Genomic DNA, 230,686 nt, shown 5'->3' on the forward strand with positions numbered 1-230,686 from the left:
GAGGTCAAACTGTCGAAGGACGATCCCGACTTTCAGGAGCGCAAGGAAGCACTCAAGGCAGCGGGCTATCGTTTCGGCAATCAAGCCAAGGTCTGGCGTCTGGCCGCCACAACCGCGGCCGTATAGGCTATAAACGACATCGGGACGTTCGCGTCCCGATTTTCAACCTCTCGTTTTCACTCCCGGCTGGGGAACATCGTTCCCCATTGGGCGCGGTGTTTCTGGCCGAATGATCAGGAGAAACACCATGTCCAAAACGGATATTCGCAAGCAGATTACCGATCAGATCATCGACGCACTGGAACAGGGCACCCTGCCCTGGCGCTGTCCCTGGGACCGCACACAGACCCTCAACATCCCGGTCAATTTGAGCACCGGCCATGATTACCACGGCTTCAACGTCGTGTTTCTGTGGTGCTGCCAGTTACGACAGCGCTATAGCACCGGTCACTGGCTGACGTACCGTCAGGCTCAGGAACTGGGCGGTCAGGTTCGCAAAAATGAGCACAGCTCACCGGCGATCTTCTACAAGGCGTTCGAGAAAGAAACCGGCGAGGTCGACGACAACGGCGATGCTGTCACTGAGCAAATTCGCGTGTTGCGTCACTTCAAGGTCTTCAACCTGGATCAGATCGACGGCCTCGAGGCCCCTGATCCGCGCCCGCGGTTTGGGTTCGAGCCGGTCGAGGCAGCCGAGCGCATTCTGAATGCGTCCGGTATCACGATCCTGCATGGCGGCGCTCGCGCCTGCTATCGACCCAACACGGACATCATCACGATGCCCGACCGGGATCGATTCGGCTCTGCGACCGACTACTACGCCACGGCGATGCACGAACTGGCCCATGCGACCCAACATGCGTCACGTTGTGCTCGACCAAGATACGAAACCACCGTCCGCGAGGGTGCTTATGCGTTCGAGGAACTGGTGGCCGAGCTCGGCTCGCTCTATTGCATGTCGGCGCTAGGCCTTTATGGCGACATCGCAAACCATGCAGACTATATCGCGGACTGGCTCAGTGTTCTTAAAGAGGATAAATCGGCCATCTTTCGAGCCGCAGCCTATGCTGAAACAGCCTACCAATGGCTAATTGGTCCCCTTAAAACCGGATCGGTTGATACCGCCGCCTGATGACGGCCTTCACTCAAGCCCTGCACACCGTGCGGGGCTTTTTCCGACATCACAAAAAAGCTGGCCCTGATAGCGGCGCTTTATCCGTATCGTGAGTAGCCCTTCTGCCGCGGCAGCAGACCCTCTTCCGATCGTGGAAAAGGCATGAGCCTTTTGGGGTACCGATCTTGCGCACTCAGCCGGGCCGGACGCTCGATCAAGTTCATCCACACCCGAGAACGCACCACATAGCGCCAACTGTGTACTGGCGCACTTCTTTCAAGCTGATTCAGGCGTGGTCGCGTCGTGGCCTTCCCAGGGCCGGCTCTCGGAGCCGATCGCGGGAAGGCCACGGCCTTCTTGACCACGCCGGCTGCCCGTCTCCGGAAGTCGACGGTGCCCCTTTGTGCGGTGATCCGCGCCCACAGATGAATCAGGTTCGCAACGCCCCGATAGCGAACCCGCGTGACCGGGCCTTACCGACGACGAGGCCAATGTCATAGCCCTGGGGCAATCCTCCAATCCGGCGATGCGCGTTTTCACTATGCTGCGCGTCGCGATCAACACGCTCAATACGGTAGTCACCCGGGCCGCGCCGATGCGCGGCCTTTTACGTTGCGACAGCGGTGACAGCGAAGGGCTGGCGTAAAGGGCCGAATGGAATAGGTTTTTGAATGGTAATGGACTTACCCGTGGAAAGGCTCCGATAGAGCCTGCTCGAAAGGGCGAAAGGGCCGCGCATACGCGCAAGGGCAGAAATTCACTCGGTCGCCGAGTGAATTTGTCGCACCAAAAACCCGCTTTATCCGGCACGATCGATCACCGTGATCGTTTCGCGTTTCAAGAAATGGCTCCGTTCCAGCGAAGACGCTGGAACAGCCGGCCGTGTCGAGCGTAATCGTTTCAAGGTTCGCTCGGCTTCGGAATTGCTCGCCCCATTTGAAGGCGAGCTCGCGGCCATCCGTGCACGCGCGGGCGTACCGGCCGAACATTGGCGTTCGCTGTACCAAGTGGTCTTCGATAATTATGCGGCGCTGGTACAGCATCTGCCGGCCTCCGAATCCCATCATCACGCCGGCGCCAGTGGTCTGCTACAGCACGGCATCGAAGTAGCGCGCCACACGCTGGATCTGAAACAGGGCATCATCCTGCCGCGCGGCGAAGCACCCGAGGTGCAATCCCGAGTCCAGGATCTGTGGACGTATGCGTGCTTCACCGCCGCCCTGCTCCACGATCTCGGCAAACCCGTAACAGATCAGCACATCACACTCTATGACGGGCCGCATGCCCGTCGCAGCGCCTGGTCGCCCGTGCACGGTCCGATGCCGGTCGGGGCGACCTATGGCATCGAGTTTAATTCCAAGCGCGTCTATCGCCACCACGAGCGGATCCCCCCGTTGTTGGTGCACCATCTGCTATCGACCGAGGGGCTGCAGTGGATCGCAAGCGACCAGAGCGCGCTGCACAACTGGCTCGCGGCAATCCAGGGCGATCCATCGAATGCCGACGCCATCGGTGAAATCGTGGGCCAGGCGGACGGTCTGTCGGTGGCGCGCAATCTCAGTGGCAGCAAAAACGTACAGCTACCGACCGCCAAGGCCAAGCCGCTTGTCGAGCGCTTGCTCACCGGACTGCGTTATCTGTTGGATGACGGCGATCTGCCAATGAACCGCCGCGGCGCGGCCGCCTACCTCGACGATGACACGCTCTGGCTGGTGTCAAAGACTACGCTCGACAAGCTCCGCACCCACCTGATCGAGGAAGGACAGCCAGGGATCCCGACCCGGAATGACCGGCTCATGGATGAGCTGCAACAACATGGTCTGTTGGTTCCCAACGACGACCGCGCGGTTTGGCTCTGCTCGATCACGATCGCGGACTGGCAGCAACATCTGACGTGTCTGCGCATGCATGCCAGCCAGATCTGGCCGGATCCAACCCGACGCCCGGCGTCGATGCATGGCCACGTTGAACCGCTGGGATCTGAGACAGCCAAAGGCGCAGCCGACCAAGTCACCAACAGACCAAGTGAATCCGCCCAGTCCGCAGAACCGCGCTCAACCGGGGCTGCAACAGCTCCGGAGGGAAACAATCAACAAGCGGCCTCATCGATTGACGATCTGACTTTGCCGTTCGACCTACCGGCCGACGCGGCGGGCGAAGATGAGACTGCACCAGTTAACACGCCCCCGGCCAAGGCTCAAGAGAGCACTGCAACAGGCTCCGAATCGACCGTTCAGCGCGAGTTTGCCGCAGCCCATAAAGCGGACGGCCAAGTCGCCGGCATGGAGGCCAGCGAAGACGCTGGCGAGCGTTTCGTGGCCTGGCTCAAACACTCCATAGAAAACCAGACGGTGCCGATCAACACAGCTCAGGCACGAATCCACGTACTGCCCGAGGGCTTGGCCCTGGTGTCACCCCGGATATTTCGGGACTTCGACTCGGCGAACTGGAGCCATGCGCAGAAGCGGTTTCAGAAGCTCAAGCTGCACCGGAAGACGCCCAGCGACGAGAACATCTGGACATGTCAGGCGGCAGGCAGCCGAAAACGGTCTTTATTAAAGGTCATCCTTATACCCAACCCGGACACCGCGCTTGCCATAGATCTGCCTAAACCCAACGCGGCCCTTGCACTAATAAAAGCCTCGTAGCCAGAATCCTGCTGAAGAACATGCGGACCGGACAAATATCCCACGTCATTTGACGATCCATCGCAGCCTAGCGCGTCAAAAATAAGGCTTTAGCTGAAGCACAAGCAGTACAGTCCGAACGAGGAAAATAAGGACATGCAGGAAATCACGATTGGGTATCGTTACGGCTGCGTCAGGCTCTCGCTTTCAGCGATTCGAGGTAATCAGCCCATGCTTGCATCATACGGCGCCGCTCAGCCGAATGCTCGGCATAGTTATATGCTGCTCGCACGTTGTCGCGTTCAGCGTGCGCCAATTGCCGTTCAATCGCATCACGATTCCAGCCTTGCTCGTTCAAAAGCGTTGACGCCATGCTGCGAAAGCCATGCCCCGTCATCTGGTCTTTGTCATAACCAAGCCGCCGCAGTGCCGCGTTGATTGTGTTCTCGCTCATCGGTCGATCACAGGAACGCGCGCCGGGAAAGACGTAGCGACCAGCTCCTGTTAGCGGTTTCAGATCACGGAGTATGAGAATGGCCTGCGTGGCCAAAGGCACGATATGCAATGCGTTCATTTTCATCCGACTGGCCGGGATACGCCAAACGCTCCCTTCCAAATCGAACTCACCCCATTCGGCTTTGCGCAATTCGCCGGGCCGAACGAAAACCATTGGCGCCAGTTGCAGCGCGCAGCGCGTAGCATGCTGTCCGGAATAGCCATCAATATCTCGCAGCAATGGCCCAATTTCACCCGGATTAACAATACTGGCGTAGCGTGTGACGCGGCGTGTCTTGAGTGCACCTTGAAGATCCGGCGTCGGATCGCGTTGCGTCCGACCCGTGGCGACGGCAAAACGCATTACTTGGCCTACCAGCTGCTTAACACGATGCGCTGTTTCGATGGCTCCCCGTGCCTCAATGCGGCGTAGCATCTGAAGCACCTCCGGGGGCTCTAATTCATGCACTTTAGTCTGCCCGATCCAGGGAAACGCATCGCGCTCCAGCCGACGGGTGACCTGGTGCTTGTTGCTCTGACTCCATTGACCGCTACGCGCATCGATCCATTCACGCGCAACCGCCTCGAATGTATCTGCGGCCGTCCGTGCGCGCTTCTCGGCCTGTCTCTTGGCACTGGGATCTATCCCCGCCGCGATAGCCTTCCGTGCATCCCCACGCCGCTCTCTGGCGTCTCTTAGCGATACCTCGGGGTAGGCGCCTAACGATAGCAACTTTTCTTTACCGCCAATACGGTATTTGAGTCGCCAAGACTTGCCGCCTGTCGGCGCTACCAGCAAGTACATGCCCGCGCCATCGCTCAGCTTGTACGGCTTTTCGCCCGGCTTAGCGTTCTTGATTTGGGTCGCCGTCAGCTTCATTTGGGGGTATCCGTGCTGCACTGGGGGTATCTACCCCCATATGTACCCCCAAATACCCCCGGATTTCAATGGACGAGCTTGGCATGTGACAGACACCGAGAACGAAAAAAGCCGGTAAATACGGGCTTTCGAAGACGTTCTTGGAATACTATGGAACAATTGATGGAGGCCAGGCCCGGAATCGAACCGAGGTACGCGGCTTTGCAGGCCGCTGCATAACCACTCTGCCACCTGGCCGGTGCGGTACTCCGTGCGTACAGCGCGTCGGAGACCGATAAAGAAAAACCCCGACCGATCGGGCCGAGGTTTCGGCGGTGTCTATTTGGAGCGGGAAACGAGATTCGAACTCGCGACCCCAACCTTGGCAAGGTTGTGCTCTACCACTGAGCTATTCCCGCCCGTCGAGAGCGCATATTCTAGGGCAGACTGTTTTCCTGTCAAGGCATTTCGGGGAAACAATTTTCCGCGACGACGCAGATGCCTATCGTTCCATGCTCAGCCGCGGCCATGCCTGGCGCAGGTAGATGATCATGGACCACAGCGTAAGCGCCGCTGAAATCGCCAGCAGAACGATGCCCAGCACGTAGATACCGCCTTGCTGTGCGAGATCGAAGAGCATGAGAAATATCGCGGCCATCTGGATGGCGGTCTTGTATTTGCCCAGCGAGCCCACGGCCACGACGCCGCGTTCGCCCAGTTCCGCCATCCATTCGCGCAATGCCGATACGGTCAGCTCCCGACCGACGATCACCGTCGCCGACAACGCGACGTAATAGTGCGGGTCGCGATAGACCAGCATTACCAATACCGCGCAGACGATGAGTTTGTCGGCGACCGGGTCGAGAAAAGCCCCGAAAGCCGAGGTCTGGTTCCAGCGACGGGCGAGATAGCCGTCCAGCCAGTCGGTGGCCAGCGCGATGCCGAACAGAATGGCGGCGACGATGTTGGCACTGGCCAGCGGCACGAACATCAGCGCCACAACGAAGGGAATCAGGATCAGCCGAAACAGGGTCAGCCATATGGGCAAGTTCAAACGTGTCTCCTCGTACCACTAGTCATCGCGCGAACGACGCCGTGGCGCTGGCCGCTATCAGGCCGTATTGTGAAAATAGTCGTAAATCCGCTGAGCCATCGTCGCACTGATCCCCTCGACGCGTGCAAGTTCCGAGATCCCCGCGCGCGCCACCTGTTTCGGGCCCCCGAACGTCTGCAGCAGCTTCTTGCGTCGCTTGGGGCCCAATCCCTCGACGCCGTCGAGCATCGAGCCCTGCCGCGCCTTGCCGCGCTGGCCGCGGTGGCCGGCAATCGCGAAACGATGTGCTTCATCGCGTATCTGCTGAATAAGATGCAGCCCTGGAGAGTCTGCCGGGAGTATAAGTGGCGCGTTATGTCCCGGCAAAAACAGCTGCTCCAGACCCGGTTTGCGAGTTGAACCCTTGGCCACACCCAGCAACTGGACGCCGGTGACTTCGAGTTCGGCCATGACTTCCTCCGCCACAGCCAGCTGACCCTTGCCGCCGTCGATCAGCAACAGATCCGGCATCGCCGCCTCGCCGCTCGTCACTCTTTTGAAGCGACGAGTGAGCGCCTGGCGCATTGCCGCGTAGTCGTCGCCGGGCTCGATACCGTCGATATTGAACCGCCGATAGGCTGATTTGTTCGGTGCGCCGGCCTCGAATACCACGCAGGAGGCCACCGCGCGCTCGCCGCCGGTATGGCTGATATCGAAACAGGCCATTTGCATGGGCGGACCCGCCAGCCCGAGCGCCGTGGCCAGCGAGCCCAGACGTTTCTCCACCCCGGCGCGGCTGGCCAACTGCGCGGACAGCGTCTGCACCAGCGTGGCGCGCGTGTTGTCCAGCCAGCGCTTGCGCTCGCCACGCACGTTGGTCTTGAAGACCACCTTGCGCTGGGCACGTCGGCCGAGGCTTTCGGCCAGCAGCGTGTCGTCGCTGGGCAACGGATCGACCAGCAGCTCAGGCGGCGGCCGTCGCTCGAGGTAGTACTGACTGATAAAGGCAGCGGCGACGTCGGCCACATTCGTGCCCTGCGGCGTGCTGGGGAAAAAGCTGCGGTGACCGAGATTGATGCCCCCGCGCACGGTGACCACCACCACCGCGGCTACGCCGCCGTCGATGCTCGCGCAGATCAGATCGAAATCGCCCTGGCCACCGACCTTCTGACTTTGCGACTGCAGCCGCCGCAGGGCCGATATCTTCTCGCGCAGGCGGGCCGCGGTTTCGAAGTCGAGTATTTTTGCAGCAGCTTCCATCTCGCCGACCATGCGGTCGATGAGTTTCTCGTTGCGCCCTTCCAGCAGTTCCACCGCATCGTGCACGTCGCGGGCGTAGTCCTCCTCGCTGATATAGCCGACACAGGGCGCCGTGCAGCGCTTGATCTGGTACTGCAGGCACGGCCGCGAGCGGTTCTCGAAGAAGCTGTCGCGACAGTTGCGCAGCTTGAACAGGCGCATGAGCGTGTCCTGCGTCTGTTTGACCGCGCCGGAGCTGGGAAACGGGCCAAAATAGTGCCCTTTCCGTTTCTGCGCACCCCGGTGGTAGACCACGCGCGGAAACGCGTTGTCGCCGGTGATCATGAGATACGGATAGCTCTTGTCGTCGCGCAGGTAGACGTTGTAGCGCGGCCGGTGCCGCTTGATCAGCGTCGATTCGAGCAGCAGCGCCTCGTCTTCGGTATGCGTGATCGTGACCTGGACGTCCGCGACCTGATCGAGCATCGACTCGGTCTTGGCGTTGCCGGAAGCGCGCAGGAAATAACTGGACACCCGCTTCTTGAGATTCTTGGCCTTGCCCACGTACAGCACGTCGCCCTTGGCGTCGTACATGCGATAGACGCCCGGGGCCTGGGTAAGCTGGCGCAGATAGCGTCGCGGATCGAAGCCGGTGTCGGTCATGCAGCAAGTATGGCGTCGAAGTGAATCAGGGCAACAGGTCGTCGTTGACTCGTTGCTGGGCACGTGCGAATACGTTTGCGAACATCGTCGCGGTCAGCCGACGCGTATTGGTGTTGTAACGGCTGCAGTGATATGAGTCGATCATCACCTGCCCGTCTGGCAATCGATGCTCGGCCTCATGGCCGAATGGATAATCGATCTGGCGCAAGCCCAGCGCCCGAATCACGGCCTTGTGCGCGACCCCGCCCAGCACGATCAACACGCCGGCCGCCACCAGTTCGGGCCGCAGAAACGCGTTGCACCGATTGACCTCGGCCGCCACCGGTTTGTTATCCGGCGGCAGGCATTTCACTGCGTTCGTGATACGGCAATCGTAGAGCTGCAGCCCGTCGTCGGCCGATAGTGACACCGGCGCGGAACTGAAACCGTGATCGAACAGCGTCTGATACAGCAGCACGCCGGCATGGTCGCCCGTGAACGGACGCCCGCTGGCGTTGGCGCCGTGCATTCCGGGCGCCAGACCTACCACGAGCAGGCGCGCATTGGCGGGGCCGAACGCCGGCACCGGCGCCGCGTGATAAGCCGGATGCGTCGCCCGCACGCGGGATCGCAGCGCGACAAGCCGCGGGCACAGCGCACAGTTTCGCGCCGGCCGAGTCACAACCTCATCCCATATCTGGGATCAACAATATCTCGCAACCGTTTGTTTCGAATCAATTAGCGCGCCAACCAAAACAACCAAAACTCAGCCGCACGCAAATTCGAATGATCGCCTTTATTCCGACAGAACCAGTTCGGCTTCCGAGACCACGATTCCATCGAGGTCTGCATACAGCCAGTCGCCCGGCATGAAAGACACGCCGGCGAAACGCACGGGCACGTCACGCTCGCCCTGGTTCTTCTTGTTCGATTTTTTCGGATGCGCGTTCAATGCTTTCACCGCGACGTCCATCTGCGAGATATCTGCACTGTCGCGAATACAGCCGTAGACAAGAACGCCGGCCCACTCATTGTCGATCGCGAGCTGGGCGAGATTGTCGCCGAGCAAGGCACAGCGATCGGAAGCGCCGCCGTCGACGACCAGCACCCTGCCTTCGCCCGGCTCTTCGAGCGCGGCACGCACCAGCGAATTGTCTTCGAAGCATTTCACGGTGCTGATCGGGCCGCCGAATTCGAGCAGGCCGCCGAAGTCGGTGAATACGGGCTCGGCAATCTGCAGCTTGTCACTGAACTCATCGCAAAGATCGGTTACGGGATACATGGCATAAGCCTTTGAAGAAGAATGAATTAATCAGGAAGAGCGCACGCCGCGTGCGCCCAGACCGAACACGCCGGCCAGGCCGCCGAGCGACAGCAGCAGGAAATACACACAGGTCCACGCCGGCAGGCTGATACCCAGGAACGCGCCCTTGACGGTAGCGCAGCTGGCATCGCCCCGCAGCACCGTCGACAGGACCTCGGTCAGCGGCATGACATCGATAAGATAGTTCAATCCGGGCCCGCAGGCCGGCACCTGGTCCGGCGGCAGGTGCATGAGCCAGACATGGCGTGCCGCGATCGCGGCCCCGGTGAGCGCGCAGACGGTCGCCAGGCCCGCGTAGACGCGATGGCCGGCGCCGGCGGGGGCGTGGATCAGCCCGATGAGGCAGAAAAGCCCGAACCCGGCCATGGCCACGCGCTGGAATATACACAGCGGGCATGGATCCAGACCGACCGCATACTGCAGATAATAGGCGAAAGCCAACGCGCCCGACGCGGCGACAAAGCCGGCCAGGAAATAGGTCCGTGTATTCATGTCGCGATCATCCCACAGGCTTCGAAGACCGACAATCGGCCCGCGGTGCAAGGGCATCCGGCAGCGTACATAAAGATTGCTCGCAGGCTATCGGGCACGTATGACACCCGCGTCCAGCATCTGCCGAAAATGTTCGACCACGGTTTCGCGGGCCGGACGGAAATCCATATCCAGATCTTTCTTTGCATAGCCGTTGTCGAACGCGAGCGGATAACCCACGTTTCGTGCGACAAACTTGCGCGGCAGACCCTCGAGCGGACCGGCCAGCCACAGCACGACCTTGGGCAATGTGCGGCGTGGGAACGGGAAGCGGCTGCCGAAGACCGCACGCAACGCCTTGCCGATATCGAGCATGCTCAGGGTTTCGCTGTTCACGATATGACGACCGCTGGTGTTGGGCCCGAAACCCGCCTTGATATGCGCAATCGCCACGTCACGCACGTCCACCACGCCGAAGTACAACTCGGGCGCACCCATCTTGAGGGTGCCGTCGCCAAACTGCTTCATCGTGGCCAGACTGGTCGAGACACTGGACTGCGTCAGTGACGGCCCAAGCACGAAGCCGGGGTTGATCGTCTGCAGCTGCCAGCGCGTCTGTTTCTCGTTGATCTCCCAGGCCCGTTGTTCGGCGCGCAGCTTCGAATAGTTATAGGGCTGATGCGACACGCTGCTGGTGGTGTTCCAATGGTCTTCCGTGAACGCGTCGATCTTGGCGTCAGCCATGTCGGCGGCATCGCCGTAGATGGCAACCACGCTGGAGGTGAGCACCACGCGCTTGACGCTTTCGGTGCGATCCACCGCGGCGAGCACATTCTGCGTGCCTTCCAGTGCCGGGCGGACGAGCTCTCGTTCGGGGTCACGCACGCCGGTCACCTGGAACGGTGAGGCGGTATGAAACACCAGTTCGCAGCCCCGCATGGGCGCATCGAAGGCTGTGGAATCGAGCAGATCGGCGGCAAACAGCGTGAGCGCGCCCTTGGACTCGCGCGCCATCGCCTCGAGGTGGCCCACTTTTTCCTTGTTGCTCGGATCACGAACCGTCGCATGGACGTCAATGCCATCCTCGAGCAGATACTTGACCAGCCAGGAGGCAACATAGCCGTTGCCTCCGGTCACCAGTACCGGACGAGTCCTGTCGATATCCATCACCACCTCATTGGATATTAATTTGCGCCTATCCTATACAAAAGTATGAGGCACACCCTGAACGGCGCGTGGCGTCTGCCACAGTCATTGGCGTCATCGGCACGGACAAAGTCGCCCTCGACCGATGCCGGGGGCACCGACGTTCGTTCATCGGCCGCTGAGATATACACCCGAAACCGGCGCGCATGGAGGCCTTCGCACCTGCGTGCACAGCCGAGACGATCGGCGCCGACCGTGCCCGCGGCGGTCATCCTCATACGCTTCAAATCAAACGGGGCTGCAATCCAGTTCCACGCGCACGCTGTCATCCGACACGCCGCCCGGATGCGCCATGGGGGCGCCCACCTGCCTATCGCGAACCACCGGCAATTGCTGCTGCGGGCGCTGACACAGGTTATTATCCGTCGCCCCCGGCCTTCATAACGTCGACACCCGACATGGGCGCGACGTCGTCAGCTTCCATAACTGGCAACACAACCCACGTCGCGGGTCCGGCACGAATCCGCTTACAAGAGGCGACTCCATGGCTCAATCGCTACGCATCGTCGGCATCGCCGGCAGTCTTCGCGCCCAGTCCTGCTCGCGCGCCGTGCTCGACACGCTCGCCGAACGCTTCCAGGGCGATGCTGAATTCACGATCCTCGATATCGGCGCCATGCCGCACTACAACCAGGATCACGACGGCAACGCGCACACGCCGACGGCTGTTGCCGATGGGCGCGAACAGGTGGCGCAGGCCGACGCGGTGATCATCGTCACCCCGGAATACAATCACGGTCTGCCCGGCGTGCTCAAGAACGCCCTGGACTGGCTCTCGCGGCCGGCATTCACGAGCTGTTTCTGCGACAAGCCGGTATTCTTCATCACCGTCGCCCCGGGCGTGCTCGGTGGCGTGCGGGCCCAGCACCAGATGCGCGAAACGATGTCGTCCATGCTCTGCCGGCTCTTTCCGCTGCCCGAAGTCGCGATCACCCAGGTCAAGAACAAGATCGAGAATCATCGACTCGTGGACCCGGCGGCGCTGGAATTCACCGACACCGCGATGACCCGTTTTCTGGCGCAGCTGCGCCAGTTCGACACCGCCAGCGCGTAGCGATCCACCGCTACGCCTGATCTGCGCGGCCGATTGGCACAAACGCGCACCGATCCACGTCCGGCAATCGCCGAACACCCTATTCGTTTCTCCAAGGATTAATACTTGAGTCATTCCCCTGCTTCGCCCGCCGTGTCCGATGCCAACGCGGGCGGCATGCGCCTGGCCGGCCGCGTGTTCTACCCGGTGGTCGCGCTGATCCTGCTGTTCGTTGCGGCGACGATCTACGCGCCCGAGGCCATGTCGGCCACCTTCAACGCGACGATGACGCAGATCGTGCATTACTTCGGCTGGTACTACATCTTCATCACGGCCGGCTTCATCGGGTTCTCGATCTGGGTCGGCTGCAGTCGCTACGGCACGCTCAGACTCGGCCCGGCCGACTCGATCCCGGATTTTTCGCGTTTCTCCTGGTACACGATGCTGTTTTCCGCCGGTATCGGCATCGGCGTCATCTTCTACAGCACGGCCGAACCCATCGCCCACTTCCACGCCGCCCCGCGCGGCATGGCCTCGGACACCATCGCCGCGGCACGCTACGCGATCCATATCACCTGGATGGAATGGGGGGCCGGCGCATTTGCGATCTATATCGTGATCGGTCTTGCCCTCGGCTTCGCCACCCATCGGCGCGGCCGGCCACTGACCATTCGCTGGGGCCTGGAGCCGCTGCTCGGCGAGCGCATCGTACGCGGCTGGATCGGCGATATAGTCGATATCACCGCAATCGTGGGCACCGTGTTCGGACTCGCCACCTCGCTCGGCCTTGGCGTGATGCAGATCAACACCGGCCTGGCATATCTGGGCGTGGCCGATTCGTCGCTGGCCCTGCGCCTGGCGATCATCGTGGTGATCTCACTGGCCGCCGGGGTCTCGGTGCTCACCGGACTCACGCGCGGAATCAAATGGTTGTCCAATCTCAATATTGCGCTCGCCGCCGTGCTGCTGATCTTCGTGTTCACCTTCGGCCCGACGGTGTTTCTGCTCGAGGCGCTGGTGGCGCAGACCGGCTACTACGCCGCCCATATCCTGCAGAGCAGTTTCGAGACCGACTTTGCGCGCGGCGACGTCTGGCAGTCCTACTGGACCACCTTCTTCTGGGCCTGGTGGATCGCCTGGGGCCCGTTCGTCGGCACCTTTCTTGCGCGGATATCCCGTGGACGCACGGTGCGCGAGTTCGCACTGGGTGTACTGATCATTCCCAGCATCGGCATCTTCCTCTGGTTCGGCACCATGGGCTGGGCCGCGCTGCACCGCGAGATATTCGGCGCCGGCGGACTCGGCGATCTGCAGACCCAGCAGGTGGTGTTCGCGTTTCTGAGCGATCTGCCGCTGGCGACCGTGAGTTCCGTGCTCGCCATGGTGCTGATCACGACGTTCTTCATAACGTCCGCCGACTCCGGCGCCTACGTCGTGGCTACCCTGTCGACCGGCGGCCTGGAGAACCCGCCGCTGAGCACGCGCGCCTTCTGGGTGGTGCTTCAGGCCGCCGTGAGCATCGCACTGGCCGTGGCCGGCGGGCTGTCGGCCCTGCAGACGGCGTCGCTGGTCGGCGGACTGCCGTTCTCGATGGTGATGATCGTGATGTGTTTCGCGGTGGTCAAAAGCCTGCGCGGGGAATACGCCGCCGAACACCAAGCGGCGATGACCGTTACCGGATCACCCCGCCTGTCCTGACCCGCACAGGAAATCACGGAGCAGCCCGGCGACAGCGTCGGGCTGCTCCTCGGCCACGAAATGGGCGGCGTCGAGTTCCTCCAGCCGGATGTCGTCGAACACGTCGTCCAGATGGTGGGTGAATTCAGGAATGATCACCGGATCATGCCGGCCGTAGATATAGAGTGATGGCATAGGCAGCCGCGTGCCAGCGATCTCCTGCCAGCGTTTCACATCCTGCTTGTAGCTACGGTAGTAGGCCGCCCCCGTCGCGGGCGTGTCTTCGATTGCATAGCAGCGCACATACTCTTCAAAAGCGTCCGCAGGGAAGCCGGTGGCGCTCCAGGTCTTGAGGAAATAGCCGAGCCAGGCGCGCTCGTTGCCCGGTATCATCGCCTCGGCGAGACCTGGCGCACTCTGGAAGAACTGGTACCACAGCGATTGCGCGCCGCGGGGCGACAGCACGTCACGCGCGGCCGCGTTACCCCGGCTGTTCGTAAGCACATGGATGTTGAGCAACACGAGCCGCTCGATGCGCGACGGCTCGGCCAGGGCGATTTCCTGCGCCACCGCCCCGCCCCAGTCGTGCCCGACCAGAGCGCAGCGTTCGATCGCCAGCGCGTCGAGTACCGCAAGCATGTCCTGGGCGAGCGCCTGTTTCGCATAAGCACCGCCATCGAGCGTGCGCGGCGAGTCACCGAGGCCGCGCATGTCCGGCATGATCAGGCGCCAGTCGCCCGCGAGTGCTTCGGCCACGGACTTCCAGCAATAACTGCTTTGTGGCCAGCCGTGCAGCATCAATACCGGCGGGCTGGTCGCGGCACCAACGCTTCTCACATGGAAAGAACCGCGCGCGGTATCGATCATTTCGTTGTTCAGGGCGCTCATCTATTTTCCTTTCGGAGTCGGCTGTAGCGATCCTACACCGCGACGACTGTTACTGAGCGCGCGAGAGGCTACGACACATTGACCCACCCGCGACCTCGTCGGGATAGATATTCTTGACTTGCCGACTCACAGCCGCACACTCGCCGCGTGATTCGACTATCGAGAACGCAATGATCAAGTTCTATTACCATCCCTCGCCCAACCCGGCGAAGATCGCCCTGTTCCTGGAAGAGTCCGGCCTCGACTACGAGTTGATGCCGGTCGATACCCGCAAGGGCGAACAGTTCGAGCCCGAGTTCCTGAAGATCAACCCGAACGCCAAGACCCCGGCGATCGTGGATACCGACACCGGCGCCACCGTGTTCGACAGCACCGCCATCCTGCTCTATCTGGCCGACAAGACCGGCCAATTCCTGCCCGAGGACAAGCCGGCCGTACGCGCCGAAATGCTGTCGTGGCTGATGCTGATCGCCACGGGCATCGGCCCCTATTCCGGTCAGGCAGTGCACTTCAAGCATTTTGCCCCGGAGAAACTGGACTATGCGATCAATCGCTACGACTTCGAGGCCAAGCGCCACTGGGGCCTGATCAACGACCATCTGGAAGGCCGCGACTTCATGGTCGGCGACAGCTACAGCATCGTCGACATGGCGGTCTGGGGCTGGGGCGGGCCGGTGCCGTTCGTGATGGGCGAAGACGCCTGGTCGCTATTCCCGAACGCCAAGCGCCTGTTCGACTGGATCAGTGCTCGGCCGGCGGCCGAACGCGCCGGCGCGCTCAAGCAGAAACACGCGTTCAAGACCGAGATGGATGACGACGCCAAGCGCCATATGTTCCCACAGAACAAATAGCGCTAAAGCATCCATCGATGAGCCGCCGCGGGATTCCGTGGCGGCTTTTTTGTGTCGACCCTCAGCTGAAATAGTCGGGGAATACGGGCAACGTGTTGAAGAAGGCCAGATCGTGATTCGGCCAGAGCTCCGCCTGCGTGCGCCGGGCAAGCGACTTTAGCGAGCGAATACTCGCCAGCGCTGTGGCCTCGTCGTCGCGCCAGCAATAACCCGGCGCGACCTCGTCATCGAGATTCTCCCGAAGATCGGCCGCATCACCACACAGGATGATCGGCGCGCCCTTGGCACGCTCGATGAACAAGGACATGTGCCCGGCGGTATGGCCGGGCGACTCGATCGCCATCAAGCCGGGCACCACCTCATAAGCGCCGGCGTGTACCCGCCAGTCGGCGGCGCCTTCGATCTCGTCGGCAAAGATACCGCTGACATCGCCGGTGTTCGCGGCGTCCACCTCGGCCTGCTGAATATGGACATCACAGCCGGCAACGTCGCATAGACCACCCGCGTGGTCGAAGTGCAGATGGCTCAGAAAGACCAGGTCGATATCCCGTATCGACAGACCCAGACGCGCCAGATAACTGGGAATACGCTGCGCCTGGGTCATCACGGGCGGTTCGAACAACGGGCGCATCGGATCGAAATAGTGGGCGCGCAGCGCAGGTGTTGCGATCTTGTGATAGTCGCAACCCACATCGTAGAGCACGCGCCCGTTCGAGGTTTCGATCAGATAGGCAAGAATCGGCGCATCGATGTACTCGCTGTGCCCACGTCCACGCGTCGATACCACTTTTTCGTAACGATGCGTGGCCGTCAGCAGGGGCCATATGCGTATATCTCTGGACACGATCCTCACAGTTGAGAAAAGGGGTATCCAGTCGACAAGCAAGATGAGCGCCAGGCAAGGCCATCGGCGCCCCGACCCGGCAGGATGGACCGCGGTTAGCGGCAAAGCGGCTACATAGCCAAAGGCCGACACTTGCGGTATTCGTTTTCGACCTTTAGATGGCGTCGCTAACCGGAAAACGCACCAAAATTGCATGTCATAAACTCACAGTCCGAATCATTCGGCGCGACGCGCCAAGGAAGCTCGATGCCCGAAACGACTCGCTCTCTGGTCGGTGCCTGGGCCGTTACCGGCGGTATGGCGATCTGCGCCGCACTCGGGCTGCTGGCGGTCTATTGTCTGCTTATTGCTATGGCGCGGCGCCTGACCGCGCGCCGCGATATCGCGCACAAGTTTCTCGACGACTGTGCCTATGCCGGCGGCACGGTGGTATTTCTGCTTACGTTGCAGACCGTCTGGCAAGCGCATACGACCGCCCTGCTTCCCTGGATACAGGTGGTACGCCATCTCACCGGCCTCTGCCTGATTCTTGCACTCACATGGGCCGCGATGCGCGCCACGAGTGCCATTGGCGACGTGGTCGTGGGCATGAATCCGGCCGTCGAAGGTCGTCATCATACCGCCCGAAAACTGGAAACCCAGGCCCGCTTCATCAGCCGCGGTCTCAGCGTGCTGATCGCCATCATCGGCGTGGCCGCCGCGCTGATGACTTTTCCCTCCATCCGTCAGCTGGGCACCAGCCTGCTGGCCTCGGCCGGTATCGGCGGGCTGATTCTGGGTTTTGCCGCTCGGCCGGTGATCGGCAATCTGTTCGCCGGCCTGCAGATCGCGCTGTCGCAGCCGTTTCGCATCGAGGACGTACTCAAGGTCGAAGGCAACTGGTGCTGGGTCGAAGACATCACCACCACCTACGTGGTGCTGCGCGCCTGGGACATGCGACGAATCATCGTGCCGCTGCAGTGGTTCATCGAGAACCCGTTCGAGAACTGGACGCGTGACACGACCAATCTATTCGCGCCGGTGTTGATATGGCTCGACTACCGCATGCCGATCGAGCCCATCCGCAACGAATTCCAGCGTCTGCTGGATACCGATGGCGCGTGGGACGGCAAGGTTGGCCACACCCAGGTGGTCGACGCCAACGAACACGCCATGCAGGTGCGTTTTCTGCTCAGCGCGGGCGACTCCATCACGCTGTGGCATTTCCGTTGTCGGGTACGCGAAGCCATGCTCGACTTCATACAACGGGAATATCCACAGTACCTGCCCACGGTCAGAGCTCGACTCAAGGACAACGACAGCGCGTCCGGTCTGTTCTGAGCAGGCATGGGCGAAGCTACCCAACACGGCTGGTCCGTTTTATAGCGCCGCAGGCGAGATGCCAGGACCCGCCGACTTACGTCGACGCAGGCAGCCCATACCGGCAATAATCGCCAACGCCAGCCATGCGAGCCCTCGTGGTTCGGCGACCGATACCTCAGATGTCGGCAGACTGATCTGGCCTGCCTGACCAAAGCGCAGGTCATCCAGCGCAAAGCCGGCAGAGTTGTCCCCGGCGCGCCCAAACTGGATACCAGCGATCGAATTCGCGCCGCTATCGTCGGCCAGCCCCAGGAACTGGGCGCCGGTCAGGCCATTCTCCACCGATCCGAGCAGATTGCCTTGCCGATCGAACGCCGTCAGCACATGTGAGCCTGGCGCGTCGAAAAAACTGCCGATAAATCCGGCCGCGTTGACCCCGATACTGAACAGGATGGAAATTGGTCCATTAAAACGCGGCGACCCGCTCAGGATGGCTTCATCGGCGGAGCCCGGCACTAGGGTCGTAAACACCGGCTGTGCATTGCCCACTAGCGAAAGCCCATCCGAAGGAGACCCGGTAACGCAGCCCGCGCAGTTAAAATCGACCGCCTGGCCGCTGAAAAGGCCGCCCGTGCTCACGGTCGGACGGCTGCCACCGGCGTTCGGCCCGGGAATGAAGACGGGATTGCCGGTCTGATCGGGAACCTCGCTGAAGGTGATCAGGGATGCGTCCTGGTTGAACACGCTGGCATCGACCGATATCAACGCCGCCTGCGCAGGTACAACGCACAGAAGCGTGCTGCATGCGCTTATCAAAATATGCTGTGCTCTGGTTCCGATCATCAGTGGGGTCCCGAAATATTGATCACGCGCACATGTCGCGCCTATTGATTGGTATAGCTAATGCAAATTCGGGACCAACATTCAGTTCGTTGAAAATATTAATTTTTTTAAACTTTACAAACAAGAATATATGAGAACTGTAAGTTTTTTCGACACACGCATAAGCATCATTCTCCTGTAATTCCGATTGTTTTTATAGGCGGAAGGCGCAGGTTTTCCAACATTGCATCGTATTTTTATGAAAACTGGTGCACCGCAAAACGAATCCATTAATCTTGATTCTTACGCAACTGACTGCATTAACAATAATCTTTTGCGCGGAACGGACCAGTCCTTCGCAAGGCGCCGGCTTTAAGGATTGACATCACGCGGCCTCGCCGGAAAGCTACGCACCGACAAAGGCAACCCTGTCGAAAGACAGGTACGCAAAGCCAGGAGTCTACGGCCCCCTTGAACGGAGCTAAGATTGTCGGGTTTCCGCTAAGCCCCGCTGCAGCAATCTCGCGAGTAAAGCGCGAGTGAAGTCCTGTGCGGACTATGTAGAAAACCTGGGGGCACAGGTTTTAATACAGGATCTTTATTTAAAAATGCATATTTTTCAAAAATACGCCTTCGCGTTGGCAATCGGCTGCTTGCTGATCGCGAACGCGGGAACCGCGGCGCAGTCTTCGGCCGGCAAACAGTACGCGGGGTACGCCAGTTACGGCAATGCGCCGACCACGGCCACCAATTCCGACAGCAGCGACATCAAGAGCTACGGGACGACCGGTTCTTACGGTACCGTTGGCAAGCCCAATGAAACCACGCCGACTTCAGAACCGGCTAAACCCACCGCGCCGAACGACGCTGACGGCGCTGACGGCGCTGACGGCGCTGACGGCGCTGACGGCGATAGTACCGAGGTCGATTCGGGCGGCGCCCAAGGCGTGGCGAGTTTCGAGGTCGAAAACAATGCGGGACAAAAGCAGTCCAACGTACCGGTGACCATCGGTCAGGTATTCCGCAAGGGCGCGGTGCCGTCGGACAAGAGCCTCGATGCACGTATCGACGGGCAGCCTATTCCCATCCAGGTCGACAAGAAAGCCAGTTGGCAGGATGGTTCTTTGCGCCATGCCGTCATTTCCGTACGCGTCCCGACGCTTGCGGACGGAACCAGCCGCGTCGATCTCGTCCTGGCAAAGCCGTCGTCCAGCGGCTCGGCGCCCACCATCAACCAGCTTCTGGGCACGGATTTTGACGCCAGCGCAGATCTAAAGATCAAGGGGCGCAAATACCACATCGATGCACGCGAACTGCTCACCCGGGTCAATCAGACGGGCGGTTGCACGAGTTGGGGCAAGCAATGCAAACAATGGCTATCGGGCCCGGTTGCATCTGAATGGATCGTTGGCGGCCCGGTAAGCACGTCCGAAAGCGGACCATCGTCGCTCGCCGCTGTCTATTTCCATATTCGTGCTTACGGCGACGGCAATGGCAAGATTTCGCGAGCACGCGTCGATGTCGTCATGGAAAACGACTGGGCCTATGCCAAGGCCCCCCAGAACATCAAGTACGCCGCTGACCTGAGCGTCGGTCAACAGAACTTCAAGGTCAAATCACTCAAGCATTATCGCCAGGCCCGCTGGCACAAGGTGTTGTGGTGGCACAACGCTCCGGATGTCTATGCCCGCGTAGACACGCGGTATCTGCAGTCGACCGGTGCCATTTCGCGTTATGCCGACCTGGCCCCCAGTGAAAAATTTCTGAACTCCGTCGCGACGTCGTTCGCCCCCATGACCAACGGCAATCAGACTCCGGTGATGGCCAACACCGGAGCCCAGGCAGCGATCGGCCCCCTGCCACGCTGGACATCCACTTATGCAGTGTCTGGAGACCAACGTGCCTTTGATTGGATGAGGGCCAATGATGACGCCGTGGGCACCTATGGATTTCATTACCGAGATCAGGAGACCGGCCGGCCGCTCGAAATCACTCGGCATCCGCAAGTGACCATTGCGAATTACAGCTCTGCGAGTCAATCAGGCGACCCGCAGACCCGGGCCGACCTGTTACCGAAATGCGGCGGCGACTGCAACTCCCCATATGCATTCGATATTGCGCACCATCCCTCCATCGGCTATGTCCCCTATCTGGTGACAGGCGACTATTACTATCTTGAAGAGATGCAGTTCACCGCCTCCTACATCGAGCTTTGGGGGAACGAGAAGTATCGTGGTTTCGATAAAGGGCTCCTGGCACACGCGCAGGGACAGGTGCGTGGGCAGGCATGGTCACTACGCAGTATCGGCGATGCTGCGTTCGCCACGCCCGACGATGATCCGATGAAATCCTACTTCGAGGGGCTGGTCGCCAATATTCTCGCCGATTATCAGGATCGCTTTCTTGCCGATGATAGAGCGGACCAATTGCACGTCATCGATACCTACGGCGCGGCGATCTACTCACTCAATGGCCAGTCACGCGTGGGAATCGCACCATGGCAGGCTGACTTCTTTACCTGGGCCGTGGGCCATGCCGCTGAGCAGGGTTTCACGGCTGCAACACCTTTTCTGAAGTGGCTCGCCACTTTTCAGATCGGCCGCATGACCGATTGGAAAGACAACCCCGCCCAAGGTTACTGCTGGCTTCTAGCATCCGCCTACAGCCTACAGATCCGCGACTCCCGGTCATCCGGTACCTATGCAACGCTTCAGCGAGCCTACGAAAAGAGTTTCGCAGGTATCGATGGTCTGAAATGCAACAGCCAGCCGATGATCAATGAATTGTCGAGCGGCTCTAATAGCTACGTCCGCGGGGAAATGGTGGGCTACGCGAATTCGGCGACCGGCTTTCCGGCAAATTTCCAGCCCGCGTTGTCGATGGCAGTAGACAGCGGCATCAAAAACGCTGCGCTGGCATGGAGCATCTTTGCTGGCCGCACCATCAAACCTAAATTCGATACATATCCAAACTTCGCGATCGTACCGCGCTCGCAGTAATTAAGGGCGGCAAAAAGCGGACGGTGCCGGCAGGCGCCGGCCGCTTTTTTCGAATGCCCACTTTGATGTTGAAAAACTCAGGGCGCTATCGCGGTTACGGCATGGGTTGACGGGAATGACGCGTAATGATGCTTGTGTCGCAATTCCGGCTGCAATACGTCTAATCCCGAGGGCGATCTTTTGCTTGCGGAGCGGCCCCAGCTCGAACCGCCACACGAACCGGCTCGAGGCGGGGTCACAACGCGAAGTGGCGCGTTCACCCGCGGTACGCCAGTCAGCTCAGTGCGCGTACCCGAAATTTCCGGCCTTTGATACGGCCGGCGCTCAGGCGATCCTGGCCAGCACGGGCGACATCGCGTCGGATGGCCACATAGGCACGCGTGGCGGCAATGTCGATCTTGCCGATTGCGTCTGAACTCAACCCGGCGTCACCGGTCAGCGCGCCGAGAATATCGCCCGGACGGAGCTTGTCGCGACGTCCGCCATCAATGACGAGGGTCTTCATGGGGGCGAGTTTCAGCGTCTTGGCGCGGGGTTTCTCCAGTACGAGAGGATGCCACGACAGAGGGGCACCGAGGTGTCGCTTGAGGTGGTCGGCCCGCGACCGCTCCTGAGCCGTACAAAGCGTGATCGCCAGGCCGGATTCGCCCGCTCTTCCGGTGCGGCCAATTCGATGTGTATGCGTGTCGGGATCGTTGGCCATGTCGTAGCTCACCACCAGGGGCAAAGCCACGATATCGAGACCGCGAGCGGCGACGTCCGTTGCGACCAGTACCGCGCAACTACGATTGACGAACTGGATGAGCACTTCGTCACGGTCTCGCTGCTCCATATCGCCGTGCAGCGCGAGTGCCGACAGTCCGCGTCCGTCCAGATCCTTTTGCACGGCATCCACATCTCGCCGCATGTTGCAGAACACGAGCGCCTGGGCACTGCCCGCGTCGCCGGCGGCTTCCTGATCGAGAATCTGCGCCAGCGCGTCCGGCTTGCGAACCGCGGCTATTTCGTGAAAGCGTTGCTCGATTGCGGCATCGTCGCGATCCGACTCATCGACGGTCACTTCCACGGCATCGTGCTGCAGGCCTTCACTGGCGACACGGAGGGCAGGTGGCCAGGTGGCCGAAAAGAGCAATGTCTGGCGGCGTTTGTCGAGATAACCCACGATAGTGGTCAGGTCCTCGCCAAAGCCCATATCGAGCATCCGGTCCGCCTCATCGAGAACAAGAGTGCGAACGCTGCTGCAATCCAGGCTTTCGCGCCGCAGGTGCGCAAGCACGCGCCCGGGCGTTCCGACCACGACATGCGGCTCATGCGCCAGCGACGCCAGCTGCGGGCGCATCGGCACGCCGCCACAGAGGGTCAGGAGTTTGACGTTGGGAAGCGCAGTCGCCAAAGCGCGGATCGCGCGGCTGACCTGGTCCGCGAGTTCACGCGTGGGACATAGGACGAGGGCCTGCAGGCGCGCCTCTTCGACCGTGAGGGTTTGCAGCAACCCAAGTCCGAATGCGGCGGTCTTGCCGCTGCCGGTTATGGCCTGCGCGATCACGTCGCGGCCGAGCAGTATCGGGGGCAGGCTCTGGGCCTGTATAGGCGTCATCGACGGATAGCCCAGCGAGTCGACGCTGGCCAGCAGTTCGGGACGTAAATCCAAGGTATTGAATGCGGTCATGCAACATGATCGCATCTAATGACGGCGAGTGCCGTCAATAAAGGAAGAGAAACCGCGATGCGCGGTCAGGGGCGGATGAACTCGCCCGAAGCTTAATGGAGATAAAAGAAGCCAGACACGAATACGTAGCTAGAGAACGTAGGAACCGACCGATGGTCGATGATACGAAAGAGCCAAATAGCAGTGTCCGACCTCTTATACCAGTCTCGGCGTCGCGGGATAGACCTTGACGCGATCGCTGGAACAGTTACATCACAGCAATCTCATCACGCCCTGTTGATCCCGCGGGCGGCAAGACTTGTCGTTTGTCTAAGCTTAGACAGCGACGACGTTATTGGCGCACGGTCCTTTCTGACCTTCGCCGACTTCGAATTCGACAGCCTGTCCATCATTCAGGGTCGCGTAGCCGCCACCGTTCTTGATCTCGGAATGATGCACGAAAAGGTCTTTGCTTCCATCCTCAGGGGCGATGAAACCAAAACCTTTTTCGGAACTGAACCACTTCACTGTGCCTTTGGCCATACTTTTTCTCTAACTTAATCGTGTTGATTGATCGCAGATTATCTGCCCGTCTAGTATACCCACTATTGAAGACAGAGCGCGAATTTTAATTATTCGTTTTTTATTCAGTGATCTACGGGCTAAAAACGGATGATTCGCAAAACAGAATTCATCATTTTTCCTGTTTATTTGCCTGAAACCGTCCTGTGAATCGACGCTGAAAAGCGAACACGGGCAACAAAGCCAAGCCATGGACACAGCCCGGGGCGACCATGAAAACGAAGACACGATCGATTATTCGACCGCATCTTCGATCATCCGACGCCTGTAGTTCGACCAGCAAAGAGCTATACCGACATCCGACCCGAACCTGCCTGTTGGCCGTGCCATCGTCCGGCACGGCAAAAGACACGGCCGGCGCTTATTTCTTGATGCCGCCCTTGGTGAGATCGGCCGGGTCGAGGAGTCGATCCAGCTCCTTCTCGTCGAGATCGGTCTGCTCCATGGCGATTTCCTTGACCGGACGGCCTTCCTTGTAGGCCTGCTTGGCAATGGCGGCGCCCTTGTCGTAGCCGATCACCGAATTGAGCGCGGTCACCAGGATCGGGTTCTTCGACAGCGCGTCGTCGAGATTGGCCTGGTTGACGGTGAAGCCGGCGATTGCCTTGTCCGCCATGATGGTCGCCGTATTCGTGAGCAGTTCGATGGATTGCAGCAGGTTGTAGGCGATCACCGGCAACATGACATTGAGCTGGAAATTGCCGGCCTGGCCGGCGACCGTGATCGTGGTGTCGTTGCCGATGACCTGGGCCGACACCATGGCGGCGGCCTCCGGGATTACCGGATTGACCTTGCCGGGCATGATGCTGGAGCCCGGCTGCAGCGACGGCAGCGCAATTTCGCCCAGTCCCGCCAGCGGGCCCGAGTTCATCCAGCGCAAATCGTTGGCGATCTTCATCATCGACACGGCCGTGGTCTTGAGCTGACCCGACAGTTCGACCGCCGCGTCCTGCGAGGACAGGCTTTCGAAATAGTTGCTGCTGGCGTGAAATTCACAGCCGCTCGCCTCGCCGATCGCCTTGGCAAAGCGCGCGCCGAACTCCGGATGCGCGTTGATGCCGGTGCCTACGGCGGTGCCGCCCTGGGCGAGCCCGCGCATGCGCTCGAGCGCGGATTCGACGCGCGCAATATTGGAGTCGATCTGTGCGGCCCAGCCGCCCAGCTCCTGATCGAAACGCACCGGCATGGCGTCCATCAGATGGGTGCGGCCGGTCTTGACCACGTCAGCCAGCTCGGCGCCTTTCGTATGCAGCGTATCGCGCATATGGCGCAGGGCCGGCAGCAGGCGTTTTTCGCATTCGATGACCGCCGCCACGTGAATCGAGGTCGGGATCACGTCGTTGGACGACTGGCCCATGTTGACGTGGTCGTTGGGGTGCACGGTCTTGCCGACCGCCTGCGTGGCCAGATGGGCGACCACCTCGTTGGTATTCATGTTGGTCGACGTGCCGGACCCGGTCTGGAAGATATCGACCGGGAAATGCGCGTCGTACTCGCCTTCGGCGACGGCCGTGGCGGAGTCGACGATGGCCTGGGCGAGATCCGCGTCGAGCAGTTCCAGATCGCGGTTGACGTGGGCCGCGCTGGCCTTGATCAGCCCGAGAGCGTTGATCATGGCGCGCGGTGCGCGCAGATCCGAAACCGGGAAGTTATCGACCGCGCGCTGGGACTGTGCGCCCCAGAGCGCGTGCCTGGGCACCTTGAGTTCGCCCATGCTGTCTTTCTCGATCCGGTAGTCGTCTTTTTCCGCCATCGCTCGCTCCTTCTAAAGCCTGTGGGTCACCGAGTGCGAGCCCGGTGTGCTGGATGTTTCGCGCCGCCGCGACAGCGACGCGACGCCGGTGAATTCGGTAGAATCCGCGATTCTATCACCGCCCTCACCCAACGGATGCGTGCCCATGGCCATGCAACTCACCGCGCTGTCTGCCATTTCCCCGATCGACGGGCGTTATGCCAGCAAGACCTGGCAACTGCGTTCCATCTGCAGCGAATACGGCTTGATCCGCTATCGCCTGATCGTGGAGATCCGCTGGCTACAGGCGCTGGCCGCCGAAGCCGATATTCCCGAAGTGGCGCCGCTGTCCGAGCCGGCCAGCGCGTTCCTCGAACAGCTGATCGCGGACTTCGACATCAACGAAGGCCAGCAGGTCAAGGCGATCGAGGACACCACCAATCACGACGTGAAAGCGGTCGAATACTACCTCCGCAACAAGATCAAGAATTTCGAAGAGCTGGCGCATATCAGCGAATTCATCCATTTCGCCTGCACCTCGGAAGACATCAACAACCTGGCCTATGCCCAGATGCTGCGCGACGCCCGCGACGACAATCTGCTGCCGGCGATCGACCGGGTGATCGACGCGATCAGCGGGCTGGCCCACGATTACGCCGACGTCTCCATGCTCGCGCGCACCCACGGCCAGTCCGCGTCGCCGACCACGCTAGGCAAGGAAATGGCGGTCTTCGCGCAGCGTCTGATCCGCCAGCGCGCCCTGCTCGCCGAGGTCACGATCTTCGGCAAGATGAACGGCGCGGTGGGCAACTACAACGCGCATCTGGCGGCGTATCCGGACGCCGACTGGCCGGGCATCGCCACGCGCTTCATCCGCGGCATGAACCTGGAAGTCAGCCCGGCGACGACCCAGATCGAACCCCATGATTTCATCGCCGAGTTTTTCCACGCGGTGATGCGCATCAACACCGTGCTGACCGATTTCTCGCGCGATATCTGGGGTTATATCTCGCTGGGCTATTTCAAGCAGGCCACGGTCGAAGGCGAGATCGGCTCGTCGACGATGCCGCACAAGGTCAACCCGATCGATTTCGAGAACGCCGAAGGTAATCTCGGCCTGGCCAACGCGATCATGGACCATCTGGCCGCCAAGCTGCCGATCTCGCGCTGGCAGCGTGACCTGACCGACTCCACCGTGCTGCGCAATCTCGGCGTGGGGCTGGCACACGGCGGTGTGGCCTATGCATCGCTGCTGCGCGGTGTCGGCAAGCTGCAGGCCAACGAAGCGAGAATGAGCGCCGATCTCGACGACAACTGGATCGTGCTCGCCGAGGCCGTGCAGACGGTGATGCGCATCCGCGGCATCAGCGGCGCCTACGAGCAGCTCAAGGCGCTCACCCGCGGCAAGGTGATCGACGCCAACGCCATGCATGCGTTCATCGATACGCTCGATCTCCCGGATGACGACAAGCAGCGCCTGCTGGCGATGCGCCCGCATGATTATGTCGGCAATGCGCCCGATCAGGCTCGTACCGTGCCGCGCGGCGGCGACTGAACTCCATGGACGTATTCGAAGCGATAACGAGCCGGCGTTCGGTACGTCATTTCGACCCGACGCATCGCATGAGCGACAGCGAAATCGACACGCTCATGCAGCATGTACTGTTGTCCCCTACTGCGTTCAATATCCAGAACTGGCGGTTCGTGGCGGTTCAGGACAGCGAATTGCGCAGCGAGATCCGCAAGGCCGCCTGGGATCAGGCCCAGATCACCGAGGCCTCGCTACTGCTGGTGTTCTGCCTCGACCTCAAGAGCTGGGCCAAGGCACCGGAACGCTACTGGCGCAATGCCCCGGATGACGTCGCGAGCGCCATGGTGCGCGAGATCCTGCATTTCTACCGCGACGATGAAGCCCTGCAGCGCGACGAAGGCATGCGCTCCTGCGGCATGGCGGCCCAGACCGCGATGCTCGCGGCCCGCGCCATGGGCTACGATTCCTGCCCGATGGACGGCTTCGACTTCAAGCGCGTCGGCCATCTGATCAACCTGCCGCCGGATCATCGCATCTGCATGATGCTGTGCGTCGGCAAGACGCTTCAGGGCGCGCATCCGCGCAGCGGCCAGCTGGCGCTTGCGGATGTATTCATGCGCGACGGATTCACCGAACGCGAGTGCTAAGCGCCTGTTGAGCCCGCGTGCCGCCTATTCCTCCGGCGGCACGTTCTCCATGTCGCGGATGCGCTCACGCACCGTTTCCGGCACGCGCATGCTGGTCTGGGCGCCGAAGTCGAACCATACGATCACGGTCTGGTAGACCGCGATCACGTCGTCGGTATCGGCAAAGAACAGACATTGTTCGAGATCGATGCTGCTGCGCCCCATGCGGCTGACGCGCGTGCCGATTTCCACATCTGCCGGAAACCGCAGCTGCTGGCGAAAACTGCAGCGCAGATCGGCCAGCAGCGGACCATCGCTGGTCTGGGTATCGCCGCCGTCGGCGATGATGTGCACGTAATCGATGCGCCCGTCTTCGGAATAACGGTAGAAGACCGTATTGTTGACGTGGCCAAGGCTGTCCATCTCGCCCCATTTCACCTTGATGGGGACGAAATGGGCGTAATCGGAACGGGTCGGATGGCGCATGCTGTTCCCTGTGTGTTCTCGAATTCAGTGAATCCGGCGCTCAGGCGACGGCTCACCCTCTCTCCATACGGCGCCGTATTGACACGACGCAACAACTAAGCAACATTATACGTAAGTATTAAGGTACTACGCGGCATGGCGAAAACACAGAAAGTAATGCTCAACGCGCACGACTGGGCTGAAGCGGCCCTGGATGCGATCGGCCGGCGCGGCGTCGAAGGCGTGGCGGTGGAACCACTGGCACGCGAACTGGGCGTGACCAAGGGTAGCTTCTACTGGCACTTCCCCAACCGGGAAGCATTGCTGGTGGCCGCGCTACAGCGCTGGGAAGCGCGCGAAACCGATGAAGTGCTCGCACGCGTACAGCAGGAACTGGACCCGCGCGCCCGTATCAAGCGCCTGATCACCGAGGTGAATACCTCGAAACGCGCCAGCCGTGTGTATATGGCCCTGTCGAGCGCCACCAAGCCCGGCTTCGTGCGCGACTACGTCGAACGCGTATCCAAACGGCGCCTGGATTTCATCATCGACTGCTATTCGGCGCTCGGCCTGTCCGCCGACGTTGCGCGCCAATGGGCGTTGATGACGTTCTCCGTGTTCCTGGGCGCGCTGCAGATTCGGCGTGACCTGCCCGGCGAATGGCCGGCCGCTGACGAGCCCGCGTTTGCGGATTACGTGCGTTTTCTCATGGTCAGCCTGATGCCGCACGAACTCGACGGCACGTCGCCCGCAGCAAACACCGATTCGGCCGGCGCCCTAGATGGCGACGCCGACCCTACTGCCGCCCTGGGCAGTGGCCAACGATTTTAAAAACCGGAGGTTGTTATGACAGCTCTGTTATCAATACTCGTCGCCATCGCGGCGATCTGGGTACTCGCCTATATAGGCGCACCGCTGATCGCCTGGAGTGCAGCGGTGGTGGTCTATTTCCTCGCTCTGGCCGTGGTCGGTGCCATCGGCTGGCCGGGCTTGCTGCTCGCGGCCGTCGTGTTCGCGCCGATTCTGGTGCTGTTCAACACCACCAGCCTGCGCAAGAAACTGGTCAGCAAGCCGATCTTCAAGGGCTTCAAGGCGGTGCTGCCGCCGATGTCCGACACCGAGCGCGAAGCGCTGGAAGCCGGCAGCGCCTGGTGGGAGGCGGAGATGTTCCGCGGCAAACCGGACTGGCAGTATCTGCTTAATTTCAAGCGAACCCAGCTGACCGAGGCCGAACAGTCGTTTCTCGACAACGAAACCGAAACCCTGTGTGAAATGCTCGACGAGTGGGAAATCACTGCCGAGCTCAAGGATATTCCGGAAGACGCCTGGAACTACATCCGCAACAATCAGTTCTTCGCCATGCTCATTCCCAAGGAGCACGGCGGACTGGGTTTCTCGGCGGTCGCGCAGTCAACGGTAGTGGCCAAGATCGCCTCGCGTTCGCTGACTACGGCTGTGACCGTGATGGTGCCCAACTCGCTCGGGCCGGGCGAACTGCTCGTCCACTACGGCACCAAGGAACAACAGGAAAAATGGCTGCCGGGGCTGGCCGACGGCACCCAACTGCCCTGCTTCGGCCTCACCGGCCCGGAAGTGGGTTCGGACGCCGGCGCGCTGCCGGACACCGGCATCGTCTGCAAGGGCGAGTACAACGGCGAGCAGGTGCTGGGCATGAAGCTCACCTTCTCCAAGCGCTGGATCACCCTCGCCCCGGTCGCCACGGTTATCGGTCTGGCCTTCAAACTGTATGACCCGGAGGGACTGCTTGGCGATCCCGACAAGACCGACTACGGCATCACCTGCGCGCTGATCTCGTCGGACGAGCCGGGCGTGGAAATCGGCCGTCGCCATTCGCCGGGCGCGTTCATGAACGGCCCGATCTACGGCACCGACATCTTCGTGCCGCTGGATGCCATCATCGGCGGCCCGGAAAAAGCCGGCGGCGGCTGGCGCATGCTGGTCGAATGCCTGTCCGCGGGTCGCGGCATCTCGCTGCCGGCACTGTCGTCGGCGGCCTCCAAGGTCGCGTATCGCATGACCGGCGCGTTCGGTCGCATCCGCCGCCAGTTCAAGGTTCCGGTTGGCAAATTCGAAGGCGTGCAGGAAGCGACCGCGCGTATCTCGGGCCTGAACTACAAGATGGAAGCCGCGCGCATCTTCACCGCCAGCGGCGTCGATCAGTGCACGCCGTCGGTGGTCACGGCCATGGCCAAGTACCACATGACCGAATGGATGCGCCAGATCATCAACGACTCGATGGACGTACACGGCGGACGCGGTATCCAGCAGGGTCCGCGCAACTATCTGTTCTCCTCCTACCAGTCGATTCCGATCGCGATCACGGTAGAGGGCGCAAATATCCTCACCCGCAGCCTGATGATCTTCGGCCAGGGCGCAATCCGCTGTCATCCGTACGTGTTCCCGGAAATGGAAGCCGCTCGCGAGGACGATCTGGACGCGTTCGACACGCTGCTGTGGTCGCACGTCGGCCATTCGGTCAACCGTGCCGCGCGCACACTGACGTTCGGCCTGTCCGGCGCGATCACCGCCAAGGCCCCGGTCGCGGGCGTGGCTGCGCCCTACTATCGCCAGCTCGAGCGTTTCTCCTCGGCGCTGGCGATCTGTTCGGACGTCACCATGGGCATGCTCGGCGGCGAGCTCAAGCGCAAGGAACTGCTCTCCGCGCGCCTCGGCGATGTGCTCTCGGAGCTGTATTTCGCTACCGCCACGCTCAAGTTCTTCTACGACGAAGGCGAACGCGAAGAGGACATCCCGCATCTGCACTATGTGCTGCAGGACAGCCTGCACAAGATCGAGCAGGCCTTCGACGGCTTCTTCCGCAACTTCCCGAACGCGTTCGTGGGCGGCGCCATGCGATTTCTCGTGTTCCCGACCGGTCAGTACCACAAGGGGCCGAGCGACACCCTCATCAACGTACTCGGCGATGCCATCATGGAGCCGTCCAGCTTCCGTGATCGCCTGAGTGCGAATATCCATCTCGGCACCGATGCGCGCAGCGCCACCGGCCGCATGGAGAAGGCGTTCAACAAACTGGTGGAAGTCGAGCCGATCTATGACAGGTTCGCCAAGGCAGTCGGCAAGGGCGAGGCCGAGGGCTTCACTGTCGACGACCAGCTGGCGAGTTGCGTCAAAAACGGGGTGCTCACCGACGCCGAGGCGAGCCAGGTCAAGGAATACGACGACCTGCGCTACGACGCGATCCTGACCGATGCCTTCAGCAAGGAATACCTGCAGGATCCGGTCAACCATCAACACGAGGATCATCGCCTCGAGTCACGCGTGGCCTGACGGTTAGGGCGAGACCACAATGACCCGGGCCTCGGCCCGGGTTTTTTTATGACCGACGACATCCAGACACTTTTTGCCAGCGCGTGCTACCGGGTCACGTTGCCCTCGGGCTTCGCTGATCTGCGTATCGACGCGCCCTGCCCGGACACACTCGCCTGCTGGCTCGCCCGTCACGCGGGTTCGACACCGGCGTGGCTGATCACGGCTCACAACCCACGCGCGCAGCTGCTTGATGCCTCCGTGAACCGTGCACGCGCGACCGTACTCGAACACTATGCGACCACTCGCCATCTCGTAGCACTGGAGTGTGTCAATCAGGATCCAGCAGATGCGTGGCCCGACGAGCCCGGTCTGTTGATCGCCGGGCTCGAAGAGGGCATGGCGCGTGCGCTGGGCCGACGCTTTGCCCAACTGGCGATCGTCGAAGTGCGTATTGCTCAGTCGGTGCGCTTGCTGTGGCTCTGATCAGCTACTGAAGGACTTACCGGTCGGAATGGCCGAGATCACGCGCGGGTTCGATCCGGTCGCGAATCATCTGCTTGATCGGTCTGGTTTCCGGAAAGCCGCCGTCGGTTTTTCTGGAATGCAGACAGTGACCGTCGAGGCGGATCTCGAATACGCCGGCGCCCGCCGGAATCAGTGCCACCTCGCCGAGTGCATCGCCGAAAGTGGTAAGGAATTCCTGCGCCATCCAGGCCGCGCGCGCCTGCCAGCGGCACCCCGGGCAGAACAGGATCTCCAGCCGCGGGGCTGTCATGTCAGTTCCCTGATCGGTCATTGCCGCCCGGGTTGGCGCCCGGTGCGGGCCGATAGGCATCCACAAACAGCTGCGGCATGCGCCGCGGGCGCCCGTTCGACAAACGGATGCATACATAGTGGGTCCGCGCGCGAAAGACGGTGCGGCCGTCGCTCTTGCGACGAATCTGAAAAGCCCGCCACATGGCCAGTCGGCCGTCGTTCTGCGTGATCCAGGTCGCGACCTGGAGGGTGTCGCCGAACACGGCCGGCTGCAGATAATCGAGTTCGTGGCGGTGCACCACGCAGGCCGCGTCGAGTTCCCGGTAGCTGTCCCAGGTCAGGCCCAGCGCTTCGGTGTGATGCCAGGCCGCGCGCTCCAGATATTTCAGATAGACCGAATTGTTGACGTGTTCGAGGCGGTCGATATCGTCCGCGGCCACGTCGAGCTCGATATAGTAGGGAACGTCGATGTCCCAAGCGTCGCTGCGCGCCATCGTGCGCCCTCATCCGATCCAGTCGCCCGCGGCAGCGGTCCGCTGCGCGGGGCAATAAAAAAGCCGGTATGTCGCCATACCGGCTTTGAATATCTATCGTAGATCAGCCTGCGGCGCCAGCCGAAGCCATTTTCATGTCGGGCGGCGTACCCACCACCTGATAAAGACGCGTCAGCCATTGATCGGCGTCGGCATCGCTTGAGAACAGCGACTCGTAGTTGGCCTGGACCTTCTGATCGAACGCCTGGGTATTCTCGGCGTGCATCATGTAGGCCAGTGCATCGAGATTTTCGCCCTGGCCCTGAGCGGCCTCGCGCTTGAGCATGGCGTACTGGGAATCGACGAACTTGCGGCGTGCCGCGTGCGTGCGCGCGTCCACGTCGCTCGCCGTGTCCGTGGTGATGTTGCTCGTGCCCTGTACGGCATTGGTGGTCGCATCGGCGATACGCGCCGTGCCGTCCACGATCGTGTCGGAGGTAATGGTGATCTGCGAGCAGCCGGCCAGCGCGCTGCCGGCCAGTGCCAATGCACCCAAACGAACCATCGGACGCATAGGAACTCCCTGATTTGTCGAATAAAGAACTTGTATTAAAGCCTGAATTCGCCTGTCTGGCAAGGCAATTTGTGCCCGCCAATATCTTGAAGATTTTCAATAGCGCCCCACTATCAGGCACATCGGTACGGTTTGCTGCCGGGGCCTTGCCGATTCGCGTTATACTTGCCCGGATAACTGCATACTTCGAATCATCCGAGACGCTATGGCCGCACATCAAGAAGACGTTGAAGCACTTGTCGCCGAACGCGAATACGAGGCCGGCTTCGTTACCGATCTCGAGTCGGACACGATTGCGCCCGGACTCGACGAAGACGTGATTCGTTTCATTTCGGCCAAGAAGAACGAACCTAAATGGATGCTCGACTGGCGCCTTGAAGCCTTCGAGCAGTGGAAGCAGATGCGCACGCCGAAATGGCCGCACCTTCACTACAAGCCGATCGACTATCAGTCGATCTCGTATTTCTCCGCGCCCAAGCGCGACGAGGACAAGCCCAACAGCCTCGACGAGGTCGATCCCAAGCTGCTGGATACCTACGCCAAGCTCGGCATTCCGTTGCGTGAGCAGGAAGTGCTGGCCGGCGTCAAGGGCGCATCGAACGTGGCCGTGGACGCCGTGTTCGACAGCGTGTCGGTCGCGACCACGTTCAAGAAGAAGCTGGCGGAAGCCGGCGTGATCTTCTGTTCGATCTCGGAAGCGATTCAGGAACACCCGGAGCTCATCAAGAAGCATCTCGGCACCGTCGTGCCGCGTGGCGACAATTTCTTTGCCGCGCTGAACGCCGCCGTGTTCACCGACGGCTCGTTCGTCTATATCCCCAAGGGCGTGAAATGCCCGATGGAGCTGTCCACCTATTTCCGTATCAATGCGGAGAACACGGGCCAGTTCGAGCGCACCCTGATCGTTGCCGAGGAAGGCAGCCACGTCAGCTATCTGGAAGGCTGTACCGCCCCCCAGCGCGACGAGAACCAACTGCACGCGGCGGTCGTCGAACTGATCGCCGAAACCGACGCCGAGATCAAGTACTCGACAGTACAGAACTGGTACCCAGGCGACGAGAACGGCAAGGGTGGCATCTTCAACTTCGTCACCAAGCGCGGCGACTGTCGCGGCGATCGCTCCAAGATCTCCTGGACGCAGGTCGAGACCGGTTCGGCGATCACCTGGAAATACCCGAGCTGCGTGCTCAACGGCAACGGCTCGGTCGGCGAGTTCTACTCGGTGGCGGTGACCCGCGGCATGCAGCAGGCCGATACCGGCACCAAGATGATCCACGTGGGTAAGAACACCAAGTCCACGATCATCGCCAAGGGCATCTCCGCGGCACGCGGCGAGCAGTCGTATCGCGGCCTGGTGAAGATTCTGCCGAGCGCGGACAACGCGCGTAATTTCACCCAGTGCGATTCGCTGCTCATCGGCGACCAGTGCGGTGCCCACACCTTCCCGTACGTGGAAACCAAGAACTCGTCCGCCAAGCTTGAACACGAGGCCACCACCTCCAAGATCGGTGAAGACCAGATGTTCTACTGCCTGCAGCGCGGCCTGTCCGAAGAGGACGCGGTCAACCTGATCGTCAACGGCTTCTGCAAGGACGTGTTCAAGGAGTTGCCGATGGAGTTCGCCGTCGAAGCTCAGAAGCTGCTCAACGTCACGCTCGAGAACGCCGTCGGCTGACCGTCGGCGTTGTCATCGCGAGAAGTCTCGGGCCCGCGCCGCAAGTGCGCGGGCCTGTCCTGTTATTAATCCCGATAAAACACTCTATGCTTTCCATCAAGAATCTACATGCCGAGGTCGAGGGCAAGCCCATCCTGCGTGGCGTCAATCTCGAAATCCCCACCGGCGAAGTGCACGCGATCATGGGGCCGAACGGCTCCGGCAAGTCCACGCTGGCCAGTATTCTCGCCGGTCGCGAGGACTACGACATCACCGAAGGCAGCGTCACCTACAAGGGCAAGAATCTGCTCGATCTGGATGCCGACGAACGCGCCTGTGAAGGCGTCTTTCTGGGCTTCCAGTATCCGGTTGAAATCCCGGGCGTATCCAACCTCTACCTGCTGCGCGCGGCCGTGAACGCGCGCCGCAAGTATCGCGGCGAGCCCGAGATCGACGCGATGGAATTCATGCAGCTGATCGGCGAGAAGATCGCTCATGTCGGCATGAGCATGGACATGGTCAAGCGCGGCGTGAACGAGGATTTCTCCGGCGGCGAGAAGAAACGCAACGAGATATTCCAGATGCTGGTGCTCGAACCGAGTCTGGCGATTCTCGACGAAACCGATTCCGGCCTCGATATCGACGCCCTCAAGGTCGTCTCAGACGGCATCAACCGCCTGCGGTCCCCGGAACGCTCGACCGTGCTGGTCACGCATTACAAGCGCCTGCTCGAGCACGTCGTGCCCGATCGCGTGCATGTGTTGGCGGCCGGACGGATCATTCGCTCCGGCGGCCCGGAACTGGCCGACACGCTGGAAGCCGAAGGCTACGTCAATCTGGAAACCGACAACGCCGACGCCCCCTCATGAACGATATTGCGCCGCTCATCGACCATTATCTGGCCGAATACGCCCGGGTCGAACGCGAACTCGCCGGCAGCGATGCGAGCAAGCGCGTACGCCAGGCCGAGCTGAAGGCGTTCGCCGAGGCTGGCTTCCCGGATACCCGTATCGAGGACTGGAAATACACCAGCCTTCGCGCGCTGGAGAAGCGCCGCTTCGAGATCAGCGACGACGCCGGTGATCTGGCCGCGCATGCGCTGGATGAATTCCTGCCGTCCGGGCTGGACGCCTATCGCATCGTCATTGTCGACGGCCATTTCAACCCGCGCCTGTCCGATCTGGACGAACTGCCCGAGGGCGTCACCGTGCAGTCGTTCGCGGCCTATCTGAACGCCGACGACGACGCCCGCGTCAAGGCCGAGGAAATCACCGAGCAACCGGGCAGCCTGTCGGCCATGAACGCTGCGTTTGCCACCGACGGCGCCTATGTGGAAATCGCGGCCAACACCGTCGTTGCCAAACCGTTGCACGTGATCACCCTCGCCAGCGGCGGCCACGAGGACCGTATGGCGCAGGTGCGGCACCGTTTCGTGATGAATCAGAGCAGCGAAGCCACCGTCATCGAGCACTACGTGGGTCTGGGCGACAAGCCCTATTTCACCAACGTGGTCACCGAAGCGGTCATGCGCCAGAACGCGCAGCTGACCCGCTGCCGGGTGCAACAGGAGTCGACGCGTGGTTACCACGTCGCCAGCTTCTTTGCTCATCAGACACGCGACAGCCGCGTGATCAACCACGGTTTTGATCTGGGTGGCCGTCTGGCGCGTACCGATACCAATACGCGTCTGATCGAAGAAAACGCCGAGATTCATCTCTACGGCGTCTATGCGCCGACCGGGCGCCAGCATATGGACAACCATACGCGCGTGGATCACGACACCCAGCACAGCGTGAGCCGGGAAATCTACAAGGGCGTGCTGGCCGATTACGGCCGGGGTGTGTTCAACGGCAAGATCATCATTCACAAGCACGCGCAGAAGACCGACTCCGAGCAGTCCTGCGATGCCCTGCTGCTGTCGGACAAGGCCGAGGTCGACGCCAAGCCGGAACTCGAAATCTACGCCGACGACGTCACCGCGGCCCACGGCTCAACCGTGGGCCAGCTCGACGAGACCGCGGTATTCTATCTACGCAGCCGCGGCGTCAACGAAAGCGGCGCCCGCGCGATTCTGACCTACAGCTTCGCCAACGCGCTGGTACAGAAGGTCGGCATCGAGCCCGTGGAACGCTTCGTCGAGGCCGCCCTGCTTGCAAAACTGCCGGGTGGAGAGAACTACGCCGATCTGGCTTGAGGCCGCCGCTATGAGTACTGCCACCGCCACGCCGACCCGCCCCCTGTTCGACGCAGAGCGCGTACGCGCGGATTTTCCGATCCTGTCGGAGCCGCTGGATCAGGGCATGCGGCTGACCTACCTCGACAACGCGGCGACCACGCAGAAGCCGCTGCACGTGATTCGCGCCAGCGACGATTACTATCGTCACGCCAACGCCAACGTGCATCGCGCGATACACGCGTTGTCGCAGCGGGCGACACGTGCCTATGAAGGCGCGCGCGACCGGCTGGTGGATTTCGTCAACGCCGGCTCGCGCGCCGAGATCGTCTACACCCGCGGCACGACCGACGGCATCAACCTCGTGGCTCAGTGCTATGCGCGGCCCCGGCTCGAGGCCGGCGACGAGATTCTCGTCACCGAACTAGAGCATCATTCCAATATCGTGCCGTGGCAGATCGTGGCCGAGCAGACCGGTGCCAAGCTCGTGGTCGTGCCGGTCGAGGACGACGGCAGCGTCACGCTCGAGGCGTTCCAGTCGCGCCTGTCCGAGCGCACCGTAATCGTGGGCCTCGCCCATGTGTCGAACGCGCTGGGCACGGTGCTGCCGGTGGCCGATATGGTCGCCGCCGCACATGCCCACGACGCCGTGGTGATCGTCGACGGCGCCCAGGCCGTCGCCCACATGCCGGTGGACGTTCAGGCCTTGGACGTGGATTTCTATGCGTTCTCGGGCCACAAGCTGTTCGGACCGACCGGCATCGGCGCGCTCTACGGCAAACAGGCCCTGCTCGACGCCATGCCACCCTACCAGGGCGGCGGCGACATGATCGAGACCGTCTCGTTCGAGGGCACGACCTGGAACGAGCTGCCGTACAAGTTCGAAGCCGGCACGCCGAACATCGCCGGCGCGGCCGCGTTCGGTGCAGCGCTCGAGTACATGGATGGCCTCGATCTCGATGCGATCGCGACCCACGAGCACGGCCTGCTCGAACGCGCGACCCGGGCGATGCAGGATATAGACGGCCTGCGCATCATCGGCACCGCGCCCGGCAAGGCCGCGATCATCTCCTTCGTCATGGACGGCGTGCATGCACACGATATCGGCACACTGCTGGATGAATCCGGCGTGGCCATTCGCACCGGCCATCACTGTGCCATGCCGCTGATGCAGCGTTTCGGCGTGCCGGCCACCGCGCGCGCCTCGTTCGCCGCCTACAACAACGACGACGACGTCGACGCCCTGATCAAAGGCCTGGAAAGCGTACAGCGCATCTTCGGCTAGCCGGACGATCTTCTGCGGATCTTTCCAGCGGTATTCGATATCCTACGAGGCTGGCGGCCAGGCAGGGATCACGCAAAGCCGCCAAGGCGTGAAGAAGACGCCGAATCGGCGATCTCATCGCAATCTTCGCGTCCCGGCGCCCCTGGCGTGAAAAGATTTTCTTCTCGCAACCAAAGCAAGAGCAAGCAATGACAGACTGGGTCGATGTCGCCAAGGACGGCGAACTCAAGGAAGGCCAGTGCCGCGTCGTCGACGTGGACGATGTGATGGTAGCCGTGTTCTACCGCCAAGGCAGCTATTACGCCATCGAGGACATGTGCACGCACGACGGCGGCGAACTGGCCAGCGGTGAAATCGAGGGCGACGAAATCATCTGTCCGCGTCACGGCGCCCGTTTCTGTATCAAGAACGGCAAGGCGCTCACACCGCCCGCCTATGAAGACGTCTACTGCTTCCCCACCCGAGTGGAAGACGGCGTCGTCCAGGTCACCGACGACCGCTTCGACTGACACGCGCACCGCGCGCAGGCGGCTTTCAGTCGGCCTCGCGATGATGGCTCACGATCAGATTGGCCGTGGTCCGGTCGCGAAACACATTGACCGCCAGTCGATACACCAGAATGTGAACCACACGGTCGTCGAGCAGTGACCCTTGGCCGAAACACATGGCCTCGATCTCCGTGCGCCCGTGCTCGGGCCGAACGCTCAGCTTCAGATGCTTTTCGCCAACTATACGCTGGCTGACGATGACGAAACGACCGTGAAAAAGCGGCTCGTCGAAGCCCGCGCCCCAAGGACCGCTCTCGCGCAGCGTCTGGGCCACGTCGAGGCATAATTCCTGCTCTTGCAGCTGACCGTCGGTGATCAGATCGGGCGTGATCATATCCGGCGTGATGCGGGCCGCGACCGCGGCGTCGAAGCAGGCCCCGAACTCCTCGACCGCGTCCGGCGCCAGCGACAGCCCGGCCGCCTGCGCGTGGCCACCGAACTGGAGAATCAGCCCCGGCCGCCCGGCATCCACGGCCGCGAGTACATCGCGGATATGCAGGCCCGGTATCGAGCGCGCAGACCCTTTCAGGTGGCCGTGCTCGCCGGGCGCAAACGCCACCACCGGGCGGTGATGATGCTCGCGCAGCCGGGCGGCGATCAGCCCGACCACCCCTTCATGCCAATCGGCGCGAAACACGGTCAGGCCGGAGCGCTCGCCCGGCCGTTCGTCGAGCGCGGCGAGTGCTGATTCCGCGTCGCCCTGCATGCGCTGCTGCACGACCTGGCGACGACGGTTGATGGCGGCCAGCTCGCCGGCCAATACGCGCGCCTGCTCGATATCCGGGTGACGCAGACAGGCGACGCCGATGCGCATGTCCTCGAGCCGGCCGGCAGCATTCAGACGCGGCGCCAGGGCAAAACCGATATCGGCGGTATCCAGACGACCGGCTTCACGGCCGGCCACTTCGATGAGTGCGGCAATGCCCGGCCGCGCGCGGCCCTGGCGGATCCGGCGCAGACCCTGACTCACCAGCGTGCGGTTGAGATGATCCAGACGCACGACGTCCGCGACCGTACCAAGCGCGACGAGATCGAGATAACCGTCGAGTTTCGGCAGCAGCCGATCCGGATCGGCTGCCGCCAGCCGCGCACGAAGCGCGGCCATCAGATAAAAGGCAACGCCGACACCTGCCAGCGACTCGCCCGCAAAGCCGCAGCCCGGCTGGTTCGGGTTGACGATGGCCTCGGCCGCCGGCAACTGTTCGCCGGGCAGATGATGGTCACAGACCAGCACCTGCCAGCCCGCGACGTGCGCGGCCTCCACCCCGGCAACGCTGGCGATGCCATTGTCGACGGTCACGATCAGATCACCCGCCTGCCCCGCTCCGACGGCGTCGATCACCCGGGGCGACAGCCCGTAGCCGTGGCGCGCGCGGTGTGGAATGAAATAATCGACCTGCGCGGCGCCCATCGCCGTGAGGGCGTCACAGACGAGTGCGGTGCTGGTCGCGCCGTCGGCATCGAAATCGCCCAGTACGAGGATCCGACGCCCCGTCTCGATGGCGGTGACCAGCAGACCGGTAGCGGCGTCGATATCCTTGAGGTCGCGAAAATGCGGCAGCGTGCCCAACCGGTAATCGAGCTGGTCCAGGTGCTCGACGCCGCGTCCGGCATAGATACGACGCAGCAGCGGTGACGCAATCGCGCCCAGCCCGTCGGTCGGCGCCAACGCGCGCTCCACGATCCGCCGTGGGCGCACGCCGTCGGCATCAGCCGTCATTTACGGTCGCGACCGGCGCCGGGCGACCACACTCAGTGACGGTTTGCGGCGACGTATTGCTGGACCGCGCCCAATTCGGCCGGCAGCACGTCATAACGCTCTTCGCGGGTCATCAGGTCGTGCATGGTTTCCGGCAACGGCGCGCCCTCGAAGCCGGCCCGAACCACGGCGTCCTCGAACTTGGCCGGATGCGCAGTCGCCAGCGTGATCATGGGCGTGGTGGCGTCCGCGCGTGCGCGCTGGGCCGCCCGATAGCCGGTCGCGGTATGTGGGTCCAGCAGTTCGCCGGTGTGCTCGAAGGCCTCTTGAATGACTTCGATGATGGTGTCGTCGTCGACGCTGTAACTGGAGAACAAGGCGCGCAGCGCGGCCAATGGTGCATCGTCGATTTCCACCGCGCCCTGCTGGAAGCGTACCAGCAAGTCCGCCACCGCCGCGCCGTCGCGGTCATAGGCCTCGAACAGCAGACGCTCGAAATTCGACGACACCACGATATCCATCGATGGCGCCAGCGTGGCCTGCAGTTCGTGCTTGGAGAAATCGTTGTCGGCCAGTGTCCGGTGCAGAATATCGTTGGCGTTGGTCGCGATCACGAACTGCTTGACCGGCAGGCCCATGCGCCGGGCGATATAACCAGCAAAGAGATTGCCGAAATTCGCCGACGGCACGGTGAAGCTGACCTCACGGTGCGGCGCGCCCACGGCCACCGCGGCGGCCACGTAATACACCACCTGGGCCATGATGCGGGCCCAGTTGATCGAGTTCACCGCAATCAGGCGCGTGCCCTCGAGGAAATTCTGGTCCGCAAAACTGGCCTTGACCATCGCCTGGGCGTCGTCGAAATTGCCCTCGATGGCGATGTTGTGGACATTGCCATCGAGCACCGTGGTCATCTGTCGGCGCTGAACGGCCGAGACCCGGTTGTGCGGATGCAGGATAAAGATATCCAGGTTGTCGCAATGGCGACAGCCCTCGATCGCGGCCGAGCCGGTGTCGCCGGAGGTGGCGCCCATGATCACGGCTTTCTCGTCACGCTTTTCCAGAAAATGATCGAGAATCCGACCGAGCAGTTGCAGGGCGACGTCCTTGAACGCCAGCGTCGGGCCATGGAACAGCTCGAGCAGATAATGGTTGCTGTCCAGCTGCTTGAGCGGCACCACGGCATCGTGCTTGAACGTGGCATAGGATTCGTCGATCAGGCGGCGAAACGTGGTGTCGTCGATTTCCCCGCCCACGAACGGCTTCATCACCCGGAACGCAATCTCGGCATACGGCAGTCCCGCCATTTCGGCGAACTGCTCGGCCGAGAACTGCGGCATCTGTTCGGGCACGTAGAGACCGCCATCGCTGGCCATGCCGGTGAGCACCACTTCCTCGAAGTTGAGCACGGGTGCGGCGCCGCGTGTGCTGATATAGCGCATGAACTGGTTCCGGTCGCGAAACGGGCGCCGCGACGGCGCCCGCCGGGGTTTAGTCTTCGAACTGGGCGACGCGCATGTGCACGATGCCGTCACGCGTATAGGGCAAGGCGCGGATATGGTCGAGCACCTTGTTCAGGCTGCTCTCGCGGGCCGGCTTGGTGACGATCATCACACGGGCGTCGTCTTCCTCGGTGGGCGGATCCTTCTGCAGAATAGCCTCGATACCGATCTGCTGATCGGCGAGCGCGCGCGTGATCTCGGCCAGCACGCCGATCTGATCGGCGACCTGGACACGGAAATAATGGCCACACTCGAAGTTCTCGCTACCGAGAATCGGCTCATCGGTGAGCTCATCCGGCTGGAAGGCCAGATGCGGGACCCGCCCCTTCGGATCAACGCTTATCATGCGAACGGTGTCGATCAGATCGGCCACGACGGCCGAGGCGGTCGGACCGGCACCCGCGCCAGCGCCGTAATACACGGTCGGGCCGACGGCATCACCGTAGACCATGATGGCGTTCTTTTCGCCCTCGACGCTGGCCAGCAGCGCCTTCTCCGAGACCAGCGTCGGATGCACGCGCATCTCCACGCCAATATCCTGCCGGCGGGCAATGCCCAGGTGTTTGATGCGATAACCCAGTTCCGCGCAGTACTCGATATCATCGCTGTCGATATCACGAATGCCCTGGGTGAATATCTTGTCGAACGACAGGGGAATACCGAAGGCGATGCTGCCGAGAATAGCCAGCTTGTGGGCCGCGTCGATGCCTTCGACGTCGAAGGTCGGGTCGGCTTCGGCAAATCCGCGCGTCTGGGCGTCGGCCAGCGCCTCGTCGAAGCTGACGTTCTCGAACACCATCTGGCTGAGGATGAAGTTGCCGGTACCGTTGATGATGCCGGCCACCCATTCGATATGGTTGGCTGCAAGCGATTCACGGATCGCCTTGATGATGGGAATACCGCCAGCGACCGCGGCCTCGAACGAGACCACCACACCGGCCTCGTCGGCAGCCGCGAAGATCTCGTTGCCACGCAACGCGATCAGATGCTTGTTGGCGGTGACCACATGCTTGCCGTTGGCGATTGCCGCCATCACCAGATCGAACGCCTCGGTATCGCCGCCGATGAGTTCTATGACGACATCGATATTCGGGTCGGCGACGATGGCGTGACAGTCGGTGCCGATATCGATGTCGGCGGTGCTGCATTCGCGCGCCTTGCTCGTGTCCCGCACCGCGGCCCGGGTGAACCGGATATCGCGACCGGCACGGCGCGTGATCTCGGCGCCGTTGCGCGCCAGCAGATTCACGGCGCCCGCACCGACGGTGCCGAGCCCGAGTATGCCTACCTTGACCGGTTCCACTCACCTTCTCCTTAAGTCTGGTCGGGTCGTGCGCGGCTAGGCGCCGAGCACGCCATCGCGCTTGAACATGCGCTTGATGTTTCGAATCGCCTGACGCGTGCGTTGCTCGTTCTCGATCAGCCCGAAGCGCACATGGGTGTCGCCGTAATCGCCAAAGCCGATGCCTGGCGATACCGCCACAAATGCCTCGCGCAGCAGTAATTTGGTGAACTCCAGCGAACCCAGATGCTGATAGGGCTCGGGAATCGGCGCCCATACGAACATCGTCGCCTTGGGTCGCTCCACCGCCCAACCTATATCGTTGAGGCCGTCGCACATCACGTCGCGACGCTTCTGATACATGTCGCGGATTTCGGTGACGCATTCCTGCGGCCCGTTCAATGCGGCGATCGCGGCCACCTGCACCGGCGTGAACATGCCGTAGTCGAGATAGGACTTCATCCGGCCGAGTGCGGCGATGAGGGTCTCGTTGCCGCACATGAAGCCCACGCGCCAGCCCGGCATGTTGTAGCTCTTGGACAGCGTGAAACACTCAACGGCCACGTCCTTGGCCCCTTCCACCTGCAGGATCGACGGCGCTTCGTAGCCGTCGAAGCACAGATCGGCGTAGGCCAGATCCTGCACGATCCAGAGATCGTATTCGCGCGCCATGGCGACGATGCGCTCGAAGAATTCCAGTTCCACGCATTCCGTGGTGGGATTGCCCGGAAAATTCAGCAGCACCATCTTGGGCCGCGGCCAGGATTCCTTGATCGCCTTTTCCAGTTCGGCGAAGAAATCGTTGTCCGGCATCATGCGCACATGGCGCACATCGGCGCCTGCGATCACCGCCCCGTAGGGATGAATCGGGTAGGCCGGATTGGGCACAAGCACTTGATCGCCGTGTTCGAGGATGGCCAGCATCAGATGCGCCAGCCCCTCTTTCGAACCCATGGTGACGATGGCTTCGGTGGCGGGATCGAGGTCCACGTCGAAACGGCGCTTGTACCAGTCGCAGATCGCCTTGCGCAGACGCGGCACGCCCTTGGATACCGAGTAGCGGTGGGTATCCGGACGCTGGGCGGCTTCGAGCAACTTGTTGACGATGTGCTCGGGCGTCGGCTGGTCAGGATTGCCCATGCCGAAATCGATAATGTCTTCGCCCCGCGCTCGCGCCGCCTGCTTGAGTTCGTTGACGATGCCGAACACATACGGCGGCAGGCGATTGATTCGCACAAAATCGGATTTGGGGGACGAATTGGCCATGGTCGTTCAGCTTGCAGCGCCGCACTGGCGGCTGGTTGGGACAACGAACGCGGTAAAGCGCCGCAGTTTGCCAGAATAGCGACTCTGCAGCTACAGACGCGCGACGCCGCGTGAGTCAATACCGAGTTTCTGCAGGGCCTGGAAACGACTCCCTCGTCCATTCCGGGATTTGCCCTGATTCATATCCAGCGGGCGACCGTTGCCGCGGCGATCAGCAGATACTGCAACGCCGTTGCCATGATCTGCCGTCGCAGCAATCGCTTGCAGCCGCCAAATTGATCGCCGTGTGTGCCCTGGCCCTGTTCCGGCTCGCCGAGGGCGCGCTGGTGCCGGTCAAGGCGGTCGTGGCGCTGCTGCTCGAGCGCGCGTTCGAGCGGAGTGTCGCCACGCACCGGGCACACAAACCCTGGCCCTGCGCCGATATGGCGCCGGTCGCGCGCTTGCGCGTACCCCGGCTGGGCGCCCATCAGATCGTGCTCGACACCGGCTCCGGCCAGGCGATGGCATTCGGTCCTACCTGTTGCCGGAGGCCGCGCCCGCTGGACGCGACCGGCACGGCCGTCATCGCCGCCCATCGCCGCCCATCGCGATACCCGTTTCCGGTTTCTCGAAGAGCTCGCGGTCGGCGACATGCTGGCGCTGGAGGATCTCGACGGCACCGTCCGCCGATATCGTGTGACCGACACGCAGATCGTACGCTGGGACCGCTTCACCACCCCACGGGCGCCGGGTGCGCGAACACTGGCACTGGCGACCTGCTATCCCTTCGACGCGGTCACGCCCGGGCCACTTCGGTATGTCGTGCATGCGCGCGCCGTCGATCGGGTCGCGACCACCCGGACGGCGACCAACGACCCGCGAGCCGGTCAGTGATCGGGCAGCACGCTCGCCGGGTTGATCGGCTTGCCGTCGCGGCGTACTTCGAAATGCAGCATCGGCTTGTTCTGCGGGCCCAGGCCCATATCCGCGATATGCGTGCCCACGGCAACGTCCTGACCCTGCTTGACCAGGGTGCGCCGGGTGAAACCGTAGGCGCTCAGATAATGCTCGTCGTGCTGGATGATCACGAGCTTGCCGTAGCCCTTGAGGCCGGTTCCGTTATAGACCACGCGCCCGCTCGAGGCCGCGTAGACGGGCGATCCCTGGCGGCCACCGATATCGATGCCCTGGCGGGTGCGTTCGGGGCCATATTCACGCAGCACCGAGCCGCTGGCTGGCCATTGCCAGCCGTCCTCGTTGGGGCCGCCGGTGCGCGTGGGCTGAACCGGGGCGTCTCGGCTCGCCTCGATGATCTCGGATTCTTTCGCGACGTCTGCCGCATCCGGTTCCGGAAGCGGAGCCGGCGCGCGCGCCGCGGGCGTGGTTTCGACGCTACCGCCGTGCTCGATCGTGCGGGTCAGCTGCGGCGTCGACGCCTGGATCGCCGCCTCCTGTTCCGCGCGGCTGTCCTGGGGCGCGCGCACCACCCTCGGTGTCGTCACCGGCGCGCTGGCCACGCGGCCGTCACCACCGATTCGGGAATAATCCAGATCCGGATAGGGCTCCAGCGACAGCCGCTGGCCGACTTCGATCAAATAAGGCGAGCGAATCTCGTTCCAGCGCGCCAGATCATGCCAGTCGAGGCCGTAGCTCGCGGCGATCGAGGACAGCGTATCGCCGCGCCGCACCGTATAGGTGTCCGGGCTCAGCGCTCGATTGACAGAGCAACCCGCCAGCGCAAGCGCGGTGACCAGGATGATGGCGGCGTGTTTCAACGCAGTTGAAAGACGGCGATGGCGACGATGACTATGGCGACGATGGCCCATCCGATCCAGTCAATGTATTTGAGCAGACGCTGCTCGAAAACCGGCCCAAACCAGCGTACCAGTCCGGCGACGATAAAAAACCGTGCACCGCGTCCGACCAGCGACGCCAGCACGAACGGCAGAAACGGCATCGCCACCGCGCCCGCGGCGATGGTGAAAACTTTATAGGGAATCGGCGAGAAACCCGCAAGCAGGACCGCCCAGAAACCGTAGTGTGCGAACCAGTCGCGAGCCGTCTCGTAGCTGTGGTAATACCCCAGATCCTTGAGCCAGGGCAACAATGAATCCAAAAACAGCGCGCCGATGACATAGCCCAGCATGCCGCCCGCAACCGATCCCACGGTGGCGATCAGAGCGAAACGCCATGCCTTGCGCCGTTCCGCCAGCGCCATCGGGGCGAGCATCACGTCCGGCGGAATCGGAAAGAACGAGGATTCGGCGAACGCGAGCGCGAACAGCGCCCACGGCGCGCGTGGATGTTTCGCTGCGCGCACCACCCACGCATACAGGCGTGCAAACATCAGTCGCGTTGCTCGATCAATGGCACGAAGCTTACGGCGTCCAGGGTTTCCTGACTGAACTGATCGCCGTCCCGATGCACGACGATCAGGTGCTGATTGCCGCTCGCGCCCACCGGCACGACCATGCGCGCGCCGTCCGCCATCTGTTCATAGAGCGACGTCGGCAGCGTTTCCGCACCGGCGGTGACCAGAATCGCGTCGAACGGGCCGTAATCCGGCAGACCGAGCACATCTTCGCGCGCCAGGCGTGCACGCACGTTGCGGTAGCCCAGTTCGACGAAGCGTCGGCGCACGCGCTGATAGAGCGGCTCGATACGCTCGACGGTATAGACGTTGGCGATGAGTTCGGCCAGCACCGCGCCCTGATAGCCGCTGCCGGTACCGATTTCGAGCACGTTGTCGGGCACGCCGTCGGCGATCAGCAGCCGCGTCATCTGGGCGACAATATACGGCTGGGAGATGGTCTGGCCGTAGCCGATCGGCAGCGCGGTATCGTCGTAGGCGCGACTGGTCATGGCCTCGTCGACGAATTGATGGCGCTGAACCCGACCCATTGCCGCCAGTACCGACTCGTCCTCGATGCCCAGACTGCGCAGGCGCTCGATCAGGCGGGCGCGGCTGCGCGCCGAGGCCATGCCGAAGCCACGAACGTGCGGATGCTTGTCCTGCGCCTTCATAAGTGGCGCACCCATTCCCCCAGACTGTCGATGGCGCTGTGGCGGGTCAGATCGATCTGGATCGGCGTAATCGACACCTGGGCGCGGCTCACGGCATGAAAATCGGTGCCGGGGCCGGCATCGGCCTCGCCGCCGGCGCGTCCGATCCAGTAGATCGGCCGGCCGCGCGGATCGCTGTCCTCGACCAGCCGCTCCGCGCGATGCCGATGACCCAGCCGGGTGGCGGCAAAGCCGTCGAGGGCATCGAACGGCAGATCGGGCACGTTGACGTTGAGGATGGTATCGGTGGGCAGCGGATGCGCGACCAGCAGCTTGACCACCGCCACCGCGACCTCGGCGGCGGTTTCGTAATGCTGCGGGTTTTCCCCGACCAGCGAGATCGCCACCGCCGGCAGACCCAGCGAGCGCCCTTCCGTGGCGGCCGCGACCGTCCCCGAATAGAGCACGTCGTCGCCCAGATTGGCGCCCTGGTTGATGCCCGAGACCACCATGTCCGCCTCTTCATCGAACAGGCCCGTGGTCGCCAGATGCACGCAGTCGGTGGGCGTACCGTCGACCGAGTAGAGATTGGGCTCGACGCAGCGCACGCGCAGCGGCCTTTCCAGGGTCAGCGAGTTGCTCGCGCCGCTACGGTTGCGATCCGGTGCCACGGTGACCAGATCCGTACAGACGTGGGTCAGGGCCTGGCGCAGCGCCGTGAGGCCGGGCGCGTGACAGCCGTCATCGTTACTCAGCAATAGTCGCATGCGCAGGGTTTGATTTATCCGGGAATCGATTCGGCGGATTCGCACGTATGTGCACACGTGCAGCAAGCCCGCTAGCATAGCTCATATTGACCGTTTCCTGCTTGCCTGGAGTGTTCATCGTGACCGATCGACCGGAATCTCCGAACCGACCGGGCCCCAACGCGATCGATGGAATCAGCGATGACGATCGCCTGCTGTTTCGCGACGCTGTCGGCCCGGTCGACGCGGTGCGCGCGGCCCACCGCCGGCGACCGTGGCAACGCCTGCCCTCGGCCCGCCCGGCCATGCGCGAAGCCGACGAACGCGCGGTCATCGGCGAGCTGTTCGACCCGCCGCCGCCGGATATCGAAACCGGTGACGATCTGTTCCATCGCCGCGAAGGCGTACAGCTGTCGGTAATGCGCAAGCTGCGCCGCGGCCAGTATCGCTGCCAGGCCGAAATCGATCTGCACGGCATGGTCGTCGACGTCGCCCGCCATTGTCTGGCGGTGTTCCTGCGCGAAGCGCTCGACCGCGATTATCGCTGCGTACGCGTGGTCCACGGCAAAGGGCTGCGCTCGGGCAATCGCGGCCCGGTGCTCAAGGTCAAGGTGGAGGGATGGCTGCGCCAGCGTGATGAAGTGCTCGCCTATTGTTCGGCGCGCGCCACCGATGGCGGCACCGGCGCGGTCTATGTGCTGCTCAGACGCGCCCGCTGATCAATCGACCTGATCGGCGTTGTCTCCGCCGGCGCGGCCCTCGCTTACGTCCACCAGCTCGCGCAGCACGCTGGTCGCGAAAGCGCCCGGCGGCAACCAGAACGACAGCACCAGCGCGGTATCGCTCTCGAACGTCCATTCCAGCTCGCGCACCGGCAGACGCAGCGCGCGCCGTGCGGCGTCGACACCGGCATCCCGCAACCCGGCCACCAGATCCGGATAGTCCGCGATCACGGCGTTCTCGAACGCAGCCGCCTGTGCCTCGACGACGTCGTCACCGCCGCGTCCGGGCAAGGGCCCGCTGGGGTGGATATCGAACCCATCGAGACGTTCGGTCAACTTCTGTTCGGACTGATCGGTCCCGTTGCGCGCGAATACGCTATGACTGCCATCGAGCATGACCGCTTCGCCGTCGATCAGGCGATTCCAGCTGCCATCGCGCACGCGTGCGTCGAGCACGGCATTGAACAACAGCGAGCGCGCCGACGACAGCGCGAACCCGCGGCGATTGCGCGACAGGCGACGACCGGCGAACAACGCCCGCGACAACGCCAGATTGCGCCCGCCGTGGCCAAAGCGCTGTGGCCCGAAATAATTCGGCACGCCTTGAGTGCGGATACGGTCGAGATCGGCGTCCAGTGCCGCACGGTCGGCGTCGAGTGCACGCAGGCGGATGACGAACCGATTGCCACGGTGCGCGCCGCGCTTGAGCTTACGCTCGTGGCGGCGGGCCTCCAGCACCTTCAGACCGTAGATACCATCGAATACGGGCAACGGTTGCGCCATCGGCCATGCCAGCGAAATCCACTGGCAGGTCACCGCGTGCCGGTCCTTGAGGCCGGCGAAACCGATCTGGCGCGGGTGTACGCCCGCGGCGCGAGACAACGCCTGCACGGCGTCCTGCGTGGTCAGCCCGGTCTTTTCGATCCGGCACCACAGATGCTCGCCGCTGTCCGACAACTCGATCGGACAGTCTTCATCGACCTGGAAATCGGCGGGCGTCGCGCGGATGGCGGCCGTTGCCGTGGGCGCGGACCCGCGGGCATGGGCAAACCCGGCGACATTGACGCTGTCGCCCTCGACAAGACCCATTCAGCGTGCCGCTTGCTGTATACCGGAGTCGGTACCGGGTGGCGCGACGGTGAGGAAGAACTCCTCGTTGCGCTTGATCATGCCCATATCCGAACGCGCCCGACCTTCGGTCGCGCTTTCACCGGACTTGAGATCGTCGACTTCGGCCTGCAGCGCGTCGTTGCGGGTCTGGTTGCGCGCGTTGGCCTGACCCAACTCCGTTTTCATCTGGGTCAGCCGGTGCACTTCCGACCAGCCGCCGTCGGCGACCCACAACCGGTACTGGAGACCAGCCAGGGCAACGATCAGGACCAAGAGTGCCGCGCGATACATCTTGCGATTGTAGCGCGCCTGCGGCCCCTGTCCAGTATCGCGATTCGACCTCGAAAAACGCCCCACGGCGCGACCCAGATCCGCGGGCAGCCCCACGGCTAGAAGCCGACCTTGAACGCTGCCTTGCCCGGGTAGACCGCGCGCGAACCCAGTTCGGCTTCGATCATGAGCAGACGGTTGTACTTGGCGATGCGATCCGAGCGCGACAGCGAGCCGGTCTTGATCTGGGTCGCGGCGGTGGCCACCGAGAGATCGGCGATGGTCGAGTCCTCGGTTTCGCCCGACCGGTGCGACACCACGGCGGTGTAATCCGCGCGCGTGGCCACATCGATGGCCCGCAAGGTTTCGGTGAGCGTGCCGATCTGGTTGGGCTTGATCAGGATCGAGTTGGCAATGCCTTCCTCGATGCCCTTCTGCAGAATCCGCGTGTTGGTCACGAACAGATCATCGCCGACCAGCTGCACGCGATCGCCCAAGCGCTCGGTGAGCAGTGCCCAGCCATCCCAGTCGTCTTCGGCCATGCCGTCCTCGATGGTGATGATCGGGTACTTGTCGACCAGCCCGGCCAGATAATCCACGAAACCCGCCGCGTCATAGTCGGCGTCGTCCGAGGCCAGCTTGTAACGACCGCCGGCATGAAATTCGGTGCTCGCTGCGTCCAGGCCCAGCCAGACGTTCTCGCCCGGCTTGTAGCCGGCGCGCTCGATGGCTTCCACGAGGGTATCGAGTGCGGCCGCGTTCGACGGCAGGTTGGGCGCGAAGCCGCCTTCGTCGCCGACGGCCGTGGCCATGCCGCGTTCAGTCAGCAGTTTTTTCAGGTGCTGGAAGATCTCGGCACCACAGCGCATCGCGTCGGCAAACGTCGGCAGGCCGGCGGGCACGATCATGAACTCCTGGATGTCGACGTTGTTGTCCGCATGCGCGCCGCCGTTGATGACGTTCATCATCGGCACCGGCAGATTGGTCGCCTCGTCGTGGCCGAGAAATTCGTACAGCCCCTGGCCGGCATCGGCCGCGGCCGCGCGCGCCACCGCCAGCGAGACACCCAGCAGCGCGTTGGCACCCAGCCGGTTCTTGTTGTCGGTGCCGTCGAGCTCGATCAGCGTCTTGTCGAGCCCGGCCTGGTCGTCCGCCTCGAAGCCCTTGAGCTTCTTGGCGATCTCGCCGTTGACGTTGGCCACGGCGCGGGTCACGCCCTTGCCCAGATAACGGTCGGCGTCGCCGTCACGCAGTTCCACGGCTTCCAGGCTGCCGGTGGAGGCACCAGAGGGCACCATCGCAAGGCCGACGGCCCCGCTGTCGAGCGTTACTTTGGCAGCGACCGTCGGGTTGCCGCGCGAGTCGATGACCTGATAGCCACGAATTTTATCGATCTTGGACATAGCGTTCTATCGGTTCGTCATGGGAAGAAGATTGAAAACAGATCGGCGCGAGCGTCTCAGAGCCGCTGTTCGCTCAAGCCGCGGCGTTTGATCACGGCGTCGAGCTCGACAAGCGTTTCCAGCAGCTCGCGCATGCCGTCCAGCGGCCAGGAATTGGGACCATCGCAGAGCGCGTTGTCCGGGTCCGGATGGGTTTCCATGAACAGACCGGAAATCCCCGCGCCGACCGCGGCTCTGGCCAGTACCGGAATCTGCTCGCGCGCGCCGCCGGAGCGCGTGCCCTGCCCGCCCGGCAGCTGCACCGAATGGGTGGCATCGAAGACCACCGGACAGCCGGTCTCGCGCATGAGTGCGAGACTGCGCATGTCGGCGACGAGATTATTGTAGCCAAACGCATAGCCGCGCTCGCAGACCATCAAGTCACGACCACCCGCGGCCCGCGCCTTGGCGATCACGCCCTGCATCTCGCCGGGCGACAGGAACTGACCTTTCTTGATATTGACCGGCACGCCGCTGGCGGCGACCGCCTGGATGAAATCGGTCTGGCGACACAGAAACGCAGGCGTCTGCAACAGGTCGACCACGGCGGAGACCGGCGCGATCTGCGATTCGATGTGTACGTCGGTGGTCACCGGCACGCCGATTTCGCGCTTCACACGGGCCAGCATGTCGAGTCCGGCGTCGATACCGGGCCCCCGATAGCTGTCGCCGGAACTGCGGTTGGCCTTGTCGAAAGAGCCCTTGAAGATATAGCCGATGCCGAGCTCACGCGTCAGCTCGGCCATATGGCCGGCCACGTCCATGACCATCTGCGGCGATTCCAGACTGTCCGGCCCCGCGATCAGGAACAGCGGCGCGTCCAGGCCTGCTTCGAAACCGCAGAGGTTCATGCGGTCGCGCGCTCGCGGGCCGCGCTGATGAAACCGATGAACAGCGGGTGACCGGCTCTCGGGGTCGAGGTGAATTCGGGGTGGAACTGGCAACCCAGATACCACGGGTGGTCGTTGAGTTCCACGATCTCGATCAGTTCGTCGTCGGCGGAAAAACCGGAGAACACCAGGCCCTTGTCGCGCAGTGCATCACGGTAGAGATTATTGAACTCGTAGCGATGACGATGACGCTCGAACACCTCGGCCGCGTCGTAACAGCGCGCCGCGAGCGTGTCCTCGACGAGCACGCAGCGCTGCTCGCCCAGCCGCATGGTGCCACCGAGGTCCACGTCGGCGTCGCGCTTCTGCACGGTACCGGCCAGATCGCGCCATTCGGTGACCAGGGCAATGACCGGATGCGGGGGGTCGGGCACGAACTCGGTGCTGTGTGCGCCTTCGAGGCCGGCGATGTCGCGGGCGAATTCGATACAGGCGACCTGCATGCCCAGACAAATGCCGAAATACGGAATACCGTGAACGCGCGCGTAGCCGGCCGCGGCGATCTTGCCTTCGATGCCGCGTTCGCCGAAACCGCCCGGCACCAGGATCGCATGCATCCCGGCCAGGCATTCGCCGCCGTCACGCTCGACCGTTTCCGAATCGATGTACTGAATATCCACGCGGGTCGCGGTATGCAGGCCCGCGTGCGACAACGCTTCGTTGACCGACTTGTAGGCATCGGCAAGATCGACATACTTGCCGACCATGGCCACCCGGACAGTAACGTCCTGGGTCTTGCGCGCCTGTACCAACGCCGCCCAGTTGGACAGATCCGCCTCGGGGGCCTCGATGCCGAAGTGCTCGGTGACGAGCGTGTCGAGATTCTGCTGCTGCAGCAGCCCGGGCATCTTGTAGATGTCGTCGACGTCGATGCAGGCAATCACCGCGCGTTCGGTGACGTTGGTGAACAGCGCGATCTTGCGGCGTTCGTTTTCCGGCAGCGGCCGGTCGACGCGACACAACAGAATATCGGGCTGGATACCGATCGAGCGCAGTTCCTTGGCCGAATGCTGGGTCGGCTTGGTCTTCATCTCACCGCTGGAGGCGATATACGGCACCAGCGTCAGGTGCATGAACAGCACCCGATGATGACCCAGCTCGACGGCGAACTGACGAATCGCCTCGAGAAACGGCAGCGACTCGATATCGCCCACGGTGCCGCCGATCTCGACCAGACAGATGTCCGCGCCCTCGCCACCTTCGAGAATGCAGCGCTTGATCTCGTCGGTGATATGCGGGATCACCTGCACGGTGCCACCCAGGTAGTCGCCGCGGCGCTCCTTGTTGATGACGTTGTTGTAGATCTGGCCGGTAGTGAAATTCGAAAGACGCGACGTGCGCGTCTTCATGAACCGCTCATAGTGGCCCAGATCCAGATCCGTCTCCGCACCGTCGCGGGTCACATAGACCTCGCCGTGCTGGAACGGACTCATGGTGCCCGCATCCACGTTGAGATACGGGTCGAGCTTGATGACCGATACGCTCATGCCGCGGGCTTCGAGCAGCGCGCCGAGCGACGCCGCTGCAATGCCCTTACCGAGCGAGGACACCACCCCGCCGGTCACAAAAATATAACGAGTGCCTGCCGCGTCGCCTGCCATCGCGATTCGAGAGCTCATGCCGGGGGAATAATAGCGCGCATGCTAGCCGAAAGGCTCCGCCGCGACAACGCGCGCGGGCTCGCCGGGAAGTTCGTGATCCCAGCGAACAGGGCCTGCGGCTCCGCCCAGCAAACGCTCGAACTCCGGATGACGCCAGTAATGCGCGACGGCCACCAGCGTATCGCCGGCGTAGACCAGCGGCATGCGCTCGCGTATCCACGGCGGAATACGGGCGACACGCAGCCATTCCTTGAGTCGCGGCGCATCGTCTGCGGCGCCCAGTCGCTCGCCGCCGCGCCGGAACGTCACCGTCAGCGCCGCCAGCTTCTCGGCGGCTGATGCGATGGTCAGCCGGCCGCAGCCTGCGGGCAGTTCGAGTGGCTGTGGCGGATACCACGCAAGCGATGCGCCCGTGGGCTCTGCCGGCAGACTGGGCATACAGAACAGCCGATCGTCGAACGCGCGCACGTCGGTGTGCGCAAAACACACGCAGGGGCTGGCGGCCATGCGGGCATCGACCAGCGCCTCGATCTGCTCGAGATGACGATGATCGGGGCGATCACGCCCGGAGCGCGCCAGCCATAGCCGAATCACTTCGCAGCGGCGTCGCGCATCGAATGACCGCAGGTCATCGCAGCGCAATGCACGCGCGTCGTCCTCGGCCGCGGCGAGATCCTCGGCGGCCAACGCGGCAATGCTGTCGGCCGCCTGTGCCGCGTGTTGGGCGCTGCGCGCGAGCGTGCGCGCAAACGCAGGCCAGCGCGCGCTCAGCGCCGGCAGAATTGACGCGCGCAGGTAGCTGCGGTCGACCGCGGGGTCGGCGTTGCTCGGGTCCTCGATCCAGGACAGCCGGTTGTCGCTGACGTAGGCATCGATCTGCGCGTCGTCGATAGCGAGCCAGGGGCGCCAGTGGCCGCCGTGACCGAATTCGGCATAGGCCGGCATCGCGGCCAACCCCTTGACCCCAGCCCCGCGCAGGGCCTGAAGCAGGAACGTCTCGGCCTGGTCGCGCGCGTGATGCGCGGTGACCAGCACCTCCCCGGGGCGTAGCGTCTGCGCGATCGCCCCGTAGCGCGTCGTGCGCGCGGCGGCCTCGACGCCGTGACCGGTATCGACCACATCGACATCCAGACGGGTAAAAGCGACCTGCCATTCGGCACAGCGGGCGGCACAGTGCTCGGCCCAGGCCTGTGCCTGGGGCTGCAGGTGGTGACAGACATGGATAGCGCGCAGAGGAAGCGCCGCCGGGGACAACTGGGCCAGTGCATGCAGCAGCGCGGTCGAGTCACGTCCACCGCTGAAACCCACGACCAGCGCGGTCGCGGCGGCCGGCGCGGCACGAAGCGCGCCCAGCAGCGCGCTCACCCCACGCGCTTGAAGTCGCCGAACCCCATCCAGCGCTGATAGCGCGTTTCCAGCAGTTCGTCGACACTCATGTGCTTGAGACGTGACATGTTGGCGAGCAGACGATCACGCAGCTGCTCCATGAGCGCAGCCGGGTCGCGATGGGCCCCACCGAGCGGCTCTTCGAGCACTTCGTCGACGAGCTTGAGCTGCTTGAGATCGGCGGCGCCAACCTTCATGGCTTCCGCCGCGTCTTCGGCCCGTTCCGCGCTCTTCCAGAGGATAGTCGCGCAGCCTTCCGGCGAAATCACCGAATAAATGCTGTATTGCAACATCAGCAGGTGATCGCCGACGCCGATCGCCAGCGCGCCACCGGAACCGCCTTCGCCGATCACGGTGCACAGCACCGGTACCCGCAGGCGCGCCATCTCGAACAGATTACGGGCGATGGCCTCGGACTGATTGCGCTCCTCGGCGCCGATGCCGGGATAGGCGCCGGGCGTGTCGATGAAGGTCAGCACCGGCATCTTGAAGCGCTCGGCCATCTTCATCAGACGCAGCGCCTTGCGATAGCCCTCGGGCTTGGGCATGCCGAAATTGCGAAAGATCTTTTCCTTGGTATCCCGGCCCTTCTGATGCCCGATTACCATCACCGACTGTCCGCCCAAGCGCGCCGTGCCGCCGATCAGCGACGGATCGTCGCCGTAGGTCCGGTCGCCGTGCAGTTCTACGAAATCGGTGAACAGGCCGTCGATATAATCCTGCGTATAGGGGCGCAGCGGATGCCGCGCCATCTGTGCCACCTGCCAGGTCGACAGCTTGCCGAAGATCTGTTCGGTGAGGTTGCGGCGCTTGCCTTCCAGGCGCGTGATTTCCTCGTTGAGGTTGACTTCGCTGCCGTCGGCGACAAAGCGCAACTCCTCGATCTTTTGCTGCAATTCGGCGATCGGTTGTTCGAAATCGAGATAATCGAGGTTCTTTTGCGCCATTGGTGTCGGTTCTTCCGCCGGGTTGCTGTTTATTGAAGTGTCGTCTGCGGGCGACGATAACGTACTTGCACTCGATCCGCACCTACGAGCCCGCGCAGATCGGCAAGCAGGCCATCACATATGCGCACACGGGTGTCGCCCAGCGTCAGAACGGCGCGCGCATCGTCATTGGTGTAGCGCAGGACCACGTCACAGCCGGCGTTCTCGGCACGATAGCGATCCACGCAGCCCGCCAGCGCATCGATATCGACACTGCGCGAGGCACGCAGTTGCAACAGGATGCGGCTCGCAAACCGTGCCCGGGCGCCATCGATGTCCATCACCGTTTCCGCGTTGAGTCGGAAACCGTCGGAGAAATCGTCGTACTGCAGCTTGCCGTCGACGATCACGAGCTTGTCGGTCGACAGCAGATGGCCGTACTCGGCCGCCTTCTCCTCGAACAACGGACATTCCACGCGACCGCTGCCATCGTCGAGCGTGACGATGATGCGCTTGCCCTTCTTGGCGCGCCGGACTTCGACCACGAGGCCGGCGATCACGGCCGGCTTCTTCTGGCCGCGGCGCCCACGCGCCCCCTCTTCCGGGCGCGGCATCGCCGCGATCTGGTCGGCGATCTTGCCGCCGGTCATCAGTGCCAGCTCGTCTTCCCAGGCCTTGATCGGATGCCCGGTCAGGTACAGACCCAAGGTGTCGCGCTCGGCGCGCAGACGCTCGTCCTCGGGCCATTCCTCGCGTACTTCCAGCGGCGGCCCGGCGCTGTCGCTATTCTCGGCCAGGCCGAACATGTCGTTCTGGCCGGCGCTGGCGGCACTGCGGTCCTGCTCGGCTGCGGCAAGCGCGCGGGTCAGGCCGTACATGAGACTGGCTCGATTGGGGCCGAGCGCATCCAGCGCGCCGGCGTTGATCAATGCCTCCAGTGCACGGCGATTGGCTTTGCCGGTATCGATACGGCGACAGAAATCGTAGAGGTTGGCGAAGGCACCCGATTCGCGCCGCTCCTCGATGATCGACTCGATCGCACCGCGTCCCACACCCTTGACCGCACCCAGACCGTAGCGAATGGTCGCGTCGTCGACCACCGAGAAATCGTACTCCGAGGCGTTCACGTCCGGCGGCGCCACCTCGATCTCCATGCGGTGGCATTCGTCGATCATGATCACGACCTTGTCGGTGTGATCCATATCCGCCGAGAGCACCGCCGACATGAAATCGGCCGGGTAATGCACCTTCAGCCAGGCCGTCTGGTAGGTGAGCAGCGCATAGGCTGCCGAATGCGACTTGTTGAAGCCGTAGCCGGCAAATTTCTCGACCAGGTCGAAGATATAGGCCGCGGTGTCTTCCTTGACGCCGTTGGCTACCGCGCCTTCGATGAAGCCGCCGCGCTGCTTGGCCATCTCCTCGACTTTCTTCTTGCCCATGGCACGGCGCAACAGATCGGCGCTGCCCAGCGAATAGCCGGCCAGCACCTGCGCGATCTGCATCACCTGCTCCTGATACAGGATGACGCCGTAAGTGGGCTCGAGCACTTCAGCCAGCGAGTCGTGCGGATAGACGACGTTGGTGCGCCCGTGCTTGCGGTCGATGAAATCCTCGACCATGCCCGATTCCAGCGGGCCGGGACGATACAGCGCCACGAGTGCCACGATATCCTCGAAGGCGTCCGGTTTGAGACGCTTGATCAGCCGCCGCATGCCCGAGGATTCGACCTGAAACACGGCGGTGGTATCGCCGGCCTTGAGCAGCTCGAAGGTGGCCTTGTCGGTCATGCCGAGCGAGCGGATGTCGATCGGGTCCTTGCCCTGTTTCGACATACGCTCGTTGGCCACGCGCACGGCGCGGTCGATGATGGTGAGCGTACGCAGGCCCAGGAAATCGAACTTGACCAGGCCCACGGCCTCGACGTCGTCCTTGTCGAACTGGGTGACGCGGTTGTTGCCGCCCGGCTCGCAGTACAGCGGGGTGAAATCGATCAGATCGGACGGTGCGATCACCACACCGCCGGCATGCTTGCCCGGGTTGCGGGACAGACCTTCCAACGCCATGGCGAGATCGAGCAGATAGCCGACCTCTTCGTCCTCCTTGGACTGGCGCAGTTCCTCGGACTCCTCGAGCGCGCGCTCCAGCGTCATGTCGGGGGCGAACGGAATCTGCTTGGCGATACGGTCCATCATTCCGTAGGGATGGCCCAGAACACGGCCCACGTCGCGCACCACCGCGCGCGCCGCCATGGTGCCGTAGGTGATGATCTGGCTGACCTTGTTGGCCCCATAAGCCTGGGCGACGTACTCGATCACGCGGTCGCGACCGTCCATGCAGAAATCGACATCGAAGTCGGGCATGGACACGCGTTCCGGATTCAGGAAGCGCTCGAACAGCAGGTCGAATTCGAGCGGGTCGAGATCGGTGATGCCCAACGCGTAGGCAACCAGCGAACCGGCGCCGGAACCACGGCCGGGGCCGACCGGCACGCCGTTCTCGCGGGCCCAGCGGATGAAGTCGGCCACGATCAGAAAGTAGCCGGGAAAGCCCATGGTGGCGATCACGTCCAGTTCGTGATCGAGGCGCTGATCGTATTCGGCCTGCCTGGCCGCGCGGGTGTCGCGGTCCGGGTACAGCTCGAGCATGCGTGTTTCGAGCCCGCGCTCGGACTCTGCGCGCAGGAAGCTCGATGCGTCGTGGCCCTCGGGCACCGGGAATTCCGGCAGCACGTTCTCGCCGAGCGTGAGCTCCAGGTTGCAGCGCTTTGCGATCTCGACGCTGTTCTCCAGCGCTTCCGGCAGATCCGAAAACAGTTCGGCCATTTCCGCCGGGGTCTTGAGATACTGTTCCGGGGTATAGATTTTTGGCCGGCGCGGATCGGCCAGGGTATAGCCGCCGTGGATGGCCACCCTCGCCTCGTGCGCGTCGAAATCCTCGGCCCGGGGAAAACGCACGTCGTTGGTGGCCACCACCGGAATATCGTGGCGCAGCGCCAAACCCACCGTTTCCGCCAGCCAGGCCGCTTCACCCTCGCGCTCGCAGCGGGTCAGCTCGAGGTAATAGCGATCGCCGAACAGATCCTGCCAGTAGCGCGCATGCGCCTCCGCGAGTTCCGGCTTGCCGGCCAGCATCGCCGCGCCGGTATCGCCCGCCATGCCGCTGGACAGCGCGATCAGACCGTCGCTCTTTTCGGCGACCCACTCGCGCTTGCACAGCACCTGGCCGCGATCCTGACCGTGCAGATAGGCACGCGTGAGCAATTCGCACAGATGCCGATAGCCATCGCGGTGCTGCGCGAGCAGCGTCAGCCGCGACGGCGCGTTCTGCGGTCCTTCGTCGATGAGCAGATCGACGCCCACGATCGGCTTGATGCCGTTGCCAAGCGCGGCCTTGTAGAACTTGACCATCCCGAACAGGTTGACGTTGTCGGTGACCGCCACCGCGGGCATGCCGGCTTCGCGCGTCTGCGCCAGCAGCGGTTTGATACGCACGATGCCGTCCGACAGCGAATATTCGGTATGGACGCGCAGATGAACAAAGGATGCAGACATGGCCCTACTCTAACGTGTAATCCGGCGGTCGTTGGACCGCGCTCAATATGCGGGCGACAGGTGCGAAACTGCGCCTGTGAATGGGTGTGACGCCAAGGCTTTCCAGCGCCTGACGATGCACGGCTGTGCCGTAGCCCTTGTGCCGGGCCAGTCCATAGCCCGGATACTGCGCATCGAGCGCGACCATCTGCGCATCGCGCGCCACCTTGGCGATGATCGAGGCCGCGCTGATCGCCGGCACCCGCGCATCGCCGCCGATGACCGTGCGCGTAGGCATGGCCAGCCGCGGCCAGGTATTGCCATCCACCCAGGCCGCGAACGGCGTGATCGACAACGCCGCCACGGCGCGCCGCATGGCCAGCAGGCTGGCCTGGAGGATATTGAGCGAATCGATCTCTTCCACCGAGGCTTCGCCCAGCGCCCAGGCCAGCGCGCGTTCGCGAATGCGGATATCCAGGGCATCGCGTTCCGCCGCGCTCAGGGCCTTGGAATCGGCCAGGCCGCGTAACAGCGGTCGCGCGGGCAGAATCACCGCCGCCGCGACCACCGGGCCTGCCAGCGGACCACGCCCGACCTCGTCGACGCCGGCCACACAGGGACAGGCAAAGCGCTCACCGGTCATGCCCGGCGCCCGATCAGCTCGACCACCGCGCGGGCGGCCTGGGTATCGGCGTTGCAGGCCAGCTGGCGATGAATCGCCTCGAACGCGTCGATCTGCCGGGATCTCGCCGTGGCGGACGTCAACAGCCGATACACCCAAGGCCCGAGAATCGGTACGTCCGCGTCCTGCTGCAGCAGTTCCGGCACCAGCGCGGCGCCCGCCAGCAGATTGGGCATGCTCACGTATTCGATCTTGATCAGGTTGAGGCTGCGGGCGATCCAGTAGTTGCTCGGCGAAAGCACGTAGGACACCACCATCGGTGTCTTGGCGAGCAATGCCTCGAGCGAGGCGGTGCCCGACGCCAGCAGCAGGACGTCGACCGCGCGCATCACCTCGCGCGCGCGGCCATCGACGAGCGTCACGTCGATGTCTTGTCCATGGGCGGCCAGCTGGCTTTCGAACAACGCACGCACCGCCGGTGTCGCCATCGGCGCCACGAAACGAATACCGGGCAGGCGTTGTGTCAGCCAGCGCGCGGTCTGCAGAAAACGCGGGCCGAGTTCGCGTACTTCGGCGCGCCGGCTGCCGGGCAGCAGGCCCACCAGTTGGCCATCGGCCGGCAGTCCGAGTGCGGCGCGCGCGCTCGCCGCGTCCGGATGCAGCGGCATCTCGTCGGCCAGCGGATGGCCCACGAAGGTGACCGGAATATCGTGGGCCGCAAAGAATTGCGTTTCGAACGGAAAGATCGCCAGCAACAGATCGACCGCGCGGCGAATACTGCGCGTTCGTCCCTGGCGCCAGGCCCATGCGGTCGGGCAGACATAGTGCACGGTGGTGATGCCGGCCTGCTTGAGCCGGCGCTCAAGGCCGGTATTGAAGGCCGGCGCGTCGATCCCGATGAAGACGATCGGGCGCGTGCGCATGATCGACGCAAAAAGTCGCCGCCTCAGATTGAGCACGCGGGGAATCTGGCCGATAACCTCGCTCACCCCGAACAGCGACAGCTCTTCCACATCGGCCAGCGATTTACAGCCTTGGGCGCGCATCAGCGGTCCGGTGACCCCCTCGAAGCGCGCGTCCGGATAATACAAACGCAGTGCGCGTATCAATCCGGCGCCCAGCGCATCGCCGGACTGCTCGCCGGCCACGATGACAAAGCAAGGCGCCTTGGCTGTATCCATCACATTTGCACCGGGGTTGTCCGTATCGCATCGCGTCGGCTGTCGACGCCTGATTCGTCGCGCGATACACAACGGCCGATCCGGCCTGTGTACCGCGCTCGCTGCCGAAGCTAGCGAATGATGCCGCGCTGTGCCGCTTCCAGTGAATCGAGCATCACCCGTACCGCCGGGCTCTTCTCGGCGGGTTCGCGCAACGCCTCACGCGCCTCTTCCAGGCGCAGCTTGGAGCGATAGATCGTGCGATAGGCGCGCTTGACGGCCGCGACCTCTTCATCGGAATAGCCTCGGCGGCGCATGCCCACCGAATTGATGCCGTGCGGCACCGCCGGGGCACCGGCGGTACGCACGAACGCAGGCACATCCTGCTGCGCGCCGCTGCAATAGGCCAGAAACGACATCGTGCCGATACGACGAAACTGATAGACCAGCGCAAAGCCCGCAAGGATGCAGAAATCGCCGATACGCACATGGCCGGCCAGACTGGCGCCGTTGGCCATGGTGATGCCGTTGCCGAGCACGCAGTCATGCGCGATATGGGTATAGGCCATCAGCAGGTTGTCGTCGCCGATGATGGTTTCGCTCTGATCGATGGTGGTGCCGCGATGCACGCTGCAGTATTCGCGGAACGTGTTGCGGTCGCCGATGGTCAGCCGGGTGGGCTCGCCCTTGTAGACCCGATGCTGCGGCTCCGCGCCCAGCGATACGAAGTGGTAGATCTGGTTCTCGCGGCCGATCGTGGTGTGGCCGGTAATGACCACGTGCGGCCCGACCCGCGTACCCGCGCCGATCTTGACGTTGGGCCCGATGACGCTGAATGGGCCGACTTCGACATCGTCGGCCAGTTGCGCTTCCGGATGTACCTGTGCGCTTTGATCAACCGGCATCGGACGTCCCCACCTGATCCTCGGGTTTGGCCGGAATCGCCATCAGCTGCGCGCGACACGCCAGTTCGTCGCCTACCCAGGCTTCAGCGTCGAAGCGCCAGATTCTCTTCTTGGCCGAGCCGATCACGATCTTGAGCAGCAGCTGATCTCCGGGAATGACCTGGCGCTTGAAACGCGCCTTGTCGATGCCCGCGAAATAGACGATCGTGCCGTCGCTGGCATCCACGGTACGCATGCCCAGAATCAGCCCGGCCTGAGCCAGCGCTTCGAGAATCAGCACGCCGGGCATCACCGGATGGCCCGGGAAATGACCCGGAAAAAACGGCTCGTTGATGGTGACGTTCTTGATCGCGGTAATCGATTTGCCCGGCTCGCACTCCAGCACCCGGTCCACCAGCAGGAACGGGAAACGGTGCGGCACCTGTCGCATGATGGTGCGGATGTCGTCTTGGTCGCTCATGCTACTCATCTCCAGTGAACTTCTCTGATCGTTCGACACGCCGCAGCCGGTGCTCGATGCGGTCGAGCTGGCGGAACAGCGCAAGGCGCTTGCGCCAGCCCTTGGCGGGCATGGCACGAAAGGTCGAGGAGTATACCCCGGCGCTGTCGATGTCCTTGGGAACCTGGCTGGCCCCCGTGATGATTACCCCGTCGGCAATCCGCACGTGATCGCCGATACCCACACCGCCGCCGATCATGCAGTTGCTGCCGATGATCGACGAGCCGGCGATGCCGGTGCAACCGGCGATCACGGTATGGGCACCGATGACGCAGTTGTGTGCGATATGCACCTGATCGTCGATCTTGGCGCCGGCGCCGATCACGGTATCGTCCAGCGCGCCGCGGTCGATGGTGGTGCCGGCGCCGATTTCCACATCGTCGCCGATCTGCACGCTGCCCATCTGCGGAACCGCTTCCCAGCCGGCGCCGTTGTGCACCAGACCAAAACCGCGGCCGCCGAGCGCGGCATTGGCTTCGATCCGCACGCGTGCGCCGATCCGCACGCCGTCGGCGATGCTGACGTTGCTGGCCACGAGCGTATCCGCCCCGATCTGCACGCCGGCCCCGATCACGCTGCCGGCGCCGATCAGCGTGTTCGCGCCGATCTCCGAGCCGGCACCGACGACCACATGCGCGGCGATCGTCGCAGTGGCATCCACGCGGGCGCTGTCGTCGATCACTGCACTGGGGTGTATACCCGGCGCCGGCCCGGGCGCCGTGAAGTGGGCGGCTACACGCGCGAACATCAGTCTGGGGTTGTCCGCGACCAGCACCGGCTTGCCGGCCGGCACCGTCTGGCCCGCGGGCACGATCACGGCGGCGGCCAGGGTCGTGGCAAGCGCCTCACCCTGCCCGGCGCCCTCCGCATAGGCGATACAGCCGGCTCGGCCGGGGGCCAGCGCGCACACGCCCGTAATCGACACATCGGCGTCCGTGGCCGGCACACTCAGGCCGACTGCGTGAGCGAGCGCGCCCAGTCGATATCCATTCTCGCTGCGGTTTTCCACTACCGGGTCTTTAGCTGCTCGAGAATTTCATCCGTCACATCCACGGCGTCCGCGGCGTAGAGGACCGAGTCGCCGAGAATGATGTCGTAGCCGTTGTCGTCCGCGTACTGGTCGATCACCGCGCGTATATCCGAGCGCATGCTATCGAATTCCTTCTGCTCGGCGTCGGCCACGTCGTCGTTGTACTTGCTCTGCTGCATCTGCAGTTCGCGCTGGCGATCTCGGATGCCGGTCTGCAGCTTGTCGCGCTCGTCTTCGCTCATCACCGAACCGTCGCGCTTGAGCCGGTCCATGTCCTGACGCAGCGCGCTGGTACGGGTCTCGATCTGGTTCTTGCGCTCGGCGAACTGGTTGGCCATGTTCGTCTTGGCACGCTGGGCCTGAGGCGAATCATTGATCAGCCGACCCAGGTCCACGACCCCGATCTTGAGGTCCTGGCCCATCCCGGCGCCGGCCCAGGCCAACAGACACAACCCGACGAGAACAGTAAACGCGCGCCCCTGTATCTTCATGCTTCTCCCTGCGGCGCATACCGCAATGATCGAATCGATTACAGGCCCACACCGAACGAGAACTGGAAGCGATCCACTTCGTCGTTCTTGGCCTTGTCATCCACATAGGCGGCATAGCTCACGCGCAGCAGCCCGAAAAACGGAGTGAACCAGTAGAAGGCCACGCCGGCGGAACTGCGCAGTTCACTGGTCTCGAAATCGCTGGCGTTCTCGTAGACATTACCCATGTCGTAGAACGCGGTCAGGCGGGTGGACTTGTTGTCCGATTCCAGGAACGTCGGAATCACGAGCTCACTCTGAACCGTGGTCAGGAACTGGCCGCCGTACGGATTATCGAATGAATCACGCGGACCCAGACCCCCGTTGGAGAAGCCGCGTACCGAACGCGCGCCGCCGGCAAAGAAGTTGTCGTAGGGCGGCACGTCCTCGCCGGTGCCCCAGATATCGGTCTGCGCCACGCGACCGTCGACCGAGAGCACGACCTTGTCGGACAGCCCGGGGATCCAAGAGCCGACCAGGAAATAGCGCTCGTGTTCGAGGCTGGTGTCGTAATACTCGAGATCCGAGCCCGGGCCCTTGATATTGAACTGGAATTCGGTGTTCGAACCGCGGGTCGCAAAGAAGGTGCGATTGCGCGTATCGCGCGACCAGCCGGTCTGCAGTTCGTAGGTGGTCGCCTTGCGGCCGTTCTCGGTTATGAACTCGTTCAACTCATCGGATAGCTGATCGTTGCCGTTGCGATCGACCGCGGAATTGATCTCGTTGGTTTCCACGCCGAGGCCGGCCCGCAGCTGCGAGTACTCGGTGATCGGCAGGCCGAACGTGACGGCGCCACCAATCGAATTCAGATCGAAGCCGGAACCGATACGAATCAGCTGATCGGTATTGCGATAGAACGCGGAGATGGTGCGCGACACGCCTTCGTCGGTGAAGTACGGATCGGTCCAGCTCGCGCCTACGCTCTTGGCGTAGTCGTTGGTCTCGGCACGCAGACTCAGCGTATTGCCGGTGCCGCGGAAGTTGCTGTGCGACACGCTGCCGTTGATCAGGAAGCCCTGGGCGTCGGAGAAGCCGACACCGAACTGCAACGTGCCCGCGGCGCGCTCGGTGATGTCGTAATTGACGTCCACGAGATCTTCCGAGCCCGCCACCTTGTCGGTGTTGACCTGGACATCCTGAACATAGGGCAGACGCGCCAAGCGTGTACGCGAACGTTCCACGCCTCGACGCGAGAACGGCGCGCCCTCGAACTGACGCATTTCGCGACGCAGGGTCTCGTCGTTGGTCTTCTCGTTGCCGTTGAAGGCGATCTGGCGGACATAGGCCCGCTTGCCGGGGTCGATGAAGAAGGTCAGATCGACCGTCTTGTCTTCTTCATTGACCCGCGTCAGGGGGTCGACGTCGGCAAAGGCATAGCCGAAATCGGCCAGCCCCGAACTGATGCGGCTGGCCGAGGCATCCACCTCGCTGCGCGAAAAGGTCTGGCCGTCCTTGACGCTCACCAGCCGCTGCAGACTCGTCTCCGGCACGATCATGTCGCCGGCGAACTGGTACTTGTTGATCTTGTACTGGGCGCCCTCGTCCACGTTCAGAGTCAGAAAGATATTGCGCTTGTCGGGCGACAGCGAAACCTGAATCGACGATACGCTGAAGCGGATGTAACCGCGGTTCTGATAGAACGAGTTCAGCGACTCCAGATCGCCCAGCAGCTTCTCGCGCGAATAACGATCACGGCTGCGCCAGAACGTCAGCGGATGCGTGTACGCGGGCGAGCTGGATTTCAGCTCGAACACATCCTTGAGCTGATCATCGGTGAAATCCTCGTTGCCGATGATGTTGATGTCCTTGATCGACGCGATCGGGCCTTCCTTGACCGTGATATCGATCGCGACCCGGTTGTTGCCCAGATCGGTGACATCGGTATTGATCGCGACGCTGTAATAGCCGTTGGAATAATACTGGCGGCGCAATTCCTGCTCGAGCTGATCGACCAGCGACCGCTTGTAGAGCTCGCCCTGGGCCAGGCCCTGCTCCTTGAGCGCCTTCTTGAGTTCGTCGCCGCCGATCTTCTTGTTGCCCTTGATCGTGAAACGCGCGATCTCCGGCCGCTCGGTGACATCCACCACCAGCGTATTGCCCTGGCGCTGAAGCGCGACGTTCTCGAACAGCCCGGTGTCGTAGAGCGCGCGGATCGACTGCTGGGCACGGCTCTCGGTCAGCTGATCGCCCACCGACAGCGGCAAATAGGTGAGCACGGTACCGGGTTCCAGGCGTTGAACGCCGTTGACCTGCACATCGTCGACTCGAAAGTTGTATTGATCCTGAGCCCAAGCGCTCGTCGCGCACAAACACAGCAGCACGGCCAGCGCGCGCATCAGAATTCCAGGCATATTTAAGGAACCTTTGAACTATTCAGATAGGGATCGCGTTCGCGTCCCGTGCCGGATGCCTGCAAGGCAATCGGCGAAGCGTCAGGGCAAATCTCCTGGGCGAGCCCGGAGACACTGCCAGCGGTTGGTGCAGCCTGGGCTGAACACAGCCCGAGCGTTCGAACGTGCCCGGACAGCGTCATTCGTCGTTCATGTGCAGCAGGCACACTTCCCTCCTTATTCCGTGTCCGTCACGCCCTTGAATACCGGCGCGAACACGCTGGGCAGATCACAGGGTTCTGCCCGGCTACCCGAACAAGCGCGCGATATCGTTGTAAAAAGCCAGCGTCATCAGCATCAGCAAGGCGACCATTCCCGCCTGCTGACCCGCGACCTGTACGGCCTCGGACAGAGGCCGGCCCCTGATCCATTCGATCGAATAATACAGAAGATGCCCCCCATCTAACACCGGGATGGGCAAAAGGTTCAGTACCGCGAGACTCACGCTCACGAGCGCGAGAAAGCCCACGAAGGCTTCCAGGCCGATGCTGGCGGTCTGGCCGGCATAGTTGGCGATCTGGATCGGCCCACTGACATTGCGCCACGACACGTCGCCGGTGAGCATGCGCCCCATCAGGCGCACCGTGAGCGACGATACGTCCCATGTCTTGGCCACCGCCGCTGGGACCGCGGCCAGCGGGCCCAGTTGCCGCGTGGTGCGCATGGCATCCCATGCCGCGGCGTCGACGCCGATCTGCGCGCCCAGACGGCCGACATCGGTGCCGTTGTCGTCCTTGATACTTGCCAGGGTGACCGGCACCTCGATGTTGCGGTCGTTGCGGGTCACCGACAGCATCACTTTCGCGCCCGGCTGCGCCTTGACCCGATCCACCAGCGCCTGCGGCGTATCCAGCGGATCGCCATTGAAGGCGGTGATCTCGTCGCCCTTCTCGAGCCCGGCCCGGGAGGCGGCGGTGTCGTCGAGCACCCCGGCGATCAACGGCGTCGCCGGCGGCTGATACGGCGCCAGCCCCAAGCGATCGAACAGTTTTTCAGGGTCCGCCGGCACGTGGGTCAGATCAAGTCCGACCGTACGCAAACGTCCGTCGCGACTTTGCACCGACAACTGCACCGGATCGCCGTCGAGCCCGCGTTCGAGCAGCGTCAGACGCAAGTCCTGCCAGTCGCCCATGGTCTTGCCGGCGACTTCGGTGATCTCGTCGCCGGCGCGAAGACCGGCAGAGGCGGCGAGCGTGCCGTCGGGCACGGCGCCGATCATGGGCTTGATGCCGGCGACACCGATCATGAACACCAGCCAGTACGCCGCCACCGCGAACAGGAAATTCACCCCGGGCCCGGCCGCCACGATCGCGATGCGCTTGGCCGGATGCTGGCGATTGAACGCGTAGGGCTTGTCGACTTCGGCCACCTCGCCCTCACGCTCGTCGAGCATTTTCACGTAGCCGCCGAGCGGAATCGCCGACAGCCAGTACTCGATGCCGGTGCGCGGGCTGATGCGCCCCCATAGCTTCGGCCCGAAACCGATCGAATAGCGCAGTACTTTCACGCCCATACGGCGCGCCACCCAGAAGTGGCCATACTCGTGCACGGCCACGAGCAGGCCGATGGCAACGATGAATGCGGGTACCGACATGAACCAGTCAGGCATGGATTTCTTCTCTCCGATGAAGACGGTAGTCGACGTTAATCAGGGCTTGGACAACGCGTCTCGCGCGACGCTCCCGCATTCTACCGGCAGAACGCCCTAGAACTGCGACGGCAACCAGTGCAGGCCGGCCACGAACCAGGGTGCGGCCGCCAGTACGCTGTCCAGCCTATCAAGCACACCGCCATGACCCGGGAACAATCGGCCACTGTCCTTGAGCTGGGCATGTCGCTTGAACATGCTGATCGTGAGGTCGCCGACGATCGAGATCAGGGCGATCCAGCCGCCGAGGAACATGAACGCCAGTGTACGCGTTGCGTCGTAGCCAAGCACCCACGCGCCGACCCAGGCCAGCAACACCGCCGCGACCACGCCGCCGACCGCACCCTCGCGGGTCTTGCCCGGACTCACCCTGGGTGCCAGCTTGTGGCGTCCGAGCGTACGGCCCGCAAAATAGGCGCCGGTGTCGGCCGCCCAGATCAGGAAGAAAAAGGTCAGCAACAACAAGGCGCCATCGTCGCTCTGGTGCAGATAGGTGATCGCCGCTACCGGTGCGACCAGCGCGATTACGCCCACCAGCAGGCCGATATCCCGACGCCCGATGGTTGCCGCCCAGCCGTCTGGAAAACGCATCACCCAGTAGATCGCCGCCAGCCACCAAAGGCATGCCAGGCCGATGAACAGATTTTCTGCGCCCAGGGCGAAGTTGTCGTTGCACAGCAGTGCCACCAGCCCCATCACCACGGCTACCGCGACCACGAAACCGGTACGGCCAGGCTGTGCCAGGCGCAGCAAACCGCCCCATTCCCAGGCGCCCAGCAGCATGAGTGCTGCAAATATGAGCGCGATGGCCACGGTCGGCAGGAACAGGATGCCAAGCACCACGAGTGGCACCAGCGCCAGCGCTGTCACGACCCGGGTGATCAGCATGGGCGGTCTATGCCCGGCTCGTTCGCGTCGCCGACGGCAGGCGCCCGAAGCGACGCTCGCGCTGAGCGAACCAGTCGAGCGCATCGCGCAGGCTCTCGGCGTCGAAATCCGGCCACAGCCGATCGGTGAAATACAGTTCGCTGTAGGCCAGATCCCAGAGCAGAAAATTGCTTATCCGGCGCTCACCGCCAGTACGGATGAACAGATCCGGCTCGCCGAAACGATGCAGGCTCAGGTGCTGCGCCATCGCCTCCGCGGTGATGGTCTCCGGCGTCAGATCGTCATCGAGACAGGCCTGTGCACAGGCGCGCGCGGCCTGAACCATGTCCCAGCGCCCGCCGTAGTCGACCGCGATGACCAGATCCAGCGTTGCATTGTTCTGGGTGCGCGCTTCGGCGTCGCGCATGTCGGACTGCAGGGCCTTGGAAAAGCGACTGCGATCACCGATGAAACTCAGGCGCACGCCGTTGTCGTGGAGCGCATCGATCTCGCGCCCTATGGTGCGCCGGAACAGATCCAGCAGCACGCGCACCTCTGCCCTTGGTCGCTGCCAGTTTTCGCTGGAAAATGCGAACAATGTCAGGACTTTAACGCCGTTTCTTTGAGCGTTTTCCACAATCGATCGGGCGGATTTCGCGCCCGCGCGATGGCCGGCAGCCCGCGGCAGGCCGCGGGCGTTGGCCCAGCGTCCATTGCCGTCCATGATCACGGCGACGTGTCGGGGCGCGCTCATTGGTTTGGCCGGCTGATAGGAATCAGACCGTCATGATTTCCTGCTCTTTATCCTCAAGCAGGCTGTCGATGCGATCGATATGTTTGTCGGTCAGCTGCTGGATACGGGTTTCGCCAGCGTGCTGATCATCCGAACTGATTTCCTTTTCGCTGACCAGTTCCTTGAGCGTGGAGTTCGCATCGCGACGGATATTGCGAACCGCAACCCGGCCGTCCTCGGCCTCGGCGCGGATCACCTTGACCAGATCACGACGCCGGTCTTCGGTCAGTGGCGGCAGCACCACGCGAATGACCTGCCCGGCCGTCGACGGATTGAGACCGAGGTCCGCGCTCATGATTGCCTTCTCGATCGGCTGCACCATGGTCTTTTCCCAGGGGTTGATGCTGATCGTGCGCGCATCCTCCACCGATACATTGGCGGCCTGGCTGATCGGCACCTGGGAGCCGTAGTAATCCACGGTGACATGGGCAAGCAGGCTGGTGCTCGCACGCCCGGTGCGGATCTTGCCGAAATTGTCGCGCATGACGTTGATCGTCTTTGCCATGCGCTGTTCGGCATCCTTGTAGATATCGTCAATCATCCGTCGTTTCTCGTCATGTTGTTGTCAACCAGCGTGCCGACATCCGCGCCGTCGACGATCCGTCTGAGATCGCCGGAGCGGTTGATATCGAACACACGCAGCGGCATGCCGTTGTCGCGACAGAGCACGATCGCCGTGGTGTCCATCACCGCAAGACGCTGATCGATGACTTCGTCGTAGGTCAGATGCGTATAGCGCTTGGCGCTGGCGTCACGCATCGGGTCGGCGCTGTAGATGCCGTCGACCTTGGTGGCCTTGAGCATCAGATCGGCGTTGATCTCGATGGCACGCAGACTGGCCGCGGAATCGGTGGTGAAGAACGGATTGCCGGTACCGGCCGCAAAGATGACGACCCGTCCCTTTTCCAGATGGCGGATCGCGCGGCGGCGAATATAGTCCTCGCACACCTGATTGATACGAATGGCCGACATCACGCGTACGGTCATGCCGACGTTCTCGATCGCATCCTGCAGACCCAGCGCGTTGATGACCGTGGCCAGCATGCCCATCTGGTCGCCGGTGACCCGGTCCATGCCGTGTCCGGCCAGACCCATGCCGCGGAAGATATTGCCGCCACCCACGACCAGCGCAACCTGCACGCCGGCGTCGATGAGGTCACGTATCTCGGCGGCCAGACGTGTCACCACATCGGCCGAAATACCATAGTCGGCCTGGCCCATGAGGGCCTCGCCGCTGAGCTTGAGCAATATGCGTCGATTGATCGGTTGGGTTTTCTTGCTCATCGACTCTTGATTGCATCCGGCAACATGGGCGGCTCCTGGCCAGCGAACGATAACAGTGCACGCGTTAGACAAACAGCGGCAGACAAAAAAATGGCCGACTGCTAAGCAGTCGGCCGGTAGCCCATCAGGCCGTTTTCTCGGCTTGCGCCTTGACCTCGGCCGCAAAGTCTTCCTGTTTTTTCTCGATACCCTCGCCCACTTCGACACGGGCAAAGTCGGTCACGGTGGCGCCGTGCTGCTTGCACAGCTTTTCGACCGTGACGTCCGGATCCTTCACGAACGGCTGACCCATGAGCGTGATCTCGGCGAGATACTTGCGCAGCCGGCCTTCGACCATCTTTTCGATGATCTCTTCCGGCTTGCCGCTGTCCCGTGCCTGAGCCATGAACAACTCTTTCTCGGCGTCACGCGTGGCCTGGGGCACATCATCCGCGGACAGATGCGCCGGCGAGGTCGCCGCCACGTGCATGGCCAGATCGCGGGCCAGGGCCTGGTCGCCACCGGTCAACGCCACGGCACTGCCGATACGCGCGCCGTGCATATAGACGTCGAGCGTGCCGGCGCCGGCTTCGATACGGCGAAAACGACGGATGCTGATGTTCTCGCCCAGCTTGGCCACCAACGCACGACGGCGTGCGTCCAGGCTTTCGCCATCCATCTCGATGGCCGCCAGCGCGTCCACATCGGCCGGCGCATGCTCGAGCGCGGCTTGCGCAACGCTATCGGCAAAACCGATGAAGTCTTCGTTCTGGCCGACGAAATCGGTCTCGCAGTTGACTTCCAGCAGTACGGCCGTGGTCTGATCGGACGACACCGCGGTCGCGATCCGGCCTTCGGCGGCCACGCGGCCGGCTTTCTTGTCGGCCTTGGCCAGGCCTTCACGACGCATGTTGTCGGCCGCGGCGTCGATATCGCCGTCGGTCGCCACCAGTGCCTTCTTGCACTCCATCATGCCCGCGCCGGTGCGTTCTCTAAGCTCTTTCACGAGAGCTGCACTAATCGCCATGATTCTTTACTCCGAATAATAGGATAGCCGTGCCGCCGCTCATTCAAGGGGCGGCACGGGCATTCTGTTTACTTATCCGCCTGCTCGGGATCCGACGTCTTGGGCGCCTCCGAGGGCACGGCAGCCACGTCGCCCAGCGACGCGGTGGCCGTCGGCTCGGATTCGCCGTCGGATTCCTGGAGCACGGAATTCTGGGTGGCTTCACTGGCCGCCGCGGCTTCGGCCGGCTTGCCCGGCGCATGGGCCGCGCCCTGCTCCTGGACTTCGACCACATCGCCAGCACCGGTGAAATCACCCTTGCTGCCACGACCGGCGAGCACGGCATCGGCCACCATTTCGGTATAGATGCGGATCGCGCGGATCGCGTCGTCGTTACCCGGGATCACCACGTCGATGCCTTCCGGCGAGCAGTTGGTGTCGACCACCGCGATCACCGGAATGCCGAGCTTGCGCGCTTCGTCCACGGCAATCTTCTCGAAGCCGACGTCGACGATGAACAGGGCGTCCGGCAGGCTGGTCATTTCCTTGATGCCACCGATGCCCCGCTCGAGCTTGTCGCGCTCGCGATGCAGATCGAGACCTTCGCGCTTGTTGAGCTTGAGGATCGAGCCGTCCTCGATCATCTTCTCCAGGTCGTGCAGACGCTGGATCGAGTTCTTGACGGTCTTGAAGTTGGTGAGCATGCCGCCCAGCCAACGATGGTTCACGAACGGCATGCCGCAGCGCTCGGCCTGCTTGCCGATCGCTTCGCGCGCCGCGCGCTTGGTGCCCACGAACATCACGTTGCCGCCGTTGGCGGACAGGCGACTGATATAGTTGTAGGCGTCCTTGAAGAGCGGCAGTGTCTCTTCCAGGTTGATGATATGGATCTTGTTGCGATGGCCGAAGATATAAGGGGCCATCTTGGGGTTCCAGTAACGGGTGCGGTGGCCGAAATGGACCCCCGCCTCGAGCAACTGGCGCATGCTGATCTGACTCATGGATTTTCTCCGGGTTGTGCCTCCGCGCATCCCATGAAACAACCCTTGCGGGCACCCCGTTTCATGTGTCGATACGCGTGTGGATTATTGCTACAGATTTAAGCGGCTGAACCGCCTTTTTTCGCGCCGCATTGCCGCGAACGCGAGCGGTTTATACCATAGCCGCCCCGATCAGGCTACCGCCGACGCCCAAATCGGCTACAAATTTACCGTGTTTACAAGGAAAGCAACGCCATGAGCGTGACCATAAAAACGCCCGAGGAACAGGACAGGATGCGCGTGGCGGGACGCCTCGCCGCGCAGGTCCTGGACATGATCACTCCTTACGTCGAGCCGGGCGTGACCACCGACGAGCTCAATCAGCGCTGTCACGATTTCATGGTCGACGAACTGGGCACCACGCCCGCCCCGCTCAATTATCACGGCTTCCCCAAGTCCATCTGTACCTCGATAAACCACGTCGTCTGCCACGGCATTCCCGGCGACAAGAAGCTGAAGAAAGGCGACGCGGTCAATATCGACGTCACCCTGATAAAGGACGGCTACCACGGCGACTCTTCGCGCATGTATTTCGCAGGCGAGGCGTCGATCAAGGCCCGGCGCCTGTCGGACATCGCCAAGGCCGCCATGTATGAAGGCATCGAAGCGGTGCGCCCCGGCGCCACGCTCGGTGATATCGGCGCGGTGATCCAGGAGTATGTGGAATCGCGTCGCTGCGCGGTGGTGCGCGAATACTGTGGTCACGGCATCGGCCTGGGCTTTCATGAAGAACCCCAGGTCCTGCACTACGGCAAGGCCGGCAGCGGCCTGCGCCTGGAATCCGGCATGACTTTCACGATCGAGCCGATGGTCAATGCCGGCAAGCGCCACGTGAAAGTGCTGCCGGACGGCTGGACCGTGGTCACCAAGGACCACTCCCTGTCGGCGCAGTGGGAGCACACCGTGCTGGTCACCGACGATGGCGTCGAGATACTCACCCCCAGCCAGATCGTGGCCTAGGCCCTGATGGCCACTACCGCCGCTACCGCGGGCTCCGCCTACACCGGCCTGGGTGACTGGGCAGCCTTTCTCGACAGCGTTGCCCAGGTCGACGCCCGCAAGATCGCGCCGGCAAGAGACAAGCTCAACGACGGCAAGGCCCGTATTGCCGACGCGTTTCGTACCGGCGCCCATGTGGACATGCTGGTGGGCGCGCGCAGCGATCTGGTCGATGCGGTGCTGGTCAATGCCTGGCAGGCGCTGGTCGATACCCAGGATGCCTGTCTGGTTGCGGTGGGCGGCTATGGGCGCGGCGAACTGCTGCCGCACTCGGATATCGATCTGTTGATCCTCTATCGCGACGGCCGCCTCGATACGGTCGGCTCCGCGCTCGAGGGCTTTCTGACCTATCTGTGGGATGTCGGGCTCGAAATCGGCCACAGCGTGCGCTCGCCCGCCGAATGCGCCGAGCAGGCCGCCGGCGATATCACGATCATGACCAACCTGATGGAGTCGCGCACCCTGGCCGGTGACCCGGCACTGTTCGCCGCCATGCGTGCCGCTACCTCGGCCGAGCATATCTGGTCGTCCGCGGATTTCTTCAAGGCCAAAGTGGACGAACAGCAGACTCGCCACGCACGCTACGACGAGACCGCGTTCAAGCTCGAACCCAATACCAAGGAATCCCCCGGCGGCCTGCGCGATATCCAGACCATCGCCTGGGTCGCCAAGCGGCAGTTCGCCACTCAGACGCTCGATGGCCTCGTCGACTACGGCTTTCTGAGCGCGCGCGAGTTCACCGAACTGCGACGCGGCCAGGCCTTCCTCTGGCGGGTGCGCTTTGCCCTGCACACACTCACCGACCGCGCCGAAGACCGGCTGCTGTTCGATCATCAGATCCAGATTTCGCAGATGCTGGGCTACGAGGACAAGGAAAACAGCCTCGCCGTCGAACAGTTCATGCAGCGTTATTATCGCAATATCAAGGCACTATCGGCACTAAACGATATTTTGCTTCAACTGTTCTCGGAGGCGATCCTGCATCTGGGCGAAAGCGAACGGCCACGGCCGATCAACGAGCGTTTTCAGTCGCGTCACGGTTTCATCGAAGTCACCTCCGACAGCGTGTTCGCCGCCACGCCCAGCGCCCTGCTCGAGATCTTCTATCTCATGCAGACACGCCCTCGCCTGACCGGCATTCGCGCGCACACCCTGCGGCTGATGCGTCGGGATCGTCATCTTATAGACGAAACATTCAGAAATTCATTACATTGCCGCCGATTATTCACTGAAATTCTGCGTCAGCGCGGCGGCGTCACCCGGGCCCTGCGACGCATGAACCGGTACGGCATCCTCGGCCGTTATCTGCCCAACTTCGGCAAGATCATCGGCCGCATGCAGTACGACCTGTTCCACACCCTGACGGTCGACGAACACACGCTGTTCGTGATCCGGAACCTGCGCCGACTGGCGCTGCCGCGTTTCGACCACGAACTGCCTTTCGCCAGCGAACTGATGCAGTCGCTCAACAAGCCACAGATTCTCTATATTGCCGGGCTCATGCACGACATCGCCAAGGGCCGCGGTGGCGATCACTCCGAGCTGGGGGCGGTCGACGCGCGTGCATTCTGTGAAACCCACGGCATCTCCTCTGACGATACCGATCTGGTGTGCTGGCTGGTGCGCCAGCATCTACTCATGTCGATGACCGCGCAGCGACGCGATATCAACGATGTACTGGTGGTCAACGAGTTCGCCCGCGAAGTGCGCAGCCGCGAACGCCTGGACCGGCTGTTCCTGCTCACCGTGTGCGATATCCGGGCCACCAATCCCAATCTGTGGAACTCCTGGAAGGAAAGCCTGCTGGTCGATCTGTACACCAATACCCGGCGTGCGATCGAACGCGGCCTGGACGACCCGCTCGACGAAGACGAGCTGATTGCCGAAACCCGCAGTGCGGCCGCCGCAATGTTGACCCGCAGCAAGGTCAATACGCCGCATTTCAAGGCCGTATGGGCACGCTTCGAACCGGATTACTTCCTGCGCCACAGCCCCGAGGAGATCGCCCGCCAGACACGCGCCATCGTCACCCACGACGGCGACGGGCCACTGGTATCGCTGTCACATATCGGCGATCAGGGCACGACCCTGTTCGTCTATACCCGGGATCGCGACTATCTGTTCGGCGTGACCACCGGCGTGCTCGCGCAGCTGGGTCTGTCGATTCTCGACGCCCGCATCAACAGCACCCGCGACGACTACACCCTCGATACCTATGTCGTCTGTGACGAACACGGCGGTGCGATCACCGAAGAGTTTCGCCTGCGAGAGGTCGAGGCCGCGCTCGCCGAGGCGATCGCCGACCCGGCGGTGGAGAGCATCGATGTCACCCGCCGGGCCTCACGACGCAGCCGCTATTTCAACGTGCCAACCCAGATCTATTTCAGCCAGGCCACCGAGCGCGCCTCCACGGTCATGGAAGTGATCACGGCCGACCGGCCCGGCCTGCTGTCGATCATCGGCGACGTGTTTCATGAATTCGGCATCGTCATCGAAACCGCCAAGATTGCGACCATCGGCGAACGCGCCGAAGACGTGTTCTTCATCACCAATCAGGATCACGAGCCCCTGAGCGACCGCAGCTTCGTGCACGAACTGCGACGCACGCTCACGCTCGAACTGGACAAAAGCGGCCCATGAACCCCTATCTAGACGCCCTGCAACCCTATCCCTTCGAGCGCCTGAGCGCGCTGCTGCGCGGGGTCGTGCCCAGCGCCGACCGTGACCCCATCTCGCTGGCCATCGGCGAACCACAGCATCCGGCCGCCGCCGTCGCGCGCGAAGCCCTGATCGAGCACCTCGACGGTATTTCGCACTATCCGCCGACCAAGGGCGGCGAAGCGCTGCGCAACGCGATCGCCGACTGGCTCGCAATGCGCTTTAACTTGCCTGCTCAGGCCATTGATCCAGAACACAATATACTGCCTGCCGCCGGCACGCGCGAAGCGCTGTTCTCGTTTGCCCAGACGATCGTCGATGCACGCCGGGCCGGCGCCGCGGTCGCCATGCCCAACCCGGGTTATCAGATATACGAAGGCGCCACGCTGCTGGCCGGCGCCCAGCCGCTCTATCTGCCCTGCCTGCCGGCAACGAATTTCCTCGCCGATCTGGACGCGCTGTCGGCAAGCGACTGGGACCGGGTGCAACTGCTCTATATCTGTTCGCCCGGCAACCCGACCGGCGCCGTCGCCGACCGCGATTACCTGCTGCGCGCGCTGGAGCTGGCCGAACGCCACGATTTCGTGATCGCCTCGGACGAGTGCTACAGCGAGATCTACGCCGATGAGAACGAGCCGCCGGTCGGGCTGCTCGATGTCGCCCATGCCAGCGGCCGCACCGACTTTGCCCGCTGTGTCGTCTTTCACAGCCTGTCCAAACGCTCGAACCTGCCCGGCCTGCGCTCCGGCTTCGTTGCCGGCGACGCCGAGTTGCTGGCCCAGTTTCTGCGCTATCGGACCTATCACGGCGCCACGCTGGGCGCGCACGTACAGGCGGCCAGCACAGCGGCCTGGCGCGACGAGACGCATGTACGCGAGAACCGCGCGCGCTACCGCGACAAATACAATGCCGTCATGCCGCTGATCACCGAATTCTGCGACGTCACGCGGCCGGCGGGCTCGTTCTATCTCTGGCCCGCCTTCGACCACGACGACGAACAGCTGACCGTGAGTGCGCTGCGCGACGAGAATCTGCGCGTGGTGCCCGGCCGCTATCTGGCCCGCGAGATCGACGGGCTCAACCCGGGCGCGGGTCGCCTGCGGCTGTCGCTGGTGGCCGATACCGCCGGCTGTGTCGAAGCCGTCACCCGGCTGGCCCGGGTCTGCGAAACGACAACCGTCTAAGTTAGAATCCGCGCCAGTCAATCACGCGCGCCGGGGATCGGCGCGGCGTCCCAAAGCAAGGAACAGCAATGGCCAACACCCAGCAGATCATCGAAGACGCGTTCGAGAACCGCGACCGGATTTCGCCCAAGTCCGCCGACGACTCGGTCCGCGAGGCCGTACAGAGTGCGCTCGACCTGCTCGACTCCGGCCAGGCCCGCGTGGCGGAACCGGCCGGCGACGGCTGGGTCGTCAACGAATGGCTCAAGAAAGCGGTGCTGCTGTCGTTTCGACTGCACGACAACGCCCTCATCGAAGGTGAGCACACGCGTTATTTCGACAAGGTGCCGTCCAAGTACGCCGAGTACACGGCGGAGGATTTCGAGCGTCAGGGCGCGCGCATCGTGCCACCGGCAATGGTCCGCCGCGGGGCGCATATCGCGCCCAACGCCGTGATCATGCCCAGCTACGTCAATATCGGCGCCTATGTCGGCTCCGGCACCATGATCGATACCTGGGCGACCGTCGGCTCCTGCGCCCAGGTCGGTGAAGGCGTGCATCTGTCCGGGGGCGCCGGTCTGGGCGGCGTGCTCGAGCCGCTCCAGGCGGCACCGACTATCATCGAAGACCAGTGCTTCATCGGCGCGCGCTCGGAGATCGTCGAAGGCGTGCGCATCGGCCGCGGCTCGGTCATCTCCATGGGCGTGTTCATCGGCAAATCCACGCCGATCTATGATCGCGAAGCCGACACCATCGTCTACGGCGACGTGCCGGCCGGCTCGGTCGTGGTGGCCGGCAGCCTGCCGCGCGACAACGGCCGCTACAGCATCAACGCGGCGATCATCGTCAAGAAGGTCGATGAGAAAACCCGCGCCAAGGTGAGCGTGAACGAGTTGCTGCGCAACATCGACGACTGATGAGCGTCTCTATCTACGGCATCAAGACCTGCGATACCTGCCGCAAGGCACGCCAGTGGCTGAGCAACGCCGGCATCGCCCATGACTGGGTGGATCTGCGCGAAGACGGCGTCGACCGCCAGCGTCTGGAAGACTGGCGCGCGGCACTCGGCGACGACGCCCTGCTCAACAAGCGCAGCAAGACCTGGCGTGATTTCGACGCCGACCAGCGCGCGGCCGCCGAGGCCGACCCGGTGGCGGTATTGGTGGATCACCCGACCCTGGTCAAGCGACCGATTCTGGAAACCGCTACCGCGACACTGGCCGGTTTTTCAGCGGCACGCTACGAAGCCGCGCTCGCCGGCGCCGACTGATGCGCGATACCGCTCTCGAATTGGCCCAGGCACTGATCGCCCGGGCATCGGTCACCCCTGAAGACGCCGGCTGTCAGGCCTTGATCGGCGAGCGGCTGGCCGCGGCCGGTTTCACCGTCGAGCACATGCGCATCGGCGAGGTCGACAACCTCTGGGCCGTAGCCGGTGAACGCGGCCCGCTGCTGTGCTTTGCCGGCCATACCGACGTGGTGCCGCCCGGCCCGCTCGAGGACTGGCGCTTCGATCCGTTCGCTGCCCGCATCGAGGACGGCTGGCTGTACGGGCGCGGTGCCGCCGACATGAAATCCAGCGTGGCGGCCATGGTTTGTGCCGCCGAGCGTTTTCGCAGTGCGCATCCGGATCATGCCGGCAGGCTGGCCTTTCTGATCACAAGCGACGAGGAAGGCCCGGCCGTCGACGGCACGCGGGCCGTGGTCGAACGGCTCACCGATCGCGGTATCGCGATCGATTATTGCCTGGTCGGCGAACCCTCCAGCAGCCGGACACTCGGCGACACGGTCAAGAACGGACGCCGCGGCAGCCTCAATGCGCATCTCACCGTGCGCGGCCGCCAGGGCCATGTCGCCTATCCCCAGCAGGCCGACAATGCCCTGCATCGGCTGCTTGCCGTGCTGGCCGAGCTGGCCGCGCATCACTGGGACGACGGTGACGATTTCTTTCCGCCCACATCGTTTCAGATCTCCAATCTCGATGCCGGTACGGGCGCCGAGAACGTCATTCCCGGTATTGCCGAAGCCCGCTGCAACTGGCGCTTCAACCCGCTTCAGGACGAAGCCTCCATCCGCGCTTTTGTTACCGAGCGCTGCACCGCCCACGGTATTGCTGAAGATTCGATCGCCTGGCGGCTGTCGGGCGTGCCCTTCATCACCGAGGACGGTGCCCTGGTCGAGGCCACGCGGGCTGCGATCGCCGATATCGCTGACATCACCCCGGAACTGTCGACGGCCGGCGGCACCTCCGACGGACGCTTCATCGCGCCCACCGGCGCGCAGGTGGTGGAGCTGGGGCCGCTCAACGACACCATCCACCAGGCCGATGAGCGTATTCGGGCCGACGATGTGGCTCGCCTGGCACATATCTATGAGCAGCTGGTCGAACGCCTGCTGCTCGCAACCGACTGAGTCGCTTCAGCGCGCGCGGCGATTGGCGGTGACCCGCGCCGTGAACGTATCCGGCCGCTGGGCCAGCCATTCGTCGAGTTTCTGGTCCGCATGGTGATAGGCGCGGAACACGATCTCGTCGAGCTCGTCCCAGTCAAACATGCTGATACCGCCGACCGGCATGTGCAGCACCAGATCCGCGCGCGCGTCGATGTCGCGGCTTTCGCGCTCGCTGGTCAGCGTCGCGGTATGAAAGAGAATCTTGAACATGTTCAGATGGCGCGCGCTCGCCCCCAGTGACAGCAGCGAAGTGGTCTGTGCGTCCTCGGCCATGTCCACCCGCAGATTCGCCTGTCGGCTGACATCGGACACGATCACCGGGCCACGCCCCAGCTGCGCCATCACATCGAACGGGATCGCACTGAGCAGGCCGCCATCGACGAGCAGATCGCCACGATGGGCGATCGGCGGCGCGATGCCCGGAACCGCCATGCTGGCGCCGACCCAAGTCGCCAGATTGCCCTCGTCGTGAACCATCGGCGTGCCCTTGGTCAGGTTGGTGCTCACGCAGTAGAACGGCATGGCGAGATCCTCGATCTGGCGCTCACCGAACAACGTGCGCAGCTGCTTGCTGAATTTCTCGGCGCTGATCAGCGAAATACGCGACAGCGAATAATCGTTGAGAAACTTGCCGGTGACGAAGGTCTCGCGCAATCGCGCCAGCATCTGCTGGGCGTCGTCGCCCATCGCCAGCATCGCCGCCACCATCGCGCCCATGCTGGTGCCGCCCACCGCATCGATGGGGATATTCTTTTCCTGCAGTGCCCGAATCAGCCCGACGTGGGCAAAACCGCGTGCCCCGCCGCCACCCAGCACCAGACACACGCTGCGCCCGGAAACCATGCGTGCCAGACGGCCCATATCGGTCTCCGGCAGTCGCCGGTGCACGCGATGATGAAAAGCCGCGCCCGCGACCTGGCGCCATCGCAGCGCGGAATGATGAAGCGCATCGTCGTGCAGCACGATCATCTCCTGCGGCGCACGCAGTTTCTGCTCACCGATCCAGGCCAGATTGCGCGATACGAACGGCCGCTGATCGTCATGCGCCACCAGCAGGATGCGATCGGCCTGGCGCAGACAGCGGCGGGTCCAGGCATCCGGCTCGGTACTGCCCTGATAGACCAGATAACGGTAGCGATCCTCGAGCTGGGTCAGCCAGCCGGTCAGACGACGATTGCCCTCGCCCGCGCCGGAATCAATGCTCGCCGCGCCCTCGCCCATGGCCTGATTCACGCGTTCGGCGTCCAGGCGCAGCGTGGCGGCGGCAGCGCCGAGCTGCTCGGACAGCGCATGCGCGAACGCGCGCAGATCCACGCCCGGATGTGCCGGCACGACCGCATAGGTGCGCGCGCTGCGTACGCTTTCGCGTTGCGGCACCGGCGTGGCCGAACGCAACCGATTCACGATCATGCGCGTCACCCGCAGCATGGCCGTGGGATGACGCACCACCAGGTCCTCGAACACCTCGCGCGAAATCCGGATAAGCGTAGTATCGCGCAAGGCGAAGGCATCCGCGGAATGCGGCTCCGAGGTGATCAGCGTGATCTCGCCGACGGTATCGCCGGCGCCGATTTCGCCCATCAGCAGCGGCGTGTTCTGCCCCCCCGGATCGACCACGCGCACACGGCCGCTGGCGACCAGATACAACGCGTCGCTGGCTTCGCCGACACGAAACAGATACTGCCCGCCACCCAGTTCGATCCATTCCGCGTTGGCGACAACAGAACGGCGTGTACGCCGGTCCAGATCACGAAACAGCGCACTCGCCTTCAAGGCGGCATGAATATCCATGCCCCTAGTCTAAACGTCCGCCATGACAAGCCCACATAAAAAAGGCCCGGCAAACGCCGGGCCTTCTGTACTACGCCGTATCAATACGGCATATGGCAAAGCCACGCCGGATGATCAGCGCGCGTTGCTGGCCACGTTGGCACGGGTCACATGCGCGTGCGCGAAGTCCAGCAGCTCGATCTGGCTGCGGCTGGCGGGCACGTCTTCGTTGATCGGCTCGCCCGCGGGCATATCGTTGTTGGCAGCCGGCGCATCGCGAAGCAGGCTCGACTGCGAACTCGACATCGGCGTCAACGAATCGTAGGCCACCTGGGCCTTGTCAGCCGCCGAGGCAGGCAGCGCGAAGCCGGCCAATGCCATTAGCGTGGTGGCCACGGTGAGCGTTGCGGTCTTGGTAAAAGCTGTGGTCATGGATATCTCCCATCAGAAAAATGAACGGTATAAAAGCTGTTGGGAACATAGATGGGAGTCGACCGGCAGTTTTCAATCGCTGCAGTGCAACATTATACAAATAAGCGCAGAAAGGCGATTTTCACGCCCAGATCAGGTCATTTCAGGTGCTTTTTATCGCAAGCGCCGATCAACCCATCGGCGCTGTCTATGATGTGTTGTCGCGGACCGCGGATCGCGTCGTCTCTACCGGCACCGCGGCCATGCTGCGGCGGAAGACGAACCAGGCCATGCTCCCCGCCAGCCCATTACCCAGGGCCGCACCGAGTGCCACATAGCCCATCCCGCCCAGCCAGACGCCGAGGGCGACGCCGGGCAGATAACACAGGAACAGGCGTGCAAACGACACCAGCATGGCGCGCATCGGCCAGCCCAGCGCGTTCGAGGCCGAGACCGCCAGCATGCACAATCCGAGCAGCGCGTAGCTGGGCAGCATGAAGCGAATCAGCCAGACGAGACTCGCCTGCACCTCCGGGCTATCGGACAACAGGGCTGCCACCCACGGCGCCGCCAGCGCCATGATCAGCCCGAGCAGCAACTGCCACACCACGACGGCCTGACTGGCGATATACATGAGCGTGCGCACACGCGGCCAGTTGCCGGCGCCGTAACAATGGCCGAGCCAGGGCGGCAGCGACATGGTCAGCCCGAGCACGAGCATGAGCGACACCGTCTCCAGCCGGCTTGCCAACCCCCAGGCCGCGACCGCGGACTCACCCAGGCTGGCGATCAATCCCGTGGCCACCATCGCCGCCAGCGGCGGCATCAACTGACTGAGCATGGCCGGCCCGGCAATCGTGGTGAACGCGCCGGTGGAACGACGCGCTTCCGCGACCAGACCCGAGACACTCAGCCAGCTGTGGCCGGACAAGCGCCATCCCAGCAGGATCAGGCCGACGGTGAACGACAGCGCGGTCGCCCAGGCCGCGCCGGGCAGCCCGAGCCCGTCCCACGAGCCCACGCCGAAAATCAGGATCGGGTCGAACACCAGATTGCACAGGCTCGTGAGCACCATCAGCATGCCGGGCAGGCGGGTATTGTTGTGGGCGCGAAACAGCGTGTAGCCGAAATACAGCAGCGCCGAAAGCCAGTTCGCCAGCAGCTGCACCGGCCAGTAGACGCCGATCAGATCCAGCGCTTCGCCCCGGGCCCCGAGCAGTCGGAACAACGGCAGGTAGAACAGCCACAGCCCGATCACCATAACCCCGATGATGCCCGCGCCCCCGAACAGCACGAGGCTGCCCAGGCGGCGCGCGCGCTCGGCCTCGCCGGCCCCCATCGCACGCGAGATCAGGGCCGCGATCGCAATCCCCAGCCCCACCTGGACCCCGATGGTCAGAAACGTCATCGGGAACGTGAACGACTGTGCGGCCAGCGCCACCGTGCCCAGCCGCGCCACGAACGCCGAGTCGACCAACTGGAAACCCAGCAGCGACATCACGCCCAGCGCCATCGGCCAGGTCTGGGCGAACAGCTGACGGCGCAGGGCATTCAGTTCGGTGACATCGGAGGGGTCGGACACGGGCACATCGAAAAGAAAACGGACCGGGATTCTACGCCAGCGACGCAACTTGCGACGCCCGCCCGTTGGCGCCATCTGTTTTTTCTCGATTAGGCTTGGCGCTTCATTTCATTGTGCGAGATCCCATGTCCGGCCTGCGTATTCCCGGTTTCTGTCTCGTGATGGCGCTCACGCTCGCGCTGTCGGCCTGTCAAAGCGCCCCCGGTGCATCCACTCATCCGGACGATGCGTTGACCAACACCTACTGGAAACTGGTATCGGTGGGCGGCCACAGCGTCCAGGTTCAGCCCAACCGGCGCGAACCTCATCTCGTACTGGTCAACGAAGGCCAGCGCGTACAGGGATTTGCCGGCTGCAATAGCCTTAGCGGCCGCTACCGCCAAGATGACGAACAACTGCGCTTCGAACAGATCGTCACCACCCGCATGTTCTGCGCCGATCAGATGAGCACCGAACAAGCGTTTCTGGATGCGCTCAAGCGCAGCGTTCAAGCACATATCGAACGCAACCAGCTCACGCTGCTGGACGCCGGCGGTCGATCACTGGCGCATTTCGAGTCGCGTGTCATGCAGTAACGGGCTCCGTCGGGCGCAAGACACAGGCCTTACGCCCGGCCCCTGCGCCCTGGCCGATCGACCGCGCTTCCCATGCCGGCGGGGTTTACCGGCCAGCGCCATGAATCGGGGCTGGCCAGCAATCGATTAACTGTATATAAATACAGTTATGCAAAACATACAGACCTCCGCTCCTGTCATCCCGCGCGATCACGCGGACCTCGAAGCCTATTGGCGGCGTTTTGGCGTGCATCGCGCCAGCCAGAAGGCGGATCTGCCGGCGGTTCGCACCGGCTGGCCACGGCTGGATCGGCTGTTGCCCGGCGGCGGCTATCCGCTGGGGGCGGTCACCGAGTTGCTGATCAGCCATGCGGGCGTCGGCGAATTGAGCCTGCTGTTACCGGCCCTGGCCGCGCGCCTGGAAGCACAGCCGCAGCAACAGCTGGCGTTCATCTCACCACCGCAACATCTCAACGCACCCGCGCTCGCCGCCGCCGGTATCGACTGCGCCCGTACCCCGGTGCTGCGCTGCGCCGACGATAGCGAACGCCTGTGGTGTGTCGAGCAGATGGCACGCTCAAAGGCGTTCTGCGGATTCATCGTCTGGAGCGATACGCTGGATGCCCGTGCCCTGCGCCGCCTGCAGCTGGCGGCCGAACAGGCCAACTGCCCGGTCTTCGTCTATCGCCCGATCCGGGATGCCGGCGAGCGCTCGCCGGCCGCGCTGCGCCTGGCGATCACCGCCAGGCGCAGCGGCCAGACCCTGGAAATCATCAAATGCCGGGGCCCCGCCGGCGCCCGCATCACCGGAATGAACGCCGGTCGTGACGTGGCCTGGCTGATGCACGACAGCGCGCCGCAGGCGTCGCGCGCATCGACCATAAAACAATGCCGCGCCGACAACGACACGCCGACCGGCCCGCACCCGTCGCGCCGCGACCCCGTGACCACGCGCCCTGCCAGCGGTATGGATCTCAGCGCCCTGCTCACCGTGCCCGATGACATGCCAAGACGCGGCCGCCGCCCGGGCCGCGCCCTGCGCCCGGCGACCGGCATCGATCGCGCGCGCGCAGTCCGGCAGGACAGCCATGGGACAGGACACTGAATCCAGGATGTGGCTCGCCCTGCGTTTCCCCCACTGGGCGCTCGATAGCCGCCCCCCGGCCGCGATCGATACGTCGGCCGACGACAACGTGCTCGTGGTCGAGAATCGCGCCAGCCGCCGGGTCGTCATAGCCGCCGATACCGCAGCGCTTGAAAACGGTATTCATCCGGGCATGGCGCTGGCCGATGCCCGGATCGTGCTGCCGCGGGCACGTATCCACGAACGCCACGTCGCTGCCGAACAGGCCGCTCTGGAACGTCTGGCCGGCTGGGCCTGGCGCTACAGCAGCCAGGTTCATGTCGCCCGGGCCGACGACAGCATCGAATGCACGCGCGTCGTGCTGGAAATCGGCGCCAGCCTGCGCCTGTTCGGCGGTCGTCGCGCGCTGCTGGCCGCCATCCGCGATGACCTGACCCGGCTCGGCTATCGCTTTGCTGCCGGCGTCGGCGCCTCGCCCCAGGCTGCGCTCGCGTTCGCGCGTGCGTCCCGTCAACGCCGCGGATCCAAACTGGAATCCCTGCCGCTGAACGCACTGGCGCTGGCCCCGCGTACCGCTGCTTCGCTGACCGCCAGCGGCCTGTGCTTCACCGGCGAACTGCTGGCGCTGCCGCCCGCGGCGCTGGCCCGACGCTATGGCATGGAGCTGCTGGATTATCTGGAGCGCCTGCGCGGACGACGGCCGCATGGGCTGACGCTATATCGCCTGCCCGAGCGCTATCGCACCCGGCATGAACTCATCGGCGCGGTCGAGACCACACAGGGGCTCGTCTTCGTACTCCGACGCGTGATCGCCGAACTGGCGGCGTTTCTGCGCGGTGCCGATGCCGCGATCCAGACGCTGCGCCTGTCCCTCGTCCACGACGAAGCCCCGGTCACGCACGTGACCCTGCGCCTGGCCGCGCCCGCGCATGACGCAGCGCATCTGGAACGGGTCGTCAACGAAAGGCTGGCGCGCCTGCGGCTGGTCGCCCCGGTGCTCGAAATCGGCCTGGCCAGCGATCGCCTGCGCCGCGTCGAGGCCGCCCAGGACAATCTCTGGCGCAACGACACTGGCACGCACGACGACGCCTGGCCGGCCGTGCTCGATCGTCTGCGTGCCCGGCTCGGCCACGATGCCGTGGGCTGGCTGCATGACAAATCCGATCATCGTCCGGAATATGCCAGCGCGATCCACGATCATCCGCCCACGGCTCATGAGCACGTGGCAGCGCCGCGGCCGCTGTGGCTGTTCGACACCCCGCAACCGGTCACCGGCGATGTGCTGGAGTTTCTCACCGACGCCGAGCGCATCGAGACCGGCTGGTGGCACAACGGTGTGCGCCGCGACTATTTCCGGGCCCGCGATGCCCAGGGACGGCTGCTCTGGGTCTATCGCGAACTGGATCGTCAAGCGCGCGATGGCCCCTACTACTTGCAGGGCCTGTTTGGATGAGCACGATCGGCAATGGGTCCGACAACGGCTATGCCGAACTGTGCTGTGTTTCAGCGTTTTCCTTCCAGCGCGGCGCCTCGACGCCGGAGGAACTGGTCGAGGCCGCCGCCCGGCGCGGCTACCGGGCGATTGCGATCACCGACGAGGCCAGCCTGGCCGGCGCGGTACGCGCGTTGCGAACAGCCGAAACACATCGGATACAACTCATTCTGGGCGCCCGTTTCACCCTCGACGACGGCGTCACCCTGGTCGTGCTGGTGCGCAATCGCTACGGCTATACCGCACTCTGCCGGCTGATCACCGCGGCCCGCCGGCAGGCGGCCAAGGGCTACTATCGGATCACGCGTGCAGAACTGGAAGCGGCCACGCTCGACGACTGCTGGCTGCTGTGGCTGGCCGACTACAATCGCCCGCCCACAGCCTCGGTCTTTGCCCTGCTGGCCTGGCTGGCCACCCGCTACCCTCATCGCGCCCGGATCGCGCTGGCCCTGCACCGCCAGGCCCACGACCCGGCCCACCGCGAACGTCTGGATCGGCTGCGCGCACAGTACGGCCTGCCCATCGTGGCTGTGGGCGATGTGCACATGCACAGCCGCTCCCGGCGCGCCCTGCAGGATGTGTTCACTGCCCTGCGGCTGGGCACGACCGTGGCCGAGGCCGGGCGAGCACTGGCGGCCAACGGCGAACGCTATCTGCGTTCGATCCGGACCCTCGCAACGCTCTATCCCGCGGACAGCATCGCGGCGACCCTGCGTATCGCCAGCGACTGCACTTTTTCCCTGCGCGATATCCAGTACGACTATCCGGCGGAACTGGTGCCCACGGGCGAAACCGCGGCCAGCCATCTGCGCGCGCTCGTCGACGAAGGCTGTGCAAGACGCTGGCCGGGAGGTGTCGACGCCGCGGTCCGGGACCAGATCGACAAGGAAATGACGCTGATCGAATCCAAGCGCTATCCGCACTACTTTCTTACCGTGCACGACATCGTCGACTTTGCCCGCGGCCAGGGGATTCTCTGTCAGGGGCGCGGCTCGGCGGCCAATTCGGTGGTGTGTTTCTGCCTCGGCATCACCGAGGTCGATCCCACTCAGCACGAACTGCTGTTCGAACGCTTCATTTCAGAAGAACGCGACCAGCCGCCGGATATCGACGTCGACTTCGAGCACGAGCGCCGCGAGGAAGTCATCCAGTATGTCTATCGCAAATATGGCCGGACCCGCGCCGCGCTCGCCGCCACCGTGATCCACTACCGGCCGCGCAGCGCCATGCGTGACGTCGGCCGGGCATTGGGCCTGAGCGTGGACCAGATCGACACGCTGGCCACCTCCATTTCACGACGCGGCGACGACGGCAGCATCGAGGCCCAGTTCGATGAACGCGGTATCGACGTCAACGAAAAGACGTTGCAACAGGTTCTGGTGCTCATGGATACGCTGATCGGCTTTCCGCGCCATCTGTCGCAGCACGTCGGCGGCTTCGTGCTCTCCGAGGTGCCCCTGTCCGAACTCGTGCCGGTCGAGAACGCCGCCATGGACAATCGCACCATCATCCAGTGGGACAAGGACGATCTCGAAGCCGTGGGGCTGATGAAGATCGACGTATTGGCGCTGGGCATGCTGTCCTGTATCCGCCGCTGCTTCGATCTGATCGAGAATTATAGTGGCCGGCACTGGACCATGGCCGACCTTCCCGCCAACGATTCGCCGACCTACGACATGATATGTGCCGCCGATACGGTGGGCGTGTTCCAGATCGAGTCGCGCGCACAGATGTCGATGCTGCCGCGGCTGAAGCCCAGAGCGTTCTTCGATCTGGTCGTGGAAGTGGCGATCGTGCGTCCGGGGCCGATCCAGGGCGGCATGGTGCATCCCTATCTGCTCAATCGCGAAAAGAAACCCGAAGAGATCGACTACCCCAGCGAAAAACTGCGCGGCGTGCTGCAACGCACCTATGGCGTGCCGATCTTCCAGGAACAGGTGATGAAGATCGCCATGGTCGCGGCCAACTTCTCCGCCAGCGAGGCCGACGGTCTGCGCCGCTCGATGGCCGCCTGGAAAAAGAAAGGCGGGCTCGAGCCCTGGCGCGACCGGCTCAAGACCGGCATGGCCGCCAACGGTTACGAAGAGGAGTTCGCCGATCGCATCTTCGAACAGATCAAGGGCTTCGGCAGCTACGGCTTTCCCGAATCCCACGCGGTGAGTTTCGCCCTGCTGGTCTATGTGTCGTCGTATCTCAAATGCCACGAACCGGCCGCATTTGCCGCCGCATTGCTCAACAGCCAGCCGATGGGCTTCTATGCGCCGGCCCAGATCGTGGCCGATGCGCGCCGGCACGCCGTCGATGTGCGGGCGCCGGATGTCCGGCATTCAAACTGGGACTGCACGCTGGAAACCACCTCCGATACGCGCCCGGCCCTGCGACTCGGACTGCGTCTGATCAAGGGACTCGCCCCCGACGCCGCCGAACGGCTGGTTGCGGCGCGTCGGCGCCACGCCTTCAACAGCGTCGCGGACCTGGTGACGCGTGCCGCACTCGGTCGACGCGCCCGCGACGCGCTGGCCCGTGCCGACGCATTGCAGGGACTCGCCGGCCATCGTCATGGGGCCCAGTGGCAGATCGCTGCCGCGCACGTGCACGACGACCTGTTCGCCAGCCTGGATGCGCCCGAGGCACGCGTCGATCTGCCAGTGCCCAAGGAAGCCACCGATATCGTTGCCGACTACGCGGCCACCGGCCTGACCCTGCGCCGACATCCCATGGCGCTGCTGCGCAAGCGACTGAAAAAGACCGGCGTGCTCGATGCCGCCACGTTTTCCGACCGCGCCGACGGTCAGTCGGTGCATGTCGCCGGCATCGTCACCATGCGCCAGCGTCCCGGCAGCGCCAAGGGCACGACCTTCATCACGCTTGAGGATGAAACCGGCTACGTGAATATCATTGTCCACCGCCGCCTGCTGGATAAATACCGTATTCCGGCCCTCAGCGCGCGCCTGCTGCGCGTGATAGGCGTCATGCAGCGCGGCGGCCCGGTGACCCATTGCGTAGCCCGGCATCTGGTGGACGACAGCGCCCTGCTCGGCGCGCTCCAGACCCGATCACGCGATTTTCACTAGCGCATCAGCGAAACTCCAAACCGAATACAAGCAAAACGCTACCGGGCACGATGTAACCCGTTTATCGAGAATGGGCCACGGCCGGCGCTTGACGAGTTCGCGACGCGGCTAGAACAGGTTCGCCCGCCAATCCGCAGGCTGCATCGCTTGAATAAACGGCCCTGCGTGCTCGTCTTATCACTCGTGTCGTACCTTCTCGCCATTTTCCAGCGCCGGCGCATCGGTCTCGGCATGTCGCTCGGAGAGAAAATCACCGAGGTCGTGAAGCGCATCGATATGATCGCAGAAGGTCTTGAACGTAACCAACAGCGGCACAGCGACAATCATGCCCACGGCCGACCATAGCCAGGCCCAGAACGACACGGCGAGGAACACCACGACGGTATTAACGCGTATTTTGCGGCCAACGAAATACGGGGTGACAAACTGGCCTTCAATAGCCGTGAGACCGAAATAGACACCGGCCACGATCAGCGCCCAACCGAACCAGTCGAACGCAATCAGAGCCACGGCGCCCGCGCTGAAAATCCCACCGATCGCACCAAGATACGGGACGAAATTGAATACGAAGGCAATCACGCCGAAAACCACGGGGCTGGGCATGCCCAACAACCACATGGCAACGCCCACACTCACGCCCAGGCCCGCGTTGATGGCGGTAATCGTCATCAGATATCGCGATAACTGGCGCTCTATCCCGTAAACGATGCGCACCGCGCGCCGCTTGTCCTTGAGGGTGGGCATCACGTGGACGAGTTTCTCGTAGAACATGTCGCCGGACGCCAGCAGGAAGAGCAACAACACAAAGGTGAACAGGAACTGGGTCATCACGCCGGGGGCGAGCAGCGCCATGCTGGTCAGAACATTCTGGTCCGCGACCTGGACCCGCTGGACATCGCCCGATTCGGGTTTCGGCTGTGTGACCTCGTGGATGCGTTCATTGGCTTCGTACAGGCCGTTGAGCCAGGCCGATGCGTCTCTGATCTTGCTCTGAACCTGCCGTTCGATCTTCGGCGCGTTCTCCACCCAGGTACTCACGGGCATCGCCAGAGCGGTCGCGACCGACAGAAAGCCCGCAATCAGCAACAGCACGATAGCGAACGACGACACACCGGACGGAATCCCACGACGATCCAGCGTCCGCCGAACGGGCGCAAAAACCATCGACAGCAGGAACGCCAACACGACCGGAACCAGGAAATTCTTGGCCTGTGCAATCACCGCCACGGTCGCATAGAAAAACAACCCGAACCCGATCCATCGTGGAATGCTGCTTGGCCAATACCCGTTCCCGGGCTTTTCATCGGACGGTTTCTGCTCGACGTTTTGTATCACACGACCCCTTTTATTTTTCAGTTCCAGCCAGCGACTTTATTCTTCAAGATATCGATACGATATTCGTATATATACGCAAGCAAATGGTTTCTTTGTCCGCGTCTCATTAGAGCACAGAAATGGTACTCGTTATCGCCGAGGCCCAGTTCTGCTGGATAATCCGCCATCCCGACGACAACCACAACCGAACCGACCATTCAACCATTGGGATTTTTTGCCCAATAAACATCACAGATAAACTTAAACGCTAAATTTTTACGTTTAATGCGCCGTTTCCCACGGCTTCTTCGTAACGCACTCGTGAAACTTCCTGTCCTGCGCACGACTTTCATCCGCAATCCCTGGCACATCCCGGCCTTGTCGCTCGCCCGATATCGAAGACCGCATTCATGCGGCTATCGGTCGATGCCCATCGCACTTCGCCGGGTGTATCGGCTGTCCTTGCGCAATGCCGGCTTGTCTGGCGACGGTTCGGCCCGTCCAATCTCCAACTGGTGACCCTGAAGCGCTTATGATGCGCACCATGAAATGGCTTGTCCGATTGCTGGTGTGTGTACTCATCCTGCTCGCCGGGCCGGCTTTCATGGCGACGAGCAACGATGTTCGCCTCGGCCGCCCGTGGTACAGCGCGGATCGCTCCAGCGCCGGACTGGCCCCGGCGCCCGGCGTCACGCCCGAGGCCGTCGTCCAGATCTATTCGGCCCGCGCTTTCAGTTGGCGCGGACTGTTCGCCGTGCACACATGGCTGGCGACCAAGCCGGCGGGCGCCCCCGCCTACACCGTGCATCAGGTCACGGGCTGGGGCCTGCCCTCACTGAAATCGGAAGCCGGAATACCCGATCGGCGCTGGTTCGACAGCACGCCCGCGCTGCTGGCCGACCTGCGTGGCCCGACCGCGGCGCGCGCCATCGCGCATATCGAGCAGGCCCTGACGGCCTATCCCTTCGCCGACCGCTATCGGGTCTGGCCGGGCCCGAACAGCAACACGTTCACGGCCTGGATGGTGCGCCACGTGCCGGAACTGCATGTGCAGTTGCCATCCACGGCCGTGGGCAAGGACTATCTCGCCGGCGCGCCCTGGGCCGCTACGCCCAGCGGGAGCGGTTATCAATTGTCGGTCTGCGGCGCGCTCGGCCTGCTGGTCGCACGGCGCGAAGGCGTCGAGGTCAATCTGTTCGGACTGGTCTGGGGTATCGATCCGGCCGGAATGGCGATCAAATTGCCCGGCGTCGGACGCATCGGGCTCACGTCTCCCTGGCCACTACGGCGTGGCAGGGACGCTGAACAACAACGGTAGCCGAAGACCGAAAATACCGCAGGCGGAACGGATATAACGGTGTCGCGCGGTATCCGGCACAGAGCCGGTCGGGCTAAGTTTATTCCTAGTAATTCGGCCAGATACCCGGCGTCACCACCTCCAGCAGATGCCCGTCCGGATCGCGAAAATAGAGACTGACGGCACCCTTTGGCCAACGGGTGCGGCCTTCGATCTCGATGCCATGCGCGGCGAGATGGCTTTCCCAGGCCTCCAGCTGATCGGCGTCGATCGCCAGCGCGATATGCTGGCGCCCGTTGCCGTCGTGCGGCGGAATCGTACCCATGTCGCCGGGCAGTTCGACGGTTTCACTGGTCTGGCCTTCGGCGAAGATCAGCAGCATGTTCCAGGCCAGCGAATAGGCGGTAAACCGATGATCGGCCGTATGCGGCGCCAGCCCCATGACGTCTTCGAAGAATGTTCGGGCCCGACTCATGTCAGCGGTATAAAGGACGGTCTCGAGAACACCGTTGAGTCTGGTCATGGCTTTGCTATCCGTTCTCTGTGACTTCAGTAGATCTGGAGCGACGAGGGGGCGGCCGGCGGCAAGAACAGCGCGTCGAGCGCCGCATGATCGGATGCATCCAGTTCGAACGGCGCGGCGGCCGCGTTTTCGGTCACCCGGTCCACGCTGGCGGACTTGGGGATCGGGATCACGCCGGGATGAGCCAGCAGCCACGCCAGTGAGGCCTGTGCCGCCGTCATGTCACGCGCGGCCGCGAATTCGGTCAGCCCCGCATGCGAGGTCAGATTGCCGCCGTCGAACGGCGAATACGCCATGGTGGTGATGCCCTTGTCCTGCAGCCAGGGCAGCAGATCCCATTCGATGCCGCGCTGGTTGAGGTTGTAGAGCAACTGGTTGGTCTGGATGGCCGCCCCGCCGGCGGTACCGACGAATTGGCGGCTGGCGTCGAGATCGAGATTGCTGATGCCGTAGTGGCAAATCTTGCCGTCGGCCTTGAGCTGCTCGAACGCGGCAATCGTGTCGGCATAGGGCGCGGCACCCTGCCAGTGCAGCAGATACAGGTCCAGGCGGTCGGTGCCCAGACGTTTCAGGCTGGCTTCGCAGGCAGCCACGGCCTGATCGCGACCGGCGTTGCTGGGCAATACCTTGCTGACCAGAAACACCTCGTCACGACGCCCCGCAATGGCTTCGCCGACGAGCCTTTCCGAGCGGCCGCCACCGTACATCTCGGCGGTATCGATCAGGCGCATGCCACAATCGAGGCCTGTGCGGAGCGCGGCGATCTCGTCGGCTCGGGTATCCGGATCGTCGCCAAGAAACCAGGTGCCCTGGCCCAGGGCCGACACGGATTCGCCGCAGGGGAGCGTGACCTGTTTCATGCGTACCTATTCAGTCAGGAATGGAAATCGAAAAACCGGCCGTAACGGCAACGTTCGGTGCCCAGCACGCCTACCAGCGCTCTCCGAAGGGTCGCAGATCGAATTCGAACGTCCAGGCCGAGCGCGGCTGCCGGGTGATCTGGTAGACCGTTTCCGCGATCGCATCGGCATCCAGAAAATAGTCGTCCGGCTTGTCCATCATTTCGCGTGTCCGTGGCGTATCGATCACGCCGTCGATGATCGCGATCGCCACATGTATGCCTTCGGGGCCGAGCTGACGAGCCATCGACTGGGCCAGGCTGTACTGCGCAGCCTTGGCCGAGGCAAAACCGGCGAAATTAGCCCCGCCCTTGCGGCTGGCCGTGGCGCCGGTGACCACGATCCGGCCATCGCCGGCGGCGCGCATGGCGGGCAGCACCGCGTTCGCGCAGTGAAACAGCCCCAGCGCGTTGGTGCGCCAGGCGCCGTGGAAGTCGGCGGCATCGATCTGGTCGATCGGCCCGAATACCGCCGCGCCGGCGTTGTAGAGCAGCGTATCGACCGGGCCCATGGCATCGGTGACAGCGGCGAAGGCCTGATCGACGCTATCGGCATCGCCGACGTCACAGGCAAAGGCCATCGCGCCCTCGACGTCCGTGGCCAGCGCTTCGAGCCGCCCGGCATCGCGCGCGATCAACGCCACCCGATAGCCCGAGGCCGCAAAACGACGCGCCAGCGCCAGGCCGTTGCCGGGGCCGGCGCCGGGAATGGCACAGACCGGTTTTGACATCACGCGCGCTCCGGCGGTTGAAACCTTTCACACCAGCGAATCACGATCCGTAGCACCACGGCAAGTCCCGCGATCGGCGCCGCCCGTCGACTGCCAGCCGCTCGCGTTACAGCCGTTCGATGATCGTCACATTGGCCATACCGCCGCCTTCGCACATGGTCTGCAGGCCGTAACGACCACCGCGCTGGCGCAGCGCGTGCACGAGCGTGGTCATCAGCTTGGTGCCGGAGGCGCCCAGCGGATGACCGAGGGCGATCGCGCCGCCGTTGACGTTCATGCGCTCGGGGTCGGCGCCGGTGGTGGCCAGCCACGCCAGCGGCACCGGCGCGAACGCCTCGTTGACCTCGAACAGATCGATATCGTCGATCGAAAGACCGGTCTTTTTCAGTGCCTGTTCGGTGGCCGGCAGCGGCGCCTCCAGCATGATGACCGGATCGTGGCCCATGACGCTCATGTGGTGGATGCGCGCCAGCGGCTCGACGCCGAGACGCTTGAGACCCGCTTCGTTGACGACCATCACGCCGCTGGCGCCATCGCAGATCTGGCTCGCGTTCGCCGCGGTAATCCGTCCGTCTTCGGCCAGCAGCTTGACGCTGCCGATGCTCTCGAGCGTGGCGTCGCCGCGAATACCTTCGTCGGCGGTGTGGGCGCCGTGGCTGTTGCCGTCGATATCGCGGCTGTCCACGGCCAGGATCTCGTCGGCGAAAGCGCCCGCATCCGTGGCTTTCTGGGCGCGCTGATGGCTTTCCAGGGCAAAGGCGTCCAGCGCATCGCGTTCCAGGTTGTATTTTCGGGCGATCATCTCCGCGCCCATGAACTGGCTGAACATGGCCACGTCCGGATAGCGCTCGCGGATGTTCGGGCTCATGTAGGTGCCCAGATCGGCTTTCTTGGCCAGCGTCACCGGGCTGCCCATGGGCACGCGCGTCATGCTCTCGACGCCGCCGGCGATGACCATGTCCATGCTGCCGGACATCACCGCCTGGGCCGCAAAATGAAGACTCTGCTGCGAGGAACCGCACTGGCGGTCGATGCTCGTGCCGGGTACCGACTCGGGCAGGCTCGACGCGAGTACGACATTGCGTGCGACGTTGCCGGCCTGCTCGCCGACCTGGCCGACGCAACCGAAGATGACGTCGTCGATACGTGCCGGATCGGCGCCGGTCTGCGCAACCAGCCCGTCCACGAGCGCGGCGCCGAGATCCACCGGATGCCAGCCCGAGAGCAGCCCGTTGCGGCGACCGCCGGCGGTGCGTAACGCGGAGACGATATAGGCTTCGGGCATGATGGATTCCATGATGTGTGGGTAGCCTGCCTTTTTGCCAGCGCTCGATGACGATGTAAAGCTGTTGCCCTGTTCTTCGCGTAACGCCGATGTCTTCAAGCAACAGTCACAAGGCCATTTTCAGGATCGTGCGGCGTATTCCGGCGGGCCGCGTGGCGACCTACGGCCAGATCGCCGAACTCGCCGGCCTGCCCCGCCGCGCGCGGCTCGTCGGCTATGCCATGCATCGTTGCCCGAAGAACCTGCCCTGGCATCGGGTGATCAATGCCCAGGGACGGATATCGCTGCCGGCCGACGGCACCTCGGCCATGACCCAGCGGCGCCGACTCGAAGACGAGGGCGTGACCTTCATCGGCGGGCGCGTCGATCTGAGCCGTTATCGCTGGGGCGGCGAATCGACCTGAGCGACAGCGACGCCCGGCGATGAATTCGGCCTGCTAATCTGATCCCCGCTCAAGTACAAAGACATCACGCATCGAGGAGAAACCATGCACATCAAGGATCGCTGTTTTCTGATCACCGGCGGCGGCTCCGGCCTGGGCGCGGCCAGCGCACATTTGCTCGTCGAGGCCGGCGCGCGCGTCGTGCTCGCCGACGTCAACGAAAAAGCCGGGCGCGAGACGGCGGACGCACTCGGCGACGCGGCCCGGTTCGTGCAATGCGACGTCACCCGCGAAGAGGACGGCAAGGCTGCCGTGAGCGCGGCTCGCCAGCACGGCGGCGGTGTGCACGGCCTGCTCAACTGCGCCGGCATCGGTATTCCCGGCAAGGTCCTGGGCCGCGACGGGCCGCACGATCTCGAGCGTTTTTCCAAGGTCATCCAGATCAACCTGATCGGCAGCTTCAACATGATCCGGCTGGCCAGCGAAGCCATGGCGGCAGGCGATGCCGACGACGAAGGCGAGCGCGGCGTGATCATCAACACCGCGTCGGTGGCCGCGTTCGACGGCCAGATCGGCCAGGCTTCGTATTCGGCATCCAAGGGCGGCATCGTCGGCATGACCCTGCCGATCGCCCGCGAACTGGCGCGTCACGGCATCCGCGTGATGACCATCGCCCCCGGCATATTCGATACGCCGATGATGGCTGAGCTGCCCGAGGACGTGCGCGAATCGCTGGGCAAGATGGTGCCGTTCCCACCGCGTCTGGGCCGGCCGGATGAATATGCGCGCATGGCGCGTGACATCATCGAGAACACCATGCTCAACGGCACGACCATCCGCCTCGACGGCGCGATCCGCATGCAGCCGAAATAACGCTCGGCGACGGCCGGGCGATGGCACGATCCGGAGATAGGACCTTGACTACAGCTGACGACAATCCCGCCGAGGCCGATGCGGCCGTACTCTCGCAGAACCGCGACGCCCACGGCGTGTACACGCTCACGCTCGACCGCCCCGCGCAGTACAACGCGCTCTCCGATGCCCTGCTCGACGCGCTGTCGACGGCACTGACCCGGATCGCCGCCGATCCGGGCGTTCGCTGCGTGGTACTCGCGGCCCGTGGCAAGGCCTTCTGTGCCGGCCACGATCTCAAGGAACTGCGGGCGACCGAGGACCGCGATCGGCACCGCGCGACGTTCGAACGCTGCAGCACGGTCATGCAGCAAATCGTTGCGTTGCCGGTGCCGGTCATCGCACGGGTGCAGGGCCTGGCCACGGCCGCCGGCTGTCAGCTGGTGGCCAGCTGTGATCTGGCGATCGCCAGCACCACGGCGCGCTTTGCGGTATCGGGCATCAACGCCGGCCTGTTCTGCTCCACGCCGGCGGTCGCACTCAGCCGCAATATCGCCACCAAACGTGCCTTCGAGATGCTGGTCACCGGCGATTTCATCGACGCCACCACCGCACTCGACTGGGGCCTGCTCAACCGCGTGGTCGCTGCCGACGCGCTGGACGCCGAGATCGCCGATCTGAGCGCCCGGATATGCAGCAAGAGCGGGTACGCGATACGCCGCGGCAAGGCCCTGTTCCATGCCCAGCTCGAACAGCCGCTGTCCGTGGCCTATCAACAGGCCAGCGCCGTGATCAGCGAGGATCTGTCGTCCGTCGACGCACGCGAAGGCATCGATGCCTTCAGCGGCAAACGCCCGCCACGCTGGCAGGACCGATAACACGAACGCGCCACAGGGGCCACGCCGGCCGCACGAACTCGGCTAGAATAAACCCCAATCCCCTGCCTTCTCTCGAGTGACGCCGCTCCATGTTTCGATCCCCTCTGATCGGTCTTTCCCTGCTCCTGCCCGTTGTCCTGCTAAGCGCCTGCGGCAGCGAAGCGCGTCTGCAAGTGGCGGATGGGATCGGCCCCGAGCCGCAGTTGCCCGACCCGGAAAGCTCGTTGATCCCGACCGTCAATATCGCCAAGGCCGAACCCTGGCAGGACGGTCAGGCCCCTACCGCGGCCGACGGGCTCAACGTCACGGCGTTCGCACGCGGCCTCGACCACCCGCGCTGGTTGTATGTGCTGCCCAACGGCGATGTGCTGGTCGCCGAAACCAACGGCCCCACCCGTCCCGAGGACGCCACCGGTATCCGCGGCTGGGTGATGAAGAAAGTCATGGCCCGGGCCGGCGCGGGGGTGGAGAGCGCCAACCGCATCACGCTGCTGCGCGATACCGACGATGACGGCGTGGCCGATGAGCGCCACGTGTTTCTCGACAACCTGAATTCGCCTTTCGGCATGGCCCTGGTCGACGGCACGTTCTATGTCGCCAACACCGATGGCATCGTCGAGTACGACTACAGACAAGGCGCCGACACGATCAGTGCCGCGGGGCGCTCACTGGTGTCGCTGCCCGCCGGTCCGATCAACCACCACTGGACCAAGAACATCATCGCCAGCCCCGACGGCAGGACCCTCTATGCCACGGTGGGTTCGAACAGCAACGTGGCGGAGAACGGCTTCGCCGCCGAGCAGGGTCGCGCGGCCATCTGGGCGGTCGATCGCGAGAGCGGCCAGCATCGCCTGTACGCCAGCGGCCTGCGCAACCCGAACGGCATGACCTTCGTGCCCGGCGCCGACTCCGGCAAGCAGCTATGGACCGTGGTCAACGAACGCGACGAAATCGGCAGCGATCTGGTGCCCGACTACATGACCTCGGTCCAGGACGGCGGCTTCTACGGCTGGCCCTACAGCTACTACGGCCAGCACGTGGACGAACGGGTCCAGCCGCAGAAGCCGGAACTCGTCGCCACTGCGATCAAGCCCGACTACGCGCTGGGCCCGCATACTGCATCGCTCGGCCTGACCTACAGCGACAACAACACGCTGGGCGAACGCTTCGGCAACGGCATGTTCGTGGGCCAGCACGGCTCCTGGAACCGCAAGCCGCACAGCGGTTACCGGGTCATCTACGTGCCCTTCGAGAACGGCCAGCCCGACGGCAAGCCGGTGGTCGTGCTCGACGACTTCCTCAGCGAGGACGAGACGGCACAGGGGCGTCCGGTGGGCGTCGCGATCGACAACGGCGGCGATCTGCTGGTTGCCGACGATGTCGGCAACACGATATGGCGAGTGAGCGGACCCGGCGCCGGGCGCTGACAATAACGAGGTAGATGCGCCCGACCGCCCCGTGCGGCCGTCGGGCGGATACGCTTTTCCGTCGGCCGATTGACGGAACCCGCGCTGCGTTGCCGCCACAATATCGGCGACGGAGGTGCCACCTGCGTCCAAGCCACAACTCGTGGACTGGCTCGTTTAACGCTATTGGGCCGTGCAAACCGCAGGTTTTAGCCCGACCGCACTCGCGTGTGAATAGAATGCGCACTCATGTTTCGCATTGCAGTATCATGTTTCGCAATCGTGGCCGGGGCGTCGCGCAATCACTTCAATAGCGGCCGCAGCCGCTTCTTCGCTGTCGAAAGCTCCAGTTTGAATAGTGTTCGCACGGGCTTTCATGACGATGGAGGTTTATTCATTTTTCGCAGCACCAGATTGCCACAAAGCCTTGGTTTTCGGTATTTCCACCTAGATTGACGACTCGGTGTACGGTATACGGAGCGCGTCATGTTTACTCAAAATCGCGCTCTTAGTGTTCTATTCTGGCAATCCGACCGGTTTTATCGATTCGTTTTCCTTTTTTAAATACAAGACCCATATAAATAAACTTTTTTGCGCGAAACAAAGCACTGGATAGCGCACAATCAAAAACATATTGACGGTCCGCGCACACCCGATTACGCTTGCCACCGAGCCGTTTCAGGCATGCGATTTTCTGCTTGTTTGGGCTAACGTAGGCAATAACTGAAAATCGCTTATTCCATATACTTAAAAAGAAGCAGGAGAGAAGCATCGCCATGATTATCCGCAACTTCTTACGTCCGCTGTCTGCGAGCGCGCTGATCGCCGCCTTCGCGCTGGCACCAGTAACGAACGCATTCGCTGCCGACGCGAGCGATAGCAAACCCGAACTCCCCCACTCGATGACGTGGTCGTCCTACGATGTCGGCTCGGCCGGCTACGCGGAGGCCTCGGCCATCGCCGACGCCTTCGGCCGCAAGTTTGGCTCGCGCATTCGTATCCAGCCCTCCGGTTCGGCGATCGGCCGTCTGCAGCCGGTGTTGCTGGGGCGCGCCGATGTCGGCTTCCTCGCCACCGAGACGTTCTTTGCATCCGAGGGCGTGGCGGATTTCTCCGAGCGTCGCTGGGGACCGCAGGACCTGCGCACGCTGGGCGGGCGCCCGTCGTCTTTCGGCGTGTTCACCGCGCGCGATGCCAATATCAAGTCGCTCGACGACCTGAAGGGTCAGCGCTTCGCCTATGTGGCCGGCAACCCCTCGGTGAATCTCAAGTGCGACGCCTTCCTGGCCTTCGCCGGACTCACGCGTGATGACGTCAACGCGATCATGTTCCCGACCTACAACGGCGCCATGAGCTCGCTGGCCCAGAACAAGGCCGACGCTTCTTGCACCACCACCACCCCCAGCCAGCTCTATGAACTGGCCGAATCGCCGCGCGGCATCCGCTGGCTGGAAGTGGATCCCGACGACAAGGAAGGCTGGAAGCGCCTGCAGAAGGTCGCGCCCTTCTTCCAGCCGTACAAGGAAACGGTAGGTGCCGGTCTGAGCGAAGACCATCCCATCAACATGCTTGCGTATCGGTACCCGGTACTCGTGGTCAAGGCGGATGCGGACGAGGATTTCGTCTACAACTTCCTCAAGGCGTTTGATCAGGCCTATCCGACATACAAGGATGGCACCGCGGTCATGAAGCGCTGGGATCTGGACCGTGCCGGCACCCCGCCGATCGACGTGCCGTTCCACCCAGGTGCGATCAAGTACCTGAAGGAACGCGGCAGCTGGACCGACGACATGCAGGCCTGGAACGACAAGCGTCTGGCCCGTCTGAAAGCGCTCCGTGCGGCCTGGAAGGACGCGGTTGCCGAGGGCAAGGACAAGAGCGACGCCGAGTTTGCCGACATCTGGCAGAAGGCTCGTCAGAAAGCCATCAACTCGCTCTAGTCGTCGCATGAACGTGACTCGACCGGGCTCTCATGCCCGGTCGAGTCGTTTCAGTCATTTGCCGGAGTAGCACACGCATGGCTTCGAATACCCTTTCAGCGACCGAGCTTTCGCTAGCGGCGGAGAACTCCGCCAGCCGCCTGCGCGGCCCGTCCTACTGGATCACCCTGTTTCTCGGCGCCCTGGGTCTGCTGCTGACCATCAATCAGACCTTTACCCTGCACCTGCTGGGTTTCCAGCCGCTGGGTAATTCGTTTCTCTATTATCTGATCGGCATCTTCCTGGCCGCGACCTTTCTCTATTACCCGGCCTGGAGCGGCGCCAAGGGCCATGTGCCGCTCTACGATTGGGTACTGTCGATCGCGGCCCTGGTGCCGGCGATCTATCTGGGCCAGCACGGCCTGCAGATCATCCAGGAAGGCTGGGATTTCTCCGCGCCGATCGAGGCCACCATCGCCTCCGGCGTCATGCTCGCCCTCATTCTCGAAGGCACGCGCCGCTGCGCGGGCTTTCCGCTGCTGCTGGTCGCGCTGCTGTTCGGCACATTTCCGCTCTACGCCGATCACATGCCGGGCTTTCTCTGGGGCACCCAGTACGGTTTCGGCGAGACCATCCGCGCGCATGTGCTCGGCGTGGAATCGGTCATCGGTATTCCCATGCAGGTGGTCGCCAATCTGGTGATCGGCTTCGTGGTCTTCGGCGCGGCCCTGACGGTGACCGGCGGCGGCGATTTCTTCATGGATTTCGCCATGGCCCTGATGGGGCGCAGCCGCGGCGGCCCGGCCAAGGTGTCGGTACTGTCCAGCGGTATTCTCGGCAGCCTGTCGGGCAGCGTGATCTCCAACATCCTGACCACCGGCCCGATCACCATCCCGACCATGAAGAAGTCGGGCTACCCGGCGCATTACGCCGGCGCCATCGAGGCCTGTGCCTCCACCGGTGCCACACTGATGCCGCCGGTGATGGGCGCGGTGGCCTTCATCATGGCCTCGTTTCTGAGCGTGCCGTATTCGGAGGTCATGATTGCAGCCTTCCTGCCGGCGCTGCTGTTCTATCTGGCCCTGCTGTTCCAGGTCGATGCCTATGCCGCGCGGCGCGGCCTCATCGGCATGCCGGAGTCCGAGATCCCCAAGCTGTGGGACACGCTCAAGGTCGGCTGGCCTTATCTGTTCAGCCTTGCCATGCTCATCTACATGCTGCTGGTCATGCGTCTGGACGCCTATGCGCCCTACTACGCCACCGCGGTGCTGCTGGTCATCTCGGTGTTCAAGCGCAGCCACCGGCTGAACTGGAGCCGTATCCAGTATCTGCTGCTCAACCTCACCAGCAGCGTGGCCAATCTGGTCTCGATCCTGGCCGGTATCGGCCTGGTGGTCGGCGGGCTGTCCTATACCGGCGTGGCCGGGGCCTTCTCGCGTGAGCTGCTGCTCTATGCCGACGGCAGCATTCCGCTGATGCTCGCCGCCGGCGCCATCACCAGCTTCGTGCTGGGCATGGGCATGACCGTGAGTGCCTGCTATATCTTCCTGTCGATCCTGCTGGCACCGGCGCTGGTGCAGGCCGGCCTGAACCCGCTGGCCAGCCATCTGTTCATCCTCTACTGGGGCATGATGTCCTACATCACCCCGCCGGTGGCGCTGGCCGCGATCACCGCCTCGGGCGTGGCCCAGTCGAATGCCACCAAGACCGGGCTGTATGCGATGCGTCTGGGCAGCGTGCTGTTCGTGCTGCCGTTCCTGTTCGTGACCAACCCGGCGTTGATCCTGCAGGGCGCGTGGTCGGATATCATTCCGTCGGCGATCACGGCCGTGGTCGCGGTCTGGATGGTCGCGGCTGCGCTCGAGGGCTATCTCTACCGGGTGGGCGCGATCAACGTTGTCATGCGCCTGATCGTGCTGGTCGCCGGTGCGGCGCTGATCTATCCCGAAGGGCGCAGCGATATCGCCGGCTTTGCGATCATTGCGCTGATCTATCTGGCTGATTTTCTTCTGCAGGGCCGGCTCGGCTCCAAGCAGTCGCAGCGCCTGGCCGAGCAGAAGGCGGAGCGTCAGGCCGAGGAAGACAAGCAAGTCCTGACCGAGAACGGAATTTAAGGAACCTCGATGATTGATAAACGTGTTGCTTCCATGCAGGAAGCCGTAGCCGGCGTGAAGAACGGCGATGCCGTGATGATCGGCGGCTTCGGCAGTTCCGGCATCCCCTTCGAGCTGATCGAGGCCCTGCGCCTGCACGGCGCCGACGATCTCACGATCATCTCGAACAACGCCGGCGTCGCCGAAGAAGGCATCGCCTCGCTGCTGCGTGACCGGCTCGTCTCCAAGGTCGTGTGCAGCTATCCGCGTTCGCAGGGCTCGATCTGGTTCGAGCGCCTGTTCGAGGAAGATGCGATCGAACTGGAGCTGATCCCGCAGGGCACCTTCGCCGAACGCATGCGTGCCGCCGGCGCGGGCCTCGGCGGCTTCTTCACGCCCACCGGCTATGCCACCAAGATGGCCGACGGTAAGGAAACCCGCGAAATCGACGGCCGCGGCTATGTACTGGAGTATCCGCTCAAGGCCGAGTTCGCGCTGGTCAAGGCGCACAAGGGCGATCGCTGGGGCAACCTCGGCTACAACTCGGCCGGCCGCAACTTCAATCCGGTGATGGCGATGGCCGCCGATATCACTGTTGCCGAGGTCGAACACATCGTCGAACTCGGCGATCTCGATCCGGAAAGCGTCGCCACCCCGGGCATTTTCGTCGATCGTGTCGTCGCCCAGGAAGGGAGCCTCAAGTGAACAGTCTGACCCCCCCGCAAATGGCCGAGCGCCTGGCCCAGGACATCCCGGACAGCAGCTATGTGAATCTGGGCATCGGCATGCCGGTGATGGTCGCCAACTACGTGCCGGAAGGTCGCGAGGTGATCTATCACAGCGAGAATGGCATCCTCGGCGTCGGCCCCACACCCGAGCCTGGTACCGAAGACCCGGACCTGATCAACGCCGCCAAGCAGTACGTGACCCTGATCAAGGGCGGCTGCTATTTCGATACCGCCGACTCGTTCGCGATGATGCGCGGCGGCCATCTGGACATCGCCGTACTCGGCGGCTTTCAGGTGTCGGCCACCGGTGATCTGGCCAACTGGGCGACCAACAACGAGAAGTATCCGCCGGCGGTGGGCGGCGCCATGGATCTGTCGGTGGGCGCCAAGGCAGTCTACGTGCTCATGCGTCATACCACCAAGGATGGCGAGCCCAAGATCCTGGACAAGTGCACCTATCCGCTGACCGGTACCGGCGTGGTCAAGCGCATCTATACCGACCTGGCGGTGATCGAAGTCACCGACGACGGCCTGCGAGTGGTGGAACTGCACGACGGCAACAGCTTCGACGATGTACAGGCCGTCACCGGCAGCCGTTTGCTGCCGCCACAGTGACAGCGTAGAACGCCACGGATCGTGACATCCGCGAAAACGGCCGGCGCGCGCAGCGCGCTGGCCTATCTGGCGCTGGCCACCGGCGTCATCGGTATCGTGCCCCTGGCGCAATGGGTCGGCGCGCCGGCGGCGATCGTCGCGGTCGCCCTCGCCTGGGCCACCCTCAAGCCTATCCCGCGCGTACTGATCAGCCTCGTGCTCATCGTGGCCGGCCTGGGGCTGCTCCTCAATCCGGTGATCCTCGGGCCGAGTAGCGCCACGCTTACGCGGCTTGCCTCACTGATAATCGCGGTCATGCTTTTGGCCCACGTACTCGGGCGTTCACGCCATCTCGCGCTCATTTCCGAGCATCTGTTCGCCGGGCGCGCGCTGACGCGTTATCTGAGCATCACTTTCGGCGGTCTGTTTCTTGCCGTGCCGCTGAATTTCGGCTCGGTGAGCGTCATCGGCACCCTGATCGGGCGCGAAATTCGAACCCACGGCGATTCCAGCGGCACCCGCAACGCCGCGCGTGCGGTGCTGCGCGGCTTCGGATCGGCCTCGATCTGCTCGCCGCTGTCGATCGCGGTCGTGCTCACGCTCACCCTCGTGCCGGGTCTGCACGGCTGGCAACTGATCAGCCTGACTTTTCCACTGGCCGCGGCCTATCTGCTGCTCGGCACCCTGTTTCGCGAGCCCGAAGCGGCGTCCAGCGAGCGCGGCGACCAACTCGCCGGCGCCGACGTGCTGCGTTCCTGGCTTTTCTTTGCCGCCTGTATCGGCCTGATCTGTCTGTCGACCTATCTGCTACGCAGCCTGGTGAACATGGACTATGCGCGGGCCGTGACCTGCAGCTGCCTGGTGATCGTGGTCATCGGCTTGTTCGGCGGCGAAGGCCCGCCCCGCCTGCCGGCCATGGACAATATCGGCAACGAGCTGGCGATCATCGGCGGGTCGGCGTTTCTGGGCGCCACCGTGAGTACGCTGGTGTCCGCGCATCTGGGTACCAGCTTCGCCCTGCCCGGCTGGTCCCTGCCGGTGATTGCATGGGGCGTGCCGTGGCTGCTGTTCGGCGGCGGACTCATCGGCCTGAACCCGATCATCGCGGTCACCCTCATCGGCGGCCTGTCGAGCCAGCTGTGGCCGGCCAGTGCGGGCCTCGGGCTGGCGGTCGGGCTGGTCTGCGGCTGGGGTTTGACCATCGCGGGTACGCCCTATTCGGCGAATGCCTTGCTGATCCAGCGCCTGACCGGCTACGACAACTGGCGGGTCTCGGTGCAGTGGAGCGGTCGTCTGTCGCTGTGCGCACTGGCACTGGCATCGTCGCTCGCCGCGCTGCTAACCACCCTGCTCATGCCGTGATCGGCGTACAAGCTGATAGCCTGAGCGCCTGATAACCTCCCGCTCTGAACCCGGCCCATGACCGCAACACGCCACCGCTCTCTCTATCCTGAAATCGAACCCTTCGATACCGGCCATCTGGCGGTATCCGATCGCCATACCCTCTACTACGAACAGTGCGGCAATCCGGCCGGCAAGCCGGTCGTATTTCTGCACGGCGGTCCGGGCGGCGGTGCCGGCCCCACCAGCCGCCGTTTCTTCGACCCCGCGCATTACCGCATCGTACTGTTCGACCAGCGCGGCTGTGGCAAGTCGACGCCGCACGCGGATCTCGTCGACAACACCACCTGGCATCTGGTCGACGATATCGAACGCCTGCGCACGCTGCTGGCGATAGAGCGCTGGCAGGTCTTCGGCGGCTCCTGGGGTTCGACGCTGGCGCTGGCCTACGCACAGACCTATCCGGAGCGGGTCACGGAGCTGGTGCTGCGCGGCATCTTCATGCTCAGACGCGCGGAAATGCTGTGGTTCTATCAACACGGCGCCAGCGCCCTGTTCCCTGACGCCTTCGAGGCCTATCGGGATTTCATTCCCGAGGTCGAACGTGGCGACATGATGGGCGCCTACTATCGTCGGCTCACCAGCGACGACGTCGAACTGCGCGTCGCCGCCGCCCGCGCCTGGGCGACCTGGGAAGGTGCGACGAGTTTCATCAAGCCCAACCGCAACTATATCGCCACCACCGCCGGCGACCGCTTCGCGCTCGCCTTCGCGCGCATCGAATGTCATTACTTCGTCAACGGCGGCTTCTTCGAGCATGACGACCAGCTGTTACACGGCGTCGACAGAATCCGAGACATCCCGACCACCATCGTGCATGGCCGTTACGACGTCGTCTGCCCGCTGGTCAACGCCTGGGATCTGCACCGTGCCTGGCCGGAGGCGGATCTGCGCATCACCCCGGACGCCGGCCATTCGGCGTTCGAGCCGGGCAACCGCCATGCACTGGTCGAAGCCACCGATCGTTTTCGCGATCCGGACTGACCGGCGGCCGGTAACGCGCGGACGTCCGGTGGTCGCCGACGCCATGCAAAGGCTAAGCTGTCTGCACCTCAAACAAGAAGGAGCCATCCATGGCCAATGATCGCTGTGTATCCATCGCCCCCTACTTCGAAGTGCCGGACGAGCGCATGGACGAATTCAAGGGGCTGGTCGCGCGTTTCGTCGAGGCGAGCGAAAAAGAAGAAGGCTGTCTCTATTACGGGTTTCTGTTCGACGGCAACACCGCCACCTGCCGCGAAGGCTATGCCGGCGCCGACGGCGTGCTCGCGCATCTGAGCAACGTCGGCGAGCTATTTGCGCAGGCCCAGGAAGTCGGCCAGCTTATCCGCATGGAAGTGCACGGCCCCGAGGAAGAACTCGCGCGCCTGCGTGAACCCCTGGACGGCATGGGCATCGACTTTTACGCACTCGAGGCCGGTTTTCGCCGCTAGACCGGCCCCGGATCAGTGAGTCGGCCGCCGCGCAACGCCAGGCACGACGCGCTGGTATGATCTGACAACGGCCCCAGTCAGTTAGGGGCCGGCTCATTCGATCAGCAAAGGGGTGGCCATGAGCGAACAGTCGATAGCCGAACGTATCGAGGGCGCCTTCGCGCGTGGCCTCATGGCTCTGCCGGCCGGCATGTTGCGCATTCTCGCCGGCCGGCCGGTGGTGCTCGACGGCCAGACGCTGGATGTGCAGACCCAACTGCTGCTCAAGCTGCAGCGGCTACGCGGCATGGACGGGCTGGGTGGCAGCACGCCGGCACAGGAGCGGCGCCGGATCGACGCCCAGAGCCAGCTGCTCGCGCCCACCAACGCACGGCCGCTGGACGTGCGTGATATCAGCCTCGCGGCTGCGGTCGGCTCGATCGGCGGCCGCCTCTACCGACCGGCGGCCTGCAAGACCAACGCACCGGCACTGGTGTTCTACCATGGCGGCGGCTTCGTGATCGGCTCTCTGGATTCGCATGACGGCGTATGCCGTGCGCTCGCCGATCAGGCCGGTTGCGTGGTCATCTCCGTGGATTACCGACTCGCCCCGGAGCACCCCGCGCCGGCCTGCTCGGACGACGCGATCAGCGCTTTTCGCGATATCGCCGCGCGCGCAGGCGAGTTCGACATCGACACCGCGCGCATCGCTGTATCCGGCGACAGCGCCGGCGGCAACCTGGCCGCGGTGGTGGCCCAGGCCACGCGCCACGACACCGTCGCGCCCTGCTTTCAGCTGCTGTTTTATCCGGTGGTCGACTTTGCCGTGGATCGCGAGTCGGTGCGCACGTTCGCCCGCGGCTTCCTGCTCGAGAAGGCGTCCATGGACTGGTTTCGTGGTCACTACATCCCGACCGACGTCGACAACAGCGATCCGCGTGTCTCGCCGATTTACGGGGAACTCGCCGGCCTCGCCCCCGCCTTCGTACTCACCGGCGGTTTCGATCCGCTGCGCGACGAGGGCGAAGCCTACGCCGAGGCCATGCAGGCCGCTGGCGTGGAAGCCCGCGTGAAACGCTACCCCAGCATGATCCACGGTTTTCTGAACTTCGCCGGCCCGATCCATGGCGCGGGCGCGGCGTTGAACGACGGCGCGAGTGCGCTCGCGAAAGCGCTCCGGTAACGCGCAACGCATAGGATGCCTTGGCCCATGCGACGCCGGGCCGCATTCCTACCGACTATCGTTGCGGTCCGAACCGTAGGCGCTTTTGAGTTCCCGACCGTCGATGACGCCGTCGCCATTGGTATCCAGCCGGTCGAAATACGGGGTCATGCCTGCCTGATACTCCGCCAGCGAGATGGTGCCGCCGGCATCGGTATCGAGATTGGAAAACCACTGGTCGAGGGCCTTGGCACGCGCTCTCTTGACCCTCCTGTCGGCATCCGCGTCGGGCTGCGGCTGGCTTGCCTTGAGTTCGTCCGCGCCCAGCACGCCATCGCTGTTGCCGTCCAGGCGATGAAACACCTTGACCTGGGCGTTGGCGGCTTCCTGGCGGCTGATTACGCCGTCGCTGTTGGCATCCAGCGATGCCAGCCCGGATTCGTCCTGCGGCTGGCCCAAGGCCGGCACGCTGAAAACGCTGCCTGCAAGCACCATCGTAATCGCAAATTGTCGTGTCTTCATGCCTGACTCTTTTCGGTCGTGGATATGCCGATTGCACGGCGATATCCGGGATGCCTCAGCAGGTAGAGACAGCCCGATGCGCCACAGGTTCGAATTGACCCTCGACGCTCGCCTCGCGCCGACTCAGACCTCGATTTCGTTGGTCTGGTCGAAACTCACGTCGCGATCGTCCACGCCGAGTTCGCGGATATCGACCGGCTGGCCGGCGTCGTTGAAGCGCACGAAACCCATGCCGGCGCCGTTGACCAGGCGCTCGCCGTGCGAGGCGGGCGAGGGTCGACGGGGGCTCACCCGCATGCGCCGGCGCTTGGTGAACCAGTTGAGCGGCGAATATGGCGCGAACAGCCATCGGTTGAGCCGATCGAACCAGTCGAGCAGACGCCGGGGAAACTCGTTCTTCACCCCGCTGCTGGTGATCTGCCAGATCTTCTGCCGGCTGTCGCCGTGACGCAGGGTCACGTCGTAGACGAACGAATAATGCACGTCGCCCGACAGCACCGTGAAATTGCGCGGGGTGGCGCGATGGCGAAAGATGTTGAGCAGGGTATGCGCGCTGCCCGGGTGCGCCATCCAGTTTTCGGCATCGACCATCAAGGGCTTGCCGAACCAGGTGAAGATCCGCTGGATGTTCTCGATCAGCTTGACGCCGAAGATCGGCGCGGCCGAGACAATGACCACGCTGTCGCGGCCCATGAAATGCGACTGCATGTCCGAGAGCGCTTCCCAGTCCATCAAGCCGGACGGATGCGACGGCTTGCGCACGCGTCGCCAACGCCGCGTGCGGGTATCGAGCAGTACCACCGCAGGCTCGGTATCGAGAATGAAGCCCCAGTCGTGGAAATCCAGCACGGCTTCGACGAGATCGTCGTGCGCCGGCTTGTCGTGCGCTGCGGTGTAGCGCGTCAGCGCGGGCAGGATCGTGTCCTCGAACGCCTCGGGGCGATTGCCCCAGCCCTGACACAGCAAATAAGCCACCAGCGCGTTGCCGATGATGCGACGCGAGAAAGGATGGCCATAGGCGCTGTCCATCCACAGACCGGTGAGATTCCAGTCGTCGGTAATGTCGTGGTCGTCGAAAATCATCGCGACCGGCGTGTTGGCCATGATGCGGCGCGCGCCCGGCAGTTCGTCGACGAAGGCGCGGATGATGCCGGCCTCCTCATCGTAGCGCTCGCCCTCTTCTTCGTTCAGCGCTGGGCGCGAATACGACAGCTCACGCCAGGGTGCATCGGACCAGCACAGCAGATACATCGCCAGCACTTCGGCGAGCGTGATCAGATGATTGCCGGAGCTCGCGGACGTGAATACGGGTTTTTCGGTGCCGCCGAAGAAGCGTTCGCGCAGCGCGCGACTCGATTTCTCGTGTGGCAGCAGGTCGTCGCGCCGGTAGTAGCAGTGCTCGCTCGCATACAGACCGGCGCTGTCGTCGACCACCGAGCCTTCCAGTTGTTCCGACCACAGCCCGAGCCGCTCGATCAGCGCGTGGATGGCGCGCAGCAGCGGCCCGGCCACATCGTCGGCATAGATCTGATCGCCGGTGAGCAGCATCACCGTGGGCCAGGCATTGGTGTACTCGCGTCGCTGCGACAGCCACCGGTCCGCGCGCGCCATGCCGTCGCCGGAAGGATGATGCGGCCGCCGACAGGAGCCGTGCAGGACGTTGTCGAGGCGGGTGCGGAACACGAACCGCGGGCGCCGCTCACCGTCGTAGCACAGACCCGGCTCGAGTTCGGCGAGCGAATGCGTCTGCGCGCCCAGCCACAGGTCATAGCCGATCGCGACGTTCTCGCCGAGTGGCGCGATGCCGGCGGCTGCGAAATCGATATCGATCAAGAGCAGCCAGGCGCGCTCGCCGATACGGATATCGCGCGTATGCGCGGCCAGATCGACGACATCGTCGGGCGTCTCCTGTTGACCGTGGTCCTGTCGATACAAGGCCAGCTTGAGCGCGATCGGCTCGCTGACCGCAAGCCACAGCACCATCCGCTGCGCGCGCAGGCGACGCAGGATCGGCCCGGCAATGACCGCCGAGGCGGCTCCGTTCGTTTTCGTTTGACTATGCATGCATCGATTGTACTGAGCCCGGCGCCGTTTGCGTACGCTTGGACCTTTTGCACCGGTTGACCCGTGTTTGCCTACAGAGTAATTTTAAGCATTGGCTAAGTTTTAACGTCCCGGTCTATTAATGAATCATCGTGGCCATCCGCGCACAGGCGGCAGGCCGGCGTGCTCCGACGCTGGCGGGTCGCGCACATGAGCACCTGCGCCGACGAGACCCTGGACCGATTGCCCGGCGAGCAGGCGACCATCCGCGCGGCTCAGGCGGCACTGAATGGCCGCCAGCGCGGTTTGAAAGGCCTGTTCCCGTTTCTCGGGCCGGCCTTCATCGCCTCGGTCGCGTATATCGATCCGGGCAACTTCGCGACCAATATCCAGGCCGGCTCGACCTACGGCTATCTGCTGCTCTGGGTGGTCTTTGCTTCCAACCTGATGGCCATCGTCATCCAGAGCATGTCGGCCAAGCTCGGCATCGCCACCGGCTACAACGTGCCGGAAATCTGCCGTGCGCGCTTCAAGCGCCCGGTCACGATCGGCCTCTGGATACAGGCCGAAATCATCGCCATTGCCACCGATCTCGCCGAATTCATCGGCGGCGCGCTCGGGCTGCATCTGTTGTTCGGCATCGCGCTGTTTCCGGCCGCGGTCATCACCGGGGTGTTCTCCTTCGGCCTGCTGGAACTGCAACGGCGCGGATTTCGGCCGCTCGAAGCGGTGATCACCGCGCTGGTGGGCGTGGTCATCGTCTCCTTTGCCTATGAAGTATTCGTCGCCCAGCCGGACCCGGAGGCGCTGGCCGGCGGCTTGATTCCCGGCTTCGAAGGCACCCAGAGCGTGATGCTCGCCGCCGGCATTCTCGGCGCAACCGTCATGCCGCACGTCATCTACCTGCACTCGGCGCTTACCCAGCGGCGCGTGGTCGGGCGCACGGCCGAAGAGCGCAAGCGGATATTCCGTTTCGAATTCATCGATATTCTGATCGCCATGGGCGTGGCCGGGCTGATCAACGCCGCCATGCTGGTCATGGCCGCCGGGCTGTTCTTCGGCCACGGCGAGACGGTGTCCACGATCGAGGGTGCGTTCGCCCGGCTCGGCGATCAGGCCGGGTCGGCCGCGGCCATTCTGTTCGGAATCGGCCTGCTGGCCAGCGGCTTTTCCAGTTCGTCGGTCGGCACGATGAGCGGCCAGATCGTGATGCAGGGATTCATCAAACGCCAGATTCCGTTATATGTCCGGCGTCTGATCACCATGGCGCCCGCGCTGGCGATTCTGGCCATGGGCGTGGACCCGACCACCGCCCTGGTGATGAGCCAGGTCGTGCTGTCGTTCGGCATCCCGTTCGCGCTGATTCCGCTGCTGATGTTCTGTTCCAATCGCAGCATCATGGGCAGCCTGGTCAATCGACGCATCACCACCATGGCGGCCTGGATGATTGCCGGGGTGGTGATCTCGCTCAACGTGTTCCTGCTGTATCAGACCTTCACCGGCGGGTTCTCGGCCTAGTCGTCATTGCTGGCGCCGCCACACCATCAGCCGCAGGATCGCGATCATCCCGAACGCCAGCAGCACCGCCACCATGGCGGTGACACCGGGCCATGCGAAGCGCGCCCAGAACAGGCCACCCAGCGATCCGATCACGCTCGAGCCCAGGTAATAGGCGAGCAGATACAGCCCGGCGGCCTGGCCCTTGCCGCCGTCGGCCAGCGGTCCGACCCAACCGCTGGCAACCGAGTGGCCGGCAAAGAAACCGATGGTCAGCAGTGCGATACCGACAACCAGCGATGGCAGAAAATCCACCCACATGCAGCCCAGCCCGGCACTCATCAGCGCGAACGCGGCAAGAAGCACGGGTGCGGACCCATGGCGATCCGCCAGCCGACCGAAGACGGCCGAGGCGACGATGCCGAGCAGATACACCACGAAGATCGCGCCGACCGCGCTCTGGCTCATGGAAAACGGAGCCGCCGCCAGCCGGTAGCCAATATAGTTGTAGATGCTGACGAACGAGCCCATCAGTACGAACCCGCAGGCAAACAGCCAGGGCAGCGCATCGTGGCGCAGATGCCGGCCGATCGGGGCGAAATGGTCGCGTAACGCCAGGCCGCGCTGCGCGCGGAAATTGCGCGACGGCGGCAGCAGCCATACGAATGCCGCGGCCGCCACGAAGCCCATGCCACCGATCAACGCGATTGCCGGGCGCCAGCCGCCGATATCGGCAATCACCCCCGCGAGCACGCGCCCCGACATGCCTCCGAAGGCGCTGCCGCCGACATACAGGCCCATGGCCGTACCCAGATCGCCCGGGCGCATCTCCTCGGAAAGATAGGCCATGGCCAGCGCCGGCACGCCGCCAAGCGCCACGCCTTCGAGCGCGCGCGCCGCCAGCAAGACATACCAGTCCGGCGAGAGCGCGGCAGCCAGGGACAGCAGCGCCGACGCAATCAGCGACGCGCTCATCAGACGCTTGCGATCGATCGCCTCGGACATCAATCCGGCAAAAAACAGGGTGAACGCGAGTACCCCGGTGGTGATCGACAACGACAGGCTGCTCTGCGCCGGACTGATGGCGAAATTGTGCGAAAACAGCGGCATCAGCGGCTGCACGCTGTATAACGACGAAAAGGTCGCGAAACCGGCGGCGAACAGCGCAATGTTCGCGCGTCGATACGCCGGCGTGCCGCGCTCGAGCCAACCCGACGATGCCGACGCCCCGGCAACAGTTGTGGAATCATTCATTGGCGCGATTATCGCATGCGGCTCGGCGTGGTCAGCCGCTTGCGCACGCCGCCGGCGCCAGGGGCGCACGAAGCGCCACGAACCGCGAATAGCCGGACAGTTTTGCTTTTATTTACGCACAGCGCTAGCCGGGAGCCCCCCAATGCCCGATAATGCGCGCGTTTTTCGCGAAGTCCGCGCGCCCTATCCCTTCAGCGCGCACCGCGCCCGATTCAATCCAAAGGTTTCTTAATGATCGATAATCTTCGCAATATCGCGATCATCGCCCACGTCGACCACGGCAAGACCACGCTGGTGGACTGCCTGCTGCGCCAGTCCGGCACGTTCGCGGCGCGCGAGGAAGTCGCCGACCGCATCATGGACTCCAACGATCTGGAGCGCGAGCGCGGCATCACGATCACGTCCAAGAATACCGCCATCGAGTGGCGCGACCCCGACAGCGATGAAAACTATCGCATCAACATCGTCGACACCCCGGGCCATGCCGACTTCGGTGGTGAGGTCGAGCGCGTGCTGTCGATGGTCGATTCGGTGCTTCTGCTGGTCGACGCCGTCGACGGCCCGATGCCGCAGACCCGCTTCGTCACCGAAAAGGCCTTCGAGCTGGGCCTCAAGCCGATTGTCGTGATCAACAAGATCGACCGCGACGGCGCGCGCCCGGACTGGGTGCTGACCCAGACCTTCGACCTGTTCGACTCACTCGGCGCGACCGACGAGCAGCTCGACTTCCCGACGGTCTACACGTCGGCGCTGGGCGGCTATGCCGGGCTCGAGGACGACGTGCGCGAGGGCGACATGAAGCCGCTGTTCCGCACCATCGTCGAGCGCGTGCCGGCGCCGCCGGTGAATCTGGACGGCCCGTTCCAGATGCAGATCACCACGCTGGACTTCAACACCTTCGTCGGCCAGATCGGCATCGGCCGTATCGCCCGCGGCGCGATCAAGCCGGCCACTCCGGTCACCATCGTCGATCGCGAAGGCAACAAGAAGAACGCCAAGATCGCGGGCGTGTTCGGCTTTCTGGGCCTGAACCGGGTGGAAGTCGACAGCGCCCAGGCCGGCGACATCGTCGCCCTGACCGGCATGGACGGTCTGGATATCTCCGACACCATCTGTGATCCGGCAACGCCCGAGGCGCTGCCCGCACTGACCGTGGACGAGCCGACCATGAGCATGACCTTCGAGGTCAACAAGTCGCCCATGGCCGGCAAGGAAGGCGACTACATGACCAGTCGCCAGATCCGCGAACGGCTGCTGCGCGAACTCAAGTCCAACGTCGCTCTGCGGGTCGAATTCACCAACGATCCGGATCGCTTCAAGGTCTCCGGTCGTGGCCTGCTGCATCTGTCGGTGCTGCTGGAAACCATGCGTCGCGAGGGCTACGAGCTGGCCGTGTCACGCCCGGAAGTGGTCACCCGTGAAGTCGACGGCGAGATCCACGAGCCCTATGAACTGCTGATCTGCGATATCGAGGACGGCCATCAGGGCACGGTCATCGATAATCTGAATCAGCGCCGTGGCCAGTTGCGCAACATGCAGCCGGACGGCCTGGGCCGTACCCGCCTGGAATTCATCATCCCGTCGCGCGGGTTGATCGGTTTCCAGACCGAGTTCATGAGCCAGACCTCGGGCACCGGCATCGTCACCCATGTGTTCGATCACTACGGCCCGGTCGGCTCGCTGGGCATCGGCCAGCGGCATTCCGGCGTGCTGATCTCCAATGCCACCGGCAAGGCCGTGGGCTTCGGCCTGTTCAACCTCCAGGAGCGCGGCCGCATGATGGTCTCGCCCAACGAAGAGGTCTACGAAGGCATGGTCGTGGGCATCCACTCGCGCGACAACGACCTCACCGTCAACGTGCTCAAGGCCAAGCAGCTGACCAACGTGCGTGCGTCGGGCACCGACGAGAACATCGTGCTCACGCCGGCGATGCGCATGACGCTGGAACAGGCGCTCGAGTTCATCAACGACGATGAACTGGTCGAGATCACCCCGGCCACGATCCGCGTGCGCAAGCGCTGGCTCAAGGAACACGAGCGCAAGAAGGCCGGCCGCGGCAACGCCTGATCGGGCCGTAGTGCCGGCCGCGACGAGCCGGGCTGAACAACGGCCCGGCTTGAAAGCGGTAAGCCTGATAACCATCAACGGGATATGTCCGCTTGCGGGCCTGTTTTTCGTTCTTCAAGGTTTGACTCAATGACCACCGCCACTCGTCGTTCGCGCCTTATCGTTCGCGCTGCCACCCTGGCCGATATCCCGGCCATCAACCGGGTGGTACAGAACACCTATCCGAACCTCGACGACTACACGTTCGATGAGCTGCGCGGGCAGATCAACAACTTCCCGGCCGGCCAGCTGGTCGCGGTCTATGAAGATACCGTGGTCGGCTACTGCGCCACGCTCTGCCTGCCCGAAGTGCAGGTCATGGCCAACCACACCTGGGCCCAGATCACCGGCAACGGCTACGGTTCGACCCACGACACCGACGGCGACTATCTCTACGGCTACGAGATCTGCGTGGACCCGGCCGCGCGCGGCCTGCGCATCGGACAGCGTCTGTATCGCGAGCGCGAAGCGCTGTGCATGAAGCTCGGGCTCAAGGGCATTGTCTTCTCCGGCCGGCTGCCGGGGCTCAAGCGTCGCTTCAAGCGTTTCGGCAGCGCCGAAGCCTACGTCGAGGCAGTCAAGGACAAGCAGATCCGGGACTCGGTGCTGTCGTTCCAGCTCAACCAGGGCTATGAACTGCTGGGCGTGCAGGAGAACTACCTGCCCGCCGACACCGCATCCATGGGCTACGGCGCTCACCTGCTGTGGCGCAACCCCGAATATCATCAGCCCGAAGACGTCGCCGGCGACTCGCACGTGCATCTGCAGCGCCGCAATCGTGTGCGTATCGCCACCGTTCAGTACGGCCAGCGCGCGATCGACTCGTTCGACGAGTTCGCCCAGATCGTGACCTACTTCGTGCAGGAAACCGCCGACGCCAAGGCCGATTTCGTGGTGTTCCCGGAACTGTTCACGGTTCAGCTACTCTCGATCAAGAACGAGGAGCTGCGCCATCGCGCCGCGATCCAGCGCCTGGCGGATTTCTGCGACGAGTTCCGCGAACTGATGGCCGACCTGGCCGTGAAGTTCAACATCAACATCATCGCCGGCTCGCATCCGACCTGGGTCGGCAAGGACCTGCAGAACATCGCCTATATCTATCTGCGCGACGGTTCCGAACATCTGCAGCCCAAGATTCACCCCACGCCCGGCGAGCGCCACTACTGGAACATCGTCGGCGGCGATTCGCTCAACGCCATCGAGACCGACTGCGGACCGATCGGCGTGCTGGTCTGCTACGACAGCGAGTTCCCCGAGCTGTCGCGACATCTGGCCGATCAGGGCATCAACATCCTGTTCGTGCCGTTCTCGACCGAGGACCGCAACGGCCATCTGCGGGTGCGCTATTCCGCGCATGCGCGCGCGGTCGAAAACCAGATCTACGTGGCCACCTCCGGCAACGTCGGCAACCTGCCGCGTATTCACGCCATGGACCTTCACTACGGCCAGAGCGCAATCATCACGCCCTGCGATTTCGCCTTCGCCCGCGACGGCATCGCCGCCGACACTACCCCGAACGTGGAAATGGTGGCGATCGCCGATGTGCGCGTCGATCTGCTGCACGAGGCACGTACCACCGGCTCGGTACAGAACATGCTGGACCGCCGCCACGATCTCTATCATGTGCAGTGGAAGCCACGCCGGCGTGCCCTCAAGGGGGCGAAGGCGCGCTGAGGCGCCACGTCGACGCGCGGTGGACGCGCACAAGGGTCATCGATCTCTGAAATACTGCGACCTCACGCAGCTTTCACCATGGCGCGCCGATGGCCCTCAACGACGCAATCGAACGAGCCGCCCTGGCCCTGACTGACGCGCGCCATGTGCTCGTGCTCAGCGGTGCCGGCATGTCCGCGGAATCGGGCATTCCGACGTTTCGCGAGGCGCAGACTGGCCTCTGGGCGCGGTTTCCGCCCCAGGATCTGGCCACGCCCGAAGCGTTCGCGGGCAATCCGGAGCGCGTCTGGCAATGGTATCGCTGGCGTCGCACCCTGATCGCACGCGGCGGCGTCAATCCCGGTCACGTCGCCCTCGCCGCACTCGGCCGCCATATCTCACTGAGCATCGCGACCCAGAACGTCGACGGCCTGCATGCCGCGGCCGGCAGCTCGCGAGTCGCGGAACTGCACGGCAGTATCTGGCGCGAACGCTGTACCGCATGCGACGACGAAACGCTACAGCCGGTCGCCGAAGCCGACGAAGACGCGCCGTTGCCGGCCTGCGCACGGTGCGGCGCCATGACCCGCCCGGCGGTGGTCTGGTTCGGCGAGATGCTGCCCATGACAGCGCTCGAGCGTGCCCAGCGGCTACTGGCGGCCGCAGACCGTGTGCTTGTAGTGGGTACCTCCAATCAGGTGTACCCCGCGGCCACGCTCGTCGAACAGGCCGTGGCAGGATCTGCCATCGTGATCGAGATCAACACTGAGAAAACAGCGATCTCCAAGAAAGCCGATATAAAGATTGCGCAGTCGGCAAGTTCGGCACTTCCAGCAATCGCAGCTCGCGTCGCGCGCCTCATGATTAACTGACGTGTATCCGTAGCGAAGCCCTGCATCGCCACCGCCATGAAAAAGGCCCTATGCGGCATCGCATAGCGCCTTTCCACTTTTGCCCTGCCCCCCGTCTCAGATTTGCCGACGCCTGACTGCCACAAAGGCCACAAGCCACGCGAGCCCGAACGCAAGCGTAAACAGCGACCCGGGCTCAGGGACGTCTGTAGCGCCGGGTCCACCGGGGAGATCTCCATCGACGGTTTCGTCATCCAGATCGCCATTCGCCAACTCTGTTATAGCCCCCTGCAAGGTAAAGACGTCCAAAAGACTAGGTCCGGAGAAAACGATTTCAAAGATTGATGCCTCCAGATCGGTATCATCCAAAAACGACAGGTCTTGTGGTAATGCGACGCTATCGAAAAAATCCGGCGATTGTTGCGAGATCAAGCCTATAGACACGAGATCGACCGAAACGTCGCCAAAAGTTTCTGTGGAGAGGGCCGGGCCGAAGTCTGCTTGCACATCAGTGCCCCCGATGGAGAAGGACAGCGCGTCGCGCGGGGTGAATTCGACTGTGCCGCCTGTGTTGACGATTTGAAATTCAGTGTCGTTGGTCACCTGAACGACATTGCCAGTAGCGACGTGTGGCAGACCAACGCTCTGACATCCCAATTCGCTGCCGCAAAAGCCTCCCCCTACCGCGTTGAACCCCACCGAACTGGTGCTCGAGTTCGCCCGAATTGTGTCGATGTTCGCTCGCGCGCTCGTTCCGCCAAGACTGACGTTGGCATCCGTGATGGCGATGTATCCCGCCGAGGCATTATTGCCATCGAATTGCGGTGCTGCATTGTTGTAAGTGAACGATCCGCTGAGCGTAGCACTGCCGGTGGAGCCAATACCCGGACCGAAAAGCTCGTCGACAAGTTGGGCGGCATTCTCGCCGCCGGCACCCACTGTGGACGATGGATCGAAGCCGATGCTCGTTGAATATGAATATTTGATGGGCGCACCCGTAGCAACCCCCGAGATAGCGATCGCTGCGAGAAATACCACCGTCGTCGTTCCGGTCTTCATATTTTTTGTCATTTTTATCCCCGTTCTCGCGACATATGTGAATGTGTGCATGGAAACTTAGCAATATCGCGGCCAACGAACACAAGCATCTGATGGGGAACTCGTTTTCTCCTGACGTTAAAGCGCGGCTGAAATTGCCGGGCAGACAGTTGTTAGATCAGTCGACACCTCAAAACACTATTAGGCGGATGATACTTAAATAACTGTTCGATAATTTTTCTAGACCACAGGCTCAAAACCTGTAAAACAAACCGACATATCCACAAGCTCGACGCTCAAGCCCTTCGTCGATAAGCTGAACGTAGGTCACAATTCAAATACGGTTTGGCAACGCCAGAGCGAGCCAGCACACAGGAGTCGGGCATGACGCGTCGGGTGGTCTTCAACCAGAAAGGGGGCGTCGGCAAAACCACGCTGCTCTGCAATCTCGCCGCCATCAGCGCGCAGCGCGGCAAGCGCACGCTGGTCATCGACCTCGACGCCCAGTGCAACGCCAGCCAGTACCTGCTGTCGTCCGGCGAACGCCAGGCCGAGGCCGGCAGCGCCGACTTCTTCGAGGCGACCCTGTCGCGCAGTCGATCGACCACGCAGTTCAGCGATTTCATCACGGCCACGCCGTTCGAGAACCTGTCGGTCATGGCGGCCCATCCGGATCTGGAAGAGCTGCGCGTCAAGCTCGAGGCCAAGCACAAGATCTACAAGCTCAAGCAATCACTCGAGCGGCTCAAGGATTTTGACGCGATCTACATCGACACCCCGCCGGCGCTGAATTTCTATTCTCAATCAGCATTGATCGCAGCCGATCGCTGCCTGATTCCCTTCGACTGTGACGACTTCGCCCGCCAGGCGCTGTATTCCCTGTTCGACAACATCCACGAAATCCAGGACGACCACAATCCGGAACTGGTGATCGACGGCATCGTGGTCAACCAGTTCCAGCCGCGCGCCAAGCTGCCCACGCGCATGATCGAGGAGCTCAAGGCCGAGGGCCATCCGCTGATCGAAACACGGATCACGGCCTCGGTGAAGGTACGCGAGTCCCACGACGCGTCGATTCCGCTGATCCACTACGCACCCAACCACAAGGTCACCCAGCAACTGGTCGCACTCCATGATCGGCTGGACTAGATGGCACCAGGCCCGGCTTTCGCCGGCCGCTGCGACAGCCTGGCGATAGCCGTGCGCCGTGGCCTTCATATCGTCCTGCTGTGCTGCACGCTGCTGTGGCCCGCCGTGGCAACTCAGGCGCAGCCCGCCGACCGAGCTGACACGGCGCCGGCGGCGCGCGAAATTGCCATTGTCGGGGCGATCGGCCCGGCCACCAGCCGCTACGTGACCGATGAACTCGAGGACGCCGCTGCCGCCGACGCCCCGCTGGTGATCCTGCGTCTGGACACGCCGGGCGGGCTCGACGGCGCCATGCGCGAGATCGTGCAGGCGATTCTGGCCTCGCCGGTGCCGGTCGCCGGCTTCGTCGGCCCCTCGGGTGCGCGTGCCGCGAGCGCGGGCACCTATATCCTCTACGCCAGCCATATCGCCGCGATGGCGCCGGCGACGAATCTCGGGGCGGCCACGCCGATCAATATCGGCGGAGGCGGAACCGGGTCCCGCGACCAGCCCGACCCCGCCGATTCCGATGACAACGCCGACGCCGGGCAACAGGCGCCTGCCGACAGTGACACCGCGGCGCGCCGCAAGGTGGTGAACGACGCCGTGGCTTATATTCGCGGGCTGGCCGAGCAACGCGGCCGCAACGCGGACTGGGCGGAACAGGCGGTGCGCCAGGGCGTGAGTCTCACCGCGCGCCAGGCGCAGAAACAGCATGTCGTCGACGATGTGGTGGCGGATGAAAGCGCGCTGCTCGCCGCCATCGACGGACGCACCGTGAGCACGGCGGGCGGCGACGTACGCCTGAACACGGCCGGATTGAGCATAGAACAGCGCGAACCCGGCTGGCGCACGCAACTACTGTCGGTAATCACCAATCCGACCGTGGCGTATCTGCTGCTCATGATCGGTATCTACGGGCTGATTCTCGAAGGCCTGAACCCGGGCAGCGCGGTACCCGGCGTGATCGGCGCGATCTGTCTGCTGGCCGCGCTCTATGCGTTCCAGATCCTGCCGATCAACTACGCGGGTCTCGCCCTCATCGTGCTCGGCGTGGCGCTGATGATCGCGGAGATGTTCGCGCCGAGTTTCGGCATTCTCGGTCTGGGCGGTATCGTGGGGTTCGTATTCGGCTCGATCATGCTCATGGACACCGACGTGCCCGGCTTTGAAATCCCCCTGGGGCTGATCGGCGGCATCGCGGTCGCGGGCGCGCTGCTGCTCATGTTCATGCTCTACATGTTCCTGCGCTCGCGACGCGAACGCGTCTGGACCGGCCGTGAAGGCCTGCTCGGACAACGCTGCGTCGCCCTTGAGGATTTCGACGGCGAAGGCCGGGTGCTGCTCCAGGGCGAGTCCTGGCTGGCGTTCTGCGACGCCCCGGTCGTCGTCAAGCAGAAACTGGTCGTCACCGCTGTCGACGGCCTCAAGGTGCAGGTTCGGGCCGCGGAAACAACGCCCTCGAAGCCGTCCCGCCACTGACCGGCGCACGCACCGATCACCGACCGCGCCCGCTCGTTTGCCGGCGCCAGCCCGGCGGATATTCGGTGGTGGCCATCTGTCGGCGCCTGCCGTTGATGTTATTGTCGCGGCAACGGCACAAGACAGCGGCGCGTATCAACGCGGCAGCCCCGTTCCGGGCAAACCGCAGCCAATATCGCAGCGATACACGAGCGGCCAAGAACCCTACGGAGACACACGTCATGATCCTGAATTTCGGTTTCGCGGTCATCGCCCTGATCGTCCTTTTCCTGTTCACCTCGATCAAGATCCTGCCCGAATACGAGCGCGGGGTGATGTTCACGCTCGGCCGCATGACCGGCGTGAAGGGCCCCGGGCTGTTTCTGGTGATTCCGTTCATCCAGAACATGGTCAAGGTGGATATGCGCACGGTGGTCATGGACGTGCCGCCGCAGGACGTGATCTCGCGCGACAACGTCTCGGTGCGAGTCAACGCGGTGGTCTATTTCCGCGTGATCGACGCCGACAAGGCGATCATCGAGGTCGAGCATTTCTACGACGCGGTCAGCCAGCTCGCCCAGACCACGCTGCGCAGCGTGCTCGGCAAGCACGAGCTCGACGACATGCTCGCCGAGCGCGACAAGCTCAATATCGATATCCAGGCGATTCTGGATCGGCATACCGACGCCTGGGGCATCAAGGTGGCCAACGTCGAGATCAAGCAGGTCGATCTGGACGAGAGCATGACCCGGGCGATTGCGCGTCAGGCCGAGGCCGAGCGCTCACGGCGCGCCAAGGTCATCAACGCCGAAGGCGAGATGCAGGCAGCCGAGAATCTGCGTGGCGCCGCCGAGCAGCTTTCGCGCGAACCCCAGGCCCTGCAGCTGCGCTATTTGCAGACGCTGGTCGATATCGCCGGCGAGAACAATTCCACCATCGTGTTCCCGCTGCCGATGGACCTGATCGAACCGCTGATGGACATGAAGAAACGCTTCGACGGTACCAAGAGCGAATAGCCAGCCACACTGTTCCAGAGCGTCTCGGGATTGCGCGCCACGGGCCGACTGGGCGGCCAGGGACGGCCAGGGACGGCCAGAACCCCGCTTCAGCGGCTGATACAGCCGGGGCGGGCGATATCACGTTGTTCGACGTGCCCCAGACGTTGCAGCAGTCCGTAGAGAATACCGGCGGTCGCGCCCCAGATATGGTTGGCGTCGTAGTCGATCGAATAGACTTGGTAGGTACGCCCACCCCGCTCCATCGGCTCGCTGCGAAAATGCTGATGATCGAGCGCGTATGCGAGCGGTACGCCGAACAGGCGCTCGACTTCCACTGCGTCGGGGGCCACGGTCGCCGCCGGATCCACCCAGCCGACAAAGGGGCTGATCACGAAGCCGGTGACGGTCCGGTATTCGGGCAGTTCGCCCAGCACCTCCACAAACGCCGGGTCGAGTCCGATCTCCTCGTGAGCCTCGCGTAGCGCGGCAGCCTGGACACTGTCATCGAAGGTCTCGACGCTGCCGCCCGGGAAGCTGATCTGGCCCGGATGGTGGCGCAGCGCGTTGCTGCGCTGGGTGAAATAGATATACGGCTCGGGCGCGCCGACGATCGCAATCAGCACGCCCGCCCGGCGCGCCGCGTGGTCGTGGTGGCCACTGCCCCGGGTTTCGCCCGGCGCGGCCTCGCGGCGTGTCAGGGGCTCCGCCAGCGCGGCCTGCAGTCGCTGGCGCCAGGCATCGGCCGGCCGAGTATACGGATTCAATCGTTCAACCGTCCTGTCGCGTCTTGAGGTCTTCGGCGTATTGCTTGGCGAGCGCCTGAAAACGCGGTGTCAGGCCGGCATCGGCATACATCGGGTCACCCATTTCATCGTAGGCCGCCACTTCGTCACCCGGCTCATAGGTGAAAGAACTGGCCAGCTCATCCAGAGCGGCCGCCAACAGATCGGTGATGATGCGCTCGCGGGTCAGTCCTGGAAACATGTCGCACAGCGCCGCGACCTTGGCGGCGTCGTAGATGGGCAGGCGCACTTCATAACTCTCGTCGGTGCGCTGCTCGCCGGCGTTTGCCTTCCATTGTGCAACCAGCTCATTCACTTTCATATCGTTTCCTCGGATCTTTACGACAGGGCCAGACGGTACTTCCTCAAGCGCATAGGTTACGCAATTACCAGGCGCCTGAGAAACCTGCCAGTGCCCGCCAGAGCGCGCGTTGACCGCGTCTGGGGCGCCTGCTAGCTTGGCGGCAATTTCCACCGCGAGTCACGCATGGCCAAGACCGAAAAGACATGGAGCCTGAAGGAAATCGACCACTCACGTGGCGATAGCAAGGGCACCGCCTTTCTGGCGTTCAAGCAACTCAGGGAGAGTTTTGACGAGGGCCGCGACTACTATTACCTCAACAGCACGGAAGACGCGCGCGAAATCGAACAGCTACGCTCCGCCGGCCGCATCTACGAGACCACCGTCAACGCCATTCTGCTGACCGAGGGCGGTTACAGCGCCATCGTCGATTATCTCGACGGTTAGCCGGTCAGCTCGGACTCGAGCGCGCGCTGGTCGGCCGCGAAACGACGTATGCCCTCGGCCAGCTTTTCGGTCGCCATGGCATCTTCGTTCATGGCCCAGTCGAAGCCGGCGCGATCGTGCATGACGCGGGCGTCTTCCGACGGCGCCTGCACCAGACCGGGCACGTTGCTTGCCTCCAGCGACGCCAGTTCTTCCAGCAGCGCCGGTGAAATCGTCATCAGATCCGCGCCCGACAGCGCCAGAATCTGATCGCGGTTACGAAAACTCGCAGCCATAACCTGAGTGGCGTAGCCGTAGCTCTTGGCGTAGGCATTGATACGCTGAACGCTCAGCACGCCCGGGTCTTTATCGCCGCTGTAGTGATCCACGCCGTCCGCCTTCTTGTACCAGTCGGTGATCCGACCCACGAACGGCGAGATCAGCGTCACGCCGGCGTCGAAACACGCCTGCGCCTGGGCCAGAGAGAATATCAGCGTCATGTTGCAGGCCACGCCTTCGGCCTCGAGCACGCTCGCTGCCTGCACGCCCGCCCAGGTGCTCGCAATCTTGATCAGGATACGGTCGCGGCCCACGCCGAGCGCGTCGTAATCGGCCAGCAAGGCACGTGCCTTGGTAATGGTCGCGGCGGTATCGAAGGACAGCCGCGCATCGACCTCGGTCGACACGTAGCGCGGCACGACCTGGGTCAGTTCACGCCCGAACAGCGTCATCAGACGCTCGACCTGTGTCACCCCCGGCGTCGGCGTTGCGGCCAGTGCCTCCTCCACCAGATGTCGGTAGCGGGCATCGCGCGAGGCCTGCAGCACCAGACTCGGATTGGTGGTCGAATCGGTCGGGTGATACGCCTTTATCGTTTCGAAATCGCCACTGTCGGCGACGACGGTGGTGCGGGCACGCAGCGCTTCCAGTGCGTTCGCGGCGTGGTTATGGGTCGCGGTTTCGGCCATGATCGGGTCCGTGGTAGTACAAATCGTCGGATAATCATCCGCTGATGATCGTGCACTATAAGCCAGCAGCGGGGGCGCTGGCCAAGCGCCGGACGCTCACGCATCATGCGCACCATTATTCGAGTGACTGCCCAGCCGCCATGAGCGATGCCAACGACATGATCCGCCGTATGCCCGGCGCCTTCGACCCGGGCGCGGCGGGCGATCTGCACATGACCGTGCAATACATGACCGAACAACCGATGTTCGTGACCATCGCCGCCGGCGAATGCCGAGTCCACGAGGGGCTCGCCGATGCCCCGGACGTGACCCTCCGGATCCGTGGCGATCACCTGGTCAAACTCATGACCGGACGCATGCGCGGCATCACCGCATTCCTCACCGGCCGCCTGAAGGTGGAGGGCAACATGATGCTCGCCCAGAAACTGCAGCACGTCTTTGATCGGGAGCGACTGGCGTGATGGGCAGCGTCGGCCCGTGAACACGGATCGTCCAGCCGCCATTCCGTTGCTGGCCGCCGGCGCGGTGACTGCCGCGTTGCCCGGGATCGAACCGATAGAGCGGCCGCCTGCCACCGGCTTCTATCTCGATGCACGCCCGCAGGGCCTGACGCTGCAGCACGCCGAAACCGTCGATCGCGATAGCGGCCTGTGCATCGACCTGCTCGACGGCAGCATCGAACGCCGGCTAGCCGGCGGGCGCAAATCGCCACTGGCACGTGCGCTCGGCCTCAAGCGCCGTTCCCGCCCGACGGTGCTGGATACGACCTGTGGACTGGGCCGCGACAGTGCAACGCTCGCCGCGCTGGGCTGCGACGTGCACGCGCTGGAACGCCATCCGGTGCTGTTCGCCCTGCTCGATGACGCCTTGATGCGCGCGCGGCGTGCCGACACGCCGCCGGCCTGGCTGACCCACTGGCAGGCGTTCGAGCACGCCGACGCCCATGCCTGGCTCACGCCCCCGCCACCGCGCCGCTTCGATATCATCTATATCGATCCGATGTTCGCCGCCGCCCGTCGCAAGGCGCGCCCGCAAAAAGCCCTGGCCTGGCTCAATGAGTTGATCGGCACCGACCACGACGCCGACGCGCTGCTGGCGCTGGCGCGCGGCCATGCCCTGCGCCAGACGGTGGTGAAGCAGCACGCCCGCTCGCAGCCGCTGGCCGCGCCCGACCGTCAGGTGCACGGCAAGGCCGTGCGGTTCGATATCTATCTGGCGGCGAGCCCGCCTGCCGGCTGAAACGCCGCCAGCGCCGTATTGGATTCCGGGGGCGCCAAGGCCGCTCAGACGGGCCCGAACGACGCCAGAAAACGCTTGTAGTTGGCCACGTAGCGTGCAGACGCGCCCTGCAGGCCCTCGATCTCCTGCGCGCTCAGCTCACGCTTCACCCGGCCCGGCACGCCGATGACCATGCTGTTGTCGGGGATGGTCTTGCCTTCGGCAATCAACGCACCGGCGCCGATCAGGCAATTCCGGCCGATCTTCGCGCCGTTGAGCACGATCGCCTTCATGCCGATCAGGCTGTTGTCGCCGATCGAGCAGCCGTGCAGCATCGCCTGATGCCCCACCGTCACGCCCTCGCCCACCGTGAGCTGATAGCCCGGGTCGGTGTGCAACACACTGCCGTCCTGGATATTGCTGCCGCGACCGATGACGATTTCGTCGTTGTCACCGCGCAGCACCGCGTTGAACCAGATACTGCTGTCGACCGCGAGCGTGACCTGCCCCAGCACCGTGGCATTGTCGGCCACGAAAAACTGCCCGGGCTCGGGTGTTGTGGGCCGCCGGCCCTCGAGTTCATAAAGCATGGTATCTCCTTGAGTGGGCCATCATCCGCGATCCTTCGCCTTGCGCGCCACATCGTCGCGCACGTAGACCGGCAACGCCTGATCGGCGCCCAACCCGTCTCCACGGGCAAGCACCGGCGCCGCCAGCCGCGCAATATCCAGCGCATGCGGCCAGATCTCGAGTACCTCGGGGCCCGTCGCCGAGCGGGCATCGATCACCAGCGGCCAGCCGTTGCCTGCCGCGGCCCAGTCGTCGGCGTCGGGCAATAAATCGACCGCCGCCGGCTCGATGACACGCTCGACGCCCTGCAACCGCGGCGAACCGCCGTCGCGCGAGAAATCGGCGGTATAGACCTCGCCCATGCGGGCATCCTGCACCACGCGTACGTGGCACAGGTCGGCGCGCGTGAAGCAGCGTGCGGCGAGCGCGGCCAGCGTGGATACCGGCACCACCGGGCGATCCAGGCCCGCGGCCAGCCCCTGAATCAATCCGGCCGCGATACGCAGGCCGGTGAAGGCCCCGGGCCCGCGTCCGAACGCCAGACCGTCGATATCGGCCAGCGTCCAGCCGGCCTCTTCCAGCAGGCGCTCCAGCGTCGGTAACAGCCGGCGGGCATGCGCCTGCGGAGCGATCTCGAAATGCTCGCGTTCGCCGACCGGTGCCTGGGTATCCAGCAAAGCGACCGACAGCGCCTCGGTCGATGCATCGAGCGCGGCGATCTTCATGCCGGGGTCAGCGCGTCCAGAAATTCACAGGCCACCGCCCGCTCGCGGGTAATCGGCATGGGCGGCAGGCTGGCGCGGATCGCGCCGCCATAGCGCGCCGTGAACAGGCGTGGATCGCATATGGCCAGCAGACCGCGATCGGCGGCGTCGCGGATCAACCGGCCCACGCCCTGCTTGAGCGTGATCACCGCCTGCGGCAGCTGGTAATCCATGAACGGATTCTGACCGGCCTCTTTCATCGCGTTGAAACGCGCGGCGAGCACCGGGTCGGCGGGCGAGGCGAACGGCAGGCGGTCGATGATCACCAGCCGCAGGGCGTGGCCGCGTACATCGACGCCTTCCCAGAAGCTGCTGGTGGCCACCAGCACGGCATTGTCGTCGGCACGAAAATCGGCCAGCAGGGTCGCGCGCGGCGCGCTGCCCTGAGTGAGTACGTCGAGCCCGGCCGCGTGCAGCGCCTCGCCGTAGCGCGCCACCGCGCGATAGCTGGTACACAGCAGAAACGCGCCGCCGCCGGCCGCGGTGAGCAACGCCAGCGTCTCGGCAATCACGGCGTCGTCGAAATCCGGCGTGTTCGGCAACGGCATGGCCCTGGGCGCATAAAGCATGGCGTTGTTTTCGTAGTCGAACGGGCTGGCCAGCACTTTCTGTTCGACATCGACCAGGCCGAGGCGGTCGCAGAAATAGCTCAGCTCGTTCTTCACCGCCAGAGTCGCCGAGGTGAAGATCCAGGCGCCGGGGTAGCCCTTGATGGCACGCGAAAACGGGCCGGCCACATCCAGCGGCGTGCTGTGCCAGATCCAGGCGGCGCCGCGTTTTTCCAGCCAGCTGATGCGCTCGACGTCTTCCTTGCCGACCGTTTCCAGAACAGTGACCAGTTCAGCGCAGCGACGCGACAGGGCCTTGACCCGGTCGCTCCGGGATACCACCGGTTCGAGCCCGACCTTGAGCGCGTTCAACGCTTCGTCGAGCGCGGCATGCGCCTGTGACAGCTGTGGCGTCGCCAGCTCTTGCCAACTACGACTGCCGGCCGCGGACCCCAGCGCATCGGAGAAGCCGCGCTCGGCCGCGCCCACGTCCTGCAGGCGGGCCTTGAGCACCGGCATGTCGCCGCCCAGCGCGTCCAGTTCGCCCAGGCCGTCGCGCACGAGATCCTTGAGCTGGCGCGCGGACAACGCCTGACCAAAGAAACGACCGGCGATATCCGGCAGCCGGTGGGCTTCATCGAGCACGATCGCGTCGGCGCCCGGCAGCACCTCGCCGAAACCACTCTCGCGCAGGGTCAGATCCGCAAACAGCAGATAATGATTGACGATCACCAGGTCCGCGGCCTGGGCCTCGCGACGGGCATTCACCACCCAGCACTGATCGAACAGCGGGCATTCCTGGCCCAGGCAGTTGTCGGTGGTCGAGGTGATACGCGGCCACAGTGCGTCACCGTCGCCGAGATCACCAAAATCACCCAGATCGCCGGTCTTCGTACGCGCGGCCCAGTCCCGCACCGCGCGCAGTTTGCTCGCCAGATACAGGTCGCCGCTGGCCTCGGTCAGATTGAGCCGGTGCAGGCACAGATAGTTGGCGCGACCCTTGAGCACGGTGACGTGCAGCTTGCGTCCGAGCACCGTCTGCGCCAGCGGCACGTCCTTTTCGTCGAGCTGGCTCTGCAGATAGCGCGTGGCCGTGGAGACGATGACCTTGCGCCCGGAGGCCATGGCCGGCAGCAGATAGGCCAGCGTCTTGCCGGTGCCGGTGCCGGCCTCGACGACCAGACGACCGCCCTCGTCCATCGCCTTCGCCACCGCATGCGCCATCTCGGCCTGACCGGCGCGCGCGGCATAGCCGGGCAGCGCCGCATTGAGCGCTGCGTCGTCGTCGAACAGCGCGGCGCCCGCCGCGGCGCTCATCGCATCATCTGCTGACTGGTTTGCTGATAGCTGGTCGCGCGGGCCGACGCCTCGCTGGCGCCGCTGCTATCGCCGGCGGTCCGCCTTGCTTCGGCGATCAGGCGCCAGTTGTCCGCGCGTACGAACGGATTGTTGCCGCCCACGCTGTTGGATTTGCGGGCCATCGCCTCGGCCTGATCCGGCTGGCCCTGGGCCAGTTTGACCGCGGCGAGACGCTGATACACGAACGGGTTGCGCGGTTCGAGATCGAGCGCGCGTTCCAGCGTTGCCGCGGCAAGATCCATATTGCCGTTGCGGGCCAGCGTATCGGCGCGTCCGAGCAGCGATCGGACCGCCGGACTGCTGGCTTCTTCCATCGTGCGCGGCGGCATCTGCGCCGGCGGGGGCTGGCGCTCGGGCTGAGTCCGGGTGCTCGGCGACGACGACGATTCTCCGGGCGACGGCGTGATCACCGTGCCCGGGCTTTCGTCCGGCGGCGGGAAACGTGTCTGCTGGGTCGTCGCGCAGCCCGCGAGCACGAGAATGGCGAAAAGAACGAGAAATCGTTGTGTCATGATCATCTGAAGATTTTCTGCAGCCAATTGCCTTCGTCTTCCTGCTCGCGCGACTTGCGCGCGGCGTTCTCTCGCATGATATCGCTATCACAGCCGGAAAGCCCATCCGGCACATAGCCGCGGGTGAACGGCACCGGCGTGGCGTTGCCGCAGCTCTGCGCGTACTGATAGAGATCCTGGTTGCCCGAGGCGCCCTGGCCCGCGGGGTTGAAGCGCATGCGCAGCGGCACCTCGACCACGTCCTCGGGCGGCACGTCGAGCAGCCCGCGCGGACTCACATCACTCATGATCCGTGTCCACAGTTGCAGCGCGCCGGTGGCGCCGGTGAGCTGGGCCGGCTGGTTGTCATCACGCCCGACCCAGACCACCGCGAGACGGTTGGCGCCGAAGCCGGCAAACCAGCTGTCGCGCAGATCGTCTGTGGTGCCGGTCTTGCCGGCCAGATTCAGACTCTTGGGCAGCACGTTGTACATGGACGCGCCGGTGCCGTAACGCGCCACACGCTGCATGACCCAGTCGGTCAGATAGACCGGGGCTTCATCGACCACGCGCTTGATCTGCAGCGGATAACGCGCCAGCGGCTCGCCATCGCGGGTGGTCACGTCGCGGATCGCCAGCAGCGGCGTGTAGTAGCCGCCGGCGGCAAGCGTGTTGTAGACCTGTGCGACCTGCAGCGGCGCCATCCCGACCGCGCCGAGCGCCAACGACGGCACGGCCAGCGGATCGCCGGTATAGCCCAGCTTCTTGAGCGTATCGACGACGTTCGGAATCCCGACGTCAATCGCCAGCCGCGCGGTGGCAAGGTTGTAGCTGTGGGTAAGCGCGTAGTGCAGCGGCACGTCGTGGCCGTGGCTGGTCTTGGAATAATTCTGTGGCCGCCAGGTGTCGCCGTTGGCGAGCTTGACCGCGAGCGGGCCGTCGTCGAGCGGCGTGATCACGTTGTATTTCGACGGCTCGGACAGCGCGGTGAGATAGACCACCGGCTTCATCAGCGAGCCGATCGGCCGACGCGCATCGAGTGCACGGTTGAAGCCCGCATAACCGGCATCGCGACCGCCGACCAGCGCCAGCACGCGTCCGCCTTCCACGCTGGTGACCACGGCCGCGCTCTGCAGGCTGTCCTTCTTGATGCCGCGGGCGCGTTCGACGTCGTCCAGCCCCTTGTTCACGCGCGCCTCGGTGGCCGCCTGGATGGTCGGGTCTAGGGTGGTGAAGATACGCAGCCCCTCGTTGGTCAGATCGGCGTCCTTGTACTGGCCGTGCAGTTGTCGGCGCACGAGGTCGATGAAGGCCGGATACTGGCTGGTACTGCGCACCGAGCGCGTGGTCACGCCGAGATCGGTCTTCTTGGCGGCCGCCCAGGCATCGTCTTCGAGAAAGCCGGCGCTGTGAAACATGTCGAGCACGAGATTGCGACGGGCGAGCGCGCGCTTGGGATTGCGGCGCGGGCTGTAGTAGCTCGGCCCCTTGACCATGGCCACGAGCAGCGCGATTTCATTGGGTTGAAGCTCTTCCAGCGGTTTCTGAAAATAGAAATAGCTGGCCAGGCCGAAGCCGTGGATCGCGCGGCCGCCGTCCTGTCCGAGATAGACCTCGTTGAGATAGGCCTCGAGGATTTCCGGCTTGGAATAATGCGCGTCCAGCAGCACGGCCATCAGCGCTTCCTTGGCCTTGCGCACCAGAGTCTGCTGGTTGTTGAGGTAGAAGTTCTTGACCAGCTGCTGGGTGATGGTCGAACCGCCCTGCACTACGTGGCCGGCCCGCATGTTGGCGAACGCGGCGCGCAGGATGGACTTGGGCGACACACCCCAGTGGTGCAGAAAATCCCGGTCCTCGACCGTGATCAGGCCGGCCGGCAGCATCGGCGGCACTTCGCCAAGCTTGACCAGGATCCGATCCTCGCCCTGGGCCGGATAGATGCTGCCGATCATCAGCGGGTCGAGCCGGATCAGCGCCAGATCGCCCTGCTTGTCGATGGCCTGCAGGGAAGACACGCCGCTCGAGTTGAAACCGAGCCGAATCTCGCGGTCGCCCTGATCGCCGTCCCAGAACGTGAACGGCCGGGTATGGATATCCAGACGACTGCCGCTGCTGTGGTAAGTGCCAGCGTTGTCGACGCCGCTGCTGTCGCGATAGCCCTGTCTCTTGAGGCGCGCCACGATGTCCGCGCGCGACAGGTCGAGCCCGGCATAGAGTTCGAGCGGTGCGGCATATACCTTCGCCGGCAGCGTCCAGCGCGTGCCCTCGAACTGCGAGCGGACTTCGCCGTCGAGATAGACCGCGTAGGCGGCCAGCACGACCGCGCCCAGGCAGCACAGCAGAAAGACATAGGGCAGCAGGCGCCGGAAAAAACCGGGCCGGCGGTTCGCAGGCTTTTTCGCCGTACGCCGTTTGGGTTTACGTGTTCCTCGGGCCAATGCAGCTATCCGCGCCGAACAGGGGCGCTGATAGTACCAAAGCCGGGCGGCGCTGGGTCGAACCCGCCCACATCGGCTCGCCCGAAAGGCTTATTCGGGCTTGTTGCGGCGCCGCGGGCTGTTGGCGACTTCCTTCTCCATCGCCTCCAGGCCGATATGGCGCACGTCCTTGCCTTCGACGAAATAGACCACGTATTCTCCGATGTTGGTGGAATGATCGCCGATGCGCTCCAGCGCCTTCACTGCCCAGAGCACGTCCAGCATGTGCCGGATGGTGCGCGGGTCTTCCATCATGTAGGTAATGCACTGGCGCACCACGCCCTCGTACTCGCGATCGACCTCGGTGTCGGCCTGGGCCACGCTGACCGCGGCCTCCGAATCCAGACGCGCGAAAGCGTCCAGGGCGTCGCGCAGCATCTCGCGCACGTGCCTGCCGAGCACCTCGATCTGACGGAACGCGCTCTTGGGGCGGTCATAGCTGGCCAGCTGCGTGGCCATGCGGCCGATCTTTTCGGCTTCGTCGCCGATACGCTCGAGATCGGTGATGGTCTTGGCGATGGCGATGACCAGGCGCAGATCGCCCGCCTGGGGGGCGCGCCGAGCCAGAATACGGGTGCATTCCTCGTCGATCTCGAGTTCCATGCGATTGACCTCGCGGTCGCCGCGCACCACGTCCTCGCCGAGGCCGCCCTCGCCGGTGATCAGGGCGCGCACCGCGTCCGCGATCTGCTGCTCGACCAGGCCGCCCATGGCGAGCACGAGCTCGCGCACGTCCTCGAGATCGGCGTCGAACTGCTTGGACGTATGTTTTTCCAGACCTACCTTTTCCATGAGTCGTTCCTCAGCCGTAGCGGCCGGTGATGTAGTCCTCGGTCTTCTTTTCGCGCGGATGCGTGAACAGCGAATCCGTATCCGAGAATTCGATGATATTGCCGAGGTGGAAGAACGCGGTGTAGCCGGCCACGCGGGCCGCCTGCTGCAGGTTATGCGTCACGATCACGATCGTGTAGTTTTCCTTGAGTTCATCGATGAGCTGCTCGACCGTGGCCGTGGCCACCGGGTCCAGCGCCGAGCAGGGCTCGTCCATGAGCAGCACCGACGGACTCACGGCGATCGCACGGGCGATGCACAGCCGCTGCTGCTGGCCACCGGACAGCGCCAGCCCGGGCAGTTGCAGGCGATCCTTGACCTCTTCCCACAGCCCCGCGCGCTTGAGCGATTCCTCGACCAGGTCGTCCATCTCGGTGCGCTTGCGCACCTTGCCGAGAATCCTGGGGGCGTAGGCGATGTTGTCGTAGATGCTTTTCGGGAACGGATTGGGCTTCTGGAACACCATGCCGATATGCGAGCGCAGTTCCACCACGTCGACGTGCGGGGCGTAGACGTTCTCCTGCTCGAATTCGACCTCACCCTCGATGCGCACGCCCTGAACCAGATCGTTCATGCGATTCAGGCAGCGCAGGAACGTCGATTTGCCGCAACCGGACGGGCCGATCAGAGCGGTCACCTCGTTTTCGATCACGTCCATCGAGACGCCGAACAGCGCCTGTTTTTCGCCGTACCAGACCGACAGATCGCGCACGCTCATCTTCGTGCTCTGTTTCACCCGTGTTTGCTCCACCGTGGGCATGCGCACCAGATCCGGCGCGACATCGCTTGCGTTACGAGTGAGCATCCTAAATCCCCGGTCCGAAAATTGAAAAAGAGTTGTGTCGACTGCCAATCACGCGCATGCGGCTACCAGCGCCGCTCGAAGCGGTTACGCAGCAGCACCGCGCTCGCGTTGAGCAGAATCAGCAGCGTGAGCAGCACCAGGATGCCGGCCGCGGTCAGACTCACATAGGCCCGCTCGGGCATGCCGGCCCAGGTGAATATCTGGGCCGGCAGCACGGTCGCGGCCTGGGTCATGCTCGTCGGCGCGTCCGGGATATAGGCGATCATGCCGATCAGCAGCAGCGGCGCCGTTTCGCCCATGGCCTGGGCGATGCCGATGATGGTGCCGGTGAGAATGCCCGGCAGCGACAGCGGCAGCACGTGATCACGCACCGACTGCCAGCGCGAGGCCCCTACCGCCTGCGCGCCCTGACGGATGTTCTGCGGTACGGCCCTGAGCGCGGCGCGCGTGCTGATGATGATCACCGGCAGCGTCATCAGCGACAGGGTCAGTCCCCCGGCGAGCGCCGACGAGCGTGGCACGCCGAAGAAGTTGATGAATATCGCCAGCCCCAGCAGACCGAACAGGATCGACGGCACCGCGGCGAGATTGTTGATATTGATCTCGATCGCCTGGGTGAAGCGGTTGTCGGGCGCGAATTCCTCGAGATAGATGGCCGTGGCCACACCGATCGGAAAGCTCACCGCCAGCACCACCAGCATGACGTAGATCGAGCCGACAAACGCCGACCACAGCCCGGCGTTGGACGGGATCTTGGAATCGCCGGAGAAGAACAGGCCCTTGTTGAAGCCCATGGCGACATCGCCGTCAGCCTCGAGCCGTTCGAGCGTGGCCAGATCGTCCGGATCCAGACTGTCGATATGGCCCTTGCGGTACTGATCGATATCGGAGTTGGCCACGACCCATATCGTCTCGGTGGTATCCATCAACGCAGGATCGTTCTTCACCCGACGCGGAATCTGGCGAAAAAACGCGCGCGAGACCAGCGGCGCGACGTCCTCGTCCACCGACTCCATCGTGAATTTGACGGTATCGGCGTTGTAGGTCACATCCACTTTCAACTGGGTCTGGGCGAACGCCGAATGGCCCTGATGAATCATATCGGCGAAGAACACGACCAGAAACGTCAGCGCCAGCAGCAGCGCGCCCAGGCAATAGGCCTTGAAGCGTTTCTCGGCGCGATAGCGTTTCTTGAGCCGACGCGAGGGTTGTAGGGAAATACGTTGATTCATGGGGCAATCCGTGACCCGAGCGGGCGCCGGTTATTCATAGGACTGACGGAACTTGCGAATGACGATGATCGACACGAGGTTGAGCACCAGCGTGACCACGAACAGCACCAGCCCGAGCGCGAAGGCAGCCAGCGTCTCGGGGCTGTCGAAGGACTGATCTCCCGTGAGCGCATCGACAATACGTACCGTGACCGTGGTCATGTCCTCGAGCGGGTTCCAGGTCAGATTCGGCCGCAGACCCGCGGCCATGACCACGATCATGGTCTCGCCCAGCGCCCGCGAGACACCGAGCAGCGAGGCCGCCATGATGCCCGGGAACGCCGCCGGCAGAACGATCCGCTTGATCGTCTCCGAGCGGGTCATGCCCAGCGCATAGGAGCCTTCGCGCAGGCTGTTGGGAATCGAGTTGATCACATCGTCCGACAGCGACGAGATAAACGGGATGATCATGATGCCCATGACCAGCCCCGGGGCCAGCGCATTGGTATACGAGGCCTGCAGCCCGAATGTCGCCGCTACCTGCACCACCAGCGGGCTGACCGTGATCGCGGCGAAGAAGCCGTACACCACCGTCGGAATCCCGGCCAGAATCTCCAGCAACGGCTTGGCAATGGTGCGGACCCGATAGCTCGCATACTCGGACATGTAGATCGCCGACAGCAGGCCGACCGGAATCGCCACGAGCATGGCGATCGACGTGATCATGAAGGTGCCCGCGAACAGCGGCACCGAGCCGAACTGCGAGCTGGCCGCGTTCTGGCCGGGGCGGAACGTTGCCACGGGACTCCACTGGGTACCGGTGACGAAATCCCAGACGCTGACCTGGTTGAAGAACTTGAGTGCTTCGAAAACGATGGACAGAATGATGCCCAGGGTGGTGAGAATCGAGACCAGCGACGCGGCGAACAATGCCCAGTAGACGAATTTCTCGATCGAATTGCGCGCGCGCAGCGTCGGCTCGACGCGACGCAGCGCCATGGCGCAGCCGATGGCCGACCCCACCAGCGCAAAGGAAAGAATGAACGGCGCTGCAGGCACCCGCAGGCCGAACAGATAGGCGGTCCCGGTGACGAAGCCGATGGCGATTGCCGGCAGCGCCATCCAGGTCGCCACATAGACCCCGTACTGGCCCGGCAGCGAGTGCAGACGCGTGCCGCGGGCATCGGCGATCAGCGCCTTGCGCCGACCGAGCACGAACGCTACGGCCGCCAACGGCACGAGGCCGCCGAAGAATATGAGCAGGATCTGGCTGGTATCCAAAACGCGTGTCCTGAATGGCTGCAAGCGGGCTGACCGCGGTCATGATACGCAAAACGCGAAGGCGCGTTGATGTTAGGCCCGACTCGGCCTCGAACACCAACACGCCCCTGTAAAAAACCGGCCACGGGCCGCCCCGTAACCGGTTGTTTCAACCCGTCGGGGTCAGCTTTCCAGGTCGGACGCGCCGAGCTTGGCCTTGCTTTCCCACTCGCTGCGCTCTGCCTTCAGGCGATCGGCCGGCAGCGGGATCAGGCCGAGGCGTTTGAGGTAGCCACGGTCGCTGACCATCTGATCGGACAGGAACATGTCGACGTAATCGCTCATGCCGCCGACCTTGTCCAGATGCGCGTTCTTGGTATAGAAGAACAGCGAACGCGACACCGGGTATTCGCCCGATGAGATCAGCGCACGCTCGGGCGTTACGCCGTCGATCTTCGCACCCTGGATCTTGTCGCGGTTCTCTTCCAGATAGGAGTAGCCGAAGATGCCGAAGGCGTCCTTGTTCTGGGCCAGCTTCTGCACGATCAGGTTGTCGTTCTCACCGGAGGGTACGTACTTGCCGTCCTGACGGATGGTCGTATACGCCTCGCCGTAACCGTCGATGTTCTCCGAGCCGTGTTCCATGACCAGCTCCTCGAACGCATCGCGGGTGCCCGACGAGGTCGGCGGACCGTAGATCAGGATCTCGCGATCCGGCAGCGACGCGTCGATCTCGCTCCACTTGGTATACGGGTTGTCGACCAGCTTGCCGTCCACCGGCACCTTCGCGGCGACCGCCAGGGTGACCTGCTCGCGGGTCAGATCGATGGCGTCGTCCTGCTTGCTCTGGGCAAAGACGATTCCGTCGTAGCCGACCACGTTCTCGGTGATGTCGGTCACGCCGTTGTCACTGCACAACTTCAGTTCCGACGGCTTCATCCGACGCGAGGCGTTGGTGATGTCGGGCGTGGTGTCGCCGACGCCGGCACAGAACAGCTTGAAGCCGCCGCCGGAACCGGTCGACTCGACCACCGGCGTGCGGTAATCGGTGGTCGCGCCCAGCTCTTCGGCGACATAGGACGAGAACGGATAGACCGTGGACGAGCCCACGATACGCATCTGTTCCTTGGCCATCGCTACGGTGCTCAGACCCAGCGCGGTGGCGGTTACCGCCGCGACGCGCAGGGACTGCTGCATGAATGGTTTCATTGATATCTCCCTGTGAAATCGGTTAGTCACCCCTCGATGACCTCGTGGAGTGTGGGCGGTGGCAGTGAAAACTGTATTGCAGTTTGATGACGTTTTTATGACAACGCCTCAACCCCGTTTCACCGCCACCGCCGCGGGTCCTGGCTATTCGACCGACAACCGATAAAGCGTGGTTGAACCACTGACCTCGTTGCCGACCGCCACCAGCGCGGTCTGCCCATCCGGACTGTCGGCCGCCGGGATGAACACGATGCTCTCCGGGCCCAGATCGCCGGCGTTGCCGCTGTCGGCATCGACGGTCAGGTCGCGGTTGTTGATATAGGTCACCAGGGACGGCGCGTTGACATCGGTGATGTCGTAGACGACGAAACCACTCATGCGCTCCAGACCGATGAACGCATAGGCCCGCCCTGCCACTTCGCCGTAGGCGATCGCTTCGGGTTCCGGCCCCTTGTTGTCGGAGCGATCGTCGCCCTCGTTGTCGGTATTGTCGGCGTTGAAGCCGTCACCATAGCGCGCGCCGGTGATCTGCTCCAACGCGTCGCCCGAGTCGAAGACAAGCGCGCCGGTATCGGTCTGACGTACCGAGAACGAGCGCGCACCGAACACATAGAGCGCATCGTAGTCGCCGTCACCGTCCGTGTCGCCCAGCGTGTCGGTGACTTTCAGATCGCCGAGCTGGTCGTCTTCCTGCAGCGCCGCCGCGTTCGGAAACACGGTCGGATCCAGGGTGAGGTCCTTGACGTCCGCCTCTTCACTGAAGCCGTCGTAGTCACGCGAATCGCCTTCGTTTGCGGTGAGCAGATAGCGCGTGCCGCCCTGTTCGAACACGTGGATGGTGTCGGGCTGATACATGCCCAGCACGGGCACGGATCGTACGTTGAAGCCGTCCTCGTTGCTCGGATCGATGCCCTGCCCGGCAATGCTGTGATCCTTGTAGCCGAGCGGCTGGATAGCGGTGACCGTAAGCGTGGCCAGGTCGATGACGGCAATGGCGTTGTTTTCCTGCAGGCTGACATAGGCCAGGCTGCCGTCGGCGCTCACCGTGATGTACTCCGGTTCAAAATCCTGCGCCACGCTGGCGCCGGGCCCGAAGATACGCACGCCTCGGGCACGCAGATCGTCGGCTTGATCATTGAACGCGGTAAAACCGATCTCGGTGACCGGGGCGTTGTCGAAACCCGAGGACACATCGATCACGCTGACCGTGCCCTGCGGATCGTTGTCGTAATCGTCGCTGGGTTCGCCTTCGTTGGCGACCAGCACGCGGCTGCCATCGGGCGTGAACGTCACCATGTCCGGCAATGCGCCGACCGTGGCTTCGCCGACCTTGCTGAAGTCGGTGGTGTTATAGAACACCACTTTTCCGGGCGCCTGCTTGTCATCGGCTTCGATCGCCACCGCGACCGTCTGTCCGAACACGGCCACGCTGTTGGCCGACGCGCCTTCGGCGGTCGCATCGATCGAGTCAAGCTTCATTACATTGTCGACGTCGCTGATATCGAGCACATCGACCGTGCGGGCGCTGGAATTGACCACGAACAGCCGGTTGAGCAGCGCATCGTGGGCCAAAATTTCAGCCGCGCCCTCGTCGAACGCGAACGGGCTGACCTGAAAACGCCCAGCCTGGGTCACGGTGAGCTGGGCCGCCGGGCTGGCGGGCGTCTCGGTCGAATCGGTAACCGTGGCGTTGGAGTCGCCGTCATTACAGGCCGACAGGCCGAGTGCCAGTACAAGCGCCGCCACCGAATAGATCTTCTTGTTCGAAACCATCGATAGGTCCCCAAAAGGTGATAAAAAAAGACCCGGGACATGCCCGGGTCGCTAACATCGGTCGATAAATCCTGATCGGCGGTCCGGTTCCGATCGCCATGCCGAATCGCGGAATCGGAACCGGATGCCGTCATCCGAAGGACGAGGTGGCGCCGGGCGCCACCTTTGGTTCGGCTAGAACGAAACCAGCAGATCGGCCTGCAGGATCTGCTCGTCCTCGTCGGTCGACTTGCGCTCGGTGTTGTAGTAGTCGAGGCCCAGTTCGACCGCATCGTTCAAGGCATAGGAGCCCGCGACCTCGTGGCCTTTCATGTCGGTGGCGCCGCCCATGCGATCCGAGTCCGGGAACGTATCCGGCACGGCATTGGCGTCCAGGTCCGCATAGATGTACTTGAACTCCCACTTGTCGACGCCGACCTTGGCGCCGAACGCGAAACCGGTGTCCTCGTCGGTATCGGTCTCGGTGTTGAGCACGTAGTCGCCGATCAGTGACGCCTTGCCGCCGGAGAACTTGGTACCCAGTTCACCCGAGACATTGACCACGCCGAACTGATCGTCGGTGTTGGTGCCCGCGCTGTAATCGGGATTGAACGTGCCGTCCTGAGCCGTGTTCTCATAGCCGTAGTAGGTGCCGGCCAGGGTGCCGAACGCATTGCCCGCGCTGAACTTCTGGCCCAGCTGACCGTAGTACAGATAGGGATCGCTGCTGTTCGAGCCGAACTCGTTGAGCACCCAGAGACCACCGTTGACGAAGCTCGTGCCGAGCCCGTTATCGACGTTCAGTCGAGCCGACACACCCTCGGGGTTGATGTCGCCGTCCCAGATCAGGTCGGTGGGTACCCAGAGATAGTTCTTGAACTTGAACTTACCGGCGATGGCCGCGAGATAATCGTTGAACTCGTACTGCGCATAGGCGTAATCGAGATTGATGCCCTTCGAGCTGAAGTCGTCGCCGAAGGTCTGGTTGGTCGAACGCGGATCGGAGCCGCCGCTGGCGAGACCGGCGCCCACTTCCAGGTTGTCGAGCGGCGTGGTGATGATGCCCAGGCGATAACGCACACGGCCGCGGCTACGACTGACGTTGTTGCCGGCGGCGTTCTCGCGGGTGCTGTTGTCGCCGTATTGATAGCGCAGACGAATATCGCCCTTGAGCTTGACCTTGGACGCCCAGTCGAACTTGGCCAGCTTTGCGTCGACCTTGTCCTCGATGGACTGGCTGTCGGCCTGCTGCATCGGCTGCGTCTGCATCTGGCGATCGTCTTCGACGGCGGCTGCACGCAGCTGGTCGTACTGAGCCTGACTGATGCTGCCGTTATCGCGCATGATCTCGATGAGCTGCATGGTCGTTTCGTTGGCGAACGCGGGGGTCGCGATGGCCGAACAAACGCCCAGCAGCGCTGACGCGCATATCAGGCCCGGCTTGTTGTTCCTGGCGAGAAATTTCGGCATCGGCCCAAGCCGTGCGGGCAAATTCTTCATTGGTTGACTCCCTGGTGATAACGGCGGTTAAAGTCGAAATGCTTTTCCCGTCAAGCATTCGATTCGCCGCGGAGGTTACCGACCGCAAAAGTCATCAACATGAAGGCTTTATTAACTATTTATGACGGACAATCGACCGATGCCTAGTGGTGATTGTCCGTGTTCGCGCAGCCGGGCAAAGCGCCGCCCGAGACCAGCCGGTGGTCCTGCGGCATACGGGGTCGCACAGGCAGCTCGCGGACTATCGGGTGGCTCGTCGACCGGCCTTGAGGCGCCTCAGGCGGCGCGGCGGTTCAGGCAGCGCTGGCTCGGGAAGCGGCAGGTGAACGTCGAGCCTTCGCCCGGCGTACTGTCGATCGCGAGTTCCCCCTCGTGATGCTCGAGGCAGTGCTTGACGATCGCCAGCCCCAGCCCGGTGCCGCCGCTGCTGGCCTTGCGCCCCGGATCGACGCGATAGAAACGCTCGGTCAGACGCGGCAGGTGGGTCGCATCGATGCCCGGACCGTTATCGCTCACGCTGAAACAGGCGCCGGCATCGTCCGACCACCAGCGCACGTGGATCTCGCCCTCGGCGGGGGTATAGCGCACCGCATTGGACAGCAGATTGGAGAACACGCTCTCCAGTTCGCTCGCCCTGCCGTAGAGCGACAGTCCTGCTTCCAGATCAACGCTGACCGCATGCTCGGCCCCCGCCGCCGCGCGCCGGATATCCTCGACCAGCGAGGTGATCATCGCCGGCACGTCCACCCGCTCCTGACGCTGCTGCAGCCCTTCCGCTTCGACCCGCGCAAGCTTGAGCAGGCTCTCGATGATGCGGTTCATGCGTCGCGACTGTTCGCCCATCTCGTGGATCGGCGCCTTCCAGCCGGCCAGTGCCTCGCTGTCGGCGGTTTCCTCCTCCATCATTTCGAGATAGCCGCGTAGTACCGTCAGCGGTGTACGCAACTCATGCGAGGCGTTGGCCACGAAATCGCGGCGGGTATGCTCGAGTCGTTTCTGTTCGCTGATATCCCGGGCGATCAGCAGACGCTGGTTATTGCCGTACGGGATCAGCCGCATCAGGATCGTGTCGGCCTCGTTGACCGGCGACGGCATTTCCAGTTCGCCACTGTCGGTGGCCTGGGAGAGATACGTCGAGAAGGTCGGGTGCCGGATCAGATTCGCGATCCGCTGGCCCATGTCCTGTGGGCTACGCAGGGCCAGCAGCGCCGCGGCTGCGCTGTTGAACCAGACGATTCGCCCCTGCGAGTCCAGCACCACCGCGCCATCCGGCAGCGCCGCGGTGGAGGCCTGGAACTCGTGGACAATGCTCTTGAGGCGTTTCTTGCGCTTGCGATTGCGCTGCTTCAGGCGATACAGCTCGGTATAGATCTCCTGCCAGACACCGATGCCATCGGACGGCTCGATACGGTCGGAAATCAGCCAGCGGTGCAGCTGATAGGCATAGATCAATTGCATGGCGAGATAGATCGACACGCCCGCCAGCACACACACGAGCACCCGGCCCACCAGCAGCCCGGTCATCAGGCTGATCGCCAGCCAGGCGATGATGAGCATCGCCTCGCGTCGCCATACCCGGCGCACGCCCATCGACGGCATGCTCATGGCCGCGCCGCGACGGGTCTACATCGTTTTGCTGGAAAAACGATAGCCACTGCCCCGCACCGTCTGAATGAAACTGTCGAATCCGTGCGGCGCCAGTGCCTTGCGCAGCCGCCGGATATGCACGTCCACGGTGCGTTCCTCGACGAACACATTCTGGCCCCAGACGCGGTCGAGCATCTGTTCGCGCGAATACACGCGTTCCGGATTGCTCATGAAGAAACGCAGCAACCGATATTCGGTGGGCCCGAGTTTGACCGGCAGTTCACCGGCCGCCACGCGCTGACTGGCCGCATCGAGAATCAGGCCATCGAGTTCGAGTGTTTCGTCCTCGCCGCCCGGCAGGCTGCGGCGCAGCACCGCGCGTACACGGGCCACCAGTTCGGAGGAGGAAAACGGCTTGGTGACATAGTCGTCGGCGCCGAGGTTGAGCCCGCGTACGCGATCGTCTTCATCGACGCGCGCGGTCACCATGATGATCGGCACATCCGCGGTGAGATCCTCGCGGCGCAGTTCGCGCGCGAATTCCGCCCCGGATATGCCCGGCAGCATCCAGTCGAGCAATACCAGATCCGGGCGCTGCTCGGCCATCGACAGGCGCGCGGACTGGGCATCCTCGGCTTCGGTCACACGAAAATCCGCACGCTCCAGCGCAAAGCGGATCATGTCGCGGATCGGCGCCTCGTCTTCGACCACAAGCACATGTTTATGTTGCATCACGTTAGGTTTCATGCGGATATGACGCCGTAACGCTAGGGACTAGATATTACAGCAATATGACATTCCCGCGTCAGCGCTGCGCCGGCGGCGGCTAGGCGAGGCCCGCGGCCACGATTTCACCCGTATTCGCCGACAGATCGGACGCGGCCAGACGAGTCAACTGTTCACGCATGGCGGTGCCCTGCGGGCTGGCATAACGCCTCCAGGGCGCGAGCAGTCCGGCCAGCGCGGCCGCAAGCTGCGGGTTGAGCCGATCCAGACGCAGAATTTCGTCGGCCAGCAGCTGATAACCCTGGCCGTCGGCGTGATGAAACGCCTCGCCGTTGCCGCGGGCGAAACCGCCGAGCAGCGCACGCACGCGATTCGGATTGGTGAAATCGAAGCGGGCATCTTCGAGCAAGGCACGGACCTGGGCGATCGCATCGTCGCGCCGCGTCGAGGCCTGTAGTCGGAGCCACTTGTCCATCACCAGCGGGTAGTCTGCCCAGCGTTCGGCGAAATCGGTCATCGCGCGGGTCCGCGCGTCGCCGGTCAGGTCCCGCAGCGCGCCGAGAGCGGCCATGCGATCGGTCATGTTGTCGGCGTCGTTGTAGACGGCGAGCGCATGGTCGCGAATACCCGGCGCATCGATGGCCGCGAGATAATCGAGCGCCAGCGCGAATACCCGCCGGCGACCGGATTCAGCGACATCGAACACATACGGGCCACTCGCGGCGTGCGCGTCGCGCAGGGTTTCGAACAGGCCGGTGAAACGACGCGCGATCTCTTGCTTGAGGGCACGGCGGGCACCGTTGACCGCGAACACGTCGGTGGCGTCGAACTGCTCGCCGATGCGGGTCTCGCTGGGCAGGGTCAGCATCTCGGCGAGCAATGCGCGATCGTCCGGCGGCGTCGCCAGCAGCGATTCGATGGCGTCGAACAACGCCTGCGGCGCGGCGGCCGGTGGCTGATCCGCGCCGCGCGCACGCGCATCGGCGACCAGCGTATTCAGATACAGCGCCTGGGCGGCGTCCCAGCGCGACACCGGGTCGCTGTCGAACGCCATCAGGCGCGCAAGCTCGGCGTCGCTCTGTGGGTAGTCGAGTTTCACCGGTGCCGTGAATCCACGCAGGGCCGAGATCGTCGGCTGCGCGTCGAAGCCGTCGAACTGCCACTGCTGCTCCGCCTGATTCAGGCGCAGCACCTGCGGCTCGCCCACGGGCAGCCCCTGGGCGTCGAACATTGCCAGTGCGACCGGTATGTCGAAGGGCTGTTTCTCGCTCTGGTCGGGCGTCGCCGGAGTGGACTGGGTCAGGCGCACACGCAGCTGATTCTGGTCGAACTCGGTGGTGAGGGTCAGCCGCGGGGTGCCGGCCTGGGCATACCAGCGCCGGAACTGATCAAGGTCGAGGCCGGTGGACTCCTCCATCGCCACGACGAAATCCTCGATGGTCACGGCCTGACCGTCGTGCTTGTCCAGATAATGTCTTACCGCGCGCAGGAAGGCGTCGCGGCCAGCCATCTGGGCGATCATGCGAATGACCTCGGCGCCCTTCTCGTACACCGTGATGGTGTAGAAATTGTTCATCTCCACATAGGATTCGGGGCGCACGGGGTGGGCACGCGGGCCGCCGTCCTCGGGGAACTGCACTTCACGGATGGTGCGCACCTGGCCGATACGGGTCACCCCCGGCGAACCCTGATCGATGGCGAACTGGTGTTCACGATAGACCGTGAGCCCTTCCTTGAGAGACAGCTGGAACCAGTCGCGGCAGGTCACGCGATTGCCGGTGTAGTTGTGAAAATATTCGTGGGCGACGACGTCACGCACGAGCGCGAAATCGCCGTCGGTGGCGGTGTCCGCCCGCGCGAAGATACAGGCCGTGTTGAACACATTCAGGCCCTTGTTCTCCATCGCGCCCATGTTGAAGCTGCCGACGGCGACGGTGACATAACTGTCGAGATCGTATTCCAGACCGTAGGTGTCCTCGTCCCAGGCCATGGCCTGCTTGAGCGAGGCCATGGCGTGATCACACTGATCCTCGTTGCCGTGCTCGGTGTACAGGCGCAGATCGACCTCGCGGCCCGAGGCCGTGGTGTAGCTGTCGCGGATCATGCCCAGATCACCGGCCACGAGCGCGAACAGATAACAGGGCTTGGCGAACGGGTCCTCGAAAACGGCGTAATGACGGCCCGCGCCGGCGTCGCCGCTCTCCACGCAGTTGCCGTTGGCCAGCAGTACCGGATACTGATCGGCATCGGCCTCGATACGCGTGGTGTAACGGGACATCACATCGGGGCGATCGGGAAAATAGGTGATGCGTGAAAAGCCGGTCGCCTCGCACTGGGTACACAGGATATCGCCGGAGCGATACAGCCCCTCCAGCGCCAGGTTGTGCTCGGGGTCGATCTCGTTTTCGATCGTCAGACTGAACTGCGACGGCGGCGCCGCGATCACCAGCGCGTGCTCGCCGAGCTCATATTCGTCCGCGCCCAGCGCGCGGCCGTCGATGGCCACGCTGTGCAGTTGCATGTCGCGCCCGTCGAGCTGCAGCGCCGCGGCACCGGCGGCGTCGGGATTGCGACGAACCTGATATTGCCCGCGCACCCGGGTGCCGGTGTCGCGGATATCGAAATCCAGCGCAACGTCATCGATCAGATACGCCGGCGGCTGGTAATCGGCACGATATTTACGCTGGGTGTTGGCCGTCATGTCGTCCTGTTCCTGAATAGTTGGATGTCGCCGATGCCCGCTGGCATCCGCCATGGCGGCCAAACGATCGCCGCTCGCGGCCATGCCACGGCGTGGTCTTGTCCGCCCTGCTCGCCCGGACGCTAATCAAGCTGCGCTAGCGTCGTTTGACGATGACGCTGCCGGCCGAGTAACCGGCGCCGAAGCCGCAGAGCACGCCGATGTCGCCGCTGTCCATGTCGTCCGAGAATTTGTGGAAGACGATGACCGGCGACGCCGAACTCGTGTTGGCGTATTCGGCCAGTACCGACGGCATTTCGTCGGTGGTGGCGTCGCGCCCGAGCACCCGCCTGCAGATCAGCGAATTCATGTTGATGTTGGCCTGGTGCAGCCACAGGCGCTTGAGATCCTCGGCGGACAGATCGTTCTCGCCCAGGTGCTCGACGATCATCTGGGCGACCATCGGCCCGACTTCCTTGAACACCTTGCGGCCGTTCTGGACGAACAGGCGATCGGCATCACTGCGCGGATCATCCTCGGAGCGGTTGAGAAAACCGAAGTTGTTGCGGATGTTGTTGGAAAAACGCGTCTGCAGACGCGTTCCCAGCACATCGAAGCCCTGCCCGTCCGTGACGTCGTCGGCGTGCTCGAGCAGCGCCGCGGTGCATACATCGCCAAAGATGAAATGGCTGTCGCGATCGCGGAAGTTCAGGTGCGCCGAACAGATCTCCGGATTGACCATGAGCACGCGCCGCGCGCTACCGCTGCGGATCATGTCGGCGGCGGTCTGAATGGCGAATGCGGCAGAGGCGCAGGCGACGTTGATATCGAAACCGAAGCGCCCGCCGCCCAGATACTGCTGCACCTCGACGGCCAGCGCGGGATACGGTCGCGGCAGGTTGGAGCAGGCCACGATCACGGCGTCGATATCGTCTGCGGTGCGACCGGCCCGTTCCAGACAGGGCTCGATCGCCTTGAGCGCCATTTCGCACTGCAGCGAGGGCTCGTCGTTGGAGCGGGTGCGAATACGCGGATGCATGATCTCGGGGTCGAGAATGCCGGCCTTGTCGACCACGTAGCGGCTCTTGATCCCCGACGCCTTGAAGATGAAATCCGAGTTCGAGGGCGACAGTGCCTCCACGTCGCCGGCATCGATCGCCGACGCATTGTCGCGATTGAACTGTTCGACATAGGCGTTGAACGCGGTGACGAGTTCCTCGTTGGAGACCGACTCCGGCGGTGTGTACAGGCCGGTGGCCGAGATGACGACGTTGTTCACTGGTAACCCCTTCGCTGGATCAACAAGGCATATATAGCCGGGCATTCTCGCGCGCAGGCCATCGCATCACAACCAAGGGCCGGTTAGCACTATCGAGATCGCCGCGCCGCGGGCCTTTTTTTCGCAAGACAAGGCACAGTGAGTGTCGTGTAGCCGTGCTACACGAGCGAGCTGCAACGCCGTATTGCGGGAAAATGGACCGCGTCCCTTGCCGCTCGAGGCGAGGAGCAGAGCTCCCGCCGCAGGCGGGGTGCGACCGCCGGCGGGCGGCATGAGCGACGAGTACGCTCGCGGCCATCGCGACGCCGAGGGTCGCACCCCACCGCTGCGCGGCAGGGCCCCGCTCTGCCTCTCGTCGCGATGCTTGCGCCCAAAAATGCGCCATGCGGCGTTGCTCGTCGTTCATTTGGCTCACCCAACGTCTCTCCTCGCGCCTTGCCTGGCGCATTTTTGGGCAGCAACGGGGCGATCGGCGGTGGTGCTAACCGGCCCTAGCCTCAACGCGGCGCAGTCAGGCCCGTTTCATGAAGCGCGGAATCGATGAACGCCCGGCCGCCGTTTTCGCGGCGCACGGACAGATGCGAGCCGTGATACCAGTGCATGGCCGGCTCGCCCCAGTGTTGCCAGAGACGTAGCGGCTGCTGCGGCGACACCATCTGGTCGGCCGTGGCCGCGAATACATAACGGCGTTCAGGGGCCACGGCACAGGGCAGATGCAACGGCGACACCGGCGCCATCAGCGCGCTCAGCTGCGCCACATCAATGCCCTGGGCTTCGATATAACGCCGGTGCAGCAACGGCATGTGCTGCCAGACCACGGCCGGAATATCGGTGACCGGAATACCGGCGATCACACAGGCCAGCGACGGTTCGTAGGCCGCCAGCAGCGCGGCGTTGTAGCCGCCCAGGCTGTAACCGAGCGTGCCGACATCGGCGCCCGGCTGGGTGGCATGAATCCACTTGAGACAACGCCGCAGGTCCCACAACGCCTGCGACTCCGCATGCAGCAGATCCACCATCGGTCCGTCGAAGAAATACCCGCCCGTCATGCGACTGACGCTGCGCGCGCCGTGCAACGGCAGAATCGGCATGAGCAGATTCAGGCCGAGCTTGTAGTGCAGTCGCTTGACCTCGAACAACGACAGATCGAGCGCGTCGATGCCCATCCGATACCCGTGGATACAGACCAGCCAGGGCCGGGACTTGCCCGGATGCTGGAATACGCGCGCCGCCACACGCTCGTTCGGCCGATGGGCGCGCCAACGCGCGGCCCCCGGCAGACCCGGATCGGGTGCGAACTCGCTGGTGAACGACAGCCAGTCGAAATTACAGCCCAGCGAGCGGGTCCGCTGGAGACGTGGGTCGGCGGGTGCGGCGGGTGCGCGGGCGAAATCGGCGGGCGTCTGCGCCCAGCCGTCGGCATCGGCACGCCGCTGCAACAGCGTGATTTCATGGGCATCTCGGGCCACGGCGTCGCCCAGCGGGATACGCGCGCAGGTGATGAAGAACCCGAGCAGTGCTTCGTCGGTGGCCGCCTTGCGCGCGGTCGCGAAACATACGTCCGGTGCAGGCACACCGTCGATCAGAACGGCCTGCAGCAACGCCGCCCGACCGGCCACGATGAACGAAGCGGCCGAGGCGAGCGCCAGCAGCACAGCCGTCAGCACGCCCAACCAGGGCGACAGCAGCACCGCCAGAACCATGCCGATGAGCCCGCCCAGGGCCAGATAATGGGTGATATAGCGATCGCCGGGCCACAGCAGAAGCGCCGTGCCGCTGGCCAGCAGCAGTGCGCCGGGCACAGCCGCGATCAGGGTGACGATCCAGGCGCCGCCACTGCCCAAAATCAGCCAGCCTAGCCCGGTCAGCAACGGCAGCCAGGACGCATGAAACCAGCGCTGCTGCGTGCGCATGCCTGCGCCCATTACCGCAGCAGGCTCAACGCTGCGTCCACACAAAGGCCACCAGCGCTACCGCCGCGACCAACAGCATGACCTGGCCGCCCCACATCAATGCATGACGTTTCTGCAGCAACCAGGTCGACAGTCCGGCGACGGCGGTGAACACAGCGAGCCCCACGGTAATACCCAGCACCTGATCGAACCCGCCGCCCGCGTTTTCCACCAGCTGCGGATACGGCAGCATCATCAGACAGACCACCGCGTACAACAGCGCCATGAGCGCGGCCATGCCGAGCACGATCCAGTTCAGGAAAGCCAGGAATTTCAACGACGGACTCCGGGTGGGGCGCTTGCCGGCTCAAACCTGCCAGCGACGCATGGCATAGTACGCCGGCACTTTGACCAGCGTCCATCATGAAACCGACACACAACGAATCCGAATCGCAGTCCCTGGCACGGGTGGTTTTCGCTCACGGCAAGGAAAGCGGGCCCTGGGGCAGCAAGATCCAGCATCTGGCCGCGATTGCACAGGCCCTCGACTTCACCGTGGACAGCCCCAACTACAGCGCGATGATGAACCCCATAGATCGAGTCACCCATCTGCTGTCGCTCGCGCCACAGGGCACGCCGCTGGTGCTGGTCGGATCCAGCATGGGCGGCTATGTCTCGGCGATGGCCTGCGAGCGGCTCCAGCCGGACGCCCTGCTGCTGATGGCGCCGGCGCTGTATCTCGACGGCTATCCCGGCGACCCGGTCGGATGTCCGGCCGACACCGAAGTCGTGCACGGCTGGCACGACGATATCGTGCCGCTCGCCTCAAGCATCGACTTCGCCCGCGCGCGCAGCGCCGGTCTGCATATCGTCGACGACGGCCATCGTCTGGCCGACAGCATCGATTTCATTGGGGCGGTGTTTGCTCGTCAGCTGCAGCGCGTACGCCAGCGCCATCCTGGGTTCGGTCGCGCCTGACGATGCTGGCCTGCATGATCACCCGCTGACGTGCCTGCCAATGCGCGGCGGCGATTGCGCACTCACGTATCAGCGCCGGGCCGTGATAGATCAGACCGGTATAGATCTGGAGCGCGTTCGCTCCGGCTTCCAGCTTCTGGATCGCATCCTGCGGGCTGTCGATCCCGCCCACGCCGATGATCGGCACTTCATCGCCCAGGCGGCGGCGCAGCCCGACAATGATCTCGGTCGAGCGCTGGCGTAGCGGCACACCGCTCAGACCGCCCGCCTGAAACCACCAGCGTACCGGCAGTTTGTGGCGGGCGATGGTGGTGTTGGTGGCGATGACCGCATCGATGCGGTGATGCAGCAACCGCTCGGCGATGGCGTCGAGCTGGTCGTCGTCGAGATCGGGCGCGATCTTGACCGCCAGCGGCACGCGTCGCCCGTGCGTATCCGCCAGGCGATCGCGTTCCTCGGTCAGCGCCGCCAGCAGCGTATCCAGATGCTCGGCGCCCTGCAGCTCGCGCAGGCCCCGCGTGTTGGGCGAGGACACGTTCACGGTGATATAGGACGCCACCTCGTGAACCGCGCGCAGACAGGCCAGATAATCGTCCACGGCATGCTCGGGCGGGGTCTTAGCGTTCTTGCCGATATTGATACCGAGCACGCCGCCGTAGCGCGCCGCTCGAATACGGCGCACGAGCGCTTCGACGCCGCCGTTGTTGAAGCCGAGCCGGTTGATCAACGCGCGTTGCTCGACCAGGCGGAACATGCGCGGCTTGTCGTTGCCCGGCTGGGCTACCGGCGTGACCGTGCCGAGTTCGAGGAAGCCGAAACCGAGCGCGGCCAACCCATCGATGCAGCGTCCGTCCTTGTCCATACCCGCGGCCAGACCGATCGGGTTCGCCAGCCGCAGTCCCATGACCTCGACCGGCGCATCCGGCACGCGATCGCCGTAGACCTTTCGCGCCACGGCAGCCGTGCGCGCGAGAGAACCCAGCGTGAGGCGATGGGCACGCTCGGGGTCGACTTTGAACAGGCCGGCTCGGGCGAGTGCGTACATGCAGGCGATTCTCCGGTGCGGGCGCTAATCGTTCATTGTGCAGGCCATGGTCGCGACTTGCGAGGTAAGGCCGCCGGGCGCCTCATGGATTGACGATCTTTGCGATAATACCGCGCATGTCGCAGACCGCCTCCAACCGCGCCACGCCCGGCAGCCGTATATCGGTTGCGCCGATGATGGCCTGGACCACGCCCGCCCAGCGTTATTTCATGCGTCGGATCACGCGCTCCGCCCTGCTCTATACCGAAATGGTGACGACGGGCGCGCTCATCCACGGCGATACCGCGCGTTTTCTGGCTTTCAACGCCGACGAGCATCCGGTGGCACTGCAGTTGGGCGGCAGCGATCCGGCGACCATGGCCGAGTGCGCGCGACTGGCCGCAGACGCCGGCTTCGACGAGGTCAACATCAACGTCGGCTGTCCGTCCGATCGGGTCCAGAACGGCGCGTTCGGCGCCTGCCTGATGGCCGAGCCCGAGCGCGTGGCCGACTGTGTGAGTGCGATGCGCGCCACGGTCGCGATTCCGGTCACGGTCAAGACCCGGATCGGCATCGACGATCAGGACAGCTACACCTTCCTGCGGCATTTCACGGCCTGCATGATGGCGGCCGGCGCCGATCATCTGACCGTGCACGCCCGCAAGGCCTGGCTGTCGGGGCTCAGCCCGAAGGAAAATCGCGATATTCCGCCGCTGGATTATCCGCGTGTGCATCGGCTCAAAGGCGAGTTTGCCGATCTGCCGATGAGCATCAACGGCGGTTTCACCGATCTCGATGCGGCCGCCGCACAGCTGGATCATGTCGACGGTGTGATGATCGGCCGCGAGGCCTACCGCAATCCCTATGTGATGGCCGCGGTCGACCGGCGCTTCTTCGGCGCCGAAGCACAGCCGCCGACGCGTGCGCAGATCGTGGCCGACATGCGCGATTTCATCGGCCGCCACCTGGCCGGCGGTGGCGCGCTCAAGGACATCACTCGCCACATGCTCGGCCTGTATCATGGCCGGCCCGGCGGCCGCGGCTGGCGACGCGTGCTCTCCGAGCAGGGTCATCGCAGCGACGCCGATCTGTCGGTGCTCGACCGCGCCCTGGCCCGGGTCGAGCCCACTCATGCACTTGAGGACACTGCTGCCTGATGAAACATCTTCTGCGTCTGACTGCTTTCACCCTGCTTTTTTCTGTCGCATTTGCTGCGAATTCCGCGACCGGCGACGCCGGCAACTCCAACAAGGAAGACCCCATGGTTGTCATGCACACCAATCTCGGCGATATCACGATCGAGGTGTTTGAAGACGAAGCGCCCAAATCCGCCGCCAACTTCATCCAGTATGTGAAGGACGGCTTCTACGACGGCATCATCTTCCACCGCGTGATTCCCGGCTTCGTGATCCAGGGCGGCGGCTTCGACGAAAACTACAAGCAGAAGAAGACGCGCGATCCGATCGTCAACGAGTCCGACAACGGCCTCGACAACGACCGCGGCACCCTGTCGATGGCGCGCACCAACGACCCCGACTCGGCCACCTCGCAGTTCTTCGTCAACCTGTCCGATAACGCCCCGCTCAACGCCGGCCGCGGCCGCCCGGGTTATGCCGTGTTCGGCAAGGTCACCGACGGCATGGACGTGGTCGACAAGATCGCCGCTGGTCAGACCGGCGCCGCCGGCCCGTTCCGTCAGGACGTGCCGCAGGACATGGTCACCATCGAGTCCGCCGAAGTCATCGCCAAGTAACGCGGCCGCGCCGCTCGCATGTCGACGCACCTGCTCGCCGATGTGCATCTGCGCGGCGCCGACGATCCCAACGCCGAGCGCCTGAAGGCGTATCTCGCCGGGCCCGCGCGCGAGGCCGAAGCACTCTACGTGCTCGGAGATCTGTTCGATGTATGGATCGGGGACGACGGTTCGATCCCGATCCATGCATCGATCCTCGATGCCTTTGCCAAACTGGCTGCGACCGGCGTACCGCTGTACTTCATGCGCGGCAACCGCGATTTCGCGGTCGGAGAAGGTTTTGTCGCGGCGAGCCGGATGCTGATTCTCGACGACCCGGTCGTCGTCGACCTTCACGGCACGCCGACGCTGCTTTCGCATGGCGACATGCTGTGTACCGACGACACCGCGCATCAGGCGTTTCGTGCCCGTTATACGAATCCGCGCTGGCGCGCGCGCATGCTCAGAATCCCGTTATGGCTGCGCCGCTGGCTCGCCGCGCGGGCACGCCGCAAGAGCACGGCGGGCAAGGCGAGCAAGCCCGCCCATATCATGGACGTGAACGGCGACACCGTGCGTACAACCCTGCGCGAATACGGCGTGACCCGGCTGATCCATGGCCATACCCACCGGCCCGCCAGCCACCGCGTCGACCTGGACGGCACGCAGGGTGAGCGTATCGTCATCGCCGACTGGCGACCCGAACAGGCCGAAATTCTGGTTGCGGACAGTCAAGGCGTGCATCGACGATCGCTGATTCAGGACAATTCAAGCGTATAAGACGGTTTCGCCGGAGTCCTGCGCAGATATCTCGTACTGACGCCGATTTCACGCAGAACCGCTGCGTCTCTTGCGCATTCATCTGCGTCATCTGCGGATAAATTCTTTGGCTTTTCTGAAGCTTCAGCTGCGGCACTCATCGCTTTTCTGAGCTGCAGAGATTTACCTTGGGATTGGATTTCTCGAGCGCCGCGCCCGCTCAGCGCGAATGGCGCTGCGCCAGCCAGTCCAGTTCGGGCTCGGAGAACTTCGCTTCGCGGCGGGCGGGAAAGTTGTACGGCCCGGGCGGGCCGCCGTTCATGTATTCATCGAGCAGCTGTGTGAAGGTCGTGTCGGGGTCCAGGCCGCGCGGCTCGGCGCAGTAGCGAAACCAGCGCGTACCGATCTCGACGTGCGGCACTTCCTCTTCGAGAATGATCTCGAGAATCGCCACCGTCTCGTCGTCTTTCGCCTGCCGCAGCTTGTCGATCATGCCCGGAGTGACATCCAGCCCCCGCGCCTCGAGCACGCGCGGCACCAGCGCCATGCGGATCATCACGTCGTGGCCGGTCTTGACCGCCATTTCCCAGAGACCGTTGTGGGCATCGAAATCGCCGTAGACATGACCGTAGTCGACCAGCCGCGCATTGAGCATTTCGAAATGACGCGACTCATCCGCCGCCACCCGCAGCCAGTCCGCGTAGAAATCGACCGGCATGCCGCGAAACCGATAGGCCGCGTCCAGCCCCAGATTGATGGCGTTGAACTCGATATGAGCGATCGCGTGGATGAGCGCGGCCCGGCCATCCGCCTTGCCGAGCCCGCGTTTGGCGAGTTTCGCCGGATGCACGAGATCGGGCCGCTCGGGTCGTCCGGGCACCTCGACCCGCCGCGGCTCGCCGCCGGCCTCGGCCAGCGGCGCACTATCGGCCGCGTGCAGTGCACGCGCCATCGCACACTTGCTCGCCGGATCGCGCTCCATCAAGGCGGCGAACACGTCATCCGGTTGCATCAGGCCAGCCCCGCCGCGAGATCGGCGATGATGTCGTCCACGTTCTCCAGCCCGACCGATATACGCACAACGCCCTCGGTAATGCCGGCGCGGCCCCGGTCCTCGGCGGAAATCCGCGCATGGGTGGTGCTCGCCGGATGCACGATGGTGGTTCGCGTGTCACCCAGGTTGGCGGTGATCGAGATCATCTTCGTGCCGTTGATCAGCTTGAACGCGGCATCGCGGCCACCAGCCAGCCGCAGCGCCAGAATGCCGCCATAGCCACCCGGCTGCTGGCGCGTGGCCAGTTCGTGCTGGGGATGCGATTGCAGGCCCGGATAATAGACGTGCTCGACGCCGGGCTGGGCTTCCAGCCACTCGGCCACTTTCTGGCCGGCCTCGCAGTGGGCGCGCATGCGTACTTCCAGGGTTTCCAGCGCCTTGTAGAAGATCCAGGCATTGAACGGACTCATCGTGGGACCGCAGGTGCGCAGGAATCGGAATACGCGATCGCCGACGATATCGGCATCGCCGACCACCGCCCCACCCAGGGCTCGCCCCTGCCCGTCCAGAAACTTGGTCGCCGAATGGGTGACCACATGGGCGCCGAAATCCAGCGGCCGTTGCAGCACCGGCGTACAGAAGCAGTTGTCGACCACGAGTAATGCATTGTTGTCGTTGGCGAGCTCCGCGAGGGCCGCCATGTCCACGACTTCGGTGAGCGGGTTCGACGGTGTCTCCACGAACAGCATGCGCGTGGCCGGCGTGATCGCCGCCTTCCAGGCGGCGTTGTCCTCGGGCGAGACATAACTGGTGGTGATGCCGAGCTTGGCCAGATAATTGTTGAACAGGCCGATGGTGGAGCCGAACAACGTATGCGCGGCCACGATGTGGTCGCCTGCCTCGAGCGTGGCCAGACACGTCGCCAGAATCGCCGACATGCCCGACGCGGTGGCGACACAGCTCTCGCCGCCCTCCATAGCCGCGAGGCGTTTCGAGAAGGCATCGACCGTGGGGTTGGTGAATCGGGAGTAGATATTGCCCGGCGCATCACCCGAGAAACGGGCCGCGCACTCCTCCGCGGATTCGAACACGAAGCTCGACGTCATGTAGATGGCGTTGCTGTGTTCACCCTCCGGTGTGCGGTGCGTGCCGGCGCGTACACCGCGCGTGGCCGTTCCCCAGTCGGGATCGAAATCTTCGTTCATCGTCGTCTCCGTTGCGCTCGGAATCGAAGCACAAAAAAAACCCGCTGACGCGCCGCGTAGCAGGCTTGCTGTCCCTCGACCCGTTTAGCGGAATTTATAGGGCGCCCGCAAGCTGTTCCAAATCGGCGCAGTTGCAGTATGCAACGACGGCTGGGTTCAGGCAACCGACGCCAGCCGCCGTCAGTCGTGCCTCGCCCTACTCGTCGTTGTGCAATTCCAGTACGGCGTTATCGGAATTGCGTCGATCTTCGCGCGCCGCGTCGGCACGGAACAGTTCCAGCTGGGCCAGATAATCCTGGCTGATATCCGCCGTGATGTACTGCCCGGAAAACACCGAATCCTCGAACTTCTCGAGGTCGGCGTTGCCGGCATTGACCGAACGCACCAGGTCGTCCATGTCCTGATAGATCAGCTTGTCCGCGCCGATGACCTCTGCGATCTGTTCCTCGGTATGTCCGTGGGCCACGAGTTCGGTGGCGCTAGGCATGTCGATACCGTAGACGTTGGGGTAACGCACCGGCGGCGCCGCCGACGCGAAATAGACCTTGCGTGCGCCGGCTTCGCGCGCCATCTCGATGATCTGGCGCGAGGTGGTGCCACGCACGATGGAGTCGTCCACCAGCAGCACGTTCTTGTCGGCGAATTCCAGGTCGATCGGGTTGAGCTTCTGGCGCACCGACTTCGCGCGCTGCTGCTGGCCCGGCATGATGAAGGTACGGCCGATATAACGATTCTTGATGAAGCCTTCGCGATATTTCACATCGAGCTGGCTGGCGAGTTCCACCGCGGCCGTACGGCTGGTCGAGGGAATCGGGATCACCACGTCGATATCGTGATCGGGCCATTCACGCAGGATCTTCTCGGCGAGATAGGTGCCCATGCGCAGGCGCGCCTTGTAGACATAGACGTCGTCGATCACCGAGTCCGGACGGGCGAGATAGACGTATTCGAAGATGCACGGCGAGTAGACCGGATGTTCCGCGCACTGCTGCACATGCAACTCGCCGTCGAGGGTGATCACCACGCACCCGCCGGGGTTGATATCGTCGATCAGCTCGTAGCCCAACGCGTCCAGCGCCACCGACTCCGAGGCGATCATGTAGTCGGTGCCGGCCTCGGTTTCGCGCTTGCCATAGACCACCGGGCGAATACCGTGCGGGTCGCGAAAACCCACGAGCCCGTAGCCGGTGACCAGGGCCGTCGCCGCATAGCCGCCGCTGCAGCGGCGATGCAGGGCCGACACGGCCTCGAAGATATCGCCGGGGGTCAGGTTGAGACGTTCGCTGCGCATCAGTTCGTGAGCGAACACGTTGAGCAGGATTTCCGAATCGGAGTCGGTGTTCAGATGACGCCGGTCGGACAGATACAGCTCTTCCTTGAGCTGCTCGGCGTTGGTGAGATTGCCGTTGTGCGACAGACAGATGCCATACGGCGTGTTGACATAGAACGGCTGGGCCTCTGCGCTGGTCTCGACCCCGGCCGTCGGATAGCGCACATGCCCCACCCCGGCGTTGCCCTGCAGACGCAGCATGTGGTCGGTCCGGAATACATCCCGTACCAGGCCGTTGTCCTTGCGCAGGAAAAGCTTCCCGCCGCAGGTGGTGACAATGCCGGCGGCGTCCTGGCCGCGATGCTGAAGCACGGTCAGCGCGTCATAGATTTCCTGATTGACCGCCGAATGAGAGACGATACCGACAATGCCGCACATAGGAGTTCCGGAAACTGTATTTAAGTGGAAGACGTGTTCGTAGACGACGGCGCGTCCGGCGCATCGGGATAGGTCACTGCCCCGGCCAGATCAGGCGGCAGAAAATCCCGTACCCAGAGTGCGCCCTGTTCAAGGCGCCCGATGAATACCGACTGCTGCCACCAGTCGTCACGCGGTACGGGCGTGACCCCGGCAAGCAGCACCAGCACGATCAGCACGGCGACACCGCGCAGTACACCGAACACACCGCCAAGGACGCGATCCGTACCGGCGAACCCGGTCCGACTCACCAGGCGGCCAATGATGAAATTGAAAACAGCGCCGATGATGAGCACGACAATGAAAACAACGACGAAAGCCACCGCCAGACGCGCCGAGTCGCTGCTGATCCAGCGTTCGAGGAACATGGCGCCGGATTCGGCAAAAACAAACGCCAGATAGAACGCCACGATCCAGGTCGCCAGCCCGATGGCTTCGCGCAGAAAGCCGCGGAAGAAGCCGATGACGGCCGACAGGGCAATCACGGCAAGTATGGCGATGTCGACCCAGATCATTGCATCGGCTCGTGCGCGGCCCCGTCAGAGTGCGACAGTCTAGCAAACGGCGCCGCGCCGAACGTCATTCGGCGCGCTGCACCAGGGTACTGCGGCCCTGCTGACGCAACTTCGCGGCCGTGCTGCGCGCCTGCGATTCACTCTCGAAGGGGCCGATACGCACGCGATACCAGGTCTTGCCACCGACACTGCCGGCGCGATAGAAGGCCTTGTAATCGGCATTGAGCTGCGCGGCCAGCCGGCGTGCGTTGTTCTCGTCCCCGAAGCTCGCAACCTGGACCACCCAACCGCCGCTCGCACTTTCGGTGCGCCGCAACGAGTCATCGCTGCCGGCGTTGCCGCTGGTGGTTGACGGCGGCGCGGTCGGCGTCGGCTTTGCCGGTGCCGGAGTCGAGCGGTCTTCGTTGGACGCGTTGCCCCGAACCGGCGGCGTTTCGAACGTATCCGCGCCGTCGCCGGATTCGGGCGCCTCGTCGCGAGCGGCCGGCGATACCCGTTGCGGCGGCGGGGGCGTGTCTTCACGCGCGTCGCGCACACCGCTCGATCCGTCGATGTTGTCGCGCTTGCCGGCCTGCGTCGACGATGCGTTGTCGGCCGCGGTCGACTGGTCGCCGGCACCGGCCGGCCTAGCGTTGCCGTCGGGGGTTATTTCATACACCCGCGTGGATGCACTCTCGCCGCTGTCGCCGTCATGCAGACACCGGGCCAGGAGCAGCGGCAGAAGAATGCCGAGTATCACCAGCACGATCGCGCCGATCACGCGTTTTTTCATTACGTCATTCATGACGGACACTGCTCCCGGGCGTGCGCCACGGTCAGAAAAGAACCACAAACCACCACGCGATCGCCGGCGACGCCGGCCGTCAGCGCAGCCTGCTGAGCGCGCTTCGGATCCTCGAACATCCTTGCCTCGCGCTCTCTCCCCAGACGCGCGGCGAGCTCGCCACTGGAGAGCCCGCGCGGACTGATGCCGTCGAGACCCGCCAGATAGAATTGATCGCCCACGTCGTCGAGTATCCCGCCCACGGTTTCAACCGGCTTGTCCGCCAGCATGCCAAGTACGAGATGGGTTTTGCCGGACACCGGGTGATCGGCGAGATAGCGAGCGAGTACCGCCACTGCCTCGCCGTTATGGCCGACATCGTAGATGATAGGCAGCATGCCGTCGACACGCTCTCGCCGGCCGGGCAATGCGGCCTGGGCACGACAGGCACGGGCGGTATTTTCCGCCGTGGGCAGGGTATCGAAAAGCGCTTCGTATACAGCGATGGCGCCAGCGAGATTGTCGGCCAGCACGCTGTCGTTGACCGGCGTCTCGAGCCGGCGCACGGCGTGGCGCCAGTGCCAGGTACCGGCATCCGCCTCGAGCTCGAAATCATGGCCGATACGCCAGAGCGGCGCCGCCAGCGCAGCCGCCTGCGCGCCGATGGTCGCAGGCATGTCGCGATCGGCGCAGATCGCCGGCCGCCCGGTCCGCATGACGCCGGCCTTCTCGAAGCCGATGCTGTCACGGTCGGGGCCCAGCCAGTCGACATGGTCCAGGCCGATGTTGGTGATCAGGGCGACATCCGCATCGACGATATTGACGGCGTCCAGGCGTCCGCCGAGGCCCACCTCGAGCACCGCGAAATCCACCTCGTACGCTGCAAACAGCCACAGTGCTGCCAGCGTGCCGTACTCAAAATAAGTGAGCGGCGTGCTGCCGCGGGCCTGCTCCACGGCCACGAACGCGCCGCGCAGGTCCGCGTCGGCGACCGGCGTGCCGTCGATACGGATGCGTTCGTTGTAACGCCACAGATGCGGCGAGGTATAGGTGCCGACCCGCCCTTTTCCAGTCAACAGTGATTCGATGAGCGCCGCACAGCTGCCCTTGCCGTTAGTACCGGCAATGACCACGCTGCGGCCGGCCAGCGGAAGCAGGTTCAGCCGGCGCGCCACCTCGGCCACGCGCGCGAGACCCAGTTCGATCTCGCTCGCGTGCAGCGTCGACTGCCAATCGAGCCACTCGTCGACGCTGCCCCCGAGAGGCGCAGCCGCGCTCACGCCTCGGCAGGCGTCGCCGGCGCAACCGGCGGCTGGTGCATGAGCACGCCCAGAACCTCGTGGATACGATCACGCAGGTGCTGGCGTTCGACGATCATGTCGACGGCGCCGTGTTCAAGCAGAAACTCGCTGCGCTGGAAGCCTTCCGGCAGCGTCTGCTTGACGGTCTGTTCGATGACCCGCGGGCCGGCGAAGCCGATCAGCGCTTCCGGCTCGGCCACGTTGATATCGCCGAGCATCGCGTAGCTGGCCGCCACGCCGCCCATCGTCGGATGGGTGAGTACCGACACGAACGGCAGACTGCGGTCGGCCAGCCGCGTCAGCGCGGCACTGGTCTTGCCCATCTGCAGCAGTGAAAACAGGCCTTCCTGCATGCGCGCGCCGCCGCTGGCGGAAAAGAACACGAATGGCGTACCGCGCTCGATGGCGGCGTCGACCCCGTTGACGAAGACCTCGCCCACCACGCTGCCCATGGAGCCGCCCATGAAACCGAAGTCTAGGGCACCAGCCACGATCGGCATCTGCTTGAGGGTGCCGCCCATCACCAGCGCCGCTTCGCGTTCACCCGAGTCCTTCTGGGCCTGATTCAGGCGATCACGATATTTCTTGCTGTCGCGAAACTTGAGCGGATCGCGCGGCTCCAGCCCCAGGGCGAGTTCCTCGCGATGCTCGGCATCCAGAAACAGATCCAGCCGGTTGCGTGCGCGCAGGCGTTGATGCGCGTTGCATTTCGGGCAGACCTGCAGGGAGCGCTCCATTTCCGCGCTGTAGAGTACCGCCCCGCAGTTGCTGCACTTGGTCCACAGCCCTTCGGGAACAGCGTTCTTCTTGGCAGATGCGTCGCTGCGCATCTGCGACGGCATCAGTTTTTCGAGCCAGCTCATGCGCGTCGTGCCTCTCTTGCCTGTGTGTCTTGTTCGTCTATCGCGGTTCGCATCGCCCCTAGCGTAGCGCGTAATGCGTCACGCGTGGCGTCGAGATCGTTACCCAGATCCGCCACGCAGCGAACCAGCGCGCTGCCCACGACCACCGCATCCGCCACACGCGCCACATCGGCGGCGTTCTGCGGTGTGCTCACGCCAAAGCCCACGGCCACCGGCAGTTCGCTGAACCTGCGGATACGCTCGATGTTTGCGCCGATCGACGACACATCGAGGCTGGCCGCGCCCGTCACGCCCTTGAACGACACGTAATAGATGAAGCCGTCGGCATTGGCGCACACGCTCGCCAGGCGATTTTCGCCCGTGGTCGGTGCGACCAGACAGACCGCGTCCAACTCGGCGGCGCGCAGGCTGGGCATGATCTCGGGCGCTTCCTCGGCGGTCATGTCGACGATGAGCACGCCGTCCACGCCGACCTCGCGGGCGCGAGCGGCGAAATCCTCGAGCCCGAAGCGATCGATCGGGTTGAGATAACCCATCAGCACCACCGGCGTCTCGGTATCCTGCTGGCGGAACTGCGCGACCATCTCCAGCACGCCGCGCAGACTCGTGCCATGCGCGAGTGCGCGCTCGCAGGCGGCCTGGATCACCGGGCCGTCGGCCATCGGGTCGGAAAACGGCACGCCCACTTCGATCACGTCGGCGCCGGCCTCGACCAGCGCATGCATGAAGCCGACCGTGGCATCCGGGTGCGGGTCACCCGCGGTCAGGTACGGGACCAGGGCCGTGCGGCCAGCCTCGGCGAGGCTGTCGAAACGTTGCTTGAGACGACTCACAGGGTCTCTCCGGCGGCTTCGGCCACGCTGGCCATGTCCTTGTCGCCGCGCCCGGACATGTTCACCAACACGATCTGATCGGGCGACATGCCGGCGGCGAGTTTCTGCGCATAGGCCACCGCGTGAGCGGACTCCAGCGCCGGGATGATGCCTTCGATACGCGTGCACTCGTGGAAGGCGTCGAGCGCGGCCCTGTCGTCCACGTCCACATAGTGCGCGCGACCGATATCCTTGAGCCAGGAATGTTCGGGGCCGACGCCGGGGTAATCGAGGCCGGCGGATACCGAGTGGGTTTCGCTGATCTGGCCGTTCTCGTCCTGCATGATGTAGGTACGATTGCCGTGCAGCACCCCCGAGCGCCCCGCCGACAGCGGCGCGGCATGACGACCGGTGGCCACGCCGTCGCCGCCGGCTTCCACGCCGTAGATCTCCACGCTTTCGTCGTCGAGGAAGGGATAGAACAGACCGATGGCATTGGAGCCGCCGCCCACGCAGGCCACCAGCGCATCCGGCAGGCGGCCACAGCGCTCGAGCATCTGGGCGCGCGATTCGCGCCCGATCACGGCCTGGAAATCGCGCACCATCGCCGGGTACGGATGCGGACCGGCCACCGTGCCGATGATATAGAAGGTGTCATCGACGTTTGCCACCCAGTCACGCAGCGCTTCGTTGAGCGCGTCCTTGAGGGTCTTGGAGCCGGAATCCACGGGTCGCACTTCCGCGCCCAGCAGCCGCATGCGATAGACGTTGGTGGCCTGCCGGCGCATGTCCTCGCTGCCCATGTAGACGACGCATTCCATGCCCAGGCGCGCAGCGACCGTGGCCGACGCCACGCCATGCTGGCCGGCCCCGGTTTCGGCGATGATGCGGGTCTTGCCCATGCGCGCGGCCAGCAGGGCCTGGCCGACGGTGTTGTTGATCTTGTGCGCGCCGGTGTGATTCAGATCCTCGCGCTTGAACCAGATCTGGGCGCCGCCGGTCTTTTTCGTCAAGCGCTCGGCGAAATAGATCGGCGACGGCCGGCCGACATAATCGGCCAGATCGGAATCGAGCGCAGCCATGAATTCCGGATCGTTGCGCGCGGATTCATAGGCGGCAGCGAGTTCGTCCAGAGGCGCCATCAGCGTCTCGGCGACAAAACGGCCGCCATAGGGGCCGAAGTGCCCGCGCGCGTCCGGCATATCGCGCCAGGCCTGTGCCAGCGGCGTCGAATCGGCGGTCGGCTTCTGGGAAGTAATGGCCATGATTATCCTATGGTGTTGATTACCGCGGCAGCGAAATCCTGCATGCGCTGCGCGTCCTTGATGCCGGGGGCGCTTTCCACGCCGCTGCTCACATCGACCGCGTAGGGCGTGAACCGCCGGATCGCCTCGGCGACATTATCCACGCTCAGACCGCCCGCGACCACGAGCGGCAGATCCGGGCGCTCTGCCTCGGCCTGCCAATCGAAGGTCTTGCCGCGCCCGCCGGCCTCGCCCGCCCGGTTGGCGTCGAGCAGCAGACCCTGAGCGTCGCCGTAGGCCTCGGCCCAGGCGCCGAGGTCGATATCGTCCTCGCCCATGGGCACCGACTTCAGATACGGCATGCCGAACATACGGCAGAATTCCGGCGCCTCGCGCCCGTGGAACTGCAGTACGTCCGGGCGCAGCGTTTCGATGACATGCCGCACCTCGTCTTCCGACGCGTCGAGAAACAGCGCGGCGCGGGCCACGAAAGGCGGCAGCGCACGGCTGATCGCACGGGCCTGATCCATCGTCACCACGCGCGAACTGTCCGGATAGAACACCAGTCCGATCGCATCGACACCGGCGCGCGCGGCGGCCAGGGCGTCTTCGACGCGGGTCACGCCGCAGATCTTGATTCTTACGCGATGCATCGTGGGTCCAGGCAACGGCCCGCACTTGGAAAAACCAGTCCGCTATTTTACCAGCCGACGTCGTCCGACGCCGCCTCGGGCAATACGAACGCCGGCGGATAGTGCACACGCCGCAGCGACAGCCCCTGCGCCGGCGCGGTCATGCCCGCACGGGTGCGATCGCCCGTGGCCAGAACGTCGGCGATCCATTGCGGCGGTTTTTCCGCGCGACCGACGTGCAACAGGCTGCCCACGATATTGCGCACCATGTGATGCAGGAAGGCATTGGCGCGCACGTCCAGGCGCAGCCAGTCGCCGCGCCGCACGACCGTAATCGTCTGCAGATCACGCCAGGGTGTCTTGGCCTGACACGCCGCAGCGCGGAAGGCACTGAAATCGTGGCGCCCCGCCAGATGCTGGGCGGCCGTATTCATGGCCTCGGCGTCGAGCCGACTGTGCGAATGCAAGGCTCGATTGCGCCACAGGGCCGACGGCGCCGTGCGATCGAGAATCCAGTAACGGTATTCGCGCGCGATCGCGCCGAAGCGGGCATGGAAATCGGCAGCGGCCGGGACCACCCACTGCAGGGCAATATCGTCGGGAAGGTAACGGTTCGTCCCCAGCAGCCAGGCGCGTGTGGAGCGCTCGACCTCGGTGTCGAAGTGCACGATCTGGCCTTGGGCATGCACGCCGGCATCGGTTCGCCCGCTACAGACGGTGCGGATCGAGCCGTCGGCCAGACGTGACAACGCGGCTTCGAGCGTATCCTGCACGCTTGAAGCGTGCGGCTGGCTCTGCCATCCGTGATAGCCGGAACCGTCATATTCGACGCATGCCGCCCAGCGCATTCAGCCTCCTTGCGCCATCGTTGCACGTGACGCAGGGGTGGCTCTGTCGCCTGCGTAGTGCCGTACCCATACCGAGTCGGCCACGGCACAAGCACTGCATGCGCGCACCGACCGTGCCCGTGGTGTCAATTGCTCGTGCACGTCGCCGACATCCAGCACGCACGCGCGGCGACATTCAGAGCGCGACAAACGCTCGTATAACCACCCGGAGCCCAGCGACTGGCGGACTGTCAAAGACTGTCCAGCAACTCGCGGGCCGTGCTGCGCTGTGCTTCGTTACCGTCGCCGAGGGCTTCTTCAAGCAGCTCGCGGGCGGCCTGCTGATCTTCCATGTCGAGATACATGCGCGCCAGATCGATGCGTATATCCACGGCGTCCGCTTCGGCTTCACCCGCGCCGAAATCGCCATCGTCATCCGGCGACTCGTCGCCGAGGTCGAATTCGCTGGTATCGATCGGCGCGAATGCATGCGACTTGGGCGGTTCGGGTTCGATCGGCGGCCGCTGCCTGTCGTCCGGAAAATCCGATGTATCGAGCTCGAACGCCATGCCGGGTTCATCACCGCGGTCGTGCTGGCGCTCGCCGCCGCTGCTGACCTCCTGCGGCTGCCAGTTGTACTCACCGGCCTCAGCGGCGCCGGTATCCAGCGACAGCGTGTCGTCGTCCCCCGGCGCATCGACCTGATCGTCGCCGGTCACCGACACCGGCGCGACCACCGTGTCGTCGGCAAAGAAATCCTCGGCCGCCGGCTTGGCCGGCTCGTCCATGATCGACTCCAGATCTTCTTGCAGTACGTCGTCCGATGGCGCAGCCGGCGTCAGCGTGCTGGCCGCAGTTTCCGCCGGCGGCTGCGGCGTCGTCGCCGCATCACTCCGCGACCCGGAAGCCTGCGACGGCGTGGCCATGCGGCCGGCGGCCACAAAGCGCGGGTCGTGTGGCAACAGAATACGCCCCATGGCAGCCACCCCCGCCCAGCGCACGCCGTTGCCAGACAGCTGCGCATCGAAACGGGTCACGTTGTGCTCGAAAGCGGTAGCGTCCCCCGCCAGATAATCGCGCTCCAGCAGTTTGTCCTGCAGGCCCGCATCGGTCGGCGTCTGTGCCAGCCCGTTTTCCAGCGTGGTGCGCGCGCCGTCGAACAGGCCCAGCTTCATTTGCCGGTCCGCATCCTGGACACGCACCAGTGGAGCTACGCCGGCGACCGCCGCCGGCGCCGGACCGGCCGCTACACCCGGCGGCGTGTCGATCTCGTTATCCTGCGGCGCGGGCGCAGCTGCAGCCGGGGTGTGCGACACGTCGTCGGCCTCAGCGTCGTCGGGGTCGAAATCCAGCTGTACCGTCTTGTACTGGCGACGGCGATTCCACAGCAATAGCAGCAGGAGCAACGCGGCTGCCGCGAGCAGCAACAACAGATTGAGCGGACGAAACAGCCCGGCCCCCGATCGGCCGACCACGTCGCGCTCGCCGGCCGATATCGGCAGTGCGGCGTCGTCATCGCCTACCGCGGGCGCCGCAGCGGCGGCCGTCGAATCCTGCGCTGTTGCCCCCGCAGACGGTTCGGCGGCCGTCGACACGGCGTCCGGCGATTGCGTCATCGCGCTGTCAGCGGTCGCACCCTCGCCCATCGCCGCATCCACAGGCGGTGCCGGTTCGGGGTCTGCTGCTTGCGGAGCCGCGCCGGCGACCGGACCCTGGGCGGCCGACGGCACCGTCTCGGCGGCCTGCGCTGACGATATCGGCGACGAGGACGGCGCTGTCGTCGCACTGAAATCGGGCTCGACCAGGCGGCCGAAGAACGCGCCATTGGCGGCACGCGTGGTGTCTGACGCGAGCCGTGGCGGCTCCAGTCGAAGCCGGGCCTGGGTCATGGCCGGCGGCTGGGTCGCATCTGCCGCCGTTGTCTTGCCAGTCGATTGCGCCGTATCTGCCGTGCGCGTTGAGGGCGGCGTCGCCGATCTGCGGTTCTCTGCGATCTGGGCGCGCGCTTCGCTCTCGCCGATGGCGGTGATGCTCTCTACCGGCGGTATCGACAGCATGGCGCCGCGCAGCAGCACATTCATGTTGCCGCCGAACGCCTGCGGATTGTCGCGAAAGATAGCGACCTGCATCTGATCCTGGGTCGTGCCCGGGCGCCGCGTTTGCGTGGCAACGCTGAACAACGTGTCACCCCGGGCAACCGGTCCGTAGGTATCGGCCGTGGTGGCAGACGGAGCAGGCACCGCGGCTCGTGGAGCCGTGGCCCGGCGAGGCGCCGGCGATGCTGGGGCCGTGCGCCGTGGCGCGCTTGGCGCCGTCGCGGGCGTTGGTGTGGGCGTGGCAGCGACTCTCGGCGACCGCGTCGGCGGATCCAGCAGCACCGTGTACTCGCGCAATGCCTTGCCTTCGCTGGAATTGGCTTCGATGAGAAAACGCAGGAACGGTTCACGCACGGGACGCCGTGTCGTCAGCCGGACCGTCATGTTGTTCGATCCCGAGACCTGGGCGGTATCGACGCGCAGTTCGTCGTCGAGCGAGGTGCGCTCGATGCCAAACCGCTTGAACATGTCGGGGCTGGCCACGCCCACCGACAGCGAACTCTGTTCGGCATCCGAAAGAGAGACCAGCGTCAGGGTCGCGTCGAGCGGTTCGTTGAGCGACGAATTCACCCGGATTTCCCCGAAACCGAGCGCGAACGCGCCACCCGCATGGCAAAGCAGCCAGACGAGGCCGGCCGCAGCAATACATCGCTTATTACGCAACTTGGTATCGAACACAGTCCCTGCGTATCCCCTGGAAATTTGATGCGCCCTGTCCGGCCGCCCCAACTACATCGGCCGGATGCGGCTTGAGCAAAGCCGCGAGCGCAAAAAACACTCGAAATGCAAAACGTATTTCCATAATGCTAGCACCGTTTGCGCTTTCCGCACGTCCCCGGTGGTGCGCTCCGATCAAGGCTAGATATATGAAGCGATGAGTATTTCCGCGATCTGCACGCTGTTGAGCGCCGCCCCCTTGCGCACGTTATCGGCCACGACCCACAAATCCAGCCCTTTGGCGTGCGATAGATCCTCGCGGATACGAGAGATGAACACATTGTCGTCGTTGGCGGCTTCGGTGACAGCCGTGGCATAGCCGCCGGACTCCCGGCTATCGAGCACCTTGACGCCAGGCGCCGCCGCAAGCAGTTCGACCGCTTTGGCTCGCGATACCTTGTCTCGCGTTTCGATATGCAGAGCCTGGGAATCACCGAAGAACACCGGCACGCGCACTGCGGTCGGGTTGACGCGGATGCCCGGGTCGCCGAGTACTCGAGCCGTTTCCCACACCAGCATCATTTCCTCGCGGGTATAGCCATTGTCCATGGCATCGCCGATCTGCGGGATCGCGTTGAACGCGATCTGCTTGGCATAGGCGACAGGCCGGGTAATCGCCTTGCCGTTGAGCAAGCGTGCGGTCTGATCGGCAAGCTCGCGGATCGCGTCGGTGCCGGAACCGGACACTGCCTGATAGGTCGCCACATTGATCCGCTCGATGCCCGCGAAATCATGGATCGGCTTGAGCGCGACCAGCATCTGGATGGTGGAGCAGTCGGGATTGGCGATTATCCCCCGCGACCGATAATCGGCGATACGTTCCGGGTTGACCTCGGGCACGACCAGCGGCACATCGTCCGTATCACGGAAGAACGGGCTGTTGTCGATGACCACGCAACCGGCCGCGGCCGCCTTCGGCGCATACGCTTCGGCCAGTTCGCTACTGCCGGCAAACAGGCCGATTTGCACCGTGGTGAAATCGAAATCAGCCAGATTGCCGATCCTCACGTGGCTGTTTCGGAATTCGATTCTCTTGCCGGTAGCGCCTTCGCCAGCCAGCGGATAAATCTTGCCGACCGGGAAGTCGCGCTGCGCGAGAATTTCCAGCATCGCTTCGCCGACGGGGCCTGTCGGCCCTACCACCGCTACATCGTATGTCTTGGGCACGCTATCCCCGGTTGTTGAGGCCTAGCGTAGCATGTCGACGATCGCGCCCCCCATCTCCTGGGTACTCGCGATCTGGGTTTCGTCGTCGACGATATCGCGCGTACGCAGTCCACGATCCAGGGCATAACCGACGGCGTTTTCCACCTTGTCGGCAAGGTCCGCGCGGTCCAGCGTGTACCGCAACATCATGGCGACCGACAGGATGATCGCCAGCGGATTGGCCACGTCCTGACCGGCGATATCCGGCGCGCTGCCGTGTACGGGTTCGTAGAGCCCCTTGCCGTTAGCATCCATCGAGGCCGACGGCAGCATGCCGATCGATCCGGTCAGCATGGCCGCCGCATCGGAGAGGATATCGCCGAACAGATTGCCGGTGACCACGGTGTCGAACTGCTTGGGCGCACGCACCAGCTGCATTGCGGCGTTGTCGACGTACATATGGGTGAGTTCGACGTCGGTGTAGTCGCTCGACAGCTCGTTCATCACGTCACGCCATAGCTGCGATACATCGAGCACGTTGGCCTTGTCGACGCTGCATAGCCGACCGCCGCGGGCGCGCGCGATATCGAAGGCGGCGCGGCCGATACGTTCGATCTCGGCCTCGTCGTAGCGCATGGTGTTGAAGGCTTCGCGCCGTCCGTTGGCGTTCGTGTGCATGCCAGAGGGCTTGCCGAAGTAGATGCCGCCGGTGAGTTCACGCACGATCATGATATCCAGCCCGGCGACGATATCCCGCTTGAGCGCGGACACGTGCGCCAGCTGCGGATACAGGATTGCCGGCCGCAGGTTGGCGAACAGGCCGAGTTCGGCGCGTAGACGCAGCAGACCGGATTCCGGGCGCTTGTCCCGCGGCTGACTGTCCCAGGCCGGGCCACCGATGGCACCGAACAGCACCGCGTCGGCGGCGCGCGCCGCCGCCAGCGACGACTCGGGCAGCGGGTCGCCTTCGGCGTCGATGGCGGCACCACCGACAAGCGCCTCGTCCAGTTCGATATCCAGGCCATGGTCGCTGGCGAGCGCCTCGAGCACGCGTACGGCTTCACGACAGATTTCCGGGCCGACTCCGTCGCCCGGCATGACCAGGATTTTTGCGCTCATGGGTTCCCCTTGTTTGATTCGAACTTTGTGCAGACGTTTATTTTGACGTTATAGATCACGGAAAAGCCACGGCTTTTCCTGCGCGCGCCTGGCTTCGAAGGCGCGAATGGCATCCGCATGCTGCAGCGTCAGCGCGATATCGTCCAGACCCTCGAGCATGTTCTTGCGCCGATGTTCATCCAGATCGAACGCATACGCGCGTCCGTCAACGAGCGCGATCCGCTTTTCGACCAGATCGACACGCGCGGTCAAGCCTCGCTCGGCTTCGGCTGCGGCGAACAGCTCGTCAATATTTTTACTTTCCAGAACAATCGGTAACACGCCATTCTTGAAGCAGTTGTTATAGAAAATATCGGCAAAGCTCGGGGCAATCACGCAGCGAAAGCCGAAATCGTCCAAGGCCCACACCGCGTGCTCTCGCGACGAACCGCAGCCGAAGTTCTCACGCGCAAGCAGGATACTGGCGTTGCGATAGGGTTCGGTATTGAGGATGAAATCCGGATTCTCGCGGCGCGTGGCGATATCGGTATCGAGCGTGCCTTCGTCCAGATAACGCCAGTCGTCGAACAGATGCGGACCGAAACCGGTGCGCCGGATCGACTTCAGGAACTGCTTCGGGATGATGGCGTCGGTATCGACATTGGCCCGGTCCAGCGGCGCGACGATACCGTCGTGAATAGTGAATGCCTGCATGAGTGTGATTTCCCTTCTGTAGGTATTAAGCGGGCTTGATGGCCGCGAAGCGCAGTCGCACGTACGGTGCGGTCCAGCGCCCGTCCGCATCCTGCATAAGCGGCACGAGCCGCTCGCGTACCGCGGCCACGTACTCGGCGCGTGGCGCACCGGCGGCAAAGGCCTGCACAAACGGCCGCGCGAGCGTCTCGAGCCAGTCGCTCATATCGCCCGGCAGCGGTGTCGGCCGGGCGAACAATTCTTCACGCGCTATCGAGAATCCTGCGCTACGCAATTGCTTCATATATGTTTCTTTCTCCGGAAAGAACCAGGGGTCCAGTTCATCCGGATGCTGTCCGCGCACCTCGGCCTCGGCTCGAAGCGCGTCGCGTATCGGGGCACAGTTACCCGCGCCGCCGAACTCGACCACGAAACGGCCGCCCGGCGCCAGGCAGGCGAACACGCCGTCGATCACGGCCTGCGGGTCACGGTGCATCCAGTGCAGCGCGGCGTTCGAGAACACCGCATCGAAAGGACCCGCCAGACGCGGATTGTCGCCGAGCCGCTGACCATCGGCGAGGACCGCGTCCAGGCCGCGGCCGCGCGCGGCGGCTACGAAATCCGGGCTGCTGTCGGCGGCCACGACAACAGCACCCCGGCCGGTGAGCGATAGCGTGAGTTCGCCGTCCCCACAGCCCAGGTCGAGAATACGCTCGCCCGGCTGCGGGTCGAGCCAGTCGATCAGCGACGCGGCCATATCGGCGACAAAGCGCGCGTTGCGGCCGTAGGCGTCCGCGTTCCAGCCGCCCGCGGTCTCGCCGCTCGTGCGGGCCTCGTTCTCCTGCGTATTCACGCCGGCACACCCATTTCGCGGATATCCACGAAATGACCATGCACTGCGGCGGCCGCAGCCATGGCGGGACTCACCAGATGGGTGCGCCCGCCCTTGCCCTGACGGCCCTCGAAATTACGATTGGACGTCGACGCGCAGCGCTCGCCGGGGGAGAGATTGTCGTCGTTCATGCCCAGACACATGGAACAGCCCGCATCGCGCCATTCGAAGCCTGCGGCCTTGAAGATCGTATCGAGCCCTTCTTTTTCGGCTTGCTGCTTGACCAGGCCGGAACCGGGAACGACCATCGCCAGCGTGATGTTGGGCGCGATTCGCCGGCCTTCCAGATACTTGGCGGCCACCCGCAGATCCTCGATCCGGCCGTTGGTGCAGGAGCCCAGAAAGATCTTGTCGAGCATGATCTCGGTGATCGGCACGCCGCCGGTCAGATCCATGTAGGTCAATGCCTTGCGCCAACCTTCCGCCTGAGTGTCGTTGCCCGCGTCCTCCGGCATCGGTACGCGGGCGGTCACCGGCGCCACCATTTCCGGCGACGTGCCCCAGGTCACCTGCGGCGCGATCTCGGCCGCGTCGAGCACCACTACCTTGTCGTATTCGGCGTCCTCGTCGGACACCAGCGAACGCCAGTAGGCTTCGGCGGTGTCCCACTGCGCGCCCTCGGGCGCATAAGGCCGACCGCGCATGTAGTCCACGGTGGTGTCGTCCACTGCCACCATTCCGGCCCGCGCACCGGCCTCGATCGACATGTTGCAGATGGTCATGCGCCCTTCCATCGACAACGCGCGCACGGCTTCGCCGCCGTATTCGATCACGTAGCCGGTACCGCCGGCAGTGCCGATCTTGCCGATGATGGCGAGCATGATGTCCTTGGCCGAAATGCCCGGCGCGGTCTGCCCGTCCACGCGCACCAGCATGGTCTTGGAGCGCCCTTGCGGCAGCGTCTGCGTGGCCAGCACATGCTCGACTTCCGACGTGCCGATGCCGAAGGCCAGGGCCCCGAAGGCGCCATGGGTGGCGGTATGTGAATCGCCGCAGACAATGGTCATGCCCGGCTGGGTCGCGCCTTGCTCCGGGCCGATGATATGCACGATGCCCTGGCGCGGATCGCCCAGGCCGAACAGGCGAATGCCGTGGTTATTGCAGTTCTTCAGCAGCGCATCGACCTGGGCCCGCGATATCGAGTCGGCGATGCCGCCTTCGCGGTTGGCCGTGGGCACGTTGTGATCGGGCACCGCCAGATTGGCGCTGATCCGCCACACATCGCGACCCGCCAGTTCCAGGCCTTCGAAAGCCTGCGGCGAAGTCACTTCATGGACCATATGGCGATCGATATAGAGCAGCGCATCGCCACCCTGCTCGCGCACCAGATGCTCGGTGTAGATTTTTTCGTAGAGGGTCTGGCCCATGCTCCGCTCCTGTGCCGGGAAAGTGGAAGATAGACTAGAGCGCCCAGGCAAATTACTCAAATGAATCTTTTGGATATAATCAATATCCATTTGGAATGATTTATCCATGCAAACCGAAGCCATTCGAGCCTTTGTCGCGGTCTGTGATCTGGGCTCGTTCCAGTCCGCAGCCGACGCCCTGCATCTGAGCCAGCCGGCGGTGAGCAAGCGCCTGGCCAACCTGGAGAGCCGGCTCGGGCACGCGCTGTTCGATCGTGTGGGCCGCGGCGTCGCGCTGACCGAAGCCGGTCGCGCCTATCTGCCGCATGCGCGCGAAATGCTCGCTGTACTCCAGGACGGCGAGCGAGCGTTGGACAATCTGGGCGGGCACGTCGCCGGCCCGCTGCGGCTGGCGTTGTCGCATCACGTCGGGCTGCACCGCATGCCGGATATTCTGCGTGCGTACGTCCAGCGCTATCCGGACGTGGCGCCCGAAATCGTTTTCGAAGACTCGGAAGCGGCCTGTCGCAGCGTTGTCAACGGCGACCGCGAACTCGCAGTGATCACCCTGCCCACTCCGGCCCACCCGATTCTGCTCGAAGAGGATATCTGGGCCGACCCGATGAGCGTGTTCGTCAGCCGCTCACATGCGCTGGCCACCGGCGCCGCGCTCGAGCCCGCCGCGCTGGCGAACCACCCGGCCGTGCTGCCCCCCACCGAGAGTTATACCTACGCCATCATCCGTGCCGCCCTGGCCAGTCATGGCGTCACGATTGCTCCTCGGATGACGAGTCATTATCTGGAAACACTGGGCATGCTGGCCGGCGCCGGCATGGGCTGGACGGTATTGCCGTCATCCATGCGGCAGGACGATCTGGTGCGACTGGAGATCAAGGGTTTGTCGATAGGCCGCCGTCTCGGGGCGATTCGGCATCCGCAGCGCAGCCTGTCGAATGCGGCCGGCGCGATGCTGGCGATGCTCGAGCAGGCGCGGGACAAGGCGCGCTGAGCGAAAGGCGTGGGCTTGGGCGAAGTACTTAGCTTTCGCGCACGATGCGCCAGCCGCCATCCTCGTGGATCAGGGTCACGCGTTTACGTTCCCGGTCCTCGTGGCTGTCGGACTGGTAATGCTGGTTGAAGCTTGCCTGGGCACGATCGTCGCCGAGCAGGCTGATCTGGACGTCGCTGAGATCGATACGAATCCAGTTCGGGCTCTTCAACGCAGACTTTCGTTCACGCACCCAGTCGGTGCGTGACTCCCCTTCGCGCGGGCGATAGTTGTCGCTGTAGGCGTTCATATACGCCTGCATGTTCTGGTTCGACCACGCCTGGGCCCAGCCCTGCAAGGCATCGCGTACCGCCTGGCGGGCCGCCTGCGTTTCGCTGGCGGCCTGCAGTTCGGCAGGTGCCGAGCGAAGGCCGGCGGGCGTCGCGTTGTCAGCCGTCGAGTCGCTCGCAGCGTCGTCGAGCGACGATGACGGCTGCCCCGCTTGCTCCGTCGACGCGGCGGCCGGCGCCGATGCCTGCGGCTGAGCCGCGACCGTGAAGTCGATATCGTCGGCGCTGCCCTCACGCAGGATCTGCCAGCCGTCGGCGCCCTCGCCCATCAGCAACGCCTTGTGTTCCCGGTCCTGATAGGTGTTGGAGCGATACCGCTGGCTAAAGCGCAGCAGCGCCTGTTCGCCCCGCCGCGTGACCTGGACATCGCTGATGGTGACCTCGATTCGGGACGGCGCGCTCACCCGCTGACGACGCTGGGCGGCCCATGCCGAGCGCGACGCGCCGTCGTCCGGCACGAAAGCATCGCTATACATGGCCAGATACGCGCCCACGTCCTGATCCGACCATGCCTGCGACCAGGTCTGCAACGCCGCCTGTGGCGTACTGGTGTCGACCATGGCCTGACCCTGCGCGCCGCGGGTAACGTTGGGTACCGGCGGTGGCGTCGATGCACCGCTCGAGGCCTGAGCGCTCGCTGTCTGCGCCCCACCCTGAGCATTGCCTTGATCACTTCCCTGATCACTCCCCTGGCCACTGCCGATGAACGCAGCCAGCTGCTGGCTCTTGGCCCGGGCCAGGGCGTTGTCGGATTCCAGCTCGCCGGCACGGCTATAGGCGTTGCGCGCCAGCGCGACATAGATATCGCCGAGGTTCTCCTGTGCCGGCCCATGCTGCGGGTCGATCCGGGTCGCCTGCTGCAGGGCATCGCGGGCGCCGGTCAGATCTCCGTCGCGGGCCCGCAGTACACCGAGATTGTTCCACGCCTCGGCCATGTCCGGCTGATCCTCGACCAGCGCGTTGAACACTTTCAGGGCGCTATCGGTATCGCCACTGCGTGCGAACGCCAGCCCCTTGAGAAAACGCGCCTCTTCATTCTTCGGCGATTTCTCGAGCACCTGGTCGAGATCGGTGATTGCATCGCTGTAGTTGCCCGCGGCCAGCGCGTCGCGCGCCGAGCCCAGATCGGCCTGGGCGATACCGATCGTCAGTGCAGCGACTGCCAGCGCCAGGGTCGTCTTTGCCGCGACCCTGCTAATACTCAAGCCTGCCATCAATGTATCCCCCAACTGGAAATAATTCCCAAGCATACTAACGTCACCCGCAGCCCATTGGCGACTACGAGCTGTTCAAAGGCGTTCGGCCGCGATCGGCGCCAGACCGCTGTTCACATCCGCATTCTGCGCCCGATTGCGCAGCGCATGATCGAGCAGCGTGAGCGCGAGCATCGCTTCCGCGATCGGCGTGGCCCGGAGGCCGACGCAGGGATCGTGACGGCCGGTGGTGCGCATCTGCGTGGCCTGCCCGCCGGTGTCGATCGTGTCGCCCGGAATGATGATGCTGGAGGTGGGCTTGAGCGCCATGCTCGCGCGGATGGTCTGGCCGCTGGAGATACCGCCCTGCACGCCCCCGGAATGGTTGCTCGCGAACCCGTCCGGGGCCATTTCATCACGATGCTCCGAGCCGCGCTGGGTGACCACGTCGAAGCCGTCGCCCACTTCCACACCCTTGACCGCGTTGATACACATCAACGCCTTGGCGATATCGGCATCGAGGCGATCGAACACCGGCTCCCCCCAGCCGGGCGGCACGCCGGTCGCCACCACGTTGATACGCGCGCCGATCGAGTCGCCGTCCTTGCGCAGAGCGTTGATATAGTCCTCGAGCTCGGTCAGCCGCGCCGGTTCGGCACAGAAGAACGGGTTCTGATTGGCCGCGTCCAGATCCGTACAGCCCAGGGTGATCGGCCCCATCTGCGCCAGATAACCTTGAATGCGCACGCCGAAGCACTCGAACAGCACCTTGCGCGCGATCGCGCCGGCAGCCACCCGCGTGGCGGTTTCACGTGCCGAAGAGCGGCCGCCGCCACGGTAGTCGCGGATACCGTATTTCTGCAGATAGGCGTAGTCGGCGTGATTGGGCCGGAACACGTCCTTGATCTTGGAATAGTCGCGCGAGCGCTGATCGGTGTTCTCGATGATGATGCCGATCGGCGTGCCGGTGGTCTTGCCTTCGAACACGCCGGAGACGATGCGCGCTTCGTCGGCTTCGCGGCGCTGGGTCACATAACGCGAAGTGCCGGGCTTGCGCCGGTCCAGATCCACCTGCAGATCGGCGGCATCGATCTCGATGCCGGGCGGACAGCCATCGACGACACAGCCGATCGCCGGACCGTGGCTCTCGCCAAACGTGGTCACCGTGAACAGCTGCCCCCAGGTATTGCCGGCCATGCTATGCCTCCTCGATCATGGACTGAACCGTTGCCGCCAGACGCGACTGCTGCGCAGACATGATCATCAGATCTCGACCTGCTGCGCCTTGACCCAGGCCGCCAGGTCGCAGGCCTCGATCACCCCGACGCCGAGACCGCCGCGCTGCAGATCGACCCAGGTGATCGGCAGGTCCGGGTATTGCTGCTCGAGTGCGAACGCGCTGTAGCCCACCTCGAGCACCAGCAGACCGTCGTCGCTGAGAAAGTCCGGCGCGTCGAACAACAGTCGCGACACCAGCGACAGGTCATCGGTATCGCCGTGGAAGGCAAATCCCGGCTCGTGCTTGTATTCGGGCGCCAGGCCCTCCCATTCATCGCGCGTCACATACGGCGGATTGGTCACGATCAGATCGAACCGCTGGGCCGGCAATCCGTCGAACAGGTCGGCGCGCACGTATTCCACCTGCGGGCCGATGTCGTGCTTGTCGCTGTTGATCGCGGCCACGGCCAGCGCATCGTCGCTGGCATCGGTGGCCACCACGCGCGCCTCCGGGAATGCCATGGCGCAAGCGATGGCGATCGCCCCACTGCCGGTGCACAGATCGAGCACCGACAAGGGCTCGCGATGGCCGAGCCAGGGCTGGAATTCGGCCTCGATCAATTCCGCGATCGGCGAACGCGGCACGATCACGCGTTCGTCGACGAAGAACTCGATGCCCGCGAACCATGTCTTTTGAGTCAGATAGGCGGCCGGCATGCGCGACTCGATACGGCGTTCGAGCACGGCAATGACCGCGTTGCGCTCGGCCGGGGCCAGGGTCGCCGCGAGATACAGATCCGGCAGGTTTGGATCGAGTCCCAGTGTGTCCAGCACCAGATGCGCGGCCTCGTCCAGGGCATTGTCGCTGCCGTGGCCGAACGCCAGTTCGGCGGCATTGAAACGCGTAGCGCCCCAGCGGATATAGTCGAGTACTCGCGTGAGCGTGTCCGCGATATCGTGATTGTTATCGATGCTCATAGTCCTGCTGCCCGCCGCCCATGCCGCGCCGTGGAGAATTACTGACCTGCGTAGTACCGGATCCGATCCGGGCGCGCATAGTGTAGTGCATCGCAGATCGCGCCCTGCCCGAGATCGCGACGCCTCGCGCTAGGATAAACCACAGCCGTGCTTTGCGTGGGACGCATCCGGCGCTACGCTGCGCAACCAGACTTCCACATCAAGCAACACATGGCCGGTCCCTCCACCGCGAGCCTGTCCGACAGGGTGTTCGCCGCCCTGCTATGGATACTGCCCACCCGCGCCATTTCGCGCGCCGCGCACGCGCTCGCGCAATCCCGACTGCCGTGGCTGAAGCGCGCGCTCGTGAACGCGTTCATGCATCTTTTTCCCGGCATCGACATGGACGAGGCCGCGGAGCCGGACCCGCAGCGCTACGAAAGCTTCAATGCATTCTTCACGCGCGCGCTGGCGCCGGGCGCGCGGCCCATGCCGGATGATCGCGAGCTGATCGTATCGCCGGTGGACGGCGCGCTCGGCGCCTTCGGCGATGCGCACAGCGGCGAGATCTGCCAGACCAAGGGTGTCGCCTACGATCTGCGCACGCTGCTGGGCGGCAACGAAAGCTGGTCGGCGGCGTTCCTGGGCGGGCGCTATGCCACCTTCTATCTGGCCCCGGACAACTATCACCGCGTACATATGCCGCTGGACGGCTGCGTGCGCGACATGCGCTATGTGCCGGGGCGGCTGTTCGGAGTCAATCCACGCTGCGTGCGCGCGATACCGCGTTTGTTCTCACGCAACGAACGTCTGGTCACGCTCTTCGACACCGCGGTCGGCCCGATGGCGCTGGTGATGGTCGGCGCATTCATCGTGGGCGGCATCCATACGCGCTGGGCCGGCCAGATATGCCCCCCGCATCGACGCGTGCCGCGCGAGGAAAGCTTCACCGACGCAACGCTGGAGCACGCGTACTACGCACGCGGCGCCGAGATGGGCCGCTTCTCGATCGGTTCCAGCGTGATCCTGCTGTTCGGACCGGGCGCCCTCGCCTGGCATGACGAACTCGGCGCCGGGCAACCGCTACGGCTGGGGCAGCCGATCGCCCAGATGGGGCGCGGGGCCTGACGCGCCGCTACTACCGGCTAACGCCGCGCCCAGTCGAACGCGAGTACCGGCGCCAGCCCGTCGCAGCCGCGCATGAGCGCCAGCAGCCGATCCACGCCGAGCGCGACCCCGGCGCAGGCGGGCAGGCCCGCGTGCATCGCGGCGAGCAGGCGTTCATCAGGCGCCCGCGGCGGCCCGCCGGATTGCGCGATCGCCGCGCATTCCCGGCGCATGCGCTCACCTGCAAGGACCACGTCGGTCAACTCCTGAGCCCCGTTGGCCAGTTCCACACCCTGCCAGTAGCATTCGAAGCGCTGCGACAGGCGGTCGTCCTCGGGATCGGGCGCAACCAGCACCGCGTCGTCGGCCGGAAAACCGGTCACGCACTCCGGTCCGTCCAGCCCCAGCCGCGGCTGCACGACGAGACTCATGATCAGATCGAGCCAGAACGCTCGGCTGTCAGGGTCTTTATCGTCGGTGCCGACGGCACCCGGGGCCACGTCATGATCTCTGGCGCAGCTCGCGAGTTGCGCGGCCGTGCTCTCCAGGGGATCGATGCCCGCATGGGCTTGAAAGAGGTCTCGATAACGCCGGCGTGGCACGCAGGCCACCTGCGCAATCCGGCCGATCAGGCGCTCTGTCTCATCCATGAGATCGGCCATGGTCGCGCCCGGCCGATACCACTCGAGCATGCAGAATTCCGGATTGTGCCAGCGTCCGGACTCACCGGCGCGAAACACGTGGCCGAGCTGGAATATCGCGCCGGCGCCCGCGGCCAGCAGTCGTTTGAGGGCATGTTCCGGCGACGGCACCAGATAACCCGCGCCGGCGACCGCAAAGCTCTCGAGCCCGCGTTCGCTGGGCGGTGCCGACGCCAGCACCCCGGTATCGACTTCCATCACGCCGGCGTCGTTCATGAACGCGCGGATCGCGGCGAGCAGATCGGCCCGCGCCCGCAGCGTCGCAAGCGTCGCCGCCGGACGCCACTCGGTCATTTCGCGTCGTCGATCTGCCAGCCCACCGGTCTCAGCCGTCGTTGGCGCGCGACACGTATTCGCCCTTGCGCGTATCCACCTTCAGGGTCTCGCCTTCCTCGATGAACAGGGGCACGCGCACCACTGCGCCGGTTTCCAGCGTGGCGGGCTTGCCGCCGCCGCCCGAGGTGTCGCCACGCAGACCGGGATCGGTCTCGGTCACGGTCAGGGTGACGAAGTTGGGCGCGTCCACCTGCAGCGGTGTGCCATCCCACAGGGTCACGTGGCAGGTGTCCTGGGCCTTGAGCCATTTGGCCGAATCGGCCACCGCCGCTTCACTGGCCTGATACTGCTCGAAGGTGTTGGGCTCCATGAAATGCCAGAACTCACCGTCGTGGTACAGATACTGCAGGTCGACATCGAGCACGTCCGCGGCTTCCACGGTATCGCCCGACTTGAAGGTGCGCTCGATCGTGCGGTTGGTCTTCAGGTTGCGGATCTTGACCCGGCTGAAGGCCTGGCCCTTGCCGGGCTTGACGAATTCGTTCTCGACGATCGTGTACGGATCACCGTCGAGAATGATCTTGAGTCCACCCTTGAACTGGTTGGTGCTGAAAGTCGCCATAAAACCGTCCGATGTTGAAAGGCTCGGCGCGCCCGGCGCCGGCCCGATGTTGGCGTGTCGAGGGTTGCGTTCTACACTGCGGACAATCAATGCCCGCGCACGAGCCGAGCCCATGAGCGCCCCCGCCCGAAAACGCGTCAGTCTATCGCAAAGCGCGCACAGCTGGCAGCAGGCGATGCGCGAGGCGATCACCGACGCCGACACGCTTTTCGAGCGCCTGCAGTTGCCTGCCGACCAACTCCCCGGCGCGCGGCGCGCGGCACGCCTGTTCCCGCTCCGGGTACCGAGCGGCTACGTCGATCGCATGGCCCGTGGCGATCTCGCCGATCCGCTGCTGCGACAGGTGCTGCCACTGGACATCGAACACGCCGTGGCGCCCGGTTTCACGGCCGACGCCGTCGGCGACGGCCCGAGCGACCTCGGCGACGGGGTGCTGCACAAATATGCCGGGCGCGCGCTGTTGATCACCACCGGCGCCTGCGCGGTCCACTGCCGCTATTGCTTCCGCCGTCATTTCGACTACGCCGCCCATCACGCCGGCGGCGAGCACGGCCGTGCCGCGGTCGCGCACATTGCGGCCGATACCAGCATCCATGAGGTCATCCTGTCGGGCGGTGACCCGTTGTCGCTGTCCAATACGCGCCTGGCCGCGCTGGGCCGGCAACTCGACGAGATCCGGCACGTCGAGCGTCTGCGGCTGCATACGCGTACCGCCGTCGTGCTGCCCGAACGCATCGACGACGGCCTCGTGGCCTGGATCGCGAGCCGGCCACAACGGGTGGTGCTCGTCGTCCACGCCAATCATGCCCGGGAGATCGATGATCACGTCGCCGCGGCGATGGCCCGCCTGAGCGGTGCCGGCGCCGTGCTGCTCAACCAGGCCGTGCTGCTGCGCGGCGTCAACGATGATGCGGCCACGCTCGCTGCCTTGAGCGAGCGGCTCTTCAGTGTCGGCGTCATGCCGTACTATCTGCATATGCTGGATCGGGTCGCCGGCACGGCGCATTTCGAGGTCGACGCGGACCGCGCGCAGCGCGTGCTGGACGAATTGGCCGCGCGCCTGCCGGGCTATCTGGTGCCACGACTGGCACGCGAAACAGCGGGCGAAGGCGCGAAACAGGTATTCGGCCATCGCGCGAGCGCGAATTAACTCGGGCTTGTTGCCGTTTCATACGAGCACCGCGTTGGGCTTAAAATTGCGCCAGGCAAGGCGCGAGCCGCCGGTCGTGGCGAGCCACGGTCAAGGGGAGCAACGCTGTATGGCGCAATTATTAGGCCCAACCCTTCGGGACAACGGCCATTTGTCCGCAATCCAGCGTTGCCGCTCGTTTGTGTAGACTCACTACACCGCACTCGCGGCGCCTGGTCTTGCAGACAAATGACCGTTGGCGCGGACTCGGATGAAACGGCAACAAGCCCTAGGGGAATGCTTTGAATCAGACGATGACAGCCCATGCCGCACCACCAAGGACCGGTCTCATTCCGGCGTTGACGGTAGTGGTCGTCACCGCGACCGAGGCGACGCGGGAAATACTGGCGGCGACCATCGCCGCCGTGGACAGCAGCATCGAGATCGTGGCGGCCGCCGATCCGGCCGGTATCGTCAATATCGAGACCCATCACCCGGTGGCGACCTACTGCCTCGAGTGCGACGAGGACGCATCGCAAGCCCACCGCGCGCTCGGCCTGATACGCGAGGCCAGTGGTCACGCGCCGATTCTGGTCATCGACAGCGGTGCCGCCGGACTCGATCTGGAAAGCGCGATCGCCGAAGGCGCGGCCGATCTCGTGCCGCTGGCGCGCAACGGTCTGCTCACCACACGCCTGCGCCAGGCCATCTCCGCCGGACGCACCCGCCTGGAACTGCTGGAAGCCGGCCAACGACTGAATCAGTCGCAGCGGCGACTGGACGTATTGCTCAGCCAGGGTCAGGACGCGCGCGCCACCCTGCAGAATGCTCGCATCATTGACCCGAGTGCGGCTTTTGCCCGCCTGATCGGGATCACCGACGTCGAGTCGGCACGCGGCCTGGACATGCTCGAACGCGTGGCGCCGCACGATCGCGGTCGCGTGGCCGAAGCGCTCGACCAGATCGCCGGCGACAGCATCGAGACATCGCTGGTCATCGATGTCATCGCCCGCCAGAACCAGCGCCAGACCGTGCGCGCCCTGCTGACCCCGGGCGTGAACGAAGCCGGCGACGCACCCTGCATCCACGTGGTGTTGCAGACCGTCGACAACGAACATCTGCCGCTGGCCGACGCCAACCGGCACGCCGGGCTCGACGGACGCATGGCTCTGCACAGCGTGCTGGCGCGCACCACCGGACGTGCCAAAGAGCGCGTTCTTGGCCTCGTGTTCATCGCCATCGACGATATCGCGGCATTACGTGACGACATCGGCCTGTCCGAAAGCGATCTGCTGCTGCAGGAGGTGGGGCTTTTCCTGCTCCAGAGCATGCGCGGCGAAGATCGTATCTTTCGCTTCGGCGCGGGCGAATATGTGCTGCTGGTGGAGCGCCATTCCTCCAACGAACTGGAGGACTCGACCCACCAGCTGCATACCTCGATTTCCAACGAAGTGTTCGGCGACGGCCGCCGCAGTGCCGCGCTCACGGCGACACTGACCTACCGCGTGCTCTCCGGCAGCGCAGAGGACAACGGCGCGCGCCTGCATGCATTGATGGAAACCGCCTACGAATTGCGCGACAACGGCGGCAATGTCTGTCGTGAATGCGGCGACAGCGCGGGCACGCAATCCGATAGCGCCGACCAGCAGCAATGGATCGAACGCCTGCGCCAGGCCATGACCCAGGATCGCTTCAGCCTGGCCTATCAGGGCATCACCAGTCTCGCTGGCGACAGCCAGCCGTATTTCGACGTCCTGCTGCGCTATGTCGACGACCACGGCTCGCTGGTGCGGCCGGGCGAATTTCTGCCCGCAGCCGAGAAAGCCGGCATGATGCCCGCGATCGATCAGTGGGTGGTACGCCGCGCGGTGGAAGTGATCTGGCAGCAGCGCGCCCGCGACGCGCATATCGCGCTGTTCGTGAAACTGTCGGCGGCCACGATTGCCGCCGGCGAAGAGTTTCTGCCCTGGATTCAGGACGTGCTCAAGGCCCGCGCGATCGAATGCAAGAACATCATTTTCAGCTTCCGCGAAGACGATGTCCGCGGTCAGACGCGTCAGGCACGGGGCTTGGCGACCGAACTCGAAGGCCTGGGGTTCCAGGTCGCACTCACCCATTATGGCAGTTCGCCGAAAGCGGCCCAGATTCTGGACAAGATGCCGGCCCAGTTCATCAAGCTGGCGCCGGAATTCGCCCGCCAGATGCTGGGCGGGCAGGAAGACGAACGCCTCGCCCATATCATCACCAGCGCGCGCGAACGCCAGATCCCGCTGATCGCCGAACAGATCGAGGATGCCAACAGCATGGCGCGCCTCTGGCAGGCCGGCGTCAACTACGTCCAGGGCCACTTCATTCAGGAACCCGATACCGAGGCGCTGTCGAACACACAGCAGCTGTAATCGGTGGCGGCGTGCGGCCCGCCGCCGAGCGACCGCTCACCGGGAGGTGCTGTCGGCCCGCGTCGCGGCCAGGGTCAAACGCCCTCAGTCACCATCCACCGATAACGCCTGCACCTGGGTATAGCCACGGGGCAGCTGCTTGCCGCGCGAGGCCCGGGGCCCGCGATAGATGTCTCTATCCGCGGCCTTGAGAGTCATATGGCGCCGGCCACTGTGAATCACCAGTTTCGCGGTCGCCGACAGCGCCTGCACCGCAACCACCTGTTCGCCCTTCTTCAGCGATATGAGCTTGTTGCCCTTGCCTTTGGCCAGTTCCGGCAACTCGCCCAGCGGGAGACACAGCAGCTGCCCTTCGCCGGTCACAACGCACACTTCCGGGTCGGCCCCCGTGACGGTCGACGGCGTGAGCGCGCTGTCGTTCCGGCCCACCCCGAGCGCGGCCTTGCCACTCTTGTTGCGGCTGCTGATCTCACCCAGCGTGGTCACGAAGCCGTTGCCGGCCGAGCTGGCCAGGACACAGCGGGTCTGTTCGTCGCCGATGGCGATGCCGACAAAGCGTGCGCCGTCCGACGGGTTCAGGCTTCCGGTCAGCGGCTCGCCCTGGCCACGGGCCGACGGCAGCTTGTGTGCCGCCAGCGTATAGCTGCGCCCGGTCGAGTCGATCACGATGAGCGTCTGGTTGCTGCGCCCGGCGGCGTGAGTCAGATACTCGTCGCCGCTGCGGAAACTCAGGCCCGGCGCGTCCACGTCGTGGCCCTTGGCGGCCCGGATCCAGCCCTGGCGTGACAGCACCACGGTGACCGGCTCGCTGGGCAGCAGATCGGCTTCGGACAGGGCCCTGGCCTGATCGCGCTCGACCAGACGACTGCGGCGATCGTCGCCGTACTTGTCGGCGTCCGCTTCGATTTCACCGGCAATCAAGGCATTGAGCTTTTTCCTGGAACCGAGCGTGGCTTCCAGCGTCTTGCGCTCCGCTTCCAGTTCCTCCTGCTCGCCACGAATCTTGAACTCTTCGAGCTTCATCAAGTGGCGCAGGCGCAGATCGAGGATCGCGTCCGCCTGCGTGCCGGTGATATCGAAGCGCTTCATCATCACCGGTTTGGGCTCGTCCTCGGTGCGGATGATATGAATCACTTCGTCGATATTCAGGTAGGCGATCAACAGGCCTTCGAGAATATGCAGCCGGTCGAGCACCGCATCGAGGCGATACTGCAGGCGTCGGGTGACGGTATCGGTGCGATACACCAGCCATTCCGACAGGATCTCGCGCAGGTTCTTGACCCGCGGCGCGCCGTCCAGGCCGATGACGTTGAGATTGGCGCGTACGCCCTTCTCCAGGCCGGTCGTGGCGAACAGATGCGCCATCAGCGCGTCCATGTCCACGCGGTTGCTGCGCGGCACGATGATCAGCCGGGTCGGATTCTCGTGATCGGACTCGTCGCGCAGATCCGACACCATCGGCAGTTTCTTGGCCGCCATCTGACCGGCGATCTGCTCCAGCACGCGCGCACCCGAAGTCTGGTATGGCAGCGCGTCGATCACGATCTCGCCGTTTTCGATCGTATAGGTGGCGCGCAGCCGCACCATGCCGTTGCCGGTGGCATAGAGCTGGCGGATTTCGGCGGCCGACGAGATGATCTCCGCGCCGGTGGGGAAATCCGGCGCCGGCATGAACTCGCATAGCGCGTCGAGATCGGCGTTCGGATTCTTGAGCAGATGCACGGTGGCGGCCGCCACTTCGCGCAGATTGTGTGGCGGGATATCGGTCGCCATCCCCACGGCGATGCCGGTACCGCCGTTGAGCAGGACGTTGGGCAGGCGCGCCGGCAGGGTCTTGGGCTCATCGAGCGTACCGTCGAAGTTCGGCTGCCAGTCGACCGTGCCCTGACCCAGTTCGGAGAGCAGCGTGGCGGCATAGGCGGTCAGCTTGGACTCGGTATAGCGCATGGCCGCGAACGACTTGGGGTCGTCCGCGGTGCCCCAGTTGCCGTGCCCGTCGATCAACGGATAACGATAGGAAAACGACTGCGCCATGATCACCATGGCTTCATAACAGGCGGAATCGCCGTGCGGATGGAACTTGCCGATGACGTCGCCCACGGTGCGCGCCGCCTTCTTGGGCTTGGATACCGCCGACAGGCCCAGCTCGGACATCGCATAGACGATGCGCCGCTGAACCGGCTTGAGACCATCGCCGATATGCGGCAGCGCGCGATCGAGGATGACGTACATGGCGTAGTCGAGATACGCCTTTTCCGCGAAGATCCGCAGCGGCTGTCGCTCGCTTTCGTGTTCCAGAGTCGTTGCCATTCGTCGTTTGTTTCCGTCCAGTGCTGTCGTTTATCGAGTCTGGCGAGTGATCTTGTCGATTGGGCCGAAGCCGATTGCACGGCGCCAGCGCTACCAGCGTCGTTGCGGGCGCGGCAGATGCGCCCTAGACCTCGGCTTCGTGGCCCTTGGTCTCCAGCCAGCTGCGCCGATCGCCGGCGCGTTTCTTGGCCAGCAGCATGTCGAGCATTTCATCCACCTCTGTATCGGCCACGCCGTCTTCGCCGATACCCAGCTGCACCAGCCGGCGCGTATCCGGTGCCATCGTGGTTTCACGCAGCTGCAGCGCGCTCATCTCACCGAGACCCTTGAAGCGGGTCACGCTGATCTTGCGTTTCTTCTTCTCGTTCTCAAGGCGCCGCAACACCGCGTCGCGCTCATCGCGATCCAGCGCATAGAAGACTTCCTTGCCGGCGTCGATACGAAACAGCGGCGGCATCGCCACGAACACGTGACCATGCTCGACCAACGGCCGGAAATGCTTGACGAACAGCGCACACAGGAGCGTGGCGATATGCAGGCCGTCCGAGTCGGCGTCCGCGAGAATGCATATCTTGTGATAGCGCAGGCGCTCGAAATTGTCGCTGGCCGGGTCGAGGCCGAGCGCCACCGAGATATCGTGAATCTCGTTGGAAGCCATGATATCGACCGACTCGACCTCCCAGGAGTTGAGGATCTTGCCGCGCAGCGGCATCACCGCCTGGAAATTGCGATCGCGCGCCTGCTTGGCCGAGCCGCCGGCCGAATCACCCTCGACCAGAAACAGTTCGCCCCGGGCCGGATCATCCGATACGCAATCGGTGAGCTTGCCCGGCAACGCCGGACCGGAGGTGACGCGCTTGCGCTTGATCTTCTTGGCCGAGCGCGCCCTCGCCTGGGCATTGCCGATGATCTGCGCGGCCAGCAGTTCGCCGGTCTCCGCGTGCCGATTGAGCCACAACGAGAAGCCGTCCTTCACCGCGCCGGAGACGAAACCGCTGATATCGCGCGACGACAGCCGTTCCTTGGTCTGACCGGAGAACTGCGGCTCGTTCATCTTCACCGACAGAACATAGGTGCAGCCCGACCAGACATCCTCCGGCGCGATTTTCACGCCGCGGGGCAAAAGGTTGCGGAATTCGCAGAACTCGCGCACGGCTTCGGTCAGGCCGGTGCGCAGGCCGTTGACGTGGGTGCCGCCGGACGCGGTCGGAATGAGGTTGACATAGCTTTCGGCGACGCCGTCGACGCCCGGCTGGTCGGGCGCCAGCCAGGTCAGCGCCCAGTCGACGGTCTGGGTCGCTTCGTTCTCGCCGCCGGTGAACGCCGGACGTATCACGCAATCGATATCGGTCAGCGCATCGGCCATGTAGTCGGCCAGACCGTCGGCATACTGCCAGGTGATGTCTTCTTCGCCCGCCTCGTCGACGTAGTGCACTTTCAGATTCGGGCACAGCACTGCCTTGGCGCGTAGCAGATGCTTGAGTCGGGGTGTGGCAAAGCGCGGGCTGTCGAAATACTGGGGGTCAGGGGTGAAGCGAAGCAATGTGCCGGTGCGGTTCTTGGCACAGCGACCGATTTCGGTCAGGCCGCTGACCAGCTCGCCGCCGGCAAAACGCATCTCGTAATGGATGCCGCCGCGCCAGACCTGGGCCACCAGTTCCGTCGACAGCGCGTTCACAACCGAAACACCCACGCCGTGCAGGCCGCCGGAGAATTGGTACTGCTTGTTGGAGAACTTGCCGCCGGCGTGCAGGCGCGTGAGGATCAGTTCGATCCCCGGCACGCCCTGCTCGGGATGAATATCCACCGGCATGCCGCGACCGTCGTCCGACACCGACAACGACCCGTCCGCGTGCAGGGTGACGTCGATCGCGCTGGCGTGGCCGGACAGCGCTTCGTCCACGCTGTTGTCGATGACTTCCTGGGCCAGATGATTCGGACGCGCGGTGTCCGTGAACATACCAGGGCGCTTGCGCACCGGGTCGAGCCCGGAGAGCACTTCGATATCGGCGGCGTCGTAGCGACTGGCCATGAACCCTCGAGAATGACGTGTAGCGGTTGCGCGGCACGTTAAGCCACCGCGCGGGGACTGGCAAGACGGCGCTGACGACCGCCGCGCTTGGCGCTACACTGCGCGCAGCCAATCATTCCCGGATAGCGACACCCTGCCATGGCCAAGACCCGCGACAACGCGACGGAAAAGTCCGACGACGACGCCCCGCGACTCGCCCAGTTCGAATCATCCGTCGCGGAACTGGAAACGCTGGTGGAAGCACTCGAAAGCGGCGACGTATCGCTCGAGGAGGCGCTGGGCAAGTTCGAACGCGGGGTCACGCTCGCGCGCCAGTGCCAGACGCTGCTCAAGAACGCCGAGCTGCGCGTCGATCAGCTGCTCGCCGACAGCGACGGCGAGCGGGTTGCGTCTTTCGACTCTTTAGAGGAGTCGGAATCTAGCCGCGCGAGCGACTGATCCGGCGCGCGAAGTCCGGGCTCGACAACTTGCCGACGCCCTGTTCCCCGACGACGGCCACAAGGCCATTGTCGTCCTCCGGGCGAAACACGCGAACGGCTGCCTTGCCGTTGCGCTTGACGGTATATAACGCGCAATCGGCGTTGTGCATCAGCCGGTCTGCGCTGGCACCGTGCGCCGGATAGATTGCCAGGCCGATGCTCACACCGACCGCCACGCTGATTTCGCCGTCCTGTAGCGGCACCACAACCGATTCGCTCAACTGACCGCGCAGTTCGGTACAGAAGTCCGCGCAATTGTTCTCGTCGTGAATCGCCTCGAATATAAGGGCGAATTCGTCGCCACCAAAACGCGCCACCGTGTCCGACTCGCGCACATGGGCCTGCAGGCGCGTAGCGATGGTCTGCAGCACCGCGTCGCCGGCCCGATGTCCGTATTCATCATTGACCTGCTTGAAGCCATCCAGATCCATGTAGCCGAGCGCAAAACGCGTGCCGTTGCGACGCGCGCGCTGGATACTGGATGCCAGCCGGTCCACGAACAACAGACGATTGGGTAGTCCGGTCAGCGCGTCGTGCGTGGCCAGCTGCTGGGCGCGGGCCTCGGCGTTCTTGCGTTCCTCGATTTCACGTTGCAACGCCAGGTTGCGTTCATCCAGTGCCGCCAGTGCGGCCTTGAGCGCGCGGCGGCTTTCATAAAGATCCAGAAAGTTGCGTACCTTGGCCGACAACAACGGCGGGTTCAGCGGCTTGGTGATGTAGTCCACCGCGCCCACGTCGTAACCCTTGAGCCGGTCCATGTCGTCGGTGGAACCGGCGGTCACGAAGATCACCGGCGTATCGCGGGTCGACTCTTCGCCATTGAGCAGCTGCGCGACCTCGACGCCGTCCATGCCCGGCATCTGCACGTCCAGCAATATCAACGCGAACTCGTGCTCGAGGCAGGCGGCCAGCGCTGCATTGCCGCTGTCTGCCTCGATCAGTTCGACACGAAGACCGGTGAGCACGTGCCGCATCGACAGCCGATTGGCATAGAGGTCGTCTACGACGAGTATTTTCGGCCTGAACAGACTGGGCAGGGACGAATCTTTCATAAAGGCTATGGCTTTACCCGCGACATCTCGCCTATCGCGAGCCCGAGTTGTTGGGGTGAATTCTCATGGTCCGGGGTGAAAAGCGCCAGTGCCGCACGTGGCATCTGCTCGGCGCTCGCCGTGTCCGGACGCTGGACGTAGGTCAATCCCCCCAGTTCGTGAATATAGCGCAGTCCCCGAGCGCCGTCCGCGTTCGCGCCCGACAGCAGCATTGCAGCGAGGCTCTGGCCGTAAGCCTCGGCCATGGTTTCGAAAAGAACGTCGATGCTGGGCCGCGCGTATTCCACGCGCGACCCGGCGCACAGGGCAAACTCGCGACACCGCTCCACCAGTAGATGATAGCCGCCGCAGGCGACATAGACACGGCCCGGCGCGAGCGGCTCGCGCTCGCCGGCTTCCTGTACCGGAATCGCGCAATGACGGGCGAACAGTCCACACAATTCGTCGATATCCCGCGACCCGGTATGCACGCAGACCACCACCACAAGGCCGCTATCCGCGACGATGTGCTCGAGCAGCATCGACAGGACCGACAGACTCCCCGACGAGCCGCCGATCGCGAGCGCCCGAGTGCTGCGCACGCTCATGCGGCTTCCGGCTTGAGGCGGTAGATGCGTTCGCGCTCGCTGACGATTTCGAACCGGTCGGCGAGCGCGGAAAAACGCAGCGTCTCCTTGCTGCCGAGCACCAGGAAGCCGCCGCGCACGAGACTGTCGGCAAAAAGCTGCAGGACACGGTCCTTCAGCGGCTGCGAGAAATAGATCAGCACGTTTCGACACATGATCAGGTGCGCCTCGGCGAAGACACCGTCGGTAACCAGATTGTGATGGGCGAACACGACTCTTTCCAGCAGTTCCCGACGCATGCGCACCAGTTCGTAGCGCGCGTGGTAATAGTCCGCCAGCTTCGCGCTGCCTCCGGCGCGCCGGTAGTTGTCATCGTATGCCGCCAGATGACGGGCATCGAATATACCCTCGGCCGCCCGTTCCAGCGCGTGATCGTTGAAATCCGTGGCATAGATCTGGGCACGCGGGTTCAACCCGACTTCGGCAAGCATGATCGCCAGCGAGTAGACCTCTTCCCCGCAGGCACAGCCGGCCTGCCAGATATTGACGCGCGGCCATGAGGCCAGCACCGGCAGCACCTGCTCGCGCAGACGGGCGAAGACCTCCGGATCACGAAAGAGCTCGGACACGGGCACCGACAGATGCGTGACCACCTTGTCGAGAATATCGGGGTCGTAGAGCAGCCGCGGCAGGAGCGCGCCGATATTGGGCAGCGCAAGCGCATGAGCCAGCTCGATTACCCGGCGTTTGAGCGACGCCCGTGCATAGCCGGAGAAATCGTAGCCGTACCGCAACCGCAGCGTCTGAATGAACACTTCCAGGGCGATATCCTCGACCTTGGCGTCGGTGCCCGCAGAGGTCGTCATGACGAATATCGCAAGCGATCCGGGCGCTGCCCGCCCTGCCGTCGCCCGTTTTCATCTACGTGGCCGGTCATTCAGATCAACGAGCGCACGAGGCTGAGCAAGGCGTCGGTATCCAGTGGTTTGGGCAGATAATCATTGGCGCCCGCCTCGATGCATTTGTCGCGGTCGCCGGCCATGGCCTTGGCGGTGAGCGCGATAATCGGCAATGTCGCATGCGCGGGCTGCGCGCGAATCCGGCGCATGGTTTCGTAGCCGTCCATGCCCGGCATCATGATATCCATGAGCACGAGTGCCACATCGTCGTTGGCGGCGAGCTGATCCAGCGCCTTGAAACCGTCGCTGGCCATGAGCACTTTCAGGCCTCGCGCGCGCAACAGCCGCGAGAGCGCGAATGTATTGCGCATGTCGTCGTCGACCAGCAGCACGGTCTGGCCGGCCAGGTCCGCGTCGGGTACAACGGACGGCATGGCCGCAACCGGCGTCGGTGTTGTCGACCCGTCGGCGATGCGGTGGAAGAACAGCGATATCTCGTCGAGCAGACGCTCTTGCGCGTGCGAGCCCTTGATCACGATGCTGTCGGTGTGCGCTCGCAGCGTCCGTGTTTCCTCGACCGAGAGTTCACGCCCCGAATAGACCACGACCGGCGGAGCCCCCTCGCGCGCCGCAATCCGCTCAAGCAGTTCGAAGCCGCTGATATCCGGCAGCCGCAGATCGAGCACGACGCAGTCGAACGCCTTGCCATCGAGTGCGGCCAGTGCCTGCGCACCGCTGATGACCGCGGTGATCTCCACGCTTTCGTTCTTGAGCAGATGACTGATGGCGGTGTGCGCCTCGCGGTCGTCGTCCACCACGAGTACGCGCCGCGCCGGGCGTCCGGACAATACCTGGGCGCGCGCGAACACCGTGTCCAGATCATCGCGCGAGATCGGTTTCTGGATATAGCCCACCGCCCCGGATTGCCTCGAACGACCGGTATCGTCGGCGGCCGAGACCACGTGCACCGGGATATCACGGGTGCGGTCGCTGGCCTTGAGTCGATCCAGCACCGCCCAGCCGTCCATGCCGGGCAAACCGAGATCCAGCACGATGGCGTCGGGCAGTTGCTGGCGGATCATGTCCAGACCCCGTTCGCCGTCCGCCGCGGTGGTGCATTCAAAGCCGCGCTTGCGGGCCGCCTCGGCCACCACGCCGGCGAACTGCCGATCGTCGTCGATGATCAACAGATGCGGCGTACGGGCAGCGGCGTAGCCGGTGCGGCCATCACGCACCACATGGCGCGGCGCGGCGACATCGGCATAGGCCACCGACGCGGGTTCTTCGGGTCGATCCCCTGTCTGGCCGCTGTTGTCGGGCCCGAGTTTAGTGGCCACCGTCAGCGTGAAACGACTGCCCTCACCCAGCCGACTTTCGACCGATATTTCGCCTCCGAGCAGACGCGCGAGTTCGCTGGATATCGACAGACCGAGACCGGTACCGCCGTAGGTCCGGCTGGTGCTCGCATCCACCTGTTCGAAGGCCTGGAATATCTGCTCGAGCCGATCGGCCGGAATGCCGATACCGTCGTCGGTGACCTCGATCGCCAACGCGGCGTCGGCATCGAGTGCGGCGTTGCGAAAACGGCTGTCCGCCGTCGGCCGGGTGAACACAACGGCAACGGTTCCGCGCTCGGTGAACTTGAGCGCATTGCTGACCAGATTGCGCACGATCTGCTCGAGCTTGCCGGCATCGGTAATCAGCGTCTCGGGCACGTCATCGTCCACCGTCACCGTGAAGGCCAGCCCCTTGCGTTGCGCCATATGCGCGAAGCTGCGGCGGATCCGCGTCGCCAGCGCCGACACCGAACTGCGCTCGGGCAACACCTGCATCTTGCCGGCCTCGATCTTGGACAGATCGAGAATATCGTTGATCAACCCGAGCAGGTTGCTGCCGGACTCGTGGATGATCTGGGCCGCCTCGGCCTGCTCTGCGTCGAGATTGCCCTGTTCGTTATCGGCCAGGCTGCGCGAGAGGATCAGCAGACTGTTGAGCGGTGTACGCAGTTCGTGCGACATGTTGGCCAGAAAATCCGACTTGTACTGGCTTGCGCGGGCCAGGGCCTCGGCGCGTTTTTCGCTTTCCGTGTGCAGGCGCGACAGCTCGGCCTGCTGTTCGCTCATGAGTTCGTGCTTCTGGCGCAATTCCTCGTTAATGGCCTGCAGTTCATCGGACTGGACCTTGAGTTCTTCTTCCGACGCACGCAGTTCTTCCGACTGGGTACTGAGCTCCTCGCTCTGAATACGCAATTCGGCGTTGACCGTCTCCAGCGCCTCCTGCTGCGATCGAAGCCGCTGCTCGGACTCGAGCAGTGCCCGGGTCTGCTCGCGCCCCTGTTCGAACAATTCAGTCGCACGCTGGGTGCGCGCCAACGACACGAACGCGAGGCCGATATGCGGCATCAGTGTGTCCAGCAGTTCCAGTTCCGAGGTCGACGGTTGCCGGAACAACGCCATCTCGATGACCGCGCAGACTCGGTCGTTGACCAGCGCGGGCGCCAGCTGCAGCACCGTCGGCGCTGCGCCACCGAGACCGGATCGAATCGGCACATAGCCGTCCGGCAGATCGTCGAGCAATACCTTCTCGCGCGAGACCAGCACCTGCCCCACCAGCCCTTCACCGGGCGCGAACCGCTGCCTGGCGTCACCGTCATAGCCATAGCGCGACAGCAGCGCGAAATTCTGTTCCTCATCGGCGAGCGTCGCCGGCGTGAAGATGGCGCCATAACCCGCGCCACACAGCGGCACCAGCTCGCCCAGCAGCACATCGCCCAGCTCCCTGGCGCTGCGACAACGCTGCATCAACGCACTCAGCCGGGCACGATTGTCGCGAATCCAGGACTGACGATCCTGTTCGAGGATGATCTGCCGAAAATGCTCGAGCGCACGCGAGACCGCACCGATTTCATCCTGGCGCTCGCGAAAACTGATATGGACATCGCGCTCGCCGGCAGCCAGTCGCGCCGTGGTCCCGGTGAGCTCGCTCAGCGGCCGGGTCACCCGTTTGACGATCGCCCGTATCGACAACAGGCCGATGCACAGTCCGAATATCAACACGCCCAGCAGCAGCCAGCGAGCACGCTGCTGGCGATATTCCAGCTCGGCGTTACTCTGGTCGAGCTGGTGCTGAATATCGGCGCGATACAGACCCAGCGTGTCACGCAGCGGATCGAAAATACGCGTGCCATCACCGGCAATCAGCCGATCCCGGGCCGCGTCGAGCTGGCCCGCCTTGACCTGCGCGATGATCGGCTCGGCCACGGTGGACCGCCAGCGCTGTTCCAGCGCATCGATCTGACGCAGTCGGCGTTCCTGTACCGGCGACTCGCCGCTGGCGTCGGCCAGTGCCTGCAAGGTCGTGTCGACGCGCTCCTGCATTCGCGAAAGCGTCTGCAGAAAACGGGGCAGCGCGGCCAGCGCGTAGCCGCGCAAGGCGCCTTCCTGGCGCACCACTGCATCGCTGAGCTCGCTGGCCTGCATGAGCGTGGTATTGACCTGATCGGCGAAATTACGCGCGTCGTGCACATTCTCGAACATCGCGATGCTGGTGACACAGGCCACCCCGAACAGCAGGAGAATGCATACGATGGCGCCGACCAGCTGCTGGCGGATCGACAATCGGTTCATCAGGCCCGCAGCGGGCGTTGCTCTGGACGCGGTGGTCGTCACCGAAGCTCCTTGTCGACGAGATTATTATCGGCGCCGGCAAGCGGGCCGTCGCAGCGATTATATTGTAGGCGAATTAAATCGCGATCTCGCCAGCGTTGGCTGTAGCGCGCGGGCTGGCAGGCGAACTTCGCGAAGCCGAACCGCGCCGCCGGCGCGACACCCGCTTCCAGGCGACGCTGTTCGGCCACGGATAACGAGGCCATGAAATCGAGACCGGTCAACGCCTCGATACGGTCGATCGATACCAGATAAGCATCCAGACGTTCGTCGCCGCGCACCCGCTGCGGCACGAGCAATGCCATCGCCTGCCAATCGTCGTGGCCGGGTGAACGCGCCAGCCAGATACGATAGAACGCCGATGGCGGCTCGCCCTCGGCGCCCGGCACCGGCCCGACGAACACCCGGAGACTGCCCACGCGCGGCGCGATATCGTCGACCTCGATTTCCTCGAGCCGCTGCCAGAGCAGTTGGTTCAACCGTGGACGCTGGGGCGCGATATTGCTGTAGTAGAAGGTCTGACGCTGGGCTTCGACGCCGTAGAGCTGACTGATTGCATAATTCGGCGCCAGGTGGCCGCGGTCATAGACCGGGCCGGCATACGCCGACAGCGAGGCCGGCCGGTCCAGACGCGGGTCCTGCCGGAAATCCGGCCTCGGCATGCGTCGGTATTGCGCTACCGGTGTCACCCGATAGGCCACCCAGGACGCGCGCCCGGCGGTCTCGTCGTAGCCGATGGTGAAGCCGTCGTTGCGCAGAATACGCAAGGAACGCTGCGCAGTCGTCGGCCAGCCGATGGCGGCCCGCGACGTCGAGTCGCGATCGGTACCGGTAGAGGTACAGCCGGCGAGCAGAGAAAACACAAGCAGGAGCAGCAATATGTCGCTTGCAACCGCCAGCGGCGCCCCGATATCAGGCCATGGAATCGGACGTTGTTTCGGCGGATTTATCTGCATTGTTCAGCCAAAGATTCCTTATTTCGGGAGGCGTGCTAGCCTCTGATTCAGGCACTTACGAAGATCAAACACATGACTGCAGAACGGACTGTCCAAACTTCACGCGCGCAGACGGCGCTGGCCACCAACAGCGTGCTGCGTAACACCTACATGCTGCTGTCGCTGACGTTGCTGTTCTCGGCAGCCGTCGCCGGCACGGCGATGATTCTGAACGCCCCGCATCCGGGCATCATCATCACGCTGGTCGGCTATTTCGGCCTGCTGTTCGCGGTGGAAAAGACCAAGAACAGCGCGATGGGGCTAGTCAGCGTGTTCGCGCTCACCGGCTTCATGGGTTACACCATCGGCCCGATTCTCAATCTCTACATCAACTCGTTCTCCAACGGCGGCCAGATCGTGACGCTGGCGCTCGGCGGTACCGGGGCGATCTTCCTCGGCATGTCCGCCTACGCGCTGACATCCGGCAAGCGCTTCAACCAGTGGGGCGGCATGTTGTTCATGGGCATCCTGGTCGCCTTCGTGATGAGCATCATCGCGGTGGTCTTTTCGATCCCTGCGCTGTCGATGGCCGTATCCGCCCTGTTCGTACTCTTGATGTCGGGCCTGATCGTCTATCAGACCGGCGAGATCGTGCACGGTGGCGAGACCAACTACATCAGCGCCACCGTGACGCTGTTCGTGACCATCTACAACCTCTTCCTGAGCCTGCTCCAGCTGCTGGGCGTGTTCATGGGCGAGGAATAGAAATAGCGCTGGTGGGCTGAACGATCACGCCCTGAACGTGCTCGTTTGATACCGGCCCGGCGTCGTCCTCGACGCCGGGCTTTTTCATGTGCGGCTATCAGGCTCCGGAACACCGGCGGGCCGGAACCACCCGAGTGTCTCGTGCAACCGCACCACTTCTCCGACGATAAGCAGCGTCGGACCGTCGATCGTGAGCCGGGCCGCCCGTGCCGGCAGGTCGGCCAGCGTACCCACGACCAGGCGCTGGCGCGCCGTGGTGCCGTCGATGACCAGCGCCGCCGGCCAGTCCGCGGCCAGGCCGTAGGTCTGCAGCGCGGCGCAGATGATCGGCAGGCTCTTCAATGCCATGAAGAAAACCACCGTCTGGCCAGGCTGCGCCAGTTGTTGCCACGACAGATCGAGCGCGCCCTCTTTCAGATGGCCGGTGACGAAGGTCACCGACTGAGCATAGTCGCGGTGCGTCAACGGAATACCGGCATAGGCCGCGCAACCACTGGCCGCGGTGATGCCGGGCACCACCTGAAACGGAATCCCGGCCTCGGCCAGCTGCGAGATCTCCTCACCGCCCCGCCCGAAGACGAAGGGATCCCCGCCCTTGAGGCGCAGCACGCGCCGTCCCGCGCGGGCCAGGCGCACCATCAGTGCGTTGATGTCCTCCTGCGGCAATGTATGCCGTGATGCCCGCTTGCCGACGTGGATACGCTCGGCGTCGGCATCGACGAGATCCAGGATCGCGGGCGCGATGAGGCTGTCGTAGAGCACGACGTCCGCGCGCTGCATCAGACGCAGGGCACGAAACGTGAGCAGATCCGGATCGCCCGGCCCGCCGCCGACGAGATAGACCTCGCCGGTATCTCCTTCGGCGGCGGTCTGCGCTGTTTCGAGTGCGTGATCGAGGGCCTGGCGCGCCTGCGACAGCCGTCCGGCGAACACCTGCTCAGCTATCGGGCCGTCGAGTACGCGCAGCCAGAAGGCGGCGCGCTGCGATTGAGGCAGGCGTTGACGCACGCGCTCGCGATAGGCGCCGGCCAGCGTGGCCAGTTCACCATAGGCACGCGGCACCCACGCCTCGAGGCGCGCTCTGAGAATGCGCGCCAGCGTGGGCGCCGTGCCGTCGCTGGCGATCGCGATCTGCAGCGATTCGCGCCGCACCACCGCGGGCGTGAGAAAATCCGACCCATCGGCGTCGTCGGCACGCTGGACCAGAACGCCGGCGGCCCGCGCCGCCGCCGCGATGTCCGCGTTCGCTACATGATCGTCGGTGAGCGCGAAGACCAGCCGCTGGTTATCTACATCGGCCGCGTTCGCCGCGCGCTCATGCCAGACCAGACGCCTCGCCTCGTGCCATGCCTGAATACGCGTATCGGCGCGTGGCGCAACCACGGTCACGCAGGCGCCGGCCTTGATCAGCCGCTCGATCCGGCGAGCCGCCACGCGCCCGCCGCCCACCACCAGCACCGGCTGGCCGGCGAGACGGATGAACAACGGCAATGTGGGAGGCGAACTCGACAAAACAGGTCAATCGGTTGGGCGAACACGGCGCCGACGCCTTGTCAGCTGCCCATCAGAGAACGGGCGCTGTCGAAAAGCATGCTGGAGCCGATCACCAGGAGCAGAACCGATATGATCGGGCGCAGCAGGCCGTCTGGCAAACGCGTGCTCAGCCGGGTGCCGATATAGATGCCGGGCAGCGAGCCGAGCAGCAGCATGCCGAGTACCGGCAGATCGGTCGTACCCAGGCTCAGATGCCCGATGCCGGCAATCAGGGTGAGCGGCACCGCATGCGCGATATCGGTACCCACGATCTTGATCGCCGCCCGGCGCGGATAAAGCAGCAACAGCATGGTCGTGCCCAGCACGCCGGCGCCGACCGACGACAACGTCACCAGCACCCCGAGCAGCACGCCGCCGCCGACCGTGATCGGCTCACGCCAGCGCAGCAGGCTCTTCGGAAGGCCGGACTCGTTGTCCGGATCGTTCTCCATGCGCGCCACCAGGCGCTTGCGAACGAGACTGAGCACGGCGGTGGCGATGATCGCCAGGCACAGCGTCATCGTCATCATGTTCTCGACCCATGGATGCAGGCCGACAAAATGCAGCCACAGGATCGTCAGGGTCGCAGCGGGCAGACTGCCGCTGGCCATCAGACCCACAACGCGCCAGTCGACGGTGCGCTGGCGGCCATGCAGCCAGGTACCGAAGCCCTTGGTGCCGGCGGCATAGAGCAGATCGGTGCCGACAGCGGCCGACGGTGCGAACCCGAAGAGCAGAATGAGCAGCGGCGTCATCAGCGAGCCACCGCCCACGCCGGTGACACCGACGGCCAAGCCTACGATCAAACCTGCCACGCTAAAAGCCAGCATCGCCCGTGAATTCCTGAGTCATCAAAGCGCGCAGGCTAGCAGTCGGGCTTAAAATCGGATAGAAATATATATTTATAGTTTAATAATGCTAGAGCATATAAAACTTCCGCCAGCAGCCAATCGAATCGCATGAAACTACGCCAGCTCGTCTATATCAACGAAGTCGCCAAACGGCGCTTGAACATCACCGCCGCGGCCCAGGCGCTGCATACCTCGCAGCCCGGGGTGAGCAAGCAGATCCGCCTGCTGGAAGAAGAGCTGGGCGTGCTCGTGTTCGAACGCAACGGCAAGCACCTGGACCGGATCACGCCGGCCGGCGAGCGGATTCTGGAAACCACGCGGCGGATACTCTCCGAGGTCGAGAACATCACCCGCACCGCCACCGAGTTCGCGGACGCCGACCGTGGCTCGCTATGCGTGGCCACCACCCATACCCAGGCACGCTACGCCCTGCCGGACGTCATCGGCGCGTTCCGGCGCGAATACCCGCAGGTTTCGCTGCATATCAACCAGGGCGCGCCGCCGCAGATCGCGGGCTGGGCCGCGGCAGGCGATGCCGATTTCGCGATCGCGACCGAGGCCATGGAGCACTATGACGAACTGATCATGCTGCCCTGCTATCACTGGAACCGCTGTGTACTGGTGCCCCGGGGTCATCCGCTGGCCGACACAAAGGAGCTGTCACTGGCCGCGCTCGCCGAGCAGCCGATCGTGACCTATACCTTCGGGTTCACTGGCCGTTCCAATCTGGACGCGGCCTTCGACGCCGAGGGCTTTACGCCCAATGTGGTGCTGACCGCGGTCGACGCCGACGTGATCAAGACCTATGTACGGCTGGGGCTCGGGGTCGGCGTGGTCGCCAACATGGCCTACGACGAAGGCAGCGATCAGGACCTGGTGCGCTTGGATGCCAGCCATCTGTTCGAATCGAGCACCACGCATATCGGCTTCCGCAACAATCTGTTCCTGCGCGGCTATATGCGCCGCTTCATCGAGACCTTCGCGCCGCATCTGACCAGCGCGCGCCTGGATCAGGCCATCGCCAGCTATCCCGGCGACGATTATGACGCGCTGGTGCGAGAACTCTGGGCCGAGTTGCCCTGCCGCTGAGGCACCGACGCGCGCGACAGCCAGCCGCGCGGCGCCGGTATCAAGCCGGCGCGAGCCGCGTCATGCCGCCGGCGAATGGCTGCAATGCGGCCGGAATATCGACGCTGCCATCGGCGTTCTGGTGGTTTTCCAGCAGCGCGACGAGGGTGCGACCGATCGCCAGCCCCGAGCCGTTGAGGGTATGCAGCAACCGCGGCTTGCCGCTCTCCGGGTCCCGATAGCGCGCGCCCATCCGGCGCGCCTGAAAATCGCGCGTGTTGCTGCAGGACGAGATCTCGCGGTAGGTCTCCTGGCTGGGCAGCCAGACCTCGAGATCATAGGTGCGGGCGGCCGCAAAGCCGATATCGCCACCGCACAGATCCACGACACGATACGGCAGTTCCAACCCCTGCAGCACCGATTCGGCGCTCGCCACCAGCGCCTCGAGCGCCGCGGCCGAGTCGTCCGGATGGACGATATTGATCATCTCCACCTTTTCGAACTGGTGCTGACGAATCATGCCACGCACGTCGCGACCCGCCGAACCGGCCTCGGAGCGGAAACACGGCGAATGGGTCACGTAGCGCAGCGGCAGGTTCTCGTATTCGACGATCTCGTCGGCGACGATATTGGTCACCGGCACTTCCGCGGTCGGGATCAGATAATAGTCGTCGGGCTCGGCCAGCCGGAACAGATCCTCGCCGAACTTGGGCAACTGCCCGGTCCCGAACAGCGACCGCGCGTTGACGATGTAGGGTACGTTGAGCTCGGTATAGCCGTTGCCCGTATGAATTTCGAGCATATAGGCGATCAGCGCACGGTGGATGCGCGCGACACCGCCCTTGAGCAGCGAAAACCGCGCACCGGTGATCTTCGCCGCGGTCGCGGCGTCGAGGCCGTCGATCAGCGCACCGATTTCGACGTGATCGCGTACGCTGAAGTCGAAACCGCGCGGCTCGCCCCAGCGCCGCACTTCGACGTTGTCTTCCTCGCTGGCGCCATCGGGTATATCGTCCTGCGGCAGATTGGGCAGGCCCGCGCGGATATCGTCGAGCTGCTGCTGGACGGTGTCCAGTTCGCCCTTGGCAAGATCGAGCTGTTCACCAAGCCCGGCCACGGCCTGCTTGAGCGGTTCGATATCCTCGCCGGCGGCCTTGGCCTGGCCGATCGACTTGGAGCGCTTGTTGCGCTCTGCCTGCAGTTCCTCGGTGCGCGTCTGCAGATCCTTGCGGCGCGCGTCGAGCGTTGCGTAGGCATCGGCGTCGAAGACGAAACCGCGCCGGGACAGGGCCGCGGAAACGGCCTGCGGATCGTTGCGTAGCAGGCGGGAATCGAGCATAACGTGAAGAATCGGGAATTTGCGCGGCATTATATGGCCGACAGAAGTCGGCTGCAGCCACGCGGCGTCGATAACGAATCCGTGATTACTGCAACGACGGAATAAACCGTCGGGGGACAACATCATCGTCAGCGCCTGGATACTTGTCTGCATATCGATCGTCTATATCGGCGTGCTGTTCGCGATCGCATGGTTCGGCGACCGGCGCGGACGCCTCAACAAGCGCCCCGGGCCGCGGCCGGTGGTGTATGCGCTGTCGCTGGCGGTGTACTGCACATCGTGGACGTTCTTCGGCAACGTCGGCAGCGCGGCGACCCAGGGCTGGACCTATCTGCCGATCTACGTCGGCCCGATGATCGCACTGCTGGTGTTCTCGCCGGTGCTGCGCAAGATGCTGCTGATCGCCAAGCAGCAGAACACCACCTCCATCGCCGACTTCATCGCCGCGCGCTACGGCAAATCGCAGGGCCTGGCGGCGCTGATCTCGGCCATTGCCCTGGTCGTGGTGCTGCCGTATATCGCGCTGCAGCTCAAAGCACTGACGATGTCGTTCTACACCCTCACGCAGGGCGCGCACGCCTCTCCGGCGGCGAGCACGCCGGACGCGCCCTGGTCGGATACCGGCCTGTATGTCGCCATTCTCATGGCCCTGTTCACGATCTTCTTTGGCACGCGGCATGTGAATCCGCGCGAGTCGCATCAGGGCCTCATCCTGGCGATCGCCTTCGAGTCGATCGTCAAGCTGGTGGCATTTCTGAGCGTCGGCCTGTTCGTGGTCTACGGTATGTTCAACGGCCTCGACGACCTGTTCGCACAGGCCGCGCAGGTACCGCGCTTCAACGCGCTGTTCGACGGGCCGCTGATCAGTCCGCGCTTCATCACCACTACCCTGCTCGCCGTTTCCGCGATCCTGTGTCTGCCGCGTCAGTTCCACGTCGGCGTGGTCGAAAACACCGATACCCGCGATCTGGTCACCGCGCGCTGGCTGTTTCCGCTGTACATGGTGCTGATGTCATTGTTTGTGGTGCCGTTGGCGGCGGCCGGCCTGATCATATTTTCGGGCGGTGGCATCAACCCGGACCGTTTCGTGCTCGCATTGCCGCTGCAGGGCGATGCCCATGCGATCGCGCTGATCGCCTATATCGGCGGCATGTCGGCCGGCACCAGCATGGTGATCATGGCCACGGTCACGCTGTCGACCATGCTCTGCAACGAGATCGTGGTACCACTGGCCCTGCGTCTGCCGCGTTTGGGCTTCGTCAGCGGCCGTCATATCGGCGATTCGTTGCTGCGTATTCGACGTATTCTCATCGTCGTGATTCTCGCGCTCGCCTGGTGTTGTTACCGGCTGTTCGGCTCGTCCGAGGCGCTGGCCTCGATCGGCCTGCTCTCCTTCGCCGGTGCTGCGCTGTTTCTGCCGCCGCTGGTCGGCGGTCTGTACATACGCCGGATCGGCAGCCAGGGCGTCATTGCAGGCCTCGCCGCCGGAATCGCGGTCTGGGCATATACCCTGGTGCTGCCCAATCTTGCCGCGGTCGGCTGGCTGGATACCGGCTGGATCACGACGGGCCCGTTCGGCATCGCCTGGCTCAAGCCCCAGGCCCTGTTCGACTACGACTTCGGCGATGCCCTCACCCACGGTGTGTTCTGGATCCTGGCCGTGGATATCGCCGCCATCATCGCGGTGTCTTTCAATACGTCCACGAGTCTGATCGAACGCGCCCAGGCCATCGCCTTCGTCGATCTCGGCATGCAAAGCCAACCTCGCCGGCGCGTGGAGACCCGTCAGCCGGCCATCCGCGTGGCCGAGCTCGAGGTGCTGCTGCAGCGTTTTCTCGGCGCCCAAGCGGCCCGCGCGACGCTCGAAGACTATGCCGGCAACCACAGCCACGAAATGCTGGGCAATCAGCTGGCCGACGCCCACCTGCTGCAGTTCGCCGAGCGGCGGCTGGCCGGTGTGGTCGGCAGCGCATCCGCGCGGCTGATGCTGGCGTCCGGGCTGCGCCAGCGTGATCTCGCCATCGACGATATGGTGCGCCTGCTCGATCGCACCGCCGATGCGGTCCAGTTCAATCGCAACGTGCTGCAGGCGGCGCTGGAAAATATCGACCAGGGCATTTCCGTGATCGATCACGATCTGCGGCTCGTGGCCTGGAATACGCGTTATCTCGAATTGTTCGAGTATCCGCCGGGGCTGGTACGCGACGGGCGTCCGGTGGCGGACCTGATCCGGTTCAACGCCATGCGCGGAGAATGCGGGCCGGGCCCGGTCGAGGAGCATGTCAGCAAACGCCTGGCCTACATGCGTGAAGGCCGGCCGCACCGTTTCGAGCGCCATCGCCACCACGGCACCGTGCTGCAGATGACCGGCAGTCCGATGCCCGGGGGCGGCTTTGTCACCACCTTCAACGACATTACCGCGTTCAAGGAAACCGAGGCCGCGCTGACCCGCGCCAATGAACAGCTCGAGGCGCGCGTGAACGAACGCACCGCCGCCCTGAGCCGCGCCAACGAAGGGCTGCGGCGCGAGAACGATCAGCGCGCGGCGGCCCAGCGTTCGGCCCACGACGCCCGGCGCGAGGCCGAACGCGCCAATCTCAGCAAGACCCGTTTTCTGGCCGCGGCCAGTCACGATCTGCTGCAGCCGCTCAACGCCGCCCGGCTGTTCGCCGCCTCGGCACGCGATAGCGACGTCGAACAGCAAACCCGGGCGTTGACCAATATCCAGTCCTCGCTGGAAGCGGCCCAGGCCCTGCTCGAACCGCTGCTCGATATCTCGAAGTTTGACGCCGGCGCCTGGGAAATCGACGAAAGCGACTTCCCCCTCGCCCGCGTGCTGGAACCCCTGACGGTCGAATTCGATGCGCTCGCGCGCGATTCCGGCCTTGCGTTCCGCCATGTCCCCACGCGCTGCTGGGTACGCAGCGATCCCGCGCTGCTGCGACGGATTCTACAGAATTTTCTGTCCAACGCGGTGCGCTATACGCGCGAGGGGCGCGTGCTGCTCGGCGTTCGCCGCAGCGCGGATCAGGTGCGTATCCAGGTGTGGGACACCGGCGCCGGCATCGACCGACATCAGATGACGTCGATTTTCGACGAGTTCCAGCGCGGCAGTTCGAGCGCGGCGTCGGGCGAGCGCGGGCTCGGCCTGGGTCTGTCGCTGGCCGATCGCATGGCGCGCCTGCTCGGACATACGATCGAGGTCCACTCCGAACCGGGACAGGGCACCCTGTTCTGTCTTACCGTCAACCGCGCGACGCCACAGCTGCAGCCCGAGAGCGCGACCGCGCCAAACCACCTGAGCAGCACACGCTCGATCGGCGTACGCCAGGTGCTGTGTGTCGACGACGATTCGGCCTCGCTGGATGCGCTCACCGGCCTTCTCGAACGCTGGCAGGTCGATTGCATGACCGCCCCGCCCGCCGACGCGCCTGCAGTCCTAGCGGATTCGCCAATCGATATCGCGATACTCGACTACGATCTGGGCGAGAACGTGCCCGACGGCCTCGCCCTGGCCGAAACGCTACGCGCCGTCCGGCCGATCCCGTGCCTTCTGGTGACGGCCAACCGCGACCCGGAGATTGCAACCCGCGCGCGGGCGCTCGACGTGACGGTGCTCTACAAACCGCTGTCGCCGGCCAAGCTGCGCGCGGCGCTTACCCAGACGGTGGCCGTGAATGCTTGAGAGTACGCGGCTCGGCACCGCACGACGGCCTCGGGGCAGTAGTGCTCATCACCAGCCCAATGCGTAGCCGCCAACGACGGCAAATCGTTTGGTCTTGCCGACGTCGATCAAGCTGGGGTTTCACACTACAGCGCGACTCCCCTAGTTTGGCTTCTGCCTGACAAAAGCACGTAAGCCAAAGCACCAAAACGTTCAAGCCATATGTGCTGTTGCAAACAATACCCTGCCCGTAAGTCGGATCAGCGCGCGGCGCGTAATCCGACGCTCACCTGGATTTGTGGCTCGTCTTTTCGGATTACGGTGCAAGCACCTGATCCGGACCTACGTAACTGTATTCAAACCCTTGGCGCTACGCTGAGTAGCGGGGTCAGGACGAAAAAAGCAGCCGCATATCCGAGTGCAGCGAGTTCCGGCTACGCTCCCAGAAAGATCGACCCATCGGCGAGCAGCGCAAGGCATCGGTGCGAAACCCCAGGGCCAGTCGACATAACAAACGCGACCGATCCTGCAGTAACCGGTTTATCGGGAATCAGCCACGGCCGCGGCCAAAGCTTGAGACATGATTAGAGGCGACAGGTGATCCAGTCAATCGGCAGGCTGCGCTGCTTAAGGCAACAGCGTCAAGCCACCAGAAGCCCGTGTTATTCGCCCGGTGCGCCGGGCGAGCCGCGACCGTAACGGGTCCAGTCGATCTCCAGGCTGCGGGCCGCGATCACCGCCTGGGTGCGTGTATGCACGCCCAGCTTGCGCAGGATGGCGGTGATGTGGGCTTTCACGGTGGCTTCCGAGATCGCCAGATCGATCGCGATCTGCTTGTTGAGCAGGCCGTCGGTGAGCATCACCAGGACCCGCTGCTGCTGCGGCGTCAACGACGCCAGCTTGTCGGTGAATTCACGATCCACGTTCGCCGAACCGAGCGTCTCCAGCGGCGCCCAGGTTTCGCCGTCCAGCACCGCCGCGATCGCCTTGGCCATGGTCTCCGGTGACGACGACTTGGGGATGAAGCCGGACGCCCCGTGATCAAGCGATGCGCGTACAACGCTGGCCTCTTCGTAGGCCGAAACCACGATCACCGGCAAGGCGGGCACGACGCTGCGCGCATGAACCAGCGCCGAGTAACCGCGCGCGCCGGGCATATTGAGATCGAGCAGCAGCAGGTCGGCGTCACCGTCCGTCTTGAGAATGGCCTCGAGTTCATCGAACGAACCGACAGTGATCAGACGGGGCTCCTCCAGCGACTGATAAACAGCGTTGCTAAGTGCAGTTCTGAACAACGGGTGGTCATCGGCGATCACCACCTTCATACCGCTCGCCTGCTGTTTGTTCGTCATAGAAACCTCTGCTCAATTCACGCGACGAATCGTGTAAACGCCTGATTGTGACGGTGGGATTTCGGGCACTGGCAGCGTCGCGAGCCACGACATTGAAAGTGCGAGATAAAACCCGCGCCGTACTCCAAGTGCAATGGTATACGACCAAGGGCGATTAGACCTATTGCCAATAGTCCGCCCTGATGAACATACAACCGTCGCAGTCTTCGTCATGCGAACGACAAATCGTCCGACGGGCACTTAATAATATGAATTACCTTTCAGCGGATGGCGTGAAAGGCGCATCGAAATTCGATTAGGCGGATAATGCGACGGCCGCATATTTCATTTTATTTTTCTTTATTAATATTATTACACAGTACCTTACAGGACGTCTCATTTCAGGCCAGATCGCAATTTTCAGTGTACTGCGCAGCATTCTTCGATTCGGGGCGTCGCTCTGGAAAATCCACCAGCCGCCGGCTCGCGTCGTATTCTGGAAGTGCTTGTTTCCAGGCTGAATCAAGATTGCCTTTTCTTTGCCATCGCCGCTTTTGCGCTATCGCTCACCGTGGTCAGCTAACAACGCGAGCAGAACCGGCCATCCGCGGCGCAAGCACCGGTTCTTTCGTCAAGGCGCGCCCGCATCGCAATCTCCGCCATATTGCCCGCACCGGCTTGTGCGACTAGCCTTGCGCCATCATTCGCCACCGAGCGCGCCATGCCGTCCCATCATCTTGTTTTCGACGTCAATGAAACCCTGCTGGACCTGTCACCGCTGGACGCGGTCTTTGCGGATCTCTTCGGCGCCGTATCGACACGGCGGACCTGGTTCGCGAGCATGCTTCACTGGTCGACGGTGACCACGCTGACCGGCGAATATCAAGACTTCGGCGTACTCGCCGGCCACTGCCTGGACGCACTTGCCGAACAACAGCGGCGCCCGATCAGCGCCGACGATCGGCAGCGTGTCTTCGACACCATCGCCACGCTCGCGCCGCATCCGGATGTGGTGCCCGCGCTCGATCGGCTCGGCGAGAACGGCTTCACCCTGGTCGCGCTGACCAATTCGGCACAGAAGACGGTGGACGCCCAGTTTGCGCATGCCGGCCTGACCGATCATTTCGCGCATGTGCTGTCGGTGGATCGGGCGCGCTGCTGCAAGCCGCACCCGAAAGCCTACGGCGTCGCGGCAGACGCGCTCGGCTGCAAACTCGCCGAATTGCGTTTGATTGCCGCGCACGACTGGGATGTCACCGGCGCCCTGCGCGCCGGCTGCCAGGCGGCGTTCGTGGCCCGCGAAGGCGCGGTGCTCAACCGGGCCGGCAAACGACCGGACGTGATCGGACGCGATCTGGCGGACGTGGCCGAACAACTGATTGCACTGGACGGCCAATAGTCGACGCGGGAACGGACATCGACGCATGCTTTGGCGCCGTGTCTGCTAGCCGCGCCCCTGTCCGGATGCGCCGGCGAGTGCGCGCAACCGTTCCAGCTTTTCGCCGATCTTGATTTCAAGCCCGCGCGGTACCGGCTCGTAGTAGCGGGTGCCCACCAGCGCGTCCGGCAGATAGGTCTCGCCGGCGGCAAAGCCGTCTGTTTCGTTGTGGGCATAACGATAGCCGTCGGCGTAGCCCAGCTCCTTCATCAACCTGGTGGGCGCATTGCGGATATGCATCGGCACTTCCAGACTGCCCTTGTCGCTGGCGTCGCGCCAGGCGGCGTTGAAACCCGCATAGACCGCGTTGGACTTGGGCGCGCAGGCGAGATACACCGCCGCCTGCGCGAGCGCGAGCTCACCTTCGGGCGAGCCCATGCGCTCATAGGTGTCCCAGGCGTTGAGCGCAAGTTCGAGCGCGCGCGGATCGGCATTGCCGATATCCTCGCTGGCCATGCGGGTGATGCGTCGCGCCACATAGCGCGGGTCGCAGCCGGCTTCCAACATGCGCGACAGCCAGTAGAGCGTGGCGTCCGGGTCGGTGCCACGCACGCTCTTGTGCAACGCCGACATCTGATCGTAGAAATAGTCGCCGCCCTTGTCGAAACGCCGCAGCCCGGAGCTGAGCACCTCATCGAGGTCGGTCTGGACCACTTCCGCATGCGCTGTATCCCGGCCGGCGGCGATATCGGCCGCCAGTTCTAGCAGATTCAGCGCGCGCCGGGCGTCGCCGTCGGCGCGCAGGGCGAGCTGGTCACGCAGCGACGCGTCCATGGTCAGGGCGCGATCGCCCAGGCCGTTGTCGTGATCGTCCAGCGCACGATCGATGAGCGTACGGATCGCCTCCACGTCGAGCGCGCGCAGTACGTAGGTCCGCGTCCGCGACAGCAGCGCATTGTTGACCTCGAACGAAGGGTTCTCGGTGGTCGCGCCCACCAGCACCAGCGTGCCGTCCTCGACGTAGGGCAACAGCCCGTCCTGCTGGGACTTGTTGAAGCGGTGCACTTCGTCGACGAACAACAGCGTGCCCTGCCCGTGCTGGGCACGCGCATCCCGGGCCTCGGCCACCGCCGCGCGGATATCCTTCACCCCCGCCATGACCGCCGATATCTGCACGAAACGGATATCCACCTGCGCGGCCAACAGGCGCGCCAGCGTGGTCTTGCCGGTCCCGGGCGGCCCCCACAGGATCATCGAGTGAATACGTCCGCCCGCCAGCGAGCGGGCGAGCGGCTTGTCCGCGCCCAGAATATGCTGCTGGCCGACGTAATCCTGCAGCCGCGTGGGGCGCATGCGATCGGCCAGCGGACGGCCGATCTCCTCGGCCGAGCCGTTATCCAGACGTATTTCTTTTTGCTTCGACACGGCGATCAATATAACCCAGCCACCGCATGGCGCCGAGCCGTGCCAGGCCGATGCCGACCATTGCGCCCAGGCCGTCGGCCACGGCGTCGCCGACCTGGGCGTCGCGATAGCCGGTAAGCCCCTGCAGGATCTCGATCAGTACACCGAACGCCAGCAGGCCAAGGAACACGCGCAGATAGTGCGGGGCCAGAATGCCGGCGAACCAGGTGCCGAGCACGGCGTACGCGCCGAAATGCTCGATCTTGTCGGCATAGGTGCCGCTGAGTACCTGCGGCGGGCTGGGCATGAGACAGCCGTAGAGCACGATGCCGCAGCCCAGAAAGCCCACGCTCAGCCAGAATCGCAGCAGCGCCAGTTCACGTGATGACACTAGCGATTACCCTGCTGCATGCCGCGGCCATCCACGACTTCCACATCGTCGGGGATATCGAGCGTGAAGTTCGATCCCGCCAGCTTGGGGTTGAGTTTGACGTCGGTGAACTGAATGCCGGTGGTCTGACCCAGGTTGTCGTCCAGTTCCATGATGCTGGGCACCTGGTTCTTCAGTCCGAGCCGGACTTCCTTGAAATCGGTGTCGTCGGCGCGCGGCGTCAGGCGCACCCAGCTCAGGCCATCGTGATTACCGCCGGCTGCGATATTGAACGCGTCCTCGAGTGCGGCGCCCCCGGTGAGCAGCAGCGCCGGCGTGGCCCGCAGCGTGGCATCGATATTGCGGATGGTGACCTGGGCCAGATCGACGTCATAGAACTTGAACTCCTTGCCGTCGCTCACGATGATCTGCTTGTAGGGCTTTTCGTATTCCCAGCGGAAACTGTCCGGACGCGAAAGCAGGAACGTACCGCTGGCGCGCTGCAGTACCTCGCCGTTGTCGTCGGTCTGCAACTGATTGAATTGAGCCGAGAGACTGTCGACGTTCTTGTAGAAGCTCTCGAGATCGGACACGCCGTCGGCGTGCGCGCTGGCGGCAACCAAAAATACCGCGGCGGCAAAGAACAGGCGGCGGAGAAGCATGAGCAATCCTTGTGGATCAAATCGAAATGACACGGTCGGCAATGGCGCAATCCTAGTCCGCGTCGATGAATCGAGGCTTAAGCAAGCGATGCCGTATCGCAACAATGGCGCCGTAGCCTGGAAATCCGCGCACTGGAAATCAGACGGACCGCAACGCCCCACTACGAACATGGGCCCGCATCGAAGTTCAATCCTCGGGCGGCGCCGGGGCGAGCACGTCGCGACTGCCGCTGCCCTCGAGCGGGCCGACGATGCCGGCATTTTCCATCTGCTCGATCAACCGCGCGGCGCGGTTGTAACCGACCCGCAGCCGACGCTGGACATAGGAGATGGACGCCTTGCGGGTCTTGAGCACGATCGCGACCGCCTGATCGTAGAGCGGGTCGGCTTCGATATCGTCGCCGTCGTCCGCGCCGCCTTCGGCGTCGCTGGTCCCGCCTTCGAGAATCTCCTCGATGTAGTCCGGTTCGCCCACCTGCTTGAGGTATTCGACCACCTTGTGGACTTCGTGATCATCCACGAAGGCGCCGTGCACACGGGTCGAAAAGCCGGTGCCGGGCGGCAGATAGAGCATGTCGCCGTGGCCGAGCAGGCTTTCGGCCCCGGACTGATCGAGAATCGTGCGCGAATCGATCTTGGAGGCGACCTGAAAAGCGATACGGGTCGGGATGTTGGCCTTGATCAGACCGGTGATCACGTCCACCGACGGCCGCTGGGTAGCCAGAATCATGTGCAGGCCCGCCGCACGCGCTTTCTGGGCCAGGCGCGCGATCAATTCCTCGACCTTCTTGCCGACCGTCATCATCATGTCGGCCAGTTCGTCGACGATGATCACGATAGACGGCAACGGCTCTAGCGTGGGTACGTCTTCGCCGGCCTCGGCCTGATCGTTGGACTGCGCGTTCTTGAGAATCGGGTCCTCGATCGGCGTACCCGCCTCGATCGCCTTGCGCACCTTGGCGTTGTAGCCGGCCATGTTGCGCACGCCCAGGGCGGACATCAGCTTGTAGCGGCGCTCCATCTCGCCCACGCTCCAGCGCAGCGCGTTGGCGGCGTCCTTCATGTCGGTGACCACCGGGGCAAGCAGATGCGGAATGCCTTCGTAGACCGACAGCTCGAGCATCTTCGGATCGATCATGATCAGTCGGACTTCATGCGCCTCGGCCTTGTGCAGGATCGACAGGATCATGGCGTTGATCGCCACCGACTTGCCCGAACCGGTCGTGCCTGCGACCAGCAGATGCGGCATCTTGCCCAGGTCCGCGGTCACCGCATTGCCGCCGATGTCCTTGCCCAGCGCAATCGTCAACGGCGACATCGCCTTCATGTACAGCGGCGATTCGACGATCTCGCGCAGCGCCACGATCTCGCGATCGGCGTTGGGTATCTCCAGCCCGATCACCGACTTGCCGGGAATCACCTCGACCACGCGCACGCTGGTCGTCGACATGGCCCGCGCCAGATCCTTGGCCAGATTGCTGATCTGGTTGACCTTGACGCCAGGCGCCGGATCGACCTCGAACCGGGTCACCACCGGACCCGGCTCCACGGCCACGATCTTGGCCTGGACGTTGAAATCCGCCAGATGCTGTTCCAGCTGCTCGGACATGCGGCGCAGGACTTCTTCATCCTGCTGATGTTTGGGCTCGCGCGCCGGGTCCAGCAGCATGGTCGGCGGAATCGGGCTGTCTTTTTCCGGATCGTAGGTCGGCACGTCGACCTGCTCGTCCATCGGCAGATCGAGCTGCGTGGCCTTGATCGTCTTCTTCGGTTTCTTGACCCGCAGGAATCCCGAAGCCGAGGGTTCTGGCGCTGGCGCCGCGCTTGCCGGCGCGGGCTGGCCACTATCGGCCCTCGGGCCAATCGTCGGCTCGACGCGCGCCTTCTTCGCGGCCTTGCGCTCCACTCTCGAGACCTTAGGCGCCGCGGCGCGGCGCTCGGCGCGCGTGGCCTGCCAGGCCCTTGTCCGATCGATGATGCCGCGCACGCCGCCGCTGAGACCGGTCAATACGAAGTGACCGGTGCGCTCGGTCACCACCAGCCAGGAAAAACCCAGCCCGACCGACAGGGTGATCACGAAAACCGTGATCAAAAGCCAGGCCGCGCCGACCTGATTGATCACGCCGGCCAATGCGCCGGCACTGGCCGCACCCACGATGCCGCCACTGCCCTGCGGCAGCCCGTCGCCGCCGTTGCCGAGCACCAGCCAGGCCAGACCACAGCCGGAGACCAACCAGAGCAACAGCGCGCCACCGCGTACGCTCTTGGAAAACACATCATTGGCTGGACGGTCGCTGTTGGCGAACACCAACCAGCCGGCATAGAGCACCATCCAGGGAAAGATGAAGCCCAGATAGCCGAACAGGCTCAGCAGGACATCGGCAAACCATGCGCCCGGCACGCCGAACAGATTATCGATCGCCGTACCGTCGCCCATTGCCGACCAGCCCGGATCACGCGGGCTGTACGACACAAGTGCGGCAAGCAGAAACAGCGTGACCGCCGCGGCGGCGAACAGCACCGCCTCCCGTATCAACCGGTCCAGGCGCTGACGGTAGCGGCTCGGCGGCAGATCGTTCTTGTCCTTGGCGCTGCTCCGACTGCTGGATTTCGGTCCCGCCTTCGCCGCCTTGCCCTGTTTCGCAATCGCTTTTGCCATGCCTGCGCCCTAAACCGTATCGATGCCTGAATGCGATGAACGCCTCGAGACGCGCGCATCACAGGCGTGTACACAGCGTGACGCGTCTACATCGCCGGTACGGCAATCAGGGAAACACGAAACTCGTTGATCTACAGCAGGCAAGCGTTACTCCTGTGTCTGGTCGGCCGTGGAAGCGACCGTTCGGCCGTCGCGGCCCCCGTCCTGGTATCGGCAGCTCGCGACGCTGCCTGACGTGTCACCGCCGGCCATGCCGAAAAGCGCGGAAACGAACGGCGCCGGAGAGAAGCGATTGTACCCGACGCGGGGCTTGGCAGCGCACCCGCGGCTTCAAAACCGACACGCAGCTGCTTGAATTGGCGCAATTTATGCACAGTTTCCATGGGAGCCAATACTGTCATGAGGATAATCATGTCCGTACGTCATTTCTTGTTGACCCACGAAGGCGCGATCACGGAGTTCACGGAATCCGAAGCCTCGGCCGTGGCCGAGGGCAAGCGCGAACTGCCGCAGTTTGCCGACAAACGCTTGCGCTATGTACAGGTCGCTTATGAAGACACTGCCAACGACGAAGGCGAAATCCACGTACGCACGCTGGGTGCGATCGTGACGTTCGATGCCGACGGCCGTTTGCGCGAAGCGGGCAGCGCCGACGACGAAAGCGACAAGCTCGATCCGTTCGAACACGACGCCTGCGTTCAGTACGCGTTGCGTGAGACCGTCGGCCAGAGTTACGCGTTGAACTAGACCCGCCTTTCCTGCGTACTGTTCACTATGCCTGGCGCCCATGAGGCGTCAGCGGTTGTATTTGCCAGCATTCTGCGTTGTCATCGTTCCATGGCTCGAGCCCGTCAAGTCGAATCGATTCTCGATGTGCCCTCGGCGCAATGGAATGCGTTGACCGGCACCGCCCAGCCGTTCGTCCAGCACGGCTTCATCGCGGCGCTCGAAGCCAGCGGCAGCGTGAGTTCACGCAACGGCTGGCAGCCCGTGCATCTGCTCATCGAAAACGATGCCGATGAATTGATCGCCGCCGCCCCGCTCTATGCCAAGCGCCATTCCTATGGTGAGTTCGTCTTCGATTTTTCCTGGGCGAATGCCTATAGCCAGCTTGGCCTCGATTACTACCCCAAGCTTGTCAACGCCATTCCGTTCACCCCGGTGGCCGGCCCGCGACTGCTGGCGCGCGACGATCAAGCGCGCGCAATACTGGCCGACCAGATGGCGGCGCTGCCGGGCGAACTCGGCCTGTCCTCCATTCACACCCTGTTCGGCGACGCCCCCAGCACTGGCGCCATGACCCGCGCCGGCGCCGTTGCCCGTCGCGGCTGCCAGTACCGCTGGTACAACCGCAGCTACACGGATTTCGACGCATTCCTCGGCCAACTGTCCTCCAAGCGACGCAAGGAGATCCGGCGCGAGCGCAAGCGTATGCGCGACGGTGGCGTCGAAGTCGTCGTGCGCACGCCGGCCGAGATCGACGACGACCTCTGGCATACGCTTTATGCGTTCTATGGACGAACCTACGCGGTGCGTGGACAGGCGCCCTATCTCACGCTGCAATTCTTCGACGAGCTCAAGACCAGGCTGCCCGATCAGGTGCTGTTCTTCATCGCCATGCACCGCGACCAGCCTGTGGGCATGGCTTTCATGATGCTCGGCGGCGACACGCTCTACGGTCGCCACTGGGGTTGTGCAGCGGACTATCACAGCCTGCATTTCGAGACCTGTTACTACGCCGGCATCGATTACTGCATCGAGCATGGCCTGGCCTGTTTCGACGCCGGCGCGCAGGGCGAACACAAGATCCGCCGCGGCTTCGAGCCGGAAGCGACCTGGTCCAATCACGTCATCGTCGACCCGCGTCTGGCCGGCGCGGTCGAGAACTTCTGCCAGCGTGAAGCCGAAATGATGGAGTCGTTCCAGGCCGAGCAACGCGAACGCTGCAATTTCAATCATGCAGAATTGAAAGCATCGTGAGCGCGCTGCGTGTCTACTGGTTGGACCCGAATACGTCCGAGGGCGTATTCCCCGACCCGGAACTGGCGCTGGACGAGCCTAACGGCCTGCTCGCCATGGGCGGCGACCTCTCGCCCAATCGCCTGCGCCGGGCCTACTCGCAGGGTATTTTCCCTTGGTACAACCCCGATGAATCCATTCTCTGGTGGTGCCCCCATCCACGGACCGTTTTCTCCACGGACGCCGTGCATGTATCCCGACGCCTCAAGCGAACGCTCGCCAAGGCCGACTACGCAGTGACGCTCGATCAGGATTTCAACGGCGTCATCAGCGCCTGCGCCGGCCGGCGCGCGGGCAACCCCGGCACCTGGCTCGGGCCGCAGATGCGTGCCGCCTACGCCAAACTCCACGCCATGGGCGATGCCCATTCCATCGAAGTCTGGCGCAGCGGCAACTTGATCGGCGGGCTCTATGGCATCGCACTCGGCCGCATGTTCTTCGGCGAATCGATGTTCAGCACCGAGCGCGACGCCAGCAAGATCGCGCTGGTCTGGCTCGCGCGCCAGCTGCAGGCCTGGGGGTTTCCCATCATCGACGGCCAGGTCGGTTCCGCGCATCTCTACAGCATGGGCGCGGTCGATCTGCCCCGCAGCAAATTCCTGCGCTACGTGGATGAAGCCGTCCGGCAACCGGCGCCCGATACCCCGTGGCGCTTCGATATCGAGGTCCCCCGCGCGCCCGAACATCTCGGCGATTGATCGCTCAGCGCCGCGAAACACGGCGTCATACATTGAACCCCGGGCGCAGATCACCGATAATCCACCGGTTAAACCGCTAATCGAGATCAGGAGTCAATGGCAAAAGAAGAACATATCGAGATGGAGGGCACCGTCGTCGAGACATTGCCCAACACCACCTTCCGAGTAAAGCTGGATAACGGCCACATCGTCACCGCCCATATCTCCGGCAAGATGCGCAAGCACTATATCCGCATCCTGCGCGGCGACAGCGTCACCGTCCAGATCACCCCATACGACCTCACCAAGGGCCGCATCACTTACCGCGGCCGCTAATCGACGCAAAGCGTCACATTGTGACGCCCGCCGACGTGACGCAGAGCGTCACTTTTAAATAAAAAAGCAATATCGGCGCGGGTTTCCCCATTGGCACGAAGGCTGCATTGTAGATTGCGCGTCGTTCATAGACGCCCATTTTCAAGGCATCATTTCACCAAGGGGGAACCCATGCAGAAACAACAGGGCTTTACGCTTATCGAACTGATGATCGTCGTGGCGATCATCGGCATTCTCGCGGCGATTGCTATTCCGCAGTATCAGAATTATGTGGCGCGCTCCAAGATCACCGAACTAATCGGTGCCGCTTCGGCATGCAAGACTTCGGTTGCAGAGTACTACACGACGGCTGGCAATCTTCCCGCCGATGCTCAACAGGCAGGGTGTAGCAATCAAAAAAGCCAGTACGTTAGCGGAGTGACTTTTGACGGAGAGGAAATACAAGCAACAGCTACGAACATCAACTCGGAAGTAGACAGCAAAATCTATGCGCTGAAGCCGACCGTAAATTCAAATGATGGTGGCTCGCTCGACTGGAGTTGTACTACTTCGACTATTCCCAGCAAGTATCTTCCAGCCAATTGTCGTAGTGCGGCGGCCACTACCGAAAACTAGAAGCACACGATAATCGTTATACGCCAAGATTTGGTCACGTATTACATTTTCGCGTTTTGATAAAAGGAGGGCCAATGGCTCTCCTTTTTTGATACATCATTACTAGGCAGTTCTTTATTTCGAACTCAGGCCGCTTAAAGCATCCGTCAAAGAAATGTCGGAACGAGCTCTAAAATTCGCATACAAAGGGCCGCCCACGACCTGCTCAAAAACATAAGGGGGGTCAATACATGAAGTCTAGCGTTCGATAGCGCATCTATGACCGATGGCCGCATGCCACCATTTTCAATCGACGCTGTTTACGCGTAAGTTGCTCTCGCAACTCCTCAGAGCAAAATCATGAATTTTCCGTTTAGTTCTCCGCTGTTCTAATGATGCTGTCCTCCTCGCGGAAAAAAGGCTTTAGTCTAATCGAACTAATGATCGTCATTGCGATCATGGCGATCTTGGCTGCAATCGCGATTCCGACATATACGGGTTATGTCGGTCGCGCCCAGTTTTCCGAGGCCATGAGTCTTTCATCAGGCGTTAAAACAGCCATTGACGATGCTTACCAGAATTCCAACACGTTGGATGGGCTTGATAGCGGCGTCGACAGTATTCCAGGCGTCGATAGCGTCAAGGGCACCTATGTCGATCGCGTCGAAGTAAACAACGGCGTGATTACCAGTTATTTTTCGGCCAACAGTTCACTTGCGGAGGCTGAAGCCGTGCTGCAGCCACAGGTCATTGGCAACTCGTTAATCTGGTCTTGTCAGACCACCGCGCCGCCGACGAAGACACCGAGCCAATGCGAATCGGTCACCGAGATCGTGCCGATCGACTCGGACTAATACCATGGCCGGCACCTGCAGAACCATCTAGCCGTCTTTATTTGAGCGGCCGTTTTCGCACGATGGGTGTAGTGGATGCCATTCAATGGTCGCGATGCCGATACAAGGGTGAGAATGATCAAGTCATCACTACCGACGGATTCATCGACCCACGCCCTGCTTTTCAAGCATTTCTGTCGCAGCGTCGCCGAAATACAGTGGCTTCTGGTTATTCTGGTCTTGCTCTATGTCGTGGCAACGGGCTATTCCCTCGATTCATCGCCTTCGGTATTGATCACGATCGGCCTCTATTTCCTGTTCAGCCTGGCCACGAACTACGCCGGCTTGTTCGATCTCAATCGGTCGGTGCTGATCACGGCACATACGCTGGTGATGATGGCTTTCATCACCACGATTCTCTATCTGACCCACGGCATCGATGGTCCGCTGGTCAGCCTGTATCTGGTCGTCATCATCACCAGCGCACTGGCGCTTGGGAAGATGGCGACACTTCTCGAGGTTGGCGCGGTCGCGGCCTGTTATCTGCTGCTGACGCAATACGCTGATAGCTCGGCCGAAAGCGACTATTCGTTGATCGCAGCCAATCTTCTGATCTTCATACTGGTCGGCTATCTCACAACGACCCTCGCCGAAGCCATTCACTCGGCCAACGAGCATCTGAAGACAATACCGCGGCTGGAACACGGCCTGGAGGCCACGGTTCAGCGCTGGAAATATGTCGTCCAGCAATCCAGCGACGCCTTCATCGAGGTCGACAGCCTCGGACAAGTCACGGAATGGAACCCGCGCGCGTCGTCCTTGTTCGGCTGGTCCGAGGACGAAGCGGTGGGCCAGAATCTCCGCGATTTGATCATCCCGCCGCAATCCCGGCAGGCGCAGTTCAATAATCTCCAGCAGTATTTCAACGCCACCGCCGATAACGTCATGGATCGCCGCGTGAAGGCCCAGGCGTGCAAGCGCGACGGCACGGTCTTCACCGTCGAAGTGCTGATCCACGATTTCCAGATGCCCGACCAGCGTTACTTCAACGCTTTCCTCCACGACATCAGCGACCGGGAACGCCAGCATACGCGGCTGATTCACAAGGCCCATATCGACGCCGTCACCCAGTTGGCGAACCGGTATGTATTCGAAGAGCGATTGGCGGCGGTTCTTGGCCACGATCACCCGGGCACGATATCGCTGCTCTTCATGATCGATCTCGACAACTTCAAAGCGATCAACGATCGACATGGCCATACCACGGGGGATCGCCTGCTACGGGAAGTCGGCGAACGCATTCTCGGTGTGGTCCGCGACAACGACTTGGTCGCCCGGCTTGGCGGTGACGAATTCGTGGTGCTGATGGAGCAACTCAAACCGCTGGACGATGCCAAGCTGATGAAAATTGCAAATAAGCTTGTAGATGCAATCGATCAACCCTATCTTGCAGGGCATCAGGCGATCGAAATGACCGCCAGCGTCGGTGTGGCCGTTCACCCGGGAGATGCAAACACCGCCGAAGAACTACTGAATCTCGCGGATCAAGCGATGTATCGAGCCAAGCAGGCCGGCAAGAATCGCTATCGCATCGAGAACCGGAGCCCGGGCTCACCCGCCATTTTGTGACGGATCCAGGTGGTACTTTCGGGCGATAGCAATACGTCCCGCGCTCGATTGGCCAACGCGAAAACTGTTGCAAGCTGTCAAAGTTCGCGCCATTATCCGTGCTGACAGTGAGTTAGTAGGGTATCCTCGCGCAATCTCGAGATAGTGCCGCTTCTGCAGAAGCAGGATTAATGCAATGAAAAGACGCTCGTGGGCTGTTGCTGGTCCCGTCGCGCTTGCCGGTTTGGCCCTCGGCGGCGGCGTTGCGTTCTGGGCAACTGGCTCGTCACCTTTTCACTTGCGCACTCAAACCGACGACTCAAGTTCGGCGCTGGTGACCAACTCGCCGGATGTCAGAGTTCAGCGCCCCACTCCGCCGTCGCCCGCCGCGGAAGCCGATCTGAAAGTCGACAAATCCGCGCCATTGACGCTGCGTATGGACGAGTCGCCACCCGAGTCCGACAAGACGACCGAGACGCCGGCCAGGAAAACGGAATCTCTGCGCGAGTATGCCACCGGCAAGGACAACGCCGAGCAAGACGATTCGGATCTGCCGCTTGCCTCGACCGACTCGACGCCTTTGAATCTGAAGGTGCCCGAAGAGGTCGATCCGACGGATGCAATTCAGGACGCGGACATCGTCGGCCCATCCGCTACCGCTTCCGACGACGAAAAAACGCGTGATGCCAAGGTGCGCAAGGCGTTTGACCTGAATGAACCACCCGCGCCGACGCCGAAGGTGGCGTCCTATAGCTTGTTCAACCCGGAATACGGGCTGCGCGGCTTCATGAAACAGGGCTGGGTGAACAACACATTCGGTGTGCAAGGCGGGCTGGGCTTCAACGACGGCCGCCGTATCCAATCGGATAACAACGACATCCGCGACGATATCGCCGTAGGCATGGGCGTCATCCTGGCGTTTTGAGCGGCTGCCCAAAAGTCGTCTAATAACTAGTCGTTGTAGGTCGGATTAGCGCGCAGCGCGTAATCCGACGCTCGCCTGGATCTGTGGCTCGTCTTGTCGGATTACGGTGCAAGCACCTAATCCGACCTACGTAACTAGGGGGCGGCCAATATCCGGTTCGGCCTCGAAAAGCTTGAATTGGCGTGTTATAGATTCCGCGGCGCGACGTGCGACATTCGGCGCCTTGGCATCCAAGAACCTGCGGCAACGCTGCAAACCTTCGACTGCACCCTCGGTGACGATTATTCGTGACACTTGGGTATTTCGTTATCGTCGCTACCCCAGGCTCTTAACCAGTCGCTGGTCTCCGATCCCGTGATGTGAAGTCCGGTTTCCTTATACGATGACCAAGCGTCCAGCGCTTCCTGTTTAAACACGTCGCGCTGTTCCTCGCGCTTGACATATTGCGCTATCGCTTCACGCATGATCCAGTGCGGCGACCGACGGCGATTGTCCGCCAGTTGGCGCACCCGGGACTTCATTTCTTCATCTATCTTGATGGAAGTTGCCATGCATCACCTATTCAGAGGTACTACCCCTCAATAACATATCACGCTGGACGATGCCGCCATCAACGACTACGTACAAATACAGGTCGATCTACCCTTGCCGCTGGAGCATGAACGTCTGGTAGGTGAGGCTTTGAAATTCCCGGTCGAGCACGGCCAGCCCGGCGAGCGAGGACAGCATGAGCGACAGCGCAAAACCGTAGCCATAGAAGATCGCGCCCAGGTACTGGCTGAGCAGCGTCAATAGCACGTTGGCCACGAAGAAGAACAGGCACAGCACCAGCGCGAGCCGAAGCTTGTCGAGATAGAACAGCACGTTCAGGATCGCCATGAACAGCACCTGCATGCCCACCGCAACGATATCGATGTTGAACAGCGGTACGTAGTACGGCGAAAACCCGAGCCAGTTGATCAGCGCCGGCCCCACGAGCAACAGCGACACCACCGTGATGCCCTGGATCTTGAAGATGTCGTAGATGCCCTGGCGCACCGTATCCACCATGCGATCGAGTCGTTGCTCGATATGGGCAAGCGTATCGCCCCCGCGTACGGCGCCATAGAAGGCGTCGTAACGCTCGGCGAAGTCGGTTTCCATGCGAATCAGGAAAACGGCCATGCCGGGCACGATCGACAGATAGGCCAGAAAAATCGGGAAATCGTAGATCGGTGACGCGCGCAGCGGGCCGATCACGTGCTCGGAGGTCGCCGGGTTGTACCAGAACAGGAACTTGTCCGCCCAGATACCGAGATTGTAGAACAGACCGGTGAAAATGAGCGATCGATAGGTCTGGTCCGCGCGCCGCAGATCGAAAGCGAACATGCGATCACCCGGGTAATAGCGCAGCACCAGAAACAGCAGCGTATAGAACAGCACGCCCTGCCCGACCACGAAACCGCCGAGCAAGCCTTCGAGGTTGTAGCCACGCAAGGCCATGCCGAGTACGAACGTGACGCCGTAGCCAAACACGAATGCCCATAGCACCTGTCGGTAGGCTTTCATCCCCGTCACGAATACGGTGATGCACCAGATATTGGTCAGCAGCACGAACCCGACGAACATTTCCACGCGATAGAGCAGCGTGGTGCCATCGAACAGCGTGATCAGAATCACCAGCCCGAGGCCGGCCGCGGTCACGTTGACCAGGGTCAGCAGACCGATCAGATTGGGCAGGATGCTGGCGTCTTTCTTCTCGAACAGGCGGTCGGCCACGAACCGGGTGAATATCAGCTGCGCGAGCCCGGAGAGCACCAGCGACGCTGCCACGATATAGGTGACCGACACCAGGAATTGGGTGACGTGACGGGACTGGTCCGGCAACAGGCCGAGCGAGAGAAAGCCCAGCGCCATGATCACCAGAATCGACAGCACCCACGGCCCGGAGCTGATGATGCCGGCATAGCCGTAGGCGCGCAGCAGCCCGAAATAGCTATCCTTGCGCAGCAGCTTTCGCAGCTCGAAACCGATACCTGCCATCGTCTATTCCCCCGCCGCCCGCGTGCGTCCGGGCGCCGCGGCCGTTTCCTCGTAAAGATGCTCGTAGCGATCCAGCATCAGCCGCTCGGAATACTGGGCGTCGACGCGGGCGATGCCGATCGCGCGAGCCGACTCCCAGGCCGCGCGGTTGACCAGCAGATCGAGCATGGCGGCGGCGGTGGCCCCCGGATCGGCGATCGGCACGATGCGGCCGGCGGCGTGGGCCATGTCCGGACCGGTGGTGGCACTGGTCAGATGCGCCTTGGGATGGCCGTGAACCAGTTCATAGCAGGAACCGACGTCGGTACAGACCACCGGCAGCCCCGACGCCATTGCCTCCAGCGCCACCAGGGGCTGTGCTTCGCTGATCGAGGTGAGTGTAGCCAGCCGAATCTGCGACATGACGTCTTCGGTACGCTGAAAACCCATGAACTTGACGGTGCCGTTCAGATCGAGCTGCTCGGCCAGATCACGACACTCCTGGGCATATTCCGGATCCTCGGATTCCGGCCCGACGATCCAGCCCTGCGCTCCCGGCAAGTGAGTGGCCACGATACGCATGGCCCGCACGAAGGTCTTGATTTCCTTGATCGGCGTTACCCGCCCGATCAGGGCGATGATGGGCGCGGTATTGTTGAAGGTGGTTTCGCGCAACGGCCGGAAGCGCGCGATATCGATCCCGTTGGGAATCACGCGGGTCCGTTCGGCACGCGCGCCGTCGATGATCTGGCGTTCGCGATTGCCTTCGTAGAGCGTGGTGATCGGGTTGGCCGCCGAATAAGTCAGCCGGCCGATGCCGTCGAAGAACCGAATCCACAGCCGGCGGATATAACTCACGTCGCTGCGAAAGCCGTGGGTCAGCACGTCATTGTAGGTCTTGATCCACTCGGCCTCGGTGAGATCGATCTGGCGTTCCTTGGTATAGATGCCATGCTCGGTCACGATGAACGGCAGCGCGTGGATATGATGGGCGAGCGCGCCGAGAAAGCCCGCATAGCCGGTCGAAATGGCATGAAGGCAACGCGTCGGCGGCATGGCACGGGCGATACGCGCGAGCATGAACAGCGGCGAGTGCATGTTGCGTACCGACCAGAAATAATCCACGAACGACGGGTCGGTGCAGTACTTGCGGTAGTAGTCGACGATCTGCTCCCAGGCCTGGCGGCTGTAGAGAAAATCCTCGTGCGACAGGCCGCCGTCCCGACCTAGCATCTGCGCGATGTCGCACAGCTGTTTACCGGGGTCGGAATCCGCCGGACTCTTGAAGTAGCGGTGCAGCGCATCGCTGGCGCCAAAGGCCTTGTGGCTGCCTTCGTACTGGCGCGGTTCATCCACGCGCCCGCCGGCGTCCATCAGGTAATGGCATTCCAGATGCACGACGTTTTCCGGCCGGTCGTAGAGAATGCCCTTGTACGCGGATTCGCTGCCGCCCATGAAGATGAGCGCGAAACGCCGGTGCGGCAGCCCGCGTATCAACTGGTCCACCCAGCCGGAGACGCCGCCTCGGACCATCGGGAAGGTACCTTCGAGCAGCAGGGTTACATCCGCCGGCTCGTCGCCGGCTTTCAGGGTCGGCCACTTCTTCATAACCAGTACTCCAGAACCGGACGCATGACAGGATTGGCGCCGGCGCGCGGGCTCATGCGCTCGAGCGCGGGGGCGACCTCGTCGAACCGGCCACGCCGATAAGCGAGCTCTGCCCAGCGCGGTGCGGAATCGTCGTCTTCGAGGCCCATCTGCTCGGCGCGTTCGAGCGCGTCCTGGGTGTCGTCGTGGCGATCGAGTTCCATGCAGATACGGGCGCGCAGCAACCAGCGCTGCGCGGTCGGGCGGCGATCGCTCGCCATGTCGATAGCGGTCAGCGCCTTGGTCAGCATCAGTTCCTCGACGCTGCCGCGCGCGAGCTGCAGATAGGAGAATTCCCAGAACAGCTGGGCGCGTTCCTCGTGCAGTTCGCCGTCCTGGTCGCCGCTGGCGGCAATGGTGTCGCGCACGACGTTGAGCTGGTTTTCGAGATCGCGCTCGATCGAGTTGATCATCGCGTAGGCCAGCAGCCGCACTTCGTCGGCCGAGTCGCCCAGGCCCGAGCGCAGAATCGGCACCGCCTCACGACGCGGCAGATGCCGGCAGGCCAGGATCGCCTGTTGGCGGCGGTTGCGGTCGTCGAAATGCAGGAGTACGGACGACAGGCCGTCGCGCATGAAGACATCGTTCGGGTCGACCTGCACCGGCTGGAACGGCAATTCCGGAATCTCCAGTGAATCCCAGGCTTCGGGCTGTTCGTGATAGGCGAAGTACAGCCCGGGAAGCATGCCAAGAACCAGCCCCACCGGGCCGAGCAGAGGCACGAACAGCGCGCTCGTGGCCAGAAACGCCAAAGGACCGGCCTTCGCGCCGCGGTAGGTCGACGGCAGCGCCAGATACAGACCCGCGACAAGAATCGCGACCGCCAGCAGATGGCCGAGCAACAGCGTGAGCAGCCCCAGCGGCACCGCCCAGCCGGCCAGACACGCCCAGACGACCAGGAGTTCGATGAAGATCCCGACCGGGACCAGAATCAGGCTAAACAGACGCATGGTTTTCGGCCTGCCGGCGGATATCCGCGAGCAATACCGACGCCGACTGCTTGCCGGTGACATGACGCTGATGAAACACCAGCCCGCTGTTCGCCACATCCACGCCGAAGCGCTCGTTGAGCATTCGCGACATGCGTTCGCGGTAGGCCGCGGCGCCGCGCTCCGGCGTCAGCGGCATGAGCACGTAGATGATCTGCGTGTCGTCACCGGCATCGGTTGTCCAGGCGAAATCCAGCGCGCGCAGTTGTTCATAGACCACGTCGGTCAGTGCCTCGTTGCTGATGCCCCGGATCCGGCCCGGAATCTCGTAAGCCATGAGCAGAGAACTCAGCCGATAGCGCGCGCCGTACCGGGCCCATCGCTTGAGCCGCTCCTCGAAGCGATAGCGCGCCAGCGCGTGGTCAGTCGGCGCGCGTTCGTAGCCCTCGGCAATGACATCGCCAAGATTGCCGCCCAGCACCGCCAGCAGGTGGAGGTTGCCGCGTTCGAAATCCACGAACGGCATTTCCGTGACCGTGACCACGGCCCAGATCCGGTCGTTCACGTCGATGAGCGGAATCACCGCGAGCATCGGATGGCTGGTCTGCTGCGGGCTGTCCTCGGCCATCTCGCTCTTGAGGCTGATCATGCACCCCTGCTCGATACAGGCACGCACCATCGGATGGCCGGCCACATCGGTATGCCGCGCCTGGCCGCCAATGAAGTCGATGGGCTGACGTTCGACGCAATGCTTTTCATCCACGCGGTACAAAGCACACTGTTCGACGCGGCCCTCGGCCGCCATGAAACTCAGCAAGTCGGATGAATGCTGGGTGAGCACGTCCTCCACCGGGTCCGCGTCGTGGAAGCGCTCGGCCAGCGCCAGCAGCGCATCGCGCAGGTTGTGCGGATTGGCCGCAAGCCGTTCGGCCAGCTGATCATGGGAGACCCGCAGCACATGGTAGTTGCGTACGAATTCCGCCAGCCGCGTGGCCTGGTACTCGTTGATGATCTTCATCTGGGTGAAACGCCGACGCCAGATATCGGTGAACTCGCCACTGACCATCCCTGTCAGCACCAGCCCGATGGCGTACTGCACCGGCAGCGCGGTATCGATCCACCCCATGCGCGGCGCCAATGCCATGAAGGCGATCGTGGCGAGCGCGCTGGCAAAGCCGTAGATGAACCCGTAACGCAGACCGGCAAGCAAGGGCGCGGCAATCAACCACGCAAAGGGACTGTCGTAGAACAGCGGGTCCTGCGGATTGAACAGCCAGCCGATCGCCGGTATCAGCGCGGTGATGACCACGCTTTCGAGCACGCTCATCCATACCGGCGGCGCCTCGTAATTGACTTCTTCGATCTGGGTGACCATTGGAACCTCTGATCTAGTCAGACGCGGTCGCGCCGGAGTCTTTGCGCGCGACTGGCAAGGAATGAGAAGAGCGATGTGCTTGTTGCACATAAACGACGAATGACGCTATCCAGGCGTGCGCAAAGGCCCGGCCGCGCAGCGGTTTGGCCCCAAAGGCGCAGCTACCGCGTTGCATGGCTGGACCCGGGAATGGCCCGGGCGCGGCGCCATGCGCCTTGTATCTGCGCCTTTGGGGACGCAAACGCGATCCGTGTCTGACTAAATCAGAGGTTCCCATATCTAACCTTCGCGTGTTCGCGGACGTTCGCCGACTAGCGCTGTAACGGCATGTCGGAGACGAGATCGCTCATCAGCTGCTGCGCGGTGCCGCTGAGCGTGCTGTAACCCCAGCCGGCCTTGGCACCGGAGGCGCTCCACACGGTTGCACCGGTATTCACATCGATCACCCGTAAACTGATGCCCACGGCCGGTTCGCCGTCGAGCCCGGTCTTGTACTGCCATTCCTCGACCGAGCCGGTCACGCCGTACTGATAGCCCTGCCCGCGCGCCCAGTTGAGCGCGTCCTGAAGCACGGCCTGCTGATCGAACTCCGGCAGACCGCCCGAATCACTGCGCGGTGCCGGCGTCAGCTGGGCAATACCGCGCTGGTGCAGCAGCGTGGCCAGAATCGCCCCGGCGCGCTCGCCCGCCTGCGGTGATTCGGCGTAGTTGGCGATCGGCAGCTGTGCCCAGCGCGCGGACGCGGCCAGCTGATCGCCACGATGAACATCCGTCACGGCACAGCCGGACAGCATGACAATAAAAATCGCAAAGATGCCTGCGACGAGTGTTGTGCGTTTCATGATCTGGGGTTCTCCCTGCCTGCGATGGATTGTATTGATCGGTTTCGTTGTCGTTGTGGTATCTATCGGCTGCAATCAGCGACCCAGGAAGTACTGGTACTTGAGCAGGCCGGTATAGGAATTCTGGCGGCTGTCGCTACCGCTCTGGTCGACACCGAAATTGAGGCTGATCTCGTCACTGCCGAACAGCCGGCTGCCGATCGCGAAATTGGCGCTCACGCCGATCTGGTTGTCCGGGAGCACGTAACCGGTATCCAGGTCGAGGCGGTACCGCGGCGAGGCGACGACCGGATACTCCTCGCCGGGGATACCGCGCGCGAACGACAGGCCCGCGCCGATGAAGCTGTATTTCGCCGGCACCACATCGTTGAGATTGGTGCCCGCAGGCAGGCGCGCTGCCATATCCGCCGGCAGATCGTCCTCGAGGAAATTCTGCTCGGTGTTGGCAAACACACGCACCTGGATCTGATGCGTGGGCCCGACCATCAGGGAATGGGCCACGGTGCCCTCAAGCTGATAGCCGTCGCCGAGGAAATTGCGATCCTCGCGCGAATAGAACCGCGAATAGGTCGCCGCCAGGGACACACTGTCGCGCGGGTTGAGCACCCACTCGAGCGTCGTGCCCAGTTCATCGCGCACGCCGAGAATACGCAGCTGGCCGGTTTCGTCGGCCAGCGTGTTGTAGTTGGCGAATACGGAGCCCGCCACATGGTCGGTGATCTGCCAGCTCTGGCCGAGCCCGAGCTGCAACAGGTCCTTGTCGTCGGTCGACACGGTGCCGACCCGGACCGTGCTCACGCCACGGCGCTCGCGCCAGTTGAGTTCGATATTGGCGAAGCGTTCATTGTCGAGCCCGTCCAGATCGACGTCGATGCCCTGGTCCGAGAACTGCCGCGCACCCAGTTCCACCCGCGTCGAGAGCTTCTCGCCGCTGAGGCGGAAGAACACGCTCTCGCCGGTGATATCCAGATCGCTGATACGCCGCACCAGCAGCTGGCTGCCGTAGTACTGCGGCATCTCCTGATACAGCTCGGCGGCGTAGCGTGGCACGACGTCGATACCGGTCACGTATGGCTCATCGGGACGCTCGTGATCGAGCGCCAGGGTAAGCGCGCGTGCGCGCAGGTCGAGCTGGCGCAGCGCGCTGATGCGATCCGCAATGCCGATATCCCCGCCCGGGCGCGAGCCTTCGAGCAGGCGCTGCATCGCCACCTGATCATTGCTCTGCAACGCAACCGCCATCTCCTGCCAGTCTTCCGTGGCCAGGCGACGGCGCTGGGACTGGAGCAGCCAATAGCGCGCGTACGCAGGCTGTTCGAGACTCAGGTAATAGCCGAACAGCATCTCGACGTCGGGCCCGGTCAGCGCGCGATCACGCCGGCCGTCCAGTGCCGTACGCAGCCAGCCGCGGTTGGCGTCAGGGCCGAGCATGGCGGCCTGAACGCCGAGAATGCGTGCGTCCTGGTCCCGCTGTTCGCGGGTCAGCAGGCCCTTGGCGTTGAGATCGCGCATCAAACGCGGGCGCAGTTCCACGACCGCGTACCGGCGCATGCGTCGCGCCGAGTCGAAACGGCGACCGCGCTCGAGCGCGTCGGCATAGTCGAGAACCAGCAGATAATTGTCCGGATCGGCGTGCACGGCACGGTCGAACCACGGCAACGCGCGGCGGGTGTCGCCGAGGCGGCTGTAGGCCATGGCGAACACCTGCCACTGCCGCGGGTCCCGCCATGCATCGCCCCGCCACGCCTTCACGTAGCGCCGCAGTTCGTCCAGGCGACCGCTCTCGGCCAGGGTATACATCAGCGCGGAACGATTGCCGACATCGCCCGGCGCGATCGCCAGCGCGCGCAGATACGCGATGCGTGCCTCGTCCAGATCTCGCTGGGCGAAATGATAGTCGCCGTAGAGCTGCCAGTAATCCGCGGAATCGGCGAACAGCGACGGCCGAGTGGCCGCCATGGCGAGCAATGCCTCCGACAGGTCGGGCCGGTTCTCGCGTTGGGCCGCACCCAGCATCTGGATGATCATGTCGACGTGGCGATTCTCGCGCCAGTCGCGGCGTGCGACCTCCATCGCCATGTCCATGCGACCGGTTTCCACGGCGGTCTGCGCCAGCCGCAGATAACCGTTGTCGTCGAGCTTGCCGGCCTCGTACAGCGGGTAATAGGCATCGCGCGTGGCGGCGGGATCGTTCAGATTCCAGGCCAGTTCACCCATCGTGCTCCAGTAGAACACGTCGCTTTCCCTGTCGGTGCCCGGCTTGTTCGGCAACGACCGCATGACCGCAAGCGCGTCTTCCATCCGCCATTGGCGCGCGAGCAGGCGCCCACGGGCCTGGGTCTCCTCCACGCTGCGCCCGTAGCGCGAGGCGATATCGGTCCAGGACGCAAGCGACCCTTCGGTATCGCCGGTCAGTTCCTGCAGCGTGGCCATACGCACCCA

The 230,686-nt window shown here is 63.7% G+C and carries 201 protein-coding genes, 2 tRNA genes and 2 riboswitches (2 of these 205 cut by a window edge); of the genes, 74 read left to right on the forward strand and 129 right to left on the reverse strand.

Going from position 1 to position 230,686, the window contains the following annotated elements; translation table 11 throughout:
* The 3 genes from ACFOSU_RS16540 to mobH all read left to right on the forward strand — a co-directional run.
* On the forward strand, window positions 1–126 hold the 3' end of the coding sequence (locus tag ACFOSU_RS16540; RefSeq protein ID WP_380691025.1) for an STY4534 family ICE replication protein. 516 nt of this gene lie to the left of the window's left edge; only the last 126 of its 642 coding nucleotides appear in the window; the start codon falls outside the window, past its left edge; the stop codon is at window positions 124–126.
* A 121-nt stretch (window positions 127–247) separates the two neighbouring features.
* Window positions 248–1,132, forward strand: coding sequence for an ArdC family protein (locus ACFOSU_RS16545; RefSeq protein ID WP_380691026.1), 885 nt, complete (start codon window positions 248–250; stop codon window positions 1,130–1,132).
* 803 nt (window positions 1,133–1,935) lie between these two features.
* Complete coding sequence (gene mobH / locus ACFOSU_RS16550) at window positions 1,936–3,762, forward strand: MobH family relaxase (RefSeq protein ID WP_380691027.1); 1,827 nt, start codon at window positions 1,936–1,938, stop codon at window positions 3,760–3,762.
* 172 nt (window positions 3,763–3,934) lie between these two features.
* On the opposite strand, the gene ACFOSU_RS16555 is transcribed toward mobH, so the two are convergent.
* From ACFOSU_RS16555 to ACFOSU_RS16595, 9 genes are all read right to left on the reverse strand, one after another.
* The gene (locus ACFOSU_RS16555) at window positions 3,935–5,116 is read right to left on the reverse strand and encodes a tyrosine-type recombinase/integrase (protein ID WP_380691028.1); all 1,182 of its coding nucleotides are present in this window, start codon (window positions 5,114–5,116) and stop codon (window positions 3,935–3,937) included.
* A 163-nt stretch (window positions 5,117–5,279) separates the two neighbouring features.
* Window positions 5,280–5,353, reverse strand: a tRNA-Cys gene (locus ACFOSU_RS16560).
* 86 nt (window positions 5,354–5,439) lie between these two features.
* A tRNA-Gly gene (locus tag ACFOSU_RS16565) sits at window positions 5,440–5,514 on the reverse strand.
* Window positions 5,515–5,597: 83 nt separating this feature from the next.
* A complete protein-coding gene (gene pgsA / locus ACFOSU_RS16570; RefSeq protein ID WP_380691029.1) occupies window positions 5,598–6,149 on the reverse strand; it encodes a CDP-diacylglycerol--glycerol-3-phosphate 3-phosphatidyltransferase in 552 nt (183 codons plus the stop codon).
* A gap of 57 nt (window positions 6,150–6,206) precedes the next feature.
* Window positions 6,207–8,030 (reverse strand): excinuclease ABC subunit UvrC, encoded by a 1,824-nt coding sequence (uvrC, locus tag ACFOSU_RS16575; protein ID WP_380691030.1) that lies wholly within the window; start codon window positions 8,028–8,030, stop codon window positions 6,207–6,209.
* 25 nt (window positions 8,031–8,055) lie between these two features.
* The gene (locus ACFOSU_RS16580) at window positions 8,056–8,691 is read right to left on the reverse strand and encodes a uracil-DNA glycosylase (RefSeq protein ID WP_380691031.1); all 636 of its coding nucleotides are present in this window, start codon (window positions 8,689–8,691) and stop codon (window positions 8,056–8,058) included.
* A gap of 114 nt (window positions 8,692–8,805) precedes the next feature.
* Window positions 8,806–9,291: a ribonuclease E activity regulator RraA gene (gene rraA / locus ACFOSU_RS16585; protein WP_380691032.1), complete on the reverse strand. Its 486-nt coding sequence runs from the start codon at window positions 9,289–9,291 to the stop codon at window positions 8,806–8,808.
* A 30-nt stretch (window positions 9,292–9,321) separates the two neighbouring features.
* A complete protein-coding gene (locus ACFOSU_RS16590) occupies window positions 9,322–9,825 on the reverse strand; it encodes a disulfide bond formation protein B (RefSeq protein ID WP_380691033.1) in 504 nt (167 codons plus the stop codon).
* A gap of 87 nt (window positions 9,826–9,912) precedes the next feature.
* Window positions 9,913–10,965, reverse strand: coding sequence for an NAD-dependent epimerase/dehydratase family protein (locus ACFOSU_RS16595; RefSeq protein ID WP_380691371.1), 1,053 nt, complete (start codon window positions 10,963–10,965; stop codon window positions 9,913–9,915).
* 529 nt (window positions 10,966–11,494) lie between these two features.
* On the opposite strand from ACFOSU_RS16595, the gene ACFOSU_RS16600 reads away from it, so the two are divergent.
* Entirely contained in the window at window positions 11,495–12,064 is a 570-nt protein-coding gene (locus tag ACFOSU_RS16600; protein ID WP_380691034.1) for an NADPH-dependent FMN reductase, read from the forward strand.
* A gap of 105 nt (window positions 12,065–12,169) precedes the next feature.
* Entirely contained in the window at window positions 12,170–13,741 is a 1,572-nt protein-coding gene (locus tag ACFOSU_RS16605) for a BCCT family transporter (RefSeq protein WP_380691035.1), read from the forward strand.
* Here ACFOSU_RS16605 and ACFOSU_RS16610 read toward each other — a convergent pair.
* Entirely contained in the window at window positions 13,724–14,608 is an 885-nt protein-coding gene (locus ACFOSU_RS16610; RefSeq protein ID WP_380691036.1) for an alpha/beta fold hydrolase, read from the reverse strand. The genes ACFOSU_RS16605 and ACFOSU_RS16610 overlap by 18 nt on opposite strands.
* Window positions 14,609–14,778: 170 nt before the next feature.
* On the opposite strand from ACFOSU_RS16610, the gene ACFOSU_RS16615 reads away from it, so the two are divergent.
* Window positions 14,779–15,459, forward strand: a complete 681-nt coding sequence (locus ACFOSU_RS16615) for a glutathione S-transferase family protein (RefSeq protein ID WP_380691037.1) — start codon at window positions 14,779–14,781, stop codon at window positions 15,457–15,459.
* A 61-nt stretch (window positions 15,460–15,520) separates the two neighbouring features.
* On the opposite strand, the gene ACFOSU_RS16620 is transcribed toward ACFOSU_RS16615, so the two are convergent.
* On the reverse strand, window positions 15,521–16,303 hold the full coding sequence (locus ACFOSU_RS16620) for an N-acyl homoserine lactonase family protein (protein ID WP_380691038.1): 783 nt from the start codon (window positions 16,301–16,303) through the stop codon (window positions 15,521–15,523).
* Between the two features lie 246 nt (window positions 16,304–16,549).
* On the opposite strand from ACFOSU_RS16620, the gene ACFOSU_RS16625 reads away from it, so the two are divergent.
* Window positions 16,550–17,623, forward strand: a complete 1,074-nt coding sequence (locus tag ACFOSU_RS16625; protein ID WP_380691040.1) for a mechanosensitive ion channel family protein — start codon at window positions 16,550–16,552, stop codon at window positions 17,621–17,623.
* Window positions 17,624–17,662: 39 nt separating this feature from the next.
* On the opposite strand, the gene ACFOSU_RS16630 is transcribed toward ACFOSU_RS16625, so the two are convergent.
* A complete protein-coding gene (locus ACFOSU_RS16630; RefSeq protein ID WP_380691041.1) occupies window positions 17,663–18,448 on the reverse strand; it encodes a PEP-CTERM sorting domain-containing protein in 786 nt (261 codons plus the stop codon).
* Between the two features lie 390 nt (window positions 18,449–18,838).
* Window positions 18,839–18,930, forward strand: a riboswitch (cyclic di-GMP riboswitch).
* Window positions 18,931–19,035: 105 nt separating this feature from the next.
* On the opposite strand from ACFOSU_RS16630, the gene ACFOSU_RS16635 reads away from it, so the two are divergent.
* A complete protein-coding gene (locus ACFOSU_RS16635; protein ID WP_380691042.1) occupies window positions 19,036–21,426 on the forward strand; it encodes an RIFT barrel domain-containing protein in 2,391 nt (796 codons plus the stop codon).
* A gap of 274 nt (window positions 21,427–21,700) precedes the next feature.
* On the opposite strand, the gene dbpA is transcribed toward ACFOSU_RS16635, so the two are convergent.
* From dbpA to ACFOSU_RS16650, 3 genes are all read right to left on the reverse strand, one after another.
* Window positions 21,701–23,095: an ATP-dependent RNA helicase DbpA gene (dbpA, locus tag ACFOSU_RS16640; protein ID WP_380691043.1), complete on the reverse strand. Its 1,395-nt coding sequence runs from the start codon at window positions 23,093–23,095 to the stop codon at window positions 21,701–21,703.
* 315 nt (window positions 23,096–23,410) lie between these two features.
* Window positions 23,411–23,617, reverse strand: a complete 207-nt coding sequence (locus ACFOSU_RS16645; protein WP_380691044.1) for a cold-shock protein — start codon at window positions 23,615–23,617, stop codon at window positions 23,411–23,413.
* A 400-nt stretch (window positions 23,618–24,017) separates the two neighbouring features.
* Window positions 24,018–25,409, reverse strand: coding sequence for a class II fumarate hydratase (locus ACFOSU_RS16650; RefSeq protein WP_380691045.1), 1,392 nt, complete (start codon window positions 25,407–25,409; stop codon window positions 24,018–24,020).
* Between the two features lie 151 nt (window positions 25,410–25,560).
* On the opposite strand from ACFOSU_RS16650, the gene purB reads away from it, so the two are divergent.
* Together purB and ACFOSU_RS16660 are read left to right on the forward strand one after the other, a co-directional pair.
* Window positions 25,561–26,943 carry an adenylosuccinate lyase gene (purB, locus tag ACFOSU_RS16655; protein WP_380691372.1) on the forward strand — a complete coding sequence of 461 codons (1,383 nt, stop codon included), beginning with the start codon at window positions 25,561–25,563 and terminating at the stop codon, window positions 26,941–26,943.
* A 5-nt stretch (window positions 26,944–26,948) separates the two neighbouring features.
* Window positions 26,949–27,566, forward strand: a complete 618-nt coding sequence (locus ACFOSU_RS16660) for a nitroreductase family protein (RefSeq protein ID WP_380691046.1) — start codon at window positions 26,949–26,951, stop codon at window positions 27,564–27,566.
* Window positions 27,567–27,590: 24 nt separating this feature from the next.
* Here ACFOSU_RS16660 and ACFOSU_RS16665 read toward each other — a convergent pair whose 3' ends face one another.
* Window positions 27,591–28,031: an acyl-CoA thioesterase gene (locus tag ACFOSU_RS16665; RefSeq protein ID WP_380691047.1), complete on the reverse strand. Its 441-nt coding sequence runs from the start codon at window positions 28,029–28,031 to the stop codon at window positions 27,591–27,593.
* Between the two features lie 135 nt (window positions 28,032–28,166).
* Between ACFOSU_RS16665 and ACFOSU_RS16670 the strand changes: the two genes are divergently transcribed.
* Genes ACFOSU_RS16670 through ACFOSU_RS16680 form a run of 3 tightly spaced genes read left to right on the forward strand, consistent with a single transcriptional unit; the run spans window position 28,167 to window position 31,784 of the window.
* A complete protein-coding gene (locus ACFOSU_RS16670; RefSeq protein WP_380691048.1) occupies window positions 28,167–28,841 on the forward strand; it encodes a TetR/AcrR family transcriptional regulator in 675 nt (224 codons plus the stop codon).
* A 15-nt stretch (window positions 28,842–28,856) separates the two neighbouring features.
* Window positions 28,857–31,319 carry an acyl-CoA dehydrogenase gene (locus ACFOSU_RS16675; RefSeq protein WP_380691049.1) on the forward strand — a complete coding sequence of 821 codons (2,463 nt, stop codon included), beginning with the start codon at window positions 28,857–28,859 and terminating at the stop codon, window positions 31,317–31,319.
* 48 nt (window positions 31,320–31,367) lie between these two features.
* Window positions 31,368–31,784 carry a DUF3293 domain-containing protein gene (locus ACFOSU_RS16680; RefSeq protein ID WP_380691050.1) on the forward strand — a complete coding sequence of 139 codons (417 nt, stop codon included), beginning with the start codon at window positions 31,368–31,370 and terminating at the stop codon, window positions 31,782–31,784.
* Between the two features lie 16 nt (window positions 31,785–31,800).
* On the opposite strand, the gene ACFOSU_RS16685 is transcribed toward ACFOSU_RS16680, so the two are convergent.
* From ACFOSU_RS16685 to ACFOSU_RS16695, 3 genes are all read right to left on the reverse strand, one after another.
* Window positions 31,801–32,076, reverse strand: coding sequence for a SelT/SelW/SelH family protein (locus ACFOSU_RS16685; protein WP_380691051.1), 276 nt, complete (start codon window positions 32,074–32,076; stop codon window positions 31,801–31,803).
* Between the two features lies 1 nt (window position 32,077).
* Window positions 32,078–32,551 (reverse strand): acyl-CoA thioesterase, encoded by a 474-nt coding sequence (locus tag ACFOSU_RS16690; RefSeq protein ID WP_380691052.1) that lies wholly within the window; start codon window positions 32,549–32,551, stop codon window positions 32,078–32,080.
* Between the two features lie 103 nt (window positions 32,552–32,654).
* Entirely contained in the window at window positions 32,655–33,104 is a 450-nt protein-coding gene (locus ACFOSU_RS16695) for a DUF3015 family protein (RefSeq protein ID WP_380691053.1), read from the reverse strand.
* A gap of 205 nt (window positions 33,105–33,309) precedes the next feature.
* On the opposite strand from ACFOSU_RS16695, the gene sufB reads away from it, so the two are divergent.
* The 5 genes from sufB to ACFOSU_RS16720 all read left to right on the forward strand — a co-directional run bounded on the left by sufB (window position 33,310) and on the right by ACFOSU_RS16720 (window position 38,725).
* Window positions 33,310–34,779 carry a Fe-S cluster assembly protein SufB gene (gene sufB / locus ACFOSU_RS16700; protein WP_380691054.1) on the forward strand — a complete coding sequence of 490 codons (1,470 nt, stop codon included), beginning with the start codon at window positions 33,310–33,312 and terminating at the stop codon, window positions 34,777–34,779.
* An 86-nt stretch (window positions 34,780–34,865) separates the two neighbouring features.
* The gene (gene sufC, locus ACFOSU_RS16705) at window positions 34,866–35,627 is read left to right on the forward strand and encodes a Fe-S cluster assembly ATPase SufC (RefSeq protein WP_380691055.1); all 762 of its coding nucleotides are present in this window, start codon (window positions 34,866–34,868) and stop codon (window positions 35,625–35,627) included.
* Window positions 35,624–36,952 carry a Fe-S cluster assembly protein SufD gene (sufD, locus tag ACFOSU_RS16710; protein ID WP_380691056.1) on the forward strand — a complete coding sequence of 443 codons (1,329 nt, stop codon included), beginning with the start codon at window positions 35,624–35,626 and terminating at the stop codon, window positions 36,950–36,952. The genes sufC and sufD overlap by 4 nt, the downstream gene beginning before the upstream one ends.
* Before the next feature lie 10 nt (window positions 36,953–36,962).
* Complete coding sequence (locus tag ACFOSU_RS16715; RefSeq protein ID WP_380691057.1) at window positions 36,963–38,216, forward strand: cysteine desulfurase; 1,254 nt, start codon at window positions 36,963–36,965, stop codon at window positions 38,214–38,216.
* A gap of 188 nt (window positions 38,217–38,404) precedes the next feature.
* Window positions 38,405–38,725, forward strand: coding sequence for a Rieske (2Fe-2S) protein (locus tag ACFOSU_RS16720; RefSeq protein WP_380691058.1), 321 nt, complete (start codon window positions 38,405–38,407; stop codon window positions 38,723–38,725).
* A gap of 25 nt (window positions 38,726–38,750) precedes the next feature.
* On the opposite strand, the gene recJ is transcribed toward ACFOSU_RS16720, so the two are convergent.
* From recJ to ACFOSU_RS16745, 5 genes are all read right to left on the reverse strand, one after another.
* Entirely contained in the window at window positions 38,751–40,484 is a 1,734-nt protein-coding gene (gene recJ / locus ACFOSU_RS16725) for a single-stranded-DNA-specific exonuclease RecJ (protein ID WP_380691059.1), read from the reverse strand.
* Between the two features lie 32 nt (window positions 40,485–40,516).
* Window positions 40,517–41,905: a threonine synthase gene (gene thrC / locus ACFOSU_RS16730; RefSeq protein WP_380691060.1), complete on the reverse strand. Its 1,389-nt coding sequence runs from the start codon at window positions 41,903–41,905 to the stop codon at window positions 40,517–40,519.
* A 49-nt stretch (window positions 41,906–41,954) separates the two neighbouring features.
* Entirely contained in the window at window positions 41,955–43,268 is a 1,314-nt protein-coding gene (locus tag ACFOSU_RS16735; protein ID WP_380691061.1) for a homoserine dehydrogenase, read from the reverse strand.
* A gap of 36 nt (window positions 43,269–43,304) precedes the next feature.
* Window positions 43,305–44,513: an alanine transaminase gene (alaC, locus tag ACFOSU_RS16740; RefSeq protein ID WP_380691062.1), complete on the reverse strand. Its 1,209-nt coding sequence runs from the start codon at window positions 44,511–44,513 to the stop codon at window positions 43,305–43,307.
* A 179-nt stretch (window positions 44,514–44,692) separates the two neighbouring features.
* Window positions 44,693–45,088, reverse strand: a complete 396-nt coding sequence (locus ACFOSU_RS16745) for a hypothetical protein (RefSeq protein WP_380691385.1) — start codon at window positions 45,086–45,088, stop codon at window positions 44,693–44,695.
* On the opposite strand from ACFOSU_RS16745, the gene ACFOSU_RS16750 reads away from it, so the two are divergent.
* Window positions 45,087–45,386: a class D sortase gene (locus ACFOSU_RS16750; protein WP_380691373.1), complete on the forward strand. Its 300-nt coding sequence runs from the start codon at window positions 45,087–45,089 to the stop codon at window positions 45,384–45,386. The two genes, ACFOSU_RS16745 and ACFOSU_RS16750, sit on opposite strands and share 2 nt — an antisense overlap.
* On the opposite strand, the gene ACFOSU_RS16755 is transcribed toward ACFOSU_RS16750, so the two are convergent.
* From ACFOSU_RS16755 to surE, 4 genes are read right to left on the reverse strand one after another with little or no spacing between them, the layout of a single operon-like run.
* Complete coding sequence (locus ACFOSU_RS16755; protein WP_380691063.1) at window positions 45,380–46,267, reverse strand: peptidoglycan DD-metalloendopeptidase family protein; 888 nt, start codon at window positions 46,265–46,267, stop codon at window positions 45,380–45,382. The two genes, ACFOSU_RS16750 and ACFOSU_RS16755, sit on opposite strands and share 7 nt — an antisense overlap.
* Window positions 46,264–46,839, reverse strand: coding sequence for a YqaA family protein (locus ACFOSU_RS16760; protein WP_380691064.1), 576 nt, complete (start codon window positions 46,837–46,839; stop codon window positions 46,264–46,266). Before ACFOSU_RS16760 ends, ACFOSU_RS16755 begins: the two co-directional genes overlap by 4 nt.
* Window positions 46,839–47,516: a protein-L-isoaspartate(D-aspartate) O-methyltransferase gene (locus tag ACFOSU_RS16765; RefSeq protein WP_380691065.1), complete on the reverse strand. Its 678-nt coding sequence runs from the start codon at window positions 47,514–47,516 to the stop codon at window positions 46,839–46,841. The genes ACFOSU_RS16760 and ACFOSU_RS16765 overlap by 1 nt, the downstream gene beginning before the upstream one ends.
* Complete coding sequence (surE, locus tag ACFOSU_RS16770; protein WP_380691066.1) at window positions 47,513–48,262, reverse strand: 5'/3'-nucleotidase SurE; 750 nt, start codon at window positions 48,260–48,262, stop codon at window positions 47,513–47,515. Before surE ends, ACFOSU_RS16765 begins: the two co-directional genes overlap by 4 nt.
* Before the next feature lie 119 nt (window positions 48,263–48,381).
* Here surE and ACFOSU_RS16775 point away from each other — a divergent pair, with 119 nt between their 5' ends.
* Window positions 48,382–48,960: a Smr/MutS family protein gene (locus ACFOSU_RS16775; protein ID WP_380691067.1), complete on the forward strand. Its 579-nt coding sequence runs from the start codon at window positions 48,382–48,384 to the stop codon at window positions 48,958–48,960.
* Here ACFOSU_RS16775 and truD read toward each other — a convergent pair whose 3' ends face one another.
* From truD to rpsB, 22 genes are all read right to left on the reverse strand, one after another.
* Window positions 48,961–50,052 (reverse strand): tRNA pseudouridine(13) synthase TruD, encoded by a 1,092-nt coding sequence (gene truD, locus ACFOSU_RS16780; protein ID WP_380691068.1) that lies wholly within the window; start codon window positions 50,050–50,052, stop codon window positions 48,961–48,963.
* Window positions 50,053–50,460: a septum formation initiator family protein gene (locus ACFOSU_RS16785; protein ID WP_380691069.1), complete on the reverse strand. Its 408-nt coding sequence runs from the start codon at window positions 50,458–50,460 to the stop codon at window positions 50,053–50,055.
* A 2-nt stretch (window positions 50,461–50,462) separates the two neighbouring features.
* Complete coding sequence (gene eno / locus ACFOSU_RS16790) at window positions 50,463–51,746, reverse strand: phosphopyruvate hydratase (RefSeq protein ID WP_380691070.1); 1,284 nt, start codon at window positions 51,744–51,746, stop codon at window positions 50,463–50,465.
* A gap of 56 nt (window positions 51,747–51,802) precedes the next feature.
* Entirely contained in the window at window positions 51,803–52,636 is an 834-nt protein-coding gene (kdsA, locus tag ACFOSU_RS16795) for a 3-deoxy-8-phosphooctulonate synthase (protein ID WP_380691071.1), read from the reverse strand.
* The gene (locus ACFOSU_RS16800; protein WP_380691072.1) at window positions 52,633–54,276 is read right to left on the reverse strand and encodes a CTP synthase; all 1,644 of its coding nucleotides are present in this window, start codon (window positions 54,274–54,276) and stop codon (window positions 52,633–52,635) included. The genes kdsA and ACFOSU_RS16800 overlap by 4 nt, the downstream gene beginning before the upstream one ends.
* A gap of 42 nt (window positions 54,277–54,318) precedes the next feature.
* Window positions 54,319–55,641, reverse strand: coding sequence for a tRNA lysidine(34) synthetase TilS (gene tilS, locus ACFOSU_RS16805; RefSeq protein ID WP_380691073.1), 1,323 nt, complete (start codon window positions 55,639–55,641; stop codon window positions 54,319–54,321).
* Window positions 55,638–56,609: an acetyl-CoA carboxylase carboxyltransferase subunit alpha gene (locus ACFOSU_RS16810; protein WP_380691074.1), complete on the reverse strand. Its 972-nt coding sequence runs from the start codon at window positions 56,607–56,609 to the stop codon at window positions 55,638–55,640. Before ACFOSU_RS16810 ends, tilS begins: the two co-directional genes overlap by 4 nt.
* Before the next feature lie 29 nt (window positions 56,610–56,638).
* Window positions 56,639–60,139, reverse strand: a complete 3,501-nt coding sequence (gene dnaE / locus ACFOSU_RS16815) for a DNA polymerase III subunit alpha (protein WP_380691075.1) — start codon at window positions 60,137–60,139, stop codon at window positions 56,639–56,641.
* 4 nt (window positions 60,140–60,143) lie between these two features.
* Entirely contained in the window at window positions 60,144–60,761 is a 618-nt protein-coding gene (gene rnhB / locus ACFOSU_RS16820) for a ribonuclease HII (RefSeq protein ID WP_380691076.1), read from the reverse strand.
* On the reverse strand, window positions 60,758–61,921 hold the full coding sequence (gene lpxB, locus ACFOSU_RS16825) for a lipid-A-disaccharide synthase (protein WP_380691077.1): 1,164 nt from the start codon (window positions 61,919–61,921) through the stop codon (window positions 60,758–60,760). Before lpxB ends, rnhB begins: the two co-directional genes overlap by 4 nt.
* Before the next feature lie 110 nt (window positions 61,922–62,031).
* The gene (gene lpxA / locus ACFOSU_RS16830) at window positions 62,032–62,805 is read right to left on the reverse strand and encodes an acyl-ACP--UDP-N-acetylglucosamine O-acyltransferase (protein WP_380691078.1); all 774 of its coding nucleotides are present in this window, start codon (window positions 62,803–62,805) and stop codon (window positions 62,032–62,034) included.
* A complete protein-coding gene (fabZ, locus tag ACFOSU_RS16835) occupies window positions 62,795–63,265 on the reverse strand; it encodes a 3-hydroxyacyl-ACP dehydratase FabZ (RefSeq protein WP_380691079.1) in 471 nt (156 codons plus the stop codon). The genes lpxA and fabZ overlap by 11 nt, the downstream gene beginning before the upstream one ends.
* Window position 63,266: 1 nt before the next feature.
* Window positions 63,267–64,313: a UDP-3-O-(3-hydroxymyristoyl)glucosamine N-acyltransferase gene (gene lpxD / locus ACFOSU_RS16840; RefSeq protein ID WP_380691080.1), complete on the reverse strand. Its 1,047-nt coding sequence runs from the start codon at window positions 64,311–64,313 to the stop codon at window positions 63,267–63,269.
* Window positions 64,313–64,825 carry an OmpH family outer membrane protein gene (locus ACFOSU_RS16845; RefSeq protein WP_380691081.1) on the reverse strand — a complete coding sequence of 171 codons (513 nt, stop codon included), beginning with the start codon at window positions 64,823–64,825 and terminating at the stop codon, window positions 64,313–64,315. Before ACFOSU_RS16845 ends, lpxD begins: the two co-directional genes overlap by 1 nt.
* Before the next feature lie 38 nt (window positions 64,826–64,863).
* Complete coding sequence (gene bamA / locus ACFOSU_RS16850) at window positions 64,864–67,215, reverse strand: outer membrane protein assembly factor BamA (RefSeq protein WP_380691082.1); 2,352 nt, start codon at window positions 67,213–67,215, stop codon at window positions 64,864–64,866.
* Window positions 67,216–67,501: 286 nt separating this feature from the next.
* Complete coding sequence (gene rseP / locus ACFOSU_RS16855; RefSeq protein WP_380691083.1) at window positions 67,502–68,863, reverse strand: RIP metalloprotease RseP; 1,362 nt, start codon at window positions 68,861–68,863, stop codon at window positions 67,502–67,504.
* 96 nt (window positions 68,864–68,959) lie between these two features.
* Window positions 68,960–69,790, reverse strand: a complete 831-nt coding sequence (locus tag ACFOSU_RS16860; protein ID WP_380691084.1) for a phosphatidate cytidylyltransferase — start codon at window positions 69,788–69,790, stop codon at window positions 68,960–68,962.
* 7 nt (window positions 69,791–69,797) lie between these two features.
* Window positions 69,798–70,523, reverse strand: coding sequence for a polyprenyl diphosphate synthase (uppS, locus tag ACFOSU_RS16865; protein WP_380691085.1), 726 nt, complete (start codon window positions 70,521–70,523; stop codon window positions 69,798–69,800).
* A 22-nt stretch (window positions 70,524–70,545) separates the two neighbouring features.
* Window positions 70,546–71,103, reverse strand: coding sequence for a ribosome recycling factor (frr, locus tag ACFOSU_RS16870; protein ID WP_380691086.1), 558 nt, complete (start codon window positions 71,101–71,103; stop codon window positions 70,546–70,548).
* Window positions 71,100–71,846 carry a UMP kinase gene (gene pyrH / locus ACFOSU_RS16875; protein WP_380691087.1) on the reverse strand — a complete coding sequence of 249 codons (747 nt, stop codon included), beginning with the start codon at window positions 71,844–71,846 and terminating at the stop codon, window positions 71,100–71,102. Before pyrH ends, frr begins: the two co-directional genes overlap by 4 nt.
* A 124-nt stretch (window positions 71,847–71,970) precedes the next feature.
* The gene (tsf, locus tag ACFOSU_RS16880) at window positions 71,971–72,852 is read right to left on the reverse strand and encodes a translation elongation factor Ts (protein WP_380691088.1); all 882 of its coding nucleotides are present in this window, start codon (window positions 72,850–72,852) and stop codon (window positions 71,971–71,973) included.
* A gap of 68 nt (window positions 72,853–72,920) precedes the next feature.
* A complete protein-coding gene (rpsB, locus tag ACFOSU_RS16885) occupies window positions 72,921–73,832 on the reverse strand; it encodes a 30S ribosomal protein S2 (protein WP_380691089.1) in 912 nt (303 codons plus the stop codon).
* 234 nt (window positions 73,833–74,066) lie between these two features.
* Between rpsB and map the strand changes: the two genes are divergently transcribed.
* The 6 genes from map to dapE all read left to right on the forward strand — a co-directional run bounded on the left by map (window position 74,067) and on the right by dapE (window position 81,103).
* Window positions 74,067–74,831 carry a type I methionyl aminopeptidase gene (map, locus tag ACFOSU_RS16890; protein ID WP_380691090.1) on the forward strand — a complete coding sequence of 255 codons (765 nt, stop codon included), beginning with the start codon at window positions 74,067–74,069 and terminating at the stop codon, window positions 74,829–74,831.
* A 6-nt stretch (window positions 74,832–74,837) separates the two neighbouring features.
* On the forward strand, window positions 74,838–77,510 hold the full coding sequence (gene glnD / locus ACFOSU_RS16895) for a [protein-PII] uridylyltransferase (protein WP_380691091.1): 2,673 nt from the start codon (window positions 74,838–74,840) through the stop codon (window positions 77,508–77,510).
* Complete coding sequence (gene dapC, locus ACFOSU_RS16900; RefSeq protein WP_380691092.1) at window positions 77,507–78,712, forward strand: succinyldiaminopimelate transaminase; 1,206 nt, start codon at window positions 77,507–77,509, stop codon at window positions 78,710–78,712. Before glnD ends, dapC begins: the two co-directional genes overlap by 4 nt.
* A 68-nt stretch (window positions 78,713–78,780) precedes the next feature.
* Window positions 78,781–79,608 (forward strand): 2,3,4,5-tetrahydropyridine-2,6-dicarboxylate N-succinyltransferase, encoded by an 828-nt coding sequence (gene dapD, locus ACFOSU_RS16905; RefSeq protein ID WP_380691093.1) that lies wholly within the window; start codon window positions 78,781–78,783, stop codon window positions 79,606–79,608.
* A complete protein-coding gene (locus ACFOSU_RS16910) occupies window positions 79,608–79,961 on the forward strand; it encodes a Spx/MgsR family RNA polymerase-binding regulatory protein (RefSeq protein WP_380691094.1) in 354 nt (117 codons plus the stop codon). Before dapD ends, ACFOSU_RS16910 begins: the two co-directional genes overlap by 1 nt.
* On the forward strand, window positions 79,961–81,103 hold the full coding sequence (gene dapE / locus ACFOSU_RS16915) for a succinyl-diaminopimelate desuccinylase (protein ID WP_380691095.1): 1,143 nt from the start codon (window positions 79,961–79,963) through the stop codon (window positions 81,101–81,103). The genes ACFOSU_RS16910 and dapE overlap by 1 nt, the downstream gene beginning before the upstream one ends.
* A 6-nt stretch (window positions 81,104–81,109) precedes the next feature.
* Here the strand turns inward: dapE and ACFOSU_RS16920 are convergent, their stop codons facing one another.
* The 3 genes from ACFOSU_RS16920 to ACFOSU_RS16930 form a co-directional block, all read right to left on the reverse strand.
* Window positions 81,110–82,933 carry a patatin-like phospholipase family protein gene (locus ACFOSU_RS16920; RefSeq protein ID WP_380691096.1) on the reverse strand — a complete coding sequence of 608 codons (1,824 nt, stop codon included), beginning with the start codon at window positions 82,931–82,933 and terminating at the stop codon, window positions 81,110–81,112.
* A gap of 114 nt (window positions 82,934–83,047) precedes the next feature.
* The gene (locus ACFOSU_RS16925) at window positions 83,048–83,344 is read right to left on the reverse strand and encodes a hypothetical protein (RefSeq protein ID WP_380691097.1); all 297 of its coding nucleotides are present in this window, start codon (window positions 83,342–83,344) and stop codon (window positions 83,048–83,050) included.
* 187 nt (window positions 83,345–83,531) lie between these two features.
* Window positions 83,532–84,836: an MATE family efflux transporter gene (locus ACFOSU_RS16930; RefSeq protein ID WP_380691374.1), complete on the reverse strand. Its 1,305-nt coding sequence runs from the start codon at window positions 84,834–84,836 to the stop codon at window positions 83,532–83,534.
* A gap of 194 nt (window positions 84,837–85,030) precedes the next feature.
* Here ACFOSU_RS16930 and ACFOSU_RS16935 point away from each other — a divergent pair, with 194 nt between their 5' ends.
* The 4 genes from ACFOSU_RS16935 (at window position 85,031) to ACFOSU_RS16950 (ending at window position 91,109) form a co-directional block, all read left to right on the forward strand.
* The gene (locus tag ACFOSU_RS16935) at window positions 85,031–85,480 is read left to right on the forward strand and encodes an META domain-containing protein (RefSeq protein WP_380691098.1); all 450 of its coding nucleotides are present in this window, start codon (window positions 85,031–85,033) and stop codon (window positions 85,478–85,480) included.
* Between the two features lie 148 nt (window positions 85,481–85,628).
* Window positions 85,629–86,564 (forward strand): translesion DNA synthesis-associated protein ImuA, encoded by a 936-nt coding sequence (gene imuA, locus ACFOSU_RS16940; RefSeq protein ID WP_380691099.1) that lies wholly within the window; start codon window positions 85,629–85,631, stop codon window positions 86,562–86,564.
* On the forward strand, window positions 86,548–87,996 hold the full coding sequence (locus tag ACFOSU_RS16945; RefSeq protein WP_380691100.1) for a Y-family DNA polymerase: 1,449 nt from the start codon (window positions 86,548–86,550) through the stop codon (window positions 87,994–87,996). Before imuA ends, ACFOSU_RS16945 begins: the two co-directional genes overlap by 17 nt.
* Entirely contained in the window at window positions 87,993–91,109 is a 3,117-nt protein-coding gene (locus ACFOSU_RS16950) for an error-prone DNA polymerase (protein ID WP_380691101.1), read from the forward strand. The genes ACFOSU_RS16945 and ACFOSU_RS16950 overlap by 4 nt, the downstream gene beginning before the upstream one ends.
* A 177-nt stretch (window positions 91,110–91,286) precedes the next feature.
* Here the strand turns inward: ACFOSU_RS16950 and ACFOSU_RS16955 are convergent, their stop codons facing one another.
* Window positions 91,287–92,354 (reverse strand): AI-2E family transporter, encoded by a 1,068-nt coding sequence (locus ACFOSU_RS16955; protein ID WP_380691102.1) that lies wholly within the window; start codon window positions 92,352–92,354, stop codon window positions 91,287–91,289.
* A 613-nt stretch (window positions 92,355–92,967) separates the two neighbouring features.
* Between ACFOSU_RS16955 and ACFOSU_RS16960 the strand changes: the two genes are divergently transcribed.
* Entirely contained in the window at window positions 92,968–93,741 is a 774-nt protein-coding gene (locus ACFOSU_RS16960) for a DUF3750 domain-containing protein (protein ID WP_380691103.1), read from the forward strand.
* Between the two features lie 85 nt (window positions 93,742–93,826).
* Here ACFOSU_RS16960 and ACFOSU_RS16965 read toward each other — a convergent pair whose 3' ends face one another.
* The 4 genes from ACFOSU_RS16965 to ACFOSU_RS16980 form a co-directional block, all read right to left on the reverse strand.
* Window positions 93,827–94,243, reverse strand: coding sequence for a VOC family protein (locus ACFOSU_RS16965; protein WP_380691104.1), 417 nt, complete (start codon window positions 94,241–94,243; stop codon window positions 93,827–93,829).
* 26 nt (window positions 94,244–94,269) lie between these two features.
* Window positions 94,270–95,103, reverse strand: coding sequence for an aldo/keto reductase (locus ACFOSU_RS16970; RefSeq protein WP_380691105.1), 834 nt, complete (start codon window positions 95,101–95,103; stop codon window positions 94,270–94,272).
* A gap of 70 nt (window positions 95,104–95,173) precedes the next feature.
* On the reverse strand, window positions 95,174–95,872 hold the full coding sequence (locus ACFOSU_RS16975) for an SDR family NAD(P)-dependent oxidoreductase (RefSeq protein ID WP_380691106.1): 699 nt from the start codon (window positions 95,870–95,872) through the stop codon (window positions 95,174–95,176).
* A gap of 106 nt (window positions 95,873–95,978) precedes the next feature.
* Window positions 95,979–97,157, reverse strand: coding sequence for an acetyl-CoA C-acetyltransferase (locus ACFOSU_RS16980; RefSeq protein WP_380691107.1), 1,179 nt, complete (start codon window positions 97,155–97,157; stop codon window positions 95,979–95,981).
* Window positions 97,158–97,246: 89 nt separating this feature from the next.
* Here ACFOSU_RS16980 and ACFOSU_RS16985 point away from each other — a divergent pair, with 89 nt between their 5' ends.
* From ACFOSU_RS16985 to ACFOSU_RS17000, 4 genes are all read left to right on the forward strand, one after another.
* A complete protein-coding gene (locus tag ACFOSU_RS16985; RefSeq protein WP_380691108.1) occupies window positions 97,247–97,561 on the forward strand; it encodes an MGMT family protein in 315 nt (104 codons plus the stop codon).
* 84 nt (window positions 97,562–97,645) lie between these two features.
* A complete protein-coding gene (locus tag ACFOSU_RS16990) occupies window positions 97,646–98,413 on the forward strand; it encodes a 3-hydroxyacyl-CoA dehydrogenase (protein WP_380691109.1) in 768 nt (255 codons plus the stop codon).
* A 20-nt stretch (window positions 98,414–98,433) separates the two neighbouring features.
* Window positions 98,434–99,270, forward strand: a complete 837-nt coding sequence (locus ACFOSU_RS16995) for an enoyl-CoA hydratase (RefSeq protein ID WP_380691110.1) — start codon at window positions 98,434–98,436, stop codon at window positions 99,268–99,270.
* Window positions 99,271–99,359: 89 nt separating this feature from the next.
* A complete protein-coding gene (locus ACFOSU_RS17000; protein WP_380691111.1) occupies window positions 99,360–100,697 on the forward strand; it encodes a PQQ-dependent sugar dehydrogenase in 1,338 nt (445 codons plus the stop codon).
* A 487-nt stretch (window positions 100,698–101,184) separates the two neighbouring features.
* On the opposite strand, the gene ACFOSU_RS17005 is transcribed toward ACFOSU_RS17000, so the two are convergent.
* Entirely contained in the window at window positions 101,185–101,454 is a 270-nt protein-coding gene (locus tag ACFOSU_RS17005; protein ID WP_380691112.1) for a hypothetical protein, read from the reverse strand.
* Here ACFOSU_RS17005 and ACFOSU_RS17010 point away from each other — a divergent pair.
* From ACFOSU_RS17010 to ACFOSU_RS17045, 8 genes are all read left to right on the forward strand, one after another.
* Entirely contained in the window at window positions 101,453–102,616 is a 1,164-nt protein-coding gene (locus ACFOSU_RS17010) for a TAXI family TRAP transporter solute-binding subunit (protein ID WP_380691113.1), read from the forward strand. The two genes, ACFOSU_RS17005 and ACFOSU_RS17010, sit on opposite strands and share 2 nt — an antisense overlap.
* Before the next feature lie 77 nt (window positions 102,617–102,693).
* Complete coding sequence (locus tag ACFOSU_RS17015) at window positions 102,694–104,709, forward strand: TRAP transporter permease (RefSeq protein ID WP_380691114.1); 2,016 nt, start codon at window positions 102,694–102,696, stop codon at window positions 104,707–104,709.
* A 9-nt stretch (window positions 104,710–104,718) separates the two neighbouring features.
* Window positions 104,719–105,393, forward strand: coding sequence for a 3-oxoacid CoA-transferase subunit A (locus ACFOSU_RS17020; protein WP_380691115.1), 675 nt, complete (start codon window positions 104,719–104,721; stop codon window positions 105,391–105,393).
* Between the two features lie 20 nt (window positions 105,394–105,413).
* Entirely contained in the window at window positions 105,414–106,031 is a 618-nt protein-coding gene (locus ACFOSU_RS17025) for a 3-oxoacid CoA-transferase subunit B (protein ID WP_380691375.1), read from the forward strand.
* Between the two features lie 21 nt (window positions 106,032–106,052).
* On the forward strand, window positions 106,053–107,372 hold the full coding sequence (locus tag ACFOSU_RS17030; RefSeq protein WP_380691116.1) for a hypothetical protein: 1,320 nt from the start codon (window positions 106,053–106,055) through the stop codon (window positions 107,370–107,372).
* A gap of 57 nt (window positions 107,373–107,429) precedes the next feature.
* On the forward strand, window positions 107,430–108,395 hold the full coding sequence (pip, locus tag ACFOSU_RS17035; RefSeq protein ID WP_380691117.1) for a prolyl aminopeptidase: 966 nt from the start codon (window positions 107,430–107,432) through the stop codon (window positions 108,393–108,395).
* Between the two features lie 89 nt (window positions 108,396–108,484).
* Complete coding sequence (locus ACFOSU_RS17040; RefSeq protein WP_380691118.1) at window positions 108,485–108,844, forward strand: putative quinol monooxygenase; 360 nt, start codon at window positions 108,485–108,487, stop codon at window positions 108,842–108,844.
* Window positions 108,845–108,962: 118 nt separating this feature from the next.
* On the forward strand, window positions 108,963–110,006 hold the full coding sequence (locus ACFOSU_RS17045; protein ID WP_380691119.1) for an alpha/beta hydrolase: 1,044 nt from the start codon (window positions 108,963–108,965) through the stop codon (window positions 110,004–110,006).
* Window positions 110,007–110,054: 48 nt separating this feature from the next.
* On the opposite strand, the gene ACFOSU_RS17050 is transcribed toward ACFOSU_RS17045, so the two are convergent.
* Together ACFOSU_RS17050 and ACFOSU_RS17055 are read right to left on the reverse strand one after the other, a co-directional pair.
* A complete protein-coding gene (locus ACFOSU_RS17050) occupies window positions 110,055–110,507 on the reverse strand; it encodes an EF-hand domain-containing protein (RefSeq protein WP_380691120.1) in 453 nt (150 codons plus the stop codon).
* 123 nt (window positions 110,508–110,630) lie between these two features.
* Window positions 110,631–112,571, reverse strand: coding sequence for an alkaline phosphatase family protein (locus ACFOSU_RS17055; protein ID WP_380691121.1), 1,941 nt, complete (start codon window positions 112,569–112,571; stop codon window positions 110,631–110,633).
* Window positions 112,572–112,760: 189 nt separating this feature from the next.
* On the opposite strand from ACFOSU_RS17055, the gene ACFOSU_RS17060 reads away from it, so the two are divergent.
* On the forward strand, window positions 112,761–114,068 hold the full coding sequence (locus ACFOSU_RS17060) for an Nramp family divalent metal transporter (protein ID WP_380691122.1): 1,308 nt from the start codon (window positions 112,761–112,763) through the stop codon (window positions 114,066–114,068).
* A 3-nt stretch (window positions 114,069–114,071) separates the two neighbouring features.
* Here ACFOSU_RS17060 and ACFOSU_RS17065 read toward each other — a convergent pair whose 3' ends face one another.
* Window positions 114,072–115,301 (reverse strand): MFS transporter, encoded by a 1,230-nt coding sequence (locus ACFOSU_RS17065; protein WP_380691123.1) that lies wholly within the window; start codon window positions 115,299–115,301, stop codon window positions 114,072–114,074.
* Between the two features lie 231 nt (window positions 115,302–115,532).
* Between ACFOSU_RS17065 and typA the strand changes: the two genes are divergently transcribed.
* From typA to ACFOSU_RS17080, 3 genes are all read left to right on the forward strand, one after another.
* Entirely contained in the window at window positions 115,533–117,368 is a 1,836-nt protein-coding gene (gene typA / locus ACFOSU_RS17070) for a translational GTPase TypA (protein ID WP_380691124.1), read from the forward strand.
* 129 nt (window positions 117,369–117,497) lie between these two features.
* Window positions 117,498–119,081: a GNAT family N-acetyltransferase gene (locus ACFOSU_RS17075; RefSeq protein ID WP_380691125.1), complete on the forward strand. Its 1,584-nt coding sequence runs from the start codon at window positions 117,498–117,500 to the stop codon at window positions 119,079–119,081.
* Between the two features lie 89 nt (window positions 119,082–119,170).
* Window positions 119,171–119,932, forward strand: a complete 762-nt coding sequence (locus ACFOSU_RS17080) for an SIR2 family NAD-dependent protein deacylase (protein ID WP_380691126.1) — start codon at window positions 119,171–119,173, stop codon at window positions 119,930–119,932.
* 96 nt (window positions 119,933–120,028) lie between these two features.
* On the opposite strand, the gene ACFOSU_RS17085 is transcribed toward ACFOSU_RS17080, so the two are convergent.
* Entirely contained in the window at window positions 120,029–120,982 is a 954-nt protein-coding gene (locus ACFOSU_RS17085; protein WP_380691127.1) for a PEP-CTERM sorting domain-containing protein, read from the reverse strand.
* A gap of 351 nt (window positions 120,983–121,333) precedes the next feature.
* Here ACFOSU_RS17085 and ACFOSU_RS17090 point away from each other — a divergent pair, with 351 nt between their 5' ends.
* The 3 genes from ACFOSU_RS17090 (at window position 121,334) to ACFOSU_RS17100 (ending at window position 124,554) form a co-directional block, all read left to right on the forward strand.
* Window positions 121,334–122,098 carry a ParA family protein gene (locus ACFOSU_RS17090; protein WP_380691128.1) on the forward strand — a complete coding sequence of 255 codons (765 nt, stop codon included), beginning with the start codon at window positions 121,334–121,336 and terminating at the stop codon, window positions 122,096–122,098.
* On the forward strand, window positions 122,099–123,559 hold the full coding sequence (locus ACFOSU_RS17095) for an NfeD family protein (RefSeq protein ID WP_380691129.1): 1,461 nt from the start codon (window positions 122,099–122,101) through the stop codon (window positions 123,557–123,559). It abuts the gene before it with no gap.
* 221 nt (window positions 123,560–123,780) lie between these two features.
* Entirely contained in the window at window positions 123,781–124,554 is a 774-nt protein-coding gene (locus ACFOSU_RS17100; RefSeq protein WP_380691130.1) for a slipin family protein, read from the forward strand.
* A gap of 89 nt (window positions 124,555–124,643) precedes the next feature.
* Here the strand turns inward: ACFOSU_RS17100 and ACFOSU_RS17105 are convergent, their stop codons facing one another.
* Entirely contained in the window at window positions 124,644–125,300 is a 657-nt protein-coding gene (locus tag ACFOSU_RS17105) for a CoA pyrophosphatase (RefSeq protein ID WP_380691131.1), read from the reverse strand.
* Between the two features lie 4 nt (window positions 125,301–125,304).
* A complete protein-coding gene (locus tag ACFOSU_RS17110) occupies window positions 125,305–125,640 on the reverse strand; it encodes a type 1 pili tip component (protein ID WP_380691132.1) in 336 nt (111 codons plus the stop codon).
* A gap of 165 nt (window positions 125,641–125,805) precedes the next feature.
* Between ACFOSU_RS17110 and ACFOSU_RS17115 the strand changes: the two genes are divergently transcribed.
* Window positions 125,806–126,066, forward strand: a complete 261-nt coding sequence (locus ACFOSU_RS17115; protein WP_380691133.1) for a hypothetical protein — start codon at window positions 125,806–125,808, stop codon at window positions 126,064–126,066.
* Here the strand turns inward: ACFOSU_RS17115 and ACFOSU_RS17120 are convergent.
* A complete protein-coding gene (locus ACFOSU_RS17120) occupies window positions 126,063–127,013 on the reverse strand; it encodes a transaldolase (RefSeq protein ID WP_380691134.1) in 951 nt (316 codons plus the stop codon). The two genes, ACFOSU_RS17115 and ACFOSU_RS17120, sit on opposite strands and share 4 nt — an antisense overlap.
* A gap of 140 nt (window positions 127,014–127,153) precedes the next feature.
* Between ACFOSU_RS17120 and ACFOSU_RS17125 the strand changes: the two genes are divergently transcribed.
* Together ACFOSU_RS17125 and ACFOSU_RS17130 are read left to right on the forward strand one after the other, a co-directional pair.
* Window positions 127,154–127,474 carry an SCP2 sterol-binding domain-containing protein gene (locus ACFOSU_RS17125; RefSeq protein WP_380691135.1) on the forward strand — a complete coding sequence of 107 codons (321 nt, stop codon included), beginning with the start codon at window positions 127,154–127,156 and terminating at the stop codon, window positions 127,472–127,474.
* 16 nt (window positions 127,475–127,490) lie between these two features.
* On the forward strand, window positions 127,491–128,252 hold the full coding sequence (locus ACFOSU_RS17130) for a class I SAM-dependent methyltransferase (protein ID WP_380691136.1): 762 nt from the start codon (window positions 127,491–127,493) through the stop codon (window positions 128,250–128,252).
* Between the two features lie 44 nt (window positions 128,253–128,296).
* Here ACFOSU_RS17130 and ACFOSU_RS17135 read toward each other — a convergent pair whose 3' ends face one another.
* From ACFOSU_RS17135 to ACFOSU_RS17220, 18 genes are all read right to left on the reverse strand, one after another.
* Window positions 128,297–128,821, reverse strand: coding sequence for a gamma carbonic anhydrase family protein (locus ACFOSU_RS17135; RefSeq protein ID WP_380691137.1), 525 nt, complete (start codon window positions 128,819–128,821; stop codon window positions 128,297–128,299).
* Between the two features lie 21 nt (window positions 128,822–128,842).
* A complete protein-coding gene (gene tsaB, locus ACFOSU_RS17140; RefSeq protein WP_380691138.1) occupies window positions 128,843–129,526 on the reverse strand; it encodes a tRNA (adenosine(37)-N6)-threonylcarbamoyltransferase complex dimerization subunit type 1 TsaB in 684 nt (227 codons plus the stop codon).
* Complete coding sequence (locus ACFOSU_RS17145; protein ID WP_380691139.1) at window positions 129,523–131,430, reverse strand: ATP-dependent DNA helicase; 1,908 nt, start codon at window positions 131,428–131,430, stop codon at window positions 129,523–129,525. Before ACFOSU_RS17145 ends, tsaB begins: the two co-directional genes overlap by 4 nt.
* Window positions 131,427–131,984, reverse strand: a complete 558-nt coding sequence (locus tag ACFOSU_RS17150) for a tetratricopeptide repeat protein (RefSeq protein WP_380691140.1) — start codon at window positions 131,982–131,984, stop codon at window positions 131,427–131,429. The genes ACFOSU_RS17145 and ACFOSU_RS17150 overlap by 4 nt, the downstream gene beginning before the upstream one ends.
* 2 nt (window positions 131,985–131,986) lie before the next feature.
* The gene (mrcB, locus tag ACFOSU_RS17155) at window positions 131,987–134,401 is read right to left on the reverse strand and encodes a penicillin-binding protein 1B (protein ID WP_380691141.1); all 2,415 of its coding nucleotides are present in this window, start codon (window positions 134,399–134,401) and stop codon (window positions 131,987–131,989) included.
* 90 nt (window positions 134,402–134,491) lie between these two features.
* Window positions 134,492–135,232 (reverse strand): phosphate signaling complex protein PhoU, encoded by a 741-nt coding sequence (gene phoU, locus ACFOSU_RS17160; protein WP_380691142.1) that lies wholly within the window; start codon window positions 135,230–135,232, stop codon window positions 134,492–134,494.
* A gap of 10 nt (window positions 135,233–135,242) precedes the next feature.
* Entirely contained in the window at window positions 135,243–136,031 is a 789-nt protein-coding gene (pstB, locus tag ACFOSU_RS17165) for a phosphate ABC transporter ATP-binding protein PstB (protein ID WP_380691376.1), read from the reverse strand.
* A gap of 107 nt (window positions 136,032–136,138) precedes the next feature.
* Complete coding sequence (gene pstA, locus ACFOSU_RS17170) at window positions 136,139–137,308, reverse strand: phosphate ABC transporter permease PstA (protein ID WP_380691143.1); 1,170 nt, start codon at window positions 137,306–137,308, stop codon at window positions 136,139–136,141.
* Between the two features lie 30 nt (window positions 137,309–137,338).
* Window positions 137,339–138,568 carry a phosphate ABC transporter permease subunit PstC gene (gene pstC / locus ACFOSU_RS17175; protein ID WP_380691144.1) on the reverse strand — a complete coding sequence of 410 codons (1,230 nt, stop codon included), beginning with the start codon at window positions 138,566–138,568 and terminating at the stop codon, window positions 137,339–137,341.
* Between the two features lie 162 nt (window positions 138,569–138,730).
* Complete coding sequence (locus tag ACFOSU_RS17180; protein ID WP_380691145.1) at window positions 138,731–139,756, reverse strand: PstS family phosphate ABC transporter substrate-binding protein; 1,026 nt, start codon at window positions 139,754–139,756, stop codon at window positions 138,731–138,733.
* 144 nt (window positions 139,757–139,900) lie between these two features.
* A complete protein-coding gene (locus ACFOSU_RS17185; RefSeq protein ID WP_380691146.1) occupies window positions 139,901–141,529 on the reverse strand; it encodes a choice-of-anchor I family protein in 1,629 nt (542 codons plus the stop codon).
* 174 nt (window positions 141,530–141,703) lie between these two features.
* Window positions 141,704–143,008 (reverse strand): putative porin, encoded by a 1,305-nt coding sequence (locus ACFOSU_RS17190; RefSeq protein ID WP_380691147.1) that lies wholly within the window; start codon window positions 143,006–143,008, stop codon window positions 141,704–141,706.
* 276 nt (window positions 143,009–143,284) lie between these two features.
* Window positions 143,285–144,613, reverse strand: a complete 1,329-nt coding sequence (gene phoR, locus ACFOSU_RS17195) for a phosphate regulon sensor histidine kinase PhoR (protein ID WP_380691148.1) — start codon at window positions 144,611–144,613, stop codon at window positions 143,285–143,287.
* Between the two features lie 18 nt (window positions 144,614–144,631).
* Window positions 144,632–145,327: a phosphate regulon transcriptional regulator PhoB gene (gene phoB / locus ACFOSU_RS17200; RefSeq protein WP_380691149.1), complete on the reverse strand. Its 696-nt coding sequence runs from the start codon at window positions 145,325–145,327 to the stop codon at window positions 144,632–144,634.
* 94 nt (window positions 145,328–145,421) lie between these two features.
* The gene (gene pepN / locus ACFOSU_RS17205) at window positions 145,422–148,106 is read right to left on the reverse strand and encodes an aminopeptidase N (protein WP_380691150.1); all 2,685 of its coding nucleotides are present in this window, start codon (window positions 148,104–148,106) and stop codon (window positions 145,422–145,424) included.
* 52 nt (window positions 148,107–148,158) lie between these two features.
* The gene (locus ACFOSU_RS17210; RefSeq protein WP_380691152.1) at window positions 148,159–149,280 is read right to left on the reverse strand and encodes a beta-ketoacyl-ACP synthase III; all 1,122 of its coding nucleotides are present in this window, start codon (window positions 149,278–149,280) and stop codon (window positions 148,159–148,161) included.
* A 497-nt stretch (window positions 149,281–149,777) separates the two neighbouring features.
* A complete protein-coding gene (locus tag ACFOSU_RS17215) occupies window positions 149,778–151,193 on the reverse strand; it encodes an alpha/beta hydrolase family protein (RefSeq protein WP_380691153.1) in 1,416 nt (471 codons plus the stop codon).
* 25 nt (window positions 151,194–151,218) lie between these two features.
* Window positions 151,219–151,509, reverse strand: coding sequence for a hypothetical protein (locus ACFOSU_RS17220; RefSeq protein ID WP_380691154.1), 291 nt, complete (start codon window positions 151,507–151,509; stop codon window positions 151,219–151,221).
* A gap of 86 nt (window positions 151,510–151,595) precedes the next feature.
* On the opposite strand from ACFOSU_RS17220, the gene ACFOSU_RS17225 reads away from it, so the two are divergent.
* Window positions 151,596–152,150, forward strand: coding sequence for a YqiA/YcfP family alpha/beta fold hydrolase (locus ACFOSU_RS17225; protein WP_380691155.1), 555 nt, complete (start codon window positions 151,596–151,598; stop codon window positions 152,148–152,150).
* Here the strand turns inward: ACFOSU_RS17225 and ACFOSU_RS17230 are convergent.
* Window positions 152,080–153,195 carry a quinone-dependent dihydroorotate dehydrogenase gene (locus tag ACFOSU_RS17230; protein ID WP_380691156.1) on the reverse strand — a complete coding sequence of 372 codons (1,116 nt, stop codon included), beginning with the start codon at window positions 153,193–153,195 and terminating at the stop codon, window positions 152,080–152,082. The two genes, ACFOSU_RS17225 and ACFOSU_RS17230, sit on opposite strands and share 71 nt — an antisense overlap.
* A 116-nt stretch (window positions 153,196–153,311) precedes the next feature.
* On the opposite strand from ACFOSU_RS17230, the gene dusA reads away from it, so the two are divergent.
* From dusA to ACFOSU_RS17245, 3 genes are read left to right on the forward strand one after another with little or no spacing between them, the layout of a single operon-like run.
* On the forward strand, window positions 153,312–154,331 hold the full coding sequence (dusA, locus tag ACFOSU_RS17235) for a tRNA dihydrouridine(20/20a) synthase DusA (RefSeq protein WP_380691157.1): 1,020 nt from the start codon (window positions 153,312–153,314) through the stop codon (window positions 154,329–154,331).
* Window positions 154,331–154,927, forward strand: a complete 597-nt coding sequence (locus ACFOSU_RS17240) for a peptidylprolyl isomerase (RefSeq protein ID WP_380691158.1) — start codon at window positions 154,331–154,333, stop codon at window positions 154,925–154,927. The genes dusA and ACFOSU_RS17240 overlap by 1 nt, the downstream gene beginning before the upstream one ends.
* Before the next feature lie 18 nt (window positions 154,928–154,945).
* Window positions 154,946–155,686 (forward strand): UDP-2,3-diacylglucosamine diphosphatase, encoded by a 741-nt coding sequence (locus ACFOSU_RS17245; RefSeq protein ID WP_380691159.1) that lies wholly within the window; start codon window positions 154,946–154,948, stop codon window positions 155,684–155,686.
* A 199-nt stretch (window positions 155,687–155,885) separates the two neighbouring features.
* Here ACFOSU_RS17245 and ACFOSU_RS17250 read toward each other — a convergent pair whose 3' ends face one another.
* From ACFOSU_RS17250 to leuC, 17 genes are all read right to left on the reverse strand, one after another.
* The gene (locus ACFOSU_RS17250) at window positions 155,886–156,677 is read right to left on the reverse strand and encodes a ferritin-like domain-containing protein (RefSeq protein WP_380691160.1); all 792 of its coding nucleotides are present in this window, start codon (window positions 156,675–156,677) and stop codon (window positions 155,886–155,888) included.
* Window positions 156,677–157,864: an O-succinylhomoserine sulfhydrylase gene (locus ACFOSU_RS17255; RefSeq protein ID WP_380691161.1), complete on the reverse strand. Its 1,188-nt coding sequence runs from the start codon at window positions 157,862–157,864 to the stop codon at window positions 156,677–156,679. Before ACFOSU_RS17255 ends, ACFOSU_RS17250 begins: the two co-directional genes overlap by 1 nt.
* 63 nt (window positions 157,865–157,927) lie before the next feature.
* Window positions 157,928–158,003: riboswitch (SAM riboswitch) on the reverse strand.
* A gap of 57 nt (window positions 158,004–158,060) precedes the next feature.
* Window positions 158,061–159,572 carry an amidophosphoribosyltransferase gene (purF, locus tag ACFOSU_RS17260; protein ID WP_380691162.1) on the reverse strand — a complete coding sequence of 504 codons (1,512 nt, stop codon included), beginning with the start codon at window positions 159,570–159,572 and terminating at the stop codon, window positions 158,061–158,063.
* A 20-nt stretch (window positions 159,573–159,592) separates the two neighbouring features.
* Window positions 159,593–160,126 carry a CvpA family protein gene (locus ACFOSU_RS17265; RefSeq protein ID WP_380691163.1) on the reverse strand — a complete coding sequence of 178 codons (534 nt, stop codon included), beginning with the start codon at window positions 160,124–160,126 and terminating at the stop codon, window positions 159,593–159,595.
* Window positions 160,127–160,190: 64 nt separating this feature from the next.
* On the reverse strand, window positions 160,191–160,910 hold the full coding sequence (locus ACFOSU_RS17270) for an SPOR domain-containing protein (RefSeq protein ID WP_380691164.1): 720 nt from the start codon (window positions 160,908–160,910) through the stop codon (window positions 160,191–160,193).
* A complete protein-coding gene (folC, locus tag ACFOSU_RS17275; RefSeq protein ID WP_380691165.1) occupies window positions 160,907–162,169 on the reverse strand; it encodes a bifunctional tetrahydrofolate synthase/dihydrofolate synthase in 1,263 nt (420 codons plus the stop codon). Before folC ends, ACFOSU_RS17270 begins: the two co-directional genes overlap by 4 nt.
* Complete coding sequence (gene accD / locus ACFOSU_RS17280) at window positions 162,166–163,053, reverse strand: acetyl-CoA carboxylase, carboxyltransferase subunit beta (protein WP_380691166.1); 888 nt, start codon at window positions 163,051–163,053, stop codon at window positions 162,166–162,168. Before accD ends, folC begins: the two co-directional genes overlap by 4 nt.
* Window positions 163,050–163,886 (reverse strand): tryptophan synthase subunit alpha, encoded by an 837-nt coding sequence (trpA, locus tag ACFOSU_RS17285; RefSeq protein WP_380691167.1) that lies wholly within the window; start codon window positions 163,884–163,886, stop codon window positions 163,050–163,052. The genes accD and trpA overlap by 4 nt, the downstream gene beginning before the upstream one ends.
* Window positions 163,883–165,130 carry a tryptophan synthase subunit beta gene (gene trpB / locus ACFOSU_RS17290; protein ID WP_380691168.1) on the reverse strand — a complete coding sequence of 416 codons (1,248 nt, stop codon included), beginning with the start codon at window positions 165,128–165,130 and terminating at the stop codon, window positions 163,883–163,885. The genes trpA and trpB overlap by 4 nt, the downstream gene beginning before the upstream one ends.
* A gap of 2 nt (window positions 165,131–165,132) precedes the next feature.
* Window positions 165,133–165,762 (reverse strand): phosphoribosylanthranilate isomerase, encoded by a 630-nt coding sequence (locus ACFOSU_RS17295; RefSeq protein ID WP_380691169.1) that lies wholly within the window; start codon window positions 165,760–165,762, stop codon window positions 165,133–165,135.
* A gap of 47 nt (window positions 165,763–165,809) precedes the next feature.
* Complete coding sequence (gene truA, locus ACFOSU_RS17300) at window positions 165,810–166,589, reverse strand: tRNA pseudouridine(38-40) synthase TruA (protein WP_380691170.1); 780 nt, start codon at window positions 166,587–166,589, stop codon at window positions 165,810–165,812.
* Window positions 166,590–166,819: 230 nt separating this feature from the next.
* The gene (locus ACFOSU_RS17305; RefSeq protein WP_380691171.1) at window positions 166,820–169,342 is read right to left on the reverse strand and encodes a FimV/HubP family polar landmark protein; all 2,523 of its coding nucleotides are present in this window, start codon (window positions 169,340–169,342) and stop codon (window positions 166,820–166,822) included.
* A gap of 180 nt (window positions 169,343–169,522) precedes the next feature.
* Window positions 169,523–170,548: an aspartate-semialdehyde dehydrogenase gene (locus ACFOSU_RS17310; RefSeq protein WP_380691172.1), complete on the reverse strand. Its 1,026-nt coding sequence runs from the start codon at window positions 170,546–170,548 to the stop codon at window positions 169,523–169,525.
* A 21-nt stretch (window positions 170,549–170,569) separates the two neighbouring features.
* Window positions 170,570–171,646, reverse strand: a complete 1,077-nt coding sequence (gene leuB / locus ACFOSU_RS17315) for a 3-isopropylmalate dehydrogenase (protein WP_380691173.1) — start codon at window positions 171,644–171,646, stop codon at window positions 170,570–170,572.
* A gap of 48 nt (window positions 171,647–171,694) precedes the next feature.
* Window positions 171,695–172,339, reverse strand: a complete 645-nt coding sequence (gene leuD / locus ACFOSU_RS17320) for a 3-isopropylmalate dehydratase small subunit (RefSeq protein ID WP_380691174.1) — start codon at window positions 172,337–172,339, stop codon at window positions 171,695–171,697.
* 25 nt (window positions 172,340–172,364) lie between these two features.
* A complete protein-coding gene (locus tag ACFOSU_RS17325) occupies window positions 172,365–173,171 on the reverse strand; it encodes a class I SAM-dependent methyltransferase (RefSeq protein WP_380691175.1) in 807 nt (268 codons plus the stop codon).
* A complete protein-coding gene (leuC, locus tag ACFOSU_RS17330) occupies window positions 173,168–174,577 on the reverse strand; it encodes a 3-isopropylmalate dehydratase large subunit (protein ID WP_380691176.1) in 1,410 nt (469 codons plus the stop codon). Before leuC ends, ACFOSU_RS17325 begins: the two co-directional genes overlap by 4 nt.
* Window positions 174,578–174,683: 106 nt before the next feature.
* Between leuC and ACFOSU_RS17335 the strand changes: the two genes are divergently transcribed.
* A complete protein-coding gene (locus tag ACFOSU_RS17335) occupies window positions 174,684–175,565 on the forward strand; it encodes a LysR family transcriptional regulator (RefSeq protein WP_380691177.1) in 882 nt (293 codons plus the stop codon).
* A 28-nt stretch (window positions 175,566–175,593) separates the two neighbouring features.
* Here ACFOSU_RS17335 and ACFOSU_RS17340 read toward each other — a convergent pair whose 3' ends face one another.
* The 3 genes from ACFOSU_RS17340 to prmB form a co-directional block, all read right to left on the reverse strand.
* On the reverse strand, window positions 175,594–177,099 hold the full coding sequence (locus ACFOSU_RS17340; RefSeq protein ID WP_380691178.1) for a L,D-transpeptidase Cds6 family protein: 1,506 nt from the start codon (window positions 177,097–177,099) through the stop codon (window positions 175,594–175,596).
* 84 nt (window positions 177,100–177,183) lie between these two features.
* Window positions 177,184–178,284: a chorismate synthase gene (gene aroC / locus ACFOSU_RS17345; protein ID WP_380691179.1), complete on the reverse strand. Its 1,101-nt coding sequence runs from the start codon at window positions 178,282–178,284 to the stop codon at window positions 177,184–177,186.
* A gap of 66 nt (window positions 178,285–178,350) precedes the next feature.
* Complete coding sequence (prmB, locus tag ACFOSU_RS17350) at window positions 178,351–179,283, reverse strand: 50S ribosomal protein L3 N(5)-glutamine methyltransferase (protein WP_380691180.1); 933 nt, start codon at window positions 179,281–179,283, stop codon at window positions 178,351–178,353.
* A 210-nt stretch (window positions 179,284–179,493) separates the two neighbouring features.
* Between prmB and asd the strand changes: the two genes are divergently transcribed.
* Window positions 179,494–180,390 carry an archaetidylserine decarboxylase gene (asd, locus tag ACFOSU_RS17355; protein WP_380691181.1) on the forward strand — a complete coding sequence of 299 codons (897 nt, stop codon included), beginning with the start codon at window positions 179,494–179,496 and terminating at the stop codon, window positions 180,388–180,390.
* 17 nt (window positions 180,391–180,407) lie between these two features.
* Here asd and epmA read toward each other — a convergent pair whose 3' ends face one another.
* Entirely contained in the window at window positions 180,408–181,364 is a 957-nt protein-coding gene (epmA, locus tag ACFOSU_RS17360) for an EF-P lysine aminoacylase EpmA (protein ID WP_380691182.1), read from the reverse strand.
* A 31-nt stretch (window positions 181,365–181,395) separates the two neighbouring features.
* Window positions 181,396–181,968: an elongation factor P gene (gene efp, locus ACFOSU_RS17365; protein WP_380691183.1), complete on the reverse strand. Its 573-nt coding sequence runs from the start codon at window positions 181,966–181,968 to the stop codon at window positions 181,396–181,398.
* Between the two features lie 112 nt (window positions 181,969–182,080).
* Between efp and epmB the strand changes: the two genes are divergently transcribed.
* Both epmB and ACFOSU_RS17375 read left to right on the forward strand, forming a co-directional pair.
* Window positions 182,081–183,118, forward strand: a complete 1,038-nt coding sequence (gene epmB / locus ACFOSU_RS17370; protein WP_380691184.1) for an EF-P beta-lysylation protein EpmB — start codon at window positions 182,081–182,083, stop codon at window positions 183,116–183,118.
* A gap of 293 nt (window positions 183,119–183,411) precedes the next feature.
* Window positions 183,412–185,496: an EAL domain-containing protein gene (locus ACFOSU_RS17375; RefSeq protein ID WP_380691185.1), complete on the forward strand. Its 2,085-nt coding sequence runs from the start codon at window positions 183,412–183,414 to the stop codon at window positions 185,494–185,496.
* An 84-nt stretch (window positions 185,497–185,580) separates the two neighbouring features.
* On the opposite strand, the gene parC is transcribed toward ACFOSU_RS17375, so the two are convergent.
* Window positions 185,581–187,806, reverse strand: a complete 2,226-nt coding sequence (parC, locus tag ACFOSU_RS17380) for a DNA topoisomerase IV subunit A (RefSeq protein WP_380691186.1) — start codon at window positions 187,804–187,806, stop codon at window positions 185,581–185,583.
* A gap of 124 nt (window positions 187,807–187,930) precedes the next feature.
* Window positions 187,931–189,838 (reverse strand): DNA topoisomerase IV subunit B, encoded by a 1,908-nt coding sequence (gene parE, locus ACFOSU_RS17385; protein WP_380691187.1) that lies wholly within the window; start codon window positions 189,836–189,838, stop codon window positions 187,931–187,933.
* Between the two features lie 138 nt (window positions 189,839–189,976).
* Between parE and ACFOSU_RS17390 the strand changes: the two genes are divergently transcribed.
* Window positions 189,977–190,276: an exodeoxyribonuclease VII small subunit gene (locus tag ACFOSU_RS17390; RefSeq protein ID WP_380691188.1), complete on the forward strand. Its 300-nt coding sequence runs from the start codon at window positions 189,977–189,979 to the stop codon at window positions 190,274–190,276.
* On the opposite strand, the gene ACFOSU_RS17395 is transcribed toward ACFOSU_RS17390, so the two are convergent.
* From ACFOSU_RS17395 to ACFOSU_RS17415, 5 genes are all read right to left on the reverse strand, one after another.
* The gene (locus ACFOSU_RS17395; RefSeq protein ID WP_380691189.1) at window positions 190,257–191,369 is read right to left on the reverse strand and encodes a diguanylate cyclase domain-containing protein; all 1,113 of its coding nucleotides are present in this window, start codon (window positions 191,367–191,369) and stop codon (window positions 190,257–190,259) included. The genes ACFOSU_RS17390 and ACFOSU_RS17395 overlap by 20 nt on opposite strands.
* Before the next feature lie 5 nt (window positions 191,370–191,374).
* Window positions 191,375–191,956 carry a chemotaxis protein CheB gene (locus ACFOSU_RS17400; protein ID WP_380691190.1) on the reverse strand — a complete coding sequence of 194 codons (582 nt, stop codon included), beginning with the start codon at window positions 191,954–191,956 and terminating at the stop codon, window positions 191,375–191,377.
* On the reverse strand, window positions 191,953–192,801 hold the full coding sequence (locus tag ACFOSU_RS17405) for a CheR family methyltransferase (RefSeq protein WP_380691191.1): 849 nt from the start codon (window positions 192,799–192,801) through the stop codon (window positions 191,953–191,955). The genes ACFOSU_RS17400 and ACFOSU_RS17405 overlap by 4 nt, the downstream gene beginning before the upstream one ends.
* Before the next feature lie 71 nt (window positions 192,802–192,872).
* Window positions 192,873–196,502, reverse strand: a complete 3,630-nt coding sequence (locus ACFOSU_RS17410; RefSeq protein WP_380691192.1) for a response regulator — start codon at window positions 196,500–196,502, stop codon at window positions 192,873–192,875.
* Window positions 196,499–197,377: a DNA/RNA non-specific endonuclease gene (locus ACFOSU_RS17415; RefSeq protein WP_380691193.1), complete on the reverse strand. Its 879-nt coding sequence runs from the start codon at window positions 197,375–197,377 to the stop codon at window positions 196,499–196,501. Before ACFOSU_RS17415 ends, ACFOSU_RS17410 begins: the two co-directional genes overlap by 4 nt.
* Window positions 197,378–197,527: 150 nt before the next feature.
* On the opposite strand from ACFOSU_RS17415, the gene ACFOSU_RS17420 reads away from it, so the two are divergent.
* The gene (locus ACFOSU_RS17420) at window positions 197,528–198,199 is read left to right on the forward strand and encodes a Bax inhibitor-1/YccA family protein (protein WP_380691194.1); all 672 of its coding nucleotides are present in this window, start codon (window positions 197,528–197,530) and stop codon (window positions 198,197–198,199) included.
* An 84-nt stretch (window positions 198,200–198,283) separates the two neighbouring features.
* Here ACFOSU_RS17420 and cysG read toward each other — a convergent pair whose 3' ends face one another.
* Window positions 198,284–199,711, reverse strand: a complete 1,428-nt coding sequence (gene cysG, locus ACFOSU_RS17425; protein ID WP_380691195.1) for a siroheme synthase CysG — start codon at window positions 199,709–199,711, stop codon at window positions 198,284–198,286.
* A gap of 41 nt (window positions 199,712–199,752) precedes the next feature.
* Window positions 199,753–200,562: a sulfite exporter TauE/SafE family protein gene (locus tag ACFOSU_RS17430; protein WP_380691196.1), complete on the reverse strand. Its 810-nt coding sequence runs from the start codon at window positions 200,560–200,562 to the stop codon at window positions 199,753–199,755.
* Between the two features lie 129 nt (window positions 200,563–200,691).
* Here ACFOSU_RS17430 and cysB point away from each other — a divergent pair, with 129 nt between their 5' ends.
* Entirely contained in the window at window positions 200,692–201,672 is a 981-nt protein-coding gene (gene cysB / locus ACFOSU_RS17435) for an HTH-type transcriptional regulator CysB (protein ID WP_380691197.1), read from the forward strand.
* A 40-nt stretch (window positions 201,673–201,712) separates the two neighbouring features.
* On the opposite strand, the gene serS is transcribed toward cysB, so the two are convergent.
* Window positions 201,713–202,990, reverse strand: a complete 1,278-nt coding sequence (serS, locus tag ACFOSU_RS17440) for a serine--tRNA ligase (RefSeq protein ID WP_380691198.1) — start codon at window positions 202,988–202,990, stop codon at window positions 201,713–201,715.
* A 172-nt stretch (window positions 202,991–203,162) separates the two neighbouring features.
* Here serS and ACFOSU_RS17445 point away from each other — a divergent pair, with 172 nt between their 5' ends.
* The gene (locus ACFOSU_RS17445) at window positions 203,163–206,675 is read left to right on the forward strand and encodes a PAS domain-containing hybrid sensor histidine kinase/response regulator (protein WP_380691199.1); all 3,513 of its coding nucleotides are present in this window, start codon (window positions 203,163–203,165) and stop codon (window positions 206,673–206,675) included.
* A gap of 641 nt (window positions 206,676–207,316) precedes the next feature.
* Here ACFOSU_RS17445 and ACFOSU_RS17450 read toward each other — a convergent pair.
* Window positions 207,317–208,006: a LuxR C-terminal-related transcriptional regulator gene (locus tag ACFOSU_RS17450; protein WP_380691200.1), complete on the reverse strand. Its 690-nt coding sequence runs from the start codon at window positions 208,004–208,006 to the stop codon at window positions 207,317–207,319.
* A 700-nt stretch (window positions 208,007–208,706) separates the two neighbouring features.
* Between ACFOSU_RS17450 and ACFOSU_RS17455 the strand changes: the two genes are divergently transcribed.
* On the forward strand, window positions 208,707–209,384 hold the full coding sequence (locus ACFOSU_RS17455) for a haloacid dehalogenase type II (protein WP_380691201.1): 678 nt from the start codon (window positions 208,707–208,709) through the stop codon (window positions 209,382–209,384).
* Window positions 209,385–209,429: 45 nt separating this feature from the next.
* Here ACFOSU_RS17455 and ACFOSU_RS17460 read toward each other — a convergent pair whose 3' ends face one another.
* The 4 genes from ACFOSU_RS17460 to ACFOSU_RS17475 form a co-directional block, all read right to left on the reverse strand.
* On the reverse strand, window positions 209,430–210,788 hold the full coding sequence (locus ACFOSU_RS17460) for a replication-associated recombination protein A (RefSeq protein ID WP_380691202.1): 1,359 nt from the start codon (window positions 210,786–210,788) through the stop codon (window positions 209,430–209,432).
* Window positions 210,757–211,158: a VanZ family protein gene (locus tag ACFOSU_RS17465; protein ID WP_380691203.1), complete on the reverse strand. Its 402-nt coding sequence runs from the start codon at window positions 211,156–211,158 to the stop codon at window positions 210,757–210,759. The genes ACFOSU_RS17460 and ACFOSU_RS17465 overlap by 32 nt, the downstream gene beginning before the upstream one ends.
* Window positions 211,158–211,799, reverse strand: a complete 642-nt coding sequence (gene lolA, locus ACFOSU_RS17470) for an outer membrane lipoprotein chaperone LolA (protein ID WP_380691204.1) — start codon at window positions 211,797–211,799, stop codon at window positions 211,158–211,160. The genes ACFOSU_RS17465 and lolA overlap by 1 nt, the downstream gene beginning before the upstream one ends.
* 187 nt (window positions 211,800–211,986) lie before the next feature.
* On the reverse strand, window positions 211,987–214,458 hold the full coding sequence (locus ACFOSU_RS17475; protein WP_380691205.1) for a DNA translocase FtsK: 2,472 nt from the start codon (window positions 214,456–214,458) through the stop codon (window positions 211,987–211,989).
* A gap of 411 nt (window positions 214,459–214,869) precedes the next feature.
* Here ACFOSU_RS17475 and ACFOSU_RS17480 point away from each other — a divergent pair, with 411 nt between their 5' ends.
* The 8 genes from ACFOSU_RS17480 to ACFOSU_RS17515 all read left to right on the forward strand — a co-directional run bounded on the left by ACFOSU_RS17480 (window position 214,870) and on the right by ACFOSU_RS17515 (window position 221,450).
* A complete protein-coding gene (locus ACFOSU_RS17480; RefSeq protein WP_380691206.1) occupies window positions 214,870–215,205 on the forward strand; it encodes a hypothetical protein in 336 nt (111 codons plus the stop codon).
* A 90-nt stretch (window positions 215,206–215,295) separates the two neighbouring features.
* Window positions 215,296–216,438, forward strand: coding sequence for a GNAT family N-acetyltransferase (locus tag ACFOSU_RS17485; RefSeq protein ID WP_380691207.1), 1,143 nt, complete (start codon window positions 215,296–215,298; stop codon window positions 216,436–216,438).
* The gene (aat, locus tag ACFOSU_RS17490) at window positions 216,435–217,175 is read left to right on the forward strand and encodes a leucyl/phenylalanyl-tRNA--protein transferase (protein WP_380691208.1); all 741 of its coding nucleotides are present in this window, start codon (window positions 216,435–216,437) and stop codon (window positions 217,173–217,175) included. Before ACFOSU_RS17485 ends, aat begins: the two co-directional genes overlap by 4 nt.
* 96 nt (window positions 217,176–217,271) lie before the next feature.
* The gene (infA, locus tag ACFOSU_RS17495) at window positions 217,272–217,490 is read left to right on the forward strand and encodes a translation initiation factor IF-1 (RefSeq protein WP_380691209.1); all 219 of its coding nucleotides are present in this window, start codon (window positions 217,272–217,274) and stop codon (window positions 217,488–217,490) included.
* 171 nt (window positions 217,491–217,661) lie between these two features.
* Entirely contained in the window at window positions 217,662–218,105 is a 444-nt protein-coding gene (locus ACFOSU_RS17500; RefSeq protein ID WP_380691210.1) for a pilin, read from the forward strand.
* 371 nt (window positions 218,106–218,476) lie between these two features.
* Entirely contained in the window at window positions 218,477–218,938 is a 462-nt protein-coding gene (locus ACFOSU_RS17505; RefSeq protein ID WP_380691211.1) for a pilin, read from the forward strand.
* Window positions 218,939–219,052: 114 nt separating this feature from the next.
* Window positions 219,053–220,546, forward strand: a complete 1,494-nt coding sequence (locus tag ACFOSU_RS17510) for a diguanylate cyclase domain-containing protein (protein WP_380691212.1) — start codon at window positions 219,053–219,055, stop codon at window positions 220,544–220,546.
* A 175-nt stretch (window positions 220,547–220,721) separates the two neighbouring features.
* The gene (locus tag ACFOSU_RS17515) at window positions 220,722–221,450 is read left to right on the forward strand and encodes a hypothetical protein (RefSeq protein WP_380691213.1); all 729 of its coding nucleotides are present in this window, start codon (window positions 220,722–220,724) and stop codon (window positions 221,448–221,450) included.
* A gap of 281 nt (window positions 221,451–221,731) precedes the next feature.
* Here the strand turns inward: ACFOSU_RS17515 and ACFOSU_RS17520 are convergent, their stop codons facing one another.
* From ACFOSU_RS17520 to ACFOSU_RS17550, 7 genes are all read right to left on the reverse strand, one after another.
* Window positions 221,732–222,001 carry a CopG family ribbon-helix-helix protein gene (locus tag ACFOSU_RS17520; protein WP_380691214.1) on the reverse strand — a complete coding sequence of 90 codons (270 nt, stop codon included), beginning with the start codon at window positions 221,999–222,001 and terminating at the stop codon, window positions 221,732–221,734.
* 88 nt (window positions 222,002–222,089) lie between these two features.
* On the reverse strand, window positions 222,090–223,472 hold the full coding sequence (gene pelG / locus ACFOSU_RS17525) for an exopolysaccharide Pel transporter PelG (protein WP_380691215.1): 1,383 nt from the start codon (window positions 223,470–223,472) through the stop codon (window positions 222,090–222,092).
* Window positions 223,473–223,475: 3 nt separating this feature from the next.
* Window positions 223,476–225,059, reverse strand: a complete 1,584-nt coding sequence (gene pelF, locus ACFOSU_RS17530; protein WP_380691216.1) for a GT4 family glycosyltransferase PelF — start codon at window positions 225,057–225,059, stop codon at window positions 223,476–223,478.
* Complete coding sequence (locus tag ACFOSU_RS17535) at window positions 225,056–226,048, reverse strand: tetratricopeptide repeat protein (RefSeq protein WP_380691217.1); 993 nt, start codon at window positions 226,046–226,048, stop codon at window positions 225,056–225,058. The genes pelF and ACFOSU_RS17535 overlap by 4 nt, the downstream gene beginning before the upstream one ends.
* Window positions 226,035–227,402 (reverse strand): PelD GGDEF domain-containing protein, encoded by a 1,368-nt coding sequence (locus ACFOSU_RS17540; protein ID WP_380691218.1) that lies wholly within the window; start codon window positions 227,400–227,402, stop codon window positions 226,035–226,037. Before ACFOSU_RS17540 ends, ACFOSU_RS17535 begins: the two co-directional genes overlap by 14 nt.
* Window positions 227,403–227,713: 311 nt before the next feature.
* Entirely contained in the window at window positions 227,714–228,244 is a 531-nt protein-coding gene (locus ACFOSU_RS17545; protein ID WP_380691219.1) for a hypothetical protein, read from the reverse strand.
* A gap of 75 nt (window positions 228,245–228,319) precedes the next feature.
* On the reverse strand, window positions 228,320–230,686 hold the 3' portion of the coding sequence (locus ACFOSU_RS17550) for a tetratricopeptide repeat protein (RefSeq protein ID WP_380691220.1). The gene runs 1,329 nt beyond the window's last position; 2,367 of the gene's 3,696 nt are visible here — the last part of the coding sequence; its start codon lies off the right edge, out of view — the gene reads right to left on this strand; its stop codon occupies window positions 228,320–228,322.

This window comes from Salinisphaera aquimarina (assembly GCF_042643355.1).
GTDB classification, from domain to species: domain Bacteria; phylum Pseudomonadota; class Gammaproteobacteria; order Nevskiales; family Salinisphaeraceae; genus Salinisphaera; species Salinisphaera aquimarina.

Bases quoted from the DNA above. Each gene is read 5' to 3' on its own strand.
- ACFOSU_RS16545 (WP_380691026.1), top strand. From the start codon at position 248: ATGTCCAAAACGGATATTCGCAAGCAGATTACCGATCAGATCATCGAC.
- ACFOSU_RS16555 (WP_380691028.1), bottom strand. From the start codon at position 5,116: ATGAAGCTGACGGCGACCCAAATCAAGAACGCTAAGCCGGGCGAAAAG.
- uvrC (WP_380691030.1), bottom strand. From the start codon at position 8,030: ATGACCGACACCGGCTTCGATCCGCGACGCTATCTGCGCCAGCTTACC.
- rraA (WP_380691032.1), bottom strand. From the start codon at position 9,291: ATGTATCCCGTAACCGATCTTTGCGATGAGTTCAGTGACAAGCTGCAG.
- ACFOSU_RS16590 (WP_380691033.1), bottom strand. From the start codon at position 9,825: ATGAATACACGGACCTATTTCCTGGCCGGCTTTGTCGCCGCGTCGGGC.
- ACFOSU_RS16600 (WP_380691034.1), top strand. From the start codon at position 11,495: ATGGCTCAATCGCTACGCATCGTCGGCATCGCCGGCAGTCTTCGCGCC.
- ACFOSU_RS16610 (WP_380691036.1), bottom strand. From the start codon at position 14,608: ATGAGCGCCCTGAACAACGAAATGATCGATACCGCGCGCGGTTCTTTC.
- ACFOSU_RS16615 (WP_380691037.1), top strand. From the start codon at position 14,779: ATGATCAAGTTCTATTACCATCCCTCGCCCAACCCGGCGAAGATCGCC.
- ACFOSU_RS16625 (WP_380691040.1), top strand. From the start codon at position 16,550: ATGCCCGAAACGACTCGCTCTCTGGTCGGTGCCTGGGCCGTTACCGGC.
- ACFOSU_RS16630 (WP_380691041.1), bottom strand. From the start codon at position 18,448: ATGATCGGAACCAGAGCACAGCATATTTTGATAAGCGCATGCAGCACG.
- ACFOSU_RS16635 (WP_380691042.1), top strand. From the start codon at position 19,036: ATGCATATTTTTCAAAAATACGCCTTCGCGTTGGCAATCGGCTGCTTG.
- dbpA (WP_380691043.1), bottom strand. From the start codon at position 23,095: ATGACCGCATTCAATACCTTGGATTTACGTCCCGAACTGCTGGCCAGC.
- ACFOSU_RS16645 (WP_380691044.1), bottom strand. From the start codon at position 23,617: ATGGCCAAAGGCACAGTGAAGTGGTTCAGTTCCGAAAAAGGTTTTGGT.
- ACFOSU_RS16650 (WP_380691045.1), bottom strand. From the start codon at position 25,409: ATGGCGGAAAAAGACGACTACCGGATCGAGAAAGACAGCATGGGCGAA.
- purB (WP_380691372.1), top strand. From the start codon at position 25,561: ATGCAACTCACCGCGCTGTCTGCCATTTCCCCGATCGACGGGCGTTAT.
- ACFOSU_RS16660 (WP_380691046.1), top strand. From the start codon at position 26,949: ATGGACGTATTCGAAGCGATAACGAGCCGGCGTTCGGTACGTCATTTC.
- ACFOSU_RS16665 (WP_380691047.1), bottom strand. From the start codon at position 28,031: ATGCGCCATCCGACCCGTTCCGATTACGCCCATTTCGTCCCCATCAAG.
- ACFOSU_RS16670 (WP_380691048.1), top strand. From the start codon at position 28,167: ATGGCGAAAACACAGAAAGTAATGCTCAACGCGCACGACTGGGCTGAA.
- ACFOSU_RS16675 (WP_380691049.1), top strand. From the start codon at position 28,857: ATGACAGCTCTGTTATCAATACTCGTCGCCATCGCGGCGATCTGGGTA.
- ACFOSU_RS16680 (WP_380691050.1), top strand. From the start codon at position 31,368: ATGACCGACGACATCCAGACACTTTTTGCCAGCGCGTGCTACCGGGTC.
- ACFOSU_RS16685 (WP_380691051.1), bottom strand. From the start codon at position 32,076: ATGACAGCCCCGCGGCTGGAGATCCTGTTCTGCCCGGGGTGCCGCTGG.
- ACFOSU_RS16690 (WP_380691052.1), bottom strand. From the start codon at position 32,551: ATGGCGCGCAGCGACGCTTGGGACATCGACGTTCCCTACTATATCGAG.
- ACFOSU_RS16695 (WP_380691053.1), bottom strand. From the start codon at position 33,104: ATGCGTCCGATGGTTCGTTTGGGTGCATTGGCACTGGCCGGCAGCGCG.
- sufB (WP_380691054.1), top strand. From the start codon at position 33,310: ATGGCCGCACATCAAGAAGACGTTGAAGCACTTGTCGCCGAACGCGAA.
- sufC (WP_380691055.1), top strand. From the start codon at position 34,866: ATGCTTTCCATCAAGAATCTACATGCCGAGGTCGAGGGCAAGCCCATC.
- sufD (WP_380691056.1), top strand. From the start codon at position 35,624: ATGAACGATATTGCGCCGCTCATCGACCATTATCTGGCCGAATACGCC.
- ACFOSU_RS16715 (WP_380691057.1), top strand. From the start codon at position 36,963: ATGAGTACTGCCACCGCCACGCCGACCCGCCCCCTGTTCGACGCAGAG.
- ACFOSU_RS16720 (WP_380691058.1), top strand. From the start codon at position 38,405: ATGACAGACTGGGTCGATGTCGCCAAGGACGGCGAACTCAAGGAAGGC.
- recJ (WP_380691059.1), bottom strand. From the start codon at position 40,484: ATGACGGCTGATGCCGACGGCGTGCGCCCACGGCGGATCGTGGAGCGC.
- thrC (WP_380691060.1), bottom strand. From the start codon at position 41,905: ATGCGCTATATCAGCACACGCGGCGCCGCACCCGTGCTCAACTTCGAG.
- alaC (WP_380691062.1), bottom strand. From the start codon at position 44,513: ATGGCCAATTCGTCCCCCAAATCCGATTTTGTGCGAATCAATCGCCTG.
- ACFOSU_RS16745 (WP_380691385.1), bottom strand. From the start codon at position 45,088: ATGGGCGGCGATGACGGCCGTGCCGGTCGCGTCCAGCGGGCGCGGCCT.
- ACFOSU_RS16760 (WP_380691064.1), bottom strand. From the start codon at position 46,839: ATGTTTGCACGCCTGTATGCGTGGGTGGTGCGCGCAGCGAAACATCCA.
- ACFOSU_RS16765 (WP_380691065.1), bottom strand. From the start codon at position 47,516: ATGAAGGCGCAGGACAAGCATCCGCACGTTCGTGGCTTCGGCATGGCC.
- surE (WP_380691066.1), bottom strand. From the start codon at position 48,262: ATGCGACTATTGCTGAGTAACGATGACGGCTGTCACGCGCCCGGCCTC.
- truD (WP_380691068.1), bottom strand. From the start codon at position 50,052: ATGGGTCTTGTCGAGGGCGACAGCGTCAATGTCGCCGGGTTTGCCCAT.
- eno (WP_380691070.1), bottom strand. From the start codon at position 51,746: ATGTCCAAGATCGATAAAATTCGTGGCTATCAGGTCATCGACTCGCGC.
- kdsA (WP_380691071.1), bottom strand. From the start codon at position 52,636: ATGAACCTCTGCGGTTTCGAAGCAGGCCTGGACGCGCCGCTGTTCCTG.
- ACFOSU_RS16800 (WP_380691072.1), bottom strand. From the start codon at position 54,276: ATGGCAGGCGACGCGGCAGGCACTCGTTATATTTTTGTGACCGGCGGG.
- ACFOSU_RS16810 (WP_380691074.1), bottom strand. From the start codon at position 56,609: ATGGCGCAAAAGAACCTCGATTATCTCGATTTCGAACAACCGATCGCC.
- dnaE (WP_380691075.1), bottom strand. From the start codon at position 60,139: ATGTCTGCATCCTTTGTTCATCTGCGCGTCCATACCGAATATTCGCTG.
- rnhB (WP_380691076.1), bottom strand. From the start codon at position 60,761: ATGACCGGTGAGCGCTTTGCCTGTCCCTGTGTGGCCGGCGTCGACGAG.
- lpxB (WP_380691077.1), bottom strand. From the start codon at position 61,921: ATGGATACAGCCAAGGCGCCTTGCTTTGTCATCGTGGCCGGCGAGCAG.
- lpxA (WP_380691078.1), bottom strand. From the start codon at position 62,805: ATGCCGGTTGATCAAAGCGCACAGGTACATCCGGAAGCGCAACTGGCC.
- fabZ (WP_380691079.1), bottom strand. From the start codon at position 63,265: ATGAGCGACCAAGACGACATCCGCACCATCATGCGACAGGTGCCGCAC.
- ACFOSU_RS16845 (WP_380691081.1), bottom strand. From the start codon at position 64,825: ATGAAGATACAGGGGCGCGCGTTTACTGTTCTCGTCGGGTTGTGTCTG.
- bamA (WP_380691082.1), bottom strand. From the start codon at position 67,215: ATGCCTGGAATTCTGATGCGCGCGCTGGCCGTGCTGCTGTGTTTGTGC.
- rseP (WP_380691083.1), bottom strand. From the start codon at position 68,863: ATGCCTGACTGGTTCATGTCGGTACCCGCATTCATCGTTGCCATCGGC.
- ACFOSU_RS16860 (WP_380691084.1), bottom strand. From the start codon at position 69,790: ATGCTGATCACCCGGGTCGTGACAGCGCTGGCGCTGGTGCCACTCGTG.
- uppS (WP_380691085.1), bottom strand. From the start codon at position 70,523: ATGAGCGCGCCCCGACACGTCGCCGTGATCATGGACGGCAATGGACGC.
- frr (WP_380691086.1), bottom strand. From the start codon at position 71,103: ATGATTGACGATATCTACAAGGATGCCGAACAGCGCATGGCAAAGACG.
- pyrH (WP_380691087.1), bottom strand. From the start codon at position 71,846: ATGAGCAAGAAAACCCAACCGATCAATCGACGCATATTGCTCAAGCTC.
- tsf (WP_380691088.1), bottom strand. From the start codon at position 72,852: ATGGCGATTAGTGCAGCTCTCGTGAAAGAGCTTAGAGAACGCACCGGC.
- rpsB (WP_380691089.1), bottom strand. From the start codon at position 73,832: ATGAGTCAGATCAGCATGCGCCAGTTGCTCGAGGCGGGGGTCCATTTC.
- map (WP_380691090.1), top strand. From the start codon at position 74,067: ATGAGCGTGACCATAAAAACGCCCGAGGAACAGGACAGGATGCGCGTG.
- glnD (WP_380691091.1), top strand. From the start codon at position 74,838: ATGGCCACTACCGCCGCTACCGCGGGCTCCGCCTACACCGGCCTGGGT.
- dapC (WP_380691092.1), top strand. From the start codon at position 77,507: ATGAACCCCTATCTAGACGCCCTGCAACCCTATCCCTTCGAGCGCCTG.
- dapD (WP_380691093.1), top strand. From the start codon at position 78,781: ATGGCCAACACCCAGCAGATCATCGAAGACGCGTTCGAGAACCGCGAC.
- ACFOSU_RS16910 (WP_380691094.1), top strand. From the start codon at position 79,608: ATGAGCGTCTCTATCTACGGCATCAAGACCTGCGATACCTGCCGCAAG.
- dapE (WP_380691095.1), top strand. From the start codon at position 79,961: ATGCGCGATACCGCTCTCGAATTGGCCCAGGCACTGATCGCCCGGGCA.
- ACFOSU_RS16920 (WP_380691096.1), bottom strand. From the start codon at position 82,933: ATGGATATTCATGCCGCCTTGAAGGCGAGTGCGCTGTTTCGTGATCTG.
- ACFOSU_RS16925 (WP_380691097.1), bottom strand. From the start codon at position 83,344: ATGACCACAGCTTTTACCAAGACCGCAACGCTCACCGTGGCCACCACG.
- ACFOSU_RS16930 (WP_380691374.1), bottom strand. From the start codon at position 84,836: ATGGCGCTGGGCGTGATGTCGCTGCTGGGTTTCCAGTTGGTCGACTCG.
- ACFOSU_RS16935 (WP_380691098.1), top strand. From the start codon at position 85,031: ATGTCCGGCCTGCGTATTCCCGGTTTCTGTCTCGTGATGGCGCTCACG.
- imuA (WP_380691099.1), top strand. From the start codon at position 85,629: ATGCAAAACATACAGACCTCCGCTCCTGTCATCCCGCGCGATCACGCG.
- ACFOSU_RS16945 (WP_380691100.1), top strand. From the start codon at position 86,548: ATGGGACAGGACACTGAATCCAGGATGTGGCTCGCCCTGCGTTTCCCC.
- ACFOSU_RS16950 (WP_380691101.1), top strand. From the start codon at position 87,993: ATGAGCACGATCGGCAATGGGTCCGACAACGGCTATGCCGAACTGTGC.
- ACFOSU_RS16960 (WP_380691103.1), top strand. From the start codon at position 92,968: ATGAAATGGCTTGTCCGATTGCTGGTGTGTGTACTCATCCTGCTCGCC.
- ACFOSU_RS16965 (WP_380691104.1), bottom strand. From the start codon at position 94,243: ATGACCAGACTCAACGGTGTTCTCGAGACCGTCCTTTATACCGCTGAC.
- ACFOSU_RS16970 (WP_380691105.1), bottom strand. From the start codon at position 95,103: ATGAAACAGGTCACGCTCCCCTGCGGCGAATCCGTGTCGGCCCTGGGC.
- ACFOSU_RS16975 (WP_380691106.1), bottom strand. From the start codon at position 95,872: ATGTCAAAACCGGTCTGTGCCATTCCCGGCGCCGGCCCCGGCAACGGC.
- ACFOSU_RS16980 (WP_380691107.1), bottom strand. From the start codon at position 97,157: ATGCCCGAAGCCTATATCGTCTCCGCGTTACGCACCGCCGGCGGTCGC.
- ACFOSU_RS16985 (WP_380691108.1), top strand. From the start codon at position 97,247: ATGTCTTCAAGCAACAGTCACAAGGCCATTTTCAGGATCGTGCGGCGT.
- ACFOSU_RS16990 (WP_380691109.1), top strand. From the start codon at position 97,646: ATGCACATCAAGGATCGCTGTTTTCTGATCACCGGCGGCGGCTCCGGC.
- ACFOSU_RS16995 (WP_380691110.1), top strand. From the start codon at position 98,434: ATGGCACGATCCGGAGATAGGACCTTGACTACAGCTGACGACAATCCC.
- ACFOSU_RS17000 (WP_380691111.1), top strand. From the start codon at position 99,360: ATGTTTCGATCCCCTCTGATCGGTCTTTCCCTGCTCCTGCCCGTTGTC.
- ACFOSU_RS17010 (WP_380691113.1), top strand. From the start codon at position 101,453: ATGATTATCCGCAACTTCTTACGTCCGCTGTCTGCGAGCGCGCTGATC.
- ACFOSU_RS17005 (WP_380691112.1), bottom strand. From the start codon at position 101,454: ATGGCGATGCTTCTCTCCTGCTTCTTTTTAAGTATATGGAATAAGCGA.
- ACFOSU_RS17015 (WP_380691114.1), top strand. From the start codon at position 102,694: ATGGCTTCGAATACCCTTTCAGCGACCGAGCTTTCGCTAGCGGCGGAG.
- ACFOSU_RS17020 (WP_380691115.1), top strand. From the start codon at position 104,719: ATGATTGATAAACGTGTTGCTTCCATGCAGGAAGCCGTAGCCGGCGTG.
- ACFOSU_RS17025 (WP_380691375.1), top strand. From the start codon at position 105,414: ATGGCCGAGCGCCTGGCCCAGGACATCCCGGACAGCAGCTATGTGAAT.
- pip (WP_380691117.1), top strand. From the start codon at position 107,430: ATGACCGCAACACGCCACCGCTCTCTCTATCCTGAAATCGAACCCTTC.
- ACFOSU_RS17040 (WP_380691118.1), top strand. From the start codon at position 108,485: ATGGCCAATGATCGCTGTGTATCCATCGCCCCCTACTTCGAAGTGCCG.
- ACFOSU_RS17045 (WP_380691119.1), top strand. From the start codon at position 108,963: ATGAGCGAACAGTCGATAGCCGAACGTATCGAGGGCGCCTTCGCGCGT.
- ACFOSU_RS17050 (WP_380691120.1), bottom strand. From the start codon at position 110,507: ATGAAGACACGACAATTTGCGATTACGATGGTGCTTGCAGGCAGCGTT.
- ACFOSU_RS17055 (WP_380691121.1), bottom strand. From the start codon at position 112,571: ATGCATAGTCAAACGAAAACGAACGGAGCCGCCTCGGCGGTCATTGCC.
- ACFOSU_RS17060 (WP_380691122.1), top strand. From the start codon at position 112,761: ATGAGCACCTGCGCCGACGAGACCCTGGACCGATTGCCCGGCGAGCAG.
- ACFOSU_RS17065 (WP_380691123.1), bottom strand. From the start codon at position 115,301: ATGAATGATTCCACAACTGTTGCCGGGGCGTCGGCATCGTCGGGTTGG.
- typA (WP_380691124.1), top strand. From the start codon at position 115,533: ATGATCGATAATCTTCGCAATATCGCGATCATCGCCCACGTCGACCAC.
- ACFOSU_RS17075 (WP_380691125.1), top strand. From the start codon at position 117,498: ATGACCACCGCCACTCGTCGTTCGCGCCTTATCGTTCGCGCTGCCACC.
- ACFOSU_RS17080 (WP_380691126.1), top strand. From the start codon at position 119,171: ATGGCCCTCAACGACGCAATCGAACGAGCCGCCCTGGCCCTGACTGAC.
- ACFOSU_RS17085 (WP_380691127.1), bottom strand. From the start codon at position 120,982: ATGACAAAAAATATGAAGACCGGAACGACGACGGTGGTATTTCTCGCA.
- ACFOSU_RS17090 (WP_380691128.1), top strand. From the start codon at position 121,334: ATGACGCGTCGGGTGGTCTTCAACCAGAAAGGGGGCGTCGGCAAAACC.
- ACFOSU_RS17095 (WP_380691129.1), top strand. From the start codon at position 122,099: ATGGCACCAGGCCCGGCTTTCGCCGGCCGCTGCGACAGCCTGGCGATA.
- ACFOSU_RS17100 (WP_380691130.1), top strand. From the start codon at position 123,781: ATGATCCTGAATTTCGGTTTCGCGGTCATCGCCCTGATCGTCCTTTTC.
- ACFOSU_RS17110 (WP_380691132.1), bottom strand. From the start codon at position 125,640: ATGAAAGTGAATGAGCTGGTTGCACAATGGAAGGCAAACGCCGGCGAG.
- ACFOSU_RS17115 (WP_380691133.1), top strand. From the start codon at position 125,806: ATGGCCAAGACCGAAAAGACATGGAGCCTGAAGGAAATCGACCACTCA.
- ACFOSU_RS17120 (WP_380691134.1), bottom strand. From the start codon at position 127,013: ATGGCCGAAACCGCGACCCATAACCACGCCGCGAACGCACTGGAAGCG.
- ACFOSU_RS17125 (WP_380691135.1), top strand. From the start codon at position 127,154: ATGAGCGATGCCAACGACATGATCCGCCGTATGCCCGGCGCCTTCGAC.
- ACFOSU_RS17135 (WP_380691137.1), bottom strand. From the start codon at position 128,821: ATGCTTTATGAACTCGAGGGCCGGCGGCCCACAACACCCGAGCCCGGG.
- tsaB (WP_380691138.1), bottom strand. From the start codon at position 129,526: ATGAAGATCGCCGCGCTCGATGCATCGACCGAGGCGCTGTCGGTCGCT.
- ACFOSU_RS17145 (WP_380691139.1), bottom strand. From the start codon at position 131,430: ATGAGCGCCGCGGCGGGCGCCGCGCTGTTCGACGACGACGCAGCGCTC.
- ACFOSU_RS17150 (WP_380691140.1), bottom strand. From the start codon at position 131,984: ATGACACAACGATTTCTCGTTCTTTTCGCCATTCTCGTGCTCGCGGGC.
- phoU (WP_380691142.1), bottom strand. From the start codon at position 135,232: ATGGAAAAGGTAGGTCTGGAAAAACATACGTCCAAGCAGTTCGACGCC.
- pstB (WP_380691376.1), bottom strand. From the start codon at position 136,031: ATGCCCACGGTGGAGCAAACACGGGTGAAACAGAGCACGAAGATGAGC.
- pstA (WP_380691143.1), bottom strand. From the start codon at position 137,308: ATGAATCAACGTATTTCCCTACAACCCTCGCGTCGGCTCAAGAAACGC.
- ACFOSU_RS17180 (WP_380691145.1), bottom strand. From the start codon at position 139,756: ATGAAACCATTCATGCAGCAGTCCCTGCGCGTCGCGGCGGTAACCGCC.
- ACFOSU_RS17185 (WP_380691146.1), bottom strand. From the start codon at position 141,529: ATGGTTTCGAACAAGAAGATCTATTCGGTGGCGGCGCTTGTACTGGCA.
- ACFOSU_RS17190 (WP_380691147.1), bottom strand. From the start codon at position 143,008: ATGAAGAATTTGCCCGCACGGCTTGGGCCGATGCCGAAATTTCTCGCC.
- phoR (WP_380691148.1), bottom strand. From the start codon at position 144,613: ATGAGCATGCCGTCGATGGGCGTGCGCCGGGTATGGCGACGCGAGGCG.
- phoB (WP_380691149.1), bottom strand. From the start codon at position 145,327: ATGCAACATAAACATGTGCTTGTGGTCGAAGACGAGGCGCCGATCCGC.
- pepN (WP_380691150.1), bottom strand. From the start codon at position 148,106: ATGGCCGCGAGCGGCGATCGTTTGGCCGCCATGGCGGATGCCAGCGGG.
- ACFOSU_RS17215 (WP_380691153.1), bottom strand. From the start codon at position 151,193: ATGCGCACGCAGCAGCGCTGGTTTCATGCGTCCTGGCTGCCGTTGCTG.
- ACFOSU_RS17225 (WP_380691155.1), top strand. From the start codon at position 151,596: ATGAAACCGACACACAACGAATCCGAATCGCAGTCCCTGGCACGGGTG.
- ACFOSU_RS17230 (WP_380691156.1), bottom strand. From the start codon at position 153,195: ATGTACGCACTCGCCCGAGCCGGCCTGTTCAAAGTCGACCCCGAGCGT.
- dusA (WP_380691157.1), top strand. From the start codon at position 153,312: ATGTCGCAGACCGCCTCCAACCGCGCCACGCCCGGCAGCCGTATATCG.
- ACFOSU_RS17240 (WP_380691158.1), top strand. From the start codon at position 154,331: ATGAAACATCTTCTGCGTCTGACTGCTTTCACCCTGCTTTTTTCTGTC.
- ACFOSU_RS17245 (WP_380691159.1), top strand. From the start codon at position 154,946: ATGTCGACGCACCTGCTCGCCGATGTGCATCTGCGCGGCGCCGACGAT.
- ACFOSU_RS17250 (WP_380691160.1), bottom strand. From the start codon at position 156,677: ATGCAACCGGATGACGTGTTCGCCGCCTTGATGGAGCGCGATCCGGCG.
- ACFOSU_RS17255 (WP_380691161.1), bottom strand. From the start codon at position 157,864: ATGAACGAAGATTTCGATCCCGACTGGGGAACGGCCACGCGCGGTGTA.
- purF (WP_380691162.1), bottom strand. From the start codon at position 159,572: ATGTGCGGCATTGTCGGTATCGTCTCTCATTCGGCGGTCAATCAGGAA.
- ACFOSU_RS17265 (WP_380691163.1), bottom strand. From the start codon at position 160,126: ATGATCTGGGTCGACATCGCCATACTTGCCGTGATTGCCCTGTCGGCC.
- ACFOSU_RS17270 (WP_380691164.1), bottom strand. From the start codon at position 160,910: ATGAATGACGTAATGAAAAAACGCGTGATCGGCGCGATCGTGCTGGTG.
- accD (WP_380691166.1), bottom strand. From the start codon at position 163,053: ATGAGCTGGCTCGAAAAACTGATGCCGTCGCAGATGCGCAGCGACGCA.
- trpB (WP_380691168.1), bottom strand. From the start codon at position 165,130: ATGGCCATTACTTCCCAGAAGCCGACCGCCGATTCGACGCCGCTGGCA.
- ACFOSU_RS17295 (WP_380691169.1), bottom strand. From the start codon at position 165,762: ATGCATCGCGTAAGAATCAAGATCTGCGGCGTGACCCGCGTCGAAGAC.
- truA (WP_380691170.1), bottom strand. From the start codon at position 166,589: ATGCGCTGGGCGGCATGCGTCGAATATGACGGTTCCGGCTATCACGGA.
- leuB (WP_380691173.1), bottom strand. From the start codon at position 171,646: ATGAGCGCAAAAATCCTGGTCATGCCGGGCGACGGAGTCGGCCCGGAA.
- leuD (WP_380691174.1), bottom strand. From the start codon at position 172,339: ATGCAGGCATTCACTATTCACGACGGTATCGTCGCGCCGCTGGACCGG.
- leuC (WP_380691176.1), bottom strand. From the start codon at position 174,577: ATGGGCCAGACCCTCTACGAAAAAATCTACACCGAGCATCTGGTGCGC.
- ACFOSU_RS17335 (WP_380691177.1), top strand. From the start codon at position 174,684: ATGCAAACCGAAGCCATTCGAGCCTTTGTCGCGGTCTGTGATCTGGGC.
- aroC (WP_380691179.1), bottom strand. From the start codon at position 178,284: ATGGCCGGCAATACCTGGGGGCAGCTGTTCACGGTGACCACGTTTGGC.
- prmB (WP_380691180.1), bottom strand. From the start codon at position 179,283: ATGAGCATCGATAACAATCACGATATCGCGGACACGCTCACGCGAGTA.
- asd (WP_380691181.1), top strand. From the start codon at position 179,494: ATGGCCGGTCCCTCCACCGCGAGCCTGTCCGACAGGGTGTTCGCCGCC.
- epmA (WP_380691182.1), bottom strand. From the start codon at position 181,364: ATGACCGAGTGGCGTCCGGCGGCGACGCTTGCGACGCTGCGGGCGCGG.
- efp (WP_380691183.1), bottom strand. From the start codon at position 181,968: ATGGCGACTTTCAGCACCAACCAGTTCAAGGGTGGACTCAAGATCATT.
- epmB (WP_380691184.1), top strand. From the start codon at position 182,081: ATGAGCGCCCCCGCCCGAAAACGCGTCAGTCTATCGCAAAGCGCGCAC.
- ACFOSU_RS17375 (WP_380691185.1), top strand. From the start codon at position 183,412: ATGACAGCCCATGCCGCACCACCAAGGACCGGTCTCATTCCGGCGTTG.
- parC (WP_380691186.1), bottom strand. From the start codon at position 187,806: ATGGCAACGACTCTGGAACACGAAAGCGAGCGACAGCCGCTGCGGATC.
- parE (WP_380691187.1), bottom strand. From the start codon at position 189,838: ATGGCCAGTCGCTACGACGCCGCCGATATCGAAGTGCTCTCCGGGCTC.
- ACFOSU_RS17390 (WP_380691188.1), top strand. From the start codon at position 189,977: ATGGCCAAGACCCGCGACAACGCGACGGAAAAGTCCGACGACGACGCC.
- ACFOSU_RS17395 (WP_380691189.1), bottom strand. From the start codon at position 191,369: ATGAAAGATTCGTCCCTGCCCAGTCTGTTCAGGCCGAAAATACTCGTC.
- ACFOSU_RS17400 (WP_380691190.1), bottom strand. From the start codon at position 191,956: ATGAGCGTGCGCAGCACTCGGGCGCTCGCGATCGGCGGCTCGTCGGGG.
- ACFOSU_RS17405 (WP_380691191.1), bottom strand. From the start codon at position 192,801: ATGACGACCTCTGCGGGCACCGACGCCAAGGTCGAGGATATCGCCCTG.
- ACFOSU_RS17420 (WP_380691194.1), top strand. From the start codon at position 197,528: ATGACTGCAGAACGGACTGTCCAAACTTCACGCGCGCAGACGGCGCTG.
- ACFOSU_RS17430 (WP_380691196.1), bottom strand. From the start codon at position 200,562: ATGCTGGCTTTTAGCGTGGCAGGTTTGATCGTAGGCTTGGCCGTCGGT.
- cysB (WP_380691197.1), top strand. From the start codon at position 200,692: ATGAAACTACGCCAGCTCGTCTATATCAACGAAGTCGCCAAACGGCGC.
- serS (WP_380691198.1), bottom strand. From the start codon at position 202,990: ATGCTCGATTCCCGCCTGCTACGCAACGATCCGCAGGCCGTTTCCGCG.
- ACFOSU_RS17450 (WP_380691200.1), bottom strand. From the start codon at position 208,006: ATGACGAACAAACAGCAGGCGAGCGGTATGAAGGTGGTGATCGCCGAT.
- ACFOSU_RS17455 (WP_380691201.1), top strand. From the start codon at position 208,707: ATGCCGTCCCATCATCTTGTTTTCGACGTCAATGAAACCCTGCTGGAC.
- lolA (WP_380691204.1), bottom strand. From the start codon at position 211,799: ATGCTTCTCCGCCGCCTGTTCTTTGCCGCCGCGGTATTTTTGGTTGCC.
- ACFOSU_RS17475 (WP_380691205.1), bottom strand. From the start codon at position 214,458: ATGGCAAAAGCGATTGCGAAACAGGGCAAGGCGGCGAAGGCGGGACCG.
- ACFOSU_RS17480 (WP_380691206.1), top strand. From the start codon at position 214,870: ATGTCCGTACGTCATTTCTTGTTGACCCACGAAGGCGCGATCACGGAG.
- ACFOSU_RS17485 (WP_380691207.1), top strand. From the start codon at position 215,296: ATGGCTCGAGCCCGTCAAGTCGAATCGATTCTCGATGTGCCCTCGGCG.
- infA (WP_380691209.1), top strand. From the start codon at position 217,272: ATGGCAAAAGAAGAACATATCGAGATGGAGGGCACCGTCGTCGAGACA.
- ACFOSU_RS17500 (WP_380691210.1), top strand. From the start codon at position 217,662: ATGCAGAAACAACAGGGCTTTACGCTTATCGAACTGATGATCGTCGTG.
- ACFOSU_RS17505 (WP_380691211.1), top strand. From the start codon at position 218,477: ATGATGCTGTCCTCCTCGCGGAAAAAAGGCTTTAGTCTAATCGAACTA.
- ACFOSU_RS17510 (WP_380691212.1), top strand. From the start codon at position 219,053: ATGATCAAGTCATCACTACCGACGGATTCATCGACCCACGCCCTGCTT.
- ACFOSU_RS17515 (WP_380691213.1), top strand. From the start codon at position 220,722: ATGAAAAGACGCTCGTGGGCTGTTGCTGGTCCCGTCGCGCTTGCCGGT.
- ACFOSU_RS17520 (WP_380691214.1), bottom strand. From the start codon at position 222,001: ATGGCAACTTCCATCAAGATAGATGAAGAAATGAAGTCCCGGGTGCGC.
- pelG (WP_380691215.1), bottom strand. From the start codon at position 223,472: ATGGCAGGTATCGGTTTCGAGCTGCGAAAGCTGCTGCGCAAGGATAGC.
- pelF (WP_380691216.1), bottom strand. From the start codon at position 225,059: ATGAAGAAGTGGCCGACCCTGAAAGCCGGCGACGAGCCGGCGGATGTA.
- ACFOSU_RS17535 (WP_380691217.1), bottom strand. From the start codon at position 226,048: ATGCGTCTGTTTAGCCTGATTCTGGTCCCGGTCGGGATCTTCATCGAA.
- ACFOSU_RS17540 (WP_380691218.1), bottom strand. From the start codon at position 227,402: ATGGTCACCCAGATCGAAGAAGTCAATTACGAGGCGCCGCCGGTATGG.
- ACFOSU_RS17545 (WP_380691219.1), bottom strand. From the start codon at position 228,244: ATGAAACGCACAACACTCGTCGCAGGCATCTTTGCGATTTTTATTGTC.